The 230,686-nt window shown below is 54.1% G+C and carries 212 protein-coding genes, 4 tRNA genes, 3 pseudogenes and 2 riboswitches (2 of these 221 cut by a window edge); of the genes and pseudogenes, 104 read left to right on the forward strand and 115 right to left on the reverse strand.

The window, feature by feature from the left end; genetic code table 11:
- The 5 genes from HOJ08_03045 to HOJ08_03065 form a co-directional block, all read left to right on the forward strand.
- Positions 1-347, forward strand: the 3' end of a protein-coding gene (locus HOJ08_03045) for an ABC transporter substrate-binding protein (protein MBT5672416.1). Its footprint begins 643 nt before the window's first position; 347 of the gene's 990 nt are visible here — the last part of the coding sequence; its start codon lies off the left edge, out of view; its stop codon occupies positions 345-347.
- Positions 348-450: 103 nt separating this feature from the next.
- Positions 451-1,440 carry a TAXI family TRAP transporter solute-binding subunit gene (locus tag HOJ08_03050; GenBank protein ID MBT5672417.1) on the forward strand — a complete coding sequence of 330 codons (990 nt, stop codon included), beginning with the start codon at positions 451-453 and terminating at the stop codon, positions 1,438-1,440.
- A gap of 91 nt (positions 1,441-1,531) precedes the next feature.
- Positions 1,532-3,448, forward strand: coding sequence for a TRAP transporter fused permease subunit (locus HOJ08_03055; GenBank protein MBT5672418.1), 1,917 nt, complete (start codon positions 1,532-1,534; stop codon positions 3,446-3,448).
- A 179-nt stretch (positions 3,449-3,627) separates the two neighbouring features.
- Positions 3,628-4,881 carry a Rieske 2Fe-2S domain-containing protein gene (locus tag HOJ08_03060; GenBank protein ID MBT5672419.1) on the forward strand — a complete coding sequence of 418 codons (1,254 nt, stop codon included), beginning with the start codon at positions 3,628-3,630 and terminating at the stop codon, positions 4,879-4,881.
- Between the two features lie 2 nt (positions 4,882-4,883).
- On the forward strand, positions 4,884-5,621 hold the full coding sequence (locus HOJ08_03065) for a SnoaL-like domain-containing protein (protein ID MBT5672420.1): 738 nt from the start codon (positions 4,884-4,886) through the stop codon (positions 5,619-5,621).
- Between the two features lie 70 nt (positions 5,622-5,691).
- Here the strand turns inward: HOJ08_03065 and dapA are convergent, their stop codons facing one another.
- From dapA to HOJ08_03105, 8 genes are all read right to left on the reverse strand, one after another.
- The gene (gene dapA / locus HOJ08_03070) at positions 5,692-6,657 is read right to left on the reverse strand and encodes a 4-hydroxy-tetrahydrodipicolinate synthase (protein ID MBT5672421.1); all 966 of its coding nucleotides are present in this window, start codon (positions 6,655-6,657) and stop codon (positions 5,692-5,694) included.
- Positions 6,620-7,723: a gentisate 1,2-dioxygenase gene (locus HOJ08_03075; GenBank protein MBT5672422.1), complete on the reverse strand. Its 1,104-nt coding sequence runs from the start codon at positions 7,721-7,723 to the stop codon at positions 6,620-6,622. Before HOJ08_03075 ends, dapA begins: the two co-directional genes overlap by 38 nt.
- A gap of 132 nt (positions 7,724-7,855) precedes the next feature.
- The gene (locus HOJ08_03080) at positions 7,856-8,854 is read right to left on the reverse strand and encodes an ornithine cyclodeaminase family protein (protein MBT5672423.1); all 999 of its coding nucleotides are present in this window, start codon (positions 8,852-8,854) and stop codon (positions 7,856-7,858) included.
- 37 nt (positions 8,855-8,891) lie between these two features.
- Positions 8,892-9,440, reverse strand: coding sequence for a hypothetical protein (locus HOJ08_03085; protein MBT5672424.1), 549 nt, complete (start codon positions 9,438-9,440; stop codon positions 8,892-8,894).
- A complete protein-coding gene (locus HOJ08_03090) occupies positions 9,437-10,021 on the reverse strand; it encodes a hypothetical protein (protein ID MBT5672425.1) in 585 nt (194 codons plus the stop codon). Before HOJ08_03090 ends, HOJ08_03085 begins: the two co-directional genes overlap by 4 nt.
- Before the next feature lie 39 nt (positions 10,022-10,060).
- Positions 10,061-10,369, reverse strand: a complete 309-nt coding sequence (locus tag HOJ08_03095) for a non-heme iron oxygenase ferredoxin subunit (GenBank protein ID MBT5672426.1) — start codon at positions 10,367-10,369, stop codon at positions 10,061-10,063.
- Between the two features lie 138 nt (positions 10,370-10,507).
- On the reverse strand, positions 10,508-11,731 hold the full coding sequence (locus HOJ08_03100) for an FAD-dependent oxidoreductase (GenBank protein ID MBT5672427.1): 1,224 nt from the start codon (positions 11,729-11,731) through the stop codon (positions 10,508-10,510).
- A 23-nt stretch (positions 11,732-11,754) separates the two neighbouring features.
- The gene (locus HOJ08_03105) at positions 11,755-12,648 is read right to left on the reverse strand and encodes an acyl-CoA dehydrogenase (GenBank protein MBT5672428.1); all 894 of its coding nucleotides are present in this window, start codon (positions 12,646-12,648) and stop codon (positions 11,755-11,757) included.
- Between the two features lie 71 nt (positions 12,649-12,719).
- Between HOJ08_03105 and HOJ08_03110 the strand changes: the two genes are divergently transcribed.
- The 4 genes from HOJ08_03110 to HOJ08_03125 all read left to right on the forward strand — a co-directional run bounded on the left by HOJ08_03110 (position 12,720) and on the right by HOJ08_03125 (position 16,644).
- Positions 12,720-13,469 carry a sulfite exporter TauE/SafE family protein gene (locus HOJ08_03110; protein ID MBT5672429.1) on the forward strand — a complete coding sequence of 250 codons (750 nt, stop codon included), beginning with the start codon at positions 12,720-12,722 and terminating at the stop codon, positions 13,467-13,469.
- 214 nt (positions 13,470-13,683) lie between these two features.
- Entirely contained in the window at positions 13,684-14,151 is a 468-nt protein-coding gene (locus HOJ08_03115) for a MarR family transcriptional regulator (GenBank protein MBT5672430.1), read from the forward strand.
- A gap of 52 nt (positions 14,152-14,203) precedes the next feature.
- Complete coding sequence (locus HOJ08_03120) at positions 14,204-15,685, forward strand: UbiD family decarboxylase (GenBank protein ID MBT5672431.1); 1,482 nt, start codon at positions 14,204-14,206, stop codon at positions 15,683-15,685.
- A gap of 107 nt (positions 15,686-15,792) precedes the next feature.
- The gene (locus tag HOJ08_03125) at positions 15,793-16,644 is read left to right on the forward strand and encodes a glutathione S-transferase family protein (protein MBT5672432.1); all 852 of its coding nucleotides are present in this window, start codon (positions 15,793-15,795) and stop codon (positions 16,642-16,644) included.
- Between the two features lie 60 nt (positions 16,645-16,704).
- Here HOJ08_03125 and HOJ08_03130 read toward each other — a convergent pair whose 3' ends face one another.
- Positions 16,705-17,235 carry a helix-turn-helix domain-containing protein gene (locus HOJ08_03130; protein ID MBT5672433.1) on the reverse strand — a complete coding sequence of 177 codons (531 nt, stop codon included), beginning with the start codon at positions 17,233-17,235 and terminating at the stop codon, positions 16,705-16,707.
- A 225-nt stretch (positions 17,236-17,460) separates the two neighbouring features.
- Positions 17,461-17,537: transfer RNA gene (locus HOJ08_03135), tRNA-Gln, on the reverse strand.
- 156 nt (positions 17,538-17,693) lie between these two features.
- On the opposite strand from HOJ08_03135, the gene HOJ08_03140 reads away from it, so the two are divergent.
- The 3 genes from HOJ08_03140 to HOJ08_03150 all read left to right on the forward strand — a co-directional run bounded on the left by HOJ08_03140 (position 17,694) and on the right by HOJ08_03150 (position 20,432).
- Entirely contained in the window at positions 17,694-17,879 is a 186-nt protein-coding gene (locus tag HOJ08_03140; GenBank protein MBT5672434.1) for a hypothetical protein, read from the forward strand.
- A gap of 297 nt (positions 17,880-18,176) precedes the next feature.
- Positions 18,177-18,758: a hypothetical protein gene (locus HOJ08_03145; protein MBT5672435.1), complete on the forward strand. Its 582-nt coding sequence runs from the start codon at positions 18,177-18,179 to the stop codon at positions 18,756-18,758.
- 54 nt (positions 18,759-18,812) lie between these two features.
- A complete protein-coding gene (locus HOJ08_03150) occupies positions 18,813-20,432 on the forward strand; it encodes an SEL1-like repeat protein (protein ID MBT5672436.1) in 1,620 nt (539 codons plus the stop codon).
- 97 nt (positions 20,433-20,529) lie between these two features.
- On the opposite strand, the gene HOJ08_03155 is transcribed toward HOJ08_03150, so the two are convergent.
- The 3 genes from HOJ08_03155 to HOJ08_03165 form a co-directional block, all read right to left on the reverse strand.
- A complete protein-coding gene (locus HOJ08_03155) occupies positions 20,530-21,456 on the reverse strand; it encodes a 4-(cytidine 5'-diphospho)-2-C-methyl-D-erythritol kinase (protein ID MBT5672437.1) in 927 nt (308 codons plus the stop codon).
- The gene (locus HOJ08_03160; GenBank protein MBT5672438.1) at positions 21,453-23,273 is read right to left on the reverse strand and encodes a tetratricopeptide repeat protein; all 1,821 of its coding nucleotides are present in this window, start codon (positions 23,271-23,273) and stop codon (positions 21,453-21,455) included. The genes HOJ08_03155 and HOJ08_03160 overlap by 4 nt, the downstream gene beginning before the upstream one ends.
- A 76-nt stretch (positions 23,274-23,349) precedes the next feature.
- Positions 23,350-24,984: an electron transfer flavoprotein-ubiquinone oxidoreductase gene (locus HOJ08_03165; GenBank protein ID MBT5672439.1), complete on the reverse strand. Its 1,635-nt coding sequence runs from the start codon at positions 24,982-24,984 to the stop codon at positions 23,350-23,352.
- Positions 24,985-25,072: 88 nt separating this feature from the next.
- Here HOJ08_03165 and HOJ08_03170 point away from each other — a divergent pair, with 88 nt between their 5' ends.
- The 3 genes from HOJ08_03170 (at position 25,073) to moaB (ending at position 28,360) form a co-directional block, all read left to right on the forward strand.
- On the forward strand, positions 25,073-25,993 hold the full coding sequence (locus tag HOJ08_03170) for a uracil-DNA glycosylase (GenBank protein MBT5672440.1): 921 nt from the start codon (positions 25,073-25,075) through the stop codon (positions 25,991-25,993).
- A 68-nt stretch (positions 25,994-26,061) separates the two neighbouring features.
- Positions 26,062-27,807, forward strand: coding sequence for a lytic transglycosylase domain-containing protein (locus tag HOJ08_03175; GenBank protein MBT5672441.1), 1,746 nt, complete (start codon positions 26,062-26,064; stop codon positions 27,805-27,807).
- A gap of 22 nt (positions 27,808-27,829) precedes the next feature.
- Entirely contained in the window at positions 27,830-28,360 is a 531-nt protein-coding gene (gene moaB / locus HOJ08_03180) for a molybdenum cofactor biosynthesis protein B (protein MBT5672442.1), read from the forward strand.
- Position 28,361: 1 nt separating this feature from the next.
- Here moaB and HOJ08_03185 read toward each other — a convergent pair whose 3' ends face one another.
- The 3 genes from HOJ08_03185 to HOJ08_03195 all read right to left on the reverse strand — a co-directional run bounded on the left by HOJ08_03185 (position 28,362) and on the right by HOJ08_03195 (position 30,678).
- Complete coding sequence (locus HOJ08_03185; GenBank protein MBT5672443.1) at positions 28,362-29,246, reverse strand: ion transporter; 885 nt, start codon at positions 29,244-29,246, stop codon at positions 28,362-28,364.
- Between the two features lie 83 nt (positions 29,247-29,329).
- Positions 29,330-29,965, reverse strand: a complete 636-nt coding sequence (locus tag HOJ08_03190; protein ID MBT5672444.1) for a DUF2064 domain-containing protein — start codon at positions 29,963-29,965, stop codon at positions 29,330-29,332.
- Positions 29,966-29,970: 5 nt separating this feature from the next.
- Complete coding sequence (locus tag HOJ08_03195; GenBank protein ID MBT5672445.1) at positions 29,971-30,678, reverse strand: glycosyltransferase; 708 nt, start codon at positions 30,676-30,678, stop codon at positions 29,971-29,973.
- A 206-nt stretch (positions 30,679-30,884) separates the two neighbouring features.
- On the opposite strand from HOJ08_03195, the gene HOJ08_03200 reads away from it, so the two are divergent.
- The 4 genes from HOJ08_03200 (at position 30,885) to HOJ08_03215 (ending at position 35,354) form a co-directional block, all read left to right on the forward strand.
- The gene (locus tag HOJ08_03200) at positions 30,885-32,102 is read left to right on the forward strand and encodes a PA0069 family radical SAM protein (protein ID MBT5672446.1); all 1,218 of its coding nucleotides are present in this window, start codon (positions 30,885-30,887) and stop codon (positions 32,100-32,102) included.
- 57 nt (positions 32,103-32,159) lie between these two features.
- Positions 32,160-33,491 carry a cation:proton antiporter gene (locus tag HOJ08_03205; protein MBT5672447.1) on the forward strand — a complete coding sequence of 444 codons (1,332 nt, stop codon included), beginning with the start codon at positions 32,160-32,162 and terminating at the stop codon, positions 33,489-33,491.
- Positions 33,492-33,500: 9 nt separating this feature from the next.
- Positions 33,501-34,136: a ribonuclease HII gene (locus tag HOJ08_03210; GenBank protein MBT5672448.1), complete on the forward strand. Its 636-nt coding sequence runs from the start codon at positions 33,501-33,503 to the stop codon at positions 34,134-34,136.
- An 84-nt stretch (positions 34,137-34,220) separates the two neighbouring features.
- Positions 34,221-35,354 (forward strand): site-specific DNA-methyltransferase, encoded by a 1,134-nt coding sequence (locus tag HOJ08_03215; GenBank protein MBT5672449.1) that lies wholly within the window; start codon positions 34,221-34,223, stop codon positions 35,352-35,354.
- On the opposite strand, the gene mutY is transcribed toward HOJ08_03215, so the two are convergent.
- Complete coding sequence (gene mutY, locus HOJ08_03220) at positions 35,351-36,505, reverse strand: A/G-specific adenine glycosylase (GenBank protein MBT5672450.1); 1,155 nt, start codon at positions 36,503-36,505, stop codon at positions 35,351-35,353. The genes HOJ08_03215 and mutY overlap by 4 nt on opposite strands.
- 54 nt (positions 36,506-36,559) lie before the next feature.
- On the opposite strand from mutY, the gene HOJ08_03225 reads away from it, so the two are divergent.
- The 8 genes from HOJ08_03225 to atpF all read left to right on the forward strand — a co-directional run bounded on the left by HOJ08_03225 (position 36,560) and on the right by atpF (position 44,099).
- Complete coding sequence (locus tag HOJ08_03225) at positions 36,560-37,120, forward strand: DUF721 domain-containing protein (protein MBT5672451.1); 561 nt, start codon at positions 36,560-36,562, stop codon at positions 37,118-37,120.
- A 118-nt stretch (positions 37,121-37,238) separates the two neighbouring features.
- Complete coding sequence (locus tag HOJ08_03230) at positions 37,239-37,928, forward strand: DsbA family protein (protein ID MBT5672452.1); 690 nt, start codon at positions 37,239-37,241, stop codon at positions 37,926-37,928.
- Between the two features lie 15 nt (positions 37,929-37,943).
- Positions 37,944-41,402: a chromosome segregation protein SMC gene (gene smc / locus HOJ08_03235; GenBank protein ID MBT5672453.1), complete on the forward strand. Its 3,459-nt coding sequence runs from the start codon at positions 37,944-37,946 to the stop codon at positions 41,400-41,402.
- Between the two features lie 248 nt (positions 41,403-41,650).
- Positions 41,651-41,995 (forward strand): AtpZ/AtpI family protein, encoded by a 345-nt coding sequence (locus HOJ08_03240; GenBank protein MBT5672454.1) that lies wholly within the window; start codon positions 41,651-41,653, stop codon positions 41,993-41,995.
- 58 nt (positions 41,996-42,053) lie between these two features.
- Positions 42,054-42,776: a F0F1 ATP synthase subunit A gene (locus HOJ08_03245; GenBank protein MBT5672455.1), complete on the forward strand. Its 723-nt coding sequence runs from the start codon at positions 42,054-42,056 to the stop codon at positions 42,774-42,776.
- Positions 42,777-42,813: 37 nt separating this feature from the next.
- Positions 42,814-43,038, forward strand: a complete 225-nt coding sequence (locus tag HOJ08_03250; GenBank protein ID MBT5672456.1) for a F0F1 ATP synthase subunit C — start codon at positions 42,814-42,816, stop codon at positions 43,036-43,038.
- A 36-nt stretch (positions 43,039-43,074) separates the two neighbouring features.
- Positions 43,075-43,563, forward strand: a complete 489-nt coding sequence (locus HOJ08_03255; GenBank protein ID MBT5672457.1) for a F0F1 ATP synthase subunit B' — start codon at positions 43,075-43,077, stop codon at positions 43,561-43,563.
- Positions 43,563-44,099, forward strand: coding sequence for a F0F1 ATP synthase subunit B (gene atpF / locus HOJ08_03260; protein ID MBT5672458.1), 537 nt, complete (start codon positions 43,563-43,565; stop codon positions 44,097-44,099). Before HOJ08_03255 ends, atpF begins: the two co-directional genes overlap by 1 nt.
- 76 nt (positions 44,100-44,175) lie before the next feature.
- On the opposite strand, the gene gcvPB is transcribed toward atpF, so the two are convergent.
- The 6 genes from gcvPB to HOJ08_03290 all read right to left on the reverse strand — a co-directional run bounded on the left by gcvPB (position 44,176) and on the right by HOJ08_03290 (position 49,838).
- On the reverse strand, positions 44,176-45,750 hold the full coding sequence (gene gcvPB, locus HOJ08_03265; protein ID MBT5672459.1) for an aminomethyl-transferring glycine dehydrogenase subunit GcvPB: 1,575 nt from the start codon (positions 45,748-45,750) through the stop codon (positions 44,176-44,178).
- Positions 45,747-47,102 carry an aminomethyl-transferring glycine dehydrogenase subunit GcvPA gene (gene gcvPA, locus HOJ08_03270; GenBank protein ID MBT5672460.1) on the reverse strand — a complete coding sequence of 452 codons (1,356 nt, stop codon included), beginning with the start codon at positions 47,100-47,102 and terminating at the stop codon, positions 45,747-45,749. Before gcvPA ends, gcvPB begins: the two co-directional genes overlap by 4 nt.
- Positions 47,102-47,479, reverse strand: a complete 378-nt coding sequence (gcvH, locus tag HOJ08_03275; GenBank protein MBT5672461.1) for a glycine cleavage system protein GcvH — start codon at positions 47,477-47,479, stop codon at positions 47,102-47,104. The genes gcvPA and gcvH overlap by 1 nt, the downstream gene beginning before the upstream one ends.
- A gap of 13 nt (positions 47,480-47,492) precedes the next feature.
- On the reverse strand, positions 47,493-48,602 hold the full coding sequence (gene gcvT, locus HOJ08_03280) for a glycine cleavage system aminomethyltransferase GcvT (protein MBT5672462.1): 1,110 nt from the start codon (positions 48,600-48,602) through the stop codon (positions 47,493-47,495).
- A 193-nt stretch (positions 48,603-48,795) separates the two neighbouring features.
- Positions 48,796-48,898: riboswitch (glycine riboswitch) on the reverse strand.
- A gap of 96 nt (positions 48,899-48,994) precedes the next feature.
- Positions 48,995-49,612 (reverse strand): hypothetical protein, encoded by a 618-nt coding sequence (locus HOJ08_03285; protein MBT5672463.1) that lies wholly within the window; start codon positions 49,610-49,612, stop codon positions 48,995-48,997.
- Entirely contained in the window at positions 49,599-49,838 is a 240-nt protein-coding gene (locus HOJ08_03290; protein MBT5672464.1) for a CDGSH iron-sulfur domain-containing protein, read from the reverse strand. Before HOJ08_03290 ends, HOJ08_03285 begins: the two co-directional genes overlap by 14 nt.
- Positions 49,839-49,961: 123 nt before the next feature.
- Here HOJ08_03290 and ispH point away from each other — a divergent pair, with 123 nt between their 5' ends.
- The 3 genes from ispH to rnhA are packed head-to-tail and all read left to right on the forward strand — an operon-like array spanning position 49,962 to position 52,390.
- Positions 49,962-50,927, forward strand: a complete 966-nt coding sequence (gene ispH / locus HOJ08_03295; protein ID MBT5672465.1) for a 4-hydroxy-3-methylbut-2-enyl diphosphate reductase — start codon at positions 49,962-49,964, stop codon at positions 50,925-50,927.
- Positions 50,928-50,961: 34 nt separating this feature from the next.
- Complete coding sequence (locus tag HOJ08_03300) at positions 50,962-51,927, forward strand: homoserine kinase (protein ID MBT5672466.1); 966 nt, start codon at positions 50,962-50,964, stop codon at positions 51,925-51,927.
- Positions 51,920-52,390, forward strand: coding sequence for a ribonuclease HI (gene rnhA / locus HOJ08_03305; protein ID MBT5672467.1), 471 nt, complete (start codon positions 51,920-51,922; stop codon positions 52,388-52,390). The genes HOJ08_03300 and rnhA overlap by 8 nt, the downstream gene beginning before the upstream one ends.
- A 19-nt stretch (positions 52,391-52,409) precedes the next feature.
- Here the strand turns inward: rnhA and HOJ08_03310 are convergent, their stop codons facing one another.
- Positions 52,410-52,892 carry a peroxiredoxin gene (locus HOJ08_03310; protein MBT5672468.1) on the reverse strand — a complete coding sequence of 161 codons (483 nt, stop codon included), beginning with the start codon at positions 52,890-52,892 and terminating at the stop codon, positions 52,410-52,412.
- A gap of 83 nt (positions 52,893-52,975) precedes the next feature.
- Positions 52,976-54,967 (reverse strand): disulfide bond formation protein DsbD, encoded by a 1,992-nt coding sequence (locus HOJ08_03315; GenBank protein ID MBT5672469.1) that lies wholly within the window; start codon positions 54,965-54,967, stop codon positions 52,976-52,978.
- Positions 54,968-55,107: 140 nt separating this feature from the next.
- Here HOJ08_03315 and HOJ08_03320 point away from each other — a divergent pair, with 140 nt between their 5' ends.
- Entirely contained in the window at positions 55,108-55,692 is a 585-nt protein-coding gene (locus HOJ08_03320; GenBank protein MBT5672470.1) for a YqgE/AlgH family protein, read from the forward strand.
- Positions 55,693-55,703: 11 nt separating this feature from the next.
- On the opposite strand, the gene HOJ08_03325 is transcribed toward HOJ08_03320, so the two are convergent.
- From HOJ08_03325 to coxB, 11 genes are all read right to left on the reverse strand, one after another.
- Complete coding sequence (locus tag HOJ08_03325; GenBank protein MBT5672471.1) at positions 55,704-56,327, reverse strand: GNAT family N-acetyltransferase; 624 nt, start codon at positions 56,325-56,327, stop codon at positions 55,704-55,706.
- A 3-nt stretch (positions 56,328-56,330) separates the two neighbouring features.
- Positions 56,331-57,575 (reverse strand): insulinase family protein, encoded by a 1,245-nt coding sequence (locus HOJ08_03330; GenBank protein ID MBT5672472.1) that lies wholly within the window; start codon positions 57,573-57,575, stop codon positions 56,331-56,333.
- Complete coding sequence (locus HOJ08_03335) at positions 57,572-58,987, reverse strand: threonine synthase (protein MBT5672473.1); 1,416 nt, start codon at positions 58,985-58,987, stop codon at positions 57,572-57,574. The genes HOJ08_03330 and HOJ08_03335 overlap by 4 nt, the downstream gene beginning before the upstream one ends.
- Positions 58,988-59,050: 63 nt before the next feature.
- Entirely contained in the window at positions 59,051-60,547 is a 1,497-nt protein-coding gene (locus HOJ08_03340) for a carboxypeptidase M32 (GenBank protein MBT5672474.1), read from the reverse strand.
- Positions 60,547-61,290, reverse strand: a complete 744-nt coding sequence (locus tag HOJ08_03345) for an SURF1 family protein (GenBank protein ID MBT5672475.1) — start codon at positions 61,288-61,290, stop codon at positions 60,547-60,549. The genes HOJ08_03340 and HOJ08_03345 overlap by 1 nt, the downstream gene beginning before the upstream one ends.
- The gene (locus HOJ08_03350; protein ID MBT5672476.1) at positions 61,283-61,648 is read right to left on the reverse strand and encodes a DUF983 domain-containing protein; all 366 of its coding nucleotides are present in this window, start codon (positions 61,646-61,648) and stop codon (positions 61,283-61,285) included. The genes HOJ08_03345 and HOJ08_03350 overlap by 8 nt, the downstream gene beginning before the upstream one ends.
- Positions 61,649-61,680: 32 nt before the next feature.
- On the reverse strand, positions 61,681-62,478 hold the full coding sequence (locus HOJ08_03355) for a cytochrome c oxidase subunit 3 (GenBank protein MBT5672477.1): 798 nt from the start codon (positions 62,476-62,478) through the stop codon (positions 61,681-61,683).
- 48 nt (positions 62,479-62,526) lie between these two features.
- Positions 62,527-63,114 carry a cytochrome c oxidase assembly protein gene (locus HOJ08_03360; GenBank protein MBT5672478.1) on the reverse strand — a complete coding sequence of 196 codons (588 nt, stop codon included), beginning with the start codon at positions 63,112-63,114 and terminating at the stop codon, positions 62,527-62,529.
- Between the two features lie 130 nt (positions 63,115-63,244).
- Positions 63,245-64,276 (reverse strand): protoheme IX farnesyltransferase, encoded by a 1,032-nt coding sequence (locus tag HOJ08_03365; GenBank protein MBT5672479.1) that lies wholly within the window; start codon positions 64,274-64,276, stop codon positions 63,245-63,247.
- Entirely contained in the window at positions 64,219-65,799 is a 1,581-nt protein-coding gene (gene ctaD, locus HOJ08_03370) for a cytochrome c oxidase subunit I (protein MBT5672480.1), read from the reverse strand. Before ctaD ends, HOJ08_03365 begins: the two co-directional genes overlap by 58 nt.
- A gap of 21 nt (positions 65,800-65,820) precedes the next feature.
- Complete coding sequence (coxB, locus tag HOJ08_03375; protein ID MBT5672481.1) at positions 65,821-66,660, reverse strand: cytochrome c oxidase subunit II; 840 nt, start codon at positions 66,658-66,660, stop codon at positions 65,821-65,823.
- Positions 66,661-66,988: 328 nt separating this feature from the next.
- Between coxB and tldD the strand changes: the two genes are divergently transcribed.
- Positions 66,989-68,422 (forward strand): metalloprotease TldD, encoded by a 1,434-nt coding sequence (gene tldD, locus HOJ08_03380; GenBank protein ID MBT5672482.1) that lies wholly within the window; start codon positions 66,989-66,991, stop codon positions 68,420-68,422.
- Positions 68,423-68,458: 36 nt separating this feature from the next.
- The gene (locus HOJ08_03385; GenBank protein MBT5672483.1) at positions 68,459-68,716 is read left to right on the forward strand and encodes a hypothetical protein; all 258 of its coding nucleotides are present in this window, start codon (positions 68,459-68,461) and stop codon (positions 68,714-68,716) included.
- A 28-nt stretch (positions 68,717-68,744) separates the two neighbouring features.
- Here the strand turns inward: HOJ08_03385 and HOJ08_03390 are convergent, their stop codons facing one another.
- Both HOJ08_03390 and HOJ08_03395 read right to left on the reverse strand, forming a co-directional pair.
- Complete coding sequence (locus HOJ08_03390; protein ID MBT5672484.1) at positions 68,745-70,109, reverse strand: glutamate--cysteine ligase; 1,365 nt, start codon at positions 70,107-70,109, stop codon at positions 68,745-68,747.
- Positions 70,110-70,145: 36 nt separating this feature from the next.
- Complete coding sequence (locus HOJ08_03395) at positions 70,146-70,943, reverse strand: 16S rRNA (uracil(1498)-N(3))-methyltransferase (GenBank protein ID MBT5672485.1); 798 nt, start codon at positions 70,941-70,943, stop codon at positions 70,146-70,148.
- A gap of 83 nt (positions 70,944-71,026) precedes the next feature.
- Between HOJ08_03395 and HOJ08_03400 the strand changes: the two genes are divergently transcribed.
- Positions 71,027-71,971, forward strand: a complete 945-nt coding sequence (locus HOJ08_03400) for a 4-hydroxybenzoate octaprenyltransferase (protein ID MBT5672486.1) — start codon at positions 71,027-71,029, stop codon at positions 71,969-71,971.
- Here HOJ08_03400 and HOJ08_03405 read toward each other — a convergent pair.
- From HOJ08_03405 to HOJ08_03415, 3 genes are all read right to left on the reverse strand, one after another.
- Positions 71,968-72,705 (reverse strand): hypothetical protein, encoded by a 738-nt coding sequence (locus HOJ08_03405; protein ID MBT5672487.1) that lies wholly within the window; start codon positions 72,703-72,705, stop codon positions 71,968-71,970. The two genes, HOJ08_03400 and HOJ08_03405, sit on opposite strands and share 4 nt — an antisense overlap.
- Entirely contained in the window at positions 72,702-73,307 is a 606-nt protein-coding gene (locus HOJ08_03410) for a hypothetical protein (protein MBT5672488.1), read from the reverse strand. The genes HOJ08_03405 and HOJ08_03410 overlap by 4 nt, the downstream gene beginning before the upstream one ends.
- 118 nt (positions 73,308-73,425) lie before the next feature.
- A complete protein-coding gene (locus HOJ08_03415; protein ID MBT5672489.1) occupies positions 73,426-73,638 on the reverse strand; it encodes a hypothetical protein in 213 nt (70 codons plus the stop codon).
- A 111-nt stretch (positions 73,639-73,749) separates the two neighbouring features.
- Here HOJ08_03415 and HOJ08_03420 point away from each other — a divergent pair, with 111 nt between their 5' ends.
- Positions 73,750-75,261, forward strand: coding sequence for a UbiD family decarboxylase (locus HOJ08_03420; GenBank protein ID MBT5672490.1), 1,512 nt, complete (start codon positions 73,750-73,752; stop codon positions 75,259-75,261).
- Here HOJ08_03420 and HOJ08_03425 read toward each other — a convergent pair.
- The gene (locus HOJ08_03425; protein MBT5672491.1) at positions 75,253-76,509 is read right to left on the reverse strand and encodes an amino acid permease; all 1,257 of its coding nucleotides are present in this window, start codon (positions 76,507-76,509) and stop codon (positions 75,253-75,255) included. The two genes, HOJ08_03420 and HOJ08_03425, sit on opposite strands and share 9 nt — an antisense overlap.
- Before the next feature lie 116 nt (positions 76,510-76,625).
- On the opposite strand from HOJ08_03425, the gene HOJ08_03430 reads away from it, so the two are divergent.
- The 4 genes from HOJ08_03430 to HOJ08_03445 all read left to right on the forward strand — a co-directional run bounded on the left by HOJ08_03430 (position 76,626) and on the right by HOJ08_03445 (position 82,325).
- Positions 76,626-77,963, forward strand: coding sequence for a TldD/PmbA family protein (locus HOJ08_03430; protein ID MBT5672492.1), 1,338 nt, complete (start codon positions 76,626-76,628; stop codon positions 77,961-77,963).
- A 190-nt stretch (positions 77,964-78,153) separates the two neighbouring features.
- Positions 78,154-79,902 (forward strand): lipid A export permease/ATP-binding protein MsbA, encoded by a 1,749-nt coding sequence (msbA, locus tag HOJ08_03435; protein ID MBT5672493.1) that lies wholly within the window; start codon positions 78,154-78,156, stop codon positions 79,900-79,902.
- Positions 79,903-79,906: 4 nt separating this feature from the next.
- Positions 79,907-81,307 (forward strand): 3-deoxy-D-manno-octulosonic acid transferase, encoded by a 1,401-nt coding sequence (locus HOJ08_03440; GenBank protein MBT5672494.1) that lies wholly within the window; start codon positions 79,907-79,909, stop codon positions 81,305-81,307.
- Positions 81,294-82,325, forward strand: coding sequence for a tetraacyldisaccharide 4'-kinase (locus HOJ08_03445; GenBank protein MBT5672495.1), 1,032 nt, complete (start codon positions 81,294-81,296; stop codon positions 82,323-82,325). The genes HOJ08_03440 and HOJ08_03445 overlap by 14 nt, the downstream gene beginning before the upstream one ends.
- Here the strand turns inward: HOJ08_03445 and HOJ08_03450 are convergent.
- Positions 82,246-83,127, reverse strand: coding sequence for a M23 family metallopeptidase (locus HOJ08_03450; protein MBT5672496.1), 882 nt, complete (start codon positions 83,125-83,127; stop codon positions 82,246-82,248). The genes HOJ08_03445 and HOJ08_03450 overlap by 80 nt on opposite strands.
- Positions 83,124-84,584: an exodeoxyribonuclease VII large subunit gene (locus HOJ08_03455; GenBank protein ID MBT5672497.1), complete on the reverse strand. Its 1,461-nt coding sequence runs from the start codon at positions 84,582-84,584 to the stop codon at positions 83,124-83,126. Before HOJ08_03455 ends, HOJ08_03450 begins: the two co-directional genes overlap by 4 nt.
- Positions 84,585-84,652: 68 nt before the next feature.
- Between HOJ08_03455 and purD the strand changes: the two genes are divergently transcribed.
- Complete coding sequence (gene purD, locus HOJ08_03460; GenBank protein MBT5672498.1) at positions 84,653-85,924, forward strand: phosphoribosylamine--glycine ligase; 1,272 nt, start codon at positions 84,653-84,655, stop codon at positions 85,922-85,924.
- On the opposite strand, the gene HOJ08_03465 is transcribed toward purD, so the two are convergent.
- A complete protein-coding gene (locus HOJ08_03465; protein MBT5672499.1) occupies positions 85,921-86,391 on the reverse strand; it encodes a nucleoside deaminase in 471 nt (156 codons plus the stop codon). The genes purD and HOJ08_03465 overlap by 4 nt on opposite strands.
- Positions 86,392-86,466: 75 nt before the next feature.
- Between HOJ08_03465 and HOJ08_03470 the strand changes: the two genes are divergently transcribed.
- The 3 genes and pseudogenes from HOJ08_03470 to rsmD all read left to right on the forward strand — a co-directional run bounded on the left by HOJ08_03470 (position 86,467) and on the right by rsmD (position 88,640).
- A complete protein-coding gene (locus tag HOJ08_03470; GenBank protein ID MBT5672500.1) occupies positions 86,467-87,186 on the forward strand; it encodes a gamma-glutamyl-gamma-aminobutyrate hydrolase family protein in 720 nt (239 codons plus the stop codon).
- A pseudogene (locus tag HOJ08_03475) lies at positions 87,179-87,877 on the forward strand (rRNA pseudouridine synthase). Before HOJ08_03470 ends, HOJ08_03475 begins: the two are co-directional and overlap by 8 nt.
- Positions 87,878-88,070: 193 nt before the next feature.
- Entirely contained in the window at positions 88,071-88,640 is a 570-nt protein-coding gene (rsmD, locus tag HOJ08_03480) for a 16S rRNA (guanine(966)-N(2))-methyltransferase RsmD (protein ID MBT5672501.1), read from the forward strand.
- A gap of 3 nt (positions 88,641-88,643) precedes the next feature.
- On the opposite strand, the gene mutL is transcribed toward rsmD, so the two are convergent.
- From mutL to HOJ08_03525, 9 genes are all read right to left on the reverse strand, one after another.
- Entirely contained in the window at positions 88,644-90,449 is a 1,806-nt protein-coding gene (mutL, locus tag HOJ08_03485; GenBank protein ID MBT5672502.1) for a DNA mismatch repair endonuclease MutL, read from the reverse strand.
- Positions 90,446-91,771 carry a glucose-6-phosphate isomerase gene (locus tag HOJ08_03490; protein ID MBT5672503.1) on the reverse strand — a complete coding sequence of 442 codons (1,326 nt, stop codon included), beginning with the start codon at positions 91,769-91,771 and terminating at the stop codon, positions 90,446-90,448. Before HOJ08_03490 ends, mutL begins: the two co-directional genes overlap by 4 nt.
- An 85-nt stretch (positions 91,772-91,856) precedes the next feature.
- Entirely contained in the window at positions 91,857-93,212 is a 1,356-nt protein-coding gene (locus tag HOJ08_03495) for an insulinase family protein (GenBank protein MBT5672504.1), read from the reverse strand.
- Entirely contained in the window at positions 93,213-94,622 is a 1,410-nt protein-coding gene (locus HOJ08_03500; GenBank protein MBT5672505.1) for an insulinase family protein, read from the reverse strand.
- Between the two features lie 119 nt (positions 94,623-94,741).
- On the reverse strand, positions 94,742-95,374 hold the full coding sequence (locus HOJ08_03505; protein MBT5672506.1) for a DUF3035 domain-containing protein: 633 nt from the start codon (positions 95,372-95,374) through the stop codon (positions 94,742-94,744).
- 55 nt (positions 95,375-95,429) lie between these two features.
- Positions 95,430-95,900, reverse strand: a complete 471-nt coding sequence (gene lspA / locus HOJ08_03510; GenBank protein ID MBT5672507.1) for a signal peptidase II — start codon at positions 95,898-95,900, stop codon at positions 95,430-95,432.
- The gene (locus tag HOJ08_03515) at positions 95,900-98,722 is read right to left on the reverse strand and encodes an isoleucine--tRNA ligase (GenBank protein ID MBT5672508.1); all 2,823 of its coding nucleotides are present in this window, start codon (positions 98,720-98,722) and stop codon (positions 95,900-95,902) included. The genes lspA and HOJ08_03515 overlap by 1 nt, the downstream gene beginning before the upstream one ends.
- Before the next feature lie 69 nt (positions 98,723-98,791).
- The gene (locus HOJ08_03520; protein MBT5672509.1) at positions 98,792-99,739 is read right to left on the reverse strand and encodes a bifunctional riboflavin kinase/FAD synthetase; all 948 of its coding nucleotides are present in this window, start codon (positions 99,737-99,739) and stop codon (positions 98,792-98,794) included.
- A 31-nt stretch (positions 99,740-99,770) separates the two neighbouring features.
- On the reverse strand, positions 99,771-100,517 hold the full coding sequence (locus tag HOJ08_03525) for a glucose 1-dehydrogenase (protein ID MBT5672510.1): 747 nt from the start codon (positions 100,515-100,517) through the stop codon (positions 99,771-99,773).
- Between the two features lie 197 nt (positions 100,518-100,714).
- On the opposite strand from HOJ08_03525, the gene HOJ08_03530 reads away from it, so the two are divergent.
- Together HOJ08_03530 and HOJ08_03535 are read left to right on the forward strand one after the other, a co-directional pair.
- Positions 100,715-100,945: a hypothetical protein gene (locus HOJ08_03530; GenBank protein ID MBT5672511.1), complete on the forward strand. Its 231-nt coding sequence runs from the start codon at positions 100,715-100,717 to the stop codon at positions 100,943-100,945.
- Between the two features lie 27 nt (positions 100,946-100,972).
- Entirely contained in the window at positions 100,973-101,953 is a 981-nt protein-coding gene (locus HOJ08_03535; protein MBT5672512.1) for a 4,5-dihydroxyphthalate decarboxylase, read from the forward strand.
- Between the two features lie 17 nt (positions 101,954-101,970).
- Here HOJ08_03535 and HOJ08_03540 read toward each other — a convergent pair whose 3' ends face one another.
- Genes HOJ08_03540 through HOJ08_03550 form a run of 3 tightly spaced genes read right to left on the reverse strand, consistent with a single transcriptional unit; the run spans position 101,971 to position 105,660 of the window.
- Positions 101,971-103,062 (reverse strand): mandelate racemase/muconate lactonizing enzyme family protein, encoded by a 1,092-nt coding sequence (locus tag HOJ08_03540; protein MBT5672513.1) that lies wholly within the window; start codon positions 103,060-103,062, stop codon positions 101,971-101,973.
- Between the two features lie 8 nt (positions 103,063-103,070).
- A complete protein-coding gene (locus tag HOJ08_03545; protein MBT5672514.1) occupies positions 103,071-104,834 on the reverse strand; it encodes a gamma-glutamyltransferase family protein in 1,764 nt (587 codons plus the stop codon).
- Positions 104,835-104,862: 28 nt separating this feature from the next.
- Positions 104,863-105,660: a glucose 1-dehydrogenase gene (locus HOJ08_03550; GenBank protein ID MBT5672515.1), complete on the reverse strand. Its 798-nt coding sequence runs from the start codon at positions 105,658-105,660 to the stop codon at positions 104,863-104,865.
- Positions 105,661-105,757: 97 nt separating this feature from the next.
- Here HOJ08_03550 and HOJ08_03555 point away from each other — a divergent pair, with 97 nt between their 5' ends.
- Positions 105,758-106,729 (forward strand): D-2-hydroxyacid dehydrogenase, encoded by a 972-nt coding sequence (locus HOJ08_03555; protein MBT5672516.1) that lies wholly within the window; start codon positions 105,758-105,760, stop codon positions 106,727-106,729.
- A gap of 55 nt (positions 106,730-106,784) precedes the next feature.
- Here the strand turns inward: HOJ08_03555 and HOJ08_03560 are convergent, their stop codons facing one another.
- Complete coding sequence (locus HOJ08_03560; protein MBT5672517.1) at positions 106,785-107,747, reverse strand: D-2-hydroxyacid dehydrogenase; 963 nt, start codon at positions 107,745-107,747, stop codon at positions 106,785-106,787.
- Between the two features lie 3 nt (positions 107,748-107,750).
- Positions 107,751-108,947: a hypothetical protein gene (locus HOJ08_03565; protein MBT5672518.1), complete on the reverse strand. Its 1,197-nt coding sequence runs from the start codon at positions 108,945-108,947 to the stop codon at positions 107,751-107,753.
- A gap of 81 nt (positions 108,948-109,028) precedes the next feature.
- Between HOJ08_03565 and HOJ08_03570 the strand changes: the two genes are divergently transcribed.
- Entirely contained in the window at positions 109,029-110,030 is a 1,002-nt protein-coding gene (locus HOJ08_03570; GenBank protein MBT5672519.1) for an ornithine cyclodeaminase family protein, read from the forward strand.
- A gap of 61 nt (positions 110,031-110,091) precedes the next feature.
- Here HOJ08_03570 and HOJ08_03575 read toward each other — a convergent pair whose 3' ends face one another.
- Together HOJ08_03575 and HOJ08_03580 are read right to left on the reverse strand one after the other, a co-directional pair.
- The gene (locus HOJ08_03575) at positions 110,092-110,265 is read right to left on the reverse strand and encodes a hypothetical protein (protein MBT5672520.1); all 174 of its coding nucleotides are present in this window, start codon (positions 110,263-110,265) and stop codon (positions 110,092-110,094) included.
- A 22-nt stretch (positions 110,266-110,287) separates the two neighbouring features.
- Complete coding sequence (locus tag HOJ08_03580) at positions 110,288-111,781, reverse strand: CoA-acylating methylmalonate-semialdehyde dehydrogenase (GenBank protein MBT5672521.1); 1,494 nt, start codon at positions 111,779-111,781, stop codon at positions 110,288-110,290.
- A gap of 88 nt (positions 111,782-111,869) precedes the next feature.
- On the opposite strand from HOJ08_03580, the gene HOJ08_03585 reads away from it, so the two are divergent.
- Positions 111,870-112,292, forward strand: coding sequence for a DUF423 domain-containing protein (locus HOJ08_03585; GenBank protein ID MBT5672522.1), 423 nt, complete (start codon positions 111,870-111,872; stop codon positions 112,290-112,292).
- 36 nt (positions 112,293-112,328) lie between these two features.
- Positions 112,329-112,766 carry a hypothetical protein gene (locus HOJ08_03590; GenBank protein ID MBT5672523.1) on the forward strand — a complete coding sequence of 146 codons (438 nt, stop codon included), beginning with the start codon at positions 112,329-112,331 and terminating at the stop codon, positions 112,764-112,766.
- Positions 112,767-112,828: 62 nt separating this feature from the next.
- Here the strand turns inward: HOJ08_03590 and HOJ08_03595 are convergent.
- Positions 112,829-112,915: transfer RNA gene (locus HOJ08_03595), tRNA-Leu, on the reverse strand.
- Between the two features lie 118 nt (positions 112,916-113,033).
- On the opposite strand from HOJ08_03595, the gene HOJ08_03600 reads away from it, so the two are divergent.
- From HOJ08_03600 to HOJ08_03615, 4 genes are read left to right on the forward strand one after another with little or no spacing between them, the layout of a single operon-like run.
- On the forward strand, positions 113,034-113,384 hold the full coding sequence (locus HOJ08_03600; GenBank protein ID MBT5672524.1) for a DOPA 4,5-dioxygenase family protein: 351 nt from the start codon (positions 113,034-113,036) through the stop codon (positions 113,382-113,384).
- 2 nt (positions 113,385-113,386) lie between these two features.
- A complete protein-coding gene (locus tag HOJ08_03605) occupies positions 113,387-113,968 on the forward strand; it encodes a DedA family protein (protein ID MBT5672525.1) in 582 nt (193 codons plus the stop codon).
- A 5-nt stretch (positions 113,969-113,973) separates the two neighbouring features.
- Positions 113,974-114,492, forward strand: a complete 519-nt coding sequence (locus HOJ08_03610; GenBank protein MBT5672526.1) for a disulfide bond formation protein B — start codon at positions 113,974-113,976, stop codon at positions 114,490-114,492.
- Positions 114,482-115,012 (forward strand): demethoxyubiquinone hydroxylase family protein, encoded by a 531-nt coding sequence (locus HOJ08_03615; protein ID MBT5672527.1) that lies wholly within the window; start codon positions 114,482-114,484, stop codon positions 115,010-115,012. Before HOJ08_03610 ends, HOJ08_03615 begins: the two co-directional genes overlap by 11 nt.
- A 10-nt stretch (positions 115,013-115,022) precedes the next feature.
- Here HOJ08_03615 and HOJ08_03620 read toward each other — a convergent pair whose 3' ends face one another.
- Together HOJ08_03620 and HOJ08_03625 are read right to left on the reverse strand one after the other, a co-directional pair.
- The gene (locus HOJ08_03620) at positions 115,023-115,586 is read right to left on the reverse strand and encodes an HNH endonuclease (GenBank protein ID MBT5672528.1); all 564 of its coding nucleotides are present in this window, start codon (positions 115,584-115,586) and stop codon (positions 115,023-115,025) included.
- Between the two features lie 84 nt (positions 115,587-115,670).
- Complete coding sequence (locus tag HOJ08_03625; GenBank protein ID MBT5672529.1) at positions 115,671-116,354, reverse strand: hypothetical protein; 684 nt, start codon at positions 116,352-116,354, stop codon at positions 115,671-115,673.
- A gap of 111 nt (positions 116,355-116,465) precedes the next feature.
- On the opposite strand from HOJ08_03625, the gene HOJ08_03630 reads away from it, so the two are divergent.
- The 5 genes from HOJ08_03630 (at position 116,466) to HOJ08_03650 (ending at position 120,695) form a co-directional block, all read left to right on the forward strand.
- Positions 116,466-118,124: an acyl-CoA dehydrogenase gene (locus tag HOJ08_03630; GenBank protein ID MBT5672530.1), complete on the forward strand. Its 1,659-nt coding sequence runs from the start codon at positions 116,466-116,468 to the stop codon at positions 118,122-118,124.
- Positions 118,125-118,133: 9 nt separating this feature from the next.
- Positions 118,134-118,331 carry a twin transmembrane helix small protein gene (locus HOJ08_03635; GenBank protein MBT5672531.1) on the forward strand — a complete coding sequence of 66 codons (198 nt, stop codon included), beginning with the start codon at positions 118,134-118,136 and terminating at the stop codon, positions 118,329-118,331.
- 4 nt (positions 118,332-118,335) lie between these two features.
- On the forward strand, positions 118,336-118,908 hold the full coding sequence (locus HOJ08_03640) for a cob(I)yrinic acid a,c-diamide adenosyltransferase (protein MBT5672532.1): 573 nt from the start codon (positions 118,336-118,338) through the stop codon (positions 118,906-118,908).
- A gap of 87 nt (positions 118,909-118,995) precedes the next feature.
- Positions 118,996-119,745 (forward strand): electron transfer flavoprotein subunit beta/FixA family protein, encoded by a 750-nt coding sequence (locus HOJ08_03645; GenBank protein ID MBT5672533.1) that lies wholly within the window; start codon positions 118,996-118,998, stop codon positions 119,743-119,745.
- Positions 119,745-120,695 carry an electron transfer flavoprotein subunit alpha/FixB family protein gene (locus tag HOJ08_03650; GenBank protein ID MBT5672534.1) on the forward strand — a complete coding sequence of 317 codons (951 nt, stop codon included), beginning with the start codon at positions 119,745-119,747 and terminating at the stop codon, positions 120,693-120,695. Before HOJ08_03645 ends, HOJ08_03650 begins: the two co-directional genes overlap by 1 nt.
- On the opposite strand, the gene HOJ08_03655 is transcribed toward HOJ08_03650, so the two are convergent.
- Positions 120,692-121,294 (reverse strand): TlpA family protein disulfide reductase, encoded by a 603-nt coding sequence (locus tag HOJ08_03655; protein MBT5672535.1) that lies wholly within the window; start codon positions 121,292-121,294, stop codon positions 120,692-120,694. The two genes, HOJ08_03650 and HOJ08_03655, sit on opposite strands and share 4 nt — an antisense overlap.
- 22 nt (positions 121,295-121,316) lie before the next feature.
- Between HOJ08_03655 and argH the strand changes: the two genes are divergently transcribed.
- From argH to HOJ08_03675, 4 genes are read left to right on the forward strand one after another with little or no spacing between them, the layout of a single operon-like run.
- Entirely contained in the window at positions 121,317-122,747 is a 1,431-nt protein-coding gene (gene argH / locus HOJ08_03660) for an argininosuccinate lyase (protein MBT5672536.1), read from the forward strand.
- Between the two features lie 47 nt (positions 122,748-122,794).
- Positions 122,795-122,968: a hypothetical protein gene (locus HOJ08_03665; GenBank protein MBT5672537.1), complete on the forward strand. Its 174-nt coding sequence runs from the start codon at positions 122,795-122,797 to the stop codon at positions 122,966-122,968.
- 21 nt (positions 122,969-122,989) lie between these two features.
- Complete coding sequence (lysA, locus tag HOJ08_03670; protein MBT5672538.1) at positions 122,990-124,252, forward strand: diaminopimelate decarboxylase; 1,263 nt, start codon at positions 122,990-122,992, stop codon at positions 124,250-124,252.
- Positions 124,253-124,299: 47 nt separating this feature from the next.
- Positions 124,300-126,963 (forward strand): TIGR02302 family protein, encoded by a 2,664-nt coding sequence (locus HOJ08_03675; GenBank protein MBT5672539.1) that lies wholly within the window; start codon positions 124,300-124,302, stop codon positions 126,961-126,963.
- On the opposite strand, the gene HOJ08_03680 is transcribed toward HOJ08_03675, so the two are convergent.
- A complete protein-coding gene (locus HOJ08_03680) occupies positions 126,964-127,326 on the reverse strand; it encodes a response regulator (protein MBT5672540.1) in 363 nt (120 codons plus the stop codon).
- A 633-nt stretch (positions 127,327-127,959) separates the two neighbouring features.
- Positions 127,960-128,064, reverse strand: a pseudogene (locus tag HOJ08_03685) (hypothetical protein).
- Positions 128,065-128,279: 215 nt separating this feature from the next.
- On the opposite strand from HOJ08_03685, the gene ftsE reads away from it, so the two are divergent.
- The 5 genes from ftsE (at position 128,280) to HOJ08_03710 (ending at position 133,817) form a co-directional block, all read left to right on the forward strand.
- Positions 128,280-128,939 carry a cell division ATP-binding protein FtsE gene (gene ftsE / locus HOJ08_03690; GenBank protein ID MBT5672541.1) on the forward strand — a complete coding sequence of 220 codons (660 nt, stop codon included), beginning with the start codon at positions 128,280-128,282 and terminating at the stop codon, positions 128,937-128,939.
- The gene (locus tag HOJ08_03695; GenBank protein ID MBT5672542.1) at positions 128,940-129,815 is read left to right on the forward strand and encodes a cell division protein; all 876 of its coding nucleotides are present in this window, start codon (positions 128,940-128,942) and stop codon (positions 129,813-129,815) included. It abuts the gene before it with no gap.
- A complete protein-coding gene (locus HOJ08_03700) occupies positions 129,812-130,432 on the forward strand; it encodes a YdcF family protein (GenBank protein ID MBT5672543.1) in 621 nt (206 codons plus the stop codon). Before HOJ08_03695 ends, HOJ08_03700 begins: the two co-directional genes overlap by 4 nt.
- A gap of 10 nt (positions 130,433-130,442) precedes the next feature.
- The gene (locus HOJ08_03705) at positions 130,443-131,171 is read left to right on the forward strand and encodes a 1-acyl-sn-glycerol-3-phosphate acyltransferase (GenBank protein ID MBT5672544.1); all 729 of its coding nucleotides are present in this window, start codon (positions 130,443-130,445) and stop codon (positions 131,169-131,171) included.
- A 318-nt stretch (positions 131,172-131,489) separates the two neighbouring features.
- Complete coding sequence (locus tag HOJ08_03710; protein MBT5672545.1) at positions 131,490-133,817, forward strand: adenosylcobalamin-dependent ribonucleoside-diphosphate reductase; 2,328 nt, start codon at positions 131,490-131,492, stop codon at positions 133,815-133,817.
- Positions 133,818-133,827: 10 nt separating this feature from the next.
- Here HOJ08_03710 and HOJ08_03715 read toward each other — a convergent pair whose 3' ends face one another.
- The gene (locus HOJ08_03715) at positions 133,828-134,379 is read right to left on the reverse strand and encodes a gamma-glutamylcyclotransferase (GenBank protein ID MBT5672546.1); all 552 of its coding nucleotides are present in this window, start codon (positions 134,377-134,379) and stop codon (positions 133,828-133,830) included.
- Between the two features lie 125 nt (positions 134,380-134,504).
- On the opposite strand from HOJ08_03715, the gene HOJ08_03720 reads away from it, so the two are divergent.
- Entirely contained in the window at positions 134,505-135,581 is a 1,077-nt protein-coding gene (locus tag HOJ08_03720) for a DUF2125 domain-containing protein (protein MBT5672547.1), read from the forward strand.
- Between the two features lie 5 nt (positions 135,582-135,586).
- Here HOJ08_03720 and HOJ08_03725 read toward each other — a convergent pair whose 3' ends face one another.
- Genes HOJ08_03725 through HOJ08_03735 form a run of 3 tightly spaced genes read right to left on the reverse strand, consistent with a single transcriptional unit; the run spans position 135,587 to position 138,478 of the window.
- On the reverse strand, positions 135,587-136,504 hold the full coding sequence (locus HOJ08_03725) for a prephenate/arogenate dehydrogenase family protein (GenBank protein ID MBT5672548.1): 918 nt from the start codon (positions 136,502-136,504) through the stop codon (positions 135,587-135,589).
- Positions 136,497-137,612, reverse strand: coding sequence for a histidinol-phosphate transaminase (locus HOJ08_03730; GenBank protein ID MBT5672549.1), 1,116 nt, complete (start codon positions 137,610-137,612; stop codon positions 136,497-136,499). Before HOJ08_03730 ends, HOJ08_03725 begins: the two co-directional genes overlap by 8 nt.
- Entirely contained in the window at positions 137,609-138,478 is an 870-nt protein-coding gene (locus HOJ08_03735; protein ID MBT5672550.1) for a hypothetical protein, read from the reverse strand. Before HOJ08_03735 ends, HOJ08_03730 begins: the two co-directional genes overlap by 4 nt.
- A gap of 217 nt (positions 138,479-138,695) precedes the next feature.
- Between HOJ08_03735 and HOJ08_03740 the strand changes: the two genes are divergently transcribed.
- Both HOJ08_03740 and metW read left to right on the forward strand, forming a co-directional pair.
- Positions 138,696-139,886 carry a homoserine O-acetyltransferase gene (locus tag HOJ08_03740; GenBank protein MBT5672551.1) on the forward strand — a complete coding sequence of 397 codons (1,191 nt, stop codon included), beginning with the start codon at positions 138,696-138,698 and terminating at the stop codon, positions 139,884-139,886.
- The gene (gene metW, locus HOJ08_03745) at positions 139,883-140,503 is read left to right on the forward strand and encodes a methionine biosynthesis protein MetW (GenBank protein ID MBT5672552.1); all 621 of its coding nucleotides are present in this window, start codon (positions 139,883-139,885) and stop codon (positions 140,501-140,503) included. The genes HOJ08_03740 and metW overlap by 4 nt, the downstream gene beginning before the upstream one ends.
- A gap of 3 nt (positions 140,504-140,506) precedes the next feature.
- On the opposite strand, the gene HOJ08_03750 is transcribed toward metW, so the two are convergent.
- Positions 140,507-141,253 carry a methyltransferase domain-containing protein gene (locus tag HOJ08_03750; protein MBT5672553.1) on the reverse strand — a complete coding sequence of 249 codons (747 nt, stop codon included), beginning with the start codon at positions 141,251-141,253 and terminating at the stop codon, positions 140,507-140,509.
- A 104-nt stretch (positions 141,254-141,357) separates the two neighbouring features.
- On the opposite strand from HOJ08_03750, the gene gloB reads away from it, so the two are divergent.
- Both gloB and HOJ08_03760 read left to right on the forward strand, forming a co-directional pair.
- On the forward strand, positions 141,358-142,122 hold the full coding sequence (gene gloB, locus HOJ08_03755) for a hydroxyacylglutathione hydrolase (GenBank protein MBT5672554.1): 765 nt from the start codon (positions 141,358-141,360) through the stop codon (positions 142,120-142,122).
- A gap of 64 nt (positions 142,123-142,186) precedes the next feature.
- Positions 142,187-142,783 (forward strand): glutathione S-transferase, encoded by a 597-nt coding sequence (locus HOJ08_03760; protein ID MBT5672555.1) that lies wholly within the window; start codon positions 142,187-142,189, stop codon positions 142,781-142,783.
- On the opposite strand, the gene HOJ08_03765 is transcribed toward HOJ08_03760, so the two are convergent.
- Positions 142,780-144,108, reverse strand: coding sequence for an aspartate aminotransferase family protein (locus HOJ08_03765; GenBank protein MBT5672556.1), 1,329 nt, complete (start codon positions 144,106-144,108; stop codon positions 142,780-142,782). The genes HOJ08_03760 and HOJ08_03765 overlap by 4 nt on opposite strands.
- A gap of 252 nt (positions 144,109-144,360) precedes the next feature.
- On the opposite strand from HOJ08_03765, the gene HOJ08_03770 reads away from it, so the two are divergent.
- From HOJ08_03770 to HOJ08_03780, 3 genes are all read left to right on the forward strand, one after another.
- On the forward strand, positions 144,361-144,789 hold the full coding sequence (locus tag HOJ08_03770) for a hypothetical protein (protein MBT5672557.1): 429 nt from the start codon (positions 144,361-144,363) through the stop codon (positions 144,787-144,789).
- A gap of 119 nt (positions 144,790-144,908) precedes the next feature.
- Entirely contained in the window at positions 144,909-146,069 is a 1,161-nt protein-coding gene (locus tag HOJ08_03775; GenBank protein ID MBT5672558.1) for a glycosyltransferase family 4 protein, read from the forward strand.
- 7 nt (positions 146,070-146,076) lie between these two features.
- A complete protein-coding gene (locus HOJ08_03780; GenBank protein ID MBT5672559.1) occupies positions 146,077-146,442 on the forward strand; it encodes an acyl-CoA thioesterase in 366 nt (121 codons plus the stop codon).
- Here the strand turns inward: HOJ08_03780 and HOJ08_03785 are convergent.
- Complete coding sequence (locus HOJ08_03785) at positions 146,439-147,701, reverse strand: MFS transporter (protein MBT5672560.1); 1,263 nt, start codon at positions 147,699-147,701, stop codon at positions 146,439-146,441. The two genes, HOJ08_03780 and HOJ08_03785, sit on opposite strands and share 4 nt — an antisense overlap.
- A 135-nt stretch (positions 147,702-147,836) precedes the next feature.
- Positions 147,837-148,099: riboswitch (cobalamin riboswitch) on the forward strand.
- Between the two features lie 118 nt (positions 148,100-148,217).
- On the opposite strand from HOJ08_03785, the gene btuB reads away from it, so the two are divergent.
- From btuB to HOJ08_03805, 4 genes are all read left to right on the forward strand, one after another.
- Positions 148,218-150,062 carry a TonB-dependent vitamin B12 receptor gene (gene btuB, locus HOJ08_03790; protein ID MBT5672561.1) on the forward strand — a complete coding sequence of 615 codons (1,845 nt, stop codon included), beginning with the start codon at positions 148,218-148,220 and terminating at the stop codon, positions 150,060-150,062.
- A 17-nt stretch (positions 150,063-150,079) separates the two neighbouring features.
- Positions 150,080-150,664, forward strand: a complete 585-nt coding sequence (locus HOJ08_03795; GenBank protein ID MBT5672562.1) for a hypothetical protein — start codon at positions 150,080-150,082, stop codon at positions 150,662-150,664.
- Between the two features lie 166 nt (positions 150,665-150,830).
- A complete protein-coding gene (locus tag HOJ08_03800; GenBank protein ID MBT5672563.1) occupies positions 150,831-151,907 on the forward strand; it encodes a cupin domain-containing protein in 1,077 nt (358 codons plus the stop codon).
- A 17-nt stretch (positions 151,908-151,924) separates the two neighbouring features.
- Entirely contained in the window at positions 151,925-152,656 is a 732-nt protein-coding gene (locus tag HOJ08_03805; protein ID MBT5672564.1) for a hypothetical protein, read from the forward strand.
- Positions 152,657-152,659: 3 nt separating this feature from the next.
- Here HOJ08_03805 and HOJ08_03810 read toward each other — a convergent pair whose 3' ends face one another.
- The 5 genes and pseudogenes from HOJ08_03810 to HOJ08_03830 all read right to left on the reverse strand — a co-directional run bounded on the left by HOJ08_03810 (position 152,660) and on the right by HOJ08_03830 (position 157,495).
- Positions 152,660-153,082, reverse strand: a complete 423-nt coding sequence (locus HOJ08_03810; protein ID MBT5672565.1) for a hypothetical protein — start codon at positions 153,080-153,082, stop codon at positions 152,660-152,662.
- Positions 153,083-153,185: 103 nt separating this feature from the next.
- Positions 153,186-154,187 (reverse strand): annotated as a pseudogene (locus tag HOJ08_03815) (hypothetical protein).
- Between the two features lie 50 nt (positions 154,188-154,237).
- The gene (locus tag HOJ08_03820; protein MBT5672566.1) at positions 154,238-155,713 is read right to left on the reverse strand and encodes a UbiD family decarboxylase; all 1,476 of its coding nucleotides are present in this window, start codon (positions 155,711-155,713) and stop codon (positions 154,238-154,240) included.
- Positions 155,714-155,746: 33 nt separating this feature from the next.
- Entirely contained in the window at positions 155,747-156,469 is a 723-nt protein-coding gene (locus HOJ08_03825; protein MBT5672567.1) for a hypothetical protein, read from the reverse strand.
- Positions 156,470-156,484: 15 nt separating this feature from the next.
- Positions 156,485-157,495, reverse strand: a complete 1,011-nt coding sequence (locus HOJ08_03830; GenBank protein ID MBT5672568.1) for a cupin domain-containing protein — start codon at positions 157,493-157,495, stop codon at positions 156,485-156,487.
- 167 nt (positions 157,496-157,662) lie between these two features.
- On the opposite strand from HOJ08_03830, the gene HOJ08_03835 reads away from it, so the two are divergent.
- From HOJ08_03835 to HOJ08_03845, 3 genes are read left to right on the forward strand one after another with little or no spacing between them, the layout of a single operon-like run.
- Complete coding sequence (locus tag HOJ08_03835) at positions 157,663-159,156, forward strand: UbiD family decarboxylase (GenBank protein ID MBT5672569.1); 1,494 nt, start codon at positions 157,663-157,665, stop codon at positions 159,154-159,156.
- Positions 159,157-159,178: 22 nt separating this feature from the next.
- Positions 159,179-159,928, forward strand: a complete 750-nt coding sequence (locus HOJ08_03840; GenBank protein ID MBT5672570.1) for a hypothetical protein — start codon at positions 159,179-159,181, stop codon at positions 159,926-159,928.
- Positions 159,929-159,950: 22 nt separating this feature from the next.
- Positions 159,951-161,546 (forward strand): UbiD family decarboxylase, encoded by a 1,596-nt coding sequence (locus tag HOJ08_03845; protein ID MBT5672571.1) that lies wholly within the window; start codon positions 159,951-159,953, stop codon positions 161,544-161,546.
- A 15-nt stretch (positions 161,547-161,561) separates the two neighbouring features.
- Here HOJ08_03845 and HOJ08_03850 read toward each other — a convergent pair whose 3' ends face one another.
- The 3 genes from HOJ08_03850 to HOJ08_03860 all read right to left on the reverse strand — a co-directional run bounded on the left by HOJ08_03850 (position 161,562) and on the right by HOJ08_03860 (position 164,814).
- Positions 161,562-162,407: an IclR family transcriptional regulator gene (locus HOJ08_03850; GenBank protein ID MBT5672572.1), complete on the reverse strand. Its 846-nt coding sequence runs from the start codon at positions 162,405-162,407 to the stop codon at positions 161,562-161,564.
- A 106-nt stretch (positions 162,408-162,513) separates the two neighbouring features.
- Positions 162,514-163,590, reverse strand: a complete 1,077-nt coding sequence (locus tag HOJ08_03855; protein ID MBT5672573.1) for a cupin domain-containing protein — start codon at positions 163,588-163,590, stop codon at positions 162,514-162,516.
- Between the two features lie 30 nt (positions 163,591-163,620).
- On the reverse strand, positions 163,621-164,814 hold the full coding sequence (locus HOJ08_03860; GenBank protein MBT5672574.1) for a flavin-dependent monooxygenase: 1,194 nt from the start codon (positions 164,812-164,814) through the stop codon (positions 163,621-163,623).
- A gap of 208 nt (positions 164,815-165,022) precedes the next feature.
- Here HOJ08_03860 and HOJ08_03865 point away from each other — a divergent pair, with 208 nt between their 5' ends.
- Both HOJ08_03865 and HOJ08_03870 read left to right on the forward strand, forming a co-directional pair.
- A complete protein-coding gene (locus tag HOJ08_03865) occupies positions 165,023-166,075 on the forward strand; it encodes an amidohydrolase family protein (protein ID MBT5672575.1) in 1,053 nt (350 codons plus the stop codon).
- A 22-nt stretch (positions 166,076-166,097) separates the two neighbouring features.
- Positions 166,098-167,285 carry an acyl-CoA dehydrogenase gene (locus tag HOJ08_03870; GenBank protein MBT5672576.1) on the forward strand — a complete coding sequence of 396 codons (1,188 nt, stop codon included), beginning with the start codon at positions 166,098-166,100 and terminating at the stop codon, positions 167,283-167,285.
- A 24-nt stretch (positions 167,286-167,309) separates the two neighbouring features.
- On the opposite strand, the gene HOJ08_03875 is transcribed toward HOJ08_03870, so the two are convergent.
- Entirely contained in the window at positions 167,310-167,900 is a 591-nt protein-coding gene (locus HOJ08_03875) for a hypothetical protein (protein MBT5672577.1), read from the reverse strand.
- 124 nt (positions 167,901-168,024) lie between these two features.
- On the opposite strand from HOJ08_03875, the gene HOJ08_03880 reads away from it, so the two are divergent.
- Complete coding sequence (locus tag HOJ08_03880) at positions 168,025-169,200, forward strand: alpha-hydroxy-acid oxidizing protein (protein ID MBT5672578.1); 1,176 nt, start codon at positions 168,025-168,027, stop codon at positions 169,198-169,200.
- 23 nt (positions 169,201-169,223) lie between these two features.
- Here HOJ08_03880 and HOJ08_03885 read toward each other — a convergent pair whose 3' ends face one another.
- From HOJ08_03885 to HOJ08_03925, 9 genes are all read right to left on the reverse strand, one after another.
- Positions 169,224-169,622 (reverse strand): DUF427 domain-containing protein, encoded by a 399-nt coding sequence (locus tag HOJ08_03885; GenBank protein MBT5672579.1) that lies wholly within the window; start codon positions 169,620-169,622, stop codon positions 169,224-169,226.
- A gap of 25 nt (positions 169,623-169,647) precedes the next feature.
- A complete protein-coding gene (locus tag HOJ08_03890; protein MBT5672580.1) occupies positions 169,648-171,978 on the reverse strand; it encodes a xanthine dehydrogenase family protein molybdopterin-binding subunit in 2,331 nt (776 codons plus the stop codon).
- 2 nt (positions 171,979-171,980) lie between these two features.
- On the reverse strand, positions 171,981-172,457 hold the full coding sequence (locus tag HOJ08_03895; GenBank protein ID MBT5672581.1) for a (2Fe-2S)-binding protein: 477 nt from the start codon (positions 172,455-172,457) through the stop codon (positions 171,981-171,983).
- Positions 172,457-173,317: a xanthine dehydrogenase family protein subunit M gene (locus tag HOJ08_03900; GenBank protein ID MBT5672582.1), complete on the reverse strand. Its 861-nt coding sequence runs from the start codon at positions 173,315-173,317 to the stop codon at positions 172,457-172,459. The genes HOJ08_03895 and HOJ08_03900 overlap by 1 nt, the downstream gene beginning before the upstream one ends.
- 191 nt (positions 173,318-173,508) lie before the next feature.
- The gene (locus HOJ08_03905) at positions 173,509-175,251 is read right to left on the reverse strand and encodes an iron ABC transporter permease (GenBank protein ID MBT5672583.1); all 1,743 of its coding nucleotides are present in this window, start codon (positions 175,249-175,251) and stop codon (positions 173,509-173,511) included.
- A gap of 97 nt (positions 175,252-175,348) precedes the next feature.
- A complete protein-coding gene (locus tag HOJ08_03910) occupies positions 175,349-176,512 on the reverse strand; it encodes an extracellular solute-binding protein (GenBank protein ID MBT5672584.1) in 1,164 nt (387 codons plus the stop codon).
- Between the two features lie 40 nt (positions 176,513-176,552).
- Entirely contained in the window at positions 176,553-177,731 is a 1,179-nt protein-coding gene (locus HOJ08_03915) for an ABC transporter ATP-binding protein (protein MBT5672585.1), read from the reverse strand.
- Positions 177,732-177,941: 210 nt separating this feature from the next.
- Positions 177,942-179,582, reverse strand: coding sequence for a thiamine pyrophosphate-requiring protein (locus HOJ08_03920; GenBank protein MBT5672586.1), 1,641 nt, complete (start codon positions 179,580-179,582; stop codon positions 177,942-177,944).
- 43 nt (positions 179,583-179,625) lie between these two features.
- On the reverse strand, positions 179,626-180,861 hold the full coding sequence (locus HOJ08_03925) for a Rieske 2Fe-2S domain-containing protein (GenBank protein ID MBT5672587.1): 1,236 nt from the start codon (positions 180,859-180,861) through the stop codon (positions 179,626-179,628).
- 275 nt (positions 180,862-181,136) lie between these two features.
- Between HOJ08_03925 and HOJ08_03930 the strand changes: the two genes are divergently transcribed.
- Positions 181,137-182,075 (forward strand): MBL fold metallo-hydrolase, encoded by a 939-nt coding sequence (locus HOJ08_03930; GenBank protein MBT5672588.1) that lies wholly within the window; start codon positions 181,137-181,139, stop codon positions 182,073-182,075.
- Here the strand turns inward: HOJ08_03930 and HOJ08_03935 are convergent.
- The 3 genes from HOJ08_03935 to HOJ08_03945 all read right to left on the reverse strand — a co-directional run bounded on the left by HOJ08_03935 (position 182,072) and on the right by HOJ08_03945 (position 187,433).
- Positions 182,072-183,718 (reverse strand): SulP family inorganic anion transporter, encoded by a 1,647-nt coding sequence (locus HOJ08_03935; GenBank protein MBT5672589.1) that lies wholly within the window; start codon positions 183,716-183,718, stop codon positions 182,072-182,074. The genes HOJ08_03930 and HOJ08_03935 overlap by 4 nt on opposite strands.
- A gap of 62 nt (positions 183,719-183,780) precedes the next feature.
- On the reverse strand, positions 183,781-186,084 hold the full coding sequence (locus HOJ08_03940; protein MBT5672590.1) for a xanthine dehydrogenase family protein molybdopterin-binding subunit: 2,304 nt from the start codon (positions 186,082-186,084) through the stop codon (positions 183,781-183,783).
- Between the two features lie 98 nt (positions 186,085-186,182).
- Positions 186,183-187,433, reverse strand: coding sequence for a hypothetical protein (locus HOJ08_03945; protein MBT5672591.1), 1,251 nt, complete (start codon positions 187,431-187,433; stop codon positions 186,183-186,185).
- Positions 187,434-187,588: 155 nt separating this feature from the next.
- Between HOJ08_03945 and HOJ08_03950 the strand changes: the two genes are divergently transcribed.
- The 3 genes from HOJ08_03950 to HOJ08_03960 all read left to right on the forward strand — a co-directional run bounded on the left by HOJ08_03950 (position 187,589) and on the right by HOJ08_03960 (position 191,283).
- Positions 187,589-188,986: an MmgE/PrpD family protein gene (locus HOJ08_03950; GenBank protein ID MBT5672592.1), complete on the forward strand. Its 1,398-nt coding sequence runs from the start codon at positions 187,589-187,591 to the stop codon at positions 188,984-188,986.
- A gap of 68 nt (positions 188,987-189,054) precedes the next feature.
- A complete protein-coding gene (gene tcuA, locus HOJ08_03955) occupies positions 189,055-190,539 on the forward strand; it encodes an FAD-dependent tricarballylate dehydrogenase TcuA (GenBank protein ID MBT5672593.1) in 1,485 nt (494 codons plus the stop codon).
- Positions 190,540-190,566: 27 nt separating this feature from the next.
- Positions 190,567-191,283 carry a hypothetical protein gene (locus HOJ08_03960; GenBank protein ID MBT5672594.1) on the forward strand — a complete coding sequence of 239 codons (717 nt, stop codon included), beginning with the start codon at positions 190,567-190,569 and terminating at the stop codon, positions 191,281-191,283.
- Positions 191,284-191,303: 20 nt separating this feature from the next.
- Here HOJ08_03960 and HOJ08_03965 read toward each other — a convergent pair whose 3' ends face one another.
- Positions 191,304-192,071, reverse strand: a complete 768-nt coding sequence (locus tag HOJ08_03965) for a hypothetical protein (GenBank protein MBT5672595.1) — start codon at positions 192,069-192,071, stop codon at positions 191,304-191,306.
- 114 nt (positions 192,072-192,185) lie between these two features.
- Here HOJ08_03965 and HOJ08_03970 point away from each other — a divergent pair, with 114 nt between their 5' ends.
- Entirely contained in the window at positions 192,186-194,366 is a 2,181-nt protein-coding gene (locus HOJ08_03970) for an acetate--CoA ligase family protein (protein ID MBT5672596.1), read from the forward strand.
- An 11-nt stretch (positions 194,367-194,377) separates the two neighbouring features.
- On the opposite strand, the gene HOJ08_03975 is transcribed toward HOJ08_03970, so the two are convergent.
- Positions 194,378-194,743, reverse strand: coding sequence for a group 1 truncated hemoglobin (locus HOJ08_03975; protein MBT5672597.1), 366 nt, complete (start codon positions 194,741-194,743; stop codon positions 194,378-194,380).
- Positions 194,744-194,831: 88 nt separating this feature from the next.
- On the opposite strand from HOJ08_03975, the gene HOJ08_03980 reads away from it, so the two are divergent.
- Positions 194,832-195,278, forward strand: coding sequence for an Rrf2 family transcriptional regulator (locus HOJ08_03980; protein ID MBT5672598.1), 447 nt, complete (start codon positions 194,832-194,834; stop codon positions 195,276-195,278).
- 51 nt (positions 195,279-195,329) lie between these two features.
- Here HOJ08_03980 and HOJ08_03985 read toward each other — a convergent pair whose 3' ends face one another.
- The 3 genes from HOJ08_03985 to HOJ08_03995 form a co-directional block, all read right to left on the reverse strand.
- Positions 195,330-196,589 (reverse strand): hypothetical protein, encoded by a 1,260-nt coding sequence (locus tag HOJ08_03985; GenBank protein MBT5672599.1) that lies wholly within the window; start codon positions 196,587-196,589, stop codon positions 195,330-195,332.
- A gap of 120 nt (positions 196,590-196,709) precedes the next feature.
- Complete coding sequence (locus tag HOJ08_03990) at positions 196,710-197,813, reverse strand: FecR domain-containing protein (GenBank protein ID MBT5672600.1); 1,104 nt, start codon at positions 197,811-197,813, stop codon at positions 196,710-196,712.
- 13 nt (positions 197,814-197,826) lie between these two features.
- A complete protein-coding gene (locus HOJ08_03995; protein ID MBT5672601.1) occupies positions 197,827-199,122 on the reverse strand; it encodes a hypothetical protein in 1,296 nt (431 codons plus the stop codon).
- A 273-nt stretch (positions 199,123-199,395) separates the two neighbouring features.
- Between HOJ08_03995 and HOJ08_04000 the strand changes: the two genes are divergently transcribed.
- The 4 genes from HOJ08_04000 to selD are packed head-to-tail and all read left to right on the forward strand — an operon-like array spanning position 199,396 to position 204,770.
- A complete protein-coding gene (locus HOJ08_04000) occupies positions 199,396-200,247 on the forward strand; it encodes a putative selenate ABC transporter substrate-binding protein (GenBank protein ID MBT5672602.1) in 852 nt (283 codons plus the stop codon).
- A 2-nt stretch (positions 200,248-200,249) separates the two neighbouring features.
- Positions 200,250-200,903: an ATP-binding cassette domain-containing protein gene (locus HOJ08_04005; protein ID MBT5672603.1), complete on the forward strand. Its 654-nt coding sequence runs from the start codon at positions 200,250-200,252 to the stop codon at positions 200,901-200,903.
- A 4-nt stretch (positions 200,904-200,907) separates the two neighbouring features.
- On the forward strand, positions 200,908-202,437 hold the full coding sequence (locus tag HOJ08_04010; protein MBT5672604.1) for an ABC transporter permease: 1,530 nt from the start codon (positions 200,908-200,910) through the stop codon (positions 202,435-202,437).
- 56 nt (positions 202,438-202,493) lie between these two features.
- Positions 202,494-204,770: a selenide, water dikinase SelD gene (gene selD / locus HOJ08_04015; protein MBT5672605.1), complete on the forward strand. Its 2,277-nt coding sequence runs from the start codon at positions 202,494-202,496 to the stop codon at positions 204,768-204,770.
- Here the strand turns inward: selD and HOJ08_04020 are convergent.
- The gene (locus tag HOJ08_04020) at positions 204,751-205,707 is read right to left on the reverse strand and encodes a TIGR04348 family glycosyltransferase (GenBank protein ID MBT5672606.1); all 957 of its coding nucleotides are present in this window, start codon (positions 205,705-205,707) and stop codon (positions 204,751-204,753) included. The two genes, selD and HOJ08_04020, sit on opposite strands and share 20 nt — an antisense overlap.
- A gap of 68 nt (positions 205,708-205,775) precedes the next feature.
- Between HOJ08_04020 and egtB the strand changes: the two genes are divergently transcribed.
- Both egtB and HOJ08_04030 read left to right on the forward strand, forming a co-directional pair.
- The gene (egtB, locus tag HOJ08_04025; protein ID MBT5672607.1) at positions 205,776-207,050 is read left to right on the forward strand and encodes an ergothioneine biosynthesis protein EgtB; all 1,275 of its coding nucleotides are present in this window, start codon (positions 205,776-205,778) and stop codon (positions 207,048-207,050) included.
- Complete coding sequence (locus HOJ08_04030; GenBank protein ID MBT5672608.1) at positions 207,047-208,570, forward strand: malonyl-CoA synthase; 1,524 nt, start codon at positions 207,047-207,049, stop codon at positions 208,568-208,570. The genes egtB and HOJ08_04030 overlap by 4 nt, the downstream gene beginning before the upstream one ends.
- Here HOJ08_04030 and HOJ08_04035 read toward each other — a convergent pair.
- Positions 208,567-208,944, reverse strand: coding sequence for a hypothetical protein (locus HOJ08_04035; protein ID MBT5672609.1), 378 nt, complete (start codon positions 208,942-208,944; stop codon positions 208,567-208,569). The two genes, HOJ08_04030 and HOJ08_04035, sit on opposite strands and share 4 nt — an antisense overlap.
- Before the next feature lie 12 nt (positions 208,945-208,956).
- A complete protein-coding gene (locus HOJ08_04040; protein MBT5672610.1) occupies positions 208,957-209,241 on the reverse strand; it encodes a hypothetical protein in 285 nt (94 codons plus the stop codon).
- 308 nt (positions 209,242-209,549) lie between these two features.
- On the opposite strand from HOJ08_04040, the gene HOJ08_04045 reads away from it, so the two are divergent.
- Positions 209,550-209,873: a redoxin domain-containing protein gene (locus HOJ08_04045; GenBank protein ID MBT5672611.1), complete on the forward strand. Its 324-nt coding sequence runs from the start codon at positions 209,550-209,552 to the stop codon at positions 209,871-209,873.
- A 56-nt stretch (positions 209,874-209,929) separates the two neighbouring features.
- Here HOJ08_04045 and HOJ08_04050 read toward each other — a convergent pair.
- The 3 genes from HOJ08_04050 to HOJ08_04060 form a co-directional block, all read right to left on the reverse strand.
- A tRNA-Sec gene (locus tag HOJ08_04050) sits at positions 209,930-210,024 on the reverse strand.
- 8 nt (positions 210,025-210,032) lie between these two features.
- Positions 210,033-211,943 carry a selenocysteine-specific translation elongation factor gene (gene selB, locus HOJ08_04055; GenBank protein MBT5672612.1) on the reverse strand — a complete coding sequence of 637 codons (1,911 nt, stop codon included), beginning with the start codon at positions 211,941-211,943 and terminating at the stop codon, positions 210,033-210,035.
- The gene (locus HOJ08_04060) at positions 211,940-213,367 is read right to left on the reverse strand and encodes an L-seryl-tRNA(Sec) selenium transferase (protein MBT5672613.1); all 1,428 of its coding nucleotides are present in this window, start codon (positions 213,365-213,367) and stop codon (positions 211,940-211,942) included. The genes selB and HOJ08_04060 overlap by 4 nt, the downstream gene beginning before the upstream one ends.
- Positions 213,368-213,523: 156 nt before the next feature.
- Between HOJ08_04060 and HOJ08_04065 the strand changes: the two genes are divergently transcribed.
- Both HOJ08_04065 and HOJ08_04070 read left to right on the forward strand, forming a co-directional pair.
- On the forward strand, positions 213,524-215,239 hold the full coding sequence (locus tag HOJ08_04065; protein MBT5672614.1) for an amidohydrolase family protein: 1,716 nt from the start codon (positions 213,524-213,526) through the stop codon (positions 215,237-215,239).
- A 161-nt stretch (positions 215,240-215,400) separates the two neighbouring features.
- Positions 215,401-216,699, forward strand: coding sequence for a hypothetical protein (locus HOJ08_04070; GenBank protein ID MBT5672615.1), 1,299 nt, complete (start codon positions 215,401-215,403; stop codon positions 216,697-216,699).
- Between the two features lie 56 nt (positions 216,700-216,755).
- Here the strand turns inward: HOJ08_04070 and HOJ08_04075 are convergent, their stop codons facing one another.
- Positions 216,756-217,745 (reverse strand): amidohydrolase family protein, encoded by a 990-nt coding sequence (locus tag HOJ08_04075; protein MBT5672616.1) that lies wholly within the window; start codon positions 217,743-217,745, stop codon positions 216,756-216,758.
- Between the two features lie 210 nt (positions 217,746-217,955).
- Between HOJ08_04075 and HOJ08_04080 the strand changes: the two genes are divergently transcribed.
- Positions 217,956-219,185 carry an MFS transporter gene (locus HOJ08_04080; GenBank protein MBT5672617.1) on the forward strand — a complete coding sequence of 410 codons (1,230 nt, stop codon included), beginning with the start codon at positions 217,956-217,958 and terminating at the stop codon, positions 219,183-219,185.
- A 1-nt stretch (position 219,186) separates the two neighbouring features.
- On the opposite strand, the gene HOJ08_04085 is transcribed toward HOJ08_04080, so the two are convergent.
- Both HOJ08_04085 and HOJ08_04090 read right to left on the reverse strand, forming a co-directional pair.
- Complete coding sequence (locus tag HOJ08_04085) at positions 219,187-220,401, reverse strand: MFS transporter (protein ID MBT5672618.1); 1,215 nt, start codon at positions 220,399-220,401, stop codon at positions 219,187-219,189.
- Between the two features lie 9 nt (positions 220,402-220,410).
- Positions 220,411-221,754, reverse strand: a complete 1,344-nt coding sequence (locus HOJ08_04090; protein MBT5672619.1) for an amidase — start codon at positions 221,752-221,754, stop codon at positions 220,411-220,413.
- 189 nt (positions 221,755-221,943) lie between these two features.
- Between HOJ08_04090 and HOJ08_04095 the strand changes: the two genes are divergently transcribed.
- Positions 221,944-223,032, forward strand: a complete 1,089-nt coding sequence (locus tag HOJ08_04095; protein ID MBT5672620.1) for a pyridoxal-phosphate dependent enzyme — start codon at positions 221,944-221,946, stop codon at positions 223,030-223,032.
- A gap of 24 nt (positions 223,033-223,056) precedes the next feature.
- Here HOJ08_04095 and HOJ08_04100 read toward each other — a convergent pair whose 3' ends face one another.
- The 3 genes from HOJ08_04100 to HOJ08_04110 form a co-directional block, all read right to left on the reverse strand.
- Positions 223,057-224,775, reverse strand: a complete 1,719-nt coding sequence (locus HOJ08_04100) for an FAD-binding protein (protein ID MBT5672621.1) — start codon at positions 224,773-224,775, stop codon at positions 223,057-223,059.
- A 13-nt stretch (positions 224,776-224,788) separates the two neighbouring features.
- Positions 224,789-225,862 carry a TauD/TfdA family dioxygenase gene (locus HOJ08_04105; GenBank protein ID MBT5672622.1) on the reverse strand — a complete coding sequence of 358 codons (1,074 nt, stop codon included), beginning with the start codon at positions 225,860-225,862 and terminating at the stop codon, positions 224,789-224,791.
- Positions 225,863-225,928: 66 nt separating this feature from the next.
- A complete protein-coding gene (locus HOJ08_04110) occupies positions 225,929-226,075 on the reverse strand; it encodes a hypothetical protein (GenBank protein MBT5672623.1) in 147 nt (48 codons plus the stop codon).
- Between the two features lie 64 nt (positions 226,076-226,139).
- Between HOJ08_04110 and HOJ08_04115 the strand changes: the two genes are divergently transcribed.
- Positions 226,140-227,333, forward strand: a complete 1,194-nt coding sequence (locus tag HOJ08_04115; protein ID MBT5672624.1) for an MFS transporter — start codon at positions 226,140-226,142, stop codon at positions 227,331-227,333.
- A gap of 301 nt (positions 227,334-227,634) precedes the next feature.
- On the opposite strand, the gene HOJ08_04120 is transcribed toward HOJ08_04115, so the two are convergent.
- A tRNA-Ser gene (locus HOJ08_04120) sits at positions 227,635-227,724 on the reverse strand.
- Positions 227,725-227,949: 225 nt separating this feature from the next.
- Here HOJ08_04120 and HOJ08_04125 point away from each other — a divergent pair.
- Positions 227,950-228,264: a hypothetical protein gene (locus HOJ08_04125; protein ID MBT5672625.1), complete on the forward strand. Its 315-nt coding sequence runs from the start codon at positions 227,950-227,952 to the stop codon at positions 228,262-228,264.
- Positions 228,265-228,267: 3 nt separating this feature from the next.
- Here the strand turns inward: HOJ08_04125 and lepA are convergent, their stop codons facing one another.
- Together lepA and HOJ08_04135 are read right to left on the reverse strand one after the other, a co-directional pair.
- A complete protein-coding gene (gene lepA, locus HOJ08_04130; protein MBT5672626.1) occupies positions 228,268-230,070 on the reverse strand; it encodes an elongation factor 4 in 1,803 nt (600 codons plus the stop codon).
- Positions 230,071-230,118: 48 nt separating this feature from the next.
- On the reverse strand, positions 230,119-230,686 hold the end of the coding sequence (locus HOJ08_04135; GenBank protein MBT5672627.1) for a phenylalanine--tRNA ligase subunit beta. The gene runs 1,847 nt beyond the window's last position; only the last 568 of its 2,415 coding nucleotides appear in the window; its start codon lies off the right edge, out of view; its stop codon occupies positions 230,119-230,121.

Here is a 230,686-nt window from a genome sequence, read left to right on the forward strand (position 1 = left end):
CCGGTATTTTCCCGATTATGCACTTGATGGGCATTCGCAAGGAACTGGCCGAAGCCCAACCATGGCTGGCCGATAGTGTGTGCAAGGCTTTTAATGCGGCCAAGGCCGTGGCTTATCTGGAAATTACCGAAGACAACATCCCGCGCGTCACCAACCCGTGGATGGAGGCCCATACCGCAGAGGTCCAGGCCTTGATGGGGAACGATTTCTGGCCCTATGGGATGGAAGAAAACCGCAAACCACTGGAAGCCTTCCTGCGATACCATTTTGATCAGGGTTTGGCTGACAAACGCCTGAGTGTAGAGGAAATATTCGTGCCCTCCACGCTTTCCCACAGCAGAATTTAAGCTTGAATATAAGATGCTTAAAGGCTCATTATCGTGCCTGAACGGATCATCGGGCATAAATGCATCCGATGGCGTCAACCGAACCACTCAGGGAGGTTCTCAAATGCGTAAACTCATGATCAGCATCTTCGGTGCTGCTTGCCTGCTCGCCGCACCCGCCGCTCAGGCAGAAAAATACAATCTTACTTTATCTGGTGCCAGTCCGGGCGGCCTTTGGTCGCTGATTGGTGCGGGTTTAGACAAGTCCATCAACAAGGCTTATCCGGGCTCCACACTCACCTATCAAACTGGCTCTGGCGGTCTTGCCAATGTGCGCCTTGTCAATGACAAGAAAGTGCCCATGGGCCTTGCCACCGATCCTGAACTCTCTGCTGCCATCAATGGCTCTGGCCCGTTCAAAGGCAAAAAAATGAAGGACCTTCGGGTTCTGCTTCGGGTTTATTCAACCCAGGCACGGTTTCAATTGAGCCACATTCTGGTCAATGGAGACGTTGCCAAGAAGCACAACATCAAGACCATTGCTGATCTTAAGAAGAACGCGCGCAAACTGCGGGTGGCCTTCAACCGGCCCGGCAACATGGATGGTGACCTTTCCATCGCCATCCTGAAAGCCCATGGCATTAACATCAAACGGTTCAAGCGGGTGGTTCGTGCCGCCTCAAAGGAAATGACATCCTTGATGCTGGATCGTCGGATTGATGTGATGAATTTCGGTATTTCCTTTAATCACCGTCGGATACGCGAAGTGAAAAAAGGCATTCCACTGGCCATGCTTGATATTGGCCCCGAAGTGGCCGCCAGCGTTGCCACCGAATTTGGCGGCACACCCTGTATCGTCAAGGCCAAGGAATATAAATTCATCAGCGCTAAATCCACCTCGGTCTGTGTTGGTGCGGTTGTGGTTGTGCATAAATCCATGTCCAACAAGACCGCTTACAACATCGTCAAAGGTGTGCTGGCCAATATCCAGCAATTCAAGAACGCCCATCGCGCTCTGAAAAAAGCAACGACGGCGAACTCTATGGCAGAGCCATCCGTCGCACCGCATCATGCCGGGGCAAAGAAAGCCTTCAAGGAAGCAGGGCTTCTGTAACGGCGGCTTATAAAATCATAAGGCGGGGATATGGCTTTAGCCGCTTCCCCGCCTTTTTTTAGGCCCATAAAACACTGGATTTACGGCTCGCATGAAACTCCTTGATCCCGGAACCTGGTTTTCCATCGGCTGCCGCCGACGGCCGACAGGTTGGGTTGCACACCTGATCGCCCCTTTGGCCGCCCTGTTGGCGGTCATGGTGATTTTGGCCGCAACGGTGATCATTCTTGATCCCTGGGCCTTGGCGGCCATGTTCATAACCGGCATGTTTACGCTGGCCTTCCTGACCGTAGGTGCCAGCCCCGATTCAAGCACAGAAACACCGCCCCTGATTGACTGGATCCTGTCTGGTGCCAGTCTGGGGACGGGTCTTTATTTTGCCTATATTGGCCCGGAAATCGAAAGCCGCATTTCCCTTTTGGCACCCCTTGAGATGCCGGAAATGATCGCCGGCTCCATCGCCCTGTTGCTGACCCTGGAGATCACGCGTCGCACCACCGGCCTTGGCCTGACAACCGTGGTGCTGTTTTTCATCGCCTATAATTTCTTCGGCCATAACCTTAGCGGCGTCTTGCAACACGGCTATATTGATTACAACCATTTTCTGGACATCATGGTGTTTACCACCGATGGCGTCATGGGCCTGCCTGTGCGGGTTGCCGCCACCTATGCTTTCTTGTTTGTCCTGTTTGGCACCTTGATGTTCTATGCCAAAGGGTCTGATTTCTTTTTCGATTTTGCAGCCTCCATTTCCGGCAAACAACCGGGCGGGCCTGCCAAAGTCGCCGTGGTGTCTTCGGGGCTTTACGGCATGATTTCCGGCAGCCCGACATCGGACGTTGTCACCACCGGGTCCATCACCATCCCCATCATGAAGCGCCTGGGCTACAAAGGGTCTGTCGCGGGTGCCATCGAAGTGGCGGCATCCACCGGCGGTTCACTGGTGCCACCGGTCATGGGGTCTGCGGCCTTTATCATGGCCGAATATACTGGCATTGATTACGCTGATATCGCCATTGCTGCCCTGTTGCCCGCCATCCTTTATTACGTGGGGGTTTATTCCCAGGTGCATTTTAGGGCCATCCGCATGGGATTTGGCGGGCTTGATCCGAACAACATCCCAAACATCTGGCCGGTGTTAAAAAAGGGCGGCTTGTTTTTCGCGCCTCTGGTGGTGCTGACATGGGCGCTTTTGGATGGCTACACGCCAACCATGGTTGCCGTGTTTGGATCATTTTCCATTATCGCCGTTGCCGCATTGAAAAGGGCGACCCGGGTTGGCCTGATCACCATCTACAAGGCCCTGGCTGAAACATCCATGCGCATGGTGCCCGTGGCGGGTGCCTGTGCCGCTGCGGGGTTGGTCATTGCCGGCATCACCATGACCGGCCTTGCTGCCAAATTTGCCCATCTGATTTATGGCATCACCGATGCCCAGGTCTTTTGGACCCTGATTATTGCGGCCATGGTCACCGTGGTGCTGGGGCTCGGCATGCCGACACCATCGGCCTATATTCTGGCGGCCGTGCTGATTGGGCCATTGATGGAAGAGCTTAAAATTCACGTCCTTCCGGGCCATTTGTTCCTGCTTTATTTTGCTGTGATGAGCGCCATCACCCCGCCCGTGGCGGTGGCGGCGTATGCGGCATCGTCCATTGCAGAAGACAATCCATTGGCCATTGCTGCCCATGCGGTGAAGCTGGCCCTCGCCGCGTTCATCGTGCCCTTTGCCTTCGTCTATGGGCCGGAACTGTTGTGGATGGGCCCCATTTGGTTGACCGCCGTCTCGTTCTCCACCGCTGCACTAGGCATTTTCCTGATCGCCGCTTCGGTCGAATCCCATGAAACACTCTGTCCTCAGGTCTGGAGCCGGTTTGTCCAGGCAGGTGCGGGGCTCATGCTGGTGACACCCAACATAAAATGGTCTATCGCCGGGCTTGGCGTGGCCCTTGTCGTGATCCAGTTCAACAGGATGACTGGCAAGAAAATCCCCGTTCAAGAATCCTGAAAACACGCCTTAAAGACAAATATCCTTTTAATTTCATGCGGTTAAGAATTTATCGCAATTAAAGTTTGGGCTTTCTTTCTTGAGAGAGCGCAATTATTTTGATATCTATCTATTATAAATTCTGACGCGCGTGCCCCGTGTCATACACGCCCAACCGGCAAACAATCAGAGGACCTTTAATGTCAGGGACAACCAAAGCCCAAACCAAGATTGACCGCGAATGGCCCAAAGAAGGGCTCGGTCGCATTCCCTTTTGGGTCTATTCCGATCCCGCTGTTTACAAGCGTGAAATGGACGTCATCTTTGGCGGCTCCAGCTACAATTATATCGGCCTTGAATGTGAAATTCCAAACCCCGGGGATTACCGCCGCAGCTTCATTGGTGACAAGCCTGTCATTTTTGTGCGCGACAAATCCGGTAAGGTCAATGTTGTGGTCAACCGCTGCGCCCATCGCGGGGTTAAGCTTTGTTACGAAGAACACGGCAACACCAGCGAATTTATCTGCCCCTATCACCAGTGGACCTACGATCTGGATGGCAAATTAATTGGCGTGCCGTTCCGGCGCGGGCTCAACAAACAAGGCGGCATGCCGGCTGATTTCAAACTGGAAGACAATGGCCTTCAGCCCCTGAAAGTCGTCACCCGCAACGGGGTGATCTTTGCTTCCTTTGATCTCGGCATGCCCAGCTTTGAAGAATACCTTGGCGAAAACATGCTGAACTATTTCGACCGTGTGTTTGATGGCCGGAAGTTACAGGTTCTTGGCTATTCCCGCCAACGCATCCGGTCTAACTGGAAGGTTAAATTTGAAAACCTGAAAGACCCGTATCACGCAACGCTGCTCCATGTATTTCTGGTGTCCTTTGGTCTGTTCCGGGCCGATACCCCATCCAAAACGGAAATGGATGCCACCGGCATGCACGCCATCCAGGTGGCCCAGCGCGGCGCGCAAAAACAAACAGAAGACAATTCAGAAATGCGGGCCATGGATGTGGCCTTAAAGCTTGAGAATCCGGAAATGCTCCAGCCCTATCCTGAATGGGCATCAAAAGGCCCCGCCACGGTGGTGATGCAAACCATTTGGCCCAACCTGATTATCCAGCAGCAATCGAACACGGTGGCCATGCGCCAGATCCGCGCCTTCAGCCCGGAAGAATATGAATTGCACTGGACCTTCTTTGGCTATGAAGACGATGATGCGGCCATGACAGAACGCCGCCTGCGCCAAGCCAATTTGATGGGGCCTGCGGGCTTTGTGTCTGTTGATGATTCCGAAGTGATGGAATCTGCACAATCTGGCGTTTCACGGTATCCCGATGAAAGTGCAATCACAGAAATGGGCGGCGTTGGCACCGAAGACACCCCCCATATGATTACCGAAGCGGCGATACGCGCCTTTTATAAACATTACCGCGAAGTGATGGGTCTTTAGTCATGGCAATAAAACCAAAAAAGAAACCTGCAAAAAAGCCCGGCAAAAAGGCTGTGAAAAAAGTTGTAAAAAAAGCTGTACGCAAAGCGCCCGCTAAAAAAGCAGCCGTGAAAAAATCCGTCAAGAAAGTGACGGCCAAGAAAGCGGTAAAGAAAACAGCAAAGAAAACAGCAAAGAAGGTTGTGAAGAAGGTTGCGAAGAAAAGCGCGCCTAAAAAGAGCCTCGCCAAAAAATCAGGCGCGCGCGGTTCCGTTTCTGCGAAGGTTCCCCCACATGTCTTGACCCGAATGGAAGTGGAAGACCTTTATTACGCCCTGGCCGATACCCTGGATCATGGGGACATCGACACCTGGCACACCTATTTCACCAAGGACTGCATTTACAAGCTGATCAGCAAGGAAAACTATGATCTGGGCCTGCCGCTCGGCACCATTTTTGCCGAAGGACGCGGCGGCTTGCTTGATCGGGCAGCCGCTGTCACCCGCACCACGGTTTATCATGACCGGGCGTTGACCCACCTGATCTCCAACACCCGCATCCTGAAAGAAACCCGCGCAGGTATTGAGGCAACAGCCAATTATGCCGTTTTGGAAACCCTGCCCAACCAGTTCACCAAAATTCTCAATTCCGGGCGTTATCTGGACAAGCTGACCCGTGAACGGGGCGTGCTGAAGATCAAGGAACGCATCGCCGTCTTTGATTCAGCCCTCGTCCCTGCCTCAATCATCTATCCCGTCTAAGGCTCCCCATCAGACCATTAAAAAAGCCCGGCTGATTTAGCCGGGCTTTTTATTTGCGAGGGGCAATTGTTTATTTTTTCTTCTTCAGCTTGCCGCGTTTCAGACCAGCGCGTTTCATCACACCGTCAAGACGCTTTGCCACTTCGGCACCGGCGGGTGCCATGGGCAAGCGATGGTTGTTTTTGGCAATCAAGCCCATGCGCCACATCATGTATTTGATGGGGATGGGGTTGGTGTCAAAGAACACGGATTCGTTCAATTCCGTCAGCTCATAATGCAGCTTTTTGGCACGCTTCAGATCGGATGCGTCCACCGCTTCGCACATCTGCGAAAGCTTTTTAGGCTGCAAGTTACCAACGGCATTCATCAAGCCACAGGCACCAACGCAAAGCATGGGGAAGGACAGGTCTTCAAGCCCCACAAAGACGCGCCATTCAGGACCAAATTCCTTGATCATATGGGTACAGAAGCCAAGATCATTCACCGCATGTTTCATGCCCACCATGTTGGGGGCTGCTGCGGTGATTTCCTTAAGCGTATCCATGGTCACGTTAATCGCCGTGCGACCGGGGATATGATAAATCATCACCGGCAAATCGGTGCGCTTGCAGACATTAATATAATATTTTGCAAGGCCGCGTTGGGGCGGGCGAATGTAATACGGCGTCACCACCAACAATGCGTCCGCACCTGCTTTTTCTGCACCATCGCTCAACACCTGGGTTTCGGCTTCAGACTGTGAACCCGTGGCGCAAACCATCGGTATCCGGCCTTTGTTCACATCAATGGCTTCTTTATAAAGCTGGATGCGTTCATCAAGGGTCAGGGTTGAGGGTTCCGACGTGGTGCCCGAAATCAACAACCCGTGGCTGCCATTGCGAATGGAAAAATCCACGCAATTGCGGAAACTATCATAATCCACCGCGCCATTTGATTTGAACGGGGTGATGATCGGTGGGTAAGACCCACGCAGGAAATTCTTTTTCAGCTTTATCACGTCAAGAAACCTTTTCGCGGTTGGTATCAAAGCCTGCATGGGAACCCAGAAGGGAAATTGGCCCTTTAAGGTCTTCCTGCCACATCAGGCTATCGGTGTTGATGCAGAACGGCATGTCCTGAATGGTCATTTCATAAACCGGTCCGACATCGGATGCATGATTATGAATGGCCCAACCCGGTGCTGAAAGCATCAGATCGCCAGCCTTCCATTCATAGCGTTTGCCCTGAACCACAGAATGGCCCGCCCCGCCGAAGTAATAATTGATGGCCGCCGACGCATGGCGATGGGGCCGATCAACAATGCCTTCTGGGCGGATGGTGATGCAGGAAAAGAAGTTGGCATTGGTGCCATTGGTCCGGCCCGTGGAAGGATCATAAAGCAGATACAACCGGCGGCCTTTATACTTGGAACCAAGGGCAGCAAGTTTATCCAGTTCTTCCTTCACATTGCCCCAAGGCCAGCTATGGGGATTGATCTCAATCGGTTCTGGATTGATCAATTCCTCATAAGGCTTGAGAAACGCGCCATCATCGGTCAGCTGGAATGTGCCAAAGGGGCTTTTGGGTGAATCACCCGCTTCTTCTGCCGTATCGGTCACATCATTATTCTCGGCACCCGGCACGGGTGGGTCTTCATCCAGCCAATGAATTTTCAGCCGGTCCAACATGGGCTGGTTCGAATAACGGAACCGGGCCTGCACGGAATCGGTGTTGTTGATGTATTTGTGGACCGTCATGGCGGGGGTGGTCAGCACATCATATTGTTTGACGTCAAAGATCGCCTCACCCATGGCCATCTGGCCACCGCCCAAAATCGGGAAATTCACCAGCGATGCATTTTCACGCACGTAAGCGGTTTCTTCCCCCGGCAGCAACACATCCAAAGAACATGACATGCCCGGTGTGAAGCTCAACAGCCCCTCTTCCGCTTTCGGATGCACAAAATAGGTGCGCCTTATCCCGTTATTGGGGGCAGCAATGCCAGAAAGACGCTCGATTTCGGCATCGATTTCTTCTTTGGGCACAACAAACGGGTCCCAAAGATCAAGGGAATGATCCCCCCAGGAATGGGTGTCGGGGGATTGTCGCCCGGATTTTTCCACCATTTTCGCTTTAATGTCGGCAAATTCGCCCATAATTTGGTCTCCTCCTAAAAAATACTATACTGGTATTGCTTTTATACTCAGGTTCACGCAACCATACCCTGTAAAAAGTAGCTTTTTTGTTAACCGCCCTTAAGTCAACCGTGGCTTTGAACGTTTCGGGTGGGGAACTTCCGTCCCAACACCTTCTGCCCGGGCCCGTTTCAGAATTTCAACGGCACTGGCCATATCGGCCAAGCCCATGCCCATAAACTTGTAAATGCTGATGTCTGTGCCCGCTGGCCGGGGTTTTGCATCCTTCACCAGATCACAAATGGGTTTTACCTTATCCCAGGTGCCGGCCTTTGCCGCATATTCCATCAATTCACGGGACCCTTTTTGAACCTGTGCCAGATTATCACAGATAATCTTGTCACACCGATCCAGCACGCCCTGATCGATTTCTGCATTGGTGGGGATAATCGCCCCGCCTGCATTAATATGGGTGCCAGGGGTTACCATGTCAGAAAACAGGAATGGTTCTTTTGCACGGGTAAAGGTTGTGATGATGGGGCAATCCTTGGCCGCTTCTTCCACCGTGTCGCAAGCGACAATTTCAAAATCAAATGCATCGCGCAATTGGCCGACAAATTCATCCCGGTTGGCCGGGGTACGGCTCCAGACACGGACACGCTTTAATTTGCGCACCGATGCAATACCGGCAACCTGTGGCAGCGCCTGATGGCCTGAACCCATGATCGCCATTTCATCGGCGTCTTCGACCGAGCACCATTTGGTCGCCACCGAAGACAGCGATGCTGTGCGCATTTGGCCCAGCGCAAAGGCTTCGACAATGGCGGCTATTTGGCCATCATTGGAATTGTGCATAACGATCAAGGGGGCTGCGCCCAAATTGGCATTGGACCAGACTTTTGCACCCACCAGGCCATCACCCGTGAACTGTGCGCCGGTGACATTCATGGACCCAACATCCCAGACCGTCTGGGTCTTGGTCATGTTTACGGCCGCACCGGTTGCTTCCAGTTTCAATCCCTTTTCCAAAGCCTCAACGGAGCCTGAAAGATCGATCAAACGGCACACATCAGCTTCGGTGATCCAGAGAAATGTATCGGGTATAATAATGTCGGCCATTGCCTGTTTCCTTTGTTCTGTCTTTTAATTTTAAAATCTAGTCTTCAAAAAGGGATGCCACCGGCGGGTCCAGTTTCAGCGTATTGGAAATCATGCCATGGGTCACGGTGCGCCCAATCAGCCACATAATGCCAACGGTTTGTTCCACGCCTGCCGCATCAATCACTGCGTCCAGTTCCGCTTCTACGCCCTGGCCCTTGTTTTCCATGACCTTGATGGCAAATTTCTGAACCGCTTTTTCTTCTGCAGAAAAAACGCTGTCTGGCCCAACATTAGGGGTCATTGCCTCTAGAATCCAGGCATCGGAAAAGCCCAGCTTTCGGCTAAGGCGTTCATTTTGGAATTGTTCGTAACGGTTGCCCATTCTCGATGACAGGGAAAGCGAAACAATTTCGGTAAAATTATCGGGCAGAACCTTTTTCAGGCTTTCGGTAATGGTATGAAACCCGCCCATGGTTTCCGGCGCATGAGACATGGCCCTGAAGAATTCCCCAAGATAGCCAAGCCGTTCAACCCGTGCACGGAACACATCCTGCAAGGCATCGGGCAGGTCTTCAAAGGCAAGTCGGATAATCCGATCGCTCATTTAGCCGCCCCATCTTGATCATCATCAAACAAGGATGCCACCGGCGGTTCAAGGCCAAGGGTATTGCGGAAAATGGCATGCTGGACGCAACGCCCCACCGATAACAAAATCCCGGTGGATTGTTCTGGGCCAATGGCGGCCACCACATCCTTGAACATGTCTTGGCAATCATGGCCACGGCGATAGATGGCGGCGATGACATATTTCTGTACCGCACATTCCGCATCGCTCATGTGCCGTCCGGGCTCGGCCTGTAATTCATTGACCTGTTTGATCCAGTCACGCCCATATTCCAGGGTGTTGGAAAGTCGTTCGTGCTGATTGCGCTCATAGGTATTGCCCATGATCCCGGCAGAGGTCAGGGCGACCAGTTCTACCAGCTTCATATCAATTTCAGATTTCAGCGCTTCGGTCATTTCCGCAAAACAGAACATGGATTTCGGAGCGTTGGCACCAACCCGCCAAATTTCACCGCAATAGCCAAGCCGTTCGACCTTTGAACGCAGCGATTCCTTCAATTCAGTTCCAAAGTCGTCATATTCGACGCGTGGAATGATGTCTTCGCCGATGCTTTCGGTCATGTCTTCTCCCTTGCCCTTATATTGGGCCAACCAATTTTATTAGACGTCTACGAAGATGTCTTCGCCATCAACACGGGTGGGATAGGTCTTGATATCTTCGAATACGGGGATGCCCTGAGCCTTGCCGGTTTTAATATCAAACAGGCCGGCATGAAGCGGACATTCAACGCAACCATCCTCGACATATCCCTCTGCCAGGGACGCATAGGCATGGGTGCAGATATCGTCGGTGGCATAAAATGTACCGCCAAGGTTAAACACTGCGATCTGAAGTTCACCAACCATGACTTTTTTGGCTTCGTTATCAGCAATTTCAGTGGTTTTAGCAACAAGATGGGACTGGGCCATAAAATTCCCCGTTTTTGATTTAATGAAAGCGTTTTCACACGTAATGCTTAGAGGTCGTACTTTTCTTTGCCGCCCCTGTCAAGCCTACCACCCCGGACCCTGAAACCCCCCGGAAATTAACCATTCCCGGCCCCGGTTCTAAGCCAGAAGATTCCGCAGGCTCTGATCCGTATCGCCAAGGTCAGAATCGGCAATTTCCCGGCCCGTTTCGACCAATTTGCGGCAAAACCGCATTTCGCGGCCCATATTGAAACTGGTTGCCCCCACCACTTTCTCACCCATCTTGTAAAAGATGACGCATTTGCCACTTTCGGGGTCGCCACGGACCACCAATCGATCCCAGCTAAGGGGGACGCCCGCCACCTGTAAATTCAGATCATATTGATCCGACCAGAACCACGGCACTTCTGAATAAGGCGTTGGCTCACCCACCATGTTCCGCGCAACCGCAATGCCGCCATTTTGCGCATTGGCCCAGGATTCAAGACGCACATGACGGCCAAGAATGGGATTGAAATGAAAGGCAACATCCCCGGCGGCATAAATGTCTGCATCCGAACTGCGGCCAAATTCATCCACCTTGATTCCGTTTTCAACGTCTAGGCCCGCATTGGCGGCAATTTCTTGATTGGGCAAAATACCAATGCCCGCCACCACCAGATCGGCGGCAATGGTTTCCCCATCCGTGCAGATCACTTCCGCGACATGGCCATTGCCATCAAGACGTTCCACCGAAACCCCGGTCAAAACATCGACCCCCTTTGATCGATGCAAATCCGCCACCATCGCACCAACGGCCGGGTCTGCCACCCGGGCCAGAATTTGATCGGCCAATTCCACCACGGTGACCCGGGCACCGCGTTGGCGCGCACTGGCGGCCACCTCCAACCCGATGAAGCCACCACCCACCACCACCACATGCACGCCATCCCTTAATTTCGGGCGCAGTGCCAGGGTGTCATCAATGCTGCGGATATAATGCACCCCTGAAAGTTCTGCACCGGGGCACGAAAGACGCCGCACCCGGCCCCCGGTGGCAATCAGCAACCGATCATAGGCGACCACATCCCCATCAATCAGCTGAACCTTGTGGGCGGCACGATCAATGGATTCCACGCCCGCGCTCAAACGGGTTTCAATCCGGTTTTCTGCATAAAATTCAGCCCCATTGAGAAAGGTCTTTTCCACCCCATCATCGGTGATCAACAATTCCTTGGACAAAGGCGGGCGTTCATAGGGCAGATATTGTTCATCGCCAATCATGATGATGTCACCGCCATGTTCGGCTGCCCGCATGGCTTCCGCCGCGCGGCCTGCGGCATGGCCCGCACCAATAATGACAATGCTATCTTTTGACGCCATAAAATCTCTCCCTTTACTGACTCTTATTTAAGCGAGGCTTGCGCCTGGACACACAAGCCGCCATCTGCATTTTTGGCCCAAAGCTGCACGTCTTTATCGCCATCAGCCCGGCCGCAGACGGTGAAATCTGCATCATCGAACACCGGGCTCATGGCCCGAAACTGGAACGCGGCAAGGGCTGCATCGCCAGTGTTGCGCCGGACCAGATCGCTCAACAGGGTTGCCAGCAAAGGCCCGTGGACCACCAGACCCGGATAGCCTTCTACCTCTGTGGTATAGGGGTGATCGTAATGAATGCGGTGGGCATTGAAAATCAGCGCAGAATATCGAAACAAAAGCGCTGCACTGGGGCTCACCACGCGATGAAACGCATCATCGGTGGGGGCTGGCTTTGCAGGCGGGGTCGAAGCATCCTTTGGCGGCATTTCCCGGTACACAACCGTTTGGCGATCAACCACGCACAAGCCAGATGGCCCGGTAACGTCGTGGCGCAAATTGACAAACACCAAAGGCCCGGTGCGGCCGGTTTTTTCAGCAATGCTTTCAATGGTCGATGTTTGGCTGGCCATATCGCCGATATGCAAATCGCCTTCAAAACGAACATCTGATGATGCCCACATGCGCCGGGGCAAAGTAACGGGGGGCAAAAAATCACCCCGTTTGGGATGGCCATCCACATCCAGCGCTTCGGTCGCGGCGGTGCCCAAAAAATAAAGCCAATGATACAGCGGCGGCAACACATCACCCATCTTTGGCGCTGGCCCATCCCGATCAAGGCTGGCCTCAAGTGCCGCCACGGGGAACGGGGCGATTAAATCGGTGACGGTCTGGGTGCGCCCAACCCAATCTTGTAAATTGATACCTTCGCCCAATGCCGCCACGATGTTCTCCTGTTTTAAATCCTGAACAATGACCATAGCGCCCCAAGACAAGGTTGCTCAAGTGCCCGTGTTGACAGGAGACACCGAAAAAGGCCAATAGTTGCCCCATGCTCGATCTTTCCCAAACGGCACTTACCTTTGCCTTCGCAATTTTCGCCATTGGTGGCTTTACCAAAGGCGTGCTGGGGGTGGGCTTGCCCATGGTGGTTTTGCCATTGGTGTCCATCTTTGCCCCAATCCCCGAAGTCGTGGCCATCATGTATTTCTCCATCCTTGCCAGCAATCTGTGGCAGGCATTGCGGGGCGGGCAAATGGTCGCGGCATTCAAACGGTTCTGGCCGTTGCTTTTGGTGCTGTCGTGCACCGTTTGGGCCGGGACCTTTTCTCTGGTGCGGCTCGATCAGACCGTTGTCGCAACCATTTTGGGCCTGGCCATCGCAACCTTTTCGGCCATTTCCCTTGCCAGCCCCAGCTTTCGCATTCCCAAACGCCTTGAACGTCCCTTGGGCCTTTGTGCCGGGGCCGGTGGTGGGTTTTTCGGTGGCATGGCACTGATTGGTGGGCCGCCGGTGATTATGTATTTTGTCGCCCTGCACCTTAAGAAAGAAGAATTCATCGGCTCCATCGGGCTGGTCTATCTGATGACCCTGATCCCTGCGGGATTTGCCTTTGTCCATTTTGGGGTGCTGGAAACCCGCCATGTGGTTCCGGGGCTGGTTTCACTGGTCCCAACCTTCGCTGGTTTGATGGTCGGCCAATGGGTGCGCGGGCGCATCAATCAGGATCGCTTTCGCAAAATTTTGCTGGGGACCATGATCCTGATCGGCTTCAACCTGATCCGCCGCGGACTATTTTAGCGCCTGATTCTGGCTCGATTTAACGCCCCCACTTCATACCCTGTTACACCTGAACAATGCCAACAGACTGAAATTGTTTGCATTTTCAATTGTTGCAAACGCAAATAAAGTAGCGTAATCTTACCTTAAGAATGACGCTTTAAAACATCGGATAACAACCGAACCATCGGCGCCGAAGAAAGCAGCCGGGCGACATTATTTGACAGGGATGACCATGATCGACGACGAATTGGAAGACCGTTCCATACCTTTTTTGATGCACCGCATTGTCGAGCAAGTGGAAGCGCTGGTGAATGACTGGGCGCGGCCGCTGGGGCTCAAAATTGAAGGCGTGCGCGTGTTGTTCCGTCTCCTTGCTGGCAACCGCACGGTCAATGAACTGGCCAGACTAACCGGCATTGAAATTTCCACCCTGTCCCGGCTTTTGGGCCGGATGGAAGAAATGGGCATGATCCTGCGCCGCCGGGGACCAACCGATGGTCGCTCGGTCATTGTCAGCCTGACCCCCAATGGTCGCAAGCTGGCGCTGGAACACCAACCCGTCTATTTTAAAGATTATGAAAAAATTCTTCTGCGCGGTTTCGATTCAGATGAATCCCTTCTGGTCCGCGAGCTTATGCTGCGCATGATCACCAACCTGGAAAGCAGCGCTAGCACAGAGAAAAAAGTCGCTAGTGCATAATTTTACTGACTGATTTAACCCTTATCTTTCAACCCAATAACAAAATAGCTAAATGGAGTTCTCAATGGCTGGAAAGAATGTTCAACACGCTTTTGCGTATGACGATCTACGTGAATGGATTGCAGAGGCAGACAAGCTGGGAGAGATGCGTTATCTCGATGGCATGAGCTGGGAAAAAGACATCGGCATGGTGACAGAAATGTTGCACCACACCGACCCCGCACCTTGCGCCCTATTCGACAAAGTACCGGGTTGCCCCGATGGCTTCCGGGTGCTCACCAATTTCTTCGGTGGCAAACGCAGGGGCATGACCATTGGTTTCCCCTCTGACATGTCAAAGCTGGAATTGACCGATGGTTTGGCCGAGATTACCGAAACCAAAAAGCCAATTCCGCATAAGATCGTTGAAACTGGCCCGATCATGGAAAATGTCATCACCGGTGATGACATCGACATGTACAAATACCCGACGCCAAAATGGCACGAAGAAGATGGCGGGCGCTACATCGGCACCGGCTCTTACAACGTGACCAAGGACCCCGACGAAGACTGGATCAACACCGGCACCTACCGTGTCATGATCCAAGACAAGAAAAAGGTCGGCTTCTATATCTCTCCGGGTAAACATGGCCGGATCCATCGCGACAAATACATGGCACGCGGCGAAAAAATGCCAGCCTGTATCGTTGTTGGTGGTGATCCCATGATGTTCCTCATGGCATCTTCCGAAGTCCCTTATGGGCTTTGCGAATATGATCTGGTTGGTGGCTATCGTGAAAAGGCCATGGAATGCGTCAAAGGCAAGGTCACTGGCCTGCCCTTCCCTGCCAATGCCGAAATGGTCATCGAAGGCTGGATCGATCCAGAAGAATTCATCGATGAAGGCCCGTTTGGGGAATGGACCGGCTATTATGCCTCCGACACCCGCCCGGAACCTGTGATGCATGTCGAAGCGATCTATCATCGCAACGACCCCATCATCCTTGGGTGCCCTCCACAACGCCCACCCGACGAACTGGCCCGTTATCGCGCCGTTGCCCGTTCAGCCCTGCTGAAACGCGCCATTGAAGCCGCTGGCGTGCCTGATGTTACATCCGTGTGGGCCGATGAATGTGGTTCTTCGCGTATGATGCTGGCCGTTGCCATCAAACAGCGCTATCCGGGCCATGCCCGCCAGGCCGGCCATATCGCCTCTCAGTGCCATGTTGGCGCCTATGCAGGTAAATATGTGGTTGTGGTTGATGACGACATCGACGTGTCCAATCTGGAAGAAGTCATGTGGGCGGTTGTTACCCGGTCTGATCCGGCAACCTCCATCGACATCATCAAAAACACATGGTCAACGCCACTGGATCCACGCATTACACCGGATCAACGCAAAACGGGAGATTTCACTAATTCCCGCGCCATCATTGATGCCTGTCGTCCATTCCATTGGATGGATGAATTCCCATTGGTCAACATGCCTTCCAAGGAACTATCCAAAGAAACCCGCGACAAATTCGGTTGGGTTTTGGACGAACCTAAAAAATAACCTTCCCGTTGAAGGCACATGTTTAAAGGGGCAGCGTTCGCGCTGCCCCTTTTCTTATGCGCTTCCCTGCGCCACACTGGGCAAAATTCAAAAACAGGGGAAGACGCATGCTTAAACTTTATCATCATCACACATCGGTCTGTGCCGCCAAATCACGGATGGCTTTGGAAGAAAAAGGCCTTGAATGGGAGGGTGAAATCATCCGCCTGCGTGAACGCGACCAGCACACCCCTGAATATCTGGCCCTTAACCCCTTTGGTCTGGTGCCCATGCTGGACCATGATGGCAAGATCATCGTCGAATCCACCGTCATCAATGAATATGTCGATGAAGTGTTCGATGGCCCCGCCATCCGCCCAAAAGATGCCTATCAACAGGCCCGCATGCGCACCTGGACCCGGATGACGGACGAAAACATCCATGCGGCCGCAGGCGTTGTCACCACATCCATTGCCTATCGCAACGTGCCATCCCACGGCAACCAGATATCAGGCCAGATGGACCCTTATAAACAGGCCCGCAAGATCGCCAGTTTTGAAGGCGGCATTGATAACATCCATTTTCGTACCGCCATGCGGCGCTATGACATGTTGATGGAACAAATTGATGCAGCCCTTGCAGGCACCGGCCCTGGCAAGGCATTGGCCGGAGGGGGGCCAGATTGGTTGATCGGGGAATTTTCGCTGGCCGATATTGCCATGTCGCCCTACATGGAGCGCCTCTATTGTCTGGAACTGGATTTCCTGTGGGAAGACAAACCCAGAGTCGCCGATTGGTTCGCACGGCTGCGCGATCGCCCTGCCTATAAAAAGGCCATTTTGGAATGGTTTGATTGGGACATCACCTGGACCGATTTGATGCACGCAGAAGGTGCCAAGGTTCGCGATGAAGCAAGGCGCATCACAGAAGAAATGCGCGACCCCGAAACCCGGGCTTGGAATCCCCACCACAACGATTAAGATCTGAAAAGTTTCAAAAGGTTCATTAGACAAGGACGCACAGGCTCAGCCCCAAAAACTTCATGAAAGGTCCAGACAAATGAAAAACAGGAAAACATCCCACGCTTTCTCTATCACAGCATTCACCTTGACCATTGCCGCCCTTCTGGTCTTTGCCCCCATGCACGTTGTGGCCAAGGACAAGGGTAACAAAAATGGCGGCGGATTCGGCCTTGACCGTGCCATGGAACGTGCCAATCCCAAAGCCCAGGACAAGCTCAAGCGCAACCACGGTGACCTCGCTAATTTACATAGCTTTGGGCGACGCGTTCGATCCCAAGCGCGTTCATCAGCTACCGCAGCCCGATACTGATCATAGCCACCATTGCGGTGAACTTCACGACTTACTGTTGAAGCTGATCGACCGAGCGCCAAGGCCATTGATCGGATGGACTGCTCGCCCACGATCCCGCGCGATATCTCTTCACGCTCCGACAGCGTTAACGCCAACCTTGAGCGTTTTCGAACAGGAGGGCGAATACCGCCTGTACGAGATAGCAACGGATAAATCGATGATGAATCCCGGTCAAAACTGCGGCCAATGGAACTCATCGGCTCGCCACGCTGCCAGCGATCCCATATCTCTGACTTCTGCTTACTCGTAAAATAAATCCGACTTCTTCTTTGAACCATATCTACACACTCCATCTTTGCGTTTAAGATAAAGTGTTGCGTTGACCGGTTGAGGTCACCGTCATAAGCGGACGTAAGAAGTCCCCGGATATGATCATGAGAATAATGGCGACCAGAGCGGGAAGGTGACATGCTGGAAAAGATTGGCTGGGGCGGCAGGATTCGAACCTGCGAGTGCCGAGATCAAAACCCGGTGCCTTAGACCACTTGGCTACGCCCCAATCTGTCCCACCAACCGTGTCTTATAACCCAATGGGTCATTCGTCTGGCAGGGACGGGCCGCACATTACGCCCAATGGGTGAACCTGCGCAACACTGGTTTGGCCTAAAACAGGGGGGACTTAACAAAATGTCTAAAAATGCTCTATCGTGGGGCCATGGACGATCATAAATCAAAATGGATCATTGAGGGGATTTCCCCCCAAGCGATGGAAAAGGCAATTCTGGCAGCGGCCGGAGCTGGCCTTTCCCTGGCCGATTGGCTTGACCACCTCATCACTGAGGTCGCCGCCAAAGAAAAAGAAGATCGTCGGAAAAACCAAAAAGATAAAGAAGCAGATTAATACGCAAGTGATTTAACCCCACCTGCATATCACCCCACCTGCATATCAATGCGTATGGCCCTCATTTAATAGCCCTACAATTGATCTTGAAAAACCGAGTTTTTCACAAAAAAACAAGCCCCTAGAATACCGGGAACTACTATTTTTCATAGAGTAGCACCCGGGCATACTGGCATCGATAAGCTCAAAGTGTCTTATATTTACTCACTTTTTTCTGGACATTTATCGCAAAAACCTATTCCTGTAAATTTAGCCATACCGTCGTAGTGCCAATATGAACAGACAAAGTAGCGCTAAATGAAGCCAACATCGCCCTGGAGCGTCAAAGGAGTCGAGCCTGAAGCCCGCGAAGCAGCAAAACTGTCTGCGCGTAGGGCTGATATGTCCCTTGGCCAATGGTTAAGCCATACCATCCGTATGGCGGCGAAAGAACAGCTGAAATCTGGCGGTATTGCTGGGGATAGCACCAATGCTACTCAGGGCGCTGAGGCAGGGAATACCGCCACCGCCAATGCAAATGGGGCGGCCGGTAGTGCAGGAAATGGTGCACCCACGGGAAATGGACCTACCGAGACGTCTGGCCCCCCCGCACCGACCACCGCAGCCGTGCTTGAAAGCATTAACCGTCTGGCCCAAAAAATCGAAGAAACCGAAACCCGTACTACCAGCACCATTGCCCCGATTGTGGAAAAGGTGAAAAACCTTTCCGAACAAATCGAAGGACTCTCCAAGAGCCAATCGGATGATACCGCCCCGCTGGAACGTGCCCTGTCACGGGTGGCAGAGCGCCTCGACCATTTGGAAACCCCCCCGGACCAACCCCGTGGTTCCGAGCGGCGGGGCAGCAAAGACGGATTTTTCTCGAAATTTTTCTCTTAGTAGCCGAAGCTTAAGCAACGCCAAACCAAACCATTAAAGGGACCGGAGCAAAACATGCCCTGGACCATTGACAAGATCGGAATGAAAGCCCGGGTGCGGGCCATGGCTGCAGCCAAGTCTGCGGGCCTTGATCTTGGACCTTGGCTTGACCGTGCCATCCTAGACAGCCCTGAAACAGGCCCCCGTGACCAAGAAAGCCCACAATGGGGCGAATCTCCTATTCATGACGCCCTAACAGCCCTGGAAGAGCGTATCGATTCCAGCCACTCTCGTTTGGCCCAACTTATCGATCCGATAGATGATGCCCTGCACGAAATGGACACCCAGGTGCCAAAATTATTGGATCAGGGCCAAAATGCCGGAAATGCAGCAAACGCTGATTTGCAGGAAGGCCCCCCTCATGCATCCCCGGGCACCAATGATCCGCATTTAGCCACAGAATCCAGTAGCGATAGTAGTGCTGGTAGTGCCAGTAGTGCCAACCATGCCAATGATGACGACAATGATGATGATAAACCGAATATATACCCCCCCGTTATTGACACCTCCCCGGATATCAGCGATCAGGATATCCCCAGAGATTTTAGTAGTGCTGATGAAGCGGAACACAGCCAACAGAGCGATCCAGCTTCTGAATGGCACCCCCCCGCCCGTCCCGGCCAAGGCGTGCCCCGTATTTTTATAGGCATTGGCGCCGTCACCCTGATGATCGGCGCCTTGGGGCTGCTGGGCTGGTTATGGGCCACCCCACCCACACCAGAAAAATGGACCGCGACAAAATTAAACAAAAGGGTGCAGGTGCCGCCAAGTCTTGATCAGACCCCCCCCAAAATAGCCCAGATCAAAAAGGGTGCGTCCAATAGCCCCGCGATAGAAAAGACCCCTCCTGCTGATATCTCCATCCAGGCATTACGCTCCATGGCTGAAAAGGGCGTTCCGTCCCATCAATATGCCCTTGGGATGGCCTTGATTGAGGGCAAAGGCACAGGCAAGAATTTAAAAGGAGCCATCCAATGGATCGAAGCCGCCGCTGTCCGAGGCTATACCCGGGCGCAGCATCGCCTTGGCCTTCTGCATGCCAAAGGCACCGGGGTTGCCCTCAACCCGGTTCAGGCCTTTTTCTGGCACCAATCTGCTGCCGATCAGGGGTTTGCCGATTCCCAATACCGCCTTGGCCTTTTATATGCCAATGGTGAGGGGGTCGTAAAAAGCCATGTGTTGGCCCGCCAATGGTTTCAAAAGGCGGCTGGCAAAGGACATGCAGATGCCATGTTTAATCTGGGCCGCAGTTATGCGCTGGGACAGGACACACCCAAAGACCCGCAAAAGGCACGCACCTGGTATGCCAAAGCCAAACAGGCCGGTTCAAAACTAGTGCCTTCTGCCCCCGCAACAGGGGGCACATTGGCTGGCACATCCCCAAGCACTACTTCTGGCATTTTGGTAGTTCCTAAAGCCACAGGGAAAATCGGGGTAAAAGAAATTCGCGAAATCCAACGGCTTTTGGCATCCCTGAGTTTCAATCCCGGTAGTGCCGATGGTCAGGCCGGGGCACGAACCATAGAGGCCATTCGGCTCTATCAGGGGTTCGCTGGCTTGGCCGTTGATGGCCAACCCTCAATCGCTCTATTGCAGCATATACGGGAAATTACGGGCAGTTTGAAAGCACCCTGAACCACACCCCGGGCCAGCCATCTTCGACAATTTTTAAAGAGAACTACTTTAGACACTACTTAGGCATACTGCGGACTACCCGGTATGACTTATCCATCTAAACCTCAGCATTTCTGCGACTATCAGACAGCTCCCCTGACCATACCCACCACCCGGCATTAGCACTACTTAGCTCAATTTCACGGGCTGCTTTTTGCGCTTTTGCGCCATTTTCATAGAGGCCAAAGCAGGTTGCGCCACTGCCCGCCATGCGGGCCACAAGACAATCGCTGCTTTCTGAAAGAGCCAATAATCCATCCCCGATCGTTGGGGCAAAGGTGCACGCCGCCGATGTCAGATCATTGCCGCATCCATCGATCAAACCCGCCAGTTCACCCACCGTTGCAGGGCCATCGCCAAAATGTGATGGGACGAATTGGGAGGCCATACTTTCAGAAAAAGAACCGGCCCTTTGGGGGGCATCATCATAGGCCTTGAACACGGCACGGGTCTCAACACCTACGCCGGGATTAACAAGCACCAGACCAGCACAGGGCAGATGGGGGAAATTTATCAGATCTTCGCCAATGCCGGCCATGAAGGCAGGGGTAGAGCGGATCGATACCGGAACATCAGCCCCGAGAGCCAGGCCAATTTCCGCCAACGGTGCATCGGGGCGATCCCACGCTTTTGAAAGGGCGACCAGAACCGCTGCGGCATCTGCCGATCCACCGCCAAGGCCAGCGGCGACAGGAATGTTCTTGGTCAACCGGATATGGGCTTTTTTGCCCCGCCCATCCCAATCAGAAAAAGCGCGGGCTGCGGCAACAGCCAGATTGTTGGTATCATTTGGGGGTAACAGGCTTGAATATGGCCCATCAAGTTCAAGGCCGAAATGTTCACTGTCACTGACTTCCACGATGTCTGAAAGACTGGCAAAGGCACAGAGCGATTCCAGAAGGTGATAGCCATCCCCGCGCCTGCCAACAATATGGAGAAAAAGGTTGAGCTTGGCCGGGGCTGTGACGCGCTCGGGAATGTTCAGCCTCCCCGTGGTGCGGACGCACCCTTACCAATATCCGGTGCGCCCTGCGCACCTGAGCCTATTGAGCGGGAGGCCTTCCGCTTTTCTTCGGTTGCCCCAAGGCCATTGTCCAGTTTCTTCTTAATTTTCAGCACCTGATCGGGTTCAGGTCCAAAATTAAGGGCGCGGCGCCATTGGAACCGTGCTTCGACCCTGCGTCCGACGCGCCAATAGGCGTCTCCCAGGTGATCATTAATGGCTGCATCGTCTGAACTCAGCATCACGGCACGTTCCAGATACGTCACCGCCTTGGAAAAAGTCCCGAGCTGGTAATGGGCCCAGCCGAGCGAATCAATAATAAAGCCATCCCGGGGCCGGGCCTTGACGGCCTTTTCAATCATGCCCAGCGCCTTATCGAGGTGCATCTTTTTTTCCACCCAGGAATATCCCAAATAATTCAGAACAAACGGCTGATCGGGTGACATTTTAAGGGCCGTCAGAAAATCCTTTTCCGCACGCATCCATTGCTTCGAGCGCTCATGTGCAATCCCCCTGGAATAATACAGGGTCCATTTTGGGTGCTTGCCCGGGCCAATTCGAACAAGCACCTTGTCATAATCCTTGATGGCCTCGACATAGCGTTTCTTGAAACGCAATAAATCGCCTCTGGCAATAAGCGCATCGGTCCGGTCATTTTTTTCATTCACCATTGCCGTCAACCGCTTGATGGCTTCATCGGTCTTTCCCATGCGATCGAAAACCAACGCGGCCCGAAGCGACGCACGCCATGCCAGCGGGTGTTTCACATCCACGCCATCATATGTTTTGACCGCATCCCCATAACGATCAACGGTCTCAAAAATATCCCCCAACAGAATCTGGGCGACGGCAAATTGGGGACGAAGATGCAATGCCATGCGCGTCAACATCACCGCAATCTCCTGAATGCGATCCTGGTTCAACAACATGGCCAGATTCCAAAGCGCCTCAGCAACCCCGTCACCCGCGCCAGTTATCATCTGCGCCGGTTTTTCGCCCTTTTTCAGGCGCGCAAGGGCTTGTTCCATAAGCCGCGAGCCCGGTTCACCAACAAGGGCCGCCCGATAAATTTTTTCGGCACGCTCACTGTCACCCTGGCGTTCAAAAAAAGCGCCCGCCAAAAGAACAAACCGTTGGTGTTCCTTGCCTGTGGCTAGTTTCTCAAAAAATGGCGCTGCGCGTTTTGGTTCGCCAACAAGGTCCAGAATCAGGGCCGAATGAAGAGTGTGAATAACCCCAAGTCCCTGTCGTTTGCCCAATGGCGCCAGCGTTTTTATGGCCGCCTTACCATCGCCTTCACCAGCCTGAACCCAGGCCAAAACCAATGGAACAAAATAACTGCCAAGGCCACGGTTCGGAATGACCTTCAATTTCAATCTGGCATCGGACAACTTCTTGTTGCGAACATCGTCAACCGCCAGCAACAAAGACGCCATGACGTTTTTAGGCTGAAGCTTCAGATAGCGCCGGGCCAAGGGCACTGCTTTTTCCATGTGCCCGGCGGAAATCATTTGATGCAGGGTTTGGCGCAACAATCCCGGATCATTAGGCAAATACCGAAGCGTGCGGGACAGCAACCGTGACGCCAACGCCGCGTCAAAATGGCTTTCCGCAAACCGGCCCGCCAAAAAATCGCCATAAGGGGTGGAATGAATGCCCGGATACCAGAGCGCATCATCGTTGCTGGCAGCAACCGCTTTAGCGCTGCCTGCAACCACGCCCAAACAAGCGATCATCACGGCTGTTGCCGACACAGCCCGAATTTTTGGCACCAATGCTGTCTTTATTCCTGTCTTCATTCCCAAAATACTCGCGTTTTAGCGTTTTCAGAGTAGCTTAAACTATAACACGGAAATCTATCCCTATATCAGCCATCTACATATTGGGATAATTGGGCCCACCGCCGCCTTCAGGCGCCACCCAGGTGATGTTTTGGGTTGGATCCTTTATATCGCAGGTTTTGCAATGGATGCAGTTTTGGGCATTAATTTGCAACCGGGGCCCATCTTCTCCATCACTTTGAATGATTTCATAAACCCCCGCCGGACAATACAGGGTTTCCGGTGACCCATATGTGGCATGGTTGATGGCAATGGCCCGATCGGGCTCGGCCAAATGCAGATGGGCCGGCTGGTTTTCTTCATGAAAGGTGTTGGAGATAAAAACCGAGCTCAACCGGTCAAAGGTCAATTTGCCATCGGGCTTGGGATACACAATGGGCGTGCATGCATCAATGGGCCGCAGGCTTTCGTGGTCGGGCTTGTGATGCAGGGTCCAGGGTGCGCGCCCCCTAAAGATATAAGCATCCAGTGCGCCATTGATCAGCCCGCCCAACAGACCAAAGCGAAACCCCGGACGCAGATTGCGCGCAGCGTGCAGGTCTTTCATGACCCAGCTTTCGTCAAGACGTTCCCGGTACGTCACCGCCTCAAGAATTTGTTCATCTGTGGCCAGCACATCAAACACGCTTTCGGCAGCCGTCATACCTGATTTCATGGCTGTGTGGATGCCCTTGATACGCGATACATCCAAAAATCCGGCGCCACACCCAATCAAGGCACCGCCTGGAAATGTCAGCCGCCCAATGGCCTGATGGCCCCCTTCATTCAGCGCCCGGGCGCCATAAGAAACCCGCCTGCCACCTTCGAAAACATCCCTGATACCCGGATGGGTCTTGAACCGCTGGAATTCCTCAAAGGGGCTGAGATGCGGGTTTTCATAATCCAACCCCACCACAAACCCAACGGCCACCTGGTTATTTTCAAGGTGATACAGGAAAGACCCGCCGTAGGTTTTCTGATCCAAAGGCCAGCCAACGGTGTGTAACACCGTGCCGGGCCGATGCCGGGATGGGTCCACTTCCCACAATTCCTTGATCCCCAAGCCATAGGTCTGGGGATCGGCATCGTTTGATAAATCAAACCGGGCAGATAAAACTTTGGTCAACGATCCACGGCAGCCTTCTCCAAACAAGGTCTGGCGACCGCGCAATTCAACCCCGGCCTGATGGTTGGCTGTGGGCTGGCCATCACGCCCAATCCCCATGTCACCAGTGGCAACCCCTGCCACGGACCCGGCATCATCAAACAGAATTTCAGACGCTGCAAAGCCCGGATAAATTTCCACCCCCAAGGCTTCGGCCTCTGCCGCCAGCCACCGACACAAGCTGCCAAGGCTGATGATGTAATTGCCATGATTGTGCATCGAAGGTGGCGTCGGCAGGGGAATGGCGTGGCGTTTGGTCAACAGCGTAAAACGATCCCGGGTGACCGGGGTGTTCAAGGGCGCGCCTTTTTCCTTCCAGTCTGGAATCAGTTCATCCAGCGCCCGGGGATCAAGCACGGCACCCGACATTGAATGGGCACCCACTTCTGATCCTTTTTCGATAACGCAAACCGAAAGTTCAGACTGTTTTAATGCAGCCATTTGCTTGAGCCGAATGGCGGCGGCCAAACCCGAAGGACCGGCGCCGACAATCACGACGTCGAAGGCCATTGATTCTCTTTCCATGGACCTAGTTTAAAACGGCTTTGAGAAAGGCTCTAGGGTTAATGTAAAAACCAGCCCATGATTTTTATCCCCATGCTAAATTGGGGGAATGGAAACCCAACCGCCCAGTTTAGAAGCCTTGAAATGGCAAATCGATGCCGGCGCAGATGAAGCCATTGGCGATGTCCCCGTTGATCGGTTTGCTGAAGCGCTCGTAGAACCGCTGACAGAACCACAGGGAGTGCCAGAAACACCGCGTGAAACGCCAGAACCTGAAAATCACCAAAATGCAGAAAATTACGGTGAAACAGCACAAAAATCGGATGAAATAGCGCAAAATGACACAAAAATAGAAAAAACATCGAATAATTCTGCTTCAAAACCATCCCAAACTCATAAAACTGCGCCAAAACCGGAAATAACACCGGATATTGGGGCCTATCAACTGGCTGCAGGGGCAAAAAGCCTTGATGACATTGCTGAAATACTCAAAACCTATGAAGGCTGTGCGTTAAAACAGACCGCCACCAACCTGGTCTATTGTGACGGCAACAAAGACGCCGACATTCTTTTTATCGGCGAAGCGCCGGGTGCCGAAGAAGATCGCCAGGGCCGCCCCTTTGTCGGCCCGGCGGGAAAAATGATGGATCGCATGCTGGAGGCCATTGGTCTTGATCGGGAACAGGTCCTGATCTGCAACAGCTTATTCTGGAGGCCGCCCGGAAATCGCACCCCGAACCCGCTTGAAGTTGCCGCATGCCTGCCCTTTGTCGAACGCACCATTGAAATCGTCGATCCAAAAATTGTGGTGATGGTTGGGGGCACGGCCGCCAAAACACTTTTGGCCCAGAATGAAGGCATCATGAAATTGCGCGGCAAGTGGTTTGAATACGAGACATCCGCTATGGTGCGCCCTATTCCCGCTATGGCGATTTACCATCCGGCATTTTTGTTACGATCCCCGGGCCAGAAACGCGATGCATGGCGGGATTTATTGGAAATCCGCAAACGACTGGATAGCCTTCATTGATCAACGTTCATCACATCAATAACAAGCCCCATAAAGCCAGAAACGCACCGATGCTTCTTGGCGTCCTAATGGTAATGGTTGCCTTATCGCTATCCCATCCCGCATGGGCTACAGATAAAAAAGCGAAAGATGAAGCGGTGGCGGCAACCATAAAGGTGCCAAAGATTCTGGATGCTGCAGACAGCATGCTTTACCGGGATATCTTTAAACTGCAAACCCGGGGCCAATGGCGTCGCGCCGATCGGCGCATCAAAAAATTGCAGAACCGTTTGCTGGTCGGCCATGTTTTGGCCCAACGCTTTTTGCACCCAACCCATTATCGGTCACGGTTTCGCGAACTGGAACGTTGGATGCGCCATTATGCCGATCATCCCGATGCACGGCGCATTTACAGATTGGCCCTGCGTCGCAAACCGACACGCGCGCGCGCTCCCCGTGTGCCGCAACGCGCGATAAAACGATTGCGTAAAAAACAAAAATCCGCGACGCCCAGAAAACTCAGAAAACGCGCACCCTTTTATATGGGGCGGACCGAACGACGGTTGCAACGTCGCATTGGACGATATGTGTTCCGGGAACATCTAAGCCGGGCTGAGCGATACCTGAAGCGCAGATCAACGCACCGTGCGGTCGGCACCAAAGGCATCGACCGCGCGCGCGCCATCATTGCATCGGGCTGGTTTCGCCGTGGCAACACCAAACGCGCCCTTGCACTGGCCGCGCGTGCAGCGGATCGTTCAGGCATGGCCGCGCCCCGGGCACAGTGGTGGGCGGGCCTTTCCGCATTCAGGCTGGGCCGCCTTGACACAGCTGCGCGTTATTTCCAAACCATGCACCAAACCCCCGGCCTGAGTGACACCGCCCGGGCAGCATCCGCATTCTGGGCAGCACGGTCCCACCTTTTAGGCCGCCAACCACAAAACGTTACCCCATGGCTGGCACGCGCAGCCGCATATCCCCGCACGTTTTATGGCTTTATGGCCGCCTATATGATGGGCACCGAACCACAGTTCAACTGGCAGGCCCCGCGTCTTGATCCGGGGGAGCTTGAAACCCTGTCTAGCCTTCATCCGGGCAAGCGCGCCATGGCCCTGATCCAGGTTGGCGAAGGCCGCCGCGCAGAACTGGAGTTGCGCAAAATTCGCTATTCATCCACCGCCGGGCTTTTGCGCACCGTCATCGCATTGGCAGGCGTTGCCAATCTGCCGGGCACCCAATTGCGCGCTGCGCGCACGTTAAGAACACTCTCTGGCAAACAATATGATGGCGCCTTGTATCCAATTTCCCATTGGACCCCCCATGGGGGCTACCTGATTGATCGGGCCTTGATCAATGCGCTGGCCCGCCAGGAATCAGGGTTTAACACCCGCGCAAAAAGCCGCCGTGGCGCGCGTGGACTTTTGCAGCTTATGCCCGCCACGGCACGGATCATGGCCCAAAGGCGGGGTGCCTTCCGGGGCCGGGGGCGGGACAAATTATTTGATCCCGATTTAAATCTTTCTTTGGGCCAGAAATATGTCGATCACCTGCTGAACGGCGATGTCACATCGGGCAATATGGTCTTGATGATTGCTTCTTATAACGGTGGGCCGGGCAATACATCCAAATGGCAACGCAAACTTGCCCATGGGGCCGATCCATTGATCTTTATGGAAACCATCCCATTAAGAGAAACCCGGAATTTTGTAAAACGGGTGTTTGAAAACCTTTGGGTGTACCGGGCGCGGCTGGGACAGGACGCGCCGTCGTTGGCTGCCCTTGCAGCGGGCCAATGGCCATCCTATGTAGGGTTAGACGAAACCCCACGCCTTTAAAACAAACCAACCGGAGGCCCCCATGGCCGGCATTGATGAAACCCGCACTTTTATTCCCATTGGCATCGCTGTCCTTACCATTTCGGACACCCGAACAGAAGCCAATGACGAATCCGGCGACACCTTGATTGCACGGCTGGAAGGCGTGGGCCACACCTTGGCTGCGCGCGCTGTCATCATTGATGATCCAGCACGCATTGCCAAACAGGTGACCGATTGGGCAAACAAAGATGGCATTGATGTCATCATCACCAATGGTGGCACCGGGGTCACCGGGCGTGATGTAACGCCTGAGGCGCTGCGCCCCCTGTTTGACAAAGAAATAGAAGGCTTCGGCGAATTATTCCGGATGATTTCCTATGACAAGGTCGGGACATCGACCATGCAGTCGCGCGCCCTTGGCGGATTGATTGGCAACACCTATGTCTTTGCCTTGCCGGGATCACCGTCCGCTTGTAAGGATGGCTGGGATGAAATTCTGAAATACCAACTGGATGCGCGCCATCGTCCCTGCAATCTGGTGGAACTGATGCCCCGTTTGATGGAACGCTAGGTTACGCCCTATTTCCATCTTTTGTTTCAAGCGCCGTGTTAATGGTCTTGAGCTCTGAACGAATGGCCGATAATTCTTTTTGCATCAAGGCCGCTTCCTCGGCGCGCGCTGCTTCCAATAGGGCTCTTTCTTCTTGATGTTCTTCATCGCTTTGGGCCTGCATGGCGGAAACGATGATGGCGATAAACAGGTTCAGCATGGTGAACGTGGCAATCAGGATAAACGGCACAAAAAATGTCCAGGCCAGAGGATAAACCTTCATCACTGGGCGCACGATCCCCATGGACCAGCTTTCCAACGTCATGATCTGGAACAGGGAATACATAGACGCGCCAATGGTGCCGAACCATTCATCAAAATCATTGCCAAACAGATTGGTTGCGATCACGGCAAAGACGTAATAGACCAACACCAAAATGGCCATGATCGAAGAAATCCCCGGCACCGCGCGCAGCAGGGATTCGATGACGTGGCGCATTTGGGGAATCACCGATAACAGGCGAAGGATGCGCAGCACCCGAAGGGCCCGCAAGACCGAGAACGGCCCGGCTGATGGCACCAACGCAATGGCAATGACGATAAAGTCAAAGATGTTCCAGCCGCTTTTGAAAAACCCGAACCCACGCCCCAACAGCTTGGCCCCGATTTCAAACACAAACACCGATAACACGGCAACATCCAGAACATGCAAAACAGGCCCGATTGCCCCCATGACCTGGGTGGATGTTTCAAGGCCAAGGGTGATGGCATTGATGATGATCAAGACCATCACCAACTTTTGCACCCGGTCGCCTTCGACAAAATCGATCACACGCCCGCGCCAGCCTTCGGGGCGGGGACCATTTTCTGCTTCATCATTTTCTGATTTCAACACGTCATCTGTCATGGGTTTTGCGGCACCTGATCAATAGAGATAGCGGCATTTAGCAAAGCGCCGGGCTTTACGCCATTAAAAATTTTGCTTTTATATTATATACGCGTGTCCTGAACCCAGCGTTCAAAAGCAGCGCCATCATCAACATCTTCCAGTGCCGGCAATGGGGGGCCTTCAAGGCCCGGGCCAAGATTAGCCCGTGTATCGGCAAGGGCGTGGGCGCTGGACCAACGAACAGATGAGAACAACCGCCCCACAAAACGTCTGCGTCTGCGGCCAAGACCAACCAGCCAATAGCCCCCATCCAAGGCCGGGCCAAAAACGGCTTCGTGTTGATCAAGGCGGTCAAAGGCCTGCCTGATCAAAAATGGCGTGATGTTGGGAATGTCTGATCCGATGATGATCGCAGGGCCGGGGGGCAATTGATCCAGAACGCGACCCATGCGCGCGCCCAAACTGCCCCGTCCCTGGCCCACACGACGGATCCCCTTGGGCCAAAACCGGGCAGAGCTGGCAAAATGATCGGGGGTTACCGCCAGCACGGTTTGCCAATTGCCTCCCCCATTGCCTCCATGGTTTTGGGCGCGCGCCAAAGACGTGACAAGGGACCGGCTCATGTTCTGATAAAACCCAAGGGCGGCACGTTCGCCGATGTCGCGGGCAAGGCGGCGTTTTACAGCACCACGCTGAGGGGCACGCAGGAAAATTACGAGATGGCGCACAGAGCGCATGAGCCCTAGCGGCCGTAAAGCCGGGCGATCATGGGTGCGGGGAAACCAAGAAAATAAAGGCTGAGACAGCCAAGGTTGCGAAGTGGGCGCAGGACCCATCCCCCCTTGCGATAGCGTTCCGCAGAGGTGGTTGCTGGCACATCAAGAATGCGCAGCCGTGCGCGGCCAATGCGGCAGACAAAATCAACGTCTTCCATCAACGGTTCCGTTCCAAACCCATCAAGGGCGGTGTACAACGCCTTTGAAATCAAAAGGCCCTGATCCCCATAGGGCAGCGCCAGTGCGCGGCAACGCCAGGCCACCATGTTTTCAAGCCAGCGTGCGGCACGACTGGCATCATCAAGGGCAAAACGGAACGCAGCAGCTTTGCCCGGATTGGCCGGGTTATTCATGAAGCCCGTCACCACCTGTTGCCAGCCACCGGCGAGGCGGGTATCAGCGTGGAGAAACAAAAACCAATCTCCTCTGGCAGCTTCTGCACCGGCATCCAATTGGGTGCCCCGTCCCTTGGGCGCATCCAAAACTTTTACCCCTGCCTTTTTGGCAATGGCCTTGGTTTGGTCACTGGACCCACCATCAACAATGATGATTTCAATCTCTGGCAAGGTCACACCATTTTCACCCTTTTCCTTGGCGCAGCGCTGCAGCGCGGCCAGACAGGTGCCGATATGAGATTCCGCATCCAGGGTTGGGATGATGATACTGAGGACCAGTGAGTTCAAATTATTCTCCAAAACCAAAACGGGCAAATCCATAAAGCCCTTACTTTAAAGGGTGCTTGTATCAGGTTTTCCGTCTTATGGAATTCCACATACAAGTAAAACGCGTCAAGAAGATGGCTGGTAATCCTAAAAAAACCATCAACAAACTGCATAATGTTCTTGCTTTGTTCTATAAATAGGATCAAATACGACCTATTATGGACATTATTCCAGATCTTCCTGGCAATTTGCCAATCAAGGGCCGCGGTGCCATTTCCAACCCCACGGGGCGATATGAGCGCGAAACGCGCCAACGCACCGATGACGGATGGACAAGGCCGGAACCAGAACCCGGCCCCCATTCAGAACGGAGACCCAACCATGAAACCCAAATCCAGACAAAGGATGGCACAAAAATTCTGGCAGAACCTGCAGAGCATCTTGATGAAAATTCATGTTCTGAGAAACCCAGAAACCCGGACACCCGATTTCTGGTGGATGCCTCGCGCACGGTAATTACGCGCAACACGTCGCCCGATGTTCCCTTTGATCGTTCCATCAATCCGTATCGCGGGTGCGAACATGGCTGCATTTATTGTTTCGCGCGCCCTACCCATGCCTGGTTGGGCTTGTCACCGGGAATGGATTTTGAAACACGTATTTTTACCAAACCCGATGCCCCCAAAAGGCTGGCCCATGAACTGGGGCGCAAAAGTTATAAATGTGCGCCCATTGCCCTTGGCACCAACACCGACCCATACCAGCCCATAGAACGCAGGCTGCGTATCACCCGGGGCATTCTTCAGGTTCTTTCAGATCACAACCACCCCGTCACCATTGTCTCCAAATCTGATGGGGTGCTCAAAGACATCGATCTTCTTTCCGACATGGCCGCGCGCAATCTGGTGCAGGTCCATCTTTCCATCACCTCTCTTGATGGGGGCCTGACCCGAAAGCTGGAACCGCGTACCCCCACACCGGCCAAACGCCTGAATGCCATCAAAGAACTGGCCGATGCCAACATTCCTGTCGGCGTGATGGCTGCACCCATGATCCCGGCGTTGAACGATCATGAGCTCGAAGCCATTCTAGCAGCCGCCCACAATGCCGGTGCTATCACGGCCGGCTACATCCTGTTGCGCCTGCCCTTGGAAGTGAAAGAGCTTTTCGCCCAATGGCTGCGCGCCCATTACCCTGACCGCGAAGCAAAGGTTTTAAACCTTGTCCGCGAAACACGCGGTGGCCGGGCTGGAAAACTGAACGATTCTGATTTCAAACAGCGCATGAGCGGCAAGGGCGTTTACGCCGAAATGATCGCCAATCGCTTTGCCATGACCATGGCCCGATTGGGCATGGGACGAGAAAATCTGGGCAGCCTTGATACCGGCCATTTTACCCCACCCAGCGCGGGCGGAGACCAACTGGCTCTTTTCTAGATCAGAGCGCTTAAGTCATTAAGCAAAGTCATTACGCAACTGTGTTAATGTCTAGCCATGGAAGGTCAGGAAGCACTTACAGGAATTGCCGTGGTTGGATTGGCCGCACTTTTGTGCGGGTTGATTCTGACGCGCCTGCGCCAACCCGCCGTGGTTGGCTATATTCTTGCGGGCGTGCTTCTTGGCCCCACCGCGTTTGCCATCGTTGATAATCAGGAGCAAATTCGCCTGCTGGCCGATATTGGCATTCTCATGCTTTTGTTTGTGCTGGGGCTAGAGCTGCCCATCAAGGATTTCATGAATGTCTGGCGCACCGCCCTTATGGTTCTTGCCGGGCAAATTCTGGGATTTCTTAGCATTACCCTTGTGCTGGCTGCCTTCATGGGGTGGGACGGACGGTTTGCTGCTTTTCTGGCCTTTGCGGCAACCCTTTCATCGACCGCCGTTGCCATCAAAATGATCGAGGATATCGGTGAGACCAAAACCGATACCGGCAGGCTTTCTATTGCCATTCTGGTGGCCCAGGATTTGGCCGTCATTCCCATGATTGTCTTTGTCAGCAACGTGGGCGGCAGTGGCTTTACCGCTGTTGGTCTGGCCAAGATGATCGCAGCGGGTGCCTTCCTTGCCGGATTGGTGGTCTTTTTTGCAAAGGGCGGGCGGATGAATTTCGCCTTTGCAGAACGCATCGCATCACATCGTGAATTGCGCCCCGTTGCAGCCATTGCAATTTGCCTTGTCGCCGCAGCGCTATCGGGTGTGTTCGGATTTTCAGCAGCTTATGGCGCCTTCATTGCCGGGCTGGTCCTTGGCAACGGGGTCGGGAGTGCCAGACTCGCCGAAGCGGCAAAGCCCATTGAGGGGCTTTTGATGATGGTGTTCTTCCTGTCGGTTGGGCTTTTGATTGATCTTGATTTTATCCGCGCCCATTTGGGCCAGGTGATGATCTGGTTGATCGGGGCAACGGTGGTCAAGACCGCCCTTAACATTGGCATTTTACGCCTGTTAAAAAGACCATGGCCCCAGGCATTTTTATCTGGCGTCCTGATTGGTCAAATTGGCGAATTTTCCTTTCTGCTGGCCGCCGTTGGTGGACGATCCGGGATGCTGCCCCCGGAAAAACAGCAATTAATCATCGCCGTGGTTGCCCTTTCGCTTCTGGTCAGCCCACTTTGGCTTATGACTGCAAGACGCCTGCACACTGTCACGGCAAGACGGCGCACCACCCTTTCATCGCTGCTGAATTATCTTTATGGCGATCAAACCACGTGGTTGATCGGGACCGCAAAAAACATTGCCCAACAATTGCACGCCCAGCACCCTGAAGACAAAAACACCAAAAAGCGTGGCAAGAAAAAGAAACCTGCAAAAAAGCCTGACAAAAAATAAGGGATCATCGTGCCTGACTTTTCTTTGGAAACAGAAATTCTAAAAACGACATCCGGGCCTGTTTGTGGCATCGATGAAGCCGGGCGTGGCCCATGGGCCGGGCCGGTGGTGGCCAGCGCCGTGGTGTTGGACCCCGATCATCTTTCACCCGCGCTTATTGAAGGGCTGGATGATTCAAAAAAACTCAGCGCCAAAAAACGCGACATACTTTTTGATCGCCTAAAATCTGCCGAAGCCAACGGGGCAGCATGGATCGGCATTGGGGATGCCAGCTCGGATGAAATTGATCGTTTGAATATTTTACAAGCGACCTTCCTTGCCATGGACAGGGCCGTAAAGGGTCTGGCCACCTGCCCGGCCCATGCCTTGGTGGATGGCAATTGCGTGCCGCCACTTGATTGTCCGGCCACCACCATCATCAAGGGCGACCAGAAATCCCTGTCCATTGCGGCCGCTTCTATTGTTGCAAAAGTCACCCGGGATCGTTTTATGAATGCCCTCTCTGATCGCTTCCCCGGGTATGGGTTTGAGCGCCACGCTGGCTACGGCACGGTTATCCACAGGGAAGCGCTTGAACGGCTTGGCGTCACACCACATCACCGTAAAAGTTTTGCACCCATACACAAGATATTGTGTTCTGATTAGATTCGACTCCATCATATTGCCATAACATATTGATTCTTATAATTTTTTATTGACTGGGAGTCCTCGCTGAATCATCTTCGAGAGATGATTGATGACAACACACCCATAACCCAGGAAATCCTGATTGGCGACGCGGTTGAAACCATGTCGTGCCTGAAGGAAGGCGTGGCCGACATGATCTTTGCCGATCCGCCCTACAACCTGCAGCTCCAAGGCGAACTGGTCCGTCCCAACAACACCCGGGTTGATGGGGTTGATAATGGCTGGGATAAATTCGACAGCTTCAAGGCCTATGACGATTTCACCCGAAACTGGTTGCGTGCTGCCAGGCGTGCCCTGAAGGATGACGGCACACTTTGGGTGATCGGGTCTTATCACAACATCTATCGTGTTGGGGCTATCTTGCAGGATCTTGGGTTCTGGATCTTGAACGATGTCATCTGGACCAAATCAAATCCCATGCCCAATTTTCGGGGCCGACGGTTTACCAACGCCCATGAAACCATGCTGTGGTGTTCCAAATCTGCCGATGCCAAGGGCTATACCTTTAATTACGAAGCCATGAAAACCGCGAACGATGATCTGCAAATGCGATCAGACTGGACCATCCCGGTTTGTTCCGGCGGAGAACGGCTTAAAAAAGATGGCGTCAAAGCCCATCCCACCCAAAAGCCCGAAGCCCTGTTGCACCGCGTAATCCTGTCATCCACCAATGTTGGGGATGTGGTGCTGGACCCGTTTTTCGGCACCGGCACAACCGGGGCAGTGGCCAAAAAACTAGGGCGGGGTTTTATTGGCATTGAACAAAACCCGGCCTATGCGGGCGTTGCAAAAAAACGCATCGATGCCATTCAATCCGGCGACAGCGCCACCCTGGAAATCATGACCAAAAAACGCGAACCGCGCATTCCCTTTGGCTGGGTCGTGGAACGCGGGCTTTTGAACCCCGGCGATATCCTGACCGATGCCAAGGGCCGCCACGGCGCAACAATCCGCGCCGACAGCTCCCTTGCCGGGGCTGACATTACCGGCTCCATCCACAAGGTCGGTGCCCATGTTCAAGGGCTTAGCGCCTGCAACGGCTGGACGTATTGGCATTTCAATGTTGAAGGAAAGCCCGTGCCCATCGATGTCTTGCGCCAGCAACTGCGCGCAGACCTTGCCCGGGCCGGCATTGTTCCAGGAAAACCTGGCGTTCAGGCAGCCGCCACTTCCTAATCCAAAAGACCCTTTAGCCCCGCAGCGATGACCTTTTTCATGACCGTTGGCAGTGCCTGATCGACAAGCTTTGCTTGTGGAACCCACCGCCCTGTTTCACCAAATGTCTTTTTCAAATGCCCCGTGTTCGTTGCCGGAATTTTGGCCACGAACACGGTCAATTCCAGCCTGAAATGGGTGAAGACATGGACCACCGGCTTCCCCCCATGGACCCAGTCATTAACCCCAACATGGGGATAATGACCGATGCCATTATCCGGTTTTCCTGTCTGCCAATCCGTTGATGGCACTTCCATCATGGCCCCCAGCAGCCCTTTTTCGGGGCGCTTTTGCAGCCATAATGCGCCATCTTCTGCCACCACCATCCATGCCGCCCCATAGCGCACGGGGTTTTTGGCCTTTTTGATTCGCAGAGGATAAATTTCTGGCGCCCCTATTTCATGGGCACGGCATTCAAATGCCAGGGGGCACACATCACACCGGGGCGCTTTTGGGGTACACACGGTCGCGCCTAAATCCATCATGGCCTGGGCATAATCGCCGGGACGCGATCGTGTTTGTGCGGGGCTGAGTTCTGCAGCCCGGTCGCGAATTTCAGGTTTTGCGGCAGGCATGAGTGTTTCCACCGCAAAAATTCGGGCAATCACCCGTTCCACATTTCCGTCCACCACCACCGCCACCCGGCCAAAGGCAATTGCCCCAACAGCCGCCGCCGTATAAGCCCCAATTCCGGGCAAGGCCAAAAGCCCATCAATGGTGTTTGGAAAAATGCCGCCATGGTCCTTGGCGACAATTTGGGCACAACGGACCAGATTTCGGGCCCGGGCGTAATATCCCAACCCCTGCCACGCCACCAGAACCTCGTCCATGCTGGCTGCTGCCAATGCAGAAACATTGGGCCAACGGGAAAGAAAATCCTCAAAATAAGGGGTGGCCGTCACCACCTGGGTCTGTTGCAGCATGATTTCAGAAAGCCAGACCCGATACGGATCAACGGGTTCACCGGGCATGGCGCGCCATGGCAAAACCCGCCGATGGCGGTCATACCATCCAAGCACGGCCCGGGTGTGGGCGCGCCGCACAGGTCCCTTTATTGGTTCCTGTGCGGGTTTAAGCGATTGATCGCAAGGTAGGGCTTCTCTCGCATCCATGTTGGGTCCATCATGGCCCGAGTTGATAAGAATGTGTAGACGGGTTTCCAGCCAATGGCCAAAAAAGATGATGCGCCCAAAGATGGCCAGACAAAAGTCAGGCGTGGCCTAACCACGCTTGGCCAAAGCATCAACCGCATCACCTCACCAACGCTGCGAAAGCGCGGCTTTGCCGAAGGGACCATTGTTACCCATTGGGATGAAATTGTTGGCCGCCCGTTGTGTGATCACACCCAGCCGTTTCGGGTGGTGTTCCCAAAGGGTGAACGCCGCAGGGGCACCTTGCATATGAATGTATCAGGGTCCTTTGCCCCCGATGTCCAGCACCTGTCACCCCAAATCATTGAACGCATCAACAGCCATTTTGGTTATGGCGCCATTGAATGCATAGAGCTGCATCAGGCGCGAATTGAACCCCCCATCAAAAAACGCGCGTCAAATAAAGCACTGGGTGAACCATCAGGCCCCGAAACCGAATTGGCCCCCCAATTATCAGATGTGATCAAAAAGGTCGAAGATGACAGCCTGCGCACGGCCCTTGAACGCCTTGCCCGGACACGGGCAGAGGAAGAGTCCCGAACAGATGCAAAAAATGGCGATGAAAAACCTGCCTGAATGCCCTATTTCGGGTTTTCAAACCCCAATCTCTGTGTATATTTTCTATCAAATTTGATAATTCTGCGCTGGACGCATGAGGCGTCCAAACGCTATATATAGTGCTAAGGAGTGATGAATGCGTAATATCTTGTTGTTTTTAGGCAGCTTGGCTGCAGTTTTGGTTGTCTCTGTTGGGCTTTATCAATGGCTGGGCCAACCCAAATCCGGCCCCGCAACGGTGCAAACCACAATGCCAAAATCGGCCCCGGTGATTAGCACCACCGATGCGGCCAAGGTTAGGGCCGATGATTATGTAATCGGCAGTGCAACAGCCCCCCTCACCATCATCGAATATGCATCCCTCACCTGTTCCCATTGCCAGAATTTTCATGCCAAAATACTGCCGGTGTTGAAAAAAGATTACATCGACACCGGAAAGCTCCGTTTGGTCTATCGCGATTTCCCCCTCGATGGGATCGCCCTTCGGGGTTCTATGCTGGCGCGATGTGTTGGCAAAGAACGCTCGCTTGCACTTATTGATATTATTTTCAAACGCCAGGGCGCCATGGTTGCGGCCAAAGACCCTGTTGCAGCCCTTGCCAAAATTGCCGGGCTGGGTGGTATGAGCAAAGATGCCGTCAAAAAATGTCTTGAAGACAAAGCCCTTCAGGCAAAAATTCTGGCGGGCCGCGTTGAAGCCGAAAAAGTTTTTGGCATTGATGGCACGCCGGGCTTCGTGATCAACGGCAAAAAAGTAATGATCGACCTGGACCCCAAGGCCTTCAAAGCGGTCATTGATCCGCTTTTGGCAAAAGCTGGAAAGTAAGGACACAAACCGACCGTGCATTTTTCGAAACTGACCCTTACTGGCTTCAAGTCTTTCGTGGACCCCACGGAATTGCTGATCGAACCCGGCATGACCGGCATTGTTGGTCCCAATGGCTGCGGCAAATCCAATCTGGTCGAAGCCCTGCGTTGGTGCATGGGTGAAATATCTGCACGCAAACTGCGTGGGGGCGACATGGATGATCTTATCTTTGGTGGCACCACAAACCGGCCTGCGCGCAATCTGGCGGAGGTATCGCTTCTTCTTGATAACACCAATCGCACGGCCCCGGCGGCATTCAACGATGCAGAAGAATTGGAAATCGTTCGCCGCATTGAACGCGACTCTGGCTCTCATTATCGCATCAATGGCAAAGACGTCCGTGCCCGCGATGTCCAGCTTTTGTTTGCCGATGCGGCAACGGGGTCCCGATCAACGGCACTGGTCAGCCAAGGCCAGATAGAAACCCTGATTCAGGCAAAGCCCGCAAACCGCCGCAAAATTCTGGAAGAAGCCGCTGGTATCACCGGATTGTATTCGCGACGCCACGAAGCCGAATTACGCCTTAAAGGTGCAGAGACCAATCTGGAACGCCTCGAAGATGTCATCACCGCACTGGAAACCCAGCTTAACGGCCTGAAACGCCAGGCCCGCCAAGCCACCCGCTATAGCAACCTGTCTGATCACATTCGCAAAGCCGATGCGGTTGTGTTGTCGCTGCGCATGGATGAAGCCAAAGGCGCATTGGAAGAAAGCACCCGTCGTTTCAATGATGCCGGTGAAAAGGTTCAGGAACTGACCCGCGAAGCCGGTGTTGCATCCACGGAACAGGCCGAAATTGCAGCCAAATTGCCCGAATTGCGCCGTATCGAAGTCGAAGCCGCCGCCGCCCTGCAGCGACTGGTTCTGGCCCGCGATGCCCTTAAAGAAGAAGAAGAACGCATCAACGCCGCCCTGAATGGCGCGCGCGAACGGCTGACCCAAAATGCCGCCGACCGCGAACGGGAAACCGTGCGGCTGGAAGATGCCGATGCTGCAAAAACCCGTCTGGATGGTGAACAGAAAACGCTGGAAACCAAATCCCAAGATGAAAAGGCCGCAGAAGAAGATGCCGAAGCCGCATTGCGGATCGCCCGGGAACAAACGGCAGCGCTGGAAACCCAATTGAGCGAACTGGCCGAGCGCGTCGCCGGGGCCGAAGCCCGGACATCCGCCCTTGCCAATCGTCTGATCGGCATTGAAGCACGCAAAACCCGGATCAAGGAACGACTGGACGAAGCCCGGCGCGTTCTGGAAACCATGGGCCGGGAACAAAACAACCGCGCAGAAATTGAAGCGCTGGAAAAAGCGGTCTCCCAGACAGCCGAAATTGTAGATGGCCTGCGGTCACGCATTCTCACCACCGAAGAAGATGCCACGAAAGCCCTTGGCCTTGAAGAAACCGCGCGCGCCACGCATGGCCATACAAAAGACGCCGAAGGCAAACTGCGCGCCGAAGCATCCGCCCTTGATGATCTGTTAAAGGTGTCCGATTCAGATCTGTGGCCGCCCTTGATTGATGCTGTCACCGTAGAACCCGGCTTCGAAGCAGCCATCGGTGCGGCCCTTGGGGATGATTTGACCGCCCCCGCAGACGAAGCCGCGCCAGTGCATTGGCGCACCCTTGGGGCGCTTGAAACCGCACAGCCCTTGCCCGAAAACATCACAGCCCTTGATCAGTTTATTTCCGGATCATCGGCATTGAACCGCAGGCTTTCCCAAATCGGTGTGGTTGAGGATCAGGCAACCGGCGACCGCCTTGCAAAAATGCTCTCCCCGGGCCAGCGATTGGTTACCCGTGACGGCATGCTGTGGCGTTGGGATGGCTATACCATTGTCGACACCGAAGCCTCCGGTTCAGCCAGGCGTTTGGCCCAACGCAACCGACGGACAGAATTAACCGGCGAAATTGAAACCGCTGCCGCTGCCACCACCCATGCCCACACCGAATTTGAAGCCGCCACAGTCGCGCGTGCCGATATTCAAGAAGCTGAACGCGCACTCCGGCTGGAAACCCGCGAAGGCGAAGCCGCCCTTGGAGCCAAGCGTGAAGAACTTTCCCAACTGGTGCGCGCATCATCGGAAGCCAATTCCCAACTTCATGCGGCACAAGAAGCCATCATCGGCCTAGATGCGGATATGGAAGAAGCCGAAAGCGAACGGGCCGAGGTTCAAGATTCTCAAGCTGCCCTTTCTGATACAGAACAGCACCGGGCACGTCTGGAAACCTTCCGCACAGAGCTTGTTGAGATGCGCAACCATCTGGCCGAACGCCAGCGGGCGTACGATCTTTTGTCCCGCGAAGCAGCGGCGCGGCGCCAGCGCATTTCCGATATCGCGGAAGAACTGGGATCGTGGGCAGCGCGGGCCAAAACGGCCCACGAGCATCAATCTGAACTGGAAACCCGCAAACAGGCCATCGAAGAGGAAATTCGCGGCCTTTCTGCAAGACCCGAAGAAATTATGGTTGAACGCATGGGGCTTGGCGATCAGGTGGATGCGGCAGAAGCCAAACGCACCGCCGATGCCGATGCGCTGGCGGTGGTGGAAAATGCCCTACGCGCGGCGGATGAAAAATTACGCAATTGTGAAGCCGCCCTTGCATCGGCCCGCGAAGACCGGGTCCGTGCCGAAGGATTGGTGGAACAGACCACCCAGGCCATTGAAACCCTGACGGAACGGATTACCGAACGTCTGGAAGCAACACCCGATCAATTGGCCGAGATTTCCGGCATTGATCCAGAAAACCCGCCTGAAATTGAAGCGGCAGAAAAGCGTCTGGAACGATTGATCCGCGAACGCGACAACATGGGACCGGTCAACCTTCGTGCCCAACAAGAAGCCGAAGAACTGGGCGAACAAATCACTTCTATGGAAAGTGAACGCGATGACCTAACCAAGGCCATTGCCCGCCTGCGCCATGGTATTTCTGAACTGAACCGAGAAGGCCGGGCACGTTTCCTGGATGCCTTCCATAAGGTCAACGCCCATTTCGAAGAACTGTTTGTTCGGTTGTTTGGCGGGGGCCAAGCCCACCTGGAACTGACCGAATCCGAAGACCCATTGGAAGCCGGCCTTGAAATTATGGCCAGCCCGCCGGGCAAAAAGTTGCAAATCCTGTCACTGCTGTCTGGCGGTGAAAAGGCGCTGACCACCATTGCGCTCTTGTTTGCGGTGTTTTTGACCAACCCAGCACCCATCTGTGTGCTGGACGAAGTGGACGCCCCGCTTGATGACACCAATGTCACCCGTTTTTGTACGCTGGTAGAAGAACTGGCCGCTGCCGGGGATACCCGCTTTTTGCTGGTCACCCATCATCGGATCACCATGGCCCACATGAACCGATTGTATGGCGTTACCATGCATGAACGGGGGGTTTCGCGGCTGGTTTCTGTCGATCTTCAAGGTGTTGCACAGCTCAAGGCAATTGCCTGATCCGGGTCTGATTCGGGGCCTGTATTTTTTGCATTAATCTCATCGGTGAAAATCTCTATTTTTATCCCCGTTTTCCGCCATTTTTCAGGCGTTTTCTTGACCCCCAGAGTGTCCTTGACAGCCCAAGGGTGAGACCCTAAAGTGCCCGCGATTTCGCCGGGCGGCGTTGATATCAGGCGCTTTCGGGCGCTGTGATTAAAGTGCCTACCCAAATCCCTGAAATCAGGCCCTGAAAGGTCGGGATTAGCATGCGAAACCAAGACCCTTCGGGGGGCGTGCCCCTGAAGACACGGCTTAGCCAAGCGCGATCGCGGCAACGCGAACACGATGATGGCCCTTCAGGCAGGGTCAATTTTGGTGGCGCCGCTGTCGTACTTCGGACAGGCATTGAACTGGCCGGAACAATGGTGGTCGGGGTTGGTATTGGCTGGTCGTTAGACCGTTGGCTGGAAACAACACCATGGTTTTTGGTTTTGTTTTTCTTCATGGGCGGTGCGGCAGGCGTTTTAAACGTCTATCGCGCAGTAAGAAATTTAGGTCTCGCCGTTGGTTATAATGGCGGGGAAAATAAAAACACTCCGGACGATCAGTAATCGTCTGACACGCACTTAAGCACTTTGCTTATCAGTGCAGAACATCAAGGATCAAGGCGTGGCATCGCCCCTTCAACAGTTTGAGATTAAACCCCTGGCCCGCCTCGAAGTGGGTGGCATGGATGTTTCATTTACCAATTCATCGCTGTTCATGATGATCGTGATCATGGCTGTGACCTTGTTCATGGTTTTGGGCATGCGCAAACGCGCCATGGTGCCCGGCCGGTGGCAGTCTACGGTGGAATTGTTCTATGAATTTATCGCAGGCCTTGTCCGCGATAATGTCGGCTCCGCTGGCAGGCCTTATTTCCCGTTCATATTCTCACTGTTCATGTTCATTCTGTTCGCCAATTGCATTGGCCTTGTGCCCTATGCCTTCACGGTAACCAGCCACATCATCGTCACGTTTGCGCTTGCCGCCGTGGTGTTTGTTGGCGTTACCATTATTGCCATTGCTAGGCACGGCATGAAATTCTTTAGCTACTTCCTGCCCCCAGGCGTGCCGCTTTACATGGCACCTTTGTTGATCCCCATCGAAGTTCTCAGCTATTTGGCCCGTCCTGTGACGTTGAGCCTCCGGCTGTTTGCCAACATGATGGCAGGCCACACCATGCTTAAGGTGTTCGCAGGATTTGTGATCGCCCTTGGGATCGCAGGGGTTGCACCCTTGACGGTATTGGTCGGGCTTTACATGCTTGAATTGATCGTTGCCGTCCTCCAAGCCTTTGTTTTTACTATCCTAACTTGTCTTTATCTTCACGATGCGATTCACCTCCACTAGGGGTGGGTCATGATTTGCAAACGAAAGGGAATATAAAATGTCTGTAGAAGCCGCAAAATTGATCGGTGCTGGTCTTGCCACAATCGGCCTTGCCGGTGTTGGCATTGGTATTGGTAACGTCTTTTCTGCCTTTATCACGTCAGTCGCTCGTAACCCCTCTGCACAAGCAACGGTTTTCCCGTTCACGATGCTGGGCTTTGCGCTGGTTGAAGCCATCGCATTGTTTGCGCTGCTGATCGCCTTCTTGATTCTGTTCGGTTAAGCCTGAACCCTTCAAGACCAAACGGAAGCGCGTATTATGCCCCAACTTGACGTTGCCAGTTATCTGCCCCAGTTCGTATGGCTGGTGATTGCCTTCATCACGCTTTATTTCCTGATGTCACGGATGGCTTTGCCACGCGTTGGCGATGTTCTGGAAGAACGTGGAAAGCGCCGGGAAAAAGATCTTTCCCGCGCCGAAGAACTGCAAGCTGAGGCCGAAGCCGCCGAACAGGCTTATGATGCAACCCTGGCCAAAGCCCGCGCATCTGCCCATGACAAGGTGACAGCCGATCTGGCCGCTGCCCATGACCGCACGGAAGCGGCCATTCATGATCTCGACCAGAAATTGGCCGAAAAAGTGGGCAAGGCCGAAAAAGAAATCGGCGCTGCACGCGAAACCGCCATGGCTTCGGCCACCGACATTGCAGCAGAAGCTGCACAATTGGCGGCGGAAAAGCTGGCTGGCTTAAAAGTCGATGATGCATCCGCCAAAGCCGCAGCAGTTGCTGCATCGGGGGCACGGTAATGTTTATCTCTAATGCATACGCTGCAACCACCCACGCACCCGGTGAGCTGGCATTTTACGAACATCCAGAAATTTGGCTGTTGGTATCGTTTGTGATCTTCATTGCGTTGATCTCAAAGCCTGCATGGAAACAAATCTCTGCCGGTCTTGATGCACGGTCCGATGCCATTAAGGCTGAACTTGATGAAGCAAGACTTCTTCGTGAAGAAGCCCAAACCGCATTGGCCAATTTCCAGCGCAAAAGCCGCGATGCCGCCAAAGAAGCCAAACGCATTCTGGCCCATGCCGAAGACGAAGCCAAACGCATCACCACCGAAGCCGAAGTGGCATTGGCAGAAACCCTGAAGCGCCACGAAGCGCTGGCCCAGGACCGCATCGAACAATCCCAGGCACGCGCCATCGAAGAAGTCCGCGCCGAAGCCATCGAAGTCGCCCTTGCCGCCACCGCGCGCATCCTTCGCGAAAATCTGGATGAGCAAAAATCCGACGCGCTCATCGATGCCGCCGTACAGGAATTGCCCTCCAAATTTCAGTAATCCCTAAACACCACCCAAACAAAAACCCCGGCTAATTGACCGGGGTTTTTGTTTGGGTGTGTTATTTCAACGTGACCTATTCCCCATCCGGTTTCCACCGCAGGACCGGTTGCCTTGCAGCCCGGGTTTCGTCGAGGCGGCCGCGGGGGGCGTGGTGGGGGGCGGTGTGGAAGGCATCGCTGCCACCGGCAATCAGGCGTTCTTTCAGGCCCACCACGGCCTCGATAAAGCGGTCCAGTTCGGCCTTTGGTTCGGTTTCGGTCGGTTCCAGCAGCATGGCGCCGTGGACCACCAGCGGGAAATAGATGGTGGTGGGATGAAAGCCTTCATCGATCAATGCCTTGGCGAAATCAAGGGTGGTGATGTCGAATTCCCGAAGGGCACTGTCATCGAACAGGCATTCATGCATGCACGGGCCGTCATAGGCCGGGCTTAAGGTATCGGCCAATGCAGCCTGCAGGTAATTGGCTGACAACACGGCGTCTTCGCAAACCTGCTTCAACCCATCGCCGCCATGGGACAGCATGTAGGTATAGGCGCGGACAAACATGCCCATCTGGCCATGAAAGGCTTTCAGGCGACCAATGCTGGCCGATGCATCACCGTTTGCTTCTTCGTGGAGCGTAAAGCCATCGTCTGTTGCGATCAGCCATGGCACGGGAGCATAGGGGGCAAGGGCGTCCACCATCACCACCGGGCCACTGCCCGGACCGCCGCCGCCATGGGGGGTCGAGAATGTTTTATGCAGGTTTAAATGCATGACATCAATGCCAAGGTCTGCGGGTTTTACCCGGCCAACAATGGCGTTGAAATTGGCCCCGTCACAATAGAAATAGGCCCCAACATCATGGACCGCATCGGCAATGGCGATAATTTCATCTTCGAACAGGCCACAGGTGTTGGGATTGGTGATCATGATGGCAGCAACATCTGGGCCTAGTTTGGCCTTCAGGGCATCTAAATCCACACGACCCCGCGCATTGGCAGGGATGGGATCAACCGTATAGCCACACGCCGCCGCCGTTGCCGGATTGGTGCCATGCGCCGATTCTGGCACCAGAACACGGCGTCTGGGCGTATCGCCTGCTTTTTCTGCCGCATCGTGGGCTGCCCTGATCACCATCATGCCGCAAAGTTCACCATGGGCACCCGCCGCCGGGGACAGGGCAATGGCATCCATCCCGGTAAGCACGCGAAGCCAATGGCTTACCCCCGCCATCAATTCAAGGGCACCTTGAACTGTGTTCATGGGCTGCAAGGGATGCAGATCAGCAAAGCCCGGCAATCTGGCCATGCGTTCATTCAAACGCGGGTTGTGCTTCATGGTGCACGACCCAAGGGGGAACATCCCCCCATCGATGGCATAATTCTTTTGTGACAACCGCGTGAAATGGCGCACCACTTCGGGTTCGGATAATCCCGGCAAACCGATTGTCCCGGCGCGTTCAAGCCCGCCCAGATGGGAAGTGTGCGTTTCAGCTTCACCCAAATCAACGCCGGTGCGAGCCGGACTGCCTTGTTCAAACAACAAGGGTTCTTCGATCAATAACGCGCGGTTGCCCGACACGGTATCCGGTGCGCCGGGCCCGGAAACACCAGTTGCGCCACCACTGGCGCGCCTGGCACCGCGATTTTGTTCAGACGTGCTCATGACAACACCCCCTTAAGACCGGCGCTTAAAGCGGCGATATCTTCATCGCGGGTGGTTTCAGTGGCGGCCAGAATTAAAACATCATCCAGGCCATCCGCGCCCGGCCATAGTCTGGTGGCGGGGACGCCTGCCAGAATGCCGTCTTTCGAAAGGGTGTCTGTGATGGCCGTGGCATTGCCCTTCAGGCGCACGCTGATTTCGTTGAAAAAGGTTTTGTTTAAAACCTCAACGCCCTTGATGGATGAAAGCTGTTCCTTCAGCGCAACGGTCCGGGCATGGTTGATTTGGGCCAATTGCCGGAACCCGGCTTCGCCCAACAGCGCCATATGGATGGTGAACGCCAGCGCACAAAGGCCGGAATTCGTACAAATATTGGAGGTCGCCTTTTCCCGGCGGATATGTTGTTCCCGGGTGGACAGGGTCAGAACCCAGCCCCTGCGACCAGAACTGTCGGTGGTTTCCCCCGAAATGCGGCCGGGCATTTGACGCACAAATTTTTCTTTGGTGGCAAACAGGCCAAGATACGGCCCGCCAAAATTAAGCCCATTGCCGATGGATTGGCCTTCACCCACAACGATGTCGGCCCCCATGGCACCGGGCGGGGTGACCGCGCCCAAAGAAACCGGTTCTGCCACACCCACAATCAACAACGCGCCCTTTTCGGTGCATACAGCGGATAATTTTGATAAATCCCGCAAATGCCCAAAGGCATCGGGGTTTTGAACCACCACACAGGCGGTGTCGCCATCAAGGGTGGCCTCAACCGATTTAAGGTCTTCATCGCCTTTGACATCAGGGCTGCCCACCACCAGATCAACATCGCCATAGCGCCCCATGGCGGCAATGGTATCGGCCCAATGGGGATGTAAATTGCCAGCCAGCACCACGCGGGACCGGCGCGTGATACGCCGCGCCATCAACACGGCCTCACCCGCTGCCGATGCCCCGTCATAGAGCGATGCATTGGCAATTTCCATGCCCGTAATCAACGCAACCTGGGTCTGGAATTCGAATAAATACTGCAAAGTGCCTTGGCTGATTTCTGGCTGGTATGGCGTGTAGGATGTTAAAAATTCACCCCGCTGGATCAGGTGATCCACCGCTGCGGGCACATGATGGCGATAGGCACCAGAGCCCAGAAAAAACGGGGCGCTGCCGGCGGGCGTATTTTTCCCAGCCATTTCCCCCAGTGTGCGTTCCACCGCCATTTCCCCCTGATGGGCAGGCAGGTCAAAACCATTGGGTTGGCGTGCTGCCTTTGGCACATCCACAAAAAGATCATCGACGCTTTTGGCGCCAATAACCCCCAGCATTTCGGATCGATCCTGATCGGTCAGCGGCAGGTAACGCATCAATCAATGCCTTCCAGATAGGCTTTGTAAGCAGCCGGGTCCATCAAGCCACTGATCGCACCCGCATCAACACCTGAAAGTTTGACAAACCAGCCATCGCCTTCGCCATCTTCGTTGACCTTTTCCGGCGTGGCGTTCAGGGCGTCATTCACCTCAGCCACAGTGCCATCAACCGGGGCATAGACCTCGCTTGCGGCCTTGACCGATTCAACAACAGCCATTTGATCGCCAGCGACGAATGCTTTGCCAACATCTGGCAATTCCACATAGACCACATCGCCCAATTGTTCCTGGGCATAGACGCTGATGCCGACGGTGGCAATGCCGTCTTCGACCTCAATCCATTCATGTTCATTGGTAAATCGTTTTTCAGCCATTTTATTCTCCCGATCAGGCTTTGAAATAATGATGTTCTACAAAAGGCAGTGCTACCACACGGGCAGCCACGTCCCGACCCCGAACCCGCAGCAACAATGGCGTGTCTTGGGCTGTAAATTCGGCTTCGACGTATCCCATGGCAATAGGCCCGCCAAGTGTTGGCCCAAACCCACCCGATGTGATGGTCCCGATGACGCGCCCATCGGTAGCGACGATTTCTGTGCCGTCGCGCGCCGGGGCGCGGCCATCTGGCAGGATGCCCACACGCTTGCGGGCGGGGCCATGTTCAAGTTCTTTGCCAATGCGGTCAAAGCCTGGAAAGCCGCCTGCACTGCGGCGGCGCTTGCTGATGGTCCAGTTCAGACCCGCTTCAATGGGGCTGGTGTCCAGATCAATGTCATGGCCATACAGGCAAAGTCCCGCTTCAAGACGCAGGGTATCACGCGCCCCCAAACCAATGGGCGCTGTTTCAGGGGATTTCAAAAGGCGCTTTGCAAAGGCTTCGGCAATTGAGTTGGGGACAGAAATTTCAAACCCGTCTTCGCCGGTGTAGCCAGACCGGGAAACATAACAATCGCCACCACACACCTCTACCCGTTGGGCGGTCATGAATTTCATGGATCCGACACCGGGAATAAATTGAGCCAGAACATCCACCGCACGGGGGCCCTGAAGGGCCAGCAACGCGCGATCTTCCATCAAAGTGATGGTCGCATCCCCGCTCAGATGTTTTGTGATATGGGCCATGTCTGTGTGCTTGCACCCGGCATTCAGAACCAAAAGATAGCCATCATCCATTTTCGTCACCATCAGATCATCGATGATGGTGCCCTGATCATTGGTCAACATGGTGTAGCGCATGCGTGATGGTTTTAAAATTTCAATGTCACCCGGCACCAGAGATTCCAGAACCCTGACCGCATCTTTGCCCGCAAGCATCGCCTGGCCCATGTGTGACACGTCAAACAGCCCGGCGTAGGTGCGGGTGTGAAGGTGTTCTTTCATAATCCCCATGGGGTATTGCACGGGCATTTCATAGCCCGCGAACGGCACCATTTTGGCACCCAGTTCAACATGCAGATCATAAAGGCAGGTTCTGGAAAGGGCAGTTTCGGCGCCCACAGCCACGTCATTCGACACCTAAATCTCCCATCCAAAGGTTGCGCGCAGTCTACAGCCAAGCCCATCGGGAACCACTTTCCCCAAGGCCCGTCCGCCCACTGCCCCCTCTGTCTTGGAACCTGAAAGATTCACCGCAAAATTCGGCTTACATCTTCGGTGAGACAACGGTTGCGTTGCCTGCTTTCCAGAGTGTCACATCCCTGCGGTCCATTTGCCTGAGAGTTTCCGAGGCTGTTGCTCCTTCGGCGCCGGCCTTTGACCTTTCGGCCCAAACCGGTCTCTCCCACAGGGATCATTTGACGATTCTAAACAATACGGGGCATCTTACCCGCCCGCCCGCTCGGGTCAACCACGGCGGACAAGTTATCCACAAGGAATCATGGCTGTATTCTTTAACGCGGATATTGTCCATCAGGATGTGAGGCCCCGGGCGCCATGGCCCCCTCCGGCAACCGTCCCGGCAAGTTAAGCCGCCGTTTCTTGCGGTTTAGGTCAAGCTCTCCGGAACCGATCTGGAAGCCCCCCAAGATGACGTATTTGCTGGCATCGGGATAGTAAGCGGAGAAGGGAATGACCTGATCCAGACTTTCCGTGATGGAACCCTTATCGACATTGACCGGGAACACCAGGTCTGCATCGAACACTTCCTTGGCAAGGATGTTCCGTTCCGGGTCCATAATGGCGATAAAATATTGCATTTTTGCGTGCCGCGTCTCATCCGCAGGGCCACGCCGGGCCACAATGGTCAGGTGCATGTCCACCTGCACCTCACGTTTTTTGCGGTTGTATTTGCACTTGGTCGCAATTTCATGGAGCCGCGCTTCATACAACAGGTCTGAGAGATCCCGACCTGCACCGGGCCGAAATTTCGTGACCTTGCCCGCATCTTTCAAAATCACAATCTTTGGACACGGTGGCGGGGGCTTTTTGGACCCGAGTATCCCACAGGCACCAAGCAGCCCGATCACGGCCAATAAGGCCACAACCAGTCCCGGCCTAAAGCGCAACATGGCTGCCATCACAATAGGGTGCATCGGTTGTGCGCTTGCACCCGCAAAGATAAAGCCGCATGGATTCCGCCACTTTCACGGGTTTAGGCTGGAATTCGGTACCTTCATGGGAACCATCACAGAAAGGCTGTGCTTTGGAACGCCCACAGGCGCACCACTGGTATTCCACGCCTGCCTCTAGATCGACTTGGTAATAGTTTTTTCTTGGCGTTTCTGGTTCAGCCATTCCATGCTTCCCTTGTTCCAACAGCTATGTTTATCTGACCCGGTTATTTGTAAAAATAGCTCATTCCTGCTTGATTTAAAGGCGAAACATCAGGAATTCATACAGAAACCCATTAAGGACGCTATGGCGAATACCCCATCATCGCAGCAAAAGCCACCATTGCTGGTTCTTCTGGCCAATCCCCGGGGCTATTGCGCCGGGGTTGAACGGGCCATTCAGATGGTTGAGGCCGTCTTGCGCCAGCGCGAAGAGCCGGTTTATGTTCGCCATGAAATCGTCCACAACCGCCATGTGGTTGAAGAGCTTGAAGCCAAAGGTGCGGTTTTTGTCGATGAGGTTTCCCAAATTCCCAGCCAAGCCGTTGCCATTTTTTCGGCCCACGGGGTTGCGCGGCCCGTCGTCAAAGAAGCAGAGGCACGGGGTCTGGAATTTCTGGATGCCACCTGCCCTCTAGTCAACAAGGTTCACAACGAAACCCAACACCACCACGGCCAAGGCCGTCATGTGCTGTTGATTGGCCACAAGGATCACCCAGAGGTGATCGGCACCATGGGCCAAGTCCCCGTCGATGCCATGACCTTGGTGGAAAACATAGAACAGGCCGAAACCGTCAACGTGGCCGATGAAACCAGCCTTGCCTATGTCACCCAAACCACCCTGTCCGTCGATGATGCCGCCACCATCATCGAGGTACTTGAGCGTCGTTTCCCGGCCATGATTGCGCCCAACAAGGCCGATATCTGTTACGCCACCACCAATCGTCAGGATGCAGTGCGGGCCATCGCACCGAAGGCCGATGCGTTGCTGGTCATCGGTGCCCCCAATTCATCAAATTCCAATCGACTGGTCGAAGTTGCCCGGAATTATGGATGCAAAAAATCGGTGTTGATTGAGCGGGCATCCGACATTGACTGGGATGATTTTGAAGACGTGCAGACCCTTGGCATAACGGCAGGTGCATCGGCACCAGAAGTTCTGGTACAAGAAGTGATCGAAACCTTGTCTATGCGCTTTCAGTTGCGCATTGAAGACGTTACCGTCAGACAGGAAGACGTTGTTTTTTCCCTGCCCAAGGGACTAGAAGATTAAGTAAAATCCAGTTGAAACAAGGGTTTGTCTGATTATGGCAGTGTATACAGAAGTCAATGATGATGAGCTGAGTGCGTTTTTGACCCAATACGATTTGGGGCAATTGTTATCGTATAAAGGCATTGCGGAAGGCGTGGAAAATTCCAATTTTCTGCTCCAGACCGATCAAGGCAACTTCATCCTGACCCTGTATGAAAAAAGGACAAAAAAGGAAGACCTGCCCTTTTTTCTGGACCTGATGGATCATCTGGCAGCATCAGACTTTGCCTGCCCCACCCCGGTTCATGGCCGTGATGGGAAAGCGCTGAAGACCCTGGCAGGACGGCCAGCCGCCATTGTCAGTTTCCTGAATGGCGTTTGGCCACGGCGTATCCAGCCCTATCACACCGCAGCCCTTGGCAAGGCCATGGCCCAAATGCATCTGGCCAGCGAAGCCTTCACCCAGACCCGAAGCAACGATCTTGGGCTTGCCCAATGGCGGCCCTTGTTTAACCAGATCAGCGCAAACGTCGATGATATTTCGAAGGGGCTCGGCGATGAAATCATGACAGAACTGGATGCGCTGGAAGCCAATTGGCCTGAAGGCCTGCCGCACGGCATCATTCATGCTGATCTTTTTCCGGACAACGTATTTTTTCTTGGCAAAGATTTTTCGGGCTTCATTGATTTCTATTTTTCCTGCACCGATTCCTATGCCTACGATCTCGCCATTTGTCTGAATGCCTGGTGCTTTGAAAAAGACAACAGCTTTAACATCACCAAGGCCCGCCACATGTTTCAGGGATATCAAAAGCTGCGCCCCCTTGTTGCATCGGAACTGGCGGCGTTGACCTGGCTGGCCCGGGGGGCGGCCATGCGGTTTTTACTGACCCGTCTTTATGACTGGATCAACCATCCCGAAGGCGCCATGGTCACGGCCAAAGACCCCAAAGAATATTTGAGCAAATTGCGGTTTCATCAAAGGCTGTCCGGGCCCGGAGCGTATGGGCTTGATGGCTGATAACACCCTGGATTTTTCCGAAAAAGACGATGACGGCGTCCTTGATATCTTTACCGATGGGGCATGTTCAGGCAATCCCGGCCCCGGCGGTTGGGGCGCGCTTCTGCGCTGGGGCCGCACCGAAAAAGAAATGAATGGTGGCGAACCTGAGACCACCAACAATCGTATGGAATTAATGGCCGCCATCATGAGCCTTGAAAGCCTGACCCGCCCGGTCAAGGTTCGCGTACACACCGATAGCCAGTATGTGCGCAATGGCATTACCAAATGGATCACCAATTGGAAACGCAACGGCTGGAAGACTGCTGCAAAAAAGCCGGTGAAAAATGCTGATCTTTGGCAGCGGCTGGAAGATGCCGCCAACAAACATAGCGTCGAATGGCATTGGGTCCGGGGCCATGACGGACACGTGGAAAACGAACGCGCCGATGAATTAGCCCGGGACGGTGTGCCCCGGCGCTAATTCAGAACGTTTTTAGATGTTAAAGGGCGGCCAGGATCGCTTCTGCGCTAGATACATCAAAGGCACCCGCTTCTTCCACATTAAGAACACTGACCGTGCCATCATCGACAATCATGGCATAGCGTTGTGAACGCGGGCCCATGCCCTTGGACACCAGATCAAGACCAAGACCCAGTTCATTTGCAAAAATGGCGGAGCCATCGGCCAACATCGCAACCGCGTCTCCTGCATTCTGGGACGTGCCCCATGCATCCATGACAAAGGCATCGTTCACGGAAACACATGCAATTTCATCGACACCTTTGGCCTTAATAGCATCAGCATTTTTGATGAACCCGGGCAGATGTTTGGCTGAACAGGTGGGGGTAAATGCCCCGGGGAGGGCAAAAATAACCACCTTGCGGCCTTTGAAAAATTCGTCCGTGGAAACCTGTTCAATTCCATCTGCGGTTTTCTGTTGAAGGGATAGGGAAGGTATTTTTTCGCCGACTTTGATGGTCATGGGGCTCTCCTGATGTGTGAATGATTATCAACTGCGAATGTTTCGCAAAATTTTGGCGCAAATACAAACACATTTAACAGAGATTATTTTTTTAAGCCCGCACGGGTAAAGGCATCCATCACCCGGGCTTCGGTCAAAAGTTCGGGCAGGGCAATGCCCGATGGTCTACCTGGGCCATAAACCACATTAAACGGAATGCCAAAACGGCCAAACCGTTGTAAATAAGCCGAAATTTCAGGATTTGGCCGGGTCCAATCTGCCCGCATGGCAACGACATTGCCGACCCCAAGATGATGGCCGACCCTACCGCGATCAATGACCAAAGCCTTGTTGACCTTGCACGTCAGGCACCAATCTGCCGTCACATCGACAAAAACCACCTTGCCTGCCCCGATCAGATTGAAAATCTCGACCTTATCAAATGCCTTCCAGGCAATTTTTTCAGGGGCTTGGGTCTGGTGGCCGGGGGGACTGATCAGGGTCCATAAAATAGACCCCAGCCATACCGCCGTCAGGATCAATGCCACGCCTAAGGTCTTTCGCAATCCACCCATCCATGAACCCGGACGCGGCAGGCTGGTGGCCAGCCCCGGCCATGCAGCCACCATCAGATAGGGTGTCGCCAATCCAAGGCCCAGCATTGCAAACACCGCCATGATCTCAACCGTTCCCTGGGTCAGGGCGAAGCCTATGGCAGTTCCAAGAAAGGGCGCTGAACAGGGCGTTGCCAAAAGGGTCGCAAATGCGCCTGTGGCAAAGGCGCCGCTTAAACTTTTGCCACCCCCGCCATCATTCCCCGCCATGGTGCCAATGAATCCCGGTAGGCGAATTTCAAACAAGCCAAAAAGATTGGCCGCAAACAGGCCTAGAACGACCATCATTGCGCCCAGAAACCACGGCTCTTGAAACTGGGTGCCCCAGCCGACTGCCGCACCCGCACTTTTAAGGGCAATGGCGCCACCCGCCAGCACCATGAATGAAAAAATGATCCCGGCCGATGTTGCCAAAAATCCACGGCGTACCTGGAATGCATCACCCCCGCCGTGGCCCACGACGGACAGAACTTTCATGGAAAGAACCGGCAACACACACGGCATGAGGTTGAGAATCAGGCCGCCTAAAAAGGCGATGCCCAAAATTAACAGCAATGCCATTCCGGTTCCGGCATTTGAAGCCCCATTGATCCCGGATCGCATTGGCGGTGAAACAGTTTGCTCAACCGCGTTGCCTTGATCGCCCAATGTCAGGGTTAAGACCGGGGCCTTTGGAAAATTGCCCCCAGCTGCAAAAATTGGAACGCGGACCAGCGCTGTTTTCCGGTCATTGGAAAAGCTCACCCCGGGTGTGCCAAACCGCAAACTCGGCGGACCTTCGACCAGCACCAATGGATCACTGAAACGCGTGCGGTTTGCTGCCAAAAACTCCAGCACAGACGTTTTTTGCGTATCTTTTTTTGATGTAATAATAGATGCACCCTTGATGGAAAATGCCATCGAAGATGAATTTTGGGCATTGGCAATTTTTGGCACACGCGCTCGATACCGTGCCAAATCATCCCTATGCGGTGTGGCACCGGGCGATACTTTGGCACTTGGTAAGACCAGAGACAGGGTCGCATCATAAGGAATGCAGACCTTTTCACAGATCAAATACGAAACTTTCGCCCGCAGCACGGCCGGCGAGTTTGCATCATGGGCCCTAAAATCGATGGGCAAAATTACATCATTGCTATAGACGAACGTCGTCAGCCCAAAAAGCGAATAGCGTTCCGGCAGGGGCCAATGAACCGTCCCATCTTTGAAATTTTTCGATCCCGTCCAGTTGATCCGGGGCGGCACACCGGCATCGCCGGGAGAACGCCAATAAACTTTCCAGCCCGGCAGCATCCGAAATTGCAGCCCAAGGGCTGCTTTCCCATCGGGCCCCAAATGCGTTTGCCCGGCAATCAGGCGCACCGATGACTGATCGGTTTTGACCCAATTGGAAGAAAATGGCTCAGCCTGAAGGGCGGGCGCATAAATCGCGCAAAAAGCCAAAATGCCGCCCCATGACCACAAAATTATCTTTTTAAACAATGGGTTATGAAATCCTGTTTATTCAAATCAGAGAATCTGACACCTTTTTAGACCATTTTTGGCCAAAGTTGGGTCACCTTCGATCAATTCATTGTTATGATACCCTTGTTTTTGGGCCTCATCATAGCGAAGTTGGAACCATGGAAGACGAAAACGAAAAACAAAATCCAGACGGTTATTTAAAGGGGCAATTCCTGATTGCCATGCCCCAAATGGCAGACCCCCGTTTTGCCCAGGCCGTCATTTATATCTGTGCCCACACCGAAGACGGCGCCATGGGGCTTGTGATCAATCAGGCCATCGATTCCATTACCTTCCCCAAACTTCTGGAACAACTGGAAATAGATGCATCCGAACACAACGACCCGATCCAGGTCATGTTCGGAGGCCCCGTTGAAACGGGCCGGGGCTTTGTTTTGCATTCTGCCGACTACGTCCAGGATTCAACCCTGCTTGTCGATGACACCATTGCCATGACGGCAACCATTGAGATCATCCGCGCCATTGCCGGCGGCGAAGGGCCAAACCAGAGCCTTCTGGCCCTGGGTTACGCCGGATGGGGACCGGGACAGCTTGACCGTGAAATCCAGGAAAATGGATGGCTTAATGTTACCGCAGACAAAGAGCTTTTGTTTAATACCGATGTATCCAGAAAATGGGAAAAGGCACTGGCCAAAATTGGTGTCAGCGCCATCACCCTGTCAGGGGAAGCCGGACACGCATAACCGGGTATCAATTATTTTAGGCTCTTTTGGGCCTTCTGTGCTTTTTGTGCTGCTGCTTCTTCGACCAGAATCGCATACAGGGAATGGTCTTCCCAGACGCCATTGATCTTCAGATATTTTGGCGCCAGGCCCTCTTTTCTAAATCCCGCTTTCTCTAAAACCCTGCAACTGGCTTCATTTCTGGGCAGGCACGCCGCTTCCAGTCGATGCATATAAAGGTGTTCGAAGAAGAATTCCTTGATGCATCCCAAAGCATCGGTCATCACGCCCTGGCGGGCAAAGGGTTCACCCACCCAATACCCAAGGGTCCCCGTCTGGGCAATGCCGCGTCGCACGCCGGAAAGGGTAATGCCCCCACATAATCTTTCATTGTCGCGAGAAAAAATGAAAAAGGCATAGCCATACCCCGATTCCCATTCTTCGGCGTAATACCCCAAGCGACGGCGATACGTTGACCGGCTATGGCTGTCACGGGTCCATTTTGGCTCCCACGGCACCAGAAAATCCTTTGAGCGTTCACGAAGGGTTGCCCATTCCTGCCAATCATCATCATGGGGGGGGCGAATAAAAATAGACTGGCCATCTATCCGTTCATCAACAGGCAATTTGGGTGATGCGCGAAAGATATCAAACATGTTCTACTCCGCGGGCTCCATCGCCTCAAGCTGGCTTGTCGGGCCAAGGGCGGCCAAGGTTTGGGGACCAGAAAACAACCGCTGGGCCACCCGATTAATGGCCTCGCCATCCACGGCATCAATTTTTTCAACGATTTCTTCAACGCTTAAAGGTCGGCCATAAACCAGAATATGCTGCCCCAGGCGCTCAGCTCGGGCACGGGTATTTTCCAGTGCCATCAAAAGCCCCGCCTTCAATTGGGCACGGGAACGGGAAATTTCATGCTCGTCAATTTTTTCACCAATACGTGCCAACTCATCGCGCACCACCGGCAAAAGCTCTGACACTTTGTCACCGCCAGTGCCCGCATAAATGCCAAACAACCCGGTATCACGATAGGCCGCGGCAAAGGAATAGATGGAATAAACAAGGCCCCGCTTTTCACGAATTTCCTGAAACAACCGCGAAGACATGCCGCCGCCCAAAATCGAAGACAACACCCCATTGACGTAATAATCGGGATCACCATACGGAATGCCATCAAACCCAAGAACCAAATGCAATTGTTCCAGATCACGATTAACCACATGCCGCCCGCCCTTATACCGGCCGGGTTCGGTGTCAATTTTGGCCTTTGGTGATAGCCCCGCAAAAGCATCTTCGGCCAACCTGACAAAGGCTTCGTGGTCCACCTTGCCCGATGCCACCAAAACCATGCGATCAGCGCCATAATGATCGGACATATAACCTGAAATCGTTTCCCGGGTCATGGCTTTGATGCCATCTGCAGTGCCAAGGATGGAGCGGCCCAAAGCCTGGGCTGGATAGGCCGTTTCCTGAAAATAGTCAAAAATCATATCATCGGGGGTGTCTGCACATTGGCCGATTTCCTGGATCACCACCGCCCGTTCCCGTTCCAGCTCTTCTGCTTCGAACGTGGAATTGAGCAAAATATCGGACAAAATATCGACCGCCATTGGCATGTCGTCGCTCATCACCCGCAGGTAATAGGCCGTATTTTCCCGGGATGTATACGCGTTGATCTGGCCGCCCACGGTTTCAACTTCATCCACGATGTCCTGGGATGAACGGCGTTTGGTTCCCTTAAACGCCATATGTTCCAGCATATGGGAAACACCGTTTACACCCGCACCCTCGTCTCTGGCGCCGGTACCAACCCAAACCCCAATGGCGGCGGTTTCGACATGATCCATCCTGTCGCTGACCACCTTCAGGCCACTGGACAGGGTACTGATTTCAATGCTCATGCTTTTGTGCCCTTCAGGGTTTGGCGAACAAATTCCTGCACGCCGCCCAAATCAGCGGGCAGCACCTGAAAGCGTTCAACACGTTCGTATAAATCTGCCATATGGGGCGGCAATGGCGGCGTAATACCCGTCGCTTTTTCCACAGCATCGGGGAATTTTGCAGGATGGGCCGTCGCCAAAGAGACCACGGGGATATCCATGGAAAGGGTCCCATCTTTGCGCTTGGACCTGGCACCGGCCACAGCAATGGCCGAATGGGGGTCCAATAATTCACCGGTTGCCGCATAGGTCGCACGGATTTCATCCAACACGCCCGCATCATCCAACCGAAAGCCCGTGAACACCGATTTTGCTTCGGCCCAGCCTTTTTCATCCAAAGCCAATTCCCCGGTATCGGTAAATTTGGCCATTTGTTGGGCCACCCGTGATCCATTGCGATCCAAAAGATCAAACAGGAACCGTTCAAAATTTGAGGCCACTTGAATATCCATGCTGGGGGCAAGGGAGGGGTGCACATCACCCAATGTCATGACGCCGGTGTTAATCAGGTGCGACATAATATCGTTGGCATTGGTTGCCAGAACCAGTTTTTCAATGGGCAGGCCCATGGCGCGCGCCACATAGCCCGCATAGATATTGCCAAAATTTCCCGTGGGCACCGAAAAAGCCAGCTTCCGGTCTGGTGCCCCAAGGGCGGCCCCGGCCACGAAGTAATAAACCAATTGGCCCAAAATACGCGCCCAGTTGATGGAATTCACCCCCGACATAGAAATGTCGTCGCGAAATTTAGTGTCGTTGAACATGGCCTTTAACAAGGCCTGACAATCATCAAAGGTGCCATCAATGGCAATGGCATGGACATTGGGGGCATCGATACAGGTCATCTGGCGACGCTGCACCTCTGACACCCGGCCATTGGGATAGAGCACAAAAATATCGATGGCATCGCGGCCCTGCATGGCATCAATGGCCGCAGACCCGGTATCGCCTGATGTGGCCCCGATGATGGTCACCCGTTGCCCGCGCGTTGTCAGCGCATGGTTAAACAGATTGCCCAACAACTGCATGGCGTAGTCTTTGAATGCCAGGGTAGGGCCGTGGAACAGTTCCATCAACCACAGGTCTGGTTCCAATTCCTTCATGGGCGCCACGGCCGCATGGGTGAATTTTTTATACGTCTCAGCGACGATATCGCCATAGGTTTCTTTATTGATGGAATCACCAATAAACGGCTGCGTCACCCGCAATGCCACCTCGGCATAGTCCAGCCCCGCCAGTGCCGACATATCGCCCGCGCGCATAACGGGCCAGGATTCGGGCACATAAAGTCCCCCGTCACGGGCCAGCCCCGCCAACATGGCATCGGTGAAATCAAGATCGGGGGCAGATCCCCTGGTAGAAATATAACGCAAAGCTTTTTCTCCGCCCCGTACATTGGGGATAAATCGGTCTAGAGACTACCCGCGCCTATGCTTTCAGGCAAGATAGCGGGAAGCCAAATGGGTTTTGAAGGCTTGCGCCCCCAAAGGCGCGCCGGTGGCACGGGTTAACACGTCATCGGTGGTCTCAAACGATGCCCGTTCATGGACATTTTTGCGCAGCCAGTCAAGCAGGAGCGAAAAATCACCTTTTGATAAAGCTTTAGCGATTTCTGGGTGGGCGCGGTTGGCGGCTGCAAACAACTGCGCCGCCGCCATGGCCCCCAAGGTATAGGTTGGGAAATAGCCCCAGGCCCCGTCATACCAGTGGATGTCTTGCAAACAGCCTTCGCCATCATTTTTAGGGGTCACCCCCAATAATTTGCCCATTTCTTCGTTCCAGGCATCGGGCAGGTCTTTCAGCGCAAGATCGCCAGACAAAAGTGCCCGTTCCATCCGAAACCGCAAGATCACATGGGCGGGATAGGTCGCCTCATCTGCATCAACCCGGATCATGCCGCGTTCTACCCGCACATAATGGCGATGAATATTTTCAGGTTCCCAAGCTGGCCCCGTGCCCCCAAATGCTTCGGCCATCAACGGTGCTGCAAAGGCGATAAAGTCTGCCCCCCGGCATGCCTGCATTTCCATGATCAACGATTGGCTTTCATGGAGCACCATGCCGCGCGCACTCCCCACCGGTTGGTGACGCCATTTGGCGGGCAGGCCCTGGTCATACAGGGCGTGACCGGTTTCATGGAGCACGCCCATGATGGCGGGCATAAAATCATCTTCTGAATAACGCGTGGTGATGCGGATGTCTTCGGGCACACCACCACAGAACGGATGATGGCTTTCATCCAACCGGCCATGGCTGAAATCAAACCCCATGGCTCCCATCAAATGCCTGCAAAGGGCGCGTTGCGGTTCAATGGGGAACGGGCCGGTCAGGGCCAAGGGTGGCGGGCTAGCATGTTGGCGGGCCAAAACATCATCGATGAAGCCTGGCAAGAATTCAGCCAAATCATCGAATATCGGCTCAATCAATGCGGCCCGGCCACCGGGTTCAAATTCGTCCAGCAATGCATCATAGGGATCAAGGCCAAGGGCCGATCCCAAAACATCGGCCATTTCCACGACCAGACCATGGACCTCTGTCAGGGCGGGCAGAACAAGGGCGTAATTAGATGTATCCTTGGCTTCGCGCCACAGCATTTCACAGCGAGAACCAGCACCCGAAAGGCTTTCCACCAAACGCGCATCTATGGCTGATGCCCTGATCCAGCGCGTGCGCATTTCCCGCAAATTTGCCTGCTGCCATGGGTCCAGCGCGCGATCCGCCTCTGCTGCGTCAAGAAAATCAGCAATGTCCGGGCTGGTCAGGGTTTCGTGGATCAATACTTTGAGGGTCGACAATTGCCCGGCCCGCGCATTGGCCCCACCTTCGGGCATCATGGTGGCCATATCCCATTGCAACATGCCCGCCCCGTCAGACAGTTTTGAAACCCGCTCAAACCGCGCTTCCAGTTCTGCGTAGGGCGATTTGGCGGCCATTACGGAACGGGGGCTTTCTTTTCACGGTGATAGATGCCGAAAATGACAATCAAGACCATGGCCAATGCAAACCAGGTGATGGCGTATTGCAGATGGTCATTGCGAAAATTAATCCGCGTCACCCCGGCCCGGGGCAGCGTGGATTTAGGGGCAGTCTTATCACCACTGACTTCAACCACCATGGGAAGCGGCACCCCAATGCCCATATGGCTGCCCATGGCATGGGTATCGTATGTCATCCAGAAACCAGTGGCGGGGGTGTTATCGGGGGTGAACATCCGTTTTATGGCGTCTCCCCGGGCAATACCCGTGACGCTAACCGTGCCTGAAACCTGTCCTGATGCGCGGGTTTTTGGGTCTTTGTTTGCCTGTGGCACCCAACCCCGATTAACCAGAACCGGGGGCAATCCATCGCGAATTAACGGCGTAATAACATGAACGCCGACCTTGCCGCGCCATAGGCGCGCTGCCAGATAAATCTCCTTATCGTGGCGAAATTTTCCCGTAACCTTGACCCGTCGGTAATCGGTGCCCTTCACATCCTTAATGCGTGCGCCAAGCGCCATAGGGGTCGCCGCCATGCGGGTTGTCACACGATCCAGCAGATCGCGCTTCCACACCAGCCGATCCATCTGCCAACTGCCAAACATCAATAAAATGCCAAGGGCAATCGCGAAACAGATCCATGCGGTTATGCTAGGCCAACGCCACACCGCAGATGTTATGGAAGAGCCTTCAGTCACGTTCGCGTTCCTCTCTGCGATGATGAAAATGTGTCCCAACCATAAGCCCCTTTAAGGGGCGAAGCATACCCATTGCAGCCACCAAAATAAAAGGTGGCCATATGATCCAATGGACCCAGATTGGTGGATGAAAGCGAAACTCGACGAAAACCGCAAGCCCCACGACCAAAAAGCCTAGAATCATAATGACGAAAACGGCTGGCCCGTCGCCCTGTTCATGGGCAGACAAGTTTTCCCCACATGTGGAACAAGCCTCTGTCACTGTCAGATAACCGTCAAACAACGGGCCCTTACCACAATTTGGGCAACGGCAAAAAAACCCAGCCAAGAAGGGAGAAGTGGACACCGCAGGTTTCAAGTCAGCCACGGTGTCCCTCCATCAGAGTGTCTTTAGGCAGCGCCGCCCCACCAGTAAATGCAGAAGAACAAGAACAGCCAAACCACATCAACAAAATGCCAATACCAAGCGGCGGCTTCGAACCCAACATGGTGTTCAGGTTTGAAATGTCCCTTAATGGACCGGACCAAACAAACCATCAAGAAGATGGTCCCGACGATGACATGGAAGCCATGGAACCCGGTGGCCATGTAGAAGGTTGTGGAATAAATCCCATCTTCAAAGCCAAAGGCTGCATGCGAATATTCATAGGCCTGAATAGCCGTAAACAACATGCCAAGGGCAATGGTCAAGACCAGCCCCATAATCAAATGACGGCGATTGTCCTTGATCAGGGCATGATGGGCCCAGGTCAGGGTCACACCAGATGTCAGCAAGATAAGCGTGTTCAGGAAGGGCAAATCCCAGGGGTTAAACACTTCAACACCCTTCGGTGGCCAGACGCCCCCGATCGCAGCCGTTGGATACAGGCTGGCGGTGAAGAAGGCCCAGAAAAAGGCCGAAAAGAACATCACTTCGGAAGCAATGAACAGTGCCATCCCGTAGCGAAGCCCAATCCGCACCACCGCACTATGGTGGCCTTCGACTTCGCCTTCGTGCACCACGTCTACCCACCAGCGGAAGGCAACGAACAGAAGGGCTGCCAGCCCTGCGAAAAAGACCCATGGACCACCTTCATGCATATACATGATGGCACCCACCGCTATTATAAATGCGGAGCCCGCACCTAAAATCGGCCATGGGCTTGGCTGGACCATATGGTAGGGATGGTTTGCGTGTGTATCGGCCATATTTTTTACCCCTAATTCCTCACGTCACTAAAACAGGTTCAAGTTGATTTAATAAGTATTCCGTATCCCGCCAGGAATGCCGGAAACTTTTTTGGCATCCTTATTGGGCGCACGAAAAAATGTATACGAAAGCGCAATATCACTGACGTCATCCAGCTTGCGATCATTCACAATTTCTGGATCGACGTAAAACGCAACCGGCATGTCAACAGTTTGGCCGGGCTGCAAGGTCTGTTCCGTAAAACAGAAACACGCGACCTTGATAAAATATGGCCCCGCCTTGTGCGGTGTCACATTAAAGGTCGCAACCCCGGTAACGGGAACATTGCTCAGATTCTTTGCCCGGTAATACGCCAGGGTTTCTTCGCCGAGCTTTAGATGCACCTTGTTTTGCAATGGTGTGAAAGACCATGGCAGCCGCGCGTTGACATTGCTCACCAAGGTGACGTCAACGCTGCGTGCAGATTTATTCAAAACGGGCTTGTTGGTTTTCGCAATCTGGGTCGTGCCGCCATAACCGGTAACCTGACAAAACAACCGATACAGGGGCACTGCTGCAAAGGAAAGCCCCACCATAGATGCCACCACGCCAACAGCAATTGTAGCGACGATACGATTGTTGTTCCGAAGCCCCATTAGTTAGACCCCGCCCCGCCCATACGAACGATGGTCAACACGTAGAACAAGACAACCATCCCGGCCAACACACCCATAAGGGCAAGATTGCGCGCGCGAAGGTTTTTGTTGGGTGTGTTTTGATCCGCCATTACAAACCCCCATTCATCAACATGCCATCGGCCATCAGGACGGCAAACAGCAAGAACAGGTACAAAATTGAATATGCAAACAACGCCTTCGCAGCAGCGTCGCTGTAATCTTTCGATGCAAACATCACCCGAAAGGCGCCTACGATAAAGACAAGGCCCAAGACAGACGCTGAAATGCCATAAAGCATTCCGGAATATCCCAACGACCAGGGCAGGATGGTCACCGGAACCAAAAGCAGCGAATAGAAAACCATTTGGCGTTTCGTTGCGCGCGGTCCTGCGACAACAGGCAACATGGGGACGCCAACTTTTGCGTATTCATCTGCCTTGTAAAGCGCCAGAGCCCAAAAATGCGGGGGCGTCCACAAGAAGATGATCGAAAACATAATGACCGGCATCCACGTAACATCTCCCGTCACGGCGGCCCAGCCGATCATTGGGGGAAAGGCACCGGATGCACCACCAATAACGATGTTCTGGGGTGTGCTGCGCTTCAGCCACATGGTGTAGACAAACACATAAAACCCGATGGTCAGCGCCAACAAAGCCGCCGCCACCCAGTTAACCCCAATGCCCATAATGGCCACGGACCCAACAGCAAGGGTGATGCCGAAACCAAGGGCTTCGCCCGGGGCCATCCGTCCTGCAGGGATTGGGCGTTCCCGGGTCCGGGTCATGCCCGCATCAATATCGCGGTCGAACCACATATTGATGGCACCGCTGGCACCGGCACCGACGGCAATGCAAAGCAATGCGATCAACGCCAATACCGGATGCAGGTTGCCCGGTGCCAAAACCAAACCGGCAAGCCCTGTAAACACCACCAGAGACATAACCCGGGGCTTTAACAAAGCCACGTAGTCCCCAACCGCAGGCATCATGGGGGCCTCCCCCACAACACCATTGTCGGCGGTATACAGTTCAGGTGGCAGGGCCGTCTGAGACACCGTGTTTCCTTTATTCCTGCGCTGGCCTAAAGCCGGGGCAGGGTTTCGTGGGTGTGGAACGGTGCCGGTGAGGGAACCGTCCATTCAAGGGTCGTTGCACCTTCGCCCCAAGGGCTGTCTGCAACTGTTTCCTTGGATTTGAACATCTTGTACAGCAGGAGCAAGAACACCAGCGTGGCAAAGCCCGAGATATAGGCACCAATAGAAACAACCATATTCCACCCGGCGAAGGCATCTGGATAGTCAGGAATGCGTCGTGGCATACCCGCCAACCCCAAGAAGTGCATCGGGAAGAATGTCAAGTTCACACCAATGAACAACAGCCAGAAATGCAGCTTGCCCAGGGTTTCCGAATAAGGGCGTCCGCTCATCTTTGGCAGCCAGTAATAGAAGCCCGCAAAGATGGAGAACATTGCCCCCATGGACATGGTGTAATGGAAATGCCCAACCACGTAATACGTGTCATGCAGGGCAATATCCACACCGGCATTGGCCAGAACCACACCGGTAACCCCACCCACTGTAAACAGGAAGATCATCCCCAGTGCGAAGATCATGGGTGTCTTGAACTCAATAGAGCCGCCCCACATGGTGGCAATCCAGCTAAAGATTTTAACCCCCGTGGGCACCGCAATGACCATGGTCGCCGCGACAAAATAGGCACGGGTGTCAACATCCATACCCACCGTATACATGTGATGGGCCCAAACGATGAAGCCAACGAAGCCAATCGCAACCATGGCATACGCCATGCCCAGATAGCCAAAGACAGGCTTTTTGGAGAACGTGGAAATCACCTGAGAGACAATGCCAAAACCCGGCAAGATCAGGATGTAGACTTCCGGATGGCCAAAGAACCAGAACAGATGCTGATACAACAATGGGTCACCGCCGCCTTCAGGCGCAAAGAAGGTGGTCCCGAAGTTACGATCCGTCAGCAGCATGGTAATGGCACCGGCCAGAACTGGCAGCGACAACAGCAACAAAAAGGCTGTCACCAACACCGACCATACGAACAATGGCATCTTGTGCAGGGTCATGCCTGGTGCGCGCATATTGAAGATGGTGGTGATAAAATTAATGGCGCCCAGAATGGACGATGCACCCGCCAAATGAAGACTGAGAATAGCCATATCCACAGCAGCCCCCGGTGAGCCAGCGGTTGAGAGCGGCGCATAAACCGTCCAACCGGTACCGGCACCGCCATCAACCATCGTAGAACCGATGAGAAGCAGTGCTGAGGGGATCAACAGCCAGAAGCTGATATTGTTCATGCGCGGAAACGCCATATCCGGCGCGCCGATCATCAAGGGCACAAACCAGTTACCGAAGCCACCGATCAAGGCTGGCATCACCATGAAGAACACCATGATAAGGCCGTGGCCAGTAATCAGAACGTTAAAGAACTGGTTGTCGCCACCCAGAATTTGGGCGCCCGGCACGGCCAGTTCCATCCGAAACAGGATCGACATGGCACCACCCAGTAGCCCCGCCACAATGGCGAAGATCAGGTACATGGTACCGATGTCTTTGTGATTGGTAGAAAACAACCACCGGGTAATCCCGTGAGGTTTGTGATCGTCGTGGGTCATCGTCTCTGCGGTCATTGCCGGCCTCTCACGTATCGCTTAATTGCTGCCGGCCGCGACGGGCGCGGACCGGGCAAGTTTTATACTGGTGGTCTTGGTTGCGGGCTCTGCCTCGGCCTTGAATTTGACCTTGGCAGTGGCTGTCCATTTGGCAAAATCCGCCTTGGATACGGCGTTAATGGCAATGGGCATAAAGCCGTGATTGATGCCGCACAATTCCGAACACTGGCCGTAATAGACACCGGGTTTGGTAATCCGCACCCAGGTTTCGTTCATACGACCCGGAACCGCATCGATCTTGACCCCCAACGCGGGCACCGCCCATGCGTGGAGGACGGAATTGGCCGTAACCAACACCCTGATATTCGTGTTCACCGGCAAAACAATCCGATTATCCACTTCTAACAGGCGCAATTGTCCGGGCTTGATTTCCGCATCAGGAATCATCTGGCTATCGAAGATAAACTTACCTTGATCAGGATATTCATAGGTCCAGAACCACTGACTGCCGGTGACCTTGAGCGTCATCTCCGGTTTGTCCGTTCTGTCCATATAATAGAGAAGCTTGAGCGACGGGATTGAGATCAACACTAAAATGATGATCGGAACCACGGTCCAAACAACTTCTAATAGCGTGTGATGCGTTGTGCGCGACGGCGTCGGATTGGCTTTGGCATTGAACCGCACCATCACATACACCATGAGTGCCAGCACAAAAATCGCAATCACGAAGATTAGAACGAGCAAGAAGTTGTGAAAGTCAGTGATTTGTTCCATCACCGGCGATGCCGCTGGCTGGAACCCCATTTGCCATGGCTGTGGCCCAGCTGCAATTGCAGGGGCACCAACACCGAACACTGTCAGTGTGGCTACGAACATGACGGATGCAAATTTTCGGATTAACCGCATTCTTGAAATCCTGTCTGAAATCAGGTGAAAAATCTCTTATTCTCGGAAGGGGTACTTCCTTCAAGTCTCGGGCAACCTACACTATGCACATGTATTTTCACAACCCACCCCAAGGCCTTTTTTCCCTTTTTTCTCTATTTTTCGGGGGTTTATGAGAATGCTTCGCATTGGAATAGCATTGATGTAACCTTACCCTTCATTCTCGGGTAAAACTGCGCCAAAACTGCATACCGGATTGATCACCGACCATCCGCGTGGCACCTATAGGATCAACCGACAAGGCGGGCTATGATAGACCATGACTGATAAACCCAATCCTGAAGACCTGTTCTTTTCCCGGACCGACCTGACCCGTTCGGGCGCCGAAGCCATCTTAGCGGGAGCCCTTAACGGTGCCGATGACGGCGAGCTGTTTCTTGAATATTCCGTTTCAGAAAGCTTTTCCTTTGATGACGGACGGTTGCGCTCAGCCAATGCCGACACGTCCCAGGGCTTTGGATTGCGTGCCATCGCCGATGAAGCCACTGGATACGCCCATGGTTCAGAATTTTCCGATGCGGCCCTCAAGCGTGCGGCCGATACCGTCCATGCGGTTACCCGTGGCTATGACGGCACCATTGCTGCCCCGCCACCGGGCACCAACCGCGCGCTCTATAGTGACGACAATCCCCTGAACGAAGTGGCGTTTGAAGCCAAGGTTAAATTGCTGTCAGACATTGATGCCTATTTGCGGGCCCGCGACCCCAGAGTGCGACAAGTCATGGCGTCTTTGTCGGGCGAATGGCGGGCCATAGAAATCATCCGTGCCGACGGTGAAAGCGCCCATGACATCCGGCCTCTGGTGCGGGTCAATATTTCCGTCATGGTTGGCGATGGCGACAAGCAGGAAACCGGCAGTTTTGGCACCGGTGGCCGCACCGGCTATGGGGATTTCATTGCCCCCGATGTCTGGCAGACAAACGCCGATGAAGCACTACGCCAAGCCTTGATTAAACTGGATGCCGTTCCCGCACCTGCCGGTGAAATGGAAGTGGTGTTGGGGCCGGGCTGGCCCGGCATCTTGCTCCACGAAGCCGTGGGCCATGGGCTTGAAGGGGATTTCAACCGCAAAAAAACATCCGTATTCGCAGGGTTGCTTGGCCAACGCGTTGCATCCCCCGGCGTCACGGTCATTGATGACGGCACCATTGAAGGTCGCCGTGGATCGCTTAGCATTGACGATGAAGGTACGCCGACATCGGCCACCACGTTAATCGAGGACGGCATTTTGGTGGGCTACATGCAAGACCGCATGAATGCACGGCTGATGAATGTTAATCCCACGGGCAATGGGCGGCGGCAGGATTTTGCCCACAAACCCATGCCGCGCATGACCAACACATTTATGAAAAATGGCGATTGTGACCCGGAAGAAATCATTAAAAGCATCAAATCCGGGCTCTATGCCGTTAATTTTGGTGGCGGCCAAGTTGATATCACATCGGGCAAGTTCGTGTTTTCTGCATCCGAAGCCTATCTGGTAGATAACGGAAAAATCGGCGCACCCGTCAAGGGTGCAACCCTGATCGGCAATGGTGCCGATGCCCTGACGCGGATTTCCATGGTTGGCAACGACATGAAACTGGACCCGGGCGTTGGCACCTGTGGCAAGGATGGCCAAGGCGTACCCGTCGGCGTTGGCCAACCCACCCTGAAAATTGACGCCCTCACCGTGGGCGGCACGGCTTCGTAATACATGCTCCGAAATTCCCCCCCCTGGATTTGGATTTTGATTTTTGCACTGGCCGCGACCGCCGGTTTGTTATGGCTGGCCGCAGATGCCGGAATGATGCCCGGGGCCACCAGCACTGGCCCGCGCATTGTGCACGGGGTTGTTCTGGTCACCTTGTTGGCATCGGGATTGATCCACGGCGGGCGCATTGGTTTTAAAACCATGCTGGGTGCCGGGTTTCTATGGCTGGCCGTCGGCGCCATCTTGATGGTGATTTACAATTACCGTTTCGCCATGGGGTGGACCGGGGCGTAGAAAATTAATACGCGTATTCTTCGAATGCTCAATACGCGTATTCTTCGAATACCGGGTCCACATTTTCCTGCCAGCGATCATGGTACAGGGCCAGTTTGACCTCTGCCGGGGTTTTACCCCGTTCCAGGATTTCTTCCAACGTTTTCAAATGATAGCTTTCATTGGTGCCGGTATCATCCAATTTTTCCCGCCGCGTCAAACCTGCGTGCGATAGCGCCACCACTTCTGCTGCAAGATCCGCCAAGGGCTTGCCCCTGAATTCAGTGGACAGGGCATGTTTTGGCACTTCGGCGCGCAAGTATTCATGATCGGCCTGCTGCCAGTCTGAAATCAGGGCTGCTGCCGCCGCTTGCGCTTCGGCATCATAAAGCAAGCCAACCCAGAACGCCGGCAAGGCACAAATGCGACGCCATGGCCCGCCATCGGCGCCGCGCATTTCCAGAAATTTCTTAAGACGCACTTCGGGAAACACCGTGGTCATATGGTCTTCCCAGTCTTTGATGGTCGGGTAAACGCCCGGCAATGCCGGTAATTTTCCGGCCATGAAATCACGAAAAGATTGCCCGGATGCATCTATATAGGTGCCATCGCGATAGACAAAATACATGGGCACATCGAGCATGTAATCAACGTACCGTTCAAACCCGAAGCCATTTTCGAACACAAACGGCAGGGTCCCGCAGCGGTCCACATCGGTATCGGTCCAGACATGGCTGCGATAACTGAGATACCCATTGGGCTTGCCATCGGTGAACGGCGAATTGGCAAACAACGCAGTAACGATTGGCTGCAACGCAAGGCCGATGCGGAATTTTTCCACCATATCGGCTTCGCTTTCAAAATCCAGATTGACCTGAATGGTGCAGGTCCGAAGCATCATATCAAGGCCCAGATTGCCCTGGGTTGGCATATAGGCCTTCATGATTTTATAGCGCCCCTTGGGCATCCACGGCGTGTCTTCGCGGGACCATTTAGGCTGGAACCCAACCCCTAAAAATCCAGCACCAATTTCTGCCGCCACCTCTTTGACCTGATCCAGATGCTGATGCACCTCGCGGCAGGTCTGATGCAAGGTCTCCATGATGTCGCCAGACAATTCGAATTGCCCGCCCGGCTCCAGGGTGATGGACGCACCCCCCATGGTCAGCGCGATAGGGGTGTCCCCTTCCAGTATCGGGGTCCACCCGAACCGGGTCAGGCCCTCCAGCATGGCACGAATGGAACATGGCCCATCATAGGGCAACGGCCTGTGATCAGATTGGGCGAAGGCAAATTTTTCGTGTTCTGTTCCGATGCGCCATTGATCCCGAGGCTTCGCGCCACTGGCCAAATATTCAATCAATTCGGTCTTTGACGTAACGGGGGCTGCTTGTGGGCTTGATGGACCAGACATAAAAAAAGCGCTTCCTTAAACTTTGTACATTCCAACTCAGCGAGGGCTCGACCCCACCCAATCACCCAGAACCGCCTGCCAACAGGCAAGGGCCGCAACGGCGGCCGTATCGGCGCGCAACAAACGTGGGCCAAGACTGACAGGGGTAACAAAGGGTAGTTTCTTGAGGGCGTCAAGTTCGGTGACATCAAACCCGCCTTCTGGGCCAATCAAAATTGCCCACGGATTGCTTTTTGTAGCCCCGGGTTCTGTCGCAATCAAAGCTTCGGCAATGGGTGCACCGGAACCCGATTCATCACAAAACATCAAACGCCGTGTCTCATCCCAGCCTTCAAGGACCGTTTTCAGGCCCTTGGGCGCGCGAATTTCGGGCACACTTAATCGGCCTGTTTGTTGGGCCGCCTCTATTGCATTGGCGGCCAAACGATCTGTATTAACCCGCGAAACACTGGTGCGCGCGGTCAATACCGGCTGCAATACCGATACCCCCAGCTCCGTCGCCTTTTGGGCCAGATAATCAATGCGAGCATATTTGATGGGTGCAAAAAGCAACCAAAGATCGGGTTCTGGGCTTTGGGGCTGGCTTTGATCAATCACATCCACCGATGCCCAGCCCTTGCCAAAGCCAGCAATCGTGGCCCGCCATTCACCATGCTGGCCATTGAACACAGCAATCGTGTCGCCCGCAGAAAGCCTTAAAACATGGCGCAAATAATGGGCCTGGGTCGGTTTCAGCCCAAGGCTTTGGCCAGATTCCAGCAGATCTTCGACAAAAATCCGGGTGCGAACCGATGTCGCATCCTTGCCGTTACCACTTGCTTTTCTCTTGCCCATCATTGGCCATCTTGTGATCTATTGTAGGTCAGCCTAAGACTACAACCATGGAACCGCCAGAGCCAGAGCCAGAGATTAAGAACATGACATCAGAGGCCCCCGATTCGGAACCAACCGGCGATATTCCGGAAACAACCCTGTTGCTGCGCGCCATTCCAAAGGCGCTTCATCCCTACGCCCGCCTTGCCCGTCTTGACCGGCCCATTGGCACCTGGTTGTTGCTGTTTCCCTGTTGGTGGTCTTTAGCCCTTGCAGCCCCTGCACCACACCCTGACTGGCCGCTTGAGCAATTTGCCCTTTATGCGGTTTTGTTTGCCATCGGCGCATTGGTCATGCGCGGCGCGGGTTGCACTTATAATGACATTATAGATCGTGATTTTGATGCCCAGGTTGCCCGCACCCGGGCCAGACCCATCCCATCGGGCGCGGTCACGGTCAAAGGGGCTGTTGTTTTCCTTTGCCTTCAATTGTTGCTGGGGCTTGGGGTTTTGATCACCTTCAATGGCTTCACCATCGGCCTTGGCATTGCATCTCTTGCCTTGATCTTTGCCTACCCTTTCATGAAACGCATCACCCATTGGCCTCAGGCCTTTTTGGGGCTGACCTTCAACTGGGGGGCGTTGTTGGGATATGCCGCCATCACCAATGAACTGGCAATGCCTGCATACCTTCTTTACGCAGCCGGGTTTTTCTGGACGCTCGGATACGACACCATCTATGCCCACCAAGACAGGAACGATGATCTGATTGCAGGCATCAAGTCTTTGGCACTGCGTCTGGATGCAAACACAAAACGCTGGTTGGTGGGTTTTTATGGCATGAGCCTTGCCCTGTTGGCGACGGCTGGGCATGCGGCCAATTTACACTGGGCATTTTATGTGATCGGGGCATTGGCCCTGATCCAGCTTTTATGGCAAGTGCTGGATATCCACACCGAAAGCCCCGGTGATTGCCTGCGTAAATTTAAATCGAACCGATTGTTTGGCTGGCTGGTATTGGCAGCCTTGATTGCCGGACAGGTGTTTTAGGCCGTTTCTATAATTTCCATGCCTGAATGTTCAAAGCGGCGCGCGCCCTGGGCAAGGGCATCGGATCGGGCACGGCCCAGGGCTGCATCCTCAATGGATGCCATAATAAACGGGTCCAGCATTTCTTTTGGTGCCAAAACATCGCGCACCAGCCCATGCATTTCTTCCTGCGTCCGGGCGGAAAAAACCCGGCCCGAAGCCGGAACCTCTGCCAGAGAGATCGGCCCGCCATCATGAAGCAAACACCCCACCACCGAAATATAAGCAAACGCCACATCCAATTGACCGATGCCATCAACATCCATTTGGATGCCTGATAGTTTTGCATAGTGATAATTGATCCCGGGCTGTTCGGTCTTGTGCATGATTTGAAGGCAGTCTTTGTCTAGCCAGGTGATAAAGGTTGAAAGCCGTGTTCCAGGAGATGGGAACAGGGTTGCCGGGATTGATCCATAAGCGGTGACATGGGCGTTATAGACAGAATCAAAATCATGCACGTCTGCCCGGGTAACCGGGATCACCGTATCGGGGTGGTTGGTATATTTTCGCGCAAGCTGATCTGGTGCCGCATTTGATCCAGACGCAATAACCGGGATCAACCCGGCAACGTCTTCGGGGCACGGGGTCCATTGCGTTTCGGTTCCCTTGGAAAAAAGATAGGACGCTTTGGGGTGTCCAAAAGGATAGGACTTGGCCCAAGCAAGGCGAAGCCCGTCTGGCGAAGCCCCCATCATTGCCGCCGAAAAGGCCCAAAGGTCACCGAAAACAACGCCCCCACAGTGCGCTTTCGAATAATGGCCGCAAGGCGGGGCGGCGTTTCCATAAGCAAAATTTCGTGAAATGCAGGATCGTGATTCCGGATCACCCCCCTGTAAAAGGACGAATTAACATAGTTGTAAATGGCACTGTCACTCATAAAGTAAAAGGCAACCCCGTCTTTATCCCCAAACCGATACCGCGCAAAACGCCATACCGGGCCTGCTTTTTGATCAAAGCCCGGGCCACGAACGCCAATAATACGCTGGCCTGTAACATTGAAAAAATGCAGCTCAAACCGGGTATCCCTTTTTGCTGGCGCACCTGCGCCCGAGACTTTATTCGTCTCCGTAAACAACAGGTCCAAAATGGCATCGTTCTTTTTGCTGATCCGGGCTGTGTATCCCGTGCCCAAAGACCCGCCGTGCCAGACCCCGACCAACCGTTGATCCACCGCAACACGGGTTTCTTCTGGCAAGGGATATTTTGATTCAGGTACGCAGGCGCTAAGCGCCATCGTGGCAACAACAACCAGAGAAACAAAAAATAATTGTCGGGTGGTCCGCAATGATGACTTCACTGGCAACTCCCTCAATGGGCATAAAACCAGCACGTCTATGCCAGCATGCCCATTATGGCAATTTTCTGGAAATAATCACAAGAACCGGCCTAAAAAAAATCAGGTTTTTTTATCGCCGTCAATAACCGGAGCAGCAGCTCATAGGCTCGGCATTGGCCTGATCAATAACAAAACGGGCATTGCACTGGTCCACCCACTGCCAAGACAGCTGCGAGCTGGCCATTTCAGCCACCTCAAAGGTTTCATAAGACCCGACACGAACTTCATCTGATTTTAAATTTTCAAATTCAGTACTGTCGTATTCACCGCCAACAACAAAATACTGTGTCATAATCTAACCCTCCATTTATTATATAGAACAGGTACAGACCACTTTCCCCGATTAGGGGCCTTACCCGCAAAGGCTAGGGAAAAACCTTTAAAATGACGTAAAGTTTCAAATATGGCTTATTCTTGCTTGCGCGATTTCATAACGGCCCTTGAGAAAAAGGGCGATTTGGCACGGGTTTCAGCGCCGGTTTCCCCAAATCTGGAAATGACTGAAATCCAGAGCCGATTGATCCGTCAAGGCGGCCCAGCGGTGATCTATGAAAACATCGCAGGGCCTGACGCCCCCTTTGAGACACCTTGGCCACGCCGGGTGCTGGCCAACCTGTTCGGCACCGAAGACCGAATTGCCTGGGCATTGGGCCGCGAAGTGGCAGACCTGCCTGCCCTTGGCAAAATGCTGGCGGTTCTGGACCAACCGGGCATGCCTGAAAATCTGGATCAGGTAAAGGCATTATGGCCGGCCTTTAAATCTGCAACCAATGTCCGACCAAAAGTAATTTCATCCCCCCCCTGCCAGGACGTGGTGATCCGGGGTGATAAAATTGATCTTTCTAAATTGCCGATCCAAACGTGCTGGCCGGGGGAACCCGCCCCCCTGATCACCTGGCCATTGGTCGTCACCAAGGCGCCTGAGGGCGATGGCCGGGATGCAAACCTTGGCATTTATCGCATGCAGGTTTTAGGGCGTGACAAAACATGCATGCGCTGGCTTTCAAAACGGGGTGGGGCCAGCCATTTCAAGGCTTGGCAAGATGCAGGCCTGGGTCCCATGCCAGCGGCCGCCGTCATCGGCGCCGATCCCGCCACCACCATTGCCGCCGTCACACCGGTGCCTGAAAAAATTTCCGAATATGCCTATGCCGGATTGCTGCGGGGAAGCCGAACCCAATTGGCAAAATGCGTCACCGTGCCCCTGATGGTGCCAGCGAATGCCGAAATTGTCATTGAAGGCCATGTGTCCTTAAGTGAAACAGCCAAGGAAGGCCCTTATGGCGATCACACGGGATATTACAATTCAGTGGAACCCTTTCCCGTCTTTACCGTGTCTGCCATCACCATGCGCAAAGACCCCATTTATCTGACCACCTATACCGGACGCCCGCCCGATGAACCATCGGTTTTGGCGCAAGGATTGGGGGCCATCTTTACCCCCATGATCCAAAGACGCATCCCTGCCATTACAGATTTTCATCTGCCGCCAGAGGCCTGCTCTTACCGAATTGCCGTGGTCTCTATCAACAAGTCCGAACCCGGATTGGCCCAAAAGGTCATGAATGATATCTGGTCGGCCTTGCCTCAATTCATGTTCACCAAGATGATTATTGTCGTCGATGACGATATTGATATCCGAAACTGGGCCGATGTCATGTGGGCGGTTGCCACCCGTATGGACCCGGTCCGTGATATCACCTTGATTAAAGACAGCCCCATTGATTATCTGGATTTTGCATCCCCCATTGCCGGGCGGGGCGGCAAGGCAGGACTGGATGCCACCAACAAAATAGGCGCGGAAACTACCCGTGAATGGGGAAAGCCGCTCAATATGGCAGAAGACATCGTTGCAGAAGTAACGCGGAAATGGGCCGATTATGGCTTGGATGACCCGGATCAGGAATCAGATTAAAAACTGCGTGGCCAATAACGCAAGGCTACAAATAGCCCCAAGGGGCGGTACCCACAAAGGCACATGAAACGTTCCGGGACCGGGCACTTCCACCCGCTTGGTTGTTCGATGTAATTTCCAAAGCGCACAATTCACCACCGTAAAGACAAACAGATTAACCGCGCTGGTCAGGGTCACAAGACCAACAAAATTGATGACGCCTGCAACGCCTGCAACCGCTGCACCCGATACCAGGGTCGCAAAAAGCGGCGTGCGCGTGCGGGCATTAACATGGCCAAACACGGACGGCACCCATCCCCGTCTTGCCATGCCATAAAGAATACGCGCCAGCATCACCAAGGTGATCAAAATACCATTGGGCACTGCGATCAGGGCGATGACAGAAAGCGTGCCAGATGGCACCCATGACACCCCCTCGACAATCAGCTCCAGCGGCGCGCGTGAACCCGCAAGCTTTTCCATGGGCACCGCCGTCACGGCCACCAAAGCAATGATGCCGTAAATCACGGTGGTGATCAGAATGGTCAGCAAAATTGCCCGGGGCAAAACCCGCCTTGCATCAGAGGTTTCTTCCGCCATGTTGACGATGTCTTCAAACCCTAGAAAAGCAAAGAAAGCTAGAAAAGTCCCAAGGGCAATGCCTGATGCCACAGCAGAAGACGTCGGCATCATGGCTGGGACGATATCGGGCAAATGGATCAACATGGGCACCCCGGCGATGACCACAATGACAAGCCCCAGAATTTCCACCAACGTCATGATGGCCGCTGTCTTGACCGAAGACCCAACCCCGATACAGGCAATCACGGTGAACCCCGCCACTAGCGCCAGGGCAGCGGGTAGCTCCGCCACCTCGATAAACCGATTGAGATAGCCCACAGCACCCCGGGAAAGACTGGCCGCCAAAAAAACACCCACAGCCACCACACAAAACCCGATCAACCGCGACAGGGCATCGGACCCGAAGGCTTCTCTGACATAGACGGCAGCACCGGCGGCTTCGGGATAGCGCACAGATAGTTCCGCATAAGAAAGTCCCGTCAATCCCGCCAAAACCCCTGCCAGAACGAATGAAACCGGAGTCGCAAATCCAGCCACGTCCGCAACAGCCCCCACCAGAACATAAATGCCCGCACCGATTATGCCGCCGAGCCCATAAAGCACCAGCAACCACAGCCCCAGAACCCGACGTAATGCGGGCCCCCGGGATGGATTAGAAAGATTATTTGCAGCCTTAACCGATGTCATCATCCCGCCTTGATAGCACGAAGCGAGGTTCAGGCACACGACACCCCTTACCCCCTTCTTAAAACCTGCATGCTTTCTTTCTTTATGAACGGCCAGGGATTCCCTATAAAGCCTCCATGGATAAAAACCGCACCAACCTGCTTAATGATCTGATCGACCGCGCCAAAAAACTTGGCGCAGACGCAGCGGATGCTGTCTTGTTTGATTCAATCGCCTTGGAACACACCCATCGTCTAGGCCGCACCGAAGGCATCACCCGTGCTGAATCCAGCGATCTTGGCCTTCGCGTGCTGGTTGGCGAGCGCCAAGCCATGGCGGCTTCAACGGACCTCAGCCCAGATGCACTGGACCAATTGGCCGCACAAGCCGTTGCCATGGCCAAAAATGCGCTGGATGACCCTTGGTGTGGGCTGGCGGACCCGGGTGCCCTTGCAAAAGATATTCCTGATCTGGACACCTTGGATGCAGAAGAGCCAACCCCTGAAATTTTACAACAACGCGCCGCATGTGCCGAAGATGCGGCACGGGCCATCAAAGGGGTGACCAATTCCGAAGGTGCCGAAGCCGGATGGTCACGAACCAATGTCGCGCTCTCGGCTTCCAATGGATTTTCTGGTGCTTACGCCGTCACCGGGCACAGCGTTGCTGTTTCTGTGTTGGCCGGTGAAGGCACCGACATGCAACGCGATTATGATTATGACCAAGCCTGCTTTGGTGCCGACCTGCGTGATGGGGCCGCCATTGGAAAACGGGCCGGTGAGCGTGCCGTGGCCCGGCTGAACCCCCGTAAAATGGCCACCGCCGAAGTTCCTGTTATTTTTGACAACCGTGTGTCCGGCAGTTTGTTGCGGGCCTTTGCCGGGGCCATTTCCGGCCCATCGGTTGCGCGGGGCACCAGTTTTCTAAAAGACAAACTAAACGAAAAAATATTCAGCGACGGCATTAACATTATCGATGACCCAAGACGAAAGCGGGGGCACCGTTCCAAACCATTTGATGGCGAAGGCGTTGGCACCACGCGACAGGCATGGGTCAACGATGGCGTTCTTGAAAGCTGGATTATGGATTGCGCATCGGCCCGGCAATTGGGGCTCACCACCACCGGCAATGCGGCGCGCGGCACGTCTTCCCCACCTTCCCCTTCCCCCACCAACCTGTACATGGAAGCCGGTGAAACCGATGTTGCCGCTTTGATTGCCGATATTGAACAGGGCTTTTTGGTCACAGAATTAATGGGCATGGGGGTTAATGGCGTCACCGGCGATTATTCCCAGGGTGCTGCTGGGTGCTGGATTGAAAATGGCGAAATTGCTTTCCCGGTAAGCGAGTTGACCGTTGCGGCAAACCTTAAAGACATGTTTTTGGCAATGACGCCCGCCAATGATCTTGTGTTTCGCACTGGCACCGACGCCCCCAGCCTGCGCATTGAAGGCATGTGCGTCGCCGGAGCCTGAAGGGGTGCAATGGCGCTGGTCACGGGAATCTGGGTCATGGTATGGTTTTTTTAGGACAAAATTGCCCTGAACACAGCGAAACCCGAATAAACGTAGGCCGTAAAAGGATTACCGAGGCTTGACTAAAACGCCAGAAAACAGCGAAAACAGCGAAAACAGCAAGCCGGTCGCGCTTTCAACACGCCAGTTGATGGGACGGTTGTGGCGCGAGCATATCCGGGCCTATACCGTCAAGCTTGGGTTCGCCCTTGTCTGTATGGCGCTGGTGGGCGCCACCACTGCATCCATCGCCTACATCATGAAGCCGGTCATCGACGATATTTTTGTCGCTCGGGATCAGGCCATGCTGCCCATCGTTGCCACCATGATCATGGTCATTTTCATCCTCAAAGGGCTGGCCACATATGGCCAATCGGTGTTGATGACCTATGTCGGTCAACGGGTCATCGCCGATGTCCAGATCCGCATGTTCGGGCACTTGATGAAAGCAGACATCGCTTTCTTTCAGACAAACCACACGGGGCGGCTAATCTCTCGCTTCACCAATGACGTCAATCGCCTGAACGGGGCCGCATCACACGTCTTCATCGGTTTTGGTAAAGATTTTCTGACCCTGATTTTTCTGGTCATTGTCATGTTTGAACGCGATTGGTTTCTGGCAATTTGTTCCTTCTTTATTTTCCCACTCGCCGTCGTTCCCATCGTCAAGATCGGGCGACGCATGCGCCGGGTTTCAACCGATGCCCAGGTTCAATGGGGGAACCTGACAACGCTGTTAAATGAAACCTTCACCGGAGCGCGCCACGTCAAGGCTTATGGCATGGAACAGTACGAAACTACCCGGGTCAGCGACACCATCAACGACATTTTCAGGCTCAACTATAAGGCTGGCATTGCCCGCGCCATTTCCCACCCCATCATGGAAACCCTGGGTGGCACGGCTGTGATGGTGGTCATTCTCTATGGCGGCTGGCAAGTCATTGATGGCGGCAGAACCGCAGGCGATCTGATGTCTTTCATCACCGCCTTGTTGCTTGCCTATGAACCGGTAAAGCGACTTTCTGCCATGAATGCCAATTTACAAGAAGGCATGGCGGCAACGCAACGCATATACGAATTGCTGGACACCAAGGCCGAGATCGTGAACAGCAAAGACGCAACCGAGCTAACCGTCAATGACGGGGCCATCACCTTCAAAGACATTTCCTTTTCTTACGAACCTGACCAACCGGCGGTACAAAACATCAGCCTAAATATTCCCGCTGGCAAGACCGTGGCACTGGTAGGGCCATCGGGAGGCGGCAAATCAACCTTGTTGAATTTGATCCCCCGGTTTTTTGATGTCGGCTCAGGGGCGGTTCTAATCGATGGCACGGATGTCAGGGATGTTACCCTTAAAAGCCTTCGCGCAAATATCGCGCTGGTGTCCCAGGAAATCAGTTTGTTCAACGATACCATTGCTGCCAACCTTGCCTATGGGAACCCCGATGTTCCCCGCGAAGCAATCGAGCAAGCCGCACGCACGGCTGCTGCATATGACTTCATTAAAGCCCTGCCTGATGGATTTGACACCATGGTCGGCGAACGGGGGCTTTCCCTTTCTGGCGGGCAGCGACAACGCATTGCCATTGCCCGCGCCCTTTTAAAAGACGCCCCCATCTTGTTGCTTGATGAGGCAACATCGGCGCTTGATTCCGAATCTGAACGCCAAGTGCAGGCAGGTCTGGACCGCTTGATGGAAGGCCGCACATCTTTGGTGATTGCCCACCGCCTGCCGACCATCGCAAACGCCGACCTGATCTGCTACCTTCAAGATGGCAAAATCATTGAAACCGGGACCCATCAGGAACTTATGAACCAAAACAGTGCCTATGCCAGACTTTACAACATCCAGTTTAAAGGCCCCGCAACTGCTGAACCGGCCAAAACAGAGATTTAGCGTCATGGCAGTGAAAAAAACGAAATCACCTCCGGCATTTGGACACGCGCTATTCGGACGTGGCGGCCCCATTGGAACCCTTTATGCATTCCTGACCACCATCGGCGGTCCCTTGGTGGAATTGCTGCTGCGCAAACGGCTGAAACGGGGGCGCGAAGATGCAGATCGTCTCAATGAACGCCGCGGGATCGCAGGCCTGCCCCGCCCCAAAGGCCCACTGGTCTGGATTCATGCCGCCAGCATCGGCGAGGCCCTTTCCGTGATGCGGCTGGTTGAACGGTTGCTGGAACGCTATCCCGCCCTGAACATTCTGGTGACCACGGGAACCGTTACGTCTGCACGGTTGCTGGGAGAACGATTGCCCGAACGTGCCCTGCACCAATACGTGCCGGTTGACCGCCTGCCCTGGGTGCGCCGGTTTCTCGACCACTGGCATCCAGACACCGCCTTCTGGGTGGAATCGGAATTATGGCCCAATCTAGTTCTGGAAACCCAGACCCGGGGCATTCCCATGGTGTTGCTGAATGCCAGAATGTCTGTCCATTCCTTTGCTCGCTGGCGCCGCCTGCCGGGCTTCATAAGGCCTTTAATGAAAGGCTTTTCTGCCGTGCTGGCACAAGATGAAATTGAGGCCGGGCGGCTGATTGAACTGGGGGCCGATCCCGTTCTGACCCCGGGCAACCTTAAGTTCGCTGCAACCTTATTGCCCGCCGACACCGATGCCTTGGCTGCCTTGAAGGACAGGATCAATGACCGCCCCTGCTGGGTTGCGGCATCGACCCATGAAGGCGAAGAAGAAATCGCGACCTATGTCCATAACCGTCTGGCAGACGACAACAAAGGGCTGCTGACCATTATCATTCCCCGCCACCCGGCGCGTGGGGTGGCCATTGCTGCAAAACTATCCCGGGCTGGCAACACCGTGGCACTGCGCAGTGCAAATCAGGCCATCACGCCAGACACCGGCATCTATATTGCCGATACCCTCGGCGAATTGGGGCTATTTTACCGCCTCTCCGGCATTGCTTTGGTCGGCGGTTCTTTGATCCCCCATGGGGGCCAGAACCTGCTTGAACCTGCCCGCCTTGACTGTGCCATCCTGCATGGGCCGCACATGGAAAATTTCCGGGCCATCGTCAATGAAATGGCCGCGCGCGGTGGGGCCGCAGAAGTTGCCGATGCCGAAGAATTGGTCAAGGCCGTGAGACAACTCCTGGCCAATCCAAAAATGCGCAGCGAAATGGCTGCCGCCGCCGCTGACATTGCCAGCACCAAAGAAGCCATCCTTGATACCGTGCTGAACCATCTGGATACGGTGCTGGCCAGCATCGCCGCCAGAGCCCGTGGGGATGAAACCGCGCCACAAAAAAACAGCCTGAAAAATGGATCCCATGCGGGCCCCTGATTTCTGGCAGACCGGCCTTGGACCCTGGCCTCATATTCTGGCACCACTTGGGTGTCTCTATGGTGCTATCGGTCGGGCAGAACGGTCCTTCACGCGAACGCAAGCTTCTGGTGTTCCCGTTATTTGCATTGGCAACCTGACCGCAGGGGGCACCGGCAAAACGCCTGTGGCCTTAAACATCTGTAACCGGCTTTTATCCTTAGGCATTGATGTTCATTTTTTAAGCCGGGGTTACGGTGGAGACTTACCCGGGCCAATCATGGTTGATCCTGAACATCACACGGTCGAAGACGTTGGCGATGAACCCTTGCTCCTTGCCCGCAGCGCCCCGGCATGGGTGTCCCGCAACCGCATTCAAGGTGCCCATGCTGCGCGCGGCGCAGGGGCACAAGCGCTGATCCTCGATGATGGGTTCCAAGACCCCCACATTGCCAAAGACCTGTCCCTGATCGTCATTGATGGCGCATCCGGGTTCGGCAATGGCCGTTTGATCCCCGCAGGGCCGTTGCGTGAAACTGTCCCCCACGGCCTGAAGCGTGCAGATGGGGTGATCATCATGGGCGAAGACCGATTGGGCATGGCAGCCAAATTGAAAAATGCCTTTGAGGGCCTGCCCATTATAAATGCGCACCTTCGCCCGGTGCTGACACCATCGCCATACAAGGGCAAAAAAATTATGGGCTTCGCTGGCATTGGGCGGCCTGAAAAATTCAGAGAAACCCTTTTGGAAATCGGGGCCAAGCTTGAATCCTTTTATGGCTTTCCCGATCACCATCCTTATGTCGGCAGGGAAATCGCCATCTTGCTGGAAAAGGCAAAGGAATTGGACGCCATTGCCCTCACCACGGCCAAGGACCATGTCCGCATCACCGATGCCGATCAGCGGGAACAAATAGACGTGTTAGACGTGGAAGTCGTGTTCGAAAATGAAGCGGTGCTTAACGCACTTTTGGCGCCAATACTTGCTTCATTGGCGGCACCAGAAATGCCGGATCAAGACGGGTCAGATAGAGATTAACGCGCCAGTCCAGATGGACCCCGGTAGCACGGCCCGTGGCACCCATGGTGCCCATTTTACCGCCCTTTTTAATGCGCATGCCCGGTTTGATCGACACGGTATCTAGATGGGAATAAACCGAATTCAGGCCATATCCGTGATCAATTAAAACGGTCCCCCCGGTGAAATACAGGTTCTTTGCCGCAATCCGCACAATGCCCGCCGCTGCCGCCACAACCGGCGTGCCCTTGGGGGCGGCAATATCAAGGCCGAAATGGGGACGCCGGGGTTTGCCATTCAGCACCCGCTGACTGCCATAAACCCCACTGATCCGGCCCTTTGCCGGCCACATAAATCCCCCATCAAAAAAGGGCTGGTTGGTATCTTTAAGACGCGCAAGTTTGATCTGTCGTCCTTCAGACCGAATGCGCTTCAGGACTTTGGCAGGCGGGCTCACCATTTTTTTGGGCAACCCGTTGATGCGTTGCACCCGGTAGCGGCGTTTTTTAATTTTCAAAACCCGCGTTTCAAGCCTTCCACCGGGAAAGTTTGCCACCAGTTTGACGCGCCTTTTGGCATCGCGGCCAAAACCGATTAGAAACCGTCCGCCTTGGCGCACTGGAACGGGTTTTCCATCCACCGAAATTCTGGTTCCCATCGGCGCATAACCGGTCACCAATCCCCCTTGGACAAATTGGCCGGTTAATTTGAGGGGGCTGACCTTTTGGCGTTCTCCCCCCATCGCGCGGCCGATCATGGAAAGCGCCAGAACAATGACAAGGGCGATTAGAAAGTCGCGCTTGGTTAAACGTCGTCGCTTCATAACAGACTCCCCTGCGCACCGCCGTCCTTATCGCCACCATCACGGGCACGCTTGCGTGGTGGTGATTTCTTTGAGCCAGATTTGCCCCCCAAAACAGCAGGCACGTCGCCATCGCTAAAGCCAATGTTGATCGCCATATCTGGTTCGGTGTCGCTTGCTTTCATAATGGCATCCCCATTGCTGTCGCGGATCACAGCGAACCCCCTTGCCAAAACATTTTCATAGGAATAACTGGCAAGCAATGCGCTAAACCGATCAAGCCGTTCACCCCGGTCCCCAAGAATCCGGCCCGTTTCACGGGTTAACCGAAGCCCCAGACCGGTCAATCGATCCGCGCCATGGGCCAAGCCCAGTTGCAATGCCTGAGGACGGAGCCTGGCTGCAACCGTATTAAACCGGCCTTCAATGCCTGACACAAGGCTGCTTCCCGCCAGATGCAGCCGTTCGCCGCGATCATCAAGGCGTTGGGTGGCTTCTTCCATCATGCGGGTGGGATCGCCTGCAATGCGCCACAGTTGGACCAAATGGCGGTGCTGATCTTCCAGCATGCGGATCACGGATGCATTCAGGCGTGCGCCAAAATCGGCGACCTCGCTGGCCAGTTCCAGACGCACGGGCACGGCCATTTCTGCAGCCGCACTGGGCGTTGGTGCGCGAACATCCGATGCAAAATCAATCAAGGTATAATCGGTCTCATGGCCGACCGCTGAAATCAGCGGAATGTCTGAGCCGGCTGCTGCGCGAACCACGTTTTCTTCGTTAAAGGCCATCAGGTCTTCGATGCTGCCACCGCCGCGTGCCACAATAATCAAATCAGGCCGCGCAATGGGGCCATCGTGTGGCAATGCGTTAAAGCCATTGATCCCGTTCGTGATCTGATCGGCGGCCCCCTTGCCCTGGACCAGCACCGGCCAAATCACCACATGGCGGGGGAACCGATCATCAAGGCGGTGCAAAATATCGCGGATAACCGCCCCTGTCATGGATGTAACGACGCCGATCACCTCTGGCAGAAAGGGCAATTCCTGTTTGCGATCGTCATCAAACAGGCCTTCAAGCGCCAGCATTTTTTTGCGGTCTTCGATCAGCTTTAACAAGGCGCCCTCGCCCGCCAATTCAATGCCTTCAATCACCAATTGGTATTTGGACTGGGGGCCATAGGTGGTGATGCGCCCGGTGACAATGATTTCCATGCCGTCTTCTGGTGAAATCGAAAGCTTGTTCACGGCCCCGCGCCAGCACACCCCGGCGATCACCCCATCGGTATCCTTTAAATCCATATAGACATGGCCACTGGCCGGGCGGCGCAGGCCCGATATTTCGCCGCGAACCCGCACGCGACCAAAATTATCCTCGATGGTTCGCTTGATCGCAGACGATATTTCGCCAACGGTGAAAATCGGCATATTAATCATGCCAGACCCATCACCGTCTGATGGGGGGGTTAGATCGACCATGAATGTCTCTTTATCATGCCAAAACATGTTACAAGACCACCGAAAGCTCGCCAAGGGAGATAATGCGAATGAAAGTACTGGTCATCGGGTCAGGGGGCCGCGAACACGCCCTTTGCTGGGCATTAGCCGCATCACCTTTAACCGACACCCTTTATGGGGCACCGGGAAACCCGGGTATTGCCAACCATGCCACCTGCGTTGATATCGCCGTCGACGACATTCCGGCCATTCGTGCTTTCGTAAAATCAGAAGGGATTGATTTCGTTGTTGTTGGACCAGAAGTCCCCTTGGTGGCCGGATTGGTCGATGAACTGACCCTTGATGGCGTCAAGGCGTTTGGTCCCACCGCACTGGCGGCAAGGCTTGAAGGCTCCAAAGGCTTCACCAAGGATATCTGTACCAAATACAACATCCCCACCGCCGCCTATGGGCGCTTTAGCGATGTTGAAAAAGCCCACGCCTATTTGAAACAAGTCGGCGCACCCATTGTTGTGAAGGCCGATGGTCTGGCGGCAGGCAAAGGCGTGATCATGGCAGAAACCATGGATCAGGCCGAAGCGGCTGTGTCTGACATTTTAGAAGGAAACCGGTTTGGCGATGCCGGTGCCGAAGTGGTGATCGAAGAATGGATGGATGGCGAAGAAGCAAGCTTCTTTGCGCTGGTCGATGGCGAAACTGCCCTACCCCTGGCATCGGCCCAAGACCACAAACGCGTGGGCGATGGCGATACCGGCCCCAATACCGGCGGCATGGGCGCCTATTCACCGGCACCCGTCGTCACCGATGCCATGGCAACGCGCATCATGGATGAGATCATCATGCCAACGGTCCGCGCCATGAAAGAAGAAGGCTGCCCCTATAAGGGCGTGCTCTATGCCGGGCTGATGATCGATGACCAAGGCCCAAAACTAATCGAATACAACGCCCGCTTTGGGGACCCTGAATGCCAAGCCCTGATGGTGCGCCTGCGCTCTGATATTCTGCCCGCCCTCATTGCATCCAGCGATGGCCAGCTTAAAAACGTCGATCTTCGCTGGGTTGATGATGCCGCCATGACCGTGGTGATGGCGGCCAAGGGATATCCCGGCGATTACGACAAAGGCACAGAGATCAAGGGCATTGAAGACGCCGAAGCCATTGATGGCGTCACCGTGTTCCATGCCGGAACCAAGGCTGATGATGGCCGCATTCTGGCAACCGGTGGCCGGGTGCTAAACATCACCGCGACCGCCCCCACCATCGGGGAAGCCCAGACAAAAGCCTATCAAGCCGTAGACAAGATCAACTGGCCCGAAGGCTTCTGCCGCCGCGACATCGGCTTTCGGGCCGTGAACCGTTAGCCGCGCCTGCTTTTAAAGAAATCTTTCAGTAGTTCGCTGCTTTCGCTTTCGCGGATGCCGCCCATGATTTCCGGGCTGTGATGGCATGTTGGTTGCGAAAAAATTCTGGGGCCGTGTTCTACGCCGCCGCCTTTGGGGTCTGATGCCCCAAAATAAAGCCGCCGGATGCGGGCAAAGGATATGGCTGTTGCGCACATCGGGCAGGGTTCCAGCGTGACATAGAGATCACAGCCTGAAAGCCTTGCTGATCCGAGCTTTTTGGCTGCCCGCTGGATCGCCAGAATTTCTGCATGTGCCGTAGGATCAGACCGGGATTTCACCAAATTATGGGCGCGCGCCAGAATTTCGCCGGTCTTGCCATCCACCACCACGGCCCCAACAGGGACTTCGCCGACGCCTGCCCCACGGCGGGCATAGCGGAGCGCCACAGCGAAGGGATCATTCGATTTTTGGGGTTTTTCAGCCATCCCCCAAGAGTGGCCTGAGACGAACCGCACTGCAAGAGTTTTGCCCCGGGCCAGCACCCATGATAAGAATGCGCCATGACCAGAAAACCCCTCATCGGCCTGACCTTCGATCGCGAAGAAGCGGGCCATTATTCAGAATTTCCATGGTATGCGCTTCGTGAAAATTACTGCACGTCCATCACCAATGCTGGCGGGCTGCCTGTGGGACTGCCCCATGATGTTGATCAGGTGCCCGATTTCATGGATGCCCTTGATGGCCTGATCGTCACCGGCGGGGCATTTGATGTGGACCCGGCCCTGTTCGGTGTTACCACCCGCCATGACAGCGTCACCCTGAAGCCCGGGCGTACCGATTTTGAAATTGCCATCACCCGCGCCGCCCTTGATCGCGATCTTCCGATCCTTGGCATTTGTGGGGGGGAACAGCTTTTGAATGTCGCCCTGGGCGGCACGCTGATCCAGCATATCCCCGATTCAATCGAAAATGCGCTGGCCCATGAACAACCCAACCCCCGCGATGAACCGGGCCATGATGTGGAAATTGTTTTAGGCACGAGGCTTCATGCCATTACCCATTGTGATTCTATGGCGGTCAATTCCGCCCACCATCAGGCCGTCGATACGGTTGGGCCGGGCATTGTGATTAATGCCCGCGCACCCGATGGGGTCATCGAAGGGATCGAAGACCCATCGCGTAAATTCTGTTTCGGCATTGAATGGCACCCGGAATTTGAATTAAGCGATGGCGATAAAAATATTCTCAAAGCCTTCGTGAGGGCCGCAACTGATGCCTAAAACACCAGAAAAAACACCAGAAGAAAAACCAGTTAAAGTTGGCGAACGCATTGCCCGGCGCATTGCCCGCGCAGGGGTGTGTTCACGGCGGGATGCGGAAAAACTAATCGTGGCTGGCAAAGTCACGGTCAATGGCAAACCCATCGATAGCCCGGCCCTTAATGTCGTGCCCAATGACACCATCACTGTTGATGGCAAGCCTTTGGCAAAGGCCGAACCCACACGATTGTGGCTGTACAACAAACCAAAAGGGCGCATCACATCCAGCCGGGACCCCGAAGGGCGCCCCACCATTTACGATGACCTGCCCGATTCCATGCCCCGCGTCATCACCGTTGGCCGCCTTGATTATAATACCGAAGGCCTGTTGCTGCTAACCAATGATGGTGCCCTTGCCCGCAAGCTGGAACTGCCATCCACAGAATGGAAGCGATTGTACCGGGTGCGGGTTTATGGACGGCCCAACGAAGCCGCCCTTGCCAATCTGGCCAATGGCATCACCGTTGATGGCATCCGGTACGGTGCCATCATCGCCACCATTGAAAGTGCGCGAAATGCGAATTCATGGCTGAACATCACCCTGACTGAGGGCAAAAACCGCGAAATCCGAAAGGTCATGGAACATATGGGGCTAGAAGTTACCCGGTTGATCCGTGTTTCCTATGGGCCTTTCCAATTGGGCAGGCTCCCGTTGGCCATTGCCATGGAAATTGCCGAAAAAGACATGGCGGAAAAACTGGGGTTGCCTAAAAAAGAGGAACCCAAAAAGACTGGTAAAAAGCTCGGAAAAAAACAAGACCAGCGGCCCCACCGGAACCCCTATCGGGGTAAAAACCCCAGAAATCCTGAAGAAAAAGCCACGCAAAAGCCAAAAGGGAAACCCGGTGCGAATCATCGCAGGCCGTCATAGGGGGCGTCTTCTGGATGCACCTGCAGGGCAAACCACGCGGCCCACATCAGATCGCGCCAGAGAAGGCCTGTTCAATATGCTGGCCCATGGGGGTTATGGCCAAAACGGCAGCCCGGTTTTCAATGACGCAGACATTCTAGAAGCGTTCGCCGGCACCGGTGCCTTTTCGCTAGAGGCGCTGTCTCGCGGTGCGCACAGTGCAACCTTGCTAGACCTTGATCAATCGGCCCTAGCCGTTGCACGCGCCAATGCCGAAACCCTGGGCGAAGGGGACGCAACCCATATCATTTCCATGGATGCAACACAGCCGCGTATAGCCACAATGGCCCATGATGTGGTTTTTCTGGACCCGCCTTATGGCTCAGAGCTAGGGACAGAGGCGCTTATTCAACTGGCCCAGCAGGGCTGGATCAAAGACCACGCCCTTGTGGTCATCGAAATTGGTGCCAAAGAAACCTTTGAGCCACCAAACGGATTTACAGAGATCAAGGAACGGTCTTTTGGGGCGGCCCGGTTTGTCATTATGGCCTATCAAAGCGATTAGCCGTTATTTGCGACCAAATAATTTTTCGATGTCATCGCGGCCAAGGCTGACGAAGGTAGGACGGCCATGGCCACATTGGGCAGCGTTGGGCGTGGCTTCCATTTCGCGCAACAGAGCATTCATTTCTTTTGCACCCAAAAGCCTGCCTGCGCGCACCGATGAATGACACGCCATGGTCGCACAAACCGTTTCCAGCCTTTCGCGAAGCACCAGGCCTTGCCCCATGGATGCGATTTCATCGGCCAGGTCTTTCAACAAACCCGCCACCGCTACTTCGCCCAACAATGCCGGGGTTTCACGCACAACCACCGTGCCCGGGCCACCAAAACTTTCCACCAAAAGGCCAAGTTCCGCTAATTCATCTGCGTGGGATAACAAAAGTTCGGCTGCCCGTTGATCCAGTTCCACCACTTCGGGAATGAGCAAAATCTGGCGTTCCACGCCCTTCGCTGCAAGCGCCGCATGGATACGTTCATACACCAACCGTTCATGGGCTGCATGTTGATCAACAATCACCATGCCGTCCGTGGTCTCGGCCACGATATAGGTACCAAACAACTGGGCACGTGCGGCCCCCAATGGATAAGCAAGATTGGTTTCTTCCCCGATGTCTGCTTCCGATAACGCCATAGGCGCATCGGGTCTATCGGTTCCCGAAAACCGACCCGAGATGCCGTCATGAGTGGAAGCCGGACCGGGTGCCAGCCAACCGCCAGCACCGCCGCCACCGCCTACCCTGTGATGGGGCAAAGGACTGCCTTCGTGAAAGGCGCCAAGGGCTGCCGTTGAAACCGTGGTGGCCGCCCGGATGCCAGCCCCCGCCAAGCCATGGCGCACCGCGCCCACAATCAGCCCACGCACAAGACCCGCATCGCGAAAGCGTACCTCTGTCTTGGCCGGATGCACATTCACATCAACAAATTCTGAGGGAACATCCAGAAACAACACCGCCATGGGATGGCGGTCATGGGCCAATACATCACGGTATGCGCCGCGCAGGGCACCGGCCAAAAGCCGATCGCGCACCGGGCGATTGTTGACAAATAAATATTGCCGGTCCGCCGTACGCCGCGATGCTGTGGGCAAACCCACAAAGCCAGACAGGTTGAGCCCATCACGTTCCGCGTCAATCGGGATGGCATTATCAATAAAATCCCGGCCCATCAATTCCCCAAAGCGCGCCTGCCTTGCATCAAACAAATCCGCATCGGTTGCCACCAGGTTCAGGCGTTGGTCATCCCCATGGGTCAGGGTAAAGGCAATTTCAGGATGGGCCATGGCAAGGCGGGTCAGCATGTCCGTGACATGAGAAAGTTCTGTGCGGTCTGCCTTCAGAAATTTAAGACGTGCCGGGGTGGCATAAAAAAGATCGCGCAATTCAACCCGCGTGCCACCGGCCAAAGCCGCCGGTTTTGGGCCAGACACGCGCCCGCCCTCGACCTCTATGGCAAATGCATTTTCAGCACCATGGGCGCGCGACGTGATGGTCAATCGCGATACAGCCCCCATGGATGGCAAAGCTTCGCCCCGAAACCCAAGGGTTTTGATATGCCCAAGATCATCATTGGCAAGTTTTGAGGTGGCATGGCGGGTAATGGCCAACAGCAATTCATCCCCATCCATGCCCGATCCATTATCGGTCACGGCGATAAAGCTTTTGCCCCCGTCGCGCAAATGAACGTCAATGCGCGACGCCCCTGCATCAATCGCATTTTCAACCAGTTCCTTGGCGGCAGATGCCGGGCGTTCTACCACTTCACCGGCGGCAATTTGGTTGACCAGATTATCGGGCAACACCCGGATGGTCATGGCCCATCACCACCTTTTGTGCTGGCTTCTGCCTGACCTAACAAAAATTTTCGGGTTAAAACCTTACCCTCTTCGACGGCGGGCTGGGTATAGGGATCAACCCCGAACAGTTCAGCCGTCAAGATTGTCTCGATCATGAAATGCATCATCAACGCGCCAAGGGTCGCTTCATCAATCGTTTTCACCCGGATCACCCTGACCGGCCGCCCATGGGCAGCCAGCGTGCCCACGGTGGCTTCTTGTGCCGCCGCCAACAGATCGCCTAGGCGTCTTTTGGAAAGATAGGCCAGATCATCATTTCCGGCAGGTGTGGCCGCAGGAGAGATATCTATTTTCGGCCCGGTGTCTTTGGGCGTGCCTAGAATCAATGTGAAAAATTTATCCGCCGGGCCATCCAGCCACAATTGCAGCTGGCTGTGCTGATCAACCGTGCCATGGGCCGCAATTGGGGTCATGCCCTTGCCATCTTTGCCCAGGCTTTCCGCCCATAATTGGCAGAACCAGAAGGAAAATGGGTGCAGGCGATCAAGATACGGCATCATGATGGCCTGTGAAATCCCCCCCTTTTGGGAAAGGGATGCGGCAAGGGCAGCACCAATGACGGGAGCAGATTTCGTGGGATCACCCTCATCAAAGACCGATGCCAACACTGTCTCTGCCCCTTCGCGCACCCGGACAGGATCAAGCCCCATTATGGCTGCTGGCAGAAGGCCAACATTGGTCAATGCTGCATATCGTCCGCCAATTTCCAGATCATGATCCAAAATGGGCAGGGAAAGATTGTTGGCAATGCGCCGCAAGGGTGACAGGGGTTCAGAAACAGGGTCCGTGATGACAGCCATACATTTGGCCATAGCCTGTTCGCCCACGGCATTACAAAACCTGGGCAGGATGGCCAGAAATTGCGATAGCGTTTCCGGTGTCGCACCGGATTTTGAAATGACAATCACCCCGGTGCGGGAAAGGTCGCACGTCGCAAGCACCGCTTCGAACCCCAGAGGATCAACATTCTCTAGGAACTGTATGCGCGGCGCATGATCATTTGCCTCAAGGAAAACCAATGTTTCACCACCAAGGCTGGACCCGCCCGTGCCCAGAATAAGAACATCGTCAAAGCATTCACGATAGTGTGCTGCCAATGCCATAACCGCACCCAGATCATCGCGCCGGGTGGGAACGTTCAGCAAGGCATGGCTTCCATCCGCCCGCGCACGGCCCATGCGCTCCAGCGCTGGGCCAAGGGCGGCCAACGCAGATTCCAGTGCCGAAGGCGTAATGCCTGAGCCGGAAATACAGTTATCGATGTCTTGGTGATACAGCATGCTTTGTTCTGAAATTACCCCAATGCCCCAACCGCAATAAGATTAGCATATCCTGACAAAAAACCGGGACCAAAATTAACCCCCATCAGGGTTTTGGTGTAATCCCCTTTGGACGGCCAACAATAACAAAGGTCAGATCTGATGGTTTCATAAGTCGTTTTGCAACGCGGGTGATATCTTTGATAGAAACCTGCTCAATCATGCGGTTGCGTTTAGCCAGATAATCACGGCCAAATTTTTCAAGCTGAATGCCCACCAAAAGCCCGGCGATGCGAGATGAAGAATTGAGCCGGGTAAAAAAAGCACCCGTGAGATAGCGTTTGGAATCTTCTAATTCCTGTGCCCCCAGACCAGATTTTGCCATGCGGGTCCATTCAGACCGGATCAACGCAATGGATTTTGCCACCCGGTCATTTTTTGTGGAAACACGCCCCAAAAATAGCCCACCATGGTCATAGGTCGCTATTCGCGAATAAACGGAATACGCAAGGCCCCGTTTTTCACGAATTTCTGTTGCCAGTCGCGATGTCAGCCCCCCGCCACCAAGAGCATAATTCATAACCAGTGCTGCGTAATAATCGGGATCATTGCGTTTGATGCCTGAATGCCCAAAGACAACGACGCTTTGGGGAATATCACGGTCCACCACCACCACATTGCCAGCACCCTTGATTTTTGCTTCGGAGATGGAAAACGGGGTTGAGCGTGCGGGCAAGGCGCCAAAGATGCGATCAATAATGCGCGCAAATTCATCTTCCGTGATATTGCCGACCGCACCCACCACCAGATTATCGCGGGCAAAGCGATTTTTCACGAAACCGGCCATATCCTGTTTCGTGATCTTTTTAAGGCTCTCAACGGTGCCAGAAGCAGATCGGCCATAGGGGTGATTGCCAAACACCAATTTACGAAAGGAACGCCTTGCCGTTGAACTGGGCCGAACGGCACGCCGCCTCGCCGAAGAGAGCAGCTGTGCCCGAATGCGGGCCACCGGTGCAGCGTCAAAATGGGGCTGGGTCAGGGCCAGGGACAGAAGCGATGCCGCCATGTTGCGATTTTCGGCCAACGATTTCAGGGAACCGCTAAAATTATCCCGCCCCGCAGAAAACCGCATGGAAATTGAATTGTTTTCAAGGCGCGCCTGAAAATCTGATGATGAATATGGACCGGCCCCTTCATCCAACAGGCCCGACACCATTTCAGACACGCCTTCTCTGCCAACAGGGTCAAGGGCCGCACCGCCCCGAAAGGCGAAATGCAGGGTAAAAATGGGCACCATGGAATCTCTGATCAGCCAGCCATTGATACCCTTTTTGCTGGTGACCTGCTTGATCCCCATGGCCTGGGCATCCTTGATTGCACCCAACACCAAACAGCCCGACACCAAAAGGACACCCATGATCAGCGAAAGAGACGCCCGCTTCATTGACAACATTGCCATTTATTGATTGCCCCCAAACACGCGAACGGGCTTATCCCAGACACTGCTTTTTTTGTTGCTGGATTTTGCAGATGATTTCCGCACCTTGGGCAGCAACAGGCCTGTCACAGAACGGGATTTTTGAAAAACATGCCGCGCGGCATCAAGAATTTGCTTTGTGGTGACGGCCTTCATCTTTGCCGGCCATGTTTCCACCGATTCGATTGTTTGCCCCGTGGTTAAGGCCGTGCCGATGGCGCTGGCCCCACGACGCAGGGAATCACGCGCAAAAACAGCGCCTGCAAGAGACCGTTTGATGGCCTTTGCCAGCTCATCCTTGCTCACCCCATGGGTCAAGAGTTTATCAATTTCTGTCTCAATGGCTGCTTCCAGCGTTTCAAGCGAAACCCCACTTGCAGGCCTTGCGGAAATGCCAAATGCGGTCGGGCCTAACATATCGGCGTCGTAATAGCTGCCAACACCAAGGGCTAGTTTTTGTTCAAGCACCAGCGCGCGATAAAGGCGGCTGGTCGCACCAGAGCCCAAGATCACATCCAGAATTTCCAGTGCATCCGCATGGCTTGATTTTCCATTAGCCCTGGAGGGTGCCAAATATTCCCGACTCCACTGGGGTTCCCGGACGCGGCGGCTTTCAAACGATACCCGGCGTGCGGCCCGCTGTGGGGGCTCTGCCAACCGAACACGGCGAATAATTTTTGGGTTGGCCGGGATCGGCCCATAATATTTATCGACCAATGGGCGAACTGTCGCCATGGTGACATCCCCGGTAATAATCAAGATGGCATTGTTGGGCGCGTAATGACGGCGGTAAAAACCAATGGCATCTTTCATGGTCAATTTCGACAATTCATGATTCCAGCCAATGATGGGGATGCGGTAAGGGTGATTCATATACAGCGCTGCCGCCATATGTTCATCCAACTGGGAACCGGGGCGGTTATCGGTACGCGACCGGCGCTCCTCTATGACCACCTGGAGTTCCGGCACGACTTCTTTCGCATCAAAGACAAGGTTTGCCATGCGATCGGCTTCCATTTTCATCACCAGTTCAAGGCGGTCCTTTGCCACGGTCTGGTAATAAGCGGTCGTGTCGTTTGAGGTATAGGCGTTGTCGCGCCCACCGTTGCGCGCCACGACCTTGGAAAATTCATTGGGGGCCATGGTACGCGTGCCCTTGAACATTAAATGTTCCAGATAATGCGCTAACCCCGATTTGCCCGATGGGTCATCAGCAGAACCGACTTTGTAAAACAGCATCTGGCGCACCACGGGCATCCGGTGGTTTTCAATCACCACCACCTTAAGCCCGTTTTTCAGGGTGAAGCTTTCAGGGTTGAAAATTCCGGCGTTTGAGCCTGAAACAGCAAAGAGATAAACCGCCAGAAAAACAGAGATGCCAAACCCACGCATTAGACACAGACCCCTAAACATCAACGATCCAAACATTTATTCATGCCCCAGATGGGCCATAGCCTGATTATGCTGTATCTATGGCAAAATCAGGGCAAGAAAAACAAACAACGCCCCGATTAAAACAGGTTGTTGAACCAATTCGAAGAGAACAGACCCTTTTTCTTGCGGGTGATGGTGGGAATTTCACCCGCATCCGCTTGGCGGCCAAGGGCTGTGTTCCCTTGCAAACGCCGGGCTTCCTTGCGGGAATTGATCACCAGACCTGGCAGGGGTGGCTTTTTCCAAAACAAAATCGCATCCGCAATGGTTTTCTGTTTTTCTGCAAATTCTTTACTTTCCCGTTCCACCAGCTCGCGGATTTTAGGATCGACCGCGCCATCGCCTAGCTTTCGCAGCAATGCCGTTTCTTCTTTGCTGGCACCCTTTATTTGCAATTTCTTGCGATTTTTAGCCCCACCCCGGCCATCGGAATCAAGGACGATTTGGCGCGCCCGGTCTCTGGCACGGGGCTCTTGAGGACGCGAAACCCCAGGACGGGGGGCTTTTAACCCATATTCCCGGGGCATTGAAAGCGGCGCGCGCACCCTAACCTGAAATTCATCAGGGGCTTCGCGGGTCAATCCTACGGCTTCGCGCACACCGGAACACCCCGGCAAGACAACAAGGCCCCCAAGCGCCAAAAGCACCGCAAACGGAGCAGCGAAAGATGTGACGCGATGGGCCAAACTGGAAAGGTTCAAACGGATCATCCCTTATATCCAAAATTCACGGGCCAAAAAAAGCCAACAACCTATATATATTTACTCATTCTTGATCGCCAAGGAAAGCATCAAGAAAAAGAAGCCCAACACCTATGAAAATAGCCGAATCTGCCACATTGAATGCAGGCCAGTGCCACCCTAACAGGTGAAAATCGAGAAAATCAGCAACCGCGCCATAATGAAGCCGGTCTGCAACATTACCAATAGCCCCACCGATCACCAGCCCAAGGGCAGCCCCCACTACCATTTTTTGGGCTCTAACCATCCAGATGCAGAGCCCAACAACAACGGCCATGGAAAGGGCGCTGAGAATCCAGCGCGTGGCATCCCCACCAGCACCAAAGAACCCAAAGCTAACGCCGCGGTTCCAAACCATCACCACATTAAAGAAAGACGTAACCTCGATTGCCTGGGGCGTGGCCATAAGCTTGTCCACGATCCACCATTTTGAAAGCTGATCGGCCGCAAAGACCCCAATTGAGATCAACGCGCCCGCTTTCCAAATCTTAGCCATTAATCAGCGACCACATCGGCACAGCGCACGCACACGTCATCGGGCTTGGTTGTGCCCACTTCGTCCAGCACCTTCCAGCAGCGTCCGCATTTTTCACCACTGGCCAGATCAGGAACAACCCCGACACCGGGCACATCATCAAGGGAAAATGCACCATCGGGTGGCGTTTCAGATTTCAACGTGACGCCCGATGTAATAAACAATTCTGCGCCATCCAATCCATCAAGGGCTTCAAGCAAATCTTTGGGCCCATAAAGGGTGGGCCTTGCCTGCAGGGATGACCCAATGCGTTTTTCAGCCCGTTCAATTTCTAATGCACCCGTGACAACCCGGCGCAAATCGCGCACCGTTTCCCAGCGCTTGGAAAGTGCAGAATCTGTTCCACCCGCGTTCCAGTCCTCTGGAATTTCGGGGAAGGGCTTAAGGTGGATGCTGTCATCATCGGATGGGAACCGGGTCAACCAGGTTTCTTCTGCCGTAAAACAAAGCACCGGGGCGATCCACGCGGTCAGGCAATGAAACAGATGATCCATGACGGTCCGTGCGGCGCGGCGACGGATGCTGTCAGGGCTGTCGCAGTACAGGGCATCTTTGCGGATGTCGAAATAAAAGGCCGAAAGGTCCACAGCACAGAAATTATGCAGCGCCGAATAAAACCGATGGAAATCACTGTTATCAACAGATTCTGCCAACAACGCATCCAGTTCAAACAAGCGATTAAGAACCCAGCGTTCCAGTTCAGGCATTTCTGAATATGCCAACCGTTCTGATTCTTCGAACCCACCAAGAGAGCCCAAAAGATAACGCAACGTATTGCGCAGGCGACGATAGGTGTCTGCCTGATGTTTAAGAATGTCAGGCCCGATACGCAGGTCATCGGAATAATCTGATGCCACCACCCACAGCCTTAAAATATCGGCACCGTATTTATCAGCGACTTCCTGGGGTGCGGTGACATTGCCAAGGGATTTCGACATCTTGCGGCCCGATTCATCCATGACAAACCCATGGGTCAGCACAGATTTATAGGGTGCGCGATCGCGGGTGCCACAGGATTCAAGCAGCGATGACTGGAACCAGCCCCGATGCTGATCGGACCCTTCCAGATACATATCCGCCGGCGAAGAAAGTCCGTCGCGGGCTTCCAGCACAAAGGCATGGGTGGAACCCGAATCAAACCAGACATCCAAAATATCATCGACGCGATCATAATCTTCGGCATTATATTCAGGGGATAAAAACCGCGAGGGGGGGGCGATAAACCAGACATCGGCACCTTCTTCGGCAACCGCATCCACAATTCGTTTCATCACCGTTTCATCACGAAGCGGCAGGCCTGTTTCTTTGTTCACGAACACCGTGATGGGCACACCCCATGCGCGTTGGCGCGACACGCACCAATCAGGACGGCCTTCCACCATGGCCCGGATGCGATTGCGGCCTTGTTCTGGAAAAAAGCGCGTTTTATCGATGGCACCCAATGCTTTTTTCCGAAGATCATTTGTCTCCATGGAAATAAACCACTGCGGCGTTGCGCGGAAAATCAGCGGGGCCTTTGATCGCCACGAATGAGGATAGGAATGCACCAGCTTTCCCCGGGCCAACAGATTGCCCGCCCCGGTCAAGGCATCACAAACGGGACCTGGCGCCTTGAACACATGGATGCCCGCAAACAAGGCGACCCGGTCATAATACAGGCCACCGGGATCAACGGTTTCTGGCGTTTCAATCCCGAATTTCTGGCCAATTTCAAAATCATCGACGCCGTGTCCCGGGGCGATATGAACAAAGCCTGTGCCCTGTTCGACCGTCACATGATGGCCCGATAACAACGGCACATCGAAATCGTAATGCCCATCTGGGTCGCACCCGCGCAATGGATGGGCAAGGATCGCACCTTCCAGATCAGAGCCCTTTACATGGGTTTTAACATCATGACCCGTGATGCCCGAATTTTCCAATGCATCAACCAGCAAGGCTTCGGCAAACACCAGCGTTTCACCAATTTTGGCGGTGCTTTCGGCACCAATTTCGGTGACCTCAATCACCACATAATCAATATCATCCCCAAAAGCTACGGCACGGTTGCCCGGCAGGGTCCAGGGCGTGGTGGTCCAAATGACGATGGCGGCGTCCTTGATGGCCGCATTATCGGTTTTGACGACCGGGAATTTCACCCAGACCGTGGTCGATGTGTGATCTTCGTATTCAACTTCGGCCTCAGCCAGGGCAGTCTTTTCCACCACCGACCACATGACCGGCTTCATGCCTTTGAACAGGCCCCCGTTAAGCAAAAACTTGCCCAGTTCTTCAACGATGGTCGCTTCGGCCTTATGGGCCATGGTGGTGTAGGGATTATCCCAATCCCCCATGATGCCAAGGCGTTTAAATTCATCCTTCTGGATATCAATCCACTGAGCGGCAAAAGCCCGGCATTCATCGCGGAAATCAATGACCGGAACCTGATCCTTGTCCTTGCCTTCGGCGCGATATTTTTCTTCGATCTTCCATTCAATGGGCAGGCCGTGGCAATCCCAGCCCGGCACATAATTGACATCAAAGCCCTGCATCTGGCGGGTGCGATTGATCACATCCTTCAAAATTTTGTTCAGCGCATGGCCGATATGAATGTTGCCATTGGCATATGGCGGCCCATCATGAAGCACGTATGAAGGGCGGCCTTTTCCCGCTGCCCGCAATTTCTTCCATAGATCAATGCGTTCCCAACGCGCCAACCATTCTGGTTCGTGCTGGGCCAAGCCTGCCTTTAGGGGAAATTCCGTTTTGGGCAGGAAAACTGTGGATTTGTAATCGCCACTCATCAATTTGCTTTCGTCATCATTTATCGGGTTGCAGAAAACGGCATAGAAGCGCCGCCGTCAACCTTGGGATTAATCAGACCCGGCACCAAGAATGGCCCGGGCATCGCTGACATCTTTATTCATTTGAACAATCAAGGCATCCACATCCGCAAAGGCCTTTTCCTCACGCAGATAGGCTTTGAACAAAACCCGAAGGGTCTTGCCATACAGATCGCCGGAATAGTCCATCAAAAACACCTCAAGCCGTGCATCGCTGCCATCGAATTGGGGGCGGGTGCCAAAATTGGCCGCACCATCCATCCAGCGTGTTTCTGCCCCTTCATCGATGCCCGCACGCACGGCATAAACACCGGCTTTGGGCCTCAGGTAATCCTCCATGCGCACATTGGCGGTCGGAAAACCCAGATCGCGGCCACGGGCATCTCCATGAACAACTTTCCCATCGACCTCCCATGTCCGGCCCAGCAAATTAGCTGCCGCCCCGGGATCACCATCCGTGATATGCCCCCGGATGGTGTTCGAAGAAATCACAGCACCATTTGTCGTCATGACCTGTGGTATTGGGCTTACCGTATAGCCCCCCTCAGACGCCGTGGCCTCTAACAGGGCAACATTGCCTTTGCGTCCTTTGCCAAAGGCAAAATCTGCGCCCACCATCACGTGGCGAACCCCAAGACCGGCCATCAAGATTTTGGTCACAAAATCTTCCGCCGGTGTTTCGGCAAACGCCTTGTCGAAATGCTGAACGATCAGCCCATCAACCCCCAGCCCTTCCATCAAATGGGCCTTGGACCGAAGTGACGTCAGGCGGAAGGGTTCGCTGTCAGGTTGGAACAGACTGCGCGGATGGGGCTCGAAGGTCAGCACCACCAAAGGCACACCCATAGCCTGAGCAATATCGCGCGCACCACCGATCACGGCCTGATGGCCTAGATGGACGCCGTCAAAATTCCCAATGACGGCAACCCCGCCACGAAGGTCTTCGGGCACGGGATCGGGATGGCGAAAAATGCGCATGGTCACAGATGGTTCCAGTTTTATTTTTTGCTCAGGTCACTTCCATGGCCATACAGCCACCATCGACAAACAGGTTTTCACCCCAAACGAATGCCGAATCACTGCTGACAAGGAACAATACTGCCTTGGCCATATCTTCTGGATCACCAGATTTCCCGGCCAGATTTTTCACCGGACGGGTGGGATCAAAATCTGCTTTTCCCACGGGAGAGCCGATCTTGTTCGGGGATATAGAATTGACCCGAATATTATGGGGGGCCAACTGCACCGCCATGGAACGGGTCAGGTTAACCACCCCGCCCTTGGCAGTAGTATAAGCGATGGCCCGAGGACGGCCGCGCCAACCAGACGTGGATGAGATATTAACAATGGCACCGCCATCGCCCTGATCCACCATCTGCTGCGCGCAATATTTACCCATCAGGAACGGTGCACCCAGGGTTACGCTGATCACCCGGTCCCAGTCTTCCTTGGAAATATCGAGAATGTGCTGATTATCGGAAATGGCGACATTGTTCACCAAAACATCAATGCGCCCCAGCCCATCAACGGTTTCCTTGACCAGCCGTTTGACATCGTCTTCATCCGCAACATTGGCTGCAATGGCAATGGCCTTGCCGCCCTTATCGGTGATGGCCTTGGCAACGGCTTCGGCACGATCCAGTTCAAGATCGACCACAGCAACGCCAGCCCCTTCGTCAGACAGGGTATGGGCAATCGATTCTCCGATATTGCGGCCAGCACCGGTTACAATGGCGACCTTATTCTCCAATTTCATCAAGTGTTCTCCTTGTTTTTTGGCGCGCCATTCAACCAGCGCGGTGTTGCCCGGTCTATCATCCAGGCCTTATGTGATGGCACGTTATAGACCTGTTTGTATCCCTAGTTAAAGTTCAGGAGGTGCAATACTATGTTTTTGGGTCAAAATGGCCTAAAACACGTTGAATTCAGGGAAAAATTTAGGAAAGATACCCTATGGCTTCCAGAAGACCCCCGCCCAGAATACCCAAAATACGCGAACACGCGATTATCACCCTTGGTGATGCGACCGTCCTGACGGGGCATGTCTTCATAGAAGCAACTACCCGTATTCAGGATCTTTTGAATGGTCCGGAACCATTTTTCGCGTTTATCAATGACGATGATGAAATTCAGCTTTTGAACAAACAATGGGTGGTTCAAGTCCGGCCATTCGATAAAACCTAATCATTTAATCGCTTTCAGGGAGCACCCATGACCGCCACCAAACTTTCCATCGGCATTGAACGCTATGACCGACATTTTCCATTTTTCGATGGCACCGTGATCCCCCCCGATGGGGTGGAATTGGATGTCTATCAGGCCGGCCAGTCCAGCACCTTGCGCGATGGCGATGATCGTCATGAACGTATGCTCCATGGCGGGGAATTTGATATCGCTGAATTTTCCATGTCGACCTTCCTGATGGCCAAAGGCCGGGACCTGCCCATTGCCGGTATCCCGATTTTCCCCCGCCGCCTGTTCAGCCAAAGTCAGATGTGGGTCCATCCCGATTCCAACCTGTGGCATCCGAAAGATCTGGTTGGCAAAAAAGTCGCCCTGTCTTCGTTCCAGACCACCCTTTCGCTACTGGCCAAGGGCGATATGAAATTCCATTACGGCGTCAATTGGGAAGACATCCACTGGCTTGTCACCACCGATGAAAAGATCAAGTTTGACGTCAAGGAAGGCGTGAAACTGGATACCATTGGCAAACGGTCAGATCTGGGCCGGATGCTGGAAGATGGCGAAATTGACGCCTTTTTCCTGCCCCATCCCCCCCATTCCGTGGTCTCTGGTCAAACCGCGGCACGCAGGCTGTTCGCCGATTGCAAGGCCGAAGAAATCAATTATTATGAAAAACACGGCGATTTCCCGATCATGCATGTGGTGGCCATCCGCCAAAGCCTGTTGGAAAAAGAACCCTGGGTCGCCAAGGCTGCCTTTGACATGTTCAATCAGGCAAAAGAACTCGCTGAGACCTTTTACGAAGACCCCAATTGGTCGCGCCTTGCATGGGGACGCCATTACTTTGAAGAAGAACGCACCCTGTTTGTCGATGACCCATGGGAAAATGGCTTCAAGCGCAACAAGGCCAACATAGAACGCTTCATCAAATATTCCCACGATCAGGGTTTAATCGATGCGATCTATCCAGCCGAGTCGCTGTTCACGGAAACCACGCTGGATACGTAATCCTTACGGGGCCAAACTTAAGGCGCAAGTTTGGCGATCTGGTCCCAATCCAGCCAATCGTTTAAGGCCGGTGTTTCCGGCAATACCACCACGCCGTTCTCAACGGTGAGCGGGTCTTTCACACACGTTTCTGTCAGTTGCAAAAAGAAGCTTTCTTCTGATGGCAAGCCGTTCTTATGGGCGGGTAATGACCCCGCAAGGCCAAGGGCGGCCACCGCGCCCAAGGGGCTGGTCGCACCAAGGCCAATATGAACGCAGGCACCTTGAGCTGCGGCTTGATCCATGATGGCGCGGCTGTCGCCAATGCCGGTTTTCGGCACCTTGACTGAAATACAATCGGCATCATGGGCCAAAAACATCTGGGCCTCCAACAAGGTGCGCGCCGTATTGTCGACCAACACCGGCAATTTAGATGCTGCGCGCACCCGTGCAAAAGACCGGTCCGGCACGCATTCGGTTGGGTCTTCCACCACACTGACATCAAATTCGGCCAGCATTTCGGTTAACGGTGCCACTTCGGCTTCGGCATAATTACGGTTGGCATCGGCAGAAAGCGTCACGCTGTTGCCCAACGCCTTCCGTATCCCGGCCAGCACTTGGCGATCGGTCTCAAACCCTTGGCCAACCTTCACCTTCAACGACGTAAAGCCATGGCGGCCAACCACGGTTTCGGCTTCCGCCACCATGGTCTCAACCTTGTCCCGGGTCACCGTCCAGGCCACGGGCACTGGCTTGGTGGCCCCTAAAAATTCGCCAAATGGTTTGCCCGCCGTTTGCGCGCGGATATCCCAAATGGCAGAATCAATCATAGATTTGGCCAAAACGTGTTCGCGCACATAATGCATAAAACTGCTCACCGCATCTTCATCGGCAATATCCAGTTTCATGATTCGGGGCATCAACACTTCATCCACCACCACGGCGATACTTTTCAGTGTCGCCCCGGTCCAGGCAAGGCGTACCGGCGCTTCGCCAACGCCGATCAACCCTTCATCGGTTTCGATTCTAATATACATGGCATCCAGCCCGGGTTCTGCATGGCCGGCCCAACGGATGGGATGGTGATAGGGAAAATGAACGGGGAATAATTTGTAACTGGTAATCTTCATGGGGGTTTTTACCTTCCTACTGCGTAGCTTTGCATGAATCGTGAGGTCGCCGCAGCCTTGAGCCACGGGCCATCAATGGCGGCTGCGGTCACCCGGCCAATGGACCAAGAGGGCCCGGTTTCTATCTGGTGCCCTCGCCGTTTGAGCTCTGCCACTGTTTCAGGCGCGAAGCCCCCTTCCAATCCCAGATGCCCGGGGTAAGCCGTGCGCGGCCAAAAGGAATTTGGAAAATGGAGCGTTTCAAACAAGGGCAAATCAATGGCTTCTTGCAGGTTCAGCCCATGGTGAACATGGCGCAAGAACATGGTCAGCGGCCATTGGTCCTGAAAATCACCGCCGGGCGTGCCAAAGCTGAGCCACGGCTTGCCGTCTTTTAAGGCCAAAGATGGCGACAGCGTGGTGCGCGGCCGTTTGCCCGGGGCCACCCCATTGGGGTGGGTTTCATCCAACCAGAACATCTGCGCCCGGGTACCCAGCGGAAAGCCCAGACCCGGCACCACCGGCGATGAATGCAGCCACGCACCTGACGGCGTGGCCGAAACAATATTGCCAAAGCGATCCACCGCATCAATGTGGACGGTATCGCCCTTTTGGCTGCCCAATGCCGCACCGGGTTCCCCGGCACCGGCACTGGCATCAGGATTGTCGGCGCCGCTTAACGCCACCCCGGCACCAAAGCCCGGGATTTCGCCCGCGCGTTGTTCCATTGATGCATCATTGCCCACCAGCGCGCGGCGCGCATCGTTGTAGACATCGGACAGCAACACATCCATGGGGACGTCTGCGAAATCGGGATCACCATAGAATTTTTCACGATCAGCAAAGGCAAGCTTGGCGCATTCCACCACGGTGTGAACAAAATCCACGCCCAACGGGTCCATGGCGGAAAGATCAAAGCCCTTTAACAAGGCCAATTGTTGCAACATGACCGGGGCTTGAGACCATGGCCCGCATTTGGCCACGGTCGTGCCGCAATAATCATACGTTAGCGGGTCTTCGTAATGGGCGGAAAACTGGGCAATGTCTTCGCCGGTCAACAACCCGTTGTGACGCAACCCCGATGTATCCAGCACCGATGCATTGCGACAAAAATCATCTATGGCTTCAGCAACAAAGCCTTCACGCCAAATTTTGCGCGCTCGGCTGATGACCTGTTCACGCCCGCCCTCGGTGCCGGCTTCTTTGAGAATGCGTTCATAGATATCTGCCAAAGCAGGCAATTTATAAAGGCTGCCGGTCTTTGGCACGGCGCCGTTGACCAGATAGGTTTCCCCCGATGTTGGCCATTCGGTGGCAAAAATATCTGCCATGGAATCAATCGCTGCCACCACACCGCCAACCACCCCATGGCCATTGCGGGCATAGCCAATGGCCGGTTCTAAAATCACATCCAGGGGCAAACTGCCGTGATCGCACAGCAACATCATCCACGAATCAAATGCCGCAGGCACGGTGGCGGCCATCAAACCGGTGCCCGGCATAATGTCAAAACCGGCATCGCGGTAACGCGCCACGGTGGCGGTGGCGGGTGCCGGGCCTTGGCCTGCCAGCGCCGTGACCTTGCCACCTTTGGCCGAAAACAAGATGGGCACTTCGCCCGCAGGCCCACAAAGATGGGGATAGATCACCTGGAACACAAATGCCGCCGCCGCCGCCGCATCAAAGGCGTTGCCACCCTTTTCCATCATCGCCATGCCAGCCTGCGCTGCCAGCCAATGGTTGGTCGCCACCATGCCGTGGGTGCCGACCAATTCCGGCCGGGACGTGTGCATGCCTTGATAAATTTCCCCTGCCATCATCTTAATCCCGTTTTGGCAAATCGTCGGTGGTGCCCTTGAAGGCCATGAACCCCCCATCGATCAATAAATCGGTGCCAGTACAAAAAGACGCCGCATCGGATGCCAGATACAACGCCCCTTCGGCCACTTCCAAAACCGTGCCGGTGCGGCGCGCCAGATAAAATCGCCCGCGAATTTTGTTGGCATTTTCCGGCGTGCCATAACGGTGTAATGAGCGCGGCGTATCGATGGCACCGGGCGATATGGAATTCACCCGAATATTATCATCGGCGTGATCGATGGCCATGACCTTGGTCAATTGCAAGATGCCGCCCTTCGATGCGCAATAGCCTGAGCGCAACGGTGCGCCAATTTGTCCATATTGCGACGCGATATTGATAATCGCCCCGCCGCCTGAATCTTTCATGGCCGGGATGGCATATTTGCTCATCAGGAAACAACCGGTGAGGTTAATTGAAATTTCGCGGGTCCAATCTTCCAGGCTGCGATCGACGACGGTCGCATCGGGCGATGATCCCGCCGCCACATTGATCAAAATGTGCAAATTCCCAAATTTCTCGACCGCCAACTGTACGGCGCGCTCGGCTTGGGCGGCATCAGAGACATCCAGCGGGCAGGCCACAGCCGTGCCACCACCCGCCCCGATATCGCTGACGGTTTGCTCGGCCCCTTCCAGATTAATGTCGCCAACACAAATTTTAGCCCCATGGGACGCAAAATGGCGCGCAATTGCCCCGCCAATGGCCCCGCCAGCGCCGGTAATCAAGGCCACTTTTCCGGCCAATCTTTGTTCCGACATTCTCCCCCCTTGTTTTTCTTCTTAAAGCAGGCCCAAGTGTCGTCTAAAATCAATCGCTGGGCAAGAAGCTGCAAAAAACAGAAAAAGGGTAGAGACGATGAAAGTTATTTTTAATCAAGGGGTGAACAAAATAGACATATCAGGCTTGCGCGCATTGGCCCCCGATGTGGATTTTGTCGAAACCCATACAGCCGATGATGTCGCCCGTGAAATTGGCGATGCAGATTCCTTAAGCATTACCAACCGGGTTTATCTGGCAGACATGGTGAAAGCCGTGAACGAAAATGCGAAGACCCTTAAATGGATCAATTTCAGGACATCGGGGATCGACAAAGCGTTGAAACATGGTGGTTTCCTGCCCGGCACTGTGGTCACCAATGCCACCGGCCTATCCGCCCCCACTTTGTCTGAACATGCCTTTTCGCTGTTTATGTTTTTGGCCCGCAACTTCCGGGCAACGGAAGAAGCCAGCACCCGCCATGACTGGATCCGCGATGGGGTCAGCCCCAGTGTCTTTTCTTTTGCAGGCCGCACCATGGCCATCCTTGGCATGGGCCAAATTGGCCAATCCATGGCGCGCAAGGCAAAAGCCTTTGAAATGAAAGTGATCGCCGTATCACGGGATTACAAACCCGATGATTCTGTCGATGAGGTTTTCCCCCGCGAGCGCGTGAAGGAAGCCCTGGCCCAAGCCGATGCGGTTTTGATCTCTATGCCATCCATCCCTGAAACCCATGGCTTCATGGACGCCGATAAATTATCGGCCATGAAAAAAAGTGCCTATCTGGTCAACATTGCGCGCGGCGCATTAGTCAATGAACCAGACCTGATCGCCGCGTGCAAATCCGGGCAAATTGCAGGGGCCGGGCTGGACGTGACGGTCGAAGAACCCACCCCTGCCGATAGCCCGTTATGGGATGTGCCCAATATCGTGCTGACCCCGCATATCGGCGGTGTGGGCGACCATACCCCGGACCGGCAATTCGCCAGAATTGCTAGAAACATTGAACTGTACCAGGCGGGAAAACCGCTGGAATTTACGGTCGATTGGGAATCAATGGTGGATTAAAGGGCCTATGTGCGCACGATTTAAGAGCGCGCTAACGCACGACTTTAAGAGCGCGCTAACGCACGACACTTTTCAGCGGTTTGCCATCTAGATAAAGCCGCAAATTTTCGCGCACAAGCTTTGCCAATCCCTGTTTTTGGGCGTCGCCGCCTTGGCCCGCAATATGGGGGGTCATCAATACATTATCCAAATCCCATAACGGGCTATCGGGGCTTAAAGGTTCATCGGCGAAGGCATCGATGCCCGCCCCTTTGATCCACCCCGCCGCCAAGGCTTGGGTCAATGCCGCTTCATCGATCACTTGGCCCCGGCTGACATTGACAACGATGGCGTTCGGTTTCAGCAACGCAATTTTATCCGCATCTATAAAATTCCGGGTTTCATCATCCAATGCCATGGCGATCATCAGAACATCGGCGTGTGGCAAAACATCGCCAACATCTTCGCGTTTCACCACCCGATCAATGAAGGGCGCGGGGGTGGCGGCGCGGGTCACGCAGATCACCTCCATATCAAAAGCCTTGGCTTTGCGGGCAACGTCTTGGCCAATGCGCCCCATGCCCAAAATCACCATGGTGCCACCGGTGGCCGGAATCAGGCCCGGGGAAAATTCATTTCTGGCCCAATCATGATTGGCCCGAAACCCTTCATAGGGATGAAAGCCCCGCATCACACCCAGCATCAACGCCATGGCATGGCCCGCCAAAGCGGTCTGGCTAATATCGCCAATATTGGTGATTAAGACGTCTTGGGGCAGGCCATGTTCTTGCGCGATATCAATGCCAACGGTGGCAAATTGTATCCATTTCAACGCCTGCCCGTGTTTTGCAATGACCGGGCCGGTTTCTGGTGTGAAGGCAGAATTATAGGTAAAGAACACCTCCGCACCGTCCAAGGCCCCGGCCAGTTCATCGGGATTATGCGCCCGCACCACTTCCACATCCGGGAAGGCCGCCAAAAAATCTGCATCCACCACATCGTGGTAATCCCGCAGCATCTGGGCAATGCGCAAGGTCATGACCTATTCGACAAATGCTTCTAGCATTTCTACGGGGTCGCCATAGCGTGATGCCTGCTCGACGACGCTGGGTGATTTCAGTGCCATCAAGAATCCATTGTCGATCAGGGTCACATCGCCCACGGTCACCGTGGTGTCAAAACAGGCGAGATCCTGATGCAAGGGGGGTTCTTCCCAATTGGGCACGACGCGGCGCATGTGATTGGACGGCGTCGTGTAATTAATGCCCCAATGCAGCGCACCGGCCGAATTTGGCCCGGCAGGATAGGCCGTAAAACGCGGCGCCTTTGGATTATGGCCACAGCCCAGTTCCGTCACCTTGCCGCCGACAACCATGTCACGCAGGATATCTGCTTCGCGGCTTTTGCCATGAACGGCGACCACTTCGGTGTCACACCATTCCACGCCAATTTTTTCCTCAAACGGGTTTTTAAAGCCCACGGCCCATTGCGGGTAAAGCATGCCTTCCATCTTTGCCACTTTGCCCGGTTCGCGTTTAAAGGTTTCGCGATCATAAATATTGGGGCCATGGGATGGCAGGTAATGCACATAACAGCCCGGCTCTTCCGCCGTGGTGGAACCGCGCCAACGGTTGGTGTCCAACATGTTATCCGCCATTTCTGCCGTAAACTTAATAGTGACATCACTGCCGCGCGGGTCTGAAAAATGCATGTCAAAATCAACACCGCGGGGAAACAATGCGGCATTGGCCCGGGTGATTTCACCCACCAATCCAACCGGGAACCGCGCCTGCGGGGTGTCCAAAAGATCAAGGTTTCTGAAATAGGTAATCTTCACCCAACGCTGGCCTTTTTCTTTGCGCAGTTTCACGAACAACGGCGCGTTGACCGATGCGTACCAACTGCCGATGACAAAATCTGCCTGCTCCACCAGCGCACGCGCTTCATCGGGGCAATCGGTCAGCTGCGTGGTGGGGGCCATAAATTCACGCACGGTCGCGCCGCGTGCAGCTGCAATGCCAGAAATGGCATCAACAACGCGCCGGTCCAGCAACGGGTCTGTTAAGAACAGAACATTTTCGCCTTCGCGGATGGCGAACACCTTTGACAGGTTTTCCATCGCCTGAAACCGGTTGCGCAGGGCCAAAGACGGCAAAATATTTTCAGGCGGCATGGCAGTTGCCGTATGGGACGTACGAATATCGTCTAAACTTGGTGGAACGTAGCTTGAATTGGTCACTGTTTTCTCCCCTTAACGAATATTTTCGCTTATTCTCTAATGCCAATGACACAAACGCAACGATGATGGTGAACCCCTGAAATGACCCTGTTTATTAACGAAAAACATGTCGCCCAATTGATTGACGAAGGCCACGCCACCATGGGCGATTTTGTCGCGGCCATCGAAGGCGCCTTTATCGATCAGGGAAATGGCGATTTTGACATTTTGCCGCGCCAGAATTTTGAAGTACCCATACCGGGCCGGGCCAAGGGCGGGTCCTTAAAGATCGGCGGCGCCGCCCTGAAAGGGGTTGGTGCCATGGGCGCATCGCTTTATTCCGGTGGCTATGGCGGCATGAACCTCTGGATCACCCTGTATGATACGACCACCGGAAAGGTGCCGGCCATTTTGCATGGCTCTTGTATTGGCCAAATGAAAACCGGATCAACATCGGCCATGGCCGCCAACCACATGGCCCGCAAAGACGCCACCCGGGTCGGCATTCTGGGTTCTGGCGATCAGGCACGGACCCAATTAATGGGGCTGTGTGCCATCCGTGACATCACAACTGTGCGCGCCTACAGCACCACCCGCGAAAATCTGGAATCCTACATTGCATGGGCAAAAGGTGCGTTTCCTGATCTGGATATTGAGGCCGCAGACACAGCGGAAGACGCCATCCGGGACGCCGATATTTTTGTGACCATCACCAATGCGGCTGATCCCATCATGAAAGCAGACTGGATCAAACCCGGCGCACATGGGTCCATCGTTGGGGCCCATTATCCAAAAAAACGTGAAATTGATGCCGCTACCTTGAACAACGCGCGCGTCATTGTCGATGATCTGGAACAGGCCTTTAATGAAAAGGGTGAATTGTTGATCCCACTGGAAAGTGGCGAGATCACCCGCGATATCGTCCAGGGCACCATCGGTGATGTTCTGGTGGGCAAGATCAAGGGCCGGGAATCCGAAGACCAGATCACCCTGTTCTTATCGGGCGGCACGGCGCTGGAATATATTGCCGTTGCCAACATGCTCCATAAAAAGGCTGTGAAGGCTGGCATCGGTCAAGTTCTGGATTACGAAGAAAACCGCTAAAGAAAAAACCCCTCAAAGCACGCTATGCGCTTCAAGGGGTTTTGTTATTTAGGTATTTTGCTTAACAACCCGCTTTGCAATTGCCTTGGCCGTCAAACTGCATGGCTTTGCCGCTGGTGGCAATATGGACCGATGCACCCTTGATCAATTTCTTGAACTTGGCCACCCGGGTTTTCTTTCTAAGCTTGCCGCCCTTGGTGGATGCTTCATTGGCATGAACCGGAACACCAAGCATGTCACATTTGCGAGAGGCGTGCTTACTTTGCGGTCGGCATGATGAATTCGGCACCCCGGGTCATGGACTGGGGCCAGCGCGAGGTCACCGTTTTAAGCCGTGTATAGAACCGCACGCCCTCGGCGCCATGGATATGATGATCCCCAAACAGGGACCGTTTCCAGCCACCGAAGCTCATGAAGGCCATGGGCACCGGGATGGGGACGTTAATCCCCACCATGCCCGCATGCACACCCTGGGTAAAGGCATGAGCGGCATCCCCACTTTGGGTAAAAATCGCCGTGCCATTGCCGTATTGATGATCATTGACGATCTTCAGCGCGCCCTCAAAATCATCGGCCCGAACCACGCACAGCACTGGGCCAAAAATTTCATCGCGGTAAATATCCATGTCTGTGGTGACTCGATCAAACAGGGATGCGCCGGTGAAAAACCCGGCTTCGCTGCCTTTGGGCCGAAAGCCCCGGCCATCAACCACCAGTTCTGCGCCCGCAGCCACGCCGCCGTCGACATAGGCCTCTACCCGATCACGGTGTTCTTTGGTGACCAACGGCCCCATTTCAGAATCGCCATCGGTGCCAACGCCGATCTTTAAATCGCGCACCCGGGAAGCCATTTTTTCGACCAACCGATCCCCGGCATCGCCCACCGCAACAGCAACCGAAATCGCCATGCAGCGTTCCCCTGCCGATCCATAAGCAGCGCCCATCAGGCCATCCACGGCCAGATCAATATCGGCATCGGGCATCACCACCATATGGTTTTTAGCACCACCCAATGCCTGAACCCGTTTGCCCGCGTCCGTGCCGGTGCGGTAAACATGTTCGGCAACATTGGTAGACCCCACAAAGCTGATCGCGCCAATTTCAGGAGCGGCCAAAATGCCGTTCACGGTTGTGCTGTCGCCATTAACAACGTTCAACACCCCATCGGGCAGGCCTGCTTCCGATGCCAGCTCTGCCAACATCAAGGGGGCGGAGGGCACCTTTTCAGAAGGCTTCAAAATGAAACAATTCCCCGCCGCCACGGCCAGCGGAAACATCCACATGGGCACCATGACCGGAAAATTAAACGGTGTGATCCCGGCGCAGATGCCAATGGGTTGGCGCAGGGAAAAACTATCCACCCCGGTGCCAACATTTTCGGCATATTCACCCTTTAACAAATGGGGAATGCCACAGGCAAATTCCACCACCTCCAGTCCACGGATCAAGGACCCGCGCGCATCATCCAAAACCTTGCCATGTTCCTGGGTGACCGCCGCACACAGCGCATCCATATTGGCTTCAATCAATTCCTTGAACCGGAACATCACCCGGGCACGGCGCAGCGGCGGGGTTGCGGCCCAACCGGGAAAGGCATCTTTAGCCGATGCAATGGCCGCATTAAGATCTGGCCCATCGGCCAGCGGCACCCGGGCACAAACATCACCCGTGGCAGGGTTTGTTACCTCGCCAAAGCGCCCAGATGCGCCCTTAACCCGTTTACCACCAATAAAATGATATAAATCATCCATCATTTTCTGCTATGTCCATGCTGTTTCCGTAACGCAGCGGAGATTAGAGCCCCAATCGTCAAAGGTCCAGACAGGTATCATACCCGCCATGAACACCGCCCAGCCCCCAAAACCAGCGGCCCCGCTATCCAAATTCGCCGCCGCCACCATTGCGTGCGGCGCTTTCATGGGCCTGTGCGGGATCATCCTGGGCACACTGGCCGCCCACGGCGCCCATGTGGAAGCCCAGCCCTTGTTAAAAACCGCGTCCACCTATGCTATGGCCCATGGCATGGCCATGATCCCGACGGTTCTGGCCCGGGAACGATTGGCCATTGATTTGGTCGCTTGCAAAATACTCACCACCGCCATCCTTTGTTTTGGCTCCGGTGTGATTTTGTTCTCTGGCGGGCTTGTCTTGATGAGCATCGGCCTTAATTTAAATATCGTGCCCGTTGGCGGCGTGCTCTTGATGGGTGGCTGGTCCGGGCTTTGTGTTGGCGCGCTCATCCATTTGCGCTGCAAGCAATAACGCCCCTCTTTAAATTTTCTGAAATCACGAGTGAAAATGATGGCTACAAAACCTAAAACCAAAAAACCTGCTGCCAAGACATCCAAACCAAAAGCGCCAAAAGCAAAAGCGCCTGAGGCAAAAGAATCAAAAACGCCAGATTCGGGAACCGATTCCAAAAGCGATTCTGGCAGCGAAGGCAGTAGCAAAAAAGCATCTGCGCCCAGCCGCCCCATCAGCTATTTCTCATCCGTTGCCACCGATGATTACCGGTCGGGCTGGGATGAAATTTTTGGGAAGAAAAAAGCAGCCCCCAGAAAGAAAAAGCTGCCCGCCACCATCACCTTGAACACCGATGATCTGGATCAGGATTTGCGCGACCAGCTGGAAACCGCGTTTCGCAAACAGGTAAAGAAAAAACGCCTGAATTACGACAAGCTCGATGCCAACGACCAGATCAGCTGGGAAATCGCCTGTCATATCTCTGAAGACTGATCTTCAAAACATCCATCAAACACGAAAAGGCCCCAGGTTTTATCCGGGGCCTTTTTGATAAGTGGTAGGGGTAGGGAGAATCGAACTCCCACTCTGTCACCAGAACGGGATTTTGAATCCCGCGCGTCTACCAGTTCCGCCATACCCCCACATATTAATTCTCGCCCGTAAAATGCTTATCTGGTGCGGGTTCGTCAACCTCATTTCGTGACCTGACCAAATAGCCCCCCATTGCCCTGAAGCGCGCGGGCGTATAGCTTTCCCTCCATGAACGACATCACCATTCCGGCCTGGCACGCCCATATCTATTACGATCTTGCCACAACACGCACAATTGCGGCGGATTTGCGCGAAAAAATCGCGGCTGGGTTTCCCTCGTCCGTCATTGGCGGCTGGCATGACCGGAACGTTGGCCCCCATACACAGCCCATGTATCAGGTGGCCTTTGATGCGGCGCTGTTTGACACATTTGTGCCGTTTCTTGCCCTGAACCGGGCGGGATTGGCGGTTTTGGTCCATCCCCACAGCACTGGGGACCATGTCGCCGATCATATGGAACATGCCATCTGGCTGGGTGAAATCCTCGACATTAACACCGCACAATGGCTGGATAACTAACCATGTTGCGCGGGCTTTATGACTGGACCATGAATTTAGCCGGGCACAAGCGTGCGGGCTCGGCCCTGTTCGCAGTCAGCTTTGCCGAATCATCGTTCTTTCCCATCCCCCCCGACGTAATGATCATCCCCATGGTGCTGGCCGATCGCACCCGGGCATGGCGCATTGCCATGATCTGCACGATCGCATCGGTGTTGGGGGCTATTTTGGGCTACGCCATCGGGGCCTTGCTTTATGACAGCATCGGCAAACCGATGATGGATTTTTACGGCTATGGCGCGAAATTCGAAACCTTCACCGCCCATTACAATGAATGGGGCGCATGGATTGTGGCGGGGGCTGCGCTGACCCCCTTCCCCTTCAAGGTGATCACCATTGCCTCTGGCGTTGCATCGTTGGACCCGCTCACCTTTATCGTCTCAGCCGTTCTTGCACGTGGTGCGCGGTTTTATGCGGTGGCGGCACTTTTATGGCGCTTTGGCGAACCCATCCGGGCCTTCATTGAACGCAATCTATCGCTGTTGAGCATTGCCTTTTTTGCCCTCCTGCTGGGCGGGTTTGTTCTGATAAAATACGCGTTCTGATCATGATGAAAGCACTTTATGAACCCCGCACCTTTTTTGCCCTGCTGCTGATCGCAGCCATGGGCATTTTGGGAACGGCGCTCGCGTCACAATATTTTGGCGGGCTGCAACCCTGCCCCTTATGTCTGTGGCAACGCTATCCTTATGTCATCGTCATCGGGCTGGGGGGCGTTGGGTTTGGATTGGCGGGCCACACCACCATGGCTGCGCGCGCGTCCCTATTGAGTACCATCGCAATTTTGGCAGCACTGGCCCTGTATATTGATGCCGGCATTGCCGCGTTTCATGTGGGTGTTGAGCAGCATTGGTGGGAAGGCCTGCAAAGTTGCAGTGCCGCACCCATTAGCGGCAGCATCGAAGCCTTGGGCGCGCAATTGCTGGGGACCCCCATTGTGCGCTGCGATGAAGTGGCATGGTCGCTGGGTGGTATTTCAATGGCGGGCTATAATTTCATCACCGCCCTTGGACTTGGCATTATCACCACGCGCGCGGCACAAGTGATGAAGGCAAACCATGGTGGATAAAAAAACCAAAATTGACCGCATGATCCGGGTCGATCAGGCCGGGGAATACGGCGCTGCGCGCATTTACGCGGGCCAATTGGCGGTTTTGAAAAATACCGATGCCGCCCCGGTGATCGAAGAAATGGCCGATAAAGAACGCGAACATCTGGAAAAATTTGATCATCTGATGAACGCCCGCCACGTGCGGCCAACGCTTCTTGGACCGATCTGGCATGTGGCCGGTTTTGCGCTGGGGGCGGCCACTGCCATGATGGGTAAAAAAGCCGCCATGGCCTGCACCGAAGCGGTAGAAGAAGTGATCGAAGATCACTATCAGGCACAATCGGATGCGCTGTCCAAAAACCCCGCGCAATCAGACCCCGAATTGGCCGCCGCTATTACACAAGCCCAGGCCGATGAAGCCGATCACCGCCAACGCGCCATTAATGAAGGCGCCCGACAAGCCCCCTGCCACGCCCCCCTGACATCAGCCGTGCGCACCGGCACCCGCATGGCCATCTGGCTGTCTGAAAGAATTTAGGCGAAAAATTTTAAGAGGGTTCCAGTTCGGAATCCCAGTAGAGGAAATCGCGCCAGCTTTCGTGGAGAAAGTTGGGGGGATAGGCTTGGCCGTTGGCCTGGAGTTCGCGGACCGTTGGCTGGCGAGGAAGGGTGCGGGGTGTCATATGGGCCTTGCTGGGCATCATGTCGGCCTTGCGCAGATTACACGGCTCACACGCCGCCACCACATTGGTCCACGAGGTTCCCCCACCCTTCGATTTTGGCACCACGTGATCGAACGTGAGGCGTTCCGATGGGGTTTGGTGGCCGCAATACTGGCAGGAAAACTGATCGCGCAGGAACACGTTAAAGCGGGTAAAGATGGGATTGGTGGCCGGGCGAATATAGTCTTTCAGCGCGATCACCGATGGCAGGGCCATGGTAAAGGATGGGCTGTGGACCTGTTGATCATATTCGGAAACGATGTTTACCCGGTCCAGAAAAACCGCCTTCACCGCATCCTGCCACGACCACACCGACAGCGGGAAATAGCTGAGCGGCCGAAAATCGGCATTCAGAACAAGTGCGGGGCAGCTTTCAGGCGAAGCGAACACAACAAGGTCTCCCTGATGGTCTTAAACGCAACTGGATCAAGCAACTGGCACCTTGCCTACACCACTTCCCTTACAGACACAAGATCAGGCGCTGTGCGCCGTGATGCGCCCCAGAAAGGAAACAGCAAGAATAAGGGCGGCATCATCGATGCCGTGGCCAAGTTCTTCGAGCAGGTGGCAATCGACCGACACCCCGGAACGGGTGAGCAATTGTTGGGCGGTGTCGGCAGAAACCACGGGCACCACATCATCTTCGCGGCCATGAATAATACAAACCGGCGGGCGAGACTTTATTTCACCCGGCAAGGTTTCCGGTGCGATCAATGCACCCGACATGGAAAGAATGCCCGCACATGCATTTTCCCGGCGCAGGCCCACATGAAGGGCGGTCATGGCACCTTGGGAAAAGCCAACCAGAATAAGCCTGCTGTCATCGAGTTTCAGGCGCGCCAATTCCCCATCAAGATATGCGTCGAGATCAATGGCAGCACGACGCACGCCCGCTTCCATATTTTCTGATGACCGATCCGCAAGGTTGAACCATTGACGTCCCGTAAAATCCGCGGGCGCCATATCGCACGCTTCTGGGCCGTTCGGGGCGATAAACCGCGCATGGGGCAAGGCTTCGCCCATGATGGGGCCAAGGGAAATCAGGTCCTGTCCATCGCTGCCAAAGCCATGGAGGAACACCACCAGCCATTGAGGATCATCACCCGATGGCGGGCCAAAATCAGGGCCTAATAGAGTGCGGGGAGAATCTGTGGTCATAACGCGGTCACTTTCAATTAATCAAACATCAATCAGGCCATGCACGCCTTGACGGAAACCGGCGGGCACGGCACATTCTAGCCACAGGCAGGCATTTGCGAAACCGTGCATATGCCAGCCGTTCAAATAAGGAAGCCAATGACCGATCCCCGAAACACGACACTGCGTGCTGGCCTTGATTGCGCCGAGGATTTTTTCGCGCGCGCACAATCCCGCGTTAGTGATTTGGTACAAGGCGATAAAGACGGGCTAAACCGCCACCAGTTTGCCGCCCACGGGCTGGCATGGGTTGCCACCTACACCCAGGCCCTGCGCCAGACCCTTGCCTGGGTCGAAGGCTTGAACAATGCGGGCAAGTGTACAGAGCTGGAATCCTTGATGGCCGATGCCGCCTTTGGGGAATATTTATCGCAACTGCTGGGCGGTATTGCCCTGTCTCAAGGTGAAATCATCCGGCCGTCCGACATGGGTATGCGCGAGACCGATTTGGCCGGCTTCGATGCGCCCAAAATCAAGGCCCTGATGGCCGATGGCAACACCATGGCCAAACGCCAGCGCATCGCCGAATTAATCAAGGATGGCAATTTTGGTGATTGGGGGCTGGAAGATGAAACGCATATTTTGGTCCGCGATCAATTCAGCCGTTTTTCCGATGAACAAATCGCACCCTTTGCCAATGACTGGCACCTTGCCAATGACCTGATCCCCGATGGGGTTTTGGATCAAATGAGCGAACTGGGCGTGTTCGGCCTGACCATTGATGAAGCCCATGGCGGGCTGGCCATGGGGCGCGCTGCCCTTTGCATTGTGACGGAAGAATTATCGCGGGGATATTTAGGCGTTGGGTCTTTGCCCACGCGCACCGAAATTGCAGCGGAACTGATCCGCATGTCGGGCACCGATGATCAAAAAGCCCGTTTCCTGCCCGCGATCGCATCGGGTGACATGATCCCCACTGCCGTCTTTACCGAACCCGATACCGGGTCTGATCTGGGGGGCCTGCGGACCAAGGCCGTGCGCGATGGTGATACTTGGCGCATCAGCGGCCAAAAAACATGGATCACCCATGGCGCGCGTTCTGACCTGATGACCCTGTTGGTGCGCACCAAGCCCGATGAAACCGGCTGGCGCGGGCTTTCCATGTTTCTGGCGGTCAAGCCCCGGGGCACCGTTGACGATCCCTTCCCTGCAACCGGCATGACCGGCACCGAAATCGGAGTTCTGGGCTATCGCGGCATGCATGAATATGAAATCAGCTTTGATCAATTCGAAGTGCCCCACGAAAACCTGTTGGGCGGCGTGGAAGGTGAGGGCTTCAAACAATTGATGCAAACCTTTGAATCAGCCCGCATCCAAACCGCCGCACGAGCCAATGGCGTGGCCCAAAACGCGTTGGAACTGGCCGTATCTTATGCCCATGACCGCAAACAATTCGGCCAATCCATTGCCAATTTTGACCGCATTTCCGGCAAATTGGGCTGGATGGCCGTGGAAATCATGGTGTCGCGACAATTGGCATTCTTTGCGGCCCGAGAGAAAGATTCAGGACGCCGCTGTGACGGAGAAGCCGGCATGGCAAAATTATTCGCAGCGCGCGCCGCATGGTCGGCTGCCGATAATGCGGTCCAGGTCCATGGCGGCAATGGCTATGCGCTGGAATTTCCCGTCAGCCGTTTGCTGTTGGATGCGCGCATCCTCAACATTTTTGAAGGCGCCGCCGAAATTCAGGCCCATGTCATTGCCCGGGCCATTCTGGCAGACAGGAATTAAGCCATGGACATGCACGCAATTTTTCCCTGGTTGATCGGCGGCATGGCCATTGCCGTCTTTATCGTGCTGATCGGCGGCATCATCAATATGTCCCGGAAAACGCCAAACCCCAAACGCGCCAATTTGTTCATGCGCTGGCGGGTTGGATTGCAGGGGTTGGCATTGTTGTTGTTAATTCTGTTTCTGGTCTTGTTCGGGAAGGGCTGAACCCATGGTCAAATTAACCCGCATTTACACCCGGGGTGGTGATAAAGGGCAGACGTCTCTGGGCGATGGCGCGCGGATTGCCAAAGATGATCTGCGCATTCAAGCAGGCGGTGCCGTCGATGAAACCAACAGCGTCATTGGCATCGCGAGGCTTTCAATAAATGGCGACATAGACGCCATGCTGGGCCGCATTCAAGACGATCTGTTCGATTTAGGGGCAGATCTTTGTGTGCCAGAAGAAGGCCGCAAAGGGAAAGCCGGTCATGAACCGCTCCGCATCACGGAAAAACAGGTCAAACGTCTGGAAGATGAAATTGATGCCATGAACGCCAATTTGGCCGACCTTACGTCTTTTATCCTGCCCGGTGGCAAGCCAGCCGCGGCCTATCTGCATCTGGGTCGCACCGTGGCCAGACGCGCAGAATGCCTGATGGTGGGCCTGAATGCCCGCGAAGCCATCAATGTCCACGCATTGACCTATATAAACCGGTTATCAGACCACCTGTTCGTCGCATCCCGCCACATCAACGATGATGGGGCCACTGACGTCCTGTGGCGCCCCGGCACCAACCGATAGACACCAATTTCCAGACCCCCGTTGACCAAAGCCGCGCCCGGTTATAGGTTGCCAACGCATTTTCTTGCCCTTTTGAAAGTTTTTTTTATGAAAGTTCTCGTCGCGGTCAAACGCGTGATTGATGCCAATGTCAAAGTGCGGGTCCGTACCGATGGCACCGGTGTTGAAACCGCCAATGTCAAAATGGCCATGAACCCGTTTTGCGAAATTGCCATCGAAGAGGCCGTTCGTCTGGTCGAAGCGGGAACGGCATCGGAAATTGTTCTGGTATCCGCCGGCCCCGCCCAGGTAGGCGAAAGCCTGCGCACCGGCCTTGCCATGGGCGCAGACCGTGCCATTCACATTCAGACCGATGCGGTTCTTGAACCGCTGGCCGTCGCCAAATTACTGGCCACAGTTGCCAAACGCGAAGAACCCGGCCTGATCCTTTTGGGCAAGCAAGCCATTGATGATGATTGCAACCAAACCGGCCAAATGCTGGCGGCATTGATGGGCTGGTCCCAGGGCACCTTTGCATCGAAGCTTGCCATCGATGGCGACACTGCCACCGTCACCCGCGAAGTGGATGGCGGGCTGGAAACCATTGCGATCAAGATGCCATGTGTCATCACCACCGATTTGCGCCTGAATGAACCCCGTTATGCATCGCTGCCTAATATTATGAAGGCCAAGAAAAAAGCCATCGATCCTGTCACCCCCGATGAACTGGGCGTCGACATCAGCCCAAGGCTGACCGTTTTATCCGTTGAAGAGCCCAGTGCGCGCGCAGGCGGCATCAAGGTGGACACAGCGGAAGAACTGGTGGACAAGCTGATTAACGAAGCGGGGGTGATCTAATGGCTGTTCTTGTGATTGCAGAACCCAGCAATCAAGACGTGGCACCCGCCACCCTTTCGACCATTACCGCTGCCCAATTGATGGCGGGCGGCAGTGACGTTACTGTTTTAATCGCCGGTGAAAATTGCCGGGGGGCAGCAGAGGACGCCGCAAAAATTTCAGGTGTGGCGCGGGTTTTGATATCTGAAAGCCCGCTTTATGCCCATGGCTTGGCTGAAAATCTGGCTGCATTGTTGCAAACATTGTCTGGCGATTACAGCCACATCGCATTTCCGGCCACCACCTTCGGCAAAAATATAGCGCCCCGTTTGGCGGCCCTGATCGACAGCCAGCAAATTTCTGAAATATCCACCGTGGTGGATGCGGATACTTTTGTTCGCCCCATCTATGCGGGCAATGCGCTGATGACCGTTAAATCATCGGATGCCATCAAGGTCATCACCGTGCGTGCCACAGCGTTTGAAAAAGCCGACCCGCAAAGTGACGCCTGTGCAATCGAAGATCTGGCACCGGGCAGTGATACGGGCCTTTCCAGCTTTACCGGTGCGGAACTTTCAAAAAGTGAACGCCCGGAATTAACATCGGCCAAAATTATTATTTCCGGTGGGCGGGGCATGCAAAGCGGCGATAATTTTTCCCAGCTGGAAGAAATTGCTGATCTGTTGGGTGCTGCCATCGGGGCATCGCGGGCTGCCGTGGATGCGGGCTTTGTGCCCAATGATTTTCAGGTCGGCCAAACCGGCAAGATCGTCGCGCCAGAGCTTTATATTGCCGTTGGCATTTCAGGGGCCATCCAGCATCTGGCCGGAATGAAAGACAGCAAAATCATCGTTGCCATCAACAAGGATGAAGAAGCCCCCATTTTTCAGGTGGCCGATTATGGCATTGTCGGTGATCTGTTTGATATTTTACCCCAGTTAAAAGCGGCCCTTGAGGCAGCAAAGGCCTAGCGGGCCATAAAATACCGGATCAAGGCAATCGATTCGGGGGCTGCCCATTCTGCGGGGCCAACCACATGGCCGACCATGCGGCCCGATCGATCGATCAACACCGATGTTGGCAGGCTGTTTGCCCCAAATTTGCGCTGCATGCGGGCTCCGGGATCAAGATAGATTTTTAAGGCGCTAACACCGGTTTTTTTATAAAATTGACGGATAGCCAAAGCCCCTGCGCGGTCTGAGCTGATTGCCAAAACGTCAAAGTGCTGGCCGCCAAGGCGTTTTTGCAACGCATCCAGTGCAGGCATTTCCCGCACGCACGGCGCACACCATGTAGCCCAAAAATTCACCAAAACCACCTTTCCGCGCATATCCTTCAGGGTTTTTTGGGCGCCTTGGTCATCGACAAAAGTTGCCTTTGGGGGAATCTTGGGGTGTTCCAACCGGCGGAAGTGTTGTATTGCCCCTGTTATCTTCAAATCAAGCCCTACCCCGGAGACAGACTTTTCCCGGGGTGCCGTGACTATGCCGACAACCGTTGCGGCAATCATAAGGGCCAGAACAAAGAAGCGTGTCGCTGTGTTTTGTGGTTTAAGGTCTGAAGAAGGCATGTTTTGAATCAAAGGTTGTGTGATGGCGAAGGGTAAGAATAGCAGGCAGAAAAAATCTGCCAATAGTCTTTGGGGCGGGCGCTTTAAAAGCGGCCCTGCCGAAGCGATGGAACGCATCAACGCGTCTATAGGGTTTGACCAACGAATGGCCGCCCAAGACATTGCTGCGTCTCGCGCCCATTGCCGCATGCTGGTGGATCAAAAGATCATTCCCCCAAAGGATGGCCGTGCCATTCTCAAAGGTCTGGATCAAGTATGGAAAGAAATAGACACGGGCCGGTTCAAATTTTCGGCAGCCCTTGAAGACATTCACATGAATGTGGAATCCCGGCTGACCAAATTAATTGGTGAAAGCGGCGGACGGCTGCACACGGCACGGTCGCGCAACGATCAGGTGGCAACGGATTTCAGGTTATGGGTTCGCGATGCCATGGATGGCATTGATGAACGGCTGGAAGCCCTGCAAGCAGCGCTCATTGCGCGGGCGGGCGAACATTCGGCGACGTTAATGCCGGGCTTTACCCATTTGCAAACGGCCCAGCCCGTGACCTTTGGCCATCACCTGATGGCTTACGTTGAAATGTTTGGCCGCGACCGGTCCCGGATGCGGGATGCGCGCGCACGCATGAATGAAAGCCCATTGGGTGCGGCGGCGTTGGCGGGCACATCCTATCCCATTGATCGGCGCGCCACGGCAAAGGCATTGGGGTTTGATCGGCCCATGGCCAATTCCCTTGATGCGGTATCGGATCGGGATTTTGCGTTGGAGTTTCTGGCCGCCGCTGCCATCAGTGCGGGCCATCTTTCCAGATTGGCCGAAGAAATGGTGATCTGGTCAACAGAGAGATTCAATTTTGTTGTGCTGTCCGATGCCTTTTCCACCGGGTCTTCCATCATGCCCCAGAAACGCAACCCCGACGGGGCAGAACTGGTGCGGGCAAAGACGGGCCGGATCATGGGCGCGCTGATGGCGCTGGCCATGGTCATGAAAGGCCTGCCGCTGGCCTATTCCAAGGACATGCAGGAAGACAAGGAACCGGTGTTCGAAGCCGCCGATACATTGAGCCTGACGCTGGAGGTCATGGCTGGCATGGTCGCTGACATGACCGTTAATAAGGAATCCATGGCCGCCGCCGCTGATGGGGCCTATGCCACAGCAACGGATCTGGCCGACTGGCTGGTGTATGAGGCCGGGCTGACCTTTCGGGTTGCCCATGGGGTATCGGGGCGGATCGTGCGGATGGCCGAAGAAAAAGGCGTCAAGCTGGATGCGCTCGCACTCGTCGATATGCAGAAAATTGAGCCTAAAATCACCAAGGCTGTGTTCAAGGTTTTAGGGGCAAAACAATCGGTGGCAAGTCGCAAAAGCTTTGGGGGGACCGCCCCGGTGCGGGTACGCGGTGCCATCAAGGATGCCATAAAACGGTTTCTCAAACCCACCAAACGCCGTTAGGGTTACAGAATTACAGGCAAGATTTTTGTGTTTACGGGATGAAAAAGATGACCATCAACCGCTGGGATAAAGCATCCGCCTTCAAGCATCTTGCCATGGTGTTGCTGGCCCTTGCCTTAAGCCTGCCGCTTGCAGCATGCGGCAAGCGTGGTCCCCCGGTGCCGCCTGATGACGAAAAAAGTCATTATCCCCGAACCTATCCCTCGCCCTCATCCTATTAATCCCTTATGGGAACTTTCTGAATGGACCATTTTACGACCATAAACGGCCACCTGCATGCCGAAGACGTCCCCCTTTCCCGCATTGCCGAAGAAGTGGGCACGCCGGTCTATGTCTATTCCACAAAGACCCTAAGCCATCACTACAATACGTTTGCCGGGGCCTTTAAAGATCAAAATGCAACCATCTGTTACGCGGTCAAAGCCAATTCCAATCAGGCAGTGATCACCACGCTGGCCCGTCTTGGCGCCGGTGCAGACGTGTTGTCCGAAGGGGAACTGCGCCGCGCACTGGCCGCCGGGGTTGCCCCTGAAAAAATTGTTTTTTCTGGCGTTGGAAAATCACGGCGGGAAATATCGCTGGCATTGGAAGCAGGCGTTGGCCAAATTAATGTTGAATCAGAGCCCGAGCTGGAACTGATTTCTACTGTGGCGTCTGATCTGGGCAAAACAGCCCCCATCGCCCTTCGGGTTAATCCCGATGTCGATGCGAAGACCCATGAAAAAATTACCACCGGGCGCAAGGAAAACAAATTCGGCATCGACCTTACGCGAAGCCGCGAGGTTTATGGCCGTGCCGCCGCCCTTCCCGGCATCGACGTGGTTGGGGTTGCCGTCCACATTGGTTCTCAGTTGCTGGACCTGACTCCCTTTGGTGAAGCCTTCGCGCTGGTAGCCGAATTGGTCGAAGATTTGCGCAGCGATGGTCACACCATTCGCCGCCTTGATCTGGGCGGTGGCCTTGGCATTCCTTACCGCGATGAGGTTCCGCCAACCCCTGACGCATACGCCGCCATGGTCAAGGAAAAGACCGGGCATCTAGGGGTGGAAATTGTGTTGGAGCCGGGCCGTTTAATCGCCGGCAATGCAGGAATCCTGCTTTCACGGGTGTTGTACGTGAAAAAAGGCGGTGAAAAGACCTTTGTTGTCATTGATGCGGCCATGAACGATCTCATGCGCCCAGCCCTTTATGATGCCTGGCACACCATTGATTCTGTGAAAGAGAACGCATCGGGGATCTTGGAACCCGTTGATATTGTTGGGCCAATTTGTGAAACCGGTGATATTTTTGCAAAAGACCGCCCCATGGCCGTGCTAGGATCAGACGACCTGATCGCCATCCGCTCCGCCGGTGCCTATGGCGCTGCCATGGCATCGACCTATAATTCCAGACCATTGGTGGCAGAAGTTCTGGTGAACGGCGATGATTATTGTGTCATCCGGGCTCGCCAAACCATAGAAGACTTGCTGGGTTGTGATACGATACCCCCATGGCTTGAGGACTGAGCGAAGTCCCAAGCCCTGTAGGCCCTGACAACGAGGCGCTGTAGTCCATGAGCAGTGAAACGAAAGCAGCCGACAAACCTGAAAATACGTCCAGTAATCCCGGGCCAAATTTAGGGCGGCAATTGCTGTTGGCCCGTTTGTCGTTGATGTGGGAACGGGCATGGCCTGCCTTGTGGCCCGCTACGGGCCTTGGTGGGGTTTTTCTGACGCTGGCCTTTTTCGATATCCTGCCCGAACTGCCCATCTGGTTGCATGGCTTTGTTTTGGCAGCAATCGTGATCGGAATTTTATATGCCCTCTATCTTGGAATCAAAAGCCTCGCCCTGCCCGGTGTCACCGCGGCTAGGCGGCGCATTGAATCCAAAAGTGGTCTGATCCACCGGCCCCTTTCCATGCTCCGCGACCAATTGGCCACGGGCAAAAACGATCCCCAATCTCGTGCCCTGTGGCAATTGCACCGGTTGAGGACCATCGAAAAAATCAGGGGGCTCCGCGTTGGCTTGCCCTCGCCTAAGCTGGCCCATCATGATCCGCTGGCATTGCGCGGTGCATTGCTGGTGCTTTTGATCATTGGCATCACCATCGCCTGGGGCGATGGGTTCAACCGCATTGCCCGGGCCTTGATGCCGGGTGTTGGCAGCGCATTAAACGGGCCTGCGGTGGTCGATATTTGGATCACGCCTCCCGCCCACACCCGTCTTGCCCCAATTTTTTTAAATGCCGGAAAGCAAAAACCGGATGTGCGGAAAAAATCAAAGCCGGCACCATTGCTGATTTCCGGTGGGTCTCAGAAAGATGCCTTTTCTACCAAGGGCGGCCCACAGAGGGTCTCCATTCCAGAAGGATCAACCATTCTGGCCCAGCTTGCAGGGGGCTGGGGCACGCCCCGGATTGTTCTGGGGACGATCGATGCGCTTTTCAAACCCGTGGCCGATGGCACTTATAAGGTCACGCGCAAAATTGCACCGGGCAATCGCGCCGACAAGACCCGCCTGACCATCCGCCAGGGTGGAAGCGAAATTGCCAGTTGGCCCGTTCGGATTATTCCAGACCAAAGCCCCATTATCCGGTTTGCCGATGACCCGGGCCAATCTGGTCGAGGGGCGCTGAGCATCAAGATCGAAGGGTCCGATGATTACGGCATTGCCAAAGCAAAACTTTACATCCGCCGATTGCGCATCGGATTGGAAAAAGATGAAGACACAAATAAAGACACAAATAAAGACGGGAAAGACCAAAAGCCTGAACCTGAAACAATCGATCCAGAAACCGAAGCGGCCCTTAAAAAACTCAATGCACCCCATGAACTGGCGCTGACCCTTGCCAGCAATGCACGGGCCATTTCAGAAACCAGTTTCCACGACCTGACGGCGCATCCCTGGGCTGGATTAGAGGTTTCCCTGCAAATCATTGCCCGCGATGGGGCCAATCAACCCGGCGCCACTGATTCATTAACAACCGTCTTGCCGGAACGTTACTTCCGCCATCCTGTGGCCCGTGCACTGGTCTTGTTGCGCAAACGGCTGATCTTTGATCCACGATCCCGCGAAGATGTGGTCGATGAATTGATCAACCTTGCCACCATTCCGGGCTCGTTCGGAGATGACACGGTAACCTTTCTTGCCATCCAGTCCATGGCCCGCACGCTGGTCTATGACCCCGGGCTGGCTGTCCTGTCTGAAATTCAGAAACTGATGTGGGACACGGCCCTGCACCTTGAAGATGGCAAACTGTCTATGGCCGAACGACGGTTGCGTGAAATTCAGAAAAAATTGATGGAGGCCCTGAAAAAGAAGGCTGGGAATGCCGAAATTCAAAAGCTGATGCGCGAATTGCAACAAGCCATGGCCGAATTTCTGAAGGAAATGATGAAGGGCATGAAGAACCTGCCCAACATGGCGCAACCCTTTAACAACCCCAACGCCCAAAGCCTGACGCCGCGTGATCTGCAACGGCTTTTGGACCGGGCAAAAGAACTGGCGATGACGGGCAATCTGGATGCGGCGCGCCAATTGTTGTCCATGCTGCGCAAAATGCTGGAAAATTTGCGTTCCGGGAAATTTGCCCAAGGCCGTGGCGGCAAGCAAGGCAAAGCCTGGAAGATGCTGCGCGAATTACAAGACATGATGAAACGCCAGCAAGAATTGATGGATGAAACCCACCGCCAATCGCGCAAAGGCAAACCGCCGTCGGCCAACAATGGTGCCAAACGCCAAGACCGTTTGCGCGATCAATTGGGGAAACTGTTACGTAAATTCGGGGAAATGACCCGCAAAATACCCCGCTCCCTTGGGGATGCGGAACTATCCATGCGCGAAGCCCTGGAAGCCTTGCGCAAGAACAAGCCGGGCCAAGCCGTGCCGCCACAGGGCCGCGCCCTTGAGAATATGCGCAAAGGGCTTGGCGAGATGGCCCAGCAATTGATGCGCCAATTTGGAAAGGGTCGTGGACGAGGACGCGGACAAGGGCGGGGCCGAGGACGAGGGCGGGGTTTTTCGCAACGGGGGGGCAACATGCCGTTTAGCCATGACCCGCTGGGAAGACCCATGCCCAATGCCGGCATGTCTGCGGGGGATGATGTAGAAATCCCCGGCATATCCGATACCCAACGGGCAAGGGAAATTCTTGAAGAACTACGCCGCCGCGCAGGGGAAATTGGTCGACCCGATGCAGAAATGGAATATCTGGAACGGCTTCTCAAGCGTTTCTAGCTAGTCTTTCTTAAGAAGCCCATTGACCGCATTCACAATTTCATTAAGCGTAAAAGGCTTCGCGATGATTTTGTGAATGATCATTTCAAGATTGTGGGCCCGCTGGCGTTCTGCTGCATATCCCGACATCATCAGGATCGGCAAATCCGGTTTGTCACTTGATACCTTCAAGGCAAGGGCAATCCCGTCCATGCCCGGCATAACGATGTCGGTCAGCAAAAGATCAAATTCTTCTTCATCCAAGACCGCCAAGGCCTGAAGACCATCTTCGACACCCCGAACCTCGTGACCTTCATGGGTCAGGGCCCGGCTAACAAATTCGCGAACGGCGGGTTCATCTTCGGCAACAAGAATTTTTGCCATGGCTTATTTCTTGTCTTTGGTGAAATCAATGTTAAGGGCGCTGGCCTTAACGGGGGGGTTTTCTTTTCGGGAAACAAACGGCGCCCGCTCACCCGGAAGAAGCCGCGATTGCGCCGTTGCAAACGTCCAGCCTGCCAGCTCCTTGGCCTGATCGTCCCGAAGGGATGCACGCAATCGTGGAACATCACGCACCGTTTTTGACGCGTTAAAAATTTCGCCCTTAATAACAAGAACCGTCTTTTGGCCCTCGACTATACGGCTGTGCCCGGTGATCTTAATCCGAAGCCCTTCGCCCGGTTTCGGCATTGCATACCCAACGGCTGCATAAAGACGCTGAGATGGGTGCCATGCCCGCACAATGGCATCCCGGGCCAGCACGCCGCCAATAATGACACCGGCAACGATTGTGATCAGAATGCCCCAACCAAGGCGATTAACGGGCCGTTTGACATCAAGGGCAGACGCGCGCTCATTCGCCTTACGGGCCGCTTCAAGGCGTTGTGCCATGGCTGCACCCGGCACATGGCCCGGCGCGCCACCAGGGGCATCCAACAAGGGATCGCCAGAGGGATCATCAAGGGAGGCCTCAAAAGGGTCAATTGCCCGAGGCAAATCGTCCGCAGGCTCTTCGCTCCAGACATTGCTGCAGCTCGAACACCGCACCCGGCGCCCTGCGGCCCCAAATTTTGCCGGGTCCACTTGGTATCGAGTGGCACAGGATGGGCAAGTGATGATCATGGTTGATAATATCCCCGCATACGCGAACAAAACTTATAGTTACTTGATGTGGCCAAAGCAAGTCGGTGCAAGTCAGCGAAAGGTCCGCCACTGTCATTCCACTGACAATTCTAGCAGAATTTTAAAATGACCCGAATGGCAATTTAGCGCCATCTTTGTATTACAGGGTGTATAAATAAAAAAAATGACGAAATAAAGGTAGTCAGAGGCACAAAATGATTCGTTTCGTAAATGTCGGGATGCGTTACGGTCTTGGCGATGAAGTCCTCCATGACATCAGCTTTGAGCTAAAGCCCGGATCATTTCATTTCCTGAGCGGTGCATCGGGGGCCGGGAAATCATCCTTGCTGAAGCTGATTTATCTGGCAACCCGGCCATCCAGAGGGATGATCACCCTGTTTGGCCAGGATCTGAGCACCTGTCAGCGTAAGGATATCCCGGCACTGCGGCGTAAAATTGGCGTTGTGTTTCAGGATTTTCGCCTTTTAGAGCACCTTACTGTTCTGGAGAACGTTTCCCTGCCCCTCAAAGTGGCCGGGGCCAAGGCCGTGCGCATGCGTGAACATGCGGCAGAACTTCTTTCCTGGGTAGGCCTTGAAAACTGTATTGATGCCCTGCCCTCCACCTTATCTGGGGGTGAAAAACAGCGTGTGGCCATTGCAAGGGCCGTTGTAACAAGGCCCCAGCTTCTGATTGCCGATGAACCCACGGGCAATGTGGATGATGCCATCGCCATGCGGTTGTTGCACCTGTTTGAAGAACTTAACCGCCTGGGAACGACCGTGATGATCGCCACCCATAATGAAACCCTGATCAACAGCTTTGATCATACCCGCCTTGTTCTTGAAGCCGGCGAATTGAAAAGGGTCACTTGAATGCTGTGGCAACGCAACGATCTTGCTCTGGATGCCGACCCTGCGCGACGCTTTTTGCCGTGGCTTTTGGCCATGATCGTTTTTCTGGCAGGCATGGCGCTGGCCGGGATGATGGGGCTGACATCTGCGGTGGACCGTTGGGACAAAGGCTTGACCGGCACCGTGACGATCCAGCTGCCGCCCGTAATCGGAAAATCTGATCAAGCCATAAAAAATGTCCGCGCTATTCTGGCACAGACCCCGGGCATTTTATCAACACGGGTTATTAAAACCAGTGAAGCCCGGGCCATGCTTGAACCCTGGCTGGGGAAAGGGGCCTTTGCCAAAGACCTGCCCCTGCCCCGGTTAATTGATGTTCGCATCCGCACAAACGCGCCGCCCAACATGGAAGGGTTGGGCATCGTTCTTGGCAATGCTGTGCCTGGCACGGTGGTCGATGATCACAGAAAATCGCTTGAGCGCATCATTTCCCTTGCCCGCTCCGTCAAGCTGATTGCCTTGATCATTGTCGTGCTTGTGACCTTGTCTGCGATTTCCATGGTGATCTTTATCACCCGAACAGGGCTGGCCATTCATTATCCCGGCATTGAACTTTTACACCTGATCGGGGCCGTCGATAATTATATTGCCCGCCAATTTCAGGGCCAGGCGATGGAATTGGGGCTGAAGGGGGGCTTGATCGGCTTTATCCTGACCGCGGCCACCGTGATCGCCCTCACCCAGTTCGCCAATGCTTTTGGGGGCGGCTTCCTGCCCACCATTGCCCTTAATCTTAATCAATGGCTGGTTCTCATTTCGGTGCCTCTGGGCATTACGCTGGTTGGCGTGATCACCGCACGGTTCACCGTTTTGGCCGAACTCCGAAAAATGCCATGAACACAAAAGAGCCAACAGATGAACCCATCCTTGTGAAACATCGGCGAACCCTGGGCGGCTGGTTGGCATTTGTGCTGACCTCCATTTTACTCTGGGCAGCGGGGCTGATCTGGTTCGCAGAAACCCTGCCTGCCCAGAACGCCGCCCCTGAAACAGATATGACAGATGCTGTCGTGGTGTTGACGGGCAGCCCCGGACGGTTAAGTGCCGGCATTGACCTTTTGGCCCGCAAGCGCGCAAAACAACTGTTTATTTCCGGTGTTTACCGGGGGGTGGATGTCGCCCAGATTTTGCGTTTGGTAAAACAACAAGGTCCTGAACTGGAATGTTGCATGACGCTGGGCCATGCCGCCGATGATACAAAGGGCAATGCCACTGAGACTGCGCGCTGGGCAAAAAAAGAAGGCATACAATCGCTGCGTCTGGTCACAGCCAGCTATCACATGCGCCGATCCTTGTTGGAATTTGGTCGCCTGATGCCCCATGTGCAGATTATTGCCCACCCCATTTTTCCAACCGGGTTCAAGGCCAAATTCTGGTGGCGCTGGCCGGGAACGCTCCGGCTTTTGATTAACGAATATACAAAATATCTAGTCGCCTTGATGCGCCTATGGTAGGGCGTGGTTCATGATTCTGTTCCGATCCATCCTGTTCAACATCGTCTTTCTCGTGTGGTCGACACTGGTCGGCGTTGCCATGCTGCCGATCCTGCTCATGGGGGCGCCCGCCATGCGGCGGGGCTGTGCCTGGTGGATATGGACCGTGGTATGGCTGCTTCGCGTCATCGCCAATATCCGGTATGAACTGCGTGGCCTTGAACACATGCCCGACACCCCGGCAATTTTTGCGTCCAAGCATCAATCGGCTTGGGAAACCCTGTTTCTGACCGCCTATTTCAAAAACCCCGCTGTGGTTTCCAAGCGCGAACTGATGTTTGTGCCGTTCTATGGTTTGTTTGCCATTCGTGCGGGCATGATCTGGGTCAACCGATCCCAGGGCGTGCGTGCCATCCGACCGATGATCCGCCAAACCCTTGATGCCCTGAAACTGGGCCGCAATGTTGTCGTCTTTCCCCAAGGCACAAGAACAGCCCCCGGAACACACCTTCCCTATCAACCCGGGATTGCCGCACTGTATGTTGGCGCATCCGCACCCGTGGTGCCGGTTGCACTTAATTCCGGGATGTTCTGGGGACGCCGTTCCTTTCAAAAAAACCCCGGCACCATCGTGGTCGAATTTCTTGAACCCATTCCGCCTGGGCTCGATCGGAAAACATTTCTTGAGGTGTTGTCTGATCGCATCGAGACCGCAACCACGCGCCTTGAAGAAGAAGCGAGTAGCGCCCGTCAAAAATAACAAGCTGGCAATACAAGGCTGGAGGGTTGTGGATTGTTTTGTGGATAAAAATCAGAATTTGGCCCGTGAAACCCGGGCATAACTTTGATTTTTGCCATCAAGCCAAGGGCTTGGCCGGGGTTGATCCTGTGGAAACATAACGAGAACATTTCCTTGACGCCCTAAACCATGCGCCCTAGAATAAGTGCCCCACTGGTCGGCGTCCTTTAATTTGTTGTTATATTACAATGGGTTACGTGATTTAAGATTTACCTGTGTTAAAACAGGGGCAGGGATAAGAAAAAAATTATACGCTAACCCGCGCATTTGGAGCACGCCATGACAGAAATCGCAGCCATTTCCCAGCAAATCTGGGACATGAAATACCGCCTCAAAGGTGCGGGCGGCGTTGCTGTGGACAAAACCATCGATGACAGCTGGCGCCGGATTGCATCGGCACTGGCCGAAGCAGAGCCCATTGAAGCCAGAGAAAAATGGACTGAAAAATTTTTCGATGCCTTATCCGGGTTTGAATTCCTGCCAGCGGGCCGGGTTATCGCCGGGGCCGGCACCGGGCGCAGCGTCACTTTGTTCAATTGTTTTGTCATGGGCACCGTCCCCGATGACATGTCCGGCATCTTTGAACACCTGAGAGAAGCCGCCCTGACCATGCAACAAGGCGGCGGCATCGGCTATGATTTTTCTACCCTGCGGCCCAAGGGCGCGCCGGTAAAGGGCGTTGGTGCCGATGCATCAGGGCCACTGTCATTCATGGATGTTTGGGATTCCATGTGCCGCACCATCATGAGTGCCGGTTCACGCCGGGGTGCCATGATGGGCACCATGCGATGCGATCATCCCGACATCGAAGCCTTCATCGAAGCCAAACGCGAACCGGGCCGGCTGCGCATGTTCAACATGTCCGTGCTGGTGACCGATCCTTTCATGGAGGCCGTCAAAAACGATTCCCCATGGAATCTGGTTTATGACGGCACCACCTATAACACCCTTTCGGCCCGTGATCTTTGGGACAAAATCATGCAGGCCACCTATGCCTACGCCGAACCCGGGGTGATTTTCATCGACCGCATCAACCGGGCCAACAACCTGCATTACGCCGAAGAAATCTGCGCCACCAACCCGTGCGGGGAACAACCCCTGCCGCCTTATGGTGCATGTCTTTTGGGGTCTTTCAATCTGGCCCGGCTGGTCCGCGATCCGTTTACCGTAGATGCCCGCCTTGATCTGGACCGCCTGCGCGAAATCGTGCCAATGGCGGTGCGCATGCTGGACAACGCCATCGATGTTTCCCGCTTTCCCCTGCCCGCCCAGGAAACCGAAGCCCGCACCAAACGGCGCATGGGTCTTGGCATTACCGGTCTTGGGGATGCCCTGATTATGTGCCGGGCACGCTATGGATCAAAAGAAGCCATCGCCTTGACTAAGGTGTGGATGAAAGCGATTGAGCGCTCGGCCTATTTGGCATCAACAGAACTGGCAGCTGAGAAAGGCGCGTTTGAACGCTATGATCAAGACGCCTATCTCAGCGGCGCAACCATTCAGGGGCTGGATGAAGACGTGCGCGACGCCATCGCCAAACATGGCATCCGCAACGCACTTTTGACCTCCATTGCACCGACAGGAACCATATCGCTGTTTGCCGATAACATTTCTTCAGGTCTGGAACCGGTGTTTGCCTTTTCCTATCGCCGCAATGTCTTGCAGCCCGATGGCTCACGGCGCAGCGAAGAAGTATCGGATTACGCCTATCGCCTGTACCGGCGCACCTTTGGGGAAACCGCACCACTGCCCGATTATTTTGTCGATGCCCAACGCCTGTCGCCCACCGATCATGTGGTCATGCAGGCAACGGTTCAGAAATTCGTCGACAGTTCCATTTCCAAAACCATCAATGTCCCGGCCGAAATTGATTTTGATACGTTCAAGGATGTCTATATTCAGGCCTATGAAGCCGGGTGCAAGGGCTGCACCACATACCGACCCAACGACATCACCGGGGCCGTTCTGGAAACCACGGACGAGGCATCAGAACAAGACACCCAGGAAGAATTGCCCCTTGATCCGCCACCCGCGCGCCATGGCGATGAATTTGAATCTGGTGTCGTTTACATGACCCAGCCCCTGGACCGGCCCGAAGAATTGCCCGGCAAGACCTACAAACTGAAATGGCCGGAAACCAACCACGCCATTTACATCACCGTTAATGATGTCATTCAGGATGGGCGCAGGCGGCCGTTTGAGATTTTCATCAATTCCAAAAACATGGATCATTTCGCCTGGACCGTCGCCCTGACCCGGATGATTTCTGCCGTGTTCCGTCGCGGTGGCGATGTTTCTTTCGTGGTGGAAGAATTAAAAGCCGTGTTTGACCCGCGCGGCGGGCAATGGATGGATGGGCATTACGTTCCCTCCCTGCTGGCCGCCATCGGCAATGTCATCGAAAGCCACCTGATCGATATCGGGTTCATTCAGGGCAAAGAAGACATCGCTAAACAGGTCCGGGAACTTGAAGCACAAAAAACCCAAAAGGTCGTTGGCGGTGAGCCCTTGATGCTTGCCCAGTGCCCCAAATGCGGCGAAGCCAGCATGGTCCGCCAAGAAGGCTGCGATCTCTGCGTTTCCTGTGGGCATTCTAAATGCGGCTAGACACTCTGGTCTAGGAACCACCCCGAATATAGCGATAGAGTTCGTGGATGGGGCCATCGGGAATGCCCAATTCATCGAGGTGTTGCACGGTGTTTTCCAGATAATGAATGTTCGCCCCGCCCCGGCCTTGGCCTTGGCGGATTAAGCGCGCGGCATCTTCATCTGCCAGCTTTCCGGCATATTGGCCATGTTGGCGGTCTGCAATATAGGCAACTGCGGGAACCGGTTTTTTCTCTGCTGGCCCCCCCTTTGGGGTTTCCAGCGTCACTGGCAGGGTGCGGCGTTTATAGACCTCTGTCACCCGTTCGCGCTTGTCCAGATGCTTGATCACCAGTGCCGACACATCGCCTGCCACCCGAAATGCAATGCCCCGACACGTGCCACCCCGGTCAAGCCCCAGCACCAGCCCCGGCCTGGCCATAGTGCCGCGCCAGACATAGGAATAGATGCACATCGCCCGATGATAGCCACGCAACATGGCTGGCTTGCGTTCCAGCCATGGGAATCCCGGGTCCCACATCAAGGACCCGTACCCAAAAACCCACATATCGCGTTTTGCCATTACGTTTCCGACACTTCTTTTAACAATGACTCAATACTGACATGGGACGCTGACTTGAGCCACTTTTCTGCCATACTTATCTAGCAACTTCCCCTCAACGTCACCAACATGTAAGCCTGTCCCCTATGATTGAGCCGACAACACGCATTATTTGGACAAACCGCCTCTGTTCCCGGGCCGCCCTTTGGGCATTTTCGCTGTTCCTGTTTCTGGTCGCGACCATAACGGGTTTATGGTTTGCAGGCGCCACAATGGTGCGCGAAAATATCATCGCCATGGCCACCGATTTGGCTGCCGATGGTGGGCATTTCAGTGCCAAGACCATGAAAATTACCGGGTTTCCAACAGCCTTCGAAGTCCACCTGACAGGCATTCGTCTTGCCGGAAGTGGCCCCCGGGGACCATGGGACTGGCAGGCAGAAAAAATTCGCGCGCAACTGGCCCCATGGCAAACCTCAAACATTCGCTTTGACCTGGCCGGGACGCATCGGGTGCGGGTCCATGCGGCCCGCATGCCGCTTGATCTTGAAATCACCGCCACCCATGCCAGCGGACGAATAGTCAGGGGCACCAATGGCGCACCGGACATGTTCCAGATCACGCCTAAAATCCTGAAGATCAGGGAGGCCGTCACCAAACAAACCATCACAGCCGATCAGGCCCGGATACAATTATTTCACTATAAGGCCCAAAATCAGGACCCCACCGAACCGTCTGCGGGGATTATTTTTGATATCGACAATGTCACCCTTCCAAAAGCGGCTGGAAAGTTCCTCAGTCCCAGCATCAAGAAACTAAGCACTGAGATCATGGTGTTGGGCAGCCTGCCCACGCCCATTGATCGGGTCCGTTTGGGACGCTGGAGTCGCGGTGGTGGCACCTTGGAGATCAAGAAGCTCGATCTTGAATGGGGGCCTGCCACGATGGCTGCATCGGGTACGTTTTCACTGGATGACCGGTTGCAACCCGAAGCATCCCTTGCTGCCAGAATTACAGGCCATGAACAGACCGTCGATGCCCTTGTCGCGGCCGGGGTCATTCGGGCCCGATCAGCTGAGGGGATTAAACTGGTGTTGACCATGATGGCCCGACGCCCCGCACCGGACAAACCGGTCGAGATCCGAATTCCCATGACCATCCAGAACCGCGCGCTTTATGTTGGCCCGGCCAGATTGTTCCGCATTCCGAAAATCAGGTGGTAATTGGCCTAGGCTTGGCCCGCATCGACGATAGAGCGGCGAATGTCGCGGGTGCGCGCAAACATTTCTTCCAGCGCATCGCCATCCCCATACCGGATCGCCCGTTGCAAGGCCGTCAGGTCTTCGTCAAACCGGCCCAGCATTTCCAGAACCGCATCCTTGTTGGCAAGAAAAATATCGCGCCACATCACCGGGTCTGAAGCTGCGATCCGGGTGAAATCCCGGAACCCACCAGCGGCGAATTTGATGACTTCTTTTTGCAGCTGGTTTTCAAGCTCCGTCGCCGTGCCAACAATGGTGAAGGCAATAAGATGGGGCAGATGAGAGGTGATGGCCAACACCATGTCATGGTGATTGGGGGCCATGATATCCACCTGGGAACCCACCGCACGCCACATATCGCTGATATGGGCAACCGCCGCATCGTCCGTACCCTCTGGCGGGGTCAGGATGCACCAGCGCTGTTGAAATAATTCCGCAAAGCCTGATTCTGGACCAGATTCTTCTGTGCCCGCCACCGGGTGTCCTGGCACCAGATGAACGCCAGCGGGAATATGGGGCGCGCACGCCGTGACCACTGCTTCTTTGACCGAACCAACATCGGTGACAATGGCACCGGGCTTCAGGTTGGCAGCGATGGCCTTGACGATATCTGCCGTCACCCCGACCGGGGCCGCAATCACCACAATGTCTGCATCTTTGGCCGCATCTTCGGGCAACGTTTCAACGCGATCGACAAAGCCCAATTCCAGTGCCTTGTCCCGTGTTGCTGCACTGCGGGCATGACCGACAATTTCTGACACCGCGCCTGCCGCTTTTAGCCCACGAGCCAGCGATGACCCGATTAGGCCAAGGCCAATAATGGCAACGCGTCCAAAATGTTCGGGAGGGAACGAATCGGGGGTAAAATTTTTCGTATCAGCCATTTTTATGGCCCTCCCCCTTCATAAAATCCGCAAGCACACGGGCGACTTTATCCATTTGCGCACCAAGACCAATGGTAATGCGCAAACTGTCCGGCAAACCATAGCCCCCCATGCGCCGCACCAGAATATCATTTTCTTGCAAAGCAACATCCGCCGCTTCTGCCTGCGCCACGCCACCGGGGAAGCGGGCTAGCACAAAATTTCCGGCACTCGGCACCACCTCTATTCCCCCATCACGCAGAGCAGCAGAGAAGGACGCCAGCAGTTCTGAATTCAAAGCACAGGCTTTGTCGGTGTGGGCCTTGTCTTCCAACGCAGCGATGCCGGTGGCTTGTGCAATGCTGGAGACATTAAAGGGCATGCGCAGGCGATTAAGGATATCAATCACCTTGGCTGGCCCATAGGCCCAGCCAAGGCGCAACCCGCCAAGGCCAAAAATCTTTGAAAACGTCCGGGTCATGATGACGTTATCAAATTCATCGACCAAAGCAGCACCGGCTTCATACGCATCATCGGTGACGTATTCGGCGTAAGCCGCATCAATCACCAAAAGCACCTGTGATGGCAGCCCCTTGCGGAGTGCGCGCAGTTCATCGCCTGATAGAACACTGCCCGTCGGATTATTGGGATTGGCAAGATAAACGATCTTTGTCTTGTCTTGGGCAGCCTTGATCATGCCTTCGATATCGGCACAGAGATTTTTTTCTGCAACCTTGACCGGCGTTGCACCAACGGCTTTGGCGGCAATGGGGTACATCAAAAACCCATGCTGGGAATAAATCACCTCATCGCCGGCACCGGCATAGCCCCGGGCCAAAAGCCCCAGAATTTCATCGGAACCCGCGCCACAAACAATACGTGCGGGATCAAGGCCAAAGCGCGCCCCAATTGCGGTACGCAGTGCCATAGCGGAACCATCAGGATAGCGCGCAACATTTTCCCCGGCAGCCCTATAGGCTTCCAGCGCCTTGGGCGACGGGCCAAGGGCGCCTTCGTTTGACGAAAGCTTGATCACGTTGGCGCGGCCTTCGATTTCTGATAATCCGCCTTGATAGGCATCAATGTCTAAAATGCCCGCACATGGGATCAGGGGTCCATTGCCGGTCATGATCCCGGCCCTTTTTTAAGGGCAAGCGGCAATGCCGCCGTACCAATCACCGTGGTGTGGAACAGGTCATCGCCAAAGTTTTCAACAAGGGCATCAAGTTCTGATGCGCCATCATTGAAAAATCCATCAACCTCAATCAGAAAATAGTCGTGCTTTGCTGCTTCGTCATGGGGGCCGGTGGCAGAAAACAGAACATCAAAGCCGGATTTTTTAAAATCATTCGCAACCCGGGTCCGGCTTAAGGTACGCGCGGTTTCCACGGCGATAAAGCTGCTGTCAGAACCAGAAGGTTCCGGTGCCATGCACGCCAGTGCCAGCCCCGAAGCGCAGCCTTCCGGCGGCACAAGCCCCGGTGCCACGGGCAGGCGGGCAACAATGCGCGGTTGGCCTTCAGCCATAATCCATGGCCACCACGGTTTGTCTTCGTCGGGGCCCGGAAACGGGACCACACCGACCGTGGCTTTTTCCTGTGCAACCGTACTGATCACCTGGGATGCCCCGCCATGGGCGGTCATGGGCGTTGCCGCGCCATAATGGGCCCGGGCCAGTGCCCAGCAACTGGGCTCACCCTCGGGTGCTGATATCGCCACGGAAAACGGGCCTTGTTGACGAACGGCAGAAGAAACAATTTCCCGCCAAATACGAACGACGGTCATCCCGTCAAGTTCTGGCCCGGCTTCGGCCACAAGACGGCGCAAAAGCGATGCTTCACGCCCGGGCCGGAGCACAGGTCCGCCATCGGCCCCTTTGATGGAACCGATTTCGGCAACCAATCGCGCACGAGACGCCAGCAATTCGATCAAGGAATCGTCTAGCCGGTCAACATCACTGCGCAGGTCCGCAAGGGTCAGTTTTTCATCGCTCATTTTCTTTATCCAAAATACCTAACCCCGCCGGATAGGTCACGGCGGGGTCCGGAAACAGGCCGCTAGTTTTAGCGGCAAGAGCCTATAAAATCAAAGAAAACGTTGACAGAACCCCCGATCATCCTTAGCAATCACGTCCTTTCAGACTATATTTTTAGGTGGACCGTCAGCCCATAAATGGGAAAATCTGGCAGGAAACGGCGAACCCCGGCAAAACATGGCGAAAACAGACGACCAAGATAAAAAAAATGGCGCGTCTTCTGCGCAACCAGCCGCAAGTGCGATTTCGGTCACCCTTGCGCAAGACACGCCGCTTGCCCTTGATTCCGGTGCAACCCTTGGCCCGATCACCATTTCCTACACCACCCACGGCACCCTGAATGCCGATAAATCAAACGCCATCCTGCTTTGCCATGCGCTGACCGGAGACCAATACGTCACCGGCATAAACCCATACGACAAGCCGGGCTGGTGGCACACCATGGTTGGCCCGGGCCTGCCTTTGGATACGGAACGCTATTTTCTGATCTGCCCCAATGTATTGGGTGGCTGCATGGGCACCACCGGGCCCAAAGACATCAATCCAGAAACCGGCAAGCCCTGGGGGCTGGATTTTCCCGTTATTACCATCGGAGACATGGTCAACACGCAAAAGCTTTTGATTGATCATTTAGGGATTGATCAGTTGTTTTCGGTCGTCGGTGGTTCCATGGGCGGCATGCTGGCGCTGGTTTGGGCCGCGCGGTTCCCCGAACAGGTGTTTTCGATCATCCCCATTGCCGCTGCTGCGCGCACATCTGCGCAAAACATTGCCTATCATGAAGTGGGTCGCCAGGCGGTGATGGCCGATCCTGATTGGTGTCAGGGGCGCTATCTTGAAGAAGGCAAAGTCCCCCACCGTGGGCTTTCCGTCGCCCGCATGGGGGCGCATATCACCTATCTTTCAGAAACGGCACTGACCCGTAAATTCGGGCGCAGCCTGCAAGAACGCGACCGCGTGACCTATGGGTTTGAGGCCGATTTTCAGGTCGAAAGTTATTTGCGCCACCAGGGCATTACCTTCGTCGACCGTTTCGATGCCAATTCCTATCTCTATATCACCCGGGCCATGGATTATTTTGATCTGGCCGATGAAGGTGATGGGGTACTGACCAATGTCTTTGCCGGTACATCCGTTCGGTTTGCCGTCATCAGCTTTACCAGCGACTGGATGTTCCCGACATCGGAAAGCCGGGCCATCGTCAAGTTTCTGAATGCCGTCGGGGCCAATGTCAGCTTCGTCGAGGTTGAAACCGATCAGGGCCATGATTCCTTCCTGCTGGATATCCCCGATTATCACCGGGTGATCACAGGGTTTCTGGATGGCGCCGCCGAACACCGTGGGTTGGGAAGGGCCGATCCGTCATGACCACCCCTGATACCATCAAAACCAGCCGCGTTGACCACCAGTTGATCGCCTCTCTGGTGCCCACAGGGGCACGGGTTCTCGATGTCGGCTGTGGGGATGGTGCGCTGTTGTATCACCTGCGCCATACCCGTGGTGCCGATGCCCGGGGCATTGAGATTAACCGCGACCGGGTATCGGTCTGTCTTGATCAGGGATTGTCCGTCATTCAGGGCGATGCAGAAGTCGACCTTCGCGATTACCCATCGGACGCGTTCGACTGCGTGGTGCTAAGCCAAACCCTCCAGGCCGTCCATGATCCCAAAGCCATGCTGGAAACCCTGTTGCGCATTGGCCGCCATGCCGTGATCGCCATTCCCAACAGCGGTTATTGGCGCAACCGGATGAATTTTGCCTTTTGCGGGCGCGTGCCCTTTGGCAAGGGCGGTGAAGAAAGCTGGCATAACACGGCCAATATTCACCCCTGCACCATCAAGGATTTTGTGGCGCTGGCCGATGAAATGAACATCACCATTGAGCGGTGTTTTTCTGTCCGGGCATCGGGATCACACCGCGAAACCAGCCCCACCAGCCCCCTCGCCAACCTGTTCGCTATTCAGGCCGTTTTCCTGATCGGTTAAGAATTATCTCTGTGTATCCCTGTGCATCCCGGTATTGGCCGGGGCCGGGACAACGCCTCTGCGGGCACGGGCACCAACGGGGTTTGGGGCATAAATCTGTTTTCCGGCTTCCATCACATGCAAGCCTGCCAATTGCGGGAACCATCGGTTGCCAATTTTCTCCCATACCCCGGCACCACCCAACACCATGCGCGATCGCACTGGCGGCACAAACAGGGCGCGCACACTGTTGGTTGGGGTAAACAGGCTGTCGCGCAAAAGCCTGGAAAGTTGGGTCGCCGTAAAGGGACGACCATGGCCAAAGGGCGTGCGTTCCGACAATGCCCACAGGCCAGAGCGATTGGGCACGACCACGATCAAGCGGCCAGAATCGGTCAAGACCCGCCAGACCTCTCGCAACAAAAGCCGCAAGTGTTCGGAATTTTCAACCGCATGGACCAACACGATCCGGTCCATGGAATTATCGGCAAAGGGCAGTTCTTCTTCCTCGACCAACACCGTCTGGTTCGGCCCGGATTTTGGCCAATGAATAATCCCCTGCGCCGCTGGCATGGCGGCAATCACCCGCTCGGGCGCACCAGAAGGCTCTGATTTGAACCGCAGATAAGGCAGCGCATAGCCAAGGCCCAAAACGCGCATGCCCCCAACATCGGGCCAAAGGTCGCCAATACAGCCCCGCACCGCGCGCGCCGCCACCCGGCCAAGGGTTGACGCATAAAAATCCCTGAGATCAACAACATCCGTCCACATAGGCCAAGATTACCACATGTGTGCCTGCACAGCAGCATTGGCGATCTGCCCGGGGAATGCTATCTTCGCGGGCCTGAAATCAGGAATTAAAGGATTCGCCCGTCATGCTTGAAATTCACCGCCTTCCGGTGCGCACGGATAATTACATCTGGATTGCGCGCGAACCATCAAGCAATGCGGTCGCTGTCATTGATCCAGCAGATGCGGAACCGGTCATTTCTAAATGCATGGAACTGGGGCTGCACCCCACCCACATTCTAAACACCCACCATCACGGCGATCACACCGGCGGCAATCTGGAAGTGAAAGAAAAGTTTGGCTGCACGGTTGTTGGCTCCGTGGCGGATCAGGCCCGCATCCCCGGCATTGATATTGCCGTGGGCGATGGCGATGTCTTTGATCTGGGTGATGAACGGGCCGATGTCTTTGACGTCACCGGGCACACGTTGGGCCACATCATGTATTGGTTTGGCAATGCCAAGGCATTGTTCTGCGGCGACACCCTGTTTGCCATGGGCTGTGGCCGCCTGTCTGAGGGCACCGCCGATCAAATGTGGGTGGCCCTTTCCAAATTTTCCACCCTGCCCGATGACGCAGAGATTTATTGCGCCCACGAATACACCCAGGCCAATGCCCGGTTTGCCCTGACCATTGAGCCTGACAATCAGGACCTTCAGGCCCGGGCCGCAAAGGTGGATGACATGCGCGCCAAGGACATTCCCACCATCCCATCCTTGCTGGGCGATGAACGCATGACCAATCCCTTCCTCCGGTCTGATAATCCTGCCCTTAAAAAGGCCGTTGGCATGATCGATTCTGATGCCCTGGACGTGTTTACCCAAACCCGTCTGCGCAAAGATAATTTCTGATCTATCTTTATAATCGGGCATCAAGCCCTTCAAATAACAACCGCCCTCAGGGAGCATTACGCCCATGAAATTCTATCAATCCCCAACGTCACCCTATGTTCGCATGGTGCATATTGTTGCTTTGGAACTGGGTCTGGCTGACACTCTGGAACACATTCCTGCGCGCACCAAAGAAGCAAATTTGCCCGCCATCAACCCGCTGGACAAAATCCCCACTTTGGTTACCGATGATGGGTTGGTGATGATTGAATCAAAGCTGATTTGTCAGTATCTGGATGATTTAAAGGCCGCAAACCGCCTGTATCCAAAGGATATCACCGCGCGCCACCGGGTTTTGCAACAAGAGGCCGCGGTTCACGGCATGCTGGATGCGGCCGTACTACGCCGCATGGAAACCCGGCGCGAAGATTCAGAACGCTCCGCTTGGTGGGATGAACGCCAGATCAACAAGATCATTCGAACCCGCGATATGCTGGAAAAAAATATTGAGGCCTTCACCAAATACGACAACATCGTGCCCATCGCCCTTGGTTGTGCCCTTGAATTCATGGACCGTATCCAGCCTGATGATCCATGGCAAAACGATCACCCAAAGCTGGCAGCCTGGCTGAAAGATTTTTCTGAAAATACCAATATGGTCAAAACCCGGATGGCTGATTAAGCCGTTTTGATGGCCGTGCCTAAAACATCCATCAATTGATCAATTTGTGCTTCTGAAATAATCAAGGGCGGCGACAGGGCGATCACATCGCCCGCTGCGCGAACCAGAATGCCCAGTTCCAGACATTTCAGGAACACCCCGTAAGCCCGGGCACCAACGCGACCGTCCAAGGTTGAGAATTCGACAGCACCAACCAGACCAAAATTGCGCACATCGATCACATTCGCCGCATCATCCAGACCATGAATGGCCTTTTCAAAATAGTCCTCCAGGTTTTTGGCACGATCAAACAGGCCTTCTTTTTCATACACATCCATTGTTGCAAGGGCTGCGGCACAGGCCAGCGGATGACCAGAATAGGTGTAGCCGTGGAACAGCTCGATCATCGCCTCAGGCCCGGCCATAAAGGCATCATGGATGCCCTTGCGCACAAATACTGCGCCCATGGGAACCGCGCCATTGGTCAGGCCCTTGGCCGTTGTCATGATATCGGGGACGATGTTTAAACGGTCACACGCAAAGCTTGCCCCCAAACGGCCATAGCCGGTGATGACCTCATCAAAGATCAGCAAAATTCCGTGGGCGTCACAAATTTCGCGGAGCCGTTCCAGATAACCAACCGGTGGCATGATGGCGCCTGCTGACCCCGCCATGGGCTCAACAATGACAGCGGCAATGGTCGATGCATCATGAAGCGTGATCAGGCGCAAAAGATCATCGGCAAGATGGGCGCCCCATTGGGGTTGTCCTTTGGAAAAAGCCCCATGTTCAAGATTGTGGGTATGGGGCAGATAATCAACCCCGGACAAAAGTGGTCCAAACTGTTTCCGGTTGTTGCCGATCCCGCCCACAGACATGCCGCCAAAATTGACCCCGTGATAGCCCTTTTCCCGGCTGATCAAACGGGTGCGTCGGCCATCCCCCCGGGCTTGGTGATAGCCGAGCGCGATCTTTAGCGCCGTATCCACGGCTTCGGACCCTGAATTGGTATAGAACACATGGTCCAGATCACCCGGTGCCAGTGCCGCAAGGCGGCTTGCCAATTCGAACGCCTTGGGGTGGCCCATTTGGAAGGCCGTCGCGTAATCCAGTTCATGGGCCTGGGCCGCGATGGCATCGGCAATGTCATCGCGGCAATGCCCGGCATTGACACACCACAGCCCCGCCGTGCCATCAAGAATTTCCCGCCCGTCCGCCATGAAATAATGCATGTCCTTAGCCCTGGCCAAAAGCCTGGGGTCTGCCTTGAATTGGCGGTTTGCCGTGAACGGCATCCAGTACGATTCAAGATCATTGGGAACAGGAGTGGTCTTGTTTTCAGTCATTTCAGGCCCTTTTAAAAATGAATGCATTTTCCGAAAAACTACGGTGCCAAATGCCGAAATAGCATTTTTATAAAATAAATATTTTTAAAAATTAATGGCAATATTTCTTATGTTTTTGTGAATAAACGACGAATCCCATTAACATGGTTAACAAACAATTTAGATAATTATTTAGCACTATTGACGAAACGCTCACGAATTTTTAAATAAATAACGTATAAAATTTTAGATAAATTTATTCAGGGTCGAAATTTGCATTATTCCGGAATTCAATCATACACCGCAGGTGCTTGGAGCAGGGGCAATTTTGTTGCCGCCCAATCCTTGATACGCGATGCCGGTATCAAAAGCGCCCCTGCGCCAGAGCGGATTAGTGCCCCGGATCGGACCAGCCGCCATGGGTTCCAGCAACCTGTCCAGATAAAGAACACAGAAAAATCCAGTACAACCGCCTTGGTTGGCACCGATGCTGCCACTGAGAGTGCCACCCTCCCGGCACACATAGACCGAAACGCCGATGCCAGCTCCAGTTCTTTTCTGGCCCAGTTCATTGCACAAGAAGTTGATCCCGACCAGCAAGGCCTGGAACAGCATCAGAACGGATCGCGGGCCTATATGGCGGCACGGGATTCCACCATGCAAATCCTGTCGCAATCAGCCGGTCTCGACATCTTTATCTAGCCTGCATTTATCGTCTTTTTTTAAATTATGCTTCCTGCCCTTTTTTGGCGCGGGCTGATCGGCTATAAGATCAGCACGAACACCCCTTCAACTTTCTGAAACAAAAGGGACACGCGTCCATGGCAACACCGGAAGGCCCACGGGTTCTCTTCCTTGTTACTGAGGACTGGTATTTCTGTTCCCATCGTTTGCCTGTGGCCCGGGCCTTGCGCGATGCCGGTTTCAGGGTTGGGGTTGCGTGCCGGGTTGCAAACCATGGAGACACCATCCGGGGCGAAGGCTTCGAGCTGATTGAAATTCCCATGTCGCGCCGGTCCATCAATCCCTTCCACGCGTTGGCAACTATTTTCAGGATTATCCGGGCCTATAAAGATTTTCGGCCCGATATTGTTCATCAGGTCGCCCTGAAGCCTGCCATTCTGGGTTCTATTGCTGCGCGCTTTGCAGGCGTGCCGCGCGTCATTAACGCCATTGCCGGGCTTGGTTTTGTGTTCACATCAGACCGGCCCAAAGCGCGAATGCTGCGGCCAATCCTGCATTTGGCCTTTCGAGCACTTCTTGATCGCGATAATGGGCTGGTCATTGTCCAGAACCCCGATGATGGTGCCAGACTGTCTGAAAGCGGGGCCGTGGACCCGAAACGAATTATCTTAATCCCCGGTTCCGGCGTTGATCTTGATCGGTTCCACCCTGCCCCTGAACCAAACGGAACGGTGCGCGTCACCCTGGTTGCCCGCATGATCCGGGAAAAGGGCATTGATGACATGATCGAGGCCGCCCGAATTTTAAAGGACCGCAACATTGATGTTTCTGTCACCCTTGCCGGTGACCCGGACCCGGAAAATCCATCTTCCATCCCCACGGCCCAATTGGAAAAATGGCGCAGCGAAGGCATCATTGAATATCTGGGCCATGTTGAAAATGTCGCCCAATTATGGGCCGAAAGTCATATCGCCGTTCTGCCATCGTATTACGGCGAAGGCATCCCGCTGTCCTTGATTGAAGCCGCCGCAGCAGGGCTGCCCATGATCGCCGTTGATGGCCCGGGCCTACGAGAAGTGGTGATCCACGACAAAACCGGGCTTTTGATCCCGGCGCGCAACGCAAACGCCCTGGCTGAGGCCATCACTACCCTGGCCCAGGACAGTGATTTAAGAAAACGCATGGGCGATGGGGCCAGACAACACGCAGCAAAAACATTTGGCAGCGAGGCCATTGCTGTAAAAACATTGGGCGTTTACCGGACCCTTATGGGCGATCAATATCCCGAACAAAGGTAAAAAAATGATGGAATTTCACACACGCAAAGTTATCACGCCGAAGGACCTTAATCCCCACGGAACCCTGTTTGGTGGCCGGGTTCTTGAATGGATCGATGAAGAAGCCTTTATCTTTGCCGCCTGCCAGCTTGACCAGACGAAGCTGGTGACCAAGCTTATGTCGACGGTTAATTTTGTTTCATCGGCGAGCGTCGGTGACATCGTAGAGATCGGCTGTGAAACCCTTAAATTCGGCACATCGTCCATCACGGTAAAATGCTCTGTCCGCCAAAAATCGACCGGGCAAACCATCACCGATGTTGATGAAATTGTCTTTGTCTATGTTGGCGATGACGGACGACCCACCCCCCATGGGGTGACAACACCGTCCTAAATATCGCGCCCTGAGGTGTGAATTTCGGGGTGTCGGGTCATGGTCCAGGCAACCATCACCATAGCCAATACAGCGATCGCCCCCATCAGGTAAAAACTTTGTTCAATGCCGATAAATTCGGCCACCGCCCCCATCATGATCGGGGCACCTACCGATGTCACCCGGTTGGCCGTCGCGCGAAGCCCCATGACCTTGCCATGGGACTCCGTCCCTGCTGATTTCAGCATCAAGCTGATCACCAAAGGCTGATGAACCCCATTCAGTGCCGTGCGCAGGGAAAGCACCACCGCCAACACCACAAAACTTCCAAACAACGGCGTTATGGCAATCAAGATCAGCGCCACAAACACCACTGACCACAGCAACCAATAGGGCCGGAAAAACCGGGCCAGCGGTGCTGCCAAAAGAGAGCCCAGACTGGCCGAAAAAGAAGAAATGGCGATCAAAACCCCGATCAAGGTGCCCGAGATTCCCATCTGATTAAGCCAGACCACATAAAACGTGCCCTGAATGTTGTTTCCCATATGAACCATCATGCCGATGGCCGCCGTAATGGCCACCGTGGGGATGGCCAACAGACGAAAGGCACTGGTGTAATCCGATAAATTTGGCACCAGTATTCGAAACACTGATTTTTTGGGCTCTGAAGGATCAACCACGTCCCCTGCCCCCGAAGATTGCGCGCTATCTTGTCGGGTTAGCGCTGGCAGCATCAGCACCGAGATCACGGCGCCCATGCCCCACGCACTGGCAACCCCAAAGGCTGCGGATGGTCCCGCAATGTCCCAGGCGGCACCGACCAAAAGCGGGCCAACAATGTTGCCGACACGGCTGATGAAGGAAAGCCTGCCCGCATAGATCGCACGGCCCTGCATCAGTTGCCCCACCAAAATTTGCGCGCCAAGCCACCCCATGGAATCGGCAATGCCCCACATCAACTGGAACACGATGATCGCCCAAACAAACGGCATGGTTGGATACAGCAGCGGCGTGATCAGGCCAAGAATGGCAAAGAACATCAAAACCCTTTTGGCCCCGATGCGATCCATCAACACACCAGTATGAATGGAATACAGCAACGGCAACACCGGTCGGCAGCCCAAAACAATCCCAAGAATGAACGGTGAAAGTTCAAGCTGCACCACCCATAACGGCACAATGGTCATGGCCATAAAGTGCATGGTGGTTGAAAACATGCCAACGCCGTATACGGCGCATTGAACGCGCAGGGGAACCTGAGCGCTTTCAATCGACGACATGTTTCAATTCCTTACTGCAAGAATTTTCTGGGAAATTTTTTCTGCATTCCATCTTACGCTTTTTCTGTCTCTAAAACGAAAATTTGGAGAGATTTTTCTATTTAAATTTGACTTGTCCCAGCGCGATGGGATACAGATTTCGAACTTGCTTTTGGTTTCTATGGTGCTTTCGCACTGCAGATGAAATGGGAAGCCGGTGCATTTTCTTCTCAGAATATGTTTTGAAGAGAATAACCCCGGCACTGCCCCCGCAACGGTAAGTGAGTATGGAAACGGCATTTTGCCACTGTGTTTATGGGCTTTTTAGCCAAGAAAACATGGGAAGGCGTCGTTTTTTGGAAGGGTTTTCCCCCATCCGCTCACGAGTCCGGAGACCGGCCATAGCATGTTTGTAGGCATTGCGGAGGGCGATGTCACGGCGCAAGGGCGGGGGTTCTCCGTTCCTGTTTCCGTCTTTTCCTCCACATGTCGTTTGTTAACACTATTTCGCGCGGGGCTGCGCGGAAGGGGGAATTTATGAATACCTTACGCTTACGAATTTTGACGTTTTTGTTTTTGCCACTCATCACTATCCAACCTGCATCTTCTTCTGAACAAACTGAGGCGGTTATTGTTACCGCCACACGCACGGCACAAACCGTTGATGATGCGCTTTCCGCTGTCACAATTATCACCCGCGATGATATTGAACGCCGCCAGGGACAATCGGTAGACGATGTCCTGCGCGGCATCGCAGGATTGAGCATTACCAACAATGGTGGCCCCGGCAAAGCATCCTCAATGCACCTGCGCGGTACCGAAGCCGATCATGTTCTGGTGCTGATCGACGGGGTAAAAATTGGCTCTGCAACGCTGGGCACGGCGGCCTTCCAAGACATTCCCTTAAGCCAGATTGACCGCATCGAAGTGGTTCGCGGCCCCGCATCCAGTCTTTATGGGTCCGAAGCCATTGGTGGGGTTATCCAGATTTTCACCAAAAAAGGCCGGGGCCCGACGCAATATAATTTTGCCGCAGGATTTGGCAGCAACAACACCCAGACCACGTCCATCACGGCATCGGGCGGCGACAAGCGCCATTGGTTCAGCCTTGGTGCCAGCCGAACCGCCACAGACAGCTTTGATTCTTGCGACGGCAATACCGGGGGTGGCTGTTATGCCAATCAACCAGACGAAGATGGCTATCAAAATCTTTCAGGGTCAATCCGCACCGGATATCGGTTTCGCAACGGGGTTGAGGTCGAAGCCCATGGACTTCGGGCAGTCTCTGAAAATGAATTTGATGGATCATCCACCAATGAAAGCGAAAACATCCAGCAAGCCATCGGCGGGAACATAAAGTTTTCACCCATGAAGGCCTGGAAGTTGACCCTGATGGCAGGCCAAGCCCTGGATGCATCGGATAATTTTCTGAACGGTGTTTACAAAAGCACCTTTGACACCACGCGCCAGACCGCCTCTATCCAGAATGATTTTTCTTTTCTATCGAACCACCTGTTCACCCTTGGTGCAGATTTTCTGAACGATACCATCGACAGCACCACCAATTATGATGCCGCATCGCGCGACAACAGTGGTCTGTTCGGCCAGTATCAGGGGAAATTTGGCAATCATGATGTGCAGTTTTCCCTGCGCGGTGACGACAATGAACAATTTGGCCGGGTTGGCACCGGGTCTGCACGGTGGGGGTATCTTTTGCGCAAAGACCTGAAACTCTTTGCTAGTTATGGCACCGCCTTCAAGGCACCGACCTTCAATAATCTTTATTATCCAAGCTATGGCAGTGCCAGCCTTAACCCCGAAAAATCCCGTTCCATGGAGCTTGGGCTTAAGGGTAAATCATCATGGGGAAATTGGGGGCTTAACGTCTATCAAACCGACATAGACCAGATGGTGGTTTATGATTCAGATGTTTCCGGTCCAAACAACATTGATGCGGCACGCATTCGTGGGCTGGAAGCCACCCTGCAAGGAGCGCATCTTGGGTGGTCCTTTGATGTTGCCCTGTCACTGCTTGATCCTGAAAACCGGTCAACCGGATCCAACCGGGGCCATGAACTAGTGCGCCGTGCACGGCATATGCTGCGCCTTGATGCAGATCGCAATATTGGCAAATGGCGTATCGGGGGTACCTTCATGGCCGAAGGCGAACGCTATGACAATTTGACCAATACGCGTTCCATCCATGGCTATGCCACCATCGATTTGCGGGCAGAATATAAATTTATGAAAAACTGGCGCTTTCAGGGGCGCATTGAAAACCTGACTGACACGCAATACCAAACGGCCACCCATTATTTCCAACCCGGTAGAGGTTTCTTTGTAACGCTACGCTATAAATTCGGCCAAGGAGAAACGCCATGACCACGCCAAAGATACCGATGAGCCAGAAAACCATAGAGACCCTGATTTTGGCATTTCTTGCCGCCTTCATGATCGCAACTCGCTTTCATCATTTTGGTGATGCGCTGCATTTGCCAGATGCCTCTCTGGCCATTTTTCTGGCCGCAGGCTTTTACCTGCGGCGCTGGAGATTGTTTATCCCCCTGATCGCCCTTGCTGGCATGATCGATTATCTGGCCATTAATATCGGTGGCGTCAGTGCCTGGTGCATAACGGCGGCTTACGTATTTCTGGTCCCAACCTATGCTGCCATGTGGCATGGCGGGGACTGGTTCAAACGCCACACCCAGATGCAGGGCCGGGTTTCGGGCTCTCGCCTGTTGGTGTTGGCCTTCGTTGTGTTCGTTGCAACATCAACCGCCTTTTTGATCTCCAATTACAGCTTCTATGCTTTTTCCGGGCGCTTTGCTGATATGACGCTGGCCCAATACACTGCCAGTGTTACCAAATACTACCTGCCCTATATGACCACCACGTTTGTCTATGTGGCTGTGGCTGCACTGGTCCATGGGGCAATCAAAACGCTGGCTCGAAACCAAACGGAAAACGCGCATACGGCGTAGAATTTCAACAACGGCCCACAATCAAAAACCCTCCAACCATTTAATAAATAAGGATTATTTTGACATTCGTCAAAGGTGGTTCTCATTCTTTGAGTTTCCTATATCCTGTTGGGAAATCAACGCGCCTGAATAAATGTGCGCGACCTTATGGGAGAGGATGCCGCTAATGGACGGCCAGAACGACAAGCTGCAAAAGCTGGAAGAGGCTATGAAGGCGTTTAACGTCTTTGGCCAATGGCAGGTCGGGGCTAACCGCCCTGAAAATGTGGTCACCGGTCCCAATGGCCAGCGCATTGTCGAACCCTTGCCATCGGGGGTGCCCCATATCTGGCCATGGAAAGACCTTTACCCGTTTCTTGCCAGTTCACGCGAAGCACTGACCGACAGCTTCACCGCAAGACGAAGCTTGATTCTGACCAATCCGGGGCTTGGGCGCGGCACCACCCAGACAATTTTGGCCGGCATCCAATCCATCGGCCCCGGCGAAATTGCCTGGGCCCATCGCCACACCGTCACGGCATTGCGGTTTTGCATCGAAGGCAACAGGCGCGTTTTCACCGTCGTTGATGGCGATGCCTTGATCATGGAACCTTACGACCTGATTTTGACCCCGGGCCAATGCTGGCATGATCATCACAACGAATCCGATCAACCCGCCGCATGGCTGGACGTTCTTGATGTGCCGTTGCTTTTGGCATTAAACCAGAATTTCTACGAAGAACTGGGCCCGGCCACCCAGGAACAAAACGATTCTCAAGCGCCAACATCGCCCCACCTTCGACCCGCATGGAAAACCACAAACACGTCGAGTGTGGGGGCATATCGCTATCCATGGGCCGAAACGCGCGCCCAACTGGATGCCATGGCTGACGGGGACACATCCCCCTATGACGGCGTTGCCCTTGAATACACCAATGCTCAGGGTGGGCCGACGCTGAAAACGCTTAGCTGTTGGGTGCAATTGCTGCCGCCAGGATTTAAGGGTAAACCCCACCGCCACAGTTCCAGCGCCGTCTATTTCGTGATCGGCGGCGAAGGGCGCACGGTTTTGGATGAACAAAACATGGCTTGGGAAAAACATGATAATTTTGTCATTCCCAACTGGACATGGCATGCCCATGAAAACAATTCCAAAACGGAACCCGCCCTTTTGTTTTCCGTCAACGACACGCCCCTTTTACAGGCATTTGATTTTTACCGGGAAGAACCGGAAAATACACTCGCGCGCAACGCGCATCCTTAACAGATAAGAGAGAGAACATGGCTACAAAAACAATCGACCCCAAGGCGTTCAAAGAACTTGAAAGCGAGCTGACGGAATTGGCCAATGACCAGTTCGAAAGCGATGCCTACAAGCGCATGCTGGCAGCGCCGTATACGTTAAAGGGAGCACAGCAATTTTTCATGCAGCACGCCATGTTCAACCTCAATCGTCGCGATTGCTGGGGCTATGTTCTGGCCAAATCGCCCCTGCCGGTTAAAAAGCTGGTCTGGGAACACGAAGAAGAAGAGCTTGATGGTGTGCCCCACCGGGGCGGGCTTAATCATTACGAACTGGCTGTTAAACAGGGCGAAGTGCTGGGTTTGACCCCTGAAGATTATTACAACGCGCCGGTCATGGATGGGACCTACACCTGTTCCATGGCCTGGGCACAACTGGCCCAATCCAGCTCATGGCTTGAATCTTGTGCAGCCTCTTCTGCCCTTGAATATTCCAATTCCGATGACATCATCCGGGAAGGGGCGCTTTCCAGACGCATGGGGGCCAAGCTTGAAAAAGACCTCGGCATTCCCATTCGCAAGCAAGATTCCAATGCCGAACACATGGTTGCCGAATTGGAACACGCCCAGCTGCTTTTAAATGTTGCCAACATGTATGGCGACACGGAACTGGCCCGCGAGCAAATTGTCTCTGGCGCCAAACAAAGCTGGGCCATTGATCGGGTCTTCCGCAATTTCCTTGGGGAACTTCTGGAAAAACACGCAGATTAGGGTTTAGGCCCCGGTGCAATCCGTAATTTCGAGACCATTGCCATCGGGATCGTGGAAATAGACGTGCCTGCCCGGAAATGAATTGTGCTGGGCATCGGGATTGTCGCGTTTGCCTTTGGCTTCCATCAGTTCAACCCCATGGGATTCAAGGCACGTGACCGCCGCGTCATAGGCATCTGCATCAACGATAAACGCATGATGGAAAATGGTGTCGCCGGGGCCATTGGGCGGCACGTGGCGACCGGTTTGGGCCAACACAAAATACGAGCTCCCGGCCTGCATAAATGACATGGTGTGTTTTGAATTCTGGCGCAGCAATTCACAGCCTAGAACATCGCGATAAAAATCCGTCGCCGGATCCAGATTTTTCACACCAATGGTAATGTGCAAAATGCTTTTGGGTTGAATGCCTTGTGTGTCGGTCATCTGTTATCCCCCACTTAAAGGTTCAGGCTTTTGCCTTTGAATCATAAACTGATTCATCAATGTAATCGCCCATCCCTGATTTAGCCCCGTTTTTAGCCAATTCTTCCAGAAAAATGCCATGAATGCGCGGGTCCTGATCTTCGTAATTAATCTGGCAACCGCCTTGCTGGATCGACACATCAACGCCCAAAAAGACATGGCGTTTTTCTTCCGTCAGCGGGTAACGCAAACTGCCCAGCGCAATGGGCATATAGCGCGCGGGCTCAGCGCCTGTATTAAAATGCTGATGGAACATCTGTCCGGGTGGCGCAAAGATAGTGCCGGGATGCCAATCAACCCGGGTGTAATCTGCATCCCCTTCGTACCAGAACAACGAATGGCCCTGGCCTTTCAAAAGCAAAACATGGAAATCCGGGCCGTGGCGATGGCCTTTTTTATACGTGCCCACCGGCATTTCTGAGGTGTGGACATGCATCACCCCATCGGCCAGCGCAAACCGCATGTTTGAACTGCGCGCGCCGCGCTGTTCCCAACCTTCTAATTTAAACCCGGCAACATCGGCCACAAAATTTGTTTCCCACATAAAGCGCCCGGGCTGGGTTTCGATGCGCCGACCTTCGCCTTCAAAATAACTGTCATCGCCCATGCGGCCCTTGAACACGCACGGGTTATCGAAAATGAATGCATCATCATGAAACATATTCATGACCGCCGTCAGGTTGTTGCCGGAAATCAGCCGCGCCTTTTCAGTGCCCGATCCATTGAAATGCTGGTAGCGCGCATTCAGCGGCAGGGCAAACAGGCTGTTTGGACCCCATTCAAAAGAATGCTCTTTTCCCTCCACCTCTATGATCGTGCTGCCGTGGCCCGAAAGAACATAGATCACTTCTTCGTACAGATGTTTCTGGGGCATGCATTTGGCACCCGGTTTCAAATCGATCACAAAGATCGACATGAAATCACCCCGCCCAATCAGATGCACGAACGCCGCATCGGTATCCATCCGTGCCCAATGTCCGGTTTCGACCGTGTGCAAATCGACCCCGAATTCTTCGACAATTGGCACGCCTTCGCCTTTGGCCCATTCGAGATACGGGTCACGCAGAAATTCATCAGACAGTTTCTGGCCCGGTGCCAGTTTTGAATCGGGGGCAATCATTTTTGCAAAAACTCCAGTGTTTCCGCCCATTTACTGCGGACTTCTTCAGCGTAATCGGGCGCAATGGCATTGACCTTTGGAAAATCATCTTTCCAGTGCCAGGGACGCACCGCATAGGCAATCATGCGCGATGTGGTGATGTCATCAATGGCGCGTTTTTCAGGCGACAGGGCCGGGTCAATATGTCCAGTCCAACATCCATCGATAATATCGGTCTGGGTATTGGGGTCCCAACGCGTGGCCATGGCCCACATCACTTCTGCTGGATTAGTGATATCAATATCATCATCCACCACAATCACCATGCGCGTCATATAAGCCCCCGGCCCACATCCCGCTGTGACCAGCCCCGCCATCTTGGCGTGGCCGGCATGCAATTGTTTGATGGACACAATCAAAATAAACCGTGATCCACCACCCGGCAGTTGCCACACGCCCTTGACCTCTGGCACGCCTGCGGCCTCAATCGCATCCCAGAGCGCTGCGACCCTTGGTATCTTGATTTGGCGCCCGGGATAATTGGGTTTTACCGGCGGCTGGCCAAGGATGATCAGATCATCGCGGTGATAAATCGTTTTGACATGAAGAACCGGTTCCGGCCTTTCGTCTGATGCGTAATAACCGGGCCATTCCCCAAAGGGACCTTCGGTACGGGCGTCTTCTTCTGGTAGTGGCATGTAGCCTTCAAACACCAGCTCACCCTCGGCCGGCAGGGGCAGACCGGTAACCTGTCCAGGGACAACCTGTATAGGGCGCCCAATGCGCCCACCAGCCATGGCATATTCTGTATCACCGGACTTTGCCGCAGCGGCAGCCGCCACACCCAAAATCGGGGCCTGGCCCACACAAACCGCCATGGGGCACGGTTTACCCATGGCCCACCATTTGCGCCGGATAACATCACCGTCTTTACCCGGTTCGATAAAGATGCTGAGCGTCGTTTTATCGGCCACCGACGTCCGGTAGGTGCCAAGGTTAACCCAATCGCTGTCGGGGTCTTTAACAATCACCATACATTCGGTGCCAATGTAATCTCCACCGTCTTCTCCATGCCAGCGCGGGGCCGGAAACTTGAGAACATCGACATCCTTCTCAGTCACAACATTTTCAAACAACGGGCCGGTCTTGACCATTTCAGGGGGGATCGGGCTGGATTTTTCCTTTGGCGTTGCCCGGTATGCCTTCACCGCATCAAGGGTAAGGTCGCCCACAATAAATTTTGCCGTGCGCACATTGGACAGGACGCGAAATTTCGGATCAAACCCCGGGATTTTATCAAACAACAAAACCGGGGGATAAAGATGCTCATTGCTCATCTCGAACAGGGCACCCATTTCACGGTCGGTACTGGCACCGGAAACGTGTTCAAGCTCATCTGCTACCTCTGCTTGACGCAGAAACTCCCTGAGATCGGCCATGGCCTCATTTTTATTAATGCCGGAATTTCTTTCCGGTTCAGATTTTTTTACCAACGTGTTTCTCCTGTTTACGCCACTTGTTTGAAATCAAGATGCGGGCAATGCCGCCATCATGTCAGATAGAACCGTCTTCCACACCCGGTCAATAGCCCAGCTTTTACGCAACCCATCCAGAATTTGTTCCATGTCCTGCGCAGTGTGCATGTGATCTTCGGCAATTTCCATCAAGATATGGGCGTGTTTGACATCGGCCACGGCGTGTTCCGCATTGGATGCCTGCGCTTTTAGGGGAATGCCAAGATCACGGTTCATAATCTCGCCGATCCTGCGTGAATTGCTGCCATCTTTTAAAATTTCATCAGAATTAGATAGTTCAAGCGCCGCACATGCCGCCAACGATGTCAGCCATGGGCTTTGAGACGCCAGTTGAAGCCACGCATAACTGCACGTCACAAGGCCATCACAGGGCGGCGTGGTGATAAAATCGTCTGGCGTTAAGCCCAGCAACCCGCCTTCCTTGACGCTGAGGGTGTAGTGATCATCGATGCCATCTTCGGGGCGACCTTCCAGTTCATCACGTTCGTGATCCCAGATTTTCTTTTTCACATCCATCGGCGCCAAGGCCTGCGCATGGGCCCAGCAATCGCGCCGGTTCAGGGTCCAATGGGTGCGCTGGATGATGTAGGTTCTGGTGCGTTCTTTGGTGAATTTCAGGCTGTAAAGATGGGCATAACCGGACGAGCAGACCTGTTCATTGGCCATCATAAATGCCTGGGCTTGTAAATCCGCCAATTCATCTTTATCCGGCATTGATGCGCTCCTGATCTACTTTCCAGCCCTTGGGGCCGGAATGGACTGACCGCCCAAATGTGACATTGTTTCTTCAAAAAACATACCCAGCGCTTTAAGCAGCGGGGTGTCATGCACTGAAAATAAAATGGCACCATCTCCATCAATACTATGGTGGTGATGGGCCCAATTGGGAATGCAAAAACTATCCCCTGCCCCCCAAAATAATTCCCTATCACCAATTTTGGTCCGCCCTGATCCCTTCACCACATGATAAACGGCGCTAGAGGTACGCCGGTTTGGCTTTGTTTCAAACCCCGGCTTCAACCATTGGGCCCAACAACTGAGCGTTGGCAGGACGGGCCCACCGGTGATGGGGCTCACATATTCCACAAATACCCCGTCATCCCCCTCGTCATCATCATGGCCAGCGTACAATTTTTTCTCCATGTCGGCCCAAGCGTAGCGCACCGATGGGGATTTTGGCACATCCAGAACGGGCTGGGTTTCATCGCCAAAGGCTTCGTAAAAGGGCTGGTTCAGTGCCAATACCAAAGGCACATCCAGCACATCAAGCCACACAGCATTGCCGCCCGTCTCATTGTGGTGATCATGCCAGGCCCACCCCGGGGTCAGCACCAGATCATAATTTTCCATAGGCGCCGGTTCGCCATCCACCACTGTGTAAAGATCGCTGTTACCCTTGATGACAAACCGCAAGGCATTGATGGAATGGCGATGGGCCCAGGCCACTTCGCCGGGGCGGATCATTTGCATGCCCATGGCAATGGTGTGGGTTGTGCCCCGGCGTTCCAGATCAGGGTTGGAAAACATCAGGCTGCGCCGTGCGGTAACGCTTTCTGGCATAACAATGCAGGCTTCTTCCAAAAGTGCCGATACATCATCCCAACGCCAAAGCCTGGCACCACCAGCAGGACGCGGGCCATCGGTCACCTGCTGCAAAAACGCATCCGCCTTCCACTGGCCATAAATATTGGCCTTGGACAGTTTTTCATTAAACGCGGCCATTGCATCGTCTGTCGCCATGGCACACATCCCTCCGGCACCGGTTTATTCAAAAAATGAAATGCATTTTGATTTTTAATCTTGCATAATTGCCCCCCCTTGTCTATCCCTGACAGGGGGTAAAACCCGCCAAAAGGGGCCAAAAACAAGGCAAAGACCCCGGCCAAGACAGGGAGAATGCCAGACCAATGGCGAGCAAATCTAAAACGCCTGCGCCCAGTTCAGCGCGAGGCACCAACGACCAGCGCACGGCCGCCATCAGCGACCTGCGCGAATTTTTGCGCATTTCCGAAGAACGGGGTGAACTTCATGTCGTCTCAGGGGCCAATCCAGATCAGGAAATTGGTGCCCTTTATGAACTGAGTTTGGAAAACCCATATCCACCGGTTTTATTGTTCGAAGACATGGTCGGTTGTGATGCCAATTCGCGCATCATCATGAATGTCCGCGCATCCCGTTTAATGGTCGGCGATGTAAACATGGATGCGGTTCGCGAATACCGGGCCACCCGGGACAACCGCAAGGTCGAACCCATTGAACCCGAACTGGTCAAAACCGGCCCTGTTTTTGAAAATAGTATGGCCGGCGATGATGTCGATATCTTCCGCTTTCCCCGCCCCATCTGGCATGCCGAAGACGGCGGGGCATATCTTGGCACCGAATGTGTGGTTTTAATGCGCGACCCTGATTCTGATTGGGTCAATGTTGCCACCTACCGCACCCAGATTCACGACAAGCGCACCATCACCGTGTTTACGGAACCCGGCAAACATGGCGATGTCATCCGACGCAAATATTGGGCCCGGGGTGAACATTGCCCCGTAGTCGTGTGCTTTGGACAGGCCCCGATTTTAGGCAGTGTCGCGCGCGTTGGCTATCCCCAGGGGGTGTCTGAACTGGCCATCGCCGGGGGCCAAATCGGTCGTGCCATCAAGATCGTCGAAGGCCCTCAAACCGGCATCCCGATCCCGGCCGATGCCGAAATTGCCTTTGAAGGCGTAATGCCACCGCCCGAAGAAGAAACCCGTGTTGAAGGCCCGTTTGGGGAATGGCCCGGATATTATTCTTCCGGAATGCGCCCCGAACCCGTGGTTCGGGTTGGGGCTATTTATCACCGCACCGATCCTATCATCATTGGCCAACCCCCGGTTCGCCCAACCTATCCCGGACGCCACACCCATATTGCCGGTTCTGCCGCCCTTTGGGATGCATTGGAAGCCGCAGGCGTGCCTGGCATTACCGGGGTTTGGAAAATGCCCGCAGGCGGCACCCGCTTTATCAATGTGGTTTCAATCAAGCAATTGCACGCAGGCCACGCCAAAATGGCCGGGTTGGTGGCAACCGGTGCGGGCCCTGCCGCCTTCATGGGACGGATGACCATCATCGTGGATGATGACATCGACATCACCAATCAGGCAGAAGTGATGTGGGCCATGGCAACACGATGGGACCCCAAAACCCAGACCGATATTATTGACGGGTGTTGGTCTGGCTATCTTGACCCAACGATCGATCCCGTGAAACGGGAAGCTGGCAACATGACCAACAGCCGCATCATCATAAGTGCGGTCCGCCCATGGCACTGGAAAGATGATTTTCCGAAGGTCAATGCAATTTCCCCGGAATATGCCGCAGAAATTCGCAAAAAATGGAAAAACACTCTCAAATTTTTAAACGCCTAAAAAACCCAAAAAGGAAGAAAACATGACCATTTTTAAAATGCCGGAAAAAGAAATCGGCCCCTACCTCAATGATCTTGAGAAAAAAGTTTCTGATCATTGGCAAAACACCGTCGAACAAACGGCCTTCATGCAGGATTTGGTCAGCGGCAAACTTGATATGGAAACCCTCCAGCTTTTTTATACAAACTGGGGGGCCTTCGTGCCTGTCATCAATTCTTTGTACATGGTCCAGTTTCACAAGCACCTTTCCTTCTTCGTTTCCAACGTTGACCTGATGGAAACCTATACCCACAAGGTGCTCGACGAATTTGGACATCCCTCACCTCCGGGGCACATTAAAATCCTACTTTCAACTGGCCAGGCCCTGGGTCTGACCAATGACCAAATCCTGACCCAGCCCATGCTGCCTGAAGCCCGCGGGTTGACGGATTTTCACCGCACCTTGGTCAATGACGGGAATTTTCAGGAATACTGGGCTTCAGTTTTATGGGAAGGCGCGTTTGGCCATTCCTGCCTGAAATGGTTTAACGCCCTGACCACCCATTATGGGCTGACGGCCGAACAGGCGGATTATTTCCACAAGCACCATGAAGCCGATACCCAAGATCATCTGGGCCGCGAAGCCCATTCAGAGGTAACCAAACATATCCTCAACCGTCTGATGGTAGATGGGTTTGATGAACGTCCGGGATACCCATTTGAATATTGCGCCCTGACACCAGTGGATCTTTATTGTGCGATGCTTGATGGCGTCTATGCAAAGACCCACTAATTAAAAAATAAGGGAATAGCCCATGGCCCGTTCGTACCAAAATTTAAGTGAATACATCCAGGTGCTCGATGATGCAGAAAAGCTGGTGCGCGTCACAGTCCCGGTCAACAAAGACACGGAACTGCACCCCTTGGTCCGCCTCCAGTTCAGGGGGTTGCCTGAGGAAAAGCGTAAAGCCTTTCTGTTTGAAAATGTCTATGACAGCACGGGGCGAAAATATGACATTCCCGTTCTGGTCGCTGCCATGGCCGGGTCATCTGATATATACGCCTTGGGCATGGGCTGTCCAACCGAAGAAATTCCGGATCGTTGGCTCCAGGCCCTTGAATCACCGCTCGACCCCGTCACCGTAGAAAGCGGGCCGTGTCAGGACGTGGTGATTAAAGGGGAACAGTTGGAAAAAGAAGGGCTTTCCCTTTTGCCCATTCCCATTTCAACGCCGGGGTTTGACAATGCACCCTATACCTCTGCCTCGCACTGGGTGACCAAACACCCCGAAACCGGCATGCATAATCTTGGTAATTATCGCGGCATGGTCAAAGCGCCAAACCGCATCGGTACCCTGCCTGCCATGCTTGGCGTTGGCATGCGCGACCACATTGATGCCTGGCGCGAAGCCGGCCATGAGCGCCTGCCCGCCGCCGTGGTCATTGGTGCCCCACCGCACGTCACCTATACCGCCGTGACCCGCATCCCCAATGACATGTGTGAATATGATGTTGCCGGTGCCATTGCCGGAAAACCGCTTGAGCTGGTGAAATGCCTTACCCAGGACCTGATGGTGCCCGCAGAGGCTGAGATTGTCATTGAAGGAACGGTGCCCGCCAGCGAAGTGGAAATGGAAGGCCCGTTTGGGGAATTTCCGGGCTATATGGCACAGCGCGATTACAGTTTCTTTATGGACATCACCTGCATCACCATGCGCAAAAAACCCACATATTTAGCCATTCTGAGTCAGGTGCCGCCCAGTGAAAGCAGTAAAATGCGCCATATCGGGCGCGCAGCGGCGGCCAAAAAGTTTCTCCATGATAACGGGTTCGACAACGTCATCGATGTCAATTATCTGGAATGCACCGGCTCTAACGCCTTGGTCGTGATCAAAATAAAGAAACGCGAAGCCGACGATGGCGCCAAAGCGCTGGACCTTTTGACCACCAAATTTATCGGCAAGATCGCCGTGGCCGTTGATGAAGACATTGACATCACCAGCCTTGAAAACATCATGTGGGCCATTGCGTGGCGCAACCAGCCCTACCGCGATGTCAAAATTGTCGACACCCCCCTGTTGGCCCTGGACCCCTCGTTAGCACCACCGGGCGAATCCCGGGGGTTGGCAACGGACGCCGGCGCAATGCCGCGCAATACCAGTCTGATGATTGATGCCACCATGGCATGGCCTTACCCACCCATTTCGCTCCCCAAACGCGAATACATGGAACGCGCCCAGGAACTATGGGCCGAGTTGCAACTGCCGGGGCTTGAATTACAAAACCCGTGGTATGGCTATTCGCTGGGTGCGTGGACCAAAGAGCTGGAAGAAGAAGCCCAGCTTGCGGTCGAAGGGCGGCACTATGAAACCGGGGAAAAATTGCGCGGACGTCGCAAACGCATCGACTAAATTAGAGCGACTAGATCAAGATGCGATCGCAGCACTCGGGCTTGCGCCAAAACTGCCCGATACGTCGTCAGCCGCAGCCTTGAGCTTCTTTGCATATTGACTGTCTGTGCCTAAATCAACAACGCCTGCAACCCCGATAAGCGAAATTGCCATAATGATTTCGCCATCAGAACCAAAAACCGGGGCCGCCACCCCAACAATGCCCAGCTCGCTCTCGCCGGTGTTATCGGCAACCCCGTCACGACGCACGCACGCGCGCAAGGTATCAACATCTTCTATCGTCAGGGTTTTTGATCCGCTGGCTTGATGGAGGGGCGCTGCAAGTTCAAGTTCCACCAGCGACTTGGTTTTTTCTTCTGGCAGATAACTGACAAAGACCTTCCCGCTGGCGGTGCGCAAAAGGGGTAATTTCCGCCCTTCTCTGATACGAACGGCGGTTCCCAATTCACCTTGTTCCCAGCGAATTACCATAGGGCCATCGGATGCCCAGACCACCAAAACAGAAACCAATCCGGTTTCCGCCGTTAGCTTGGTCAAAGCCTCCGTTCCCATCTTGACCGTATCCACACGCCCAAGCGCGGCCACCCCAAGGGTGACCAACAATGGGCCAAAATCATAGCGACTCGATGACGGGTCCTGGCGCACCGCACCAGCCTGAATCATGCCCGCCAGAAAACGGTGGGTGCGGCTTGCTGGCATCCTTGCGGCCTGTGCGATTTCACCCAACGTGCCCGGTCGCCCCATATCCGCCATGGCTTTGAGAATAAACAGGCCAATACCCACAGAACGATTGGCATTTTTGGGGGATCTGGGGTCTTCAAACCCTGCCGTGTACTCAGATATGGGGGAATGCTTTGTCATTTTGTCTTATCCTGGGGGGTAGCGTTGCGTTTTGGTGTCCCGATCAAGCATACCCGATGCGCAGCTGATTCCAATAATCAAAATGCTATCTATTGAAAATACCCGTTTAGTCAGGGGCGGCTTCTTCTCTGACTTCTTCTCTGTGGAACCCAAGAGACCGCATCACGGGTTCATCATTAATGGAAAACAGAATGGCCGGTTTGTCTGATCCGTTTTCATGGGCGTGCCAGGTCCAAAGGGGGACCACGAAACTGTCCCCCTTTTTCCAGTCAAACCGCTGATCCCCGATAACGGTGGTCCCTTCACCTTCATACACGTGATAAATGGCCGCGTGGGTGTGTCTGTGAGCGCTATATTTTTTGCGCGCCGCCAACATTTGTATGTCACATCCCACCGTCGGCAGGGTTGGGCCATCGGTCTCTGGATTGACGTAGTGCAAAAATGCGCCATCAACTGCATCCAGTTCATCCCCGCCTTCGGCCAAGCCATAAAGGGCGGCTTCGGTTTCTGCCCAGGGATAGCAATACGCAGCACGGGGTGCGGGCGGTTGGTCCTGTTTTCCGCCCACGGTGGCCGGGCGCAACGTGCCAAAGCGTTTAGAGGACCAACCCACATCGCGGGTCAGGTCTTGATGAGGGGATTGATGGGGTTCGCCAAAACCGATCTGGAAATGCACGATCAAGGGTGCCACTGCCCCATCCAGCCAGATGGTTGGAACTGATCCATTATTGATATGGTCATGCCAGCTCCAGTTTGGCGTGGTGATCAAGTCACCCCGGGTCATGAAAAACTTTTCCCCGTCCACCACCGTGCAGCCTTCACCATTGCCTTCCACCACGAAACGGACCGCATCCATGGTATGGCGATGACACGGGGCCATTTCGCCTGCCAATATCATTTGCGCCCCCAGCACCAGATTGGGGCTGGTCCCTAATTCAAGGTCCGGGTTTTGAAAACCGATAAACCGGCGGTGCGCTTCTTCGGGCGGAATATGATCGACTGCTTCGAACAGGGTTTTATGAATGTCGTCCCAACCCCACAAAAATGGCTTATAACTGGGCGTTGGCTCCCGGTATCCCACCGTTCGCGATGGGATCATCCAATACCCGACCAGGTTTTTATCCCGCACGCCCTGATCAAAACCATCTCTGGATGCAGCACTATCTTTTTTCTTTCCAGCCATAAATTATGTCCTACCTTTAGCCATGCGGCCCTAAAATTGCCCGTGGGGATCAAGGCCCAGCGCATAACTGCCATACATGGTGGACCCCGCATCCCAGTTCAAACTGATGTGATGAGAGATGGCATGAATGTCGCGCCATGCACGCCCCACCCGATTGTCTTCATAGGTGCCGGTCACCCCCGTCACACTGTAAAGCCCATCAATCGCCCCCACACACAGCTTCAGAATATAGGAATGGGTCAATCGATTGCGCATGCGCATGTCCAGATCAACCGCGCCGCCACCATTGACCACATCGTTGGTTTTTTTCAGGTCGCGTAAAATCATCAGGCGCGCCGCATCATAGGCGGCCGTGGCTTCGGCCACCCGGGTCTGGACCCCGGCAAACCCCGCCATGGAACGCCCCCCCGCCATGGCCAGCGTTTTGCGGGTTTTATTAAGATCAATAAAATCATCAAGCGCGCCCTTCAAGGCCCCAAGAGCCGGGCCTGTGATCGCCGTGGGGATACATGAAAACATCGGGATGCGGTAAAGCGGCCGGTCTTGCGCTTTGGCACCCGGGCTGGTCCCGGCCTTTGCATCTTCCAGATCAAGACGCCGGTGCGATGGCACAAAGACATCCTTGCAGACAATCCGCTTGCTGCCCGTTGCAGAAAGGGCCGTGGTAAACCAGTCATCTTCGATTTTGTAATCCTTTGCTGGCACCAGAACAAAGGCGATCACCGGTTTGTCCCCCCCGGCATCATCAGCAATGCGCACCCCAAGCAATGCCCATTGACCATGATCACAGCCGCTAGAAAAGGGCCATGAACCGCTGATGCGCCACCCGCCATCAACGGCTTCGGCCTCCGTGATAGGCGAATAAGACCCAAAGGTGATGGCATTGGGGGCATCACCCCAGACATCCTCCTGGGCTTGCAGGGGGAAATTGGCCACCAGCCATTGGTGCATGATGGCAAGACCTGCGACCCAGGCTGTGGACGCACACCCCGCCCCAAGCACGCACGAAATTTTCATCAGGCAGGAAAAATCGTATTCATACCCGCCAAACCGTTCTGGCTGCAGAATATGGAACAGGTCCGCTTCCCGAAGGGCTGCCATCACGTCTTTTGATACCATCCGCGCATCTTCGGCCGATGCCGCCTTTTCCCGCAACAAGGGTACCAATGCACGGGCGCGGTCCAGCAATTCATCTGGTGTTGGCTTTGGGTTTCCCCCAGTCACGACATTTTCCCCCGGCAAAGCCCGTTTTTGGGCCGTTATTGATTATTTAAATCAATTTTACACGCTCAGGCGCAAAGTAGAATTGTTATCTGAAAAATGGACAAACCTGCCGCTTTCGCCACCCTTTAAAAATTGTCATAATAACGGGAATGATAAAAATAAATGCCAGACCCGATGAACCCTTATGGTCTGGTCAGGGAGAGAAGCCATGCCCACCATCGACGCCGATGCCCATGTGCTTGAGACGCCGGACACCTGGTCTTATATGTCAGAAGACGAGCAAGAGTTCCGTCCTCAGATTTTTACCCGGGACCCCAATGATGGGGCGCCGTACCGGGAAAACCAACGCCGTGATTACTGGAAGATCGGCGATCATTTCCAGACCAAAACCAATGTCGGCAGCGATGTCCCGGTTGAAGCCCGGGACATGGTGGATATAAAACGCAGGCTCGATCATATGAATGAGATCGGGGTGGATATTCAGGTGCTCTATCCCACCCTGTTTCTGCGCCCCGTGACCACGGAACACGATGTCGAATTGATGCTGGTCAAAAGCTATAACCGCTGGCTTGCCGATATCTGGAAACAATCTGATAACCGCCTGCGCTGGGTTGCCATGCCGCCCCTGTTATCCATGATTGACCCGGGCAAGGTCCGGGCTGAACTGGAATTTTGCAAAGCCAATGGGGCCGTGGGTATTTTCATGCGGGGCTTTGAATGTGAAATGCTGGCAGGGCACCGATACTTCTTTCCCCTGTATGCAATGGCAGAAGAACTGGGGCTTGCCATCACCTTTCACGCGGGCAACAACAGTTTTGCCAATCACAATTCCTTTTCCCGCGATGCCGGCATGTTGATTTTCAAATTTCCGGTCATGGCGGCATTTCTGGATGTTCTGGTTCGGGGCATTCCGGAACGGTTCCCGAATTTACACTGGGCCTTTATCGAAGCCAGCGCCCAATGGGTGCCCTATATGCTGGGTGAAGCGAAAATGCGCATTGAACGCCAAGGCCGGCGCATGAGCGATCATATATTGGATGACAATCATTTTTTCATCACCACCCAGAAAAGCGATGACCTCAACTGGCTGCTGGAAGAACTGGGCAGTGATAATCTGGTTGTCGGCACCGATTATGGGCACAAGGATTCAGCAACAGAAGTCCAGGCCCTGAAACGCATGAGCGAAGATGGCAATATCCCGCCCGCCATTTTGAAATCCATTCTGGAGACCAACCCAAGCAGGCTTTACGCCCTTCAATAAAAAATTAAAAAAGGAATTTTTCATGAGTGACACTGCAAAAAACAAGCTGGACGGGGTTGATTGGCCAGAACGCGCGCGCGCGCTGGCCCCCATGATTGCGACCGCTTCTGATCAGACCGAAAGCGAAAGACGGGTGCCGCAAGCCGTGATGAAAGCGCTTCATGATCAAGGGCTGTTTCGCATGATGCAGCCAAAAAGCATCGGTGGCGGGGAATCCACCCCCATGGAATTTATGAAAGTTTTGGAAATTGTTGCCGGTGCCGATGCCAGCACCGCATGGTGTCTTGGCCAGGGCCTTGGCTGTTCCACAGCGGCCGGTTTTGTGCCCCATGAAACCGCAAAAGAAATGTTTGAAACGCCGGGCATTCTGGCCTGGGGCCCACCCACGCCGGGGAACAAGGCCGTTTTATGCGATGGCGGCTACAAGGCAACCGGGCGCTGGCGGTTTGCCAGTGGTGCCCCCTATGCCACCTGGTTTGGCGGCCATTCCCCGGTTTTTGAAGCCGATGGTGAAACACCGGTAAAAGATGATGCGGGCAAACAGGTGATGCGCACCATGTTAATGCCAGCCAAAGATGTCACCCTGCACAATGTTTGGGACGTGATTGGCCTGCGCGGCACCGGCAGTGATGATTATGAAGTCAAAGACCTGTTTGTGCCCAACAGCCACACTACGTGGCGCAATTCACAACCAGACCGCGCCGAAGATGGCCCCCTGTACAGCGTGCCCCTGTTGACCATCTATGGTATGGGCTTTGCTGGCATCGCCCTGGGCATTGCGCGCGCCATGCTGGATGAATTCGTCCCCGTCGCCATGGCCAAAACCGGCGCTGGTGCCAGCAGCGTGCTACGAGAAAACGGCGTCATCCAGTCTGGCCTTGGTCAGGCAGAAGCCAAAGTCCGGTCATCGCGTGCATTCTTGATAGAAATAATCGGTGAAACCTGGGACGTGTTTTCAGCAGGCCAGATGCCAAACATGGACCAACGCGCAAGGCTACGACTTTCCATATCCCACACCATCAATCAGGCACGCGAAGCGGTCGATTTTGTCTATCAGTCCATGGGCACCAATGCGATCTTTGAAAACGGCCCGTTTGAACGTCGTTTCCGCGATATGCACACGGTTTCTCAACAAGGACAGGGCCATGTCATCAATTATGAATTCGTCGGCCAAGCCTTCATGGGCATGGACCCGGGCCACAGAGTCTAAGCATGTCTAGAGCTGTCTAGACGATCACGGAACCGGAAGGACGATGGCGCCGGGCTTCAATTGGGTATCAAACGCGCATAACAACGCGGCTGTCCCTGCATAATTGGCCATGATTGAAACCAGGTCGACCAATTTGGCCCGGCCAAAAACGGCCAGCGCACGGGCGTAGGTTTCCGAGCTGACCTTGTGATCGCCAAAAATTTCGCGACCCAGCAGGATCACCACGGCATCAACCTCGCTGAGCCCATCCACGGGTTTGCGGAACTTCACCACATCGATGGCTTCTTGGGACAAGCCCTGTCTCAACCCTTCGGGTTCATGGGCGGCCCATTCAAACTGGCTGTCGGCCTGACGGGCCGTAATCAAAATAGCCAGTTCCCGGCTGGATGTCTCAATGCCTGTTTCATTGCGCAGGTAATAGGTCAATTTTTTGCCATGTTGCGATAATTTTGGGCTGTGAAGCTTAATGCCACCCGGCCCCCACAATCCCGCCAGCGAATCAGTATCGGGACCGGCATAACGATCAAAAATTGCCAAAGCCTCGCCTTCAAGGTCTTCGCGTTTGGGCCAGGGCAATCTGCTGCCCGATTCTTTGTCTATGTCACTGGCGGTCATTTTTCTAAATCCTCCCTTTTTTAAATTACCCCTAGAATAGCGCGGTAATTTCCGTTCTTGAAGCCCATTCGTTACCGTGGCAGTTTGGGAGACACAAAAAAATATTATTAAGGGTGGAAATTCAATGTCACGACTGGACCGATGCTACAATGTTGCCGATTTTCGCAAAGTTGCGCGCAAACGCCTGCCTAAGGGCGTTTTTGAATATTTGGACCGGGGCGCTGAAGACGAAGTTGCCCTTGCCGATAACCGCGAAGCATTCCGCCAATTAAAGCTTAGAACCAAATTCATGGTCGATTTGACCGACCGTGACATGGGGCTTGAGCTTTTGGGTAAACGCAGCGAATTGCCCATGATCATCGCGCCAACAGGCGTCGCGGGGCTGTGCTGGTATCAAGGTGAACTGGCCCTTGCCAAGGCCGCCGCCAAAGCCGGCATTCCATTCACCCTGGCAACCGGGTCCATCACATCCATGGAAACCATCGCCAAAGAAGCCGGCGGGCGGTTGTGGTTTCAGTTGTACATGTGGAAAGAACAAGACCTGTCATACGAAATGATCGCGCGCGCGCGCGATGCGGGCTTTGAAGGATTGGTGGTCACCATTGATGGCGCACTTGGCAATAACCGCGAATACAACCGCCGCAATGGATTTACCATCCCCTTTACCATCACCCCCCGGTTTTTGGCCGATATGACCCTGCATCCTCAATGGCTGGTAGACACGATTTTTCGCTATCTTTTAACCACGGGCATGCCGCGACACGAAAACTATCCTGATAAATACAACCACCGTGTGACGTCTGGGAAAGGCGAATTAAGACCCCAACGCCACCACGCCATGAACTGGAAAGACATTGAGAAATTGCGCGAATTCTGGCCGGGCAAGCTGATCGTCAAGGGTGTTTTGCGTGAAGAAGATGCCCGCTTGGCCGTGGAACATGGGGCCGATGCCGTGGTGGTTTCCAACCATGGTGGGCGCGCACTGGATGCCGCCGCACCAACCATGGACATCCTGCCCGAAGTGGTTGCCGCCGTTGGAAATAAAACGACCGTTATTCTGGATTCCGGCGTGCGCCGTGGCAGCGATATGGTCAAAGCGCTGGGCCTTGGTGCCGATGCGGTTTTGACGGGTCGTGCCACCCTGTATGGCATCTCGACCGGCGGAGAGGCGGGGGCCAGCAAAGTGATTTCCATATTGCGGTCAGAATTTGAAAAGACCATGGCCTATGTCGGCTGCCGACGCGTCGAAGAAGTCACCGACGACATCTTTTCAAAGATAAGCCTGAAGCGATATCAGTAGGAAAATCAATCCGTTACAGAAATTCAGGACTGGGTAATTTCATCCACCCGGTCGGGATGGAAGGACACATAGCCCTTCATAAACCCGGCTTCGGGGTAAGGGTCTTCATAGGCCCAGAGGGCATTTTCTGACAGTTTTCCACCGGCCTTAATCGAGTAATAGCTGCAATGGCCCTTCCAGTGACAATGGCTGTGGGTGTCGGTGCGTTCCAATAAATCCTGACGCACATCTGCCACGGGCACGTAAAGAACCGGGGTGCGATCCGCTTCAAGCAGGAATTTTGCGCCACTGCTTTCAGCAATGGTCTCACCGGAAAACGTCACCACAACGGAATGATCTCCCACATCATATTTCATGTGAAAATCGGGATTTTCTTCCCACTTGTTGCGGTACACCTTTTCCGGTTCACCCGTCATTTGCATTGGCCTTTCCTGATAGACAGAAACCCTATTCCGCTGCTGCCTTGGCTTGCGTTCCCTCAATCAATTTCAGAACCTTGGGCGGCGACATAGGCAGAGACCTGGGCCTGACCCCAATGGCACTGGCCACCGCATTGGCAACCGTTGCCAAGGTTGGCACCACCGGCACTTCGCCAACGCCCCGCAACCCATAGGGATGCTTCGGATTGGGTACTTCGATAATTTGGGTATCAATCATCGGCATATCAGACGCAACTGGAATACGATAATCCAGGAAGCCCGTATTATCCATATGGCCTTCCTTGGTGTAGATGTATTCCTCGTTCAACGCCCAGCCGATGCCCTGAACCGCACCGCCCTGGAACTGGCCTTCAACCTGTTTTGGATTGATGGCTTTGCCCGCATCTTCCACTACGGTATAGCGCAAGATTTTGACCAAACCGGTTTCACGATCCACATCCACATCGCAGAGATGAACCCCGAAGCCCGGCCCCGCACCGGTTGCGTTGATTTCCGCATGGCCCGCAATGGCACCACCCGTTTTGCCCGCATTTTTTGCGATATCAGCAATGGAAAGCGGTTCAAAATCACCGACATTGGTGCTTGCCGGGCGGACATAGCCATCTTCAAAAATGACGCTGTCTTCGGGCACATCCCATGTCACAGCGGCACGCTGGCACAGGACTTTGATGGCATTACGCGCAGCGCGCACAATGGCCATACCAGCCGAAAACGTCACGCGCGATCCAACGGTGGAATGGTTGTAACCCAAGGCCGATGTATCGCCGATGATGGGGCGAACCTTTTCAAAGGGCACGCCCAGTTCTTCGGCTGCCATCATGGCAATTGAGCCCCGCGATCCTGCTACATCAGGATTGCCCAGCATCAGATTGATGGAACCATCGGGGGTGATGTTCAAAGATGCCGTGGTTTCACCGCCTCTGTTAAACCAGAACCCACAACCCACGCCTCTACCCTGACCAGGCGCCAAGGGTGCTTTGTAATGGGGATGTATTTTAGCGGCTTCCAGCGTTTCCACAAAACCGATGGGGCCAAAGGTATCCCCATAAATCGTTGTGTAGCCTTCTACGGCTGCGTTTTTGAGGCGCAGATCAATGGGATCCATGCCCAGTTTTTCAGCCAATTCATCGACCACAGATTCAACACCAAAGACGATGGGCGGCACACAAGGCGCGCGGAATGCGCTTACCTTTGGCCGGTTTGAAACGACTTCAAACCCCCAGGCACGCACATTGGTCAGATCATAGCGCGTGAAAATTGCCTGCGGGGCATTGGTGTAGGCAGAGCCCGTGAAGGGGCCTGTTTGGAAATGCATTTCTGCTTCGGCAGCGGTGAATTTCCCGTCTTTGGTGACACCAATTTTAATTCGGGAATGGGTGCCCGCCACGGGGCCAGTAGCGCGCAGAACTTCGGAACGGGTCAGGGAAATCTTCACCGGCCGGTTCGCCTTGCGCGACAAAACAATCGCCAAAGGTTCACCATAAAGGGTGGTCTTTCCACCAAACCCGCCGCCGAGTTCCGTTGCCGTCACGCGGATGCGCGAAATATCCATCTTGAGCATGGCCGCAAGGCGCGAACGATACACAAAATGCGCCTGGGTACAGGTCCATAATTCAACCTGTCCGTCTTCGGTGTAATTGGCAACACAGGATTGTGGTTCGATATAGCCCTGATGCATGGGTTTGGTATCAAATTCATGCTCGACGATGATATCGGCATCTTCGAAGCCTTTATCCACATCGCCCATGGCCCATTCTGCACGTTCCAGAATGTTGCTCTGTTTATCCTTTGGCCAACCATCGATGCCCTTGGGCCGATTGTTAGGAAACAATATTGGCGCATCATCACTGGCCGCATCCATCACATCGATGACATGGGGCAGGACTTCGTATTCAACCTTGATCAGCTTTAACGCCGCTTTGGCAATTTTTTCACTGGTAGCAGCAACGCCGGCAACCGCATGGCCATCATAAAACACCTTTTCCCGTGCCATGGCGTTGTAGCTGCCATCGAATATGCCACCGGGGGGAAGTTCCGGAAAATCGTCACGGGTACAAACCGCTTTAACGCCCGGGAATTTTTCAGCCTCAGACGTATCGATGGATTTGATGATCGCATGGGCATGAGGGCTTCGCAGAATCTTGCCAACCAACATGCTCGGCAGATTAATATCGCTGCCAAATTTGGCGCGCCCGGTGACCTTATCCACCCCATCGGGTTTGATAGGGGATGTGCCAACGACTTTCAGTTTACGATCTGGGTCAAAGCCTAAATCGCTGAATTCTCCATTATCGCTGCCCAGGCTTGGACCGTGATCTTCATCTTTATCGACTGCCATGATTAACCCTTCCTCATTTCGGCGGCTGCTGCCTGAACCGAACGAATGACCTTGTCATAACCGGTGCACCGGCAGAGATTCCCTGCCAGCCAGAACCGAATTTCAATTTCCGTGGGATCGGGATTGCGTTCCAAAAGCGCTTTGGCCGCGATCAGGATACCCGGCGTACAAATGCCGCATTGCAAACCGTTCAGTTCCAGAAAATTCTGCTGCAACGGGTGCAATTTTTCGCCGTCAGCAAGGCCTTCGATGGTCTCGATGGATTTTCCTTCGGCTTCAACACCCAACACCAGACAGGAACAAACCAGTGTCCCATCCAGAACAACATTGCATGCTCCGCAATCGCCCGACGCACACCCTTCTTTGGTGCCTGTCAGAAACAATTCATCGCGAAGACAATCCAGTAGGGTCTGTTCCGTGTCGCATAGATATTCGTATTCATCACCATTGATGGTGGTGGTTACATGATTTCTTGCCATTAATTCTGCCTCGCTCTGTCTAATGCGACCTGGGCCACGCGCTTTGCCAGCACGCCACTCAGTTTAATTCGAAACTCTTTGGTCCCGCGTTTGTCATCGATGGGCTTGCTCGCTGCACTGGCAGCCGCCGCCAATGCCGCAAGGGCCGCATCATCCACTTTGGTGCCGATCAATGTATTGGCGGCTTCTTCAACCAAAAGGGCCCGCGCAGCAACCGCACCCAGCGCCACACGCGCCGCCGTACAGGTGCCATCATCATCCAAAGTCAGGTTGATCCCGACACCCACAACGGCAATGTCCATTTCCGTGCGTGGCGTGAACCGCTGATAGCAATCCCCTGAATGGGGTGGGCGTTTGGGGAAAAACAAGGATGTGACGAATTCGCCCTTTTCCAGTGCTGTCTTGCCCGGTGCAATGGCCACGTCTTCTGCGGGCAGTTCCCGCTGGCCCGATGGGCCAATGATGCTGGCCACGGCACCTGCAACCATCACCGCAGGCACACTGTCTGCACCGGGGGACGCATTACAAAGATTGCCGCCCAAGGTGGCCCGGCCCTTAACCTGGATTGAACCGATCAGCTTTGCGCCTTCGATGACACCCGGCCATGTTGTGCAAAAGGCTTCCACGTCCATCAATGCCATGATGGGAACCGCAGCACCAACACGCCAGCCGCCGTTTTCTTCGGCTATCTGGGTCAGTTCGGGAATTTTTTTAAGATCGACCAGAAGGTCGGGCTCTATCATATCGGCATGCAATTGCACCAAAACATCGGTGCCCCCTGCCATGATCTTGGTTACCCCATCAGCCCCTGCCAGCAGCGCGACTGCTGCATCCAGGGTTTCCGGCGTTTCATAACGCAAATCATTCATCGTTTTATGCTCTCCCTCTTGCCCGTTGCTTCAGGCATTGCCTGCAGATCATGGTGCAGTTTGCAGATAAAAGCGATTCACTTTCAACCACAACACCCACCTTTTCCGGGAAAATACAGGGAATTTTGGATAGATAACAGGAAATTCGACGCCTTTCCCACACCTTGCACGATATGCGTGTGCTAGCGGTCTTTCACACCCACCTGAAAGCCAAACCAGCGGGCAATCAGGGCAAGGCCTGCGGTCATGGCAACGATGAACAGGCTGATGATTCCAGCGACTTCTCTGGCCCCGCCCGTGGACGTGGTCATATATTCCAGCGCCAAAAGCGACAAGGTCACGGTATCCCGGCTGGCCAGCAAGATAACGCTGCCGGTTGAGCCGGCGGCAATGACAAAATTCAAAATCCCCATCAAAACCATCGTCGGCGCAATCAAGGGCAGCCAGATTCTGAAATAGGTATAAAACCACCCTGCCCCGGCCACACGGGCCGCCTCTTCCATATCATCGCCCATTTGTAAAAAGATGCTCTTGAACATCTGGATACTGGTCAGTTTTCCCTGAAGGATGACGACAATGATCAATATCCAGATGGTGCCATAAAGCCAGCTGAGCCCTGCTGTTCCGGTAATGACCCAAAGCAGCCCAAGGCCTGACAAAATGCCCGGAATCCCGGCACTGGCCCAAAAAATGGTGTCGAGCAAGGCTTTGCCCGGCCAACGCCGCCGCACCAAAATATAGGCCACCATGGAAAACAGAAGGGGCGAGATGATCGCCGTCGCCATGGAAAGCGTGATCGTGGTCTGGAAGGCGCGGAAGAAAATCGGGTCCGTCAGCACCGTTTGCCAATGGCTTAACGTATAGGTGGGGGTGGCCTGAAAGAACCCGGCCCGCGTCATGAAACTGCCGCCCAAAAGCGTCAGCACAGGAACAATGGTCAGCAGCGCCACCATGAAGCAAATCAGCCAGAAAGCGGGTTTCTGGGCAGCGCCCATATGCACCAGCCCGGGTTTGTAATCCCCGCTGATGGTGGTGTATTGGCGCCGCGACATCAACCAGCGCTGCACTGGAATGATCATCAAAATAATCAAAAGCGTCAAACTGGCTAGCGCCGTCGCTTCGCCATATGCCGGGGGTTCCACTTCGCGGATGTAATCAAACAGTTGGGTGGAATAGACAAAAAACCGGATGGGGGTGCCCAGAATCTGTTCAATCTCGAACGTGTTAAACATGCGGACAAGGTTCAGCATGAAGACAACCACCATGGCAGGGATCATCACGGGAAGGGTGATGCGGATCATTGTTCGGATGCGCCCGGCACCACTGACCCGTCCGGCTTCTTCCAGGGTCGCGTTCATATTGCGGAACGCCGGCGTTAACAGCATGACCTTTTGAGAAAGCGCATTGCCCATCAAATGGGCAAAGACAATGCCTTCGACGCTGTAGATATCGAACATTGGCCCCTTCAGGGAAAACAGGTTCTTTGCCCAAACATTGATAAACCCAAAATATGGGTCCAGCAAAAGGGACCAGCCAATGGTCGTGGTGAGGGCGGGCAACATAAAGGACACCCAGAACATGAATTCAAGGCTACGGGAAAATGGAATGGGGGTGCGTGCCAGAACCCAGGCAATAATCACGGCCAACGGAAAACTGATGGACGTGTAACAGACAAAAACCAGAACCGTATTGTAAAGGCTTTCTAAAACATCCGGCTCTTTGAAGGCCGCGATCCAATTGGCAAAACTGAATTCATAGGTGCCAACGATATGACCCGCGACATTAAAGCTCTGAATAAAAATCAGGATGACGGGATAGATAATGTAGAAACTGAAAAACAGGATCAAAAGAGACATGATGAAATGCCCCATCCCGATGGGGGGTTTTTTCACCATGTTTGGATCAGACGACTTCGAATCGGTCACGTTCAGGGCTTTTCTAATTCAACGTACAAAAACTAACCCGGGACCTGTGCGCGATTGTCATCAGCAGGCCCCGGGTATCAATGTTTGTTGCGTCTTGTTATTTTTTTCTTTTCTTCCGGCCTTTTTTCATAATCTTGCGAAGCTTTTTCAACAGCTTCCTTTGATTATTGATAAATTTAGGATCGGAAAAGGCGACGTAGTATTTACGGTCTGGCCTGATCCAGTACTGTTTTGCAATCAGGTTCTTGTCCACATCCACGCGCATGGAATCCGATGTTTCACCCGTCTTGATAAAGATCGACTGACCTTCCTTGCTCAGCGCCCAGTTAATGAACAATTGAGCAGCCTTTGGATTGGCAGGTTTACTGACCGACATTATATTGGCAGCAGATGCGGAAAGAATTTCGCCCTCTTTCATAATCTGTGGCAGATAAGGTTTCACGGGGAACCCTTCGCGGGCCAATTTCACCGACGGGTTATTGATGCCGAACATGCCAATGGCATACCGGCCAAGGGCCAACCATTCAGCACCTTGGCGCGAATCCCGGGTGATGGTCACATCCATTTCTGTGGCAAATTTCGTGAACCATTTTTCACCAATTTGCGGGTTCAGCAACATCGGCACGCTGCTCGCACCGGAACCGCGACGCGCCGGTGAACGGGCAACAATTTTGCCCTTCCATTTGGGCTTCAACAAATCCCAATAAGACTGGATTTCATCCACCTTCACCATGTTGGTGTTAATGGCGATCACGTATGCGGGCGATGCGCCCCAGGTAAAAATATAACGGCCCTTTGGGTCGGTATAATGGTGTTTGCCCTGATACCAGCGCTTTGGATTTTTAACTTCTGGATCGATCAAAAGTTTATCCAACGGCTGAATCATCTTGTTGGGCAACAGGATGGATAGGCCGCTGTTGGCCCCCCCGATCCAGACATCGGCAGTGTATTTGCCAGATTTTCGCTCGGCCAGAATACGGGCGGCATGCCTGCGGCTGCTGCCGGTTTGGGCATTGACCTTGATGCCATATTTTTTGGTAAATTCAGGCATGATTTTGCGCAATTTACGCGGCATCTGGCCACCAAGGATCAGTTCCACCTTGCCTTCGCGTTTGGCGGCACGAACCAGCGCCTTCCATTCTGAACTTTGTGCAACCTGGGTATCTCTGACAGTTACGTCAGCCCCATAAACAACGGATGGCACGGCAACCAACGCCGCCAAAGCTGCCGGGGCCGCACTGATAAGAATTTTTTTAAACATCTTTTTTGCTCCCTTTTTCATTTCAATCAAAACAAGATTATTAGGCTTCCTGCTCACTTTCTGAAACATCGGTTGACCAAATGCTGTGCCCATCGGGGCGCAGGGACAACCAAATTTTATCCTTTTCTTCCAACGGCTCGTGCCGTTCACCGTATAAAATAATGGTTCGCTGATCATCAACGGCAATTTGGTATTCAAACCGCTCACCTATAAACAACGCCGCCAGCACGGTTCCACCAATGCTGTTCGGTGGGACAACATCACCGGTATTGCGCGACAAGCTCACGTCTTCCGGACGCACCCCGACAAAGACGGATTTCCCATGGTCTTTGCCATTGGCGGACTGGGTGCCATCTGTGTGACAGGTCGGCCCAGTAACAACACAGTTTGGCCCGCCATCAATGCCGACCGTTATCTGTCCCTCACCCGTTTCAGAGCGCACCGTGCCCCTGAACAAAAGGGTTCTGCCCACAAAATCGCGTACAAACTCATTGATGGGGGCTTCGTACAGCGTTCTGGGTGCCCCTTGTTGCTGCACCACCCCAAACTTCATCAGGGCAATATGGTCAGAAAGGCTGAGGGCTTCGATCTGGTCATGGGTCACGAAAAGAACGGCAATGTTGAGGCGTTGCTGCAATTGGCGAACCTCCAGGCGCATCTGTTCGCGCAATTTTGCATCAAGGTTTGAAAAGGGTTCATCCAGCAAAAGAATGCGGGGTTCTGTCACCAATGCCCGGGCCAGCGCCACGCGCTGTTGTTGACCACCAGACAACAATGGCCCCGGGCGATCTTCCATGCCGCCCATGCCCACAAGTTCCAATATCTTGGAAACCCGGGGACCAATTTCGGCCGCTGGAAATTTCTGTGCCTTTAGAGGAAACCCGACGTTTTCACCCACCGTCATATGGGGCCAGATGGCATAAGACTGGAACACCATGCCAAGATTGCGTTTATCGGGCGGCAGTGAAAAATTTTGATCCGTCAAGACCACAGCCTTGCCGCCAAAATAGATGGACCCTTCATCGGGTTCTTCCAAACCGGCAACCATGCGAAGCGTTGTGCTTTTGCCGCACCCGCTCGGCCCTAAAAGGGTAAACATCTCTCCATCGGCGATTTCAAGGGAAAGCCCATCGACAGCTTTCTCCGAATTCCCGGGATAGGTTTTCGATAAATTAACGAGCCGGATTGCTGGCTCTGACCGGGATGGATTGTCCGCCACACTCACCTTTTATGTCCTCACCTGTTTTAATCGTTTCGGCATTTTAGAGACCCCGCAAAGCCCCCATGCACTTAAATGAAGCCTAACGGCTCACTCCCTTGCTTCCAAGGTAAATAATGAAAAAGGGTGGGCCCGATCAGGCCCACCCCCATAAATTTCCTATAATCCGGCCTTGTTCCCGGTTGCCCGGCACAGCCTTATTGATGTTTTTTAATACTGATAGCGTGAAAAATCGTATCCCTCTTTGGCAACAATCTCCAACAAGAAGGGTTGGCCTTTTTCGGTGGTATCAATGGCAGTTTTTATCGCCGATTGAATGTCATTTGGGCTATCGACCCGCCGGGATGCAACGTTCAGGCCTTCTGCCACCTTGGAATAATTCCCACCAACATTCAGGGCATCATATTTGGCCGTGGACGTTTCCATGACACCGCGTTCGCACGCCATGACCGAGTTGTTAAACACCACCGTCAAAATGCCAATGCCATTGCGCGATGCGGTTTCAATATCCATCCCCGTCATGCCAAAGGAACAATCGCCCATCACATTAATGCAGAGTTTGTCCGGGTTGGCCAATTTCGCACCAAGGATCAGGCCAAGGCCATACCCCAACTGGGTGGATTTACCCCAACCCATGTAAGAGCCCGCCTGGGTGGTTTCCCAAAATGGTAAAAGCTGTTCGCGGGGGCTGCCTGATTCATGGGTGATGATCACATTGTCCCGATCAACAGCACGCATCAATTCACTGATCACCCGATACTGGTTGATGGGCACTTCATCGGATGAAAGATGGTCTGCCCATTCGGCCAGCCATTCTTTTTTGATGGCGGCGATTTCGTCTTTTAAGCCGGAAAGCGCACTACCGTCATCGGCCTTTTTCTGACGCGCAATTTCTTCGATCAACGCATCAACCACCAATTCCGCATCCCCCATCAAACCAAGATCGGTGGGCATGTCTTTGTTGATGTCACTAAAATCATTGGTCGAATGGATCAACGTCTTGCCATCGGGCAAAGGCGGCCCAAAGGATGTCCGGGTCAAGCTGGAACCAACCGCCATCACCAGATCGGCGCGTTTCATGAATTCCGCATACATTTTCGAGCGCGACCGCGTGGACCCACCAAGAGAAAGAGGGTGGTTATCGGGAACCGCACTTTTGCCGGGATTGGTGCACGCCACGGGGGCTGCGATCAATTCGGCCAGCGCCAATAATTTAGCACCGGCACCGGCATAAATAACGCCTTGTCCCGCCCAGAGGATCGGATTTTTGGCAGCCAACAGCATGGTTGCCGCCGTCTTTACCGATTCCGGGTCCGGGGCCGATCGCATCATTGGCACCGGGGTGTAATTAATGTCGCCATTATATTCCGCATCAAACACATCGGTCGGAATTTCCACCATGACGGGGCCACCCTTGCCCGAACGCATGGCCTGAAAGGCGCGGCGCATCAGGTCTGGCAATTCGCCAACGGTGTGGGCCATGGCCGAATATTTGGTGACCGGGCGAAACACTTCGGCGGCACGAAAGGTTGGATTCACACTTTGGCGCGGACCCGGAAAACCGGCAGGGATAACCAATAAGGGCACATTTTCCGAATAGGCCTGAGCCACACCGGCGAAGGCATTTTCGATGCCCGGCCCATGCTGGGCGGCAAACACGCCGTTCTGGCGACCACGGCGCATGCGCGAAAATCCATCTGCCATGCCAACCCCAACCCGTTCCTGACGGCACAACACCGGGCGGATATCAATGGCCGCACAGGATTCGATCAAAGGGTTGCGAGGATAACAGGCAAGAAATTCCGTGCCTTCGCGCTTAAGAATTTCGGCAACAACGTCAGCACCGTTCATAATGGTCTCTTTCTGATTAATGTAAGTTTTTTAACGGGCGCAATCAGGCGTCGGCCCGAACACGGTCTTCTAATTGATTGATGAAGGGTTCTTCTTTGGGGGCTTCATATCGTGTTGACCGCACCCGAAAGCTTTTAGGATCAGTGCCCGGCAAGGGCTTACCCGCTTCCATGTCCTTCAGGGTTTCCAGCAGCAAATGGCGAATTTTGGCAATGGCCGCATCACCGGGCAACAGATGCTCCATGGTCCGGTCTTCGATCGGCCCCATGGATTCCTGAACGGCACAATCCTGAATGCCCAGCCCTCGCATACCTGAATAGGAGCCGCCACTGGCTTGGAGCTCGCGGTTGATCATGTAATCGTTTTCTTTGTTCATGGTGGCATGATCGGTGCCCGGGGTATTTTCCGTATGAATGCCCTTCCATGCCTTGGACCGGGCGACATCTTCGGGCACGAAATCACGGTCTGGATTGAAATCGATGCTGTAGAGCATGGTGTGTTCATCATCGATGGGCATCCACATATGGGCGGCATGGGGCACCGATGAGATAATTTTATGGAACGGCATCAACATCACATTGATGTTCCATAAATAATCATCGCCGCCCATGTCACGGCCGGTGCCAACGACAAACCCAAAATCCATGGGCACAACTTCGTAAACCGATGGCACGATGCGGCGGCTGGGCTCGGCAGAGCCGCCATGGAGGAAGGTGAGATGCGGCGCATCAAAGCCGCCTTCCAGGCCCTGCAACCAATTGCATTCCTGAATATGGCGGGTGGGAAATTTTTGGGCAGGCCGCAGCTTTGCCCATTCCAGATCGGGAAATTCCGGCATATGTTCCGGCGGCCCCATATAGGCCCAGACCATGTCGCCGCGCTCAATACACGGATATGATTTGATTTTCAGCTGTTTCTTGACCGCATCGGTCTGGCCATCGGTGCTACCCGGTGGCAGGCAGGGCACGTCCGTGCAATCGCCATGAATGTCAAATTTGATGCCGTGATAGATACAGCGCAGCCCGCAATCTTCATTGCGGCCATAAAACATCGATGCGGTGCGATGGGGGCACTTTTCATCCAAAAGCCCGACATTGCCTTCGGTGTCGCGGAAAACCACCAGATCTTCTGAGAGCAGTCGCGCCCGCACGGGCGCAGATCCCGGCTCTTTAATCTGGTCGGAAAACACCACCGGCACCCAATAGCGCCGGATCAAGTTGCCCATGGGCGTGCCCGGGCCAACGCGGGTCAACAATTCGTTTTCTTCTGCTGAAAGCATAAACCTTCTCCCTTAACCGATCCCCTGATCGCCAGCCCCTTATGGGGCCTTGTTCATTGGCCCGGGTTATATCCCAAGGCATCCGGGCAATTCTAAATGATCTGGCGGGCCGGGCCAAACGATAATCCTGCCATATGCAACGGGGCCTTTTATATGCTGCCCTCACCGGAATCTGGCTATAGTCCCTGCAAGCGGCGCTTAAAATAAGAATGAATGACAACATTGCGCCCCAAAATGGCAGGGTTTAAGCCCTGCCTTGAACAGGGAGAAATAAAATGCTTCGCCATATCGTTGCCATTGCGGTTTTTGCCGCCAGTATTTCTGCGTTTGTATCCACGCCCACAAATGCCGCAGACAAGATGACCCTGCGCACCGTCACCGACGGGGTTTACATGATGGAAAATGGCCGTGGCTCGTCCAATTCAACCTTCGTTGTCACCAAAGAAGGCGTTCTGGTTCTGGATTTTGATATCCGCACCGCCGATCAGGTTCTGGCCGCCATCCGCAAGAAAACAGACAAGCCGGTGCGCTATTTAGTGTCATCGCATTCCGCCGGCGACCATTCCACCGGGGCCATGCATTTTCAGGCCGACAAACCCATCTACATTGCCCATAAAAATCAGGTCCGCGACCTGTTCATGCAGGAAGGCAAAGAATTTGCACGCCGCACCGAAGAACGCCAATCTTATAAAGGCAAAAAACTTGTTCGCCCGACATTGGGTTTTGAAAAATCCCTCACCCTCTATATGGGCGGGCTTACCTTTCAAATTCGCCATGAAGGCCACGGCCATTCCACCGGCGACACCACCATCTATATTCCACAAAAGCGCGTCTTTCTTGCGGGCGATATTTTAGATACGGAAATTCATCCCGGCCAAGGCAGTTCGGGCGAAAGCTCCTATTCAAAGGTCAGTGGCTGGATCAAGATTATTGACAACATCACCGCCCGCAACCTGCCCGTTGATACCTTTGTCCCGGGCCATGGTCCGGTTCATGTCAACCGGGGCATTGCGGACCTTCAGGAACAAAAGCGCTATTTCGTCGTCATGCGCAACGAAGTGGCAAAACGGATCAAACAGGGTAAATCCCCCAGCCAGATTTACCGCGAGCTCAAGAAAAACATGCCCAAAGAATTCGCCCACTACCGCCGCAGCTCACGGCTGCGCAACTTCATCAAACGGTTCTGGCACCAACTTCATGATCGCGGCCTTTAGGCCGAATGCTCGGACAGCAAGGTTGCTGCGACTTCGATCGCTTTGAGGCGGGTTGGGACGATGTGTTCTGGGGGTAAGTTTTCCAAAACGCCTAGAGATTCAAGGGTTTTTTCGGCTGAACCTGATAGCCCGGCAACAAGGCAGCCTACGTGTTCATGGGCGGCGGTCACCAACAAGGATTCAATGGCCAAGGCCGCACTGGTATCCACATGGGCGGCATGGGTGAAATCATAAATGATCACTTTGTGGCCTGCCCCGGCAATACCAACCCGCTGTGCCAGTTCACGGGCCGATGCGTAGGAAAACTGGCCCCGCAAGGTCACCAGACCAACCTGGCCTTCCAGTTTTTCAAATTCTGCCCGTTCCACGTCATCTAACCCGATGTCTTTTTCGCTCAGCGCAATCGCCGTCACGCCTTTTAATTCTTCGGTTTCCATCCAGCGCGCAGTGACAAAGCCTGCCAGAATTAACCCCGTTGCAACTGCCGTGATCAAATCCACAAAGACGGTTAAGCCAAAGGTGACAAACATCACCAGAATTTTATCCCGGGGCGCGCGATGGCCGCGTTTCAAATGCGCCCAATCAATGATGTCCCAACCGACCTTAAGCAGAATGCCCGCCAGAACCGCATGGGGTATTTTCTCAGCCAGCGGGGCCAAGCCCATCACCAGTGCCAAAAGAATAAGGGCATGAATGGCGCCCGATAATTTGGTCGTGCCCCCGGCCCGCACATTGACCACGGTACGCATGGTCGCCCCGGCTCCGGGCAGGCCACCGATCAGGCCTGAAACCATATTGCCGATGCCCTGGCCAATCAGTTCCTTGTTGGAATTATGCCGGGTGCGGGTAATGGAATCGGCGACCAAAGACGTCAACAAACTGTCGATGGAACCCAGTAAGGCAAGGATCAACGCGGGCTGGATCAGGGTCATAAATTTATCGATGGGTATAAAATCGAGCTGGATATCGGGCAATCCCATGGGAACCATCCCGATCACCGGAGCCGCACCAAACCAGAAAACCCCCAGAACCGTGCCGATGATTAGCGCCGCCAAGGGCGGGGGAAGCATGGCACGCAATGGCTTTGGCCAGAAAATCATGATGCCAAGGGATATGCCGCCAAGCATTAGCGCATCCCGGTTAAATGCAGACATTACGTCTGGAATGGCATTGATGGCACCAATGGTGCCCCCGGGTGCGGCGGGCAGGCCAAAAAATGGCAGGATCTGGATCATGATGATGATCACCCCGATCCCTGACATGAAGCCTGACACCACCGAATAGGGCGTATAGGAAACGAACCGGCCAATGCGCAAGGCACCAAACATGATCTGGATGATGCCGCTTAAGAAAACGATCATCAACGCTTCGGACAGGGCATTGGCATGTTCGGCAACAATAACCGCCATCACCACCGTCATGGGGCCCGTTGGCCCTGAAATCTGGGACGAGGTGCCACCAAAGACCGCGGCGAAAAAACCAACGGCAATGGCACCATATAGGCCAGCAATGGGCCCCAACCCAGAGGCCACACCAAAGGCCAGCGCCAAAGGCAAGGCCACCACAGCCGCCGTAACACCCCCGAAAATATCGCCGCGTATGGTCTTTAGATCAAACAATAGAGGCCCCTTTAACCAGCACAAGATTGAGGGGTAAAAAACCCTGAACGACGCGACAAGTCAATTGTGTTGGACACCCCATAAGATTATTCGCCCGCCTCCATAACAGAACCATCCCTAATTGCAGCCCAGATGCGATAGGGCGTTGCTGGCATGGTGATGTCGGTGACCCCATGGAAAGACAGGGCATCCAGCACCGCATTGATCACGGCGGCTGGCGCACCGGTGGTGCCGCCTTCGCCCGCACCCTTGACCCCCATCGAATTGGTGGGGCTGGGGGAATTATTGGCGATGGGTTTCAGGGATGGCAGATCATTTGCCCGGGGCATGGCGTAATCGAGATATGACCCCGATAACATTTGCCCGGTTTTAGGATCGACAACGCTGCATTCCATCAGCCCCTGACCAATGCCCTGAGCAATAGCGCCTTGGGATTGACCATCAACAATGGGTGGGTTGATGGCCACCCCCACATCATCAACGGCTGTAAACGCCACCACGATCAGGGCCCCGGTTTCCGGGTCGATCTCAACTTCACAAACATGACAGCCATTGGGAAAGGTCACCGCATCGGCGTGGGAACGATATTCGGCAAAAAACCGAGACTGTTTTGCAATGTCGGCCAGCCCGATCTCTCGATCTCCGATCAAATAGCGCCCATGATCATAAATCACGTCTTCTTTGTTGGCCTGCAACAATAGCGCGGCGGCTTCGCGGCCCTGATCAATCAAACGACCACATGCCACCACCAGCGCTTCGCCGGCACGCACCATGGAACGCGATGCATTGGTGCCAACCCCATCGGCGATCACATCTGTGTCCGATGCGGCCACCACCACCTGGTCAACCCCGATGCCCAAATGATCGGCGGCAATTTGGGACAGGGATGTTTGATGGCCCTGGCCCTGATCGACGCAACCGGCACGAACTTCTGCCATGCCCGTTTCATCGATCTCAATGGCGGCATATTCCCCCGCCCCGCCACCGGCACCTTCTATGTAATTGCAAATCCCGATGCCACGCAGCAGGCCCGCGCGCGCAGATGTTTCACGGCGATCTGGAAAGCCATCCCAATTAGCCGCCTCCATGGCCTTTTCCATGTTGGATACATAATTGCCGCTGTCATAAACCGCCCCCATGGGGGTTTCATATGGCATCAGATGGGATCGGATTAAATTTTTACGGCGCAATTCAATGCGGTCAAATCCGGTTTCTTTTGCCGCCCGATCAACCAGACGCTCCATCACAAAAATAGCTTCCATCCGACCAACGCCCCGATAGGAACTGACCGGGACGGTGTTTGTGAACACGCCCTTCAAAGCCATATAAACCGCCGGGGTCCGATACGTCCCGGGCAACATTCGCGCAAGGTTTCGCATCACCGAATACGGCCCATTGCCGGTGTGGCGCGCCCCCATATTGCTGTGTCCGGTGACACGCAATGCCAAAAATTTGCCCATGCCATCTTGGCCCAGCTCACCACGGAGAAAATTATCGCGGCCTTGCGTTGTGGTGACGAAATCTTCGGCCCGGGTGGCCGTCCATTTAATGGGGCGGGCAATTTCGCGCGCGGCCCACGCCAGAGCCAGATATTCAGGATAGATAACGCTGCGTGCCCCGAAGGCACCGCCAACATCCAGCGACACCACCCGCACCCGATCCGCGCCCACCCCAAGGGCCTCTGCCAATTTATCGCGCAATCCATGGATGCCCTGACAGCCAACGTAAAGCTCAAACCGGCCCGATTGGCCATCATAATCGGCCATGGCTGCGCGGGGTTCCAGAAAACTGGGCACCACACGGGGGATTTCAACATCCAAAATGGTGACGTGATCGCTGGCATCAAGGGCCCGGGATACGGCGTCCCCATCCCCTGAGCCCCAGTTATAACAGGTGTTCAATTTTGCCTCTGGCCACAATTGCGGCTGATCTGGTCGGTCGGCCTGATTGGCAATCGTGACCGGGATCAAGCTTTGATAATCAACGAAAATCGCCTCTGCCGCAGCGGTTGCCCCTTCAGGGCAGGTAGCAATCACCATGGCCACGGGTTCCCCCACATAACGGGCCCGGCCATTGGCCAACACATAATAGGGCGGATCAGCCATGGGAGAGCCATCAAGGCTGGGATACCCATCACCGCGCCCTGCAATGCCGGTGGAAATTTCAGCGCAGCCCTTCGATGCCATATCCTGAAAATCATATACCCCCAGGACGCCGGGCATTTTCAGGGCGGTTGTCTTGTTAATAGACAAAATGTCTGCATGGGCATGGGGGGAGCGAACAAATGCCCCATAGGCCTGATTGGGGCGGTTTATATCGTCGGTAAAGCAGCCGGCCCCCGTCAAAAGGCGTGGGTCTTCTTTGCGGCGAATGGATGCGCCTATCACCATATTCTCTCCAAATTGCACGCATCAAGTATGATCACGTTCCCCATAAAAAGAAAGGCCCGGCAATAGCCGGGCCCATCGAATTCAAGTTTGGTCTGTCCCTATTTGCAGGCGATTTTCTTTGCCCGGGAATTGGGGCCAAGATGGGTGATTTTGCACATCATGCCCGCCTTGATTTTTGACCTTTTGGATTTCTTTCCACCAATGCTCACCTTGGTCCGGCTTTTGCTGACCTTGATGGTGATGGATTTTCCCTTTTTCATGAACAGAACCCTGCGACCCTTGCGCTTGGTCCCTGTCACTTTGACAGTTTCGGTGAAACTGGGATTAAGCCTATTCAGCATCGCTTCGGTCTTCTTGACCGTAACGGGATCGGTTGCCGCCAAAGCCAACACCCTTTTTTCCTGCTCTTCGCCCGTCAAAGGTGAAACTTTCAGGCCTTGTTTCTTGGCCGCTGCGATAAATTTCGCATCCCCCATGGTGGCATCAAACGCACGACGCAGGGTATTCAGCCGGGTGCTGGAAATGCCCGGCGGGGCAACCGTTGGGCGACCGATTTCAATATTTGAAGAATAGAAGCTGAGGATTTTGCGCTGTTCATCGGTTTTGACATGTTCGAAAACCGACGGAATATTAGTGCCCGCAATTGGATTGGGCTCCAGATTAAACAAAACCCGCACCCTTCCGGATTTCAACCAATCTGGATGGCCCGCCTTGAACGCACCATAACTTTGGCAAATGCCTTCCACTTCGCCCCGCTCCATGGCAAGGCTGACATCGGTGGCGCTTTTATAGCCCTCAATCAGTTTGAATTTCATGCCAAGCAAAGTGCGCAACACATTGGGTGTGGTCGAAACTGCGGTCCCGGCCCCGGCACCACCCATCAAGGCCTGATGGGTAAACAGGTCCGCACCCTTTTTAATCTTTGATTCCTTCATGACAATGCAGACCCTGTTGGACAGTTCCGGGCTGCCGATCCAGCGAAATTTGACCGGATCAAATTTAACTGCGGGATGATTCAAAAGTGCGCGCGTTGGCATGTTGCGGCTGATGGTGCCGATCACAGAACCATCTTTGGCCGCAATGTTAAAAAGATAATTGGACGCCTTGATATGGCCGGCACCGGGCATGTTTTTCGCAATGAAATTTGGTTTTCCCGGAATAAACCGGCCCATGTTGCGCCCGATCAAACGGGCCCATGCATCATAATTGCCCCCGGGCGAACTACCGATAATAAAGGTGATCGTTTTGTCTTTATAGAAATCTGCGTCACTGGCGGCCGATGCCGGGTTGGTCGACATGACGCCCGAAGCCAAGGCAATGGTAATAACTGAACAAAATAATTTATTCATGATTACGCCTCCCTATTTAGATCATCAGGGTTTTTCCCTGTTTTAAACCAAGCTGTAATTGGCGATTATTAATGAAGAGCCTATCATCATGGTAGTTTCGTCGCAATGAACCCGGCAGACGGGCACAACGCATGGGTATCAACAGGGGAAATTCAATGGCTGAACGCACAACAATCAATGCCATGGCTGGGGCCATCGCTGCGTTTGATCCAAACAGTCTTTCGCCGGCGCTCATTGAACAGGCAAAACTTCTTTTGCTCGACACCCTAGGATGCGCGATTGCCGGGCGCAATGAACCAACATCCCTTGAGGTTCAGAAATCCGCCCTCAGCCTTGGTGGGGCGGAACAGGCATCGTTGATTGGAAGCGGCACAAAAACATCTTTCCTGAATGCCATCTTAATCAACGGCGTGATCATGCGCGTGCTGGACCTGAACGATTACACCATTGCCCAGGAAAAGGGCGAACCCGCCATGGGCGGACATCCATCGGACAACATTCCCGTGGCACTGGCCGCAGGGGAATGGCAGGGAAAATCGGGGTATGACGTTCTGGCCACCATTGTGCTGGGCTATGAGCTGTATAACCGTTTTAAAAAAGTCATCACCCGGGCCGATCAATTTGATGGCACCAGCATATCGGGCATTGTTGCCGCCGCCATGACGGGGCACATAATGGGACAAGGCGCTGAGCCCCTATCCCATGCGCTGGCCTTTGGGGCGGCGCGCTGCATGGCCCCGCCCTTGATGCGCCGGGGCCAGATTTCTTCTGCCAAATCCCTGTCCAATGCGCTGACCGCGCAATCGGGGGCATTGTCTGCATTGCTGGCAAGCAATGGCGCAACGGGGCCGGTGGCCGTCCTTGATGAGGTTCAAGGCATTCGGCGGATGTTTGTGGATGATGCGGATATGGCATCTTTATCCGCACCCCTTACCAATCCGGGTGCCATCCTTGAAACCCACGTCAAAGCCTTCCCCTCCGTTGCCACCAGTCAGGCAGCCATCGGTGCCGCCATTCAGCTGCATGGGGATGGCCTTAACACAGCCAACATCGACACCATTGAAATGATTATGGCAGACACATCGTATATGCGCGGCCACCAAACGGACCCCGGGCGATCAAACCCAAAATCCCGCCACGCAGCCGATCATTGTTTCCCGTTTCTGGTGGCAGCGGCCCTGAGTGATGGCGAATTAACGCCCCGATCTTTTGACAACCAACGCTGGGAAACACTGGAAATAAAATCCCTGATGTCGAAAATCACCATGGGTGTGGATGGAACATTAAACACGCTGGCCCCTGACAGTTATCCCTGTCGCTTGACCGTCACCACAAAGGACGGCGCACAATTTGAAGCCCAGGTTCTTTATCCCCCGGGATTCTCCAAAGGCCACATCAATGCCCCCGACGTCATTGCCAAATTTGCCGCCGTCACCAAACCCACATCCAGCGAAACCTTGTGCGCTGAAATTCAAGACACGGTCATGGCATTGGATCGCGCACCGTCTCTCGATGTTTTGATGGCGAGCCTAGCGCAGGTCGGGGATGGCTAAATTCCCCTAGGCCCCCGACAGACTTCCTGTATGATTTATTCAAATAATAAAAATCTGGGGGGCATGTTTTGGGCAAGGATGAGATCTGTGACGTCATTATCATTGGCGGGGGCAGTACCGCGTTTGAAGCGGCTGTCTCGGCCCGGCAATCGGGTGCCGAACATGTGGTCATGCTTGAAAAAGCCCCCGAAGATGAATTTGGTGGCAATGCACGGTTTTCTCATACTGGATTTCGGTTTTGTCATCAGGGCCGCGATGAAATCAGGGATTTTATTCCCCAAATTGACCCCGATCTTTATGACCATATGGAGATCAAGCCCTACACAGAAGAAGAATTTATGGCAGACCTCAACCGCGTTACCCAGGGGTTGATCGACGAAGATCTTGCAAAAGTTTTGGCGGGGAAATCCAATGAGGCTGCCCATTGGGCCCTTGAAACCGGCATCAAATGGATTCCTGAAAAATACGCAACCGTCAATGGACGCCACCATTTTGAACCGGGCCGTGTGATCCAAACCCTGGGTGGGGGCAAGGGCCAATTGGATCAATGGCGCGATATTGCAACGCACTTAGGCATTGATATCCGGTTTGTTTCTCCGGTAACCGCAATCCATGGCAATGCCAGACGCATTGACGGGGTCAGCGTGTCTGCACCGGATCGCGATTATGAATTATCGGCACAGGCCGTCATTGCCTGCGCCGGGGGCTTTCAGGCCAACCCTGAAATGCGCGCACGGTATCTTGGCGATAATGCAGACCTGCTCAAGGTCAGGGGCTCCAAACACGATACCGGCGAAGTCCTCAACATGATCATGGCGATGGGTGCCAAAGTGACCGGCCATTGGCAGGGTGCGCACCAAACGCCCATTGATGCCGGTGCCCCCAAATTTGAAACGCCCGTGCGTGAAGACGGGCGCGGCAACACCATGAACCGGTATGATTATTGCCATGGCATTACGGTCAACACCCTGGGCCAGCGGTTTTTTGACGAAGGGGAAAGTTTTCATTCCTACACCTATGCCAAAACTGGCCGCGCCGTGCGCGGGCAACCGGGCAATCTTGCGTATCAAATTTATGACCAAAAAGGCATTGCCATGTTCCGCCACGGTGCAAGTTTTCCGGGCACCTACGAAGAAACCAATACCATTGCGGAACTGGCCACCAAGACAGGGCTTAACCCTGAAATTTTAGCGGATACGGTTGATGCCTATAACGACGCGGTGGCCGATGATGTCCCGTTCGATCCATCCAAACTGGATGGAAAATCTGCATTGGGCATCACGCCTGTTAAATCAAATTGGGCACAGAAAATAGACGCACCCCCTTACCGCATCTATCCGGTATCGGGCGGCATCACCTTCACCTTTGGCGGCCTTGCCATCAACACACAATCAGAAGTGTTGAACACCTTTAACCAGCCCATTGAAGGGCTTTATGCATCAGGGGATATCATCGGGTTGTTTTATCACAACTATCCATCCTGCACGGGCCAAACCCGGAACATCGTTTTCAGCCGCCTGGCCGGACAAAATGCGGCCGGGCGAACAAAATAAAAACCAACATCAAAAAAAGGAAAGATCATGATCAGGGTTGCATATTGCATTGGGGAATACCCGGAAGCGGAACGCCGCCTGCGCGAAGAAACGGCATTGTCTTACGCATCCGAAGAGGTGGAAATTGGCATTTTACCGATTGAAGCCAGCCCGTATCAGGGTCTTGGGCCCGCAGAAATTCAAGGAGTCCACCCCCTGATGCACAAGGTTTACGTCCGCGCCGAGCGCGAAGGCTATGATGCCGTGGTGCCCCTTGGCATGTTGGACCTTGGCGTTGATGGGGGCCGCAGCCTTGTGGATATTCCCGTCATTGGGCCAGCCCAGGCGGCCCTTCATGTGGCGGCCATGGTTGGGGAACGGTTTGGCCTGATTTGTTATGAACAATCCGCCATTCAGCGCCACCGAAGCCAAATGAAAACCTATGGCATGGAAAGCTGGGTTGTGGATTATCGCACCGTGGCCATGCCCATCCGGAAAATGACAGAACATCGCGATGAAATGACGGAAATTTTCCTGCGCGAAGCCCGGTCTTTGATCAAGGATCAAGGCTGTGACGTCATCATTCCCCATGGCATCAGCCAATGCCCGGTGCACATCAAGCCAGATTGGCTGTCAAAAGAACTGGGCGTGCCCGTCGTCGAAGGCATTGGTGCCCCCATCCGCATGGCCGCCCTTCTGGTCAGTCTAGACCTGTCGCAAAGCCGGGTACGCTGGCCCAAATCAAGCATGGCCAAAGACATGTAAGTGCCCGCACTGTTATGGGATTACGCTTTGGACGATAGATCGTCCGCTGTCAGATTGGCCCGTGGATAGGTCAGCGGACTGTGCTTAATACCAAGTGCCACACAGGTTTCGGCAAATCGAATGGTAATGGATTTGGTGTTGAGCACGGGCACATTGGCCCCGGCCTCAAGGTCGGCGGGATCAACGATATAGGGGATGATCGCACCACCAAGGGGTATGATGCATTCCGCACCGGTATCGGCCACAAGGCCTTTCATCACACCGATGGCGGTTTCTGTTATTTCATCCCTGCGCTCCTTGATATCGGAGCCGTAAATGCCCACGGGGCGAATATCGGTGACCATTTGATCCATGCCGTAACTGCGCAAAAGCCGCCACGTATAGGGAACATGGGATGCCAGCGGCACGGTAATCCCGATACGATCGGCCAATATGCTTGCCGCATGAATGGTGGTGCGCAACGGGCCAAGAACGGGGATATCAACCACCAACCGGCCGCCATCAACGCCGGGATCAAAGGTGTTGCTCTGGATCACGGCATCATAGCCATTTTCCGCAGCCCACATGGTTTTCCGGATCAACGCCGGCAGGTCCATCATGTGATCCAGGCCATTCAGCTTTTTCTGATCGCCAATAACCCCTTCAACGCCAGAGCCCGCGAAATCATCGGGGAAGCAAACCTCGACCGTGGTGCCATCAGATGCATACCCGTTCAAAAGCTTTTCAATCCCCGCAACATCGTAACTGGCAGCACTGCGCGGCGCCTTGTTCAAAAACATGATTTTCATGTGCGATTTTTCCCCTGTTCCCCTGATGCACCTGATTGTGTCATTATTTTTATCCCAAAGAAAGTCAGGCCATCTCTACAGAATTACAATCCCAGTCAAAACCAGTGAGGCACAATGTCAAAAAGGATTAAGACCAAACCCGTCAGTGACGAAAATGTTGATGCGCTGTTTAATCCCAAAAATGTTGTCCTGATCGGCGCATCGGACCGGGCCGGAAGCTGGACCGCACGGGTTTGGCGAAACCTTTCCCGGTACGGTTTCAAGGGCCCGGTCTATCCGGTAAACCCCGGGCGCGAAGAAATTTGGGATGTCGCCTGCTTTAAGGACGTTCAATCCCTGCCCGAAACACCTGATCATCTGGTTATTGTTGTGCCCGCAAAATTTGTGCCCGGTGTGTTGCGAGACGGCGCCCGGGCAGGCGCACGCAGCGCCACTATTTTTACCTCAGGGTTTGATGAAGCCGGCACCGATGAAAGCCGCAAACTTGGCGCTGAATTACGCGAGGCGATTGCAGAATCTGGTATGGCCGTGTCTGGGCCCAATTGTCTTGGCAACATTGGCGCTGCCCACAGTCTGGTGACCATGCCCGATGACCGTGCCCAAACCGTTGCCCGGGGGCCCATCGCCATCGTCGGACAATCGGGGGGGCTTGCTATGGCCATGAAAAGAACCCTTGAAGATCGCGGTGCCGATACCGGCTATCTGGTGACCAGCGGCAATGAAACCGGCCTGACAACGGCGGATTACATCCGTTTTTTCACCAGAGATTCCGACACCAAAATCATTGTTTGTTATATGGAAGCCATTCATGACCGCGAAGGGTTTCTGGGGGCGTGTCGTGAGGCAAAGGCTGCGGGCAAACCGGTGGTGGTGATCAAACTTGGCACATCGGAAGATGGGCGGGGGGCAGCCATGGCCCATACCGGGGCGTTGGCCGGGGCGATTGAGGCCTTTGATGCCGTCGCCGGAGCCGCCGGGGCCATTCGGGTTGGCACCCTTGATGATGTGGTTGAGGTGGTTGAATATTTCCTTCATGCCAAATTACCAAAAGGCACCGGTCTTGGGGCTGTCACATTTTCAGGCGGTTTGCGCGGGTTGTTGCTCGATGGGGCGGAACGTAATGGCCTTAAATTTTCAGAATTGTCCTCCCCATCCCAATCAACCCTTGAAGGCATGATGGGCGCTGGCAGCGCCGTTGGGAATCCGCTGGATGGGGGCTTTGCCGTGCTCACCAATCAAGACACCTATTTAAAGGCCATTGATTTGATGTTGGCAGATCCCGGCGTTGATCTTTTGATCTTGCAAGAAGAATTGTTGCGCAACCCGGGAGCGGAGCGCAAAGAAAACAATTTGCGCAAAGTTGAAGCGCTGGCAGCCAAGGCCCAAAAGCCCATTGTTTATGTGTCCATGATTTCATATGGGCTCAATGATTACAGCCGGACCTTGCGCCGAGACCTGCCCCATTTACCCTTTCTCCATGAAGTGGACAAAGCCATGCGGGCGCTGAAATCTGTCATCACATACGCGTCCACACCTGAGCTGCCTGTTACTGCGCGCAAGCCAACCAAAGAACAACTTGCCGCCATATCTGAGGTCCAGGCCATTGCCGCAGGCGCGACCGAACCCGTTGCTTTATCGGAACCTGCCTCAAAGGCACTTTTGTCGGCCTATGGGATTGCGGTTCCGCCTGAACACATTGTCGATAGCAGCGATGGTGCTGTCAGTGCCGCAAATAAAATCGGGTTTCCTGTGGTCTTAAAGGCCGTTTCGGCCAAACTGCCCCACAAAACCGAAGCCGGTGCGGTGATCCTTGATCTTGCATCCGAAGACGCGGTCAAAGCTGCCTATGACACCATTTTCAAAAATGTAGAAAAGGCAGCCCCCGGCCTGGCGCTCGATGGCATCTTGGTTGGTCGCCAGATCACGGGCGGGCTAGAGACGGCGCTGGGCATCAGCAATGACCCAGAGGTCGGCCCCATTGTCATGTTTGGGTCTGGCGGTGTTGGGCTGGAACTTTATGGCGACGTTGCTTTTTCCGCGCCCCAATTGGATGCAGCCCTCGCGGATGCCCTGATATCAAAAACCAAGGCGGGCACCCTAATTGATGGATTTCGTGGCCAACCGGCTTACGACCGCACCAGCCTGCGACAGGCCCTTATGGGGCTTGGGTCAATGGCACAGGATTTAATGGATGTTGTGGAAGGGGTTGATGTAAACCCCTTCGTCGTTTTACCCGGTTCAGGGGGTGGGTTTGCCCTTGATGGACTGATCATTATCCGTCCAATCAAGGGCTAAAACACAACTGATTAGCGGTTTAAAACATCATCGCGAACGCTGTTGGCAATGGCCGCTACTTCCGTGATATCTTCATCCTCAGCACCAAGTTCTTTCAAGGTGTCGCCCAGATGTTTAATCACCGTATCCACATGGGAATCATTCAAACCTTTTTCGACCAGGTGTTTATGACCTTCGCGCATATCCAGACCGGTGTAATGGTTGGGTCCACCCAAAACCATGGTCAGAAAAGCTTTCTGTTTGGCCGCTTGGCGAACCATGTCTGTGGATTCAAAAAATGGGCTGACCGTATCATCGGCCATCATTTTCTTGTAAAAAATATCGACGGCGGCTTCGACGGCATCGCGCCCGCCCAATCGTTCAAAAAGCGTGGCCATTAACGTATCTCCTTGGGGTTAAATTCTTATTGTTACATAAAGAATATAACAATAAAGTTCAAGGATTAAAAAAGGGTAAAGGCTGAAAATGCGCCTGACACAATTCACCGATTACGCCCTGAGAACGTTGATTTATGCCGCTATCAAGGGCGAGCCTGTATCGCTTGATGCGATATCTGGGGCTTATGGCATATCGCGCAACCACCTCATCAAGGCGGTGAATACGTTAGAAAAAAATGGTTTCATCAACACCAAACGCGGGCGCGGTGGCGGCATCACGCTGGCGCGGGCGCCTGAGGAAATAAATCTTTGGGATGTCGTGAAATGCACCGAACCATCCTTTGAAATTGTTGAATGTTTCAATGAAGAAAGAAACACCTGCCCCATTGCGGGCTGCTGTTCATTGGAAGGTATTTTAGGGAAGGCCACCCAGTCTTTTATCCAAGAAGTGGCCGCACACAGCCTTGCCGATGTTGTTAAAAACAAACGCGCCCTTTTGGATGCCATGCATGAGGTTGCCAAAAGTAGCGCATAAAAAAGCGGGCCCAATCGGGGCCCGCTTAAGTCGCAATCATTTCAAATATTGCTATTTACAATCGATTTTTTTCGCTTCCATATTGGGTTTTGGCCAAGTGAACGTGCAGGTCATGCCTACCTTGATCTTTTTACGCTTGGTTTTTTTCCCATTAAGAAATACCGACGTCCGTGACCCAGAAACTTTGGCGGTCAATTTTTTGCCTTTATGGCTGATGGTGATGCGCCGACCCCCCCGTTTAATTTTGGTAACCGGGCCATTATGACTGACCATTGGGACCTTAACATTGGTCAATGCGGTCAGCATTTTGATGATGCCCGGGGGCTGGTTAAGCATGGCAACAACCAGTTTTGTGGTGTCTTCCCCATTTGCCGCCTCGATCAAACGCTTTGACTTTTTCGCTTCTTCGATCAAATCCGGGCTTTTTGCAGATGCCATAAAGACAGCCCGAAGCGTTTTCAAGCGGTCCGGATTCATGTTTGGCGGGCCGGCAACAATGCGCGACAATTTGCCATACAGGGTCATCATCTTGGACAGGGTCTTTTGCTGTTCGGTCTTGGCAAGGTCGATGGCGTTGGGCACCGTCTTCATCATACTTTGGAATTGCAAACTATCGCCAAACCGCAGAATAATTTTGGTCTGTCCCGCACGAACATACGTCATGCCAGAACTAAGCCCACCTGCCAGGGTGTCAATTTCACCCCGCAACATGCCAAGGGCAGATTCCGGTCCTTGATACCCAGCAATAATGCGATACGGGATGCCATAGGATTCGCTGATCAGGAATGAATCATTCCACGAACCCGACCCAACACCAGAAGCAGACCACTTGATTTTACGTTTGGTGTTTAAGATATCATTCCAGGTTTGGTATTTGGAATTGTGCGCCACAGAAACCACGCGGACATCAGCAGCACCCTTGCCAATCCATGATAATTTGGACAAATCAAACCGCATGCCCTTAAGGCTCATGATTTGGGCATAGATCAATCCGGTTGTGAAATTACCGATGGTCAAACCATTGGGTTTTGATGCCGCGATCAGATTGGCACCGATCACGTGTCCAGCACCCGGCCGGTTGATGGTGACAAATTTTGATCCAGGCAGTGCCCTTGACATATGGCGCGCAAACAAGCGCGCATAGAAATCATGGCCGCCACCGGGCCCGGTGGCGATAATCCATCTAACTGTTTTGTCCTTGTAATATGCTTTCCCGTCAGCCGCATCGGCCGTTCCGGTAAATGCCCCGGTAAAAACCAGCGCGCCCGCCATTAGGGTGCCAGTGGCCATTAACTTGTTTAACTGTTTCATGATCAGGTCTCCCTTTAATTGTCTCCCAGATACAATTACTAACTGAAGCCATGCTTTTTTTTGAATACCAAAAGTGGAACACATCCCAGTTCCACCTACAAGACATCATCCAATGAAGTCTTATCTTTGATCCTTGATGCCGGATTTCATTTGCCAGTCTTTGGCCATGGAAGACACGTTTTTAGGCGGCAACCTATAGGGCTTTCCAGATTTTGGGATCAAGCCAGATTGTCCCGCATCCAGCTTCAAAGGCTTGCCGCCTTTTAAGGGCCGGATATCAATGCCCCCGCTAAGGACTGATACCACCATGTCGCCATTGGCTTTCCCCTCAAACACAAAATCCGTGCCCCTGACAGACGTAACTGCCGTGGGTGTTCTGACCCGAAAACGGCGGCTATGGGTCTTTTTAACCCATGCTTTGGTCATTCCAAAATATCGCCGGGCCTTTTTCTGTAACCCGTTGAAAACACTGTCTTTGGTGTTGGTTTTAAACCGGACATTGCCTTTTAAATTGGCAATCATCAGATCGCCCTTTGTGGTGGAAACATTTAGGGATGTATTCATCCCCACCGACAGTTCTTCGCCGGTCAGGGTGTTTATTTTTAAATATGAATTCACCCCGGTCGTAATGGCATTGCCCTGAAACCCGATATTGACCGACAGTGACGCATCATCCAGATCAATCAAATCCACACGGACATCGCCATTTTTTTCCCGGGTAATAAAGGCTGGCAAATTTTGCAGAATTAATGCGGTTAGCTTTCGGGTGCACTGTTTCCCCGTGGTCGCAAACCCGAAACGGCACTTGCAATTGACATATTCCTTGCCGCTCTTGCGCCCACGCCTGGTTTCAAATCCGCCCTTTTGACAACTCAAGCCCGATGCCGCCCTAACCCGATCATTGAAATGCTTTGCATCCTTGGAATAGGCCCCGATCTTTATAGTCAGACCACGCTGTTTGATACGACACGCACTGGCCGCAGATGATCCTTTATCAACACTGGCACAGCGGGCTGAAAACGCACTGATTTTGCGTTTAAGCGTTCCAAACCGTGTCTTCAACTGGGCGCGGTGCTGGGACAGTTCAGAATATCGCGGATAGGCAAAATGCTCTGGCACCGCCAATAGGGTTGGAACGGTCAACGCCGATGCCGATGGCATCACCGCAAACCCGAACAAAATCGAAAGCAGTCCCAGAGCCAGCCTCAGAGGGTATACTTTCACAATGCGGTTCCCTTCACTTCACAGGTTTAGGAGGTGCCACTTTGGGCGTTGGTTTTTCTTCCAGTGTTAATGAGAAGGAATCTTTTTTTGCCTTCACCACATTAATTTTTGACTGGGCGCGGTCCTTTGCATCGCGGGCGCGCACCAAATCCACCTGAAGCTGGCCGGAATTACCCTTGCCCGATTGCAGCTTTTTCTTGATGGCATCGATTTTCTTCTGGGCTTTTTTGCGGCTGGCCTGATGGGTTTTTTGCCTGCGGTCCAGCTTTTGCCAACCCGCAGAATTGCGCACTTTTTCTGGAACCGCCCGGGGCTTCATGCCACGCCCGTCAACCACACCCCCACTCCCGGATTTACCCTTGGGATAGCGGACATCGCCACGATCAAAGACGCGGCCAGCCCCGAAAGCTGTGCCGGCATCAGAAGATGATTTTGCAGCCTTGGCCTGGCCCATGGCACCGCCTTCCTTTGCGGTGATGGCCCCGGGAATTTTTTTCGATCCAGGTGAGCGCCCGGGCTTTCCCTTTGCAAGAGGGCCGGATAATTTTCCCAGCTCTCCACCTCTGGCCTTCTTTGCAGCGGTCTTTGCGCGCCGCGCCTTACCCATCAAATTGGCCGTCTCGCCCCAGACTTTCTTTACATCCTTGAACCAAGCCTTGCGGGCAGATTTGTATTTTTTGGCATCCCGCTGAACGGCTTTCCAGCGCTGAACCGATTGTTTCTGCATTTTCGTATAGGTGGCCTTGGCGGCCTTAATTTGCGCATAGAGCTGTTTTTTGAGCTTTCTGTATTGCGCCGCCTGCACATTAAATGGCGCGACCAAGGTTTGGTTAAACGCATTCGATTTGGCATGGCACGAAGACAGCTGTTCTTTTGGTACCTTTGACGGGCACAGCCCGCCTCTCGCACTTGTGACGCGAGCCCTCGCGCGGTCGAGCTTTGCGCCTGCGGCCTTTCGGGTCGCTCTTAATTTTTTAAGGGTTGCATCGCGTTTCTGTTTGGCCGCTTTCACTTTTGCATAAAAAGGTGCCAAGGCATTGCAGGCCATCGATACCGGCCGGGCCTTGGCCGGGAACCCCCCGCCACGACGTTTAAGGGCCACAACCTTTGAACGAAGGCCAGTGATGATTTTTTGCCGATCGGGCCCGGTCAAAGCCTTCTCTAGGCTTTGAATATTGCGCTCTATCAGCGCAAGTTGACCGATGCCCGTAGAAAGCTTGCAGCCAGCAGCAATACCGCTGGTTGGAAGCAGCACCATGGCTGTCAAAAGACCTATAAGCACAAGACGCATATATCTAAATGGTGTCATGGCCACCTCATCTGGTTCAGCATTTTTGAACCGTTCGGAAGCAAAACCCAAGCATACCCAAAGATGAGTTAAGCCCACAGCAAAGCCTACCATATTCCATTAATGGTGTTAAGCCTGTGGGTATGACAGAAAATAGCCCAACAATTTAGACTGATAATGCCTCACATTACCCTCGCAAGACGGGGCAAGCTGATTTATCCTGACAGCCCTGCATCAGATTTAACCTTGATCAACTTTCGGGAACATTCCATGCCTTATATAAAGATCCTTCTGTTGTGTTCTGTCATTGCCTTGCCATTTATCGGACCCTTTTCGACCCCGGCCAATGCTGAACCGTTCGTCTTTACCGCCATTCCCGATGAAAATACCGCGCGGCTGCGGCAACGCTTTGATCAGGTTGCTGCTTATCTTTCAAAGACATTAGGCGTTGAAACCAAATATGTTCCTGTTAAATCCTATGCCGCTGCCGTTGTCGCCTTTCGCAACAACCAGGTCCAAATGGCATGGTTCGGCGGCCTATCCGGTGTTCGCGCGCGGGCCCTTGTAAAAGGGTCCGAAGCCATCGCACAAGGGTTTGAAGACAAGGCGTTCGTCACCTATTTCATTGCCCACGCCAGCACGCGTTTAAAAATATCCAAAGCCTTTCCAAAAGCCATTGCGGGCAAAACCTTTACCTTTGGCTCCAAGGGCTCCACGTCTGGTCGTTTAATGCCGCAATATCACATCCTCAAAAATCTGCACGCAGCCCCCCATGCCATTTTTAAGAAAGTTGGCTTCAGCGGCAATCACTCTAAAACCATCGCCCTTGTCCAAACGGGTGCTTATCAGGTGGGCGCGGTTAATTTCAAGGTTTGGGAAAACGAATTGAAGGCCGGAAAAATCGACCTGTCAAAAGTTTCTATCATCTGGAAAACCCCACCCTATCCCGATTATCAATGGACCATCCGCGGCGATGTGGACAAACGCCTGAAACCCGGTTTCAAGAAAAAAGTGCGTGCAGCCCTGTTGTCCATGAAAGACCCGAAACTCCTTGCGGCTTTTCCCAGAAAAAGCTTTATCCCAGCAAAAAATTCTGACTATCAGCCCATCTGGGATGTAGCGAAGCAAATCAAACTGATCGACTGAACGTGATTTTCAGCCTCAACAATGAAAATTTGGGATATGACGGCTGTGCCGTGCTGCGTGACATTTCCGTCACCATTTCAGCCGGTGAGCGGGTGGCACTGGTGGGGGAAAGCGGTTCTGGAAAAACCACTTTATTGTCTGTTCTGCAAACCCGCTACGATGAAAATACCGCCCTCATCCCCCAAAACCTTGGCCTTGTCCGTAGTTTAAGCGTCTTTCACAACATCTATATGGGGGCTCTGGCGCGCAACAATACGGCCTACAATCTTTCAAATCTGGTTTGGCCCCGCAAACGCGAAGTGGCGCAAATCCGCCCCATTGCTGAAGGATTGGGCCTGGGCGATAAACTGTTTGAACGCGTTGGCACCCTTTCCGGCGGGCAACAACAGCGCGTCGCCATCTGCAGGGCACTGTTTCAAGGCGGTGAAGCGGTGCTGGGCGATGAGCCGGTATCGGCAATCGACAATCATCAATCCCGCATTGTTCTGGACGCCCTGACAGAAAATTTTGAAACCGTTATTTTGGCCATGCATGACGTTGATTTGGCCCTTGAATATTCGACGCGGATCGTCGGCATCAAAAATGGGGGCATCGCCCTTGATGAACCGACCGGGAACCTGACACGACCCGATCTTGATTTCCTGTATACGGACTAGGTTGATGACAGCATCAAGCCTATCCAAGCCAACAGGCCCTGCCTATTCATCCTTGGTGAAAACCAGCATGGGCTTCGTTGCCGTTGCCATTGTCTGCCTGTTCTTTGCCGATGTTTCCATCACCACGCTCGACCCATGGTCAGAAATGAAGCGCATGGCATGGGGGGTGGTGACACCCGATTTCCCCGCCGTTATTGGCATGGGAACCGGGATTGTGATGATCATCGTGCAAACCATCGCCTTTGCCCTTTCGGGTGTTGCCCTTGGCGCCGTGGGCGGGTTTGCCCTTTCCCAGGTTTTTCATCTGGCCCCGGTTCGCTGGGTATGTGCGGGCGCGCGCGCCATCCATGAGCTGTTCTGGGCGTTGATTTTTTTGCAGATGCTGGGGCTCTCACCCCTGACCGGGGTGCTGGCCATCGCCATTCCCTATGCGGGCATCTGCGCCAAGGTTTATGCCGAAACCCTGGAAGAAGCAGAATTGCCGGCCCTTCAGGCCTTGCCAAAAGGCGTGGGCATTGTCTCCGCCTTTTTCTTTGCCCGCCTTCCCGATGTTTGGGTTCATCTAAAGACCTACACCAGCTACCGGTTTGAATGCGGGCTGCGGTCCGCCACGGTGTTGGGGTTTGTCGGGTTGCCGACCCTGGGCTTTCATCTGGAAACAGCGTTCAGCGAAGGTCATTATTCAATCGCTGCTGCTTTGTTGATCATTTTCTATGTTTTGATTGCCAGTTTGCGATTTTGGATGCGCCCAAAACTCGTTGGCTTTTATATCCTGGCTGCACCCTTCGCATTGGGGGGCGGCGCCGCCATCGATATAACCAACATAACCCGCTTTATAACCAACGATATTGTGCCCCTGCCCTTTCGCCAGGGGGGGCTTTTTGATGGCCAGACCTGGAGCCACATGGGGGACTGGCTTTGGACCATGCTGATGGATCAGGCGGTCCATGGCATGATTTCAACCCTGCTGCTGACCCAGATCGCCCTGATTGGCACGGGCATTTTGGCATTGGCCCTGTTTCCGCTGGTTTCCAAAAAATTCTTCGGGCCCTATGGCCGGGCCGTTGGCAATGGGTTCATGGTTATTCTGCGGTCCACCCCGGAATTCATTCTGGCCTATATTTTCCTGCAGCTCTGGGGGCCATCCATGTTGCCAGCCATCGTTGCCCTGTCCCTTCACAATGGGGCCATCATTGGCCATCTGGTGGGCCGCTTCAGTGATGAAGTTCAAACCCGGCCAGACAGTCCGAAGGGCTTCAACCTGTATGGATATGAAATTTTACCAAGGGTTTATGGCCAATTTCTGGCATTTCTGTTCTACCGTTGGGAAGTGATCATGCGCGAAACTGCCATTATGGGGATACTGGGCATTGCCACTTTGGGATTCTTCATCGATTCTGCGCTGTCTGACATTCGCCTTGATCGGGCAATGTTTTTGATTGCGGTCACCGCAATCTTTAATATAGGCATCGATGCAGTTTCAAGGCGCATTCGGCGTAACCTGCGTTTAAGTACCCAGGCCGGCAGGGCCTAGAGATTAGTCGGGCCTAGAAATTAGTTATGCCTAGGGATTAAAGGAGCGAACAAGAAATGCAATCTGGCCAACCTGCCATCATTAAAGACCTCGTCCTCATTGGCGGTGGCCACAGCCATGTGATTTTGCTCAAGAAATTTGCCATGAAGCCATTGCCCGGCATTCGGTTGACGGTCATTGCCCGGGATCTGCACACACCCTATTCGGGCATGTTGCCGGGCTATGTTGCGGGACATTACGAATTTGATGACGTCCATATTGACCTGCGCCCCTTGTGCCAATTGGCGGGGGCACGCCTGTATCATGACGAAGCGACCCTGCTGGACCTTAAAACCAAACAGGTGATCTGCAAAGATCGCCCGCCCGTCCCATACGATGTGCTGTCAATCAACATTGGTTCAACACCCAGCTTCAACAATGTGCCCGGTGCCGAACAATTCACCACGCCGGTTAAACCGATCAACAATTTTGTCGACCGTTGGCATCAATTGTCAGAACGCGTCATGACCACACCCGGCCCTCACCGCATTGGTGTTGTGGGTGCAGGTGCGGGTGGTGTGGAAATTCTGCTTTCCATGCAACATAGCCTTAGCCAGCGTTTGGCCGAACAAAACAAAGACCCCAATGATTTGAAATTCCATCTGATTTCCAAATCAGAGACCATCTTGCCAAGCTTCGGCGCGGGCGTGCGCCAACCCTTTGAACGCCTCATGGCGGACCGGTCCATCCATGTCCATCAGGCTGCCAAAACTGAAAAAGTAACGCCCAATGCCATCACGCTGGATAATGGCGACACGATAGAATTGGACGAAGTGCTCTGGGTTACTGCTGCCGGTGCGCCAAATTGGCTGCGCGAATCGGGGCTTGATGTCGATGATGCAGGCTTTATTCAGGTTAAAGACAGTTTGCAATCGACCTCTCATGGCGATGTTTTTGCCGCAGGTGACATTGCCGCTGTGGTCAATCACCCCCGCCCAAAGGCCGGTGTCTTTGCGGTCCGCCAAGGCCCGCCGCTGACGGAAAACCTGCGCCGGGTTTTGGTCGGAAAACCAGCACGCGATTTTTCACCCCAGCGCGCCTTTCTGGTTTTAATCAGCACCGGGGATAAATGCGCCGTTGCTTCTAAATGGGGGTTATCTGCCAAAGGCCGATGGGTCTGGAAATGGAAAGACTGGATTGATCGTCGTTTCATGAACAAATTCAACCTGTTACCAGAAATGATCGCAGAAAAAGTCCCGGCGCTCGACCCCGGCCTTGCCGATCAGCAAACCCTGAAAGACATTTCCGCCGTTGCCATGCGCTGTGGGGGTTGCGGTGCAAAAGTGGGTGCCAATGTTCTAAGCCGCGCTTTGGCCGAACTGGAACCGCTGGAAAATGATGATGTTCTGGTTGGCCTGCATGCCCCCGATGATGCCGCCGTGGTTCAAATTCCCGAAGGCATGGTCGCCGTTCATACCGTCGATTACTTTCGGGCCTTTATTGATGATGCCTATATCTTTGGCCAGGTTGCCGCCAACCATGCCTTAAGCGACATCTTTGCCATGGGGGCCACCCCCCAAACAGCGCTGGCCATTGCCACCGTTCCCTTTGGCATTGAATCAAAGGTCGAAACGACGCTCCGTGAAATGATGACCGGTGCCATGGATATCTTGAATGAAGCCGGGGCAACCTTGGTCGGGGGGCATACCAGCGAAGGCCCTGAATTGGCGTTGGGGTTTTCCGTCAACGGCCTTGCGGACCGCGAAAGCATTTTGCGCAAATCTGGCATGGTTCCGGGTGAAGTCTTGATTGTCACCAAGGCATTGGGAACCGGCACGCTGTTTGCCGCCGACATGCAGCAAAAAGCCAAGGGCCGATGGATTGATGGGGCGCTTAAATCCATGGTCCAGTCGAACCAAAAAGCAGCACACTGCCTGTTTGATCATGGTGCCAGTGCCTGCACCGACATTACAGGGTTTGGATTGCTGGGCCATATGGTTGAAATGACCAAGGCATCCAATGTTGATGTAGAGGTTGACCTTGATGCCCTGCCCATTCTCGATGGTGCTCTTGATGCGGTGCGCCTTGGTATTTTAAGCTCGCTTCAGCCCGCCAATGTGCGCCTTCGCCGGGCCATCCGTAATCTTGATGATGCGCAAAAACACGAACGCTATCCTTTGTTATTCGATCCCCAAACATCGGGTGGTTTGCTGGCCTCTATCCCTGCCAATCGCGCAGATGCCTGTATCAAAGCCCTGATCGATCTTGGCTACACCCGCTCCGTTATCATTGGTGAGGTGAAACCTGAAAGCGATGCGCTGGAACCGGTGACCCTTATTTCAAAACAGAATTAACAATCCGCTTTAAGGCGGCCCGTTCATGGCCGGGCTGGAACAGGGGTTTCAGTTTCCGGCCACACCGTTCCAGTGATTTAAGATACCGGGGATCAGATTCTGCGCGTTGCAAAAGCACCGCCAAGGCCGCTTCATCGCGAACCGGGTAAAGCCCCGGATAATCGCTACCTAAAAGACCAACATTGCCGTCAATATCACTGGCGATCACAGGCACATTGGCCGCAATGGCTTCGGAAACCACATTGGCCCCGCCTTCCTGATTGGAACTGATCACCATCAAATGGGTCTTTGCAAATTCGCGCCGCACCCGCCACCCGCCAACCTCTCCCAGCCAATGATAACGGGGGTTTATATCCATTTCTGACCGTGCTTGTTTGGCAAATTCAGGGGTGTGGGCCTTTCCCAAATGAATAACCCGAATCCTGGATGCCTCAGGCAATAATCTTGCGGCCCGTGCCGTCCGGAAGGGGTCTTTTTCATCGCGCAAATGGCCGATAACACAAATATCAAAATGGCGTTTGGCAGGCGTTCTGGCACCAGACAATGGCAAGGCCGATTGGCGAACCACATGAAGTTTGTGGCGCAGCCCTTTAGGTAATGCGTTGCCAATAAGATCATGAAGACAGATCAACGCATCAGCCAGTTTCATGGACCGAAGCGTTGGTTCGGGGTGGGTTTTCAGGAACGTATTCACATCCGTTCCCCCAAGCCCCACCACCAATGGGCCGTGGGCATAGCGTTCGCGGTAGCGCAAAATCGCATCGGCACTGCGCCAGGCATGGATGGCAATCATGACATCCGCTACTTCACCCCTGTAATCAACATCGATGCGCACCTGATGGCCCAGTTCACGCAACATCCGCGCCCAACGAACGGCCGTGGTTCTGTTGCCATTTTTGGACTGTTTTTCAGCCGGCGTGACTATGCTAATCTTCATGAACGTCCCTAACCAATGGTGGAATTTCCGTGACAACGCCTGTTAGTACCGCACATTTGATCGCGAACATGCAAGACGCCCGGAACCGGACCCTTGAACTGGTCGCTGACCTTGATGACCAACAATTGATGGGGCCTAAATTACCCACGGTTAATCCTTTGCGTTGGGAAATTGGCCATGTTGCCTTTTTCTATGAATATTTCATCCTCAACCAGCTTTACGGGCAGGCGTCCATCTTAGGCGATCGTGCAACGAAGCTCTATGATTCCATTGCCATTGCCCATGAATTGCGATGGGATTTGCCACTGCTGAGTCGGGAAGAAACGCTCAATTATTTGCAAACGGTCTTTGATCTGCTGGCAGACCGTCTGGATCAGGGCATGGCCAGCGAACAAGACAGCTTCATCTATCAATTCGCCATCTTCCACGAAGACATGCACACAGAAGCTTTTCTCTGGGCACGCCAAACCCTCGGGCTTGCCACGCCTAATCTCGCCATTGCCGCTGATGTTTCAGACGAACGCGCAGTGGGGCCGCATTCTGGTTTTGCTAAAATTCCCGGAGGCACCTTCCCGCTGGGTGCATCTAAAGACGCGCCCTTCTTGTTTGATAATGAAAAATGGGCGCATTCGGTAAAAATAGAGCCCTTTGAAATTGCCAAGGCGCCGGTGACAAATCAGGAATTTCAGGCCTTCGTCGATGATGGCGGATATGACCGGGAATCTTTTTGGGATAAAGATGGCTGGAAATGGCGCACAGATACCAAAGCCAAACACCCCGTCTATTGGGTGCCCGATGGGCATCATAAATGGCAGGTCCGGCGTTTCGATCAAACCTTTGCCCTGCCCCCCCATGAACCCGTGATTCACGTCAACTGGTTTGAGGCCAATGCCTATTGCCGTTGGGCCGGGGTACGGCTGCCCCGAGAATCCGAATGGGAAGCAGCCGCCCTTGGCGAAGCCGGGCCTGATGGCACCTTGGCCGCATCCAAACGACGCTATCCCTGGGGGGCGCTCATCCCCGATCCTGCACTTGCCAATCTCGATGGACGGGCATTGGGGCCAATCGACGTGTCGGCACTGGGGGCTGGCGACAGTGCGTTCGGGTGCCGCCAGATGCTCGGCAATGTTTGGGAATGGACGGATGATACGTTCAATGGCTTCCCGGATTTTGAAGCGGATGCCTACAAAGAATATTCGGCCATGTTATTTGGCGACACCAAGGTGCTGCGCGGGGGTGCCTGGACCACCCGGGGCCGCATGATCCACGGCACGTATCGAAATTACTTTGAGCCTCACCGCCGCGATGTCTTTTGTGGCTTTAGAACCTGCAAAATAAAATGACCGCCAGAAATCACCTGTTCGATCAAATCTCAGCTGCCATCACGGACCCCAAAAAAGGCTTTTTGGAAACCGTTGATGGAAAAACGCTTAGCTATGAAGGGCTGGTTGCCCTGACCGGCCAATACGCCAATGCGTTGTCTGATCTGGGCCTGAAACCCGGCGACCGGGTTTGCGTACAAGCGGAAAAAAGCATCGCTGTGATGGTGCTGTATCTGGCGACCGTGCGCGCGGGCGGCGTGTTCCTGCCGCTTAATCCCGGCTACAGCCGGGCTGAAATTTCCTATTTCTTGGGCGATGCCACGCCCTTGATCTTTATCTGTGACCCGAAAAATCAGGCCCCCTACGCCGATTTGGCGGACGATTCCGGGGTGGTCCATCTGGAAACCCTTGATCAAACCGGTACGGGCACCTTGTCTGCGCGCGCCAATGCCGCCCCCCCTGAATTTAGCAATGTTGCACGCGGAGCAGATGATCTGGCCGCCATTCTTTACACATCGGGCACCACGGGGCGGTCTAAGGGGGCCATGCTCAGCCATGAAAATCTGGCCTCCAATGCCCGTGCATTGGCGGATTTCTGGCGCTTTACGCCCGATGATGTTTTGTTGCACGCCCTGCCAATTTTCCACACCCACGGGCTTTTTGTTGGCACCAATGTAACCCTGTTTTCAGGCGCTTCCATGGTCTTCATGGAGGGCTTTGATGCGGGTGAGATCATCCGATTGATGCCAAAGGCAACCGTATTGATGGGCGTGCCCACATTTTACAGCAGGCTTTTGGCCCGCGATGATTTCACCGATGACCTTACCCGCACGATGCGCCTGTTTATTTCCGGCTCTGCACCTTTATCGGCTGAGTTGCACAAGGATTTTTCCGCGCGCACCTCTCATGCCATTTTGGAACGCTATGGCATGACAGAAACCAACATGAACACATCCAATCCCTATGATGGCGATCGCCGTCCCGGCACCGTGGGCCAACCGCTGCCGGGCGTGGAAGCGCGGATTGCCGATATGGAAAGCGGCCACGTATTGGGGCGCAATGAAATTGGCGTGATCGAAGTTCGGGGTCCCAACGTGTTTCAGGGCTATTGGCAAATGCCAGAAAAGACCGCCTCAGAATTTCGCGAAGATGGCTTTTTCATCACCGGCGACATGGGCGTGATTGATGATGATGGCTATGTGTCCATCGTTGGCCGCGACAAAGACCTGATCATCACCGGGGGCTTGAATGTCTATCCAGCCGAAGTGGAAGCCGCCCTTGATGCCATCGACGGGGTGGCTGAAGGTGCCATTATCGGCGCACCCCATTCAGATTTTGGCGAAGGGGTCATTGCCGTGGTGGCCCCAAAACCCGGGGCCAGCCTGACAGAATCCGGTATTATCCAGTCGCTTTCTGATTGCCTTGCAAAGTTTAAACAGCCCAAAAAGGTCTTCTTCGTTGATGCCCTTCAGCGCAACACCATGGGCAAAATCGAAAAAGCCAAACTCCGCGAAACCTATAAAGGCGCGTTTGAAGGCTAGGCAATTTCTTTCTTGATGGCTTCTTCCCACGCATCGAGATCATAGCCGCGCGGCCCAATGGCACCGTTGAAGGTGATGATGCCTTCAGGGTTCACCACAAAGAGCCGGATCGGGGCGGAACGGTATTTGTCGACGACATCGTTATCAATGCTGTCCAATAACATTGGGATTTTCAGGTCTAAGCTGGTTTGACAGACCCCCGCCACTTCGGCACGTTCATCATCGGATGTGGGGGCATTGTGAATGATCTCTTCATACAAATTCTGGGGCGTCTGCCAGCCGTTAGCTGGGTGCGCCTCCTGAATGTAGGTGAGGTAAAATGCCAGCTTGTCTTTATGGGCTTCATATATTTCGTTCAGGCGCACGGCCTGCATACGGAAGGGGGGTCAGGTGTATGACCCAAAGGCCAGTGCCACCGATCGACCTTGCAGGGATGAAAGGGTCAGGCTTTCACCGGTGCGTTTGCGACCCGGGCCCAGAATTTCGGCGGTAAAATCCGGGGCGACATCGCCCACTTCTGGCGCGCCTTTTTGATGTTCCCGGAAACCATTGATGTAGGCGTCGAATTCTTCTTCTGACCAGGGGGTGATTTCCAGCCAGATGGCGCGCTTTTCTTCCATAGAAAGAGAGCCGCCGGAAAAATTTTTGAAGTGTTCGTAACGGGGATCCATCAGGGCCCACCCTTTCTTCGTGCATTGATCTGTTAAAAATCTAAAGCCCAAGAGATGCAATTTCAAGTGCCGTTCACGGTTTTTTGATGGGGTTGGCCTTGCGCCGTGGCGCAAAACCCTGAAAGATACCAACATTATTTCAAAGGGAAAAAAATATGGCCGATAAACTATACGAAGGGGACAGCTTTCCAAGCATTGCCCTGAACCTGATCGGCGGTGGCACCATGACCATTCCCGATGACATGGATTCCAAATATCTGATCGCCCTGTTCTATCGCGGCCACTGGTGACCCTATTGCCGCCGGCAGTTGGTCGGCTTCGAGAATGAAAAAGAAGCCTTGAAAAAGCTTGATGCGAAAGTCATTGCCATCAGCGCAGATGACGAAGCAAACGCGCAAGAAGTGGCAAAGGATGTTTCCTTTCCCGTCACCCACAGCGCCACAAAACAAGATGCCTACGCCATGGGAGGCTGGGCAGGCGTTCATCGCGGCACTGATATCGTCCAGCCATCAGAATTTGTCATCGGTCCTGATGGCAAGGTGATGACGTCGAGCTATTCTGCTGGCCCCATCGGGCGCATGGATGCCGCCGATGTGGTCAAATGGCTGACGCGCCGCGATTCACTGGGATAAAATCAAAAAACAGACAAAAAAGGGGAACGGCAATCTTGGCGTTCCCCTTTTTTATGTGGCGGAAAGGCGTGGGAGTCGAACCCACCAAGGACGTCTAACGCCCCTCACTGGATTTGAAATCCAGGCGCACCACCGGATACGATGCCCTTCCAAAATATATCACCGCTTGCCCCGCCAATTTACATCAACCGCAGGCTTTCGGATATCGCGTTCATTGCCGCGACGAACGGTAAAGCCAATCCGGTCAAAATATTCTGCAACCTCGATGATGGCGTTGCGGCCAATGCCCGATTGATCGCGAAATGCCTTGATGGTCAGGCTGCCATCGGCCTTGGCGATGGCCTCGGCCATCGCGCCCAGCTTTTCCAACGTGCCACACTGCAAAAAGCACTTGGCCGACACTTGGACAACCTTGCCGATGCGCGATGCACGGATCAAAAACTGTTCCACGGCCTTAATATCTGCACCAGCTTCATCTGCCATATCCCCCAATGAAGGCGGGCGGGGATCACAGGCTTCGAAAATCGGTTCCAGTTTTTTCCAAAGCGCTTCATCTTTTGGTGCCAATTGCGCCCGGTGTTCCACCAACCGCACCATCGCATCCTTGACCAGCACTGTGCCATTTTCGGACAATTCACCGATCATTTGAACAAACGCATCTTTGGGAAGTGCCCGCCCGACCAATTTGTGTAGCCCTGCACTTGCAATCCCTTGGGCATCCTTGTTATCGGTATGAAACGCCTTAAGGGCCGCGTTTATTTTTGCTACCCAACCCTTCCAGTGTTCGCCAGAAAACCCATAATTTCCGCCCTTTTTTGGCACAATTTGGTCTATGAGTGCCGTTGCATCTTTTGGCACCAAGTTCCAGGTGCGCACAAACCTGCTGATGTCCACGCCGCCTGAATTTTCCTGCAACAAAGACAATAGCGCCTTTTCGACCGGCTCACATTCCATGCAACGCAGGATGCTTAACCGTTCCGGGCGCGCCCTGCCCCGGGCCGGGGCAAAGGGGTCAATCACTGTCCCACCGGCCATCGTGCGCCAAGCCGATTGATCGCGCAGGATAAACCGATCACCCCGCAGGGCGCCGATGTCGCGCTCTGTAACAATCTGCACCAGACCGTGATCGCCGGGCGCGATTGAGCCGCCTTCTAAAACGGCCACCCGGGCCGGGATGTCTGCGGCCCCCAAATGCAAATGAACCGGGGTCCAATGTTTGATGGGGGCATCTTCGCCCGGCAACACCCGAAGGCGCGCATCGATGCGGTTTGTCGGCGCATGAACCGGGGCCGCCAAAATCCAATCGCCGCGATTGATGTCTCCCCGTTCCAACTGTTGGCCTGTGATGTTCAGGGCACAGCGCTGGCCAAGCTGGGCCGTTTCTGATTGCTGGTTCTGGGCATGGATGCCCCGCACCCTGACGGGAATGCCAGATGGTGACACCATCAATGGATCGCCAATTTTTACGGCACCGGAAAAAACAGCCCCTGTCACCACCACGCCGGCCCCGGGCACGGTGAAACTGCGGTCCACGGCAAGGCGAAAATTCCCAAATTCAGCGCCCATTGGCCGCATTGCTGCCCGATCAAGCGCATCGCGTAAATCCGGCACGCCATCACCGGTGGGGGCAGAGACTGGATAAATTTCTGCCCCTTCAAAACCCGATCCTGCAAGCAACTGTTCTATTTCTGCCCTGACCTCTGCCACCCGAGCACCCGCTACCCGGTCGATTTTGGTGATCGCCACCACCATGGAGGCAACCCCAAGCAGGCCCAAAATGGAAAGATGTTCTTCCGTTTGGGGCATGGGGCCATCATCGGCGGCCACCACCAACAGCGCGCAATCAATGCCGGTCACCCCTGCGATCATATTGCGAACGAATTTTTCGTGGCCCGGCACATCGACAAACCCCAACACCGAACCATCCCGTGCGGGCGTGTAGGCAAAGCCCAAATCAATGGTCATCCCACGCTTTTTTTCTTCTGGCAACCGATCGGCATCAACACCGGTCAGCGCCTTCACTAACAGCGTTTTGCCATGATCAATATGCCCGGCCGTGGCAATGATCACGGATTGGCATCCCAAACAAGCTGATCTAACTGGGCCAAAAAGCCCGCCTCATCCACCAAACAGCGGAGATCCAGAATAAAACTGTCATCTTGAATGCGGCCAATAACCGCCATTGGCAGCGCACGTAACGCCGCCGAAAGCGTGTTCAGGGCGCGGCCTGTGCCCCGCTTTTTTGGATCAGGGCACACCGCAAGGGCAAAACTTTCAAGGTTTTCCACCGGCAAGGACCCGCTGCCGATCTGGCTTTGACAGGGCAGCATTTTCACACGCATGCCATCCCCCAATTGGGCTTGCAACAAGGGGGCAAGGCGGGTCGCCTGGGCCTCAATATCCTGTGCAGGGCGGGACAATAACCCGATCACCGGCACATGTTGGGCCAATCGGTCCGGGTCTTGGTAGAGGCGCAACACGGCCTCAAGGGCCGCCAAGGTCATCTTGTCACAGCGCAATGCGCGTTTCATGGGGTTGCGTTTAATTTTGGCGATCAGGTCTTTGCGCCCGGCAATGATCCCCGCCTGCGGCCCGCCCAGCAGTTTATCGCCGCTGAAGGTCACCAAATCGGCCCCATTGGCCAATGTTTCCGCAACCGTTGGTTCGTGGGGCAATCCATATTGCGCCAAATCCACCAATGACCCCGCACCAAGATCGACCACAAAGGGCACATCATGGGCATGAGCAATTTCGGCCAGTTTCTTTTCAGGCACCGATGCGGTGAACCCCTCAACCACATAATTGCTGGTGTGCACCTTCATGATCATGGCCGTTTTCGGCCCCATGGCCCCTTCAAAATCGGGGGCATGGGTGCGGTTGGTGGTCCCCACCTCTATCAATTTACAGCCCGCGCGCGCCATGATGTCTGGCATGCGGAACGCGCCGCCAATTTCAATTAATTCACCGCGCGATACCGGCACTTGCTTGCGCAGCGCCAAGGCATTCAACACCAACAAAACGGCTGCCGCATTGTTGTTCACCACGGTTGCCGCCTCACACCCTGCAAGCGTGCATACCAAATCTTCCAGATGGCTGTCGCGATCCCCGCGTTTGCCGGTTTCCAGATCAAATTCCAGATTGGACGCGCCCATGGCAATTTCTGCCACGGCATCAATGGCTATTTGTGGCAACATGGCGCGGCCAAGGTTGGTGTGCAGCACCGTGCCCGTCAGATTAAAGACCGGGCGCAGGGATGGACGCGCTTCTGCCTCCACCATCAATGCGACCCGGCGGGAAATCGTCTTATCGGAAAGATCGGGTGGTGAACCGGTATTATCACCAATAATTTCGCGCAATTGCGCCAATACCGCACGCACACCGGTTGTGACCACCGCGCGGCCATGGGCCTCTACCAACGCCACAATCGGCGCCAACCCAAGGATACGGTCAACAGACGGCAAGGATGCCTGAAGGGGGGGGTCGGACTTAGCCATATTCAAATCCAGCTTTAAAAATACAGGGCATCACGATAACGCCATCACGATACCATAGTCACCTTCCCAAAATTTGCGGGAAATCAATTGGAATACTATCGGCCAGAGAAGAACCCGCATACACTGTTCCGCAAAAGAATTTAGGGAGAGACGGAAATGGCTTTTGATCTGATTGTACGCGGCGGGACCATCGTGGATGGCTCCGGGTTGCCAGGCTTTGAAGGGGACATCGGGATCACCGATGGCATGATCACCGAAATCGGGGATCTTTCAGGACAAACAGCGGACGAGGTTATCGATGCAAGCGGGCATGTGGTATCGCCCGGCTTTATCGATGGGCATGCCCATTACGATGCCCAGATTTTCTGGGACGATATTGGCAGCAACATTTGCTGGCACGGTGTCACAACGGCGATCATGGGCAATTGCGGGTTCACGCTGGCACCGTGTGCGGAACAGAACAAACGGCTGGTCTTCAGCAATCTGGAGATGGCGGAGGAAATATCGCCCGAAGCCATGGAAGCAGGCATTGATTGGTCGTGGGAAACGTTCCCGGAATTCATGGACCATGTGGATTCCATTCCCAAGGGCATCAATTACGCAACGTATGTCGGCCATTCGGCCATTCGAACCTATGTCATGGGCGAACGCGCATATAAAGACGTGGCAAATGCCGATGATCTGGCGGCCATGGAAGATCAGGTCGAAACCGCAATGCGGGCGGGCGCCGTTGGGTTCAGCACGACAATCTCTGCCAACCATCGGACGGCCGATGGTGGGCCGGTGGCCAGCCGCTATGCAGAATGGTCCGAGATAGAAGCGCTGGTCGGTGTCATGGGACGGTTGGGGAGCGGTGTCTTTGAGCTATCCCGGGGCGGGCTCAGGGCCGATCAGGAAGCCCGGGACGCAGACATTGCCCGCCTGAAAGCACTGGCGATCGACACAAAAGTGCCCATAACGTTTGGCGGTGCCTGGTCATCACGAGCAAATCCAGATACCTGGCGACAGCAATTTGCGATGATTGATGATGTGACTGCCGCCGGTGGCAACATGTTGGTTCAGGCAACCGCCGCCTGGAATGGGTCGCTGCGATCATTTGAAACTTTCATGCCCTATGACAATGCCCCGGTCTGGAAAGAATTCCGGGCCCTCCCCCTCGACGAACAGGAAAAAGGCCTGCGTGATCCGGAAATGCGGGCGAAGCTGGTTGATGTGGCCAAAAATCATAAACGTGAAACGGACCCCGCTCTTAATAATGTCATGTTGCGAGATGTGGATTGGGACTGGATATTCCCGCTTTATAAAACCCTGCCGCCGTATCAATCGGTTGGAGACATTGCCAGAGATCGCGGCGCGGACCCCATCGAGGTGATGATTGATCTGGCGCTGGAAAAAAACCTGAAGCTATTTTTTATCGCCCCGACCAATTGTGAAGATCAAGATTACGTCCTTGCCATGCTGCGCCATCCCAGCACTGCCGTGACGTTCGGCGATTCTGGCGCCCATGTGACCACCATCGTTAATCCGGTCCAGGCCGATCTTCTGGGCAATTGGGTGCGCCAACGCCAGGCCGTCACCATGGAGGCTGCGGTGCGAAAGATCACCTTCGATATTGCGTCATTCTGGGGGCTTGAAAAACGCGGTCTTCTCCGCGAAGGCTGGCACGCAGATATCACCATTTTTGATCCCGATGTGATCGCCCCGGATATTCCGGAACTGGCTCACGATCAACCGACGGGGGCTGCCCGAATTCTTCAAAAGGCCGTGGGCATCAAGGCCACCATCGTCAACGGCGATGTTTTTATGCGTGAAAACGTCCATAGCGGGGCATATTCGGGGCATTTGCTGCGCGGGGCCATTGCCCGCAATTGACCAACACCCCCTAGTTGGGCCTATACTTTGTTTGAGGCAAATCATTCGCGCCTCAATGTAGCGTAACGGCGTAGCAAACAATCAGACCCCATATCCGAAACGGGGGGGGGGGCAATAGTCCGGACACACCGGGCAACCGTTAATTCGCAGGGAGACAATTTATGAAAATTATTCCAATCGCACTGGTGGCCGGGGTCGTTTCCCTGTTGCCTGCATTAATCGCAACTGAACAGGCCCAAGCTGCCGAGCCATTTTATAAAGGCAAGCGGGTAACCCATTTCATCACATCAGGCAGCGGTGGTTCGGTTGACCTGATGAACCGGCTGGGCGCACGCCATGTCGGACGCAACATCCCGGGCAACCCCAGGGTGGTGGCTAAAAACAAGACCGGTGCCGGTGGCATTTTCGGGGCCAATTATATGTACATCCAGGCCCCCAAGGATGGCACCCAGACCGTCGGTTCTTTGATGTCGGTGCCGATGGCGCCCATGTTCTATGGCAAAAAAGGCCGCGGCAAAAACATCAAATTCGTACCAACGGAATTCAATTGGATCGGTGCACCGGCGCGCTTCGTTGCCGTTGCCATGTCCTGGCACACCTCGCCCGTCAAAAAATGGCAAGACCTTTTGAAGACAGAACTCGTCGTCGGCTCATCGGGTATGGGCAGTTCATCGACCGTCGATGCGATTTTCTTGAAAAACCTGCTTGGCTTTAAGTTCCGCGTGATCATCGGCTATCCCAGCGGCGGCGATATCGATCTCGCCATGGTCCGGGGTGAAACTCAGGGCCGCGCCATTAACGCGTGGGCAGGTGTCACCAGTCGCCATCCCGATTGGCTTCGCGATAAAAAGGTCAATATTTTGTATCAGCAGGGTCTCAAAGCTGATCCTAACGTACCGTCAAGCGTCCCACTTTTAATGGATCAAATCAAAGATCCCAGCATGCGGGAGCTTCTCAAGTTGAAAATGGCCCAGTACGAATTGGGCTATCCGGTCTATGCGCCCCCGGGCGTGCCCAAGGACCGCATCGCCATCCTGCGTAAGGCCTATGCCGACACCTATAAGGACCCCAAATATTTGGCCGAGGCCAAAAAGGCCCGAGTGTTGGTTGCCCCCATATCAGGCGAAAAATTGACCAAGCTTATCAACAGCATCTATTCGGCATCGCCTGCATTACAGGCGGAACTGCGCAGAAATCTCAAAGCTGGCAAGTTACAGAAAGCCAAGACCATCAAGGTCTCATCAGCCATCACGCAGCGATTGAAGAAGGGCAAGGTCATCGTCTTCATGGCCAAGGGCAAAACTGCCCATGCAAAAATCGGCAAAAAGACCAAGGTCTACATTAACAAAAAACGGATCAAAAATAGGAAAGCCAAAGTCAAGGCGCTCAAAACGGGCATGAAATGCTCGATCGTTTATTATGGCGAAATGAGCCAGGCGAAATCCGTCAAATGTAAATAAAGCGTCCCAAGACGCACCTATTAGCCGCCATCGGGATTATTCTCGATGGCGGTTTTTTATTCGGCTTTCAGCAACCGAAGCGCGTTCTTGAACAAAATATTGTCCCGCACTGCCGGCTCGAGCTCCAGCGCATCAATGGCTGACAAGCATTTATCGATGGGGCCATACGGTGCATCGGATGCAAATACCACGTGCCCATCGCCAAAAAAGCTCAGCCCCAACCGCAACGGATCAACCGCACCATGCATGGCGGTATCGCCGTAAAACATTTTTAAATAATCAATCAAATCCCGCGACAAGGCTTCCTTATAGGGGGCGTAATCTTCATCACTGGATCGTTTGCCCAGGTTCTTGAACGCCGTGGCCAGCCTTGCTTCGTGATAGGGAACAATGCCACCCAAATGATGGGTGATAATCTCTAACCCGGGGTTGCGTTCCAACACGCCGGTCAGCGACAAGCGCAACATGGTCAGTGACGTTTCATACGGCCAGCCAAGCGATATCCACGCTTCAAACCGGCTGATGTCTTCGCTGGGGAAATCTCTGGTTTCAGGCGTGCGCGCCGGATGCAGCCAGATGGGGCGATCCAGCGTGGCCATGGCATCAAAGACCGGCGAAAATTCCGGATCATCCAATGGCCTGCCGCCAACATTGGTAAACAGCTGCACCCCTTTGGCACCAAGGTCTTTGCACGCCCGATTGGCCTCAATCACAGCCGCTTCGGGGTTGTGCAGGGCAAGGGCTGCGATAAAGCCCGCAAACCGGTCTGGATGGCGCGCCACCAGTTCGGCCAAGGCATCATTGGCCGCCCGTGCCAGCTCAGCGCCAGCTTCGGGGTCTGTGAAATCTTCCAACGGCGGGTTGGGCAGGGCGATGACTTGGCGGTAATCACCAAATGGGTCCATCGATTGAAACCGCGCATCCATATCAAACAACAGCTTCATGGATCGGGTGCGTTTTCCAATCGGCCCAAGATCAAGGCCAAGAGCATCTATACGCTTGAATACAGAGCTCGGAAAAACATGGGTAAAAATATCAATGATCATGGGTGTCCCCCTGGAATATACAGGAAAAAGTTTTGCCAATTTAAGGACATAACACAAGGCCCCATTCACAAATTCAGGGCCAACCCCGTTCAAATAAACTGCGCCTTGCCTTTTCGGACCTATGATTTATGACTACATGTCCCTTTTTCTAGGGTGCCCCTCACGCGGGTTTTGGTCGCCAATGATACAAAAAATCAGGGAGTCTCAAGGTTGGCAGAACCCATAAGCGCTCCTATAAGCGAACCCATCCCCTTGCAGACCCAATTTGCGGTCTATGCGTCCGGCTATCTTTCCACCAGCATGTCAAACATGGCGGGAATGATCATTCCCCTGTGGGTGGTGCTGACGATGGACCCTTCCGCATTTACCATCGGGGTCATCATGGGTTCGCGCCATTTCCTGCCCGCCATTCTGGCGATCCATGGCGGGGCGATGATGGACCATCTTGGGGCCAAACGGGTGATGCTGGTCTTTGCCATCGTGGGCATGATCGTGCCCGTCCTGTATCCGGCAATCCCATGGATCGGGATGATCATTATCCTGCAGATGTTGGCCGGGCTGGCAACGACCATGTCGTGGATGGGGGCCCAAACCCTGATCGGCCAGGTAATGGGCGGAAACCCTGTCCATTCGGGCAGGCTGAGTTCTGCCGCATTATTGGGGAACCTGACGGTGCCGCTGATTATTGGTGCCGCCTGGGATCATTTGGGCGTCTGGGGCGCATTTATGACCATGTCTTTATGGGGGGGCGGCATGGTCGTTGCGGCCATCCTGTTGCCCGCACCGTCAAAAGAATTATCCCGGGGCACTGACAAAATCAATATCCGTGATTTCATCCCGAGGCTGTCTGGCTATCTGGAAGCCTTCGCGCTGTTATCTGTGCCCGCCATTGCCGTGGTGGTGATGGTATCGGTCATGCGCAACACCACCTATGCCGTCCGCAGTTCGTTTTATGTTGTCTATCTTGACAGCATCCAGTTCAGCGGCACCGAAATCGGATTTTTAATGTCGGCTGCCGGCAGTCTTGGTGCCATATCGGCACTACTGGTCGGCCCGGTGACAAAGGTCATAAAGCCGGTCATTTTGCTGTTCATCACCGTTACGTGCGCCATCATCTTTATCTCCCTCACCCCCTTGATGGCCACGTTCTGGCAATTAATGGTTATTGCCATGCTTTGGGGCGCATCGGTGGGCATGAGCATGCCCCTGATGTTTTCGATTATGGCACGCGCAGCGGATTCAAAATCCCAAGGCAAAAGCGTTGGCATTCGCCTGACCGCAAACCGTCTGGCCGCATCCGGCCTGCCGGTCCTGATGGGGGGCATTGCTGAAATTACCGGGATCGGCAACAGCTTCTTGGTCATTGGTGTTGTCATGCTGGCCAGTCTGGGGGGCGTTGCCCTTTATGCCCAACGGGTCATTGGGCCGCCAAAGGAATAAATCACCCGTGCAAGAAACTGGGTGGGCGAAAAATAATCCAGAGCCCACACCCGATGGCAACCATGGTGCCCCCAACCCAGTAAAAGCTGTGTTCCAGCCCAACCAGAGACACAACCCCGCCCATCACGGGGGGCAAAATGGTCTGCATCAAACGATTCAGTGAAATGCGCAGGCCCACCACCGTGCCTTGAGAACCAGAGGGCACCAATTTCGATGGAATCATAATCATCAACGGTTGGCTTATGCCCACGGAAAGCCCCCGCATGACCGTGACCAAAAGCAGGGACAAAAATACCCCCAACAACGGGGTGATGGTGATGGCGATAAGGGCCGCCAACACGGTCAGGTTCAAAAGCCGTACATCCCCGACGCGCCGTGCCAGAGGCGACACCGAAGCGGTGCCCACCAGCCCGGAAAAATTGAGACAAGCAAACACCACCCCGATTAATGTTCCGGTCAATCCCATCTCTTTCATATAAGCAATGAAGAAGGACGTCTGGATCGCCCCACCGGCAATATTGAGCACAGACCCTGCAATGGCCACGCCCATCAACGGGATGGAGAGCATGGCAAAGGCCTTTGTGTAATCTTCCAGACGCGGCAGAAAATCACGCGCCCTGAAAGGATCAGGTGCTTTTTGGACAAGCGATTTTGAAGAATCCTTGCCCCGGGGCAGTATTGAAACAGCCGCCATAAACAGCACCGCCCAAACAAAGGTCACCCCAAAGCCACCCTTTGGGCCGAACAGGTCCCACATAACGCCTGCCAAAAGCGGGCAAACAAGATGGCCCAATCGATTGCAAAAGCTGACCTGCCAGGTAAGCGATGGATCATCGCGGACCACCTGGCCCACCAATGTCTGGGCACCAACCCAGTTCATGGTCGAAGAAAGCCCCAAAATCAGGTTCAAGAGGGCGGCCATCCAAATCCAGGGTAGCAGTGGAAACAGGATCGGAACGATCAAACCGATGGCGGCAAAAAACAGCATGACCTGGCGCACGCCAAGACGATCCATCAAGACGCCGCCGTGAATGGACAGCATAAATGGCAACAGGGATCGGGCACCGATCACGATGCCAAAAACAAAAGGCGTTGGTTCCAGATATAGCGCCCAAAGCGGGATAACCACATTGGTTGCCCCATCGGAAAACAGGCCAGAGCCATACATGGCCAGCCGGGTACGCAGGGGAATTATCTTTGTCGTTGTCTCAGTCATGAACTGTTTCTATGCCACGGATTCCGGGACTGGCCCCAAAGCATCGCCTAAGCGCGCATCGATCCAGTCCGCAAATGCCAGCGTTGCATCATCACTGTCTTTTGGCCCAATCACCTGAAAACAAACCGGCATGTCATTGGGACCTGTAAAGCGCGGCACGTTAACCGCCGGGGCATACATCTGGGTCCACAGCCTGGAGAAATTGGCCCCAATCGCACGGTCATGGCCAATTTGGGCCTCGCCTGCCAAGCTGGGCGTGATGAAAACATCATAATCAGAAAACAAATCATTCATTTCTGCGCGCGCACCATTCAGGGTCTTTCCCGCACGCTCATAATCCTCAACCTTGAGCCTACGCGCCTCTTCAATGCGTTTGCGATTGTGATCGTTAAAGGCATCCGGGTGATTTTTGATTTCATCGGCCAACGATATCATCGCTTCCCAGCCATTGATGACTGAAAATTCAGGGATAATATCGCTAAATTTCTGGGGCAAGGTCACATCACTGACCGTTGCGCCCGCCTGGCCCAACACATTTGCGGCCCGTTCAATGGCGGCCTGCATGCAGGGTTCTGTCGTGTCCCAATCTGGCGTCCGCACAACACCGATGCGCACCGTTCCGGATCGGTCTATTTTATCTTTGTCCTGGGGTATCGCGCCGCCAGTTTGCACTGCGCGCATCAAGATCAAATCATCAACGCTGCGGGCAAACAGGCCAATGGTATCGATTGACGGCTTACAATGGCGAAAGCCTCCCCGATCAATGCCATCAAGGCTCGCTTTGTAGCCATAAACCCCACAATTGGCCGATGGGCCAATGACGGAGCCCCCGGTCTGGGACCCAACCGCCAGCGGGACCATGAAATCTGCCACAGACGCACCAGAGCCACTGGATGAAACCCCTGCGGTCCGGTCCGGATTATGAGGATTGCGCGTTTGGCGCGGCACCGGGCAGGCAAATTCGGTGGTCACGGTCTTGCCCATGATCACCATGCCAGCGGCCCGCAAGGCGGCAACGCAATTGGAATCCCGATCCGACCGTTCGCCCGCATAAGGGCCAAAGCCATGGGCCGTTGGCATATCAAGGGTGTCGAAAATATCTTTGATGCCGACCGGCACACCATGCAACACGCTTTTGCGCGCCATCCCATCCAATGTTTTTGCCTGCGCGATGGCATAATCGGGATCGATATAATCCCACGCATGAACCACCCCTTCACGGGCATCAATGCGGTCCAGACAATCGCGCACAATCGCCTCTGACGTAATATCCCCCGACGCCAGTTGGATCGCCGCATCCCTTGCCCCCAATGCATTGAGCCCCATGGGACCCATTTTCGCCAAATCAGCCATTTTTTTCCTAACCCTTAATCGATTTCCCTATTTATGGAGAACTGCCGCCCATCTTGCAAAGGTTTCACGGTCTCCCATCCGGAGAATTGATTTATTGATACCCTGCCATGTGTTAAGCCATTATCTAAATCAAGCATGATCAACCGCATTCATGCGGTTTGGTTTGATAATAATATCAAGGGGAACACCATGGCTTCAAAAGATACCGGCAGAACAACAGACGGTTTAGGGCGTCTGTATGACAGCGTTCTGGACACCATCGGCAACACGCCCTGTATCCGTATCAACAATCTGGCACCGGACCATGTCCGGCTTTACGTCAAAGCTGAATTTTTCAACCCCGCCGCTTCGGTCAAGGATCGTTTGGCCGTCAGCATCATCGAAGAAGCCGAACGCAGCGGTGCGCTTAAACCCGGCCAAACAGTGGTCGAGGCCACCAGCGGCAATACAGGCATTGGCCTTGCCATGGTTTGTGCCGCCACCGGACACCCGCTTGTGGTCACCATGGCCGACAGTTTTTCCATAGAACGCAGAAAGCTGATGCGCTTCATGGGTGCCAAGGTGGTGTTGACGCCCCGTGCTGAAAAAGGTCTTGGGATGGTTATGAAGGCCAAGGAACTGGCCGATGCCAATGGCTGGTTTCTTGCCAGTCAATTTGAAACCGAGGCCAATGCAAAAATCCATCAAAATACCACAGGCCGTGAAATTCTTGCGGATTTCGACGGGGATCGGCTGGACTATTGGGTGACGGGTTATGGCACCGGCGGCACGTTAACCGGTGTTGCCCGCGCCCTTCGCGACAAACGCCCTGATACCAAAATCATTCTCAGCGAACCTGCCAATGCATCATTGATCACCAGCGGTGTGCCCCAAGAACGCAATGAGGATGGTTCCCCTGCGGTCAGTCATTCCGCGTTCGAACCCCACCCCATTCAGGGCTGGACGCCTGATTTTATTCCGCTCGTCCTTCAAGAATCCATCGATCAATCTTTTTACGATGACATCATACCGATCCCGGGACCTGCTGGCATAGAATGGTCACAAAAGCTGGCACGACACGAAGGCATTGTGACGGGAATCTCTGGCGGGGCATCCTTTGCCGTGGCCATGCAGGTTGCCGTAAAAGCCGACCCTGATTCCGTCATCCTCTGCATGTTGCCCGATACCGGAGAGCGCTATATGTCAACGCCGCTGTTCGAAACAATAGAGCCGGAAATGACCGAGGATGAAAAGGCGCTGTCGGCTTCAACGCCGGGATACCAAATGCCCACAGATTGAGCAGACGGTTAGAGCGGCGCCCGATTATTTTGTTTCGGCCAAAATAGTTGCGGCGATCTTTTCGCCGATCATCAGGGTTGGGATATTGGTGTTTGCACAAGGCACCATGGGCATGATGGAGGCATCACAGACCCGCAAACCTTCCACCCCATACACCCGCCCCGATGGATCGGTCACGGCACCGGGGTCATCAACGGCCCCCATGCGATTGGTAGAACACGCATGCCAATGGCCCAGAACCGTGGAACGGATCCACTGTTCAATAACCAGATCATCGTCCATCAGGTCTTGCAGGCTTGGCCCATCGGCGATCATATTTTTAATGATCCAGCGCCTGAGCGGTGCGACCGCATCCATGGCCGTGGCCCCGGCCCAGGTCTGAAATGCATTCCAGCGGCTGTAAACTGCCAATTTTCGCGCATGATCGGAATAACTGATGGGGAACACCTGTTCCACCACATCCTGAACCTCATGATGGGCCTGAAGCTTCAAGACAAGTTTGACCCCTGCCACCAATCGCTTCATATCCCGGTCATCGGAAACCATATCAAAATCCACAATGGGATGATCATCCACATCCGCTGTCTTTAAACGAACTTCGCCGGTTGAAAATGATTTATTGACCCACACCATGATCACGCCAAGACGCGCCCCGATGGCATGCCAGGCCACCTTGTTTGTGGGGATGATATACATGTCCCCTGCCGGGCACCCCTCCAGCTTTGATGACCAGCGCAGCCCTGCGAACATCTGGCGGCGCAGGGTTTCTGGCAAGCGCGCATCGGGTTTCATGAAACAGCCCATATTGACGCCGGGATGTTCCATCAGGTGCTGGCCAACGCCCGCACGATCGGCCACAACATCAATGCCCAGTGCCGATAAATCTGCCGCCGGGCCAATGCCTGATCGCATCAACAAGGCAGGCGAATGAATGGCCCCCATGGACACAATCACTTCACGGGCACGAATTTCAATCCGCGCGCCTTTATGGCGCGCGATAACCCCCACCACCTTGCGGCCTTCGAACAACAGGCGCTCAACGTGGGTTTCACCCTGAATGGTAAAATTCGGGCGCGCGCGCGCTTCACGGGTCAGATAGCCCATGGCCGCAGAAACCCTGCGTTCATCCAAATTGGCATAGGCGACGGGGAAATAACCGTCACCAAAGGCCGCATTTTGGTCTTCGATATTAGACCAACCGGAATCGTCAATTGCGTTAATCACGGCGCGGCTGAACCCCGGCCAGGTATCGGGCATAAACCGCCGAAGATGGATTGGCCCATCTGACCCATGAAGCGGGCCACTGAAATCATGATCGGTTTCAAGCTTTTTGAAATAGGGCAGCACGCCGTCCCAATCCCAGCCCTTGGCACCGCGCGCGGCCCAGTCTTCATAATCGCTGGGCAGGCCCCGGTTGGATGCCATGCCATTGACCGATGAACCGCCGCCAATCACCCGGCCCTGGGTATACCGCCTGCGCGGGCGGCCATCGGGGGCATTGCCCGGGCGGGGCAGAAATGCCGCACTTAAACCCGTCCATGTAAAACGCGGGTTGCTGTGTGCCGTACCGGCGAAGGTATCGAGAATTTCAGAGGGTTCATCGCCGGGGGAAAAATCTTCGCCCGCCTCTAACAAAACCACCTGATTGGAGGCCCGCTCACTTAGCCGTGCCGCCAGCACACAGCCTGCAGAGCCGCCGCCCACAATGAGGTAATCAATATCTTTGCGTATCTCTAAACTCATCTGGATCAAACGGTCAGGCGGCCTCTACATCCAAAGGTGCAGATGCTGCAACCCCATCCAGTTCAACCCCGGCACCAAACAGGCCTTCACGCATGTAGCCCGGCAAGGTGCGGCCTTCTGGATCGCGCAGCCACAGGCGCATCAGGTGGCGCTTGCGTTCCGGTTCCGGGAAATCTTCAAAGGATCTGCGCGAATGCAACAAGACATGATTGTGAAGCAGTTGAATATCACCAGCCTGAAACAATATATCGGTGGCGCATTCTTCTACGGTGGCACGATAGAGCTCGATGGCTTCTTTTTGGGCCGGGGTAAAATCAGGAACGCCCGGTAGGCCCTGGGCCTTGATGACATAAGAAGACAACCCACGGGCAGAGAAAACACCCTGTTCAAACATGAAAATAGGCTGCGTGAAATAGGGTAATTCATCGGCTGAATTGGTTTGTTGATGTTTGGTCCAGTGCCAATCGTTGCACAATTCACGGACCAGATCGGGGCGTTGTTCAAGAATGCGATTATACAGCGTGATTGAGCTGGCAACCCGGCTTTCGCCGCCGCTTTTGCCCTGTTTCAAGCAAAGCAACCCGACATAATCACTGTGATCGGCATGAAATTTCATTTCGGCCTTGGTCAGGTACCCTCGGGTATTGGGATCAGAATAATCCCCACCCAGATCCTTAACGTGACCCAACACATGGCCCTGTGCATTTTGGCGCAAGGGATGGCCAAGATGGGTGCCAATCCCGAAATAGGCCATGGCCGATGCCTCAACCCCCATGGCATCAACGGGCAATCCCCGCAGCATGACAAGGCCGCGCCCATCCAGCAATTCATGGCGGATGTCTTTTAAAGTCTCGGCAAATGCGCCCGCTTGAAAATCGCCGTGCTTCATATCAACGATGCCTTTGCCGCCTGCGCGTATGGCTTCGACGCCTGCGGTCAGATCGCCAATATCCTGATCAGACAGATGGTAAATCCAGTCCTCGTTGCTGGTCAGGTCTTCGGGGTTCCAGCCCGCAGGATCGACAATCGGTTCCCCGACCACTGCGGGTTCGCGGCGGGCGGTTTTAAACGTGCGGAAATCATTCATAATATGGCCTTCATCTAAAGAGCGGTGATTTCTGTGGTTTCGATGATTGCTGTGATTATAAGCTAACTAAGTAAATTCTGATAGGCCAACGGGCATTATCAACGCGAAAAAGGGTTCGCTGATCGCAAAAAATGCGCTAAAAATGCGCAACTTTTTAAAAACCAGGGCGATATTCCCGCCTTTATTCATCCAATTCTCCTTATTTTCTGCCATTTTTCCCTGAATGTTCTGCTTGGGGGGCATATAAGGGGTGTTTATCTGGGACGATTTGAGACCGATGCAAACTGATCATAAAAATGTCCTCGTTCTTGGCACCTGCCAGATGCTGGCCGGCACAGGCCGGGGCCTGTTTATGGTGACCTCCCCTGCTGTCGCACTGGGGATTGCCCCGCATTTGGCACTGGCCACCCTGCCCACTGCGCTGATCGTGATCGGCACTGCCATTGGTGCCATGCCGGCATCGTTGTTCATGCGCCGGGTTGGTCGAAAAACCGGTTTCATCTGTGGCACCACAATTGCCACCCTCAGTGGTGCCGCATGCGTCGCTGCCGTCATCTTGGAAAATTTCTATCTCTTGGCCCTTGGCGGTTTTCTGTATGGGATATTTGCCAGTTTTGCCCAACTCTATCGGTTCGCCGTGGCCGATGTGGCATCTGAACATTTCCGCGCCAAAGCCATTTCGCTGGTGCTGGCCGGTGGCGTGTTTGCCGGCCTTGCCGGACCTAATCTTGCGAATTGGGGAAAGGGGCTGATTGATAATCATCTGTTCGCCGGATCGTTCCTGTTCACCATTGTGGCCGGTCTGCTGGCAGCGGTTATCTTGCTGTTTCTCAGCATCCCTAACCTGACCAAGGCACAACGCGATGGCCCCCAGCGTCCCTTGATCGAAATTATGAAGCAGCCGGTGTTTATCACGGCTGCGGTTTCCGCAACGGTCGCCCAATGCGTGATGAACTTTCTGATGACGGCGACACCCATCGCCATGATTGCCCAATCGGGCCACAGCTTTGGGTCTGTCGCCTTCGTCATTTCTTCGCATACCGTGGCCATGTACGCGCCCGGATTTTTCACAGGGTCGCTGGTCAAACGATTTGGCGAGATCAAGATGATTGCGGCTGGCCTGACCCTTGAGGCGGGCTGCATCGTTATTGCGCTGTCGGGCATTGCTGTTTTCGATTTCTGGCTCTCAATGGTTTTCCTTGGGCTTGGCTGGAATTTTACCTACACCGCCGCGACCAGCCTGATGACCACCGCCTATACCCCGGCCGAGCGCGCAAAAACCCAAGGCATGATGAACCAGATTGTCTACACCGTAGTGGCAATCGGTTCATTATCGTCCGGCGCGTTCATTCATTTCTTCGGCTGGAACTGGGTCAACATCGGCGCCATGCCCTTGCTTGTCATCGCCGCCATCGTGACAATTTGGTTTGATTCCACAAAACGGAAACCAGCGCTCGCCGGGGGGCAATGATGGGCAAAATCCCTCTGCGCACCTGGTGTTTAAAACTTTAAAGCTTGAAGGCGGACTTTGTCCTTGGCCGCGCTACCGCTGTTTGGTGCCAAGGTTACAACTACTTTGTAATGAAGGTAGGCCTCTTTTATTTTCCCAAGCTGTGCCATAATCTCTGCCAGAAAAATGAGCATTGGCATCTGAAGGGGCATGTTTCAAACCCTCTTTAAACTTGCTTGATGCAATTTTGTGCCCCATTTTGTAGCCCATTATAAATATCCCACCAAAAACATAACGTTTTCAATGGGATATTTTATAATAATGGCGGAGAGAGAGGGATTCGAACCCTCGAGACGGTTGCCCGCCTACACGCTTTCCAAGCGTGCGCCTTCAGCCACTCGGCCACCTCTCCGTTGCGGCAAACTTATAGCCCGGATGCTAACCAATTCCTACCATTCGTAGAAAAAAACCGCCAAAATCTGCAGATAAAGTGCGAATTGCGCTTAAGGATTCAATTTTTCTCAAAAACAGGGTGTTGCGATTAATTTACATACGGCGTTAAGGTTGCCCCCACGTACCGGCTTTTGGACATTTACTGACTGACAAGCCCCAAGCTGGACGTGATCGGGGGGGGGAAATGATCGGCCGAAGTATCGGAGCTTTGCTTCTGTTTGCAGCCCTTGGCGCTGCTGGATATGAGATTTTTATGTGGGTCGCCAGTGGCGCCCATGAGATCGTCTCTGCGGGCGGATTATGGTATTTGATCCACCGCTCCAGCCTGAATGCAGCCCAGGCCATCACCCAACGATACCTGTTTCCATGGCTGTGGGACCCGGCCATCGCCTGGGTCTTGGTGCAACCCGCATGGGCGGTGTTAGGCCTGCCCGGATTGGCACTGGCGGCTATCTGTCGCCCGGCACGCAAGGTGCGCGGCATTTTCAGGAAACACTAAATATCAGGTGTCACCAGATTTAAGGGCTGCAATAAAAGCGGTCTGAGGAATTTCTACATTGCCGATAGACCGCATGCGTTTCTTGCCCGCTTTTTGCTTGTCCAACAATTTGCGCTTGCGCGAAATATCGCCGCCATAACATTTTGCGGTCACGTCCTTGCGCATGGCAGCCAGGGTTTCGCGCGCAATCACCTTGCCGCCAATGGCCGCCTGAAGGGCCACTTTGAACAACTGGCGCGGGATCAGGTCTTTCAGGCGCGAGCACAAATGCCGCCCCCGGCTTTCCGCCTGTGACCGATGCACCACCATGGACAGCGCATCCAACGGATCGCCATTGACCAGAATGGCAAGCTTCACCAGATCACTTTCCCGGTACCCATCCAACTGATAATCGAAACTGGCATAGCCCCGCGACACCGATTTCAGGCGGTCGTAAAAATCATAGACCACCTCATTTAAGGGCAAGAGATAAATCACCATGGCCCGGTCCCCGGCATAGGTCAGTTCCACCTGTTCGCCCCGGCGTTCCTGACACAAAGACAACACCGCCCCAAGGTAGTCATCGGGCACCAAAATGGTAGCCCGGATCCAGGGTTCATCCATGGATGCAATATGCACCGGGTCTGGCATGTCGGCGGGATTGTGCAGTTCTTTGGTGGTGCCGTTATTGTGGTGGACGGCATAAACCACGCTGGGTGCCGTGGTAATGAGATCGAGGTTAAATTCGCGCTCCAGCCTTTCCTGAATAATTTCCAGATGCAAAAGGCCCAAAAACCCGCAGCGAAATCCCAGCCCAAGGGCGGCTGAGGTTTCCGCCTGAAATTCAAAACTGGCGTCGTTCAAAGCCAGTTTACCCATGGATTCGCGCAGCTTTCCGAAATCATCGGCATCAACCGGGAACATCCCGCAGAACACCACCGGTTGGCTTGGCTTAAAGCCTGCAAGCGCCGTTTCACAGGGGCGGCGTTCTTCGGTGATGGTATCGCCCACCTGGCAATCTTGAATGGTTTTGATCGAAGCTGCGATATAGCCGACCGAGCCCGGCCCCAATTGATCTACCTTCAACGGTTTTGGCGTAAACACGCCGACCTCGTCAATTGTATGGAGGGCACCGGTGCCCAGCATCTCAATCTTCATGCCCTTTGTGATCACGCCATCACGAACGCGCACCAGAACGACAACGCCCAGATATGAATCGTACCACGAATCCACCAGCATCGCCTTTAAGGGGGACGCCTCATCCCCCGTAGGTGCGGGCAAGCGGGAAACCATGGCTTCAAGCACTTCTTCGATGCCCTGTCCGGTTTTGGCAGACACCGAAATAGCATCTGAGGCATCAAGGCCAATCACATCTTCAATTTCGGAACGGATGCGTTCGGGTTCTGCCGCTGGCAGGTCGATCTTGTTCAGCACAGGCACTATTTCATGACCCGCATCAATGGCAAGATAGGCATTGGCAAGGGTCTGTGCCTCAACACCCTGGCTTGCATCGACCACCAAAAGCGACCCTTCGCATGCCGCCAATGACCGCGACACTTCATAGGTGAAATCCACATGCCCCGGGGTATCCATGAGGTTCAGCTCATAGATTTCACCATTCTTTGCGGTGTACATCAGCCGAACGGTTTGGGCCTTGATGGTGATGCCGCGTTCGCGTTCAATTTCCATTGAATCAAGGACTTGTTCCCGCTCTTCGCGCGCGGTTAATCCACCACAGGTGCCAATCAACCGATCCGCCAGGGTCGATTTGCCATGATCAATATGGGCAATGATCGCAAAATTGCGGATATGGGAAAGCTCAGTCATGAAAAATTCTGGCCTTCACGCCGGTTACTGGAAAATCATTCAAAAAAATCATCCCCGAAGCGTCGCACCGGTGGCCTTTGCCACCGCGGCGACAATCTTTTTCGATACCGCATCAATGTCGGCATCGGTCAGGGTTGCCTTAACCGGCTGCAAGGTTACCTCGACTGCCAGCGATTGACTGCCTTCGGGAACGCCTTCACCGGTATAGACATCAAATATTCGTGCCCCTGAAATCAGGGCCTTATCAGCCGAGCGAACGGCCCGCAATACATCCTGGGCAGAAACATCCGTGCTGGTCAGAAAAGCAAAATCGCGTTTCACGGCCTGAAGGGATGACAGATCAAGGCGTCCACGCGCCTTTCCAGATTTAGACCGGCTTTCGGGAATGGCATTCAGCATCACTTCAAATCCGGCAACCGGGCCTGCGATATCCATCGCTGCCAAAACGCCCGGATGGAGTTCCCCAAACGTTGCCAGAATATTTTTTGGCCCCATTTGAAGTGTCCCGGAACGGCCCGGATGATACCAATCAGGCGCAATAGCCACCACCTGAAGGGCAGCAATGTTTACCCCACATTCGGCCAAAATTGCTTCTGCATCTGCCCGTGCATCAAAC

The organism is Rhodospirillales bacterium, assembly GCA_018666775.1.
In the GTDB taxonomy this organism is placed as follows: Bacteria; Pseudomonadota; Alphaproteobacteria; order SMXQ01; family SMXQ01; genus JABIXC01.

Coding starts and splice junctions, on each gene's coding strand:
- HOJ08_03390 (MBT5672484.1), bottom strand. CDS start 70,109: ATGTCTGGTCCATCAAGCCCACAAGCAGCCCCCGTTACGTCAAAGACC.
- HOJ08_03605 (MBT5672525.1), top strand. CDS start 113,387: ATGTTGCGCGGGCTTTATGACTGGACCATGAATTTAGCCGGGCACAAG.
- HOJ08_03885 (MBT5672579.1), bottom strand. CDS start 169,622: ATGCAAATGACGGGTGAACCGGAAAAGGTGTACCGCAACAAGTGGGAA.
- HOJ08_04090 (MBT5672619.1), bottom strand. CDS start 221,754: ATGGCTGATTTGGCGAAAATGGGTCCCATGGGGCTCAATGCATTGGGG.
- HOJ08_03930 (MBT5672588.1), top strand. CDS start 181,137: ATGCTTCGCCATATCGTTGCCATTGCGGTTTTTGCCGCCAGTATTTCT.
- HOJ08_03825 (MBT5672567.1), bottom strand. CDS start 156,469: ATGCCGGATAAAGATGAATTGGCGGATTTACAAGCCCAGGCATTTATG.
- ctaD (MBT5672480.1), bottom strand. CDS start 65,799: ATGACCGCAGAGACGATGACCCACGACGATCACAAACCTCACGGGATT.
- coxB (MBT5672481.1), bottom strand. CDS start 66,660: ATGTTCGTAGCCACACTGACAGTGTTCGGTGTTGGTGCCCCTGCAATT.
- HOJ08_04110 (MBT5672623.1), bottom strand. CDS start 226,075: ATGGCAGAAAATAAGGAGAATTGGATGAATAAAGGCGGGAATATCGCC.
- HOJ08_03675 (MBT5672539.1), top strand. CDS start 124,300: ATGAGCAGTGAAACGAAAGCAGCCGACAAACCTGAAAATACGTCCAGT.
- HOJ08_03520 (MBT5672509.1), bottom strand. CDS start 99,739: ATGCGCATTTTTCGCCATCCCGATCCCGTGCCCGAAGACCTTCGTGGC.
- HOJ08_03100 (MBT5672427.1), bottom strand. CDS start 11,731: ATGGCGTCAAAAGATAGCATTGTCATTATTGGTGCGGGCCATGCCGCA.
- HOJ08_03365 (MBT5672479.1), bottom strand. CDS start 64,276: ATGGACGGTTCCCTCACCGGCACCGTTCCACACCCACGAAACCCTGCC.
- HOJ08_04010 (MBT5672604.1), top strand. CDS start 200,908: ATGACAGCATCAAGCCTATCCAAGCCAACAGGCCCTGCCTATTCATCC.
- gcvH (MBT5672461.1), bottom strand. CDS start 47,479: ATGGCTGAAAAACGATTTACCAATGAACATGAATGGATTGAGGTCGAA.
- HOJ08_03560 (MBT5672517.1), bottom strand. CDS start 107,747: ATGACCTTGCGCATTGCCCAGATGCTGCGGGATTACCACGATGTGGTG.
- HOJ08_03615 (MBT5672527.1), top strand. CDS start 114,482: ATGGTGGATAAAAAAACCAAAATTGACCGCATGATCCGGGTCGATCAG.
- HOJ08_03310 (MBT5672468.1), bottom strand. CDS start 52,892: ATGACCATCAAAGTCGGCGAAAAAATACCTTCCCTATCCCTTCAACAG.
- HOJ08_03230 (MBT5672452.1), top strand. CDS start 37,239: ATGCGTAATATCTTGTTGTTTTTAGGCAGCTTGGCTGCAGTTTTGGTT.
- HOJ08_03950 (MBT5672592.1), top strand. CDS start 187,589: ATGGCTGAACGCACAACAATCAATGCCATGGCTGGGGCCATCGCTGCG.
- HOJ08_03425 (MBT5672491.1), bottom strand. CDS start 76,509: ATGACATCGGTTAAGGCTGCAAATAATCTTTCTAATCCATCCCGGGGG.
- HOJ08_03175 (MBT5672441.1), top strand. CDS start 26,062: ATGGTAATGGTTGCCTTATCGCTATCCCATCCCGCATGGGCTACAGAT.
- purD (MBT5672498.1), top strand. CDS start 84,653: ATGAAAGTACTGGTCATCGGGTCAGGGGGCCGCGAACACGCCCTTTGC.
- HOJ08_03255 (MBT5672457.1), top strand. CDS start 43,075: ATGCCCCAACTTGACGTTGCCAGTTATCTGCCCCAGTTCGTATGGCTG.
- HOJ08_03515 (MBT5672508.1), bottom strand. CDS start 98,722: ATGAGTGGCGATTACAAATCCACAGTTTTCCTGCCCAAAACGGAATTT.
- HOJ08_03985 (MBT5672599.1), bottom strand. CDS start 196,589: ATGAAACAGTTAAACAAGTTAATGGCCACTGGCACCCTAATGGCGGGC.
- HOJ08_03150 (MBT5672436.1), top strand. CDS start 18,813: ATGCCCTGGACCATTGACAAGATCGGAATGAAAGCCCGGGTGCGGGCC.
- HOJ08_03750 (MBT5672553.1), bottom strand. CDS start 141,253: ATGTGGACGGATGTTGTTGATCTCAGGGATTTTTATGCGTCAACCCTT.
- HOJ08_03775 (MBT5672558.1), top strand. CDS start 144,909: ATGGCAACACCGGAAGGCCCACGGGTTCTCTTCCTTGTTACTGAGGAC.
- mutL (MBT5672502.1), bottom strand. CDS start 90,449: ATGACCATCCGGGTGTTGCCCGATAATCTGGTCAACCAAATTGCCGCC.
- HOJ08_03890 (MBT5672580.1), bottom strand. CDS start 171,978: ATGGCAGTCGATAAAGATGAAGATCACGGTCCAAGCCTGGGCAGCGAT.
- HOJ08_03085 (MBT5672424.1), bottom strand. CDS start 9,440: ATGAGCGATCGGATTATCCGACTTGCCTTTGAAGACCTGCCCGATGCC.
- HOJ08_03965 (MBT5672595.1), bottom strand. CDS start 192,071: ATGAAAATCATGTTTTTGAACAAGGCGCCGCGCAGTGCTGCCAGTTAC.
- atpF (MBT5672458.1), top strand. CDS start 43,563: ATGTTTATCTCTAATGCATACGCTGCAACCACCCACGCACCCGGTGAG.
- HOJ08_03525 (MBT5672510.1), bottom strand. CDS start 100,517: ATGAAATTGGAGAATAAGGTCGCCATTGTAACCGGTGCTGGCCGCAAT.
- HOJ08_03090 (MBT5672425.1), bottom strand. CDS start 10,021: ATGACCGAAAGCATCGGCGAAGACATCATTCCACGCGTCGAATATGAC.
- HOJ08_03665 (MBT5672537.1), top strand. CDS start 122,795: ATGACCATCAACCGCTGGGATAAAGCATCCGCCTTCAAGCATCTTGCC.
- HOJ08_03240 (MBT5672454.1), top strand. CDS start 41,651: ATGCGAAACCAAGACCCTTCGGGGGGCGTGCCCCTGAAGACACGGCTT.
- HOJ08_03205 (MBT5672447.1), top strand. CDS start 32,160: ATGGAAGGTCAGGAAGCACTTACAGGAATTGCCGTGGTTGGATTGGCC.
- HOJ08_03910 (MBT5672584.1), bottom strand. CDS start 176,512: ATGTTTAAAAAAATTCTTATCAGTGCGGCCCCGGCAGCTTTGGCGGCG.
- HOJ08_03600 (MBT5672524.1), top strand. CDS start 113,034: ATGAACGACATCACCATTCCGGCCTGGCACGCCCATATCTATTACGAT.
- HOJ08_03730 (MBT5672549.1), bottom strand. CDS start 137,612: ATGACCGGCAATGGACCCCTGATCCCATGTGCGGGCATTTTAGACATT.
- HOJ08_03785 (MBT5672560.1), bottom strand. CDS start 147,701: ATGTCGTCGATTGAAAGCGCTCAGGTTCCCCTGCGCGTTCAATGCGCC.
- HOJ08_03550 (MBT5672515.1), bottom strand. CDS start 105,660: ATGTCGGAACAAAGATTGGCCGGAAAAGTGGCCTTGATTACCGGCGCT.
- HOJ08_03610 (MBT5672526.1), top strand. CDS start 113,974: ATGAAAGCACTTTATGAACCCCGCACCTTTTTTGCCCTGCTGCTGATC.
- HOJ08_03980 (MBT5672598.1), top strand. CDS start 194,832: ATGCGCCTGACACAATTCACCGATTACGCCCTGAGAACGTTGATTTAT.
- HOJ08_04100 (MBT5672621.1), bottom strand. CDS start 224,775: ATGAGTTTAGAGATACGCAAAGATATTGATTACCTCATTGTGGGCGGC.
- HOJ08_03695 (MBT5672542.1), top strand. CDS start 128,940: ATGCTGTGGCAACGCAACGATCTTGCTCTGGATGCCGACCCTGCGCGA.
- HOJ08_03925 (MBT5672587.1), bottom strand. CDS start 180,861: ATGCTTTCAGCAGAAGAAAACGAATTGTTGACCCGCGTTGGCCCGGGC.
- HOJ08_04070 (MBT5672615.1), top strand. CDS start 215,401: ATGAAAATTATTCCAATCGCACTGGTGGCCGGGGTCGTTTCCCTGTTG.
- HOJ08_03865 (MBT5672575.1), top strand. CDS start 165,023: ATGCCCACCATCGACGCCGATGCCCATGTGCTTGAGACGCCGGACACC.
- HOJ08_03145 (MBT5672435.1), top strand. CDS start 18,177: ATGAAGCCAACATCGCCCTGGAGCGTCAAAGGAGTCGAGCCTGAAGCC.
- HOJ08_04030 (MBT5672608.1), top strand. CDS start 207,047: ATGACCGCCAGAAATCACCTGTTCGATCAAATCTCAGCTGCCATCACG.
- HOJ08_03720 (MBT5672547.1), top strand. CDS start 134,505: ATGATTGAGCCGACAACACGCATTATTTGGACAAACCGCCTCTGTTCC.
- HOJ08_03540 (MBT5672513.1), bottom strand. CDS start 103,062: ATGAAGATTACCAGTTACAAATTATTCCCCGTTCATTTTCCCTATCAC.
- ispH (MBT5672465.1), top strand. CDS start 49,962: ATGGCGAATACCCCATCATCGCAGCAAAAGCCACCATTGCTGGTTCTT.
- HOJ08_03575 (MBT5672520.1), bottom strand. CDS start 110,265: ATGCTTGGTGTTCCGGTTCATGCCAATGAAGCATCCACCAAGGGCGGC.
- HOJ08_03680 (MBT5672540.1), bottom strand. CDS start 127,326: ATGGCAAAAATTCTTGTTGCCGAAGATGAACCCGCCGTTCGCGAATTT.
- tldD (MBT5672482.1), top strand. CDS start 66,989: ATGACTGATAAACCCAATCCTGAAGACCTGTTCTTTTCCCGGACCGAC.
- HOJ08_03065 (MBT5672420.1), top strand. CDS start 4,884: ATGGCAATAAAACCAAAAAAGAAACCTGCAAAAAAGCCCGGCAAAAAG.
- argH (MBT5672536.1), top strand. CDS start 121,317: ATGGCGAAGGGTAAGAATAGCAGGCAGAAAAAATCTGCCAATAGTCTT.
- gcvPB (MBT5672459.1), bottom strand. CDS start 45,750: ATGAGCACGTCTGAACAAAATCGCGGTGCCAGGCGCGCCAGTGGTGGC.
- HOJ08_03740 (MBT5672551.1), top strand. CDS start 138,696: ATGGCGAAAACAGACGACCAAGATAAAAAAAATGGCGCGTCTTCTGCG.
- HOJ08_03700 (MBT5672543.1), top strand. CDS start 129,812: ATGAACACAAAAGAGCCAACAGATGAACCCATCCTTGTGAAACATCGG.
- HOJ08_03855 (MBT5672573.1), bottom strand. CDS start 163,590: ATGGCTGGAAAGAAAAAAGATAGTGCTGCATCCAGAGATGGTTTTGAT.
- HOJ08_03780 (MBT5672559.1), top strand. CDS start 146,077: ATGGAATTTCACACACGCAAAGTTATCACGCCGAAGGACCTTAATCCC.
- moaB (MBT5672442.1), top strand. CDS start 27,830: ATGGCCGGCATTGATGAAACCCGCACTTTTATTCCCATTGGCATCGCT.
- HOJ08_03895 (MBT5672581.1), bottom strand. CDS start 172,457: ATGGCAAGAAATCATGTAACCACCACCATCAATGGTGATGAATACGAA.
- HOJ08_03400 (MBT5672486.1), top strand. CDS start 71,027: ATGACATCAGAGGCCCCCGATTCGGAACCAACCGGCGATATTCCGGAA.
- HOJ08_03805 (MBT5672564.1), top strand. CDS start 151,925: ATGGCTACAAAAACAATCGACCCCAAGGCGTTCAAAGAACTTGAAAGC.
- HOJ08_03585 (MBT5672522.1), top strand. CDS start 111,870: ATGAACACCGCCCAGCCCCCAAAACCAGCGGCCCCGCTATCCAAATTC.
- HOJ08_03630 (MBT5672530.1), top strand. CDS start 116,466: ATGCCAGCCGTTCAAATAAGGAAGCCAATGACCGATCCCCGAAACACG.
- HOJ08_03405 (MBT5672487.1), bottom strand. CDS start 72,705: ATGATGGGGGCTTCGCCAGACGGGCTTCGCCTTGCTTGGGCCAAGTCC.
- HOJ08_03945 (MBT5672591.1), bottom strand. CDS start 187,433: ATGAATAAATTATTTTGTTCAGTTATTACCATTGCCTTGGCTTCGGGC.
- HOJ08_03505 (MBT5672506.1), bottom strand. CDS start 95,374: ATGATCCGTTTGAACCTTTCCAGTTTGGCCCATCGCGTCACATCTTTC.
- mutY (MBT5672450.1), bottom strand. CDS start 36,505: ATGGATGCGAGAGAAGCCCTACCTTGCGATCAATCGCTTAAACCCGCA.
- HOJ08_03920 (MBT5672586.1), bottom strand. CDS start 179,582: ATGAACGGTGCTGACGTTGTTGCCGAAATTCTTAAGCGCGAAGGCACG.
- HOJ08_03225 (MBT5672451.1), top strand. CDS start 36,560: ATGGCCAAAAAAGATGATGCGCCCAAAGATGGCCAGACAAAAGTCAGG.
- HOJ08_03710 (MBT5672545.1), top strand. CDS start 131,490: ATGACAGAAATCGCAGCCATTTCCCAGCAAATCTGGGACATGAAATAC.
- HOJ08_03810 (MBT5672565.1), bottom strand. CDS start 153,082: ATGACCGACACACAAGGCATTCAACCCAAAAGCATTTTGCACATTACC.
- HOJ08_03095 (MBT5672426.1), bottom strand. CDS start 10,369: ATGGCCCAGTCCCATCTTGTTGCTAAAACCACTGAAATTGCTGATAAC.
- HOJ08_03975 (MBT5672597.1), bottom strand. CDS start 194,743: ATGGCCACGCTTTTTGAACGATTGGGCGGGCGCGATGCCGTCGAAGCC.
- HOJ08_03795 (MBT5672562.1), top strand. CDS start 150,080: ATGAGCCAGAAAACCATAGAGACCCTGATTTTGGCATTTCTTGCCGCC.
- lspA (MBT5672507.1), bottom strand. CDS start 95,900: ATGGCTAAGATTTGGAAAGCGGGCGCGTTGATCTCAATTGGGGTCTTT.
- HOJ08_03725 (MBT5672548.1), bottom strand. CDS start 136,504: ATGGCTGATACGAAAAATTTTACCCCCGATTCGTTCCCTCCCGAACAT.
- HOJ08_03940 (MBT5672590.1), bottom strand. CDS start 186,084: ATGGTGATAGGCGCATCCATTCGCCGCAAAGAAGACCCACGCCTTTTG.
- HOJ08_03640 (MBT5672532.1), top strand. CDS start 118,336: ATGGTCAAATTAACCCGCATTTACACCCGGGGTGGTGATAAAGGGCAG.
- HOJ08_03570 (MBT5672519.1), top strand. CDS start 109,029: ATGACCCTGTTTATTAACGAAAAACATGTCGCCCAATTGATTGACGAA.
- HOJ08_03445 (MBT5672495.1), top strand. CDS start 81,294: ATGCGGGCCCCTGATTTCTGGCAGACCGGCCTTGGACCCTGGCCTCAT.
- HOJ08_03190 (MBT5672444.1), bottom strand. CDS start 29,965: ATGCGCTCTGTGCGCCATCTCGTAATTTTCCTGCGTGCCCCTCAGCGT.
- HOJ08_04105 (MBT5672622.1), bottom strand. CDS start 225,862: ATGAATGATTTCCGCACGTTTAAAACCGCCCGCCGCGAACCCGCAGTG.
- HOJ08_03715 (MBT5672546.1), bottom strand. CDS start 134,379: ATGGCAAAACGCGATATGTGGGTTTTTGGGTACGGGTCCTTGATGTGG.
- HOJ08_04065 (MBT5672614.1), top strand. CDS start 213,524: ATGGCTTTTGATCTGATTGTACGCGGCGGGACCATCGTGGATGGCTCC.
- HOJ08_03590 (MBT5672523.1), top strand. CDS start 112,329: ATGATGGCTACAAAACCTAAAACCAAAAAACCTGCTGCCAAGACATCC.
- HOJ08_03500 (MBT5672505.1), bottom strand. CDS start 94,622: ATGCGTGGGTTTGGCATCTCTGTTTTTCTGGCGGTTTATCTCTTTGCT.
- HOJ08_03530 (MBT5672511.1), top strand. CDS start 100,715: ATGGCTTCCAGAAGACCCCCGCCCAGAATACCCAAAATACGCGAACAC.
- HOJ08_03140 (MBT5672434.1), top strand. CDS start 17,694: ATGGACGATCATAAATCAAAATGGATCATTGAGGGGATTTCCCCCCAA.
- metW (MBT5672552.1), top strand. CDS start 139,883: ATGACCACCCCTGATACCATCAAAACCAGCCGCGTTGACCACCAGTTG.
- HOJ08_03835 (MBT5672569.1), top strand. CDS start 157,663: ATGGCGAGCAAATCTAAAACGCCTGCGCCCAGTTCAGCGCGAGGCACC.
- HOJ08_03055 (MBT5672418.1), top strand. CDS start 1,532: ATGAAACTCCTTGATCCCGGAACCTGGTTTTCCATCGGCTGCCGCCGA.
- HOJ08_03355 (MBT5672477.1), bottom strand. CDS start 62,478: ATGGCCGATACACACGCAAACCATCCCTACCATATGGTCCAGCCAAGC.
- HOJ08_03120 (MBT5672431.1), top strand. CDS start 14,204: ATGGAGTTCTCAATGGCTGGAAAGAATGTTCAACACGCTTTTGCGTAT.
- HOJ08_04085 (MBT5672618.1), bottom strand. CDS start 220,401: ATGACTGAGACAACGACAAAGATAATTCCCCTGCGTACCCGGCTGGCC.
- HOJ08_03440 (MBT5672494.1), top strand. CDS start 79,907: ATGGCAGTGAAAAAAACGAAATCACCTCCGGCATTTGGACACGCGCTA.
- HOJ08_03330 (MBT5672472.1), bottom strand. CDS start 57,575: ATGAGCATTGAAATCAGTACCCTGTCCAGTGGCCTGAAGGTGGTCAGC.
- lepA (MBT5672626.1), bottom strand. CDS start 230,070: ATGACTGAGCTTTCCCATATCCGCAATTTTGCGATCATTGCCCATATT.
- selD (MBT5672605.1), top strand. CDS start 202,494: ATGCAATCTGGCCAACCTGCCATCATTAAAGACCTCGTCCTCATTGGC.
- HOJ08_04060 (MBT5672613.1), bottom strand. CDS start 213,367: ATGGCTAAGTCCGACCCCCCCCTTCAGGCATCCTTGCCGTCTGTTGAC.
- HOJ08_03800 (MBT5672563.1), top strand. CDS start 150,831: ATGGACGGCCAGAACGACAAGCTGCAAAAGCTGGAAGAGGCTATGAAG.
- HOJ08_03415 (MBT5672489.1), bottom strand. CDS start 73,638: ATGACACAGTATTTTGTTGTTGGCGGTGAATACGACAGTACTGAATTT.
- HOJ08_03050 (MBT5672417.1), top strand. CDS start 451: ATGCGTAAACTCATGATCAGCATCTTCGGTGCTGCTTGCCTGCTCGCC.
- HOJ08_03635 (MBT5672531.1), top strand. CDS start 118,134: ATGCACGCAATTTTTCCCTGGTTGATCGGCGGCATGGCCATTGCCGTC.
- HOJ08_03545 (MBT5672514.1), bottom strand. CDS start 104,834: ATGCACACGTCCCGGCCGGAATTGGTCGGCACCCACGGCATGGTGGCG.
- HOJ08_03455 (MBT5672497.1), bottom strand. CDS start 84,584: ATGGTCGATCTAACCCCCCCATCAGACGGTGATGGGTCTGGCATGATT.
- HOJ08_03420 (MBT5672490.1), top strand. CDS start 73,750: ATGGCTTATTCTTGCTTGCGCGATTTCATAACGGCCCTTGAGAAAAAG.
- HOJ08_03970 (MBT5672596.1), top strand. CDS start 192,186: ATGTCAAAAAGGATTAAGACCAAACCCGTCAGTGACGAAAATGTTGAT.
- HOJ08_03645 (MBT5672533.1), top strand. CDS start 118,996: ATGAAAGTTCTCGTCGCGGTCAAACGCGTGATTGATGCCAATGTCAAA.
- HOJ08_03705 (MBT5672544.1), top strand. CDS start 130,443: ATGATTCTGTTCCGATCCATCCTGTTCAACATCGTCTTTCTCGTGTGG.
- btuB (MBT5672561.1), top strand. CDS start 148,218: ATGAATACCTTACGCTTACGAATTTTGACGTTTTTGTTTTTGCCACTC.
- HOJ08_03625 (MBT5672529.1), bottom strand. CDS start 116,354: ATGACCACAGATTCTCCCCGCACTCTATTAGGCCCTGATTTTGGCCCG.
- HOJ08_04115 (MBT5672624.1), top strand. CDS start 226,140: ATGCAAACTGATCATAAAAATGTCCTCGTTCTTGGCACCTGCCAGATG.
- HOJ08_03395 (MBT5672485.1), bottom strand. CDS start 70,943: ATGGGCAAGAGAAAAGCAAGTGGTAACGGCAAGGATGCGACATCGGTT.
- HOJ08_03200 (MBT5672446.1), top strand. CDS start 30,885: ATGGACATTATTCCAGATCTTCCTGGCAATTTGCCAATCAAGGGCCGC.
- HOJ08_03495 (MBT5672504.1), bottom strand. CDS start 93,212: ATGGCAATGTTGTCAATGAAGCGGGCGTCTCTTTCGCTGATCATGGGT.
- HOJ08_03650 (MBT5672534.1), top strand. CDS start 119,745: ATGGCTGTTCTTGTGATTGCAGAACCCAGCAATCAAGACGTGGCACCC.
- HOJ08_03125 (MBT5672432.1), top strand. CDS start 15,793: ATGCTTAAACTTTATCATCATCACACATCGGTCTGTGCCGCCAAATCA.
- gloB (MBT5672554.1), top strand. CDS start 141,358: ATGCTTGAAATTCACCGCCTTCCGGTGCGCACGGATAATTACATCTGG.
- HOJ08_04125 (MBT5672625.1), top strand. CDS start 227,950: ATGATCGGCCGAAGTATCGGAGCTTTGCTTCTGTTTGCAGCCCTTGGC.
- ftsE (MBT5672541.1), top strand. CDS start 128,280: ATGATTCGTTTCGTAAATGTCGGGATGCGTTACGGTCTTGGCGATGAA.
- HOJ08_03110 (MBT5672429.1), top strand. CDS start 12,720: ATGCTCGATCTTTCCCAAACGGCACTTACCTTTGCCTTCGCAATTTTC.
- HOJ08_03160 (MBT5672438.1), bottom strand. CDS start 23,273: ATGAAGACAGGAATAAAGACAGCATTGGTGCCAAAAATTCGGGCTGTG.
- HOJ08_04075 (MBT5672616.1), bottom strand. CDS start 217,745: ATGATCATTGATATTTTTACCCATGTTTTTCCGAGCTCTGTATTCAAG.
- HOJ08_03470 (MBT5672500.1), top strand. CDS start 86,467: ATGACCAGAAAACCCCTCATCGGCCTGACCTTCGATCGCGAAGAAGCG.
- HOJ08_04095 (MBT5672620.1), top strand. CDS start 221,944: ATGGCTTCAAAAGATACCGGCAGAACAACAGACGGTTTAGGGCGTCTG.
- egtB (MBT5672607.1), top strand. CDS start 205,776: ATGCAAGACGCCCGGAACCGGACCCTTGAACTGGTCGCTGACCTTGAT.
- gcvPA (MBT5672460.1), bottom strand. CDS start 47,102: ATGCGTTACCTGCCGCTGACCGATCAGGATCGATCCGAAATGCTGGGG.
- HOJ08_03080 (MBT5672423.1), bottom strand. CDS start 8,854: ATGGCCGACATTATTATACCCGATACATTTCTCTGGATCACCGAAGCT.
- msbA (MBT5672493.1), top strand. CDS start 78,154: ATGGGACGGTTGTGGCGCGAGCATATCCGGGCCTATACCGTCAAGCTT.
- HOJ08_03285 (MBT5672463.1), bottom strand. CDS start 49,612: ATGTTGCGCTTTAGGCCGGGACTGGTTGTGGCCTTATTGGCCGTGATC.
- HOJ08_03320 (MBT5672470.1), top strand. CDS start 55,108: ATGGAAGACGAAAACGAAAAACAAAATCCAGACGGTTATTTAAAGGGG.
- HOJ08_03765 (MBT5672556.1), bottom strand. CDS start 144,108: ATGACTGAAAACAAGACCACTCCTGTTCCCAATGATCTTGAATCGTAC.
- HOJ08_03250 (MBT5672456.1), top strand. CDS start 42,814: ATGTCTGTAGAAGCCGCAAAATTGATCGGTGCTGGTCTTGCCACAATC.
- HOJ08_03535 (MBT5672512.1), top strand. CDS start 100,973: ATGACCGCCACCAAACTTTCCATCGGCATTGAACGCTATGACCGACAT.
- HOJ08_03490 (MBT5672503.1), bottom strand. CDS start 91,771: ATGCTGTATCACCAAGACATCGATAACTGTATTTCCGGCTCAGGCATT.
- HOJ08_03995 (MBT5672601.1), bottom strand. CDS start 199,122: ATGACACCATTTAGATATATGCGTCTTGTGCTTATAGGTCTTTTGACA.
- HOJ08_03735 (MBT5672550.1), bottom strand. CDS start 138,478: ATGAGCGATGAAAAACTGACCCTTGCGGACCTGCGCAGTGATGTTGAC.
- HOJ08_03655 (MBT5672535.1), bottom strand. CDS start 121,294: ATGCCTTCTTCAGACCTTAAACCACAAAACACAGCGACACGCTTCTTT.
- HOJ08_03115 (MBT5672430.1), top strand. CDS start 13,684: ATGATCGACGACGAATTGGAAGACCGTTCCATACCTTTTTTGATGCAC.
- HOJ08_03760 (MBT5672555.1), top strand. CDS start 142,187: ATGAAATTCTATCAATCCCCAACGTCACCCTATGTTCGCATGGTGCAT.
- rnhA (MBT5672467.1), top strand. CDS start 51,920: ATGGCTGATAACACCCTGGATTTTTCCGAAAAAGACGATGACGGCGTC.
- HOJ08_03845 (MBT5672571.1), top strand. CDS start 159,951: ATGGCCCGTTCGTACCAAAATTTAAGTGAATACATCCAGGTGCTCGAT.
- dapA (MBT5672421.1), bottom strand. CDS start 6,657: ATGCAGGCTTTGATACCAACCGCGAAAAGGTTTCTTGACGTGATAAAG.
- HOJ08_03130 (MBT5672433.1), bottom strand. CDS start 17,235: ATGAGTTCCATTGGCCGCAGTTTTGACCGGGATTCATCATCGATTTAT.
- HOJ08_04040 (MBT5672610.1), bottom strand. CDS start 209,241: ATGGATCCCCGTTACGAACACTTCAAAAATTTTTCCGGCGGCTCTCTT.
- HOJ08_03185 (MBT5672443.1), bottom strand. CDS start 29,246: ATGACAGATGACGTGTTGAAATCAGAAAATGATGAAGCAGAAAATGGT.
- HOJ08_03870 (MBT5672576.1), top strand. CDS start 166,098: ATGAGTGACACTGCAAAAAACAAGCTGGACGGGGTTGATTGGCCAGAA.
- HOJ08_03300 (MBT5672466.1), top strand. CDS start 50,962: ATGGCAGTGTATACAGAAGTCAATGATGATGAGCTGAGTGCGTTTTTG.
- HOJ08_03215 (MBT5672449.1), top strand. CDS start 34,221: ATGATTGATGACAACACACCCATAACCCAGGAAATCCTGATTGGCGAC.
- HOJ08_03465 (MBT5672499.1), bottom strand. CDS start 86,391: ATGGCTGAAAAACCCCAAAAATCGAATGATCCCTTCGCTGTGGCGCTC.
- HOJ08_03060 (MBT5672419.1), top strand. CDS start 3,628: ATGTCAGGGACAACCAAAGCCCAAACCAAGATTGACCGCGAATGGCCC.
- lysA (MBT5672538.1), top strand. CDS start 122,990: ATGGACCATTTTACGACCATAAACGGCCACCTGCATGCCGAAGACGTC.
- HOJ08_03840 (MBT5672570.1), top strand. CDS start 159,179: ATGACCATTTTTAAAATGCCGGAAAAAGAAATCGGCCCCTACCTCAAT.
- HOJ08_03290 (MBT5672464.1), bottom strand. CDS start 49,838: ATGGCTGAACCAGAAACGCCAAGAAAAAACTATTACCAAGTCGATCTA.
- HOJ08_03580 (MBT5672521.1), bottom strand. CDS start 111,781: ATGGATGATTTATATCATTTTATTGGTGGTAAACGGGTTAAGGGCGCA.
- HOJ08_03340 (MBT5672474.1), bottom strand. CDS start 60,547: ATGGCCGCCAAATCGCCCTACGCAGAACTGGAAGCGCGGTTTGAGCGG.
- HOJ08_03450 (MBT5672496.1), bottom strand. CDS start 83,127: ATGAAGCGACGACGTTTAACCAAGCGCGACTTTCTAATCGCCCTTGTC.
- HOJ08_04020 (MBT5672606.1), bottom strand. CDS start 205,707: ATGAAGATTAGCATAGTCACGCCGGCTGAAAAACAGTCCAAAAATGGC.
- HOJ08_03960 (MBT5672594.1), top strand. CDS start 190,567: ATGATCAGGGTTGCATATTGCATTGGGGAATACCCGGAAGCGGAACGC.
- HOJ08_03360 (MBT5672478.1), bottom strand. CDS start 63,114: ATGGGGCTTCGGAACAACAATCGTATCGTCGCTACAATTGCTGTTGGC.
- HOJ08_03850 (MBT5672572.1), bottom strand. CDS start 162,407: ATGACAAAGCATTCCCCCATATCTGAGTACACGGCAGGGTTTGAAGAC.
- HOJ08_03165 (MBT5672439.1), bottom strand. CDS start 24,984: ATGGAAAGAGAATCAATGGCCTTCGACGTCGTGATTGTCGGCGCCGGT.
- HOJ08_03555 (MBT5672516.1), top strand. CDS start 105,758: ATGAAAGTTATTTTTAATCAAGGGGTGAACAAAATAGACATATCAGGC.
- HOJ08_03325 (MBT5672471.1), bottom strand. CDS start 56,327: ATGTTTGATATCTTTCGCGCATCACCCAAATTGCCTGTTGATGAACGG.
- HOJ08_03875 (MBT5672577.1), bottom strand. CDS start 167,900: ATGACCGCCAGTGACATAGACAAAGAATCGGGCAGCAGATTGCCCTGG.
- HOJ08_04035 (MBT5672609.1), bottom strand. CDS start 208,944: ATGCAGGCCGTGCGCCTGAACGAAATATATGAAGCCCATAAAGACAAG.
- HOJ08_03105 (MBT5672428.1), bottom strand. CDS start 12,648: ATGGTCATTGTTCAGGATTTAAAACAGGAGAACATCGTGGCGGCATTG.
- HOJ08_03430 (MBT5672492.1), top strand. CDS start 76,626: ATGGATAAAAACCGCACCAACCTGCTTAATGATCTGATCGACCGCGCC.
- HOJ08_03170 (MBT5672440.1), top strand. CDS start 25,073: ATGGAAACCCAACCGCCCAGTTTAGAAGCCTTGAAATGGCAAATCGAT.
- HOJ08_03880 (MBT5672578.1), top strand. CDS start 168,025: ATGTCACGACTGGACCGATGCTACAATGTTGCCGATTTTCGCAAAGTT.
- HOJ08_03830 (MBT5672568.1), bottom strand. CDS start 157,495: ATGGCGACAGACGATGCAATGGCCGCGTTTAATGAAAAACTGTCCAAG.